Source organism: Pseudacidovorax intermedius, from assembly GCF_003350475.1.
GTDB lineage: Bacteria > Pseudomonadota > Gammaproteobacteria > Burkholderiales > Burkholderiaceae_C > Xenophilus > Xenophilus intermedius.
Genome location: NZ_QQAV01000006.1, coordinates 1 through 224,157 on the forward strand (window position 1 = coordinate 1; position 224,157 = coordinate 224,157).

The window sequence follows — 224,157 nt, forward strand, 5'->3', positions numbered from 1 at the left end:
TTGATCCGAATCGCCGTGGTCTCCCAGCCGCGAGAGCGCAAATGCGCCAGCAGCATCGGCACCATTTGGCGCAGCTTCGCCGCCACCGCACTGCCGGCCTGCGCCCATGGCGGCGCCTCGACTCAGCTGTTGCTGGTCGCTCTCACTTCCTCGATCGTGGTCTGTCCCGAAAGCACTTTCTCGATCCCGTCCTGGCGAAGTGTGCGCATGTCCTGCCGCACGGCCGTGGCGAGCAGCGCCTCGACGCGAGCACCACCCTGGATCAGTTCCCGCAGTTCGCGAGAAATCACCATTAATTCATGAAGCCCCACGCGGCCCTTGAAGCCTGTCTTCTCGCAGACCGGACAGCCGGGACTGTGGTGGAACTGGAGTTGGCCCTCGACGCCGTAGCGCGTGCGCCAACGGGCAAGCAAGGCCTCGCGGTCCTCCACATCTTGCGCAGCGCCATAGGCGTGGAGGTAATCGTGAACCAGTTCGTCGATTTCCGCGGGGGAAGCGGGCCTGCTGGTTCGACAGGATGGGCAGAGGCGCCGCACCAGACGCTGCGCCAGCACGGCCAACAGCGAATCGGCAAAGTTGAATGGATCCATGCCCATGTCGAGCAGACGCGTCACCGTCTCCGGGGCGCTGTTGGTGTGCAGGGTGGACAGCACCAAGTGCCCCGTGAGCGAGGCCTCGATCGACACCCGGGCCGTTTCCTCATCGCGGATTTCCCCGACCATGATCACGTCGGGATCTGCACGAAGAAAGGCGCGCAGTGCCCGTGCAAAAGTCCAGTCGATGCGTGCGTTCACCTGCACCTGGCGAAGACCCGTCTGGGTGATTTCGATCGGATCCTCAGCCGTCCAGATCTTGCGCTCGGGCGTGTTGATGTGGCTGAGCGCCGAGTGCAGCGTCGTGGTCTTGCCCGAGCCTGTCGGACCCACGCACAGCACCATGCCGTAAGGGCGTTCGATGGCGGCGCGCAGACGCTGGTAGTTGCTGTCGGTCAGTCCCAGCTTGTCGAGCGGCAGCGGCTTGGCCGAAGCCAGGATCCGCATCACCACGTCTTCGAGGCCGTTGTTGGTCGGAATCGTCGCGACACGCAGTTCGAGCCGGTGCTTGGGCGAAAAGCGCGCGAAGTTGATCTTGCCGTCCTGCGGCTTGCGCCGCTCGCTGATGTCCAGATCGGCCATGATCTTGATGCGGGCGATCACGGCGTTGCGGTAGTTGTGCGGCAGCTCCAGATAGGTCCGCAGAAGACCGTCCTTGCGGAAGCGGATGCGGATCTTCTCCTTGCCGGGATAGCTCTCGACGTGGATGTCGGACACCCCGCCGGTGAAGGCCTCCAGGATCATGCGGTTGATCATCCGCACGAGCGAGTTGTCGGACTGCTCGATCGGGCGGTCATCGTCCGATTCGAGGCCCGTCTGGTTCTCCTTTTCCAGCGATTCCAGCAGGCTGCTGGTATCGGTGGTCTCGAATTCCATCGCCTGTGCCTGGGAGGTCGTTGGCTTCGCCTCCGAGGCCGCGCCGATCTTGTCGTAGGCGGCGAACACGCAGGCCTCGAAGTCCTCGCATTGGCCGAGCACCGGCGCGATCTTCATCTGGGCGATGAACTCCGCCTCGTCCAAGGCGCCGTGGCGGTTGGCGGGGTCGTCCATCGCCACGACCAGCCGGCCATCCGCGACGATCAGTGGGAGCAGTTGCAGGCGCCGCGCCACGGCATGGCTCAGGCGAGTCAGCGCATCGGGCTCGGACTCGAAAGCCTGCAGATCCACGACCGGATACCCCATTTTGCGGGTGAGCGCGACCTTGAGGTCGGCGGCCGACACGGCTCCCATCCGCACCAGGAGTTCGCCCAGCGGCAGGCCGTTGTCCATCTGCCGCTGCGCCGCGAGGGCTTCGTTGAGCTGCTCCTCGTTGATCATGCCCAGCGATATGAGCGCTTCGCCGATACGCACGATCGGGGCGCTGGCCTGGCGCTGCAGCGCCTGAAGCAGTTCGCTGCGACGGGTGGCCACCTGGGACAGCGTGCCGCCCGCAGCGGCGGCGTCGGTCTCGATGCGCTCATAGGCGGCATGGGGCACGAAGAGCCGCCGGACGCGGCCTTCCTCGTCGCCCGGGAAAAGGAACACACCGAACGGCGTCTGCACATGGCCGGCGCTGCGACCGCCCAGTTCGCCGCCATCGCCTTTCCACACGATGCGGTAATCGGCCCACTCGACCGGGGTGTCGTCCAGAGGACGCAGCGGATCCAGCAGCAGCAGGGACCGGAACTGGTCGAAGCGCAGCGGCACAGGCGCACGTGTGCGCAGCAGATGGATGTGGACCAGCTGCGCGGAGGGCGAGAACAGGTTCATCACCCCTTCGCCGTGGCGGCCTGCCAGATTGCTGATCTCGCAGCGGACGGTGCTGGTGTTGGGAACGCGGAAATGGCCTTGGGGCGGCAGAGGCCACGCGAAGGTGTCGGGCGTGACGGCGTTGGCAGTAGGGGAGACGGGGAGGGCGGGATTCGACATGACCGAGTCACTGGACCTTCAAGCCCGCATAGGCCGGGTTGGCAGGCGCAAGGCTGATTTTCATGTCCCGCAGCACCTTGATGAGCAGCCGGGCAATCATCAGATTGCGATGGTTCTTGTGGTTGGCGGGCACGATGTACCAGGGGGCGTGCGCGGTGGAGGTGGCGGCGATCGCGTGTTCGTAGGCCTGCTGGTAGGCGTCCCACTTCTGGCGTGCAGCCAGGTCGCCCATGCTGAATTTCCAGTGCTTGCTCGGATCGTCCAGTCGGGCCTGGAGGCGTTTGCGCTGCTCCTCCTTGTCGATGTGCAGCATGCACTTGACCAGGACGGTGCCGGTCTCGGCCAGCAGTCGCTCGAAGTCATTGATCTGGGCATAGCGGCGGCGCAATTCGGCCTTGCCGATCCAGCCCTCCACCCAGGGGACGAGCACGTCCTCGTAGTGGCTGCGGTTCCACACGGCGATCTCGCCGGCCCGTGGCACGACCGCATGGCAGCGCCACAGGAAGTCGTGCGCGCGTTCCTCATCCGTGGGTGCCTTGAAGGCGGCGACGCGAACGCCCAGCGGAGAGGTGCGCGAGAACACCCAGCGGATGGTGCCGTCCTTGCCGCTCGTGTCCGTGCCCTGCAGCACCAGCAGCAGCTTGCGCCGCCCTTCCGCATGAAGCAGGTTCTGCCAGTGGTCGAGCTCGTCGGCGAGCAGTTCCAGCGACTCGCGCTGGTGATGTTCCTCGGCCGGCAGGAAGGGCGTTTCTCCAGGATCGATGTCGGCCAGACGGAAGGGGGCGTCGGGCTTGACGCGATAGTGCTTGAGCCGGGTCATCCGCCGAGCCTAACGCATGACCTGTCAGCGCCCCGCGCCGTCGTCGTCGACCGAGGCGCTCCAGCGATCCCCCCAGCCCACCTCGCGGGCGGTGTCGAGGTGGCGCCGGTCCCGTTTGGTGGGGCGGCCCTGCACGATCGCATGGGCGGGCTCGCGGGCCAGGCGTCGCTCTTCCCGCGCGGCCGAAAGGGCGGCGATGCTCTCCGCGGTCTCTTCGTAGAGCAGCTGCGCCACCGGCGCCGGCCCGCGTTGCATCGACAGTCCCCGCACCCGCACCGTGCGCGTGTCCGGCCCCTGACGCAGCTGCACGAGGTCGCCCGCCCGGACCTCGCGCGCTGGCTTGACCACATCGCCGTTGACCTGCACGCGGTGGCGGTCGACCTCCTCCGCGGCGAGCGAACGGGTCTTGTAGAAGCGAGCGGCCCACAGCCACTTGTCGATGCGCATGCGCTCCATGAGGATTGGAAGATTGAGATGGGTTTCAAGCAAACAGCGCCCGGTCGTTGCTGTCAATCAGACGTGGCCGGATTCGCGGCCGGCAACCGCACCTGCGCATCCAGTCCGACGACGCGGCCGTCCGCATCCAGGCGATTGTCCAGGTGGATGCTCCCGCCAAGTGTGAGCACGATCTCTCGGCAGATGGCCAGGCCGAGCCCGGAGCCGCGTGTTGTGTCGCCCGCCGCGAACGGGGCGAAGAGCCGCTGCCGGAGCTCGGGCGCAATGCCGGGGCCCGCATCGCGCACGCACAGGTTGACGGCGTCCACGCCATCCGGCGAGACCTGCACGGTGAGCATGCCGCCGCGCGGGCTGTGGCGGATCGCGTTATGGAGCAGGTTGCGGCTGAGTTCGAGCAGCATCCAGGCATGGGCTTCGACCCTGGCTGGGACCACGTCCAATTCGAAATCCAGCGCCTTGTCCGCGATCAGCGGCGAGACGTCCAGCGCCACCTGCCGCACCATCTCGGCCAGGTTCAGTTGCTGCAGTTCCGGCCGTTGGCGCAGCTGCTCGATCTTGGCCAGGGCGAGCATCTGGTTGGCCAGCTGGGTGGCACGGTCGACGGTGGCATCGATTTCGCGCAGCGCCTGCGCCGCGGGCACGTCGCCTCGGCGCGCGGATTGCACCTGGGCCTTGAGCACGGCCAGCGGCGTGCGCAGCTGGTGGGCGGCATCGCGCACGAAGCGCTTCTGGTGATCGAGCAGGCCGCGCAGACGCGCCATCACCGCCGTGGTGGCATCCACCAGCGGACGCAACTCGCGCGGCGCATCAGGTGCGTCGATGGGCGAGAGGTCGTCGGGCGCCCGCTCGGCGATGGCCTCGCCCAGCCGCCGCACGGGCCGGGTGGCCTGCTGGACGACAAAGACGGTCACGCTGGCCACCACCGCGACCAGCAGCAGCTGCCGCCACAGCATGTCGACGAGCAGGCGGCGCGCCAGCGCCTCGCGAAGCTCCAGTGTTTCTGCGACCTGGACGACGGCCATGCCCAGGCCGCGTGCACTGGCCACCGGCTGCAGCAGCACGGCCATGCGCACTGGTTGACCCCGGAATTCAGCGTCGTAGAAGTCCACAAGGGCGGCATAGGGAGGCTTGGCCGGCAGGATGCCGCGCCACAGGGGCAGTTCGGCGAAGCCCGAGATCATCTCGCCATGCGTCGTGGAGACGCGGTAGTACATGCGGCTCTGCGCATCGGCCTCGAAGGCCTCGAGTGCCGAGTAGGGCACGGTGGAGCGCAGCGAGGCCAGTTCGTCGTAGCCCTCGACGTCGAGCTGCTCGCCGATGGTCTTGGCCGAGGCGAGCAGCGTGCGGTCGTAGGCCGTGGTCGCCGCCGCCAGCGCCTGCCGGTAGACGCTCACGCTGTTGATGAGGATGAACAGCACCACCGGCGCCAGCAAGCCCAGCAGCAGCCGGAAACGCAACGAGCGCGGCCTCATGCGGGCGGCGCAGGGCGGTCACGCGCCATCAGCTGGCCTGCTCCTCGCGCAGCAGGTAGCCCAGCCCGCGCAGGGTCATGAGCGCGCAGCCCGTGCCCGCGAGCTTCTTGCGCAGCCGGTACACCACCACTTCGATGGCCTCGTACTGCACCTGGGTCTCGCCGGGAAAGACCAGCTCGAACAGCCGCTCCTTGGTCACCGCATGGCCCGGGCGGGCGGCCAGTGCGCGCAGCAAGGCGGCTTCGCGGGGAGTGAGCTCCAGCGCCTCGCCGCGCAGGTAGAAGGCGCCACTTGCCGGCTCCAGGCGCAATGCGCCGATCTCCACTGGTGCGACGGCGACGGCCGGATCGGCGGGCGAGCGCCGCCGCAAGGCGCGCAGGCGCGCTTCCAGCTCATCGAGATCGAAAGGCTTGGGCAGGTAGTCGTCTGCGCCGGCGTTCAGGCCCAGGATGCGATCGCCCACGGTGCCGCGGGCCGTGAGCATCAGCACGGGGGTGCGCAGGCCGCTGGCCCGTGCACGGGTGAGCACTTCCAGGCCATCCATGCCCGGCAGACTGAGATCCAGGGCGACCACGTCGGGCTCGATCGCCTGCCATTGGGCGAGCGCCTCGGCACCGTCGCCGCACACCCGGACATCGATCTGCCGGCGCCCCAGCGTGCGTTGCAGGGTGGACTGCATGGAGGGATCGTCTTCGACCAGCAGCAGCTTCATGAGGCTCCGGAGGCTCGGTGTTTACCCCGAGTGGCGCGACAGCCAACTGACAGCGGGGCCGCGCATCATAAGCCGCACCAAAACACTCATCGGAAGCAAGAAGGAGACCCCCATGCGCAGAGACGAGTTCCTCAAATCCCTGGCGGCGCTGGCCGCCGTGGGCGCCTTGCCGCTGTCCGCCCACGCGGCCACCAACGTCAAGATGATGATCCCCGCCAACCCGGGCGGCGGCTGGGACACCACCGGCCGCGCGTTAGGCAAGGCCATGATCGACGCCAAGGCCGCCGACACGGTCAGCTACGACAACAAGGGCGGCGCCGCCGGCGCGCTGGGCCTGGCCCAGTTCGTCAACGGCTCCAAGGGCGATGGCAATGCGCTGATGGTGATGGGCGCCGTGATGCTGGGCGGCATCATCACCGGCAAGCCGCCGGTCAACCTGTCGCAGGCCACGCCCATCGCCCGCATCACCAGCGAATACAACGTGTTCGTGCTGCCGGCCAACTCGCCCTTCAAGACCATGGCCGACGTGGTCGCCCAGCTCAAGAAGGACCCGGGCAGCGTCAAATGGGGCGGCGGCTCGCGCGGCTCCACCGAGCACATCGCCGCGGCCATGATCGCGCAGAAGGTGGGCGTCGATCCGTCCAAGATCAACTACGTCGCCTTCCGCGGGGGCGGCGAGGCCACGGCGGCCATTCTGGGCGGCAACGTCACCATCGGCGGCAGCGGCTACAGCGAGTTCGCGCCCTACATCGCCGACGGCAAGATGAAGCCGGTGGCCGTCACCTCGGCGCAGCGCCTGCAGAGCGTCAACGTGCCCACGCTCAAGGAACTGGGCATCGACGTCGAGATCGGCAACTGGCGCGGCGTCTACGGCGCGCCCGGCATCTCCGAAGAGCAGCGCAAGGCGCTGACCGAGCGCGTGCTGAAGGCCGTCAAGAGCGCCTCGTGGGCCGAAGCCCTCAAGAAGAACGACTGGACGCCCGCCGTGCTCACCGGCCCTGCCTTCGACAAGTTCGTGGACGACGAATTCGCCAGCCTGCGCGCCATCATGACGCGCTCCGGCATGGTCTGAACGCACTGCCTCGGCGCCCGCGCCGCCGCGCCGTCCTTCGGTGCCGCGGCGCAGCCGCATGGAGACCCGCATGATCGCTTCTTCCCCTTCCTCGCCGGACGCGCCCGCGCGCGCCAACACGATGCAGACCCTGGTGGGCCTGGGCGTCGTGCTCGTCGGCCTGGCCATGGCCTTCGGTGCCATCGGCATCTCCTCCGAAGCCGGCTACGGCGGCGTCGGCCCCAACTTCCTGCCCTGGCTGGTCTCCGCCGGCCTGACCATCTGCGGCGCCTGGATCACCTGGGAAGCACGCACAGGTGGCTTCCGCGCCATGGAGGGCGGTGACGGTCCGGCCGAGCCGGCGAACTGGCCCGGCTTCGTCTGGCTGTCCGCCGGCCTGCTGCTCAACGCCGCGCTCATCGAGCACCTGGGCTTCATCCTCAGCTGCGGCCTGTGCTACCTGCTCGCGGTGCAGGGCCTGCGCCGCGCCAGCGGCCAGCCAGCGGCGGGCAAGCCGCGCACCTGGGCCATCGACCTGGTCACCGGGCTCGTCATCGCGGCGCCCGTGTACTGGATGTTCACGCAATTCCTGGCGATCAACCTGCCGGGCCTCACCACCACGGGCTGGATCTGACCATGGACATCTTTGGCGCCCTGTTGCAGGGCTTCGCGCAGGCCATCACGGTCAGCAATCTCCTGTGGTGCCTGGTGGGCTGTGCCCTGGGCACGGCCGTGGGCGTGCTGCCGGGCATCGGCCCCGCGGTGGCGGTGGCCATGCTGCTGCCCATCACCGGCAAGGTCGACGTCACGGCGTCGATGATCTTCTTCGCCGGCATCTATTACGGCGCGATGTACGGCGGCTCGACCACCTCGATCCTGCTGAACACGCCGGGCGAAACGGCCAGCATGGTCACGGCCATGGAAGGCAACAAGATGGCCAAGAGCGGTCGCGCCGGTGCGGCCCTGGCGACGTCGGCCATCGGCTCCTTCGTGGCCGGCACCATCGCCACCATCGTGGTCACGCTGTTTGCGCCCTATGTGGCGGAGTTCGCCGTCAAGCTCGGTCCACCCGAGTACTTCATGCTGATGCTGCTGGCCTTCACCACCGTCAGTGCGGTGCTGGGCAAGAGCACGCTGCGCGGCATGACGGCGCTGCTGATCGGCCTGGCCGTGGGCTGCATCGGGCTCGACCAGATCTCGGGCCAGGGCCGCTACACCGGCGGCATTCCCGAACTGCTGGATGGCATCGAGATCGTGCTGGTGGCGGTGGGCCTGTTCGCCGTGGCCGAGGTGATCTACGCCGTGTTGTACGAAGGCCGCGTGGTCGAGACACAGAACACCATGAGCCGGGTGCACATGAGCGCCCGCGACTGGAAGCGCTCGATCCCGGCCTGGCTGCGGGGCACCGCCATCGGCGCGCCCTTCGGCTGCATTCCGGCCGGCGGCACCGAGATCCCGACCTTCCTGAGCTATGCCGCCGAGAAGAAGCTGACCAAGAATCCCGAGGACAAGGCGGAGTTCGGCACCACCGGCGCCATCGAGGGTGTGGCCGGGCCGGAGGCCGCCAACAACGCCACGGTGACGGCGGCGCTGATCCCGCTGCTGACGCTGGGCATCCCCACGTCGAACACCACGGCCATCCTGCTGGGTGCCTTCCAGAACTACGGCATCCAGCCCGGGCCACAGCTGTTCTCGACCTCGGCCGCGCTGGTGTGGGCGCTGATCGCCTCGCTTTACATCGGCAACATCATGCTGCTGGTGCTGAACCTGCCGATGGTGGGCCTGTGGGTGAAGCTGCTGAAAATCCCCAAGCCCCAGCTCTACGCCGGCATCCTGATCTTCGCGACGGTGGGCGCCTATGGCATGCGCCAGAGCTCCTTCGACCTGGTGCTGCTCTACGCCATCGGCGTGATCGGCGTGCTGATGCGGCGCTTCGACTTCCCGACGGCGCCGGTGGTGGTCGGCATGATCCTGGGGCCTCTGGCCGAGGCGCAACTGCGCAATGCCATGTCCATCGGCGAGGGCAGCGCGGTGATCTTCCTGCAGCGGCCCATGTCCGTGGCGCTGATCGTCGTCGTGCTGGCCGTTCTGGTGCTGCCGCGCGTGGCCAAGCGCCTGTCGGCCCGCAAGCTGCGGATGCAGACGGCCTGACACGCCATTGCCGCCGTCCTGGGCCCGTCACCTGCATCGGTGGCGGGCCTTTTTGTTGGGCGACCGGCCGGGGCCGCGGTCACGACAGCGGATCGACCTCCACCCAGCCTTCGATGCCTTCCAGCGTGCACACCTTCTGTGCGTCGAGGCGTACGCCTTCGTAGCGGTGCCAGAACACCGGGCGACCGTGAAGCGTGTGCGTCACGAGCAAGGCGCCGTCGGGGGAGTTCTCGATGCGAAAGCCGTCGAAAGGCAGGCGCTGGTCGGTCACCAGAGCGTCGGCCCAGGGAAGGATGGCGTGTGAGGTCATGGCGGGCTCCAGTGGCGCGTGTCGAGGCTTTTGGGGTGGCTTGCGTCATTCCTGTTCGGCGCCACCGTTGGTTGGGGCGCCGGCCCATTGTTGGGCGGCACGTGGTGGTCTGCCCGGGCCGCGCCGGGAAGCCGGGAGGCGCGCCCCGGCATCACGCTTTCTCCCGGATCGCCTGCTTGGCGGTCCGCAAGCAGGGCTCGGCGGCCCCTTTTTTGCGAGCAGGCCCCCTGCGGCGCGCTTGAATTCCGCCCTCACGCCACGAGTTCCAGTGCTCTATAGAATGAATTTCATGGCCACGAAAAATCCCTCGGCACCCCCTCCGGCGCCGGTTCGCCCCCAGAGGGACGACGGTGGCTCCGTGGTGGCAGAGCGGCGTCCGCAGCGGACGGCGCCCCCCCGGATGTACCAGGTCGTCATGCTCAACGACGACTACACCCCGATGGAATTCGTGGTGGTCGTCCTGCAGGAGTTCTTCAACAAGGACCGCGAGACGGCCACCCAGATCATGCTGAAGATTCATCTCGACGGCCGGGGCGTGTGCGGGGTCTACCCGCGCGATGTCGCGGCCACCAAGGTCAATCAAGTGATGGAAGCCGCCGTCCAGGCGGGCCACCCGCTCCAGTGCGTCAGTGAACCGGTTGAATAAACCGCGATCCGACCCATCTGAAGTCTTCAGAAGTATTCACAGCAAGGCAAAGGAAATCACATGATTGCCCAGGAACTGGAAGTCAGCCTGCACATGGCCTTCGTCGAGGCCAGGCAGCAACGCCATGAGTTCATCACCGTCGAGCACCTGCTGCTCGCCTTGCTGGACAACCCGAGCGCCGCCGAAGTGCTGCGAGCCTGCTCGGCCAACATCGACGACCTGCGTTCGTCGCTGACCAATTTCATCAAGGACAACACGCCCCAGGTCGCCGGCACCGACGACGTGGACACCCAGCCCACGCTGGGCTTCCAGCGCGTGATCCAGCGCGCCATCATGCACGTGCAGTCCACGGGCAATGGCAAGAAGGAAGTGACCGGCGCCAACGTGCTGGTCGCGATCTTCGGCGAGAAGGACTCGCACGCCGTCTACTACCTGCACCAGCAGGGCGTGACGCGGCTGGACGTGGTCAACTTCATCGCCCACGGCATCAAGAAGAGCGACCCGCCCGAGCAGCCCAAGAGTGGCGGCGAAGCGCCTTCCAGCGAAGGCGAGGAGGGCGGCACCGAGAAGAACGAGAAGGCCTCGCCGCTCGAGCAGTTCACCGTCAACCTCAACGCCCAGGCCAAGGATGGCAAGATCGATCCGCTGATCGGCCGCGAGTACGAGGTCGAGCGTGTCATCCAGATCCTGTGCCGTCGGCGCAAGAACAACCCGCTGCTGGTGGGTGAGGCCGGTGTGGGCAAGACGGCCATCGCCGAGGGCCTGGCCTGGCGCATCACGCAGGGCGACGTGCCCGAGATCCTGGCCGACTCGCAGGTCTATTCGCTCGACATGGGCGCGCTGCTGGCCGGCACCAAGTACCGCGGCGATTTCGAGCAGCGCCTGAAGGGCGTGCTCAAGTCGCTGAAGGAAAAGCCCAACGCGGTGCTGTTCATCGACGAGATCCACACGCTGATCGGCGCGGGCGCCGCCTCGGGTGGCACGCTGGATGCGTCCAACCTGCTCAAGCCGGCGCTGTCCAGCGGGCAGCTCAAGTGCATCGGCGCGACCACCTTCACCGAGTACCGCGGCATCTTCGAGAAGGACGCGGCCCTGTCGCGGCGCTTCCAGAAGGTGGACGTGGTCGAGCCGACCGTGGCCGAGACGGTGGAGATCCTCAAGGGCCTCAAGAGCCGCTTCGAAGAGCACCACAGCGTCAAGTACGCCACTGCGGCCCTGCAGGCAGCGGCCGAGCTGTCGGCCAAGTACATCAACGACCGCCACCTGCCCGACAAGGCCATCGACGTGATCGACGAGGCCGGCGCGGCCCAGCGCATCCTGGCGGCCAGCAAGCGCAAGAAGACCATCGGCAAGGCCGAGGTCGAGGAGATCGTGGCCAAAATCGCCCGGATTCCCCCGGCGAACGTCAGCAACGACGACCGCAGCAAGCTGCAGACCATCGAGCGCGACCTCAAGAGCGTGGTGTTCGGCCAGGACAAGGCGCTCGAAGTGCTCGCCTCCGCCGTCAAGATGTCCCGCTCGGGCCTGGGCAAGGGCGACAAGCCGATCGGCTCCTTCCTGTTCAGCGGCCCCACCGGCGTCGGCAAGACCGAGGCCGCCAAGCAGCTGGCCTACATCCTGGGCATCGAGCTGATCCGCTTCGACATGTCGGAGTACATGGAGCGCCATGCGGTGTCGCGCCTGATCGGTGCGCCTCCGGGCTACGTGGGCTTCGACCAGGGCGGTCTGCTGACCGAGGCCGTCACCAAGAAGCCGCATGCGGTGCTGCTGCTCGACGAGATCGAGAAGGCGCATCCGGACATCTTCAACGTGCTGCTGCAGGTGATGGACCACGGCACGCTGACGGACAACAACGGACGCAAGGCCGACTTCCGCAACATCATCATCATCATGACGACGAACGCGGGCGCCGAGACCATGAACAAGGCCACCATCGGGTTCACCAACCCGCGGCAGGCCGGCGACGAGATGGCCGACATCAAGCGCCTGTTCACGCCCGAGTTCCGCAACCGCCTGGACGCCATCGTCAACTTCAAGCCGCTGGACGAGCAGATCATCCTGCGCGTGGTCGACAAGTTCCTGCTGCAGCTGGAGACGCAGCTCGCCGAGAAGAAGGTGGAAGTCTCCTTCAGCGACAAGCTGCGCAAGCACCTGGCCAAGAAGGGCTTCGATCCGCTCATGGGTGCTCGCCCGATGCAGCGCCTGATCCAGGACACCATCCGCCGCGCGCTGGCCGACGAACTGCTGTTCGGCCGCCTGACCGACGGTGGCCGCCTGGAGGTTGACCTGGACGACAAGGACGAGGTGCAGTTGGACATCACGCCGCTGCCCAAGAAGGAAGGCAAGTCCAAGCCCGAGGCCGAGGAAGCGGCCGCCGGCTGATCGACCCACGCCACGCTGGCGTCCGCCCCCACGGGCGGTGCCACACAAGGCCGGTAGCATCGCGCTTCCGGCCTTTTTTCTTGGCCGCTTCCGGTCGAATGGCTGGTGGCGTGCCGAGCCTTTGGATGACACTGCCCGAGTTCCACCTCAGTCCCGCCTGGACCACCGGCCTGTCGCTCGCCTGGAGCGCCTACATCGCCGTGCTGTCGGTGTGGATCGTGATGCAGAAGCGCGCGCCGGTCTCCACCATGAGCTGGATCCTCTCGCTGGCGCTGCTGCCCTACCTGGGCTTCTTCGTCTATTACTTCCTGGGGCCGCAGCGGCTGGCCAAGCAGCGGCTCAAGCGCTTGCGTAGCCGGGTGATGGCGCAGGCGCCGGCCGACATGGCGCTGCTGCGCGAAGCGGCCGAGGACGCGCCGCCCGCGCTGCACCAACTGGCCACGTTGGGCCTGGCCGCCTGCGGCTTGCCGGTGTCCAGCGCCCGTTCGGTGCAATTGCTCTCTGGCGGTGCGGCGACGTTCGACGCCATCTTCGAAACCATCCGCGGCGCCCAGGACCACGTCCACCTCGAGTACTACATCTTCGAGCCCGACCGCATCGGCACCGCGCTGCGCGACCTGTTGATCGAGCGGGCTCGCGCCGGCGTGCAGGTGCGCCTGCTGATCGACGCGCTGGGCGCCAAGCGGGTGGGGCGGCGCTTCCTGGCGCCGCTGCGCGAGGCAGGTGGGCAGGTCGTCTTCTTCCACGACACGCGCATCGGCCGCCGCCTGCGGCCGGTGACCAACTACCGCACCCACCGCAAGATCGTGGTCTGCGACGGCGTCGTGGGCTTCACCGGCGGCGTGAACATCACGGACGAGGAAGACCGCCGAACCCGCCCCGACGCCTATCACGACGTCCACCTGCGCATCGAGGGCAGCGCCGTGCGATGGCTGCAGACCACCTTCCTGGAGGACTGGGTCTATGCCACCGGCGAGCCCTTGCACGGCATCGGCAGCCTGATGGCGCGGCTCATGCCGCCCGTGGAGGCCGGCCCGGTCGCGGTGCAGATCGTCACCAGCGGCCCCGACACGCCGCTGGAGGCCATCCACCGCATGCATGTGGAGGCCATCCACGCCGCCACCGAGCGGGCCTGGCTCACGACACCGTACTTCGTGCCCAGCGAGCCGGCGCTGATGGCGCTGACTAATGCCGCCCTGCGTGGCGTGGACGTGCGCGTGCTGGTGCCACGGCGCAGCGACTCGCTGGTGGTGAGCGCGGCCGCGCGCTCGTACTACGACGAGCTGCTGGCCGCCGGCGTGAAGGTGTGGGAATACAAGGCCCGCATGCTGCATTCGAAGACCCTGGTGGTCGACGACCACTGCGCCATGATCGGCACGGCCAACTTCGACAACCGCAGCTTCCTGCTCAACTTCGAGGTCATGGCGGTGGTCTATGGACCCGCGCTCGCCGGGCCGCTCACCGCACAGTTCGAGACCGACCTGCAAAGCGCATCGCCCGTGCGCACGCACCGCCACCGCAGCTTCTGGCTGCGGCTGGGCGAGGCCGTCGCGCGGCTCTTCTCGCCCTTGCTGTGAACCTGCTGGCCGACAATGGCCGGCTGCTTTCCGACCCCGACCCATGGCCGACGCTTCCCACACCTTCCTCTGGCACGACTACGAAACCTTCGGCGCCAACCCGCGCCGCGACCGGCCTTCGCAATTCGCGGCGGTGCGCACCGATGCCGAGCTCAACGAGGTGGGCGAGCCGATCATGCTGTATTGCCAGCCGGCGCCCGACTTCCTGCCCAGCCCCACGGCCTGCCTGCTGACCGGCATCACGCCGCAGCACTGCCTGGCCGAAGGCGTGCCCGAGCACGAGTTCGCCGCCCGCATCGAGGCTGCCTTCTCGCAGCCGCGCACCATCGGCGTGGGCTACAACACCATCCGCTTCGACGACGAGGTCACGCGCTTCATGTTCTGGCGCAACCTCATCGACCCGTATGCCCGCGAGTGGCAGAACGAATGCGGCCGGTGGGATCTGCTGGACGTGGTCCGCCTCACCTACGCGCTGCGTCCCGACGGTATCGAGTGGCCCAAGCATCCGGACGGCAAGCCGAGCTTCAAGCTGGAGGACCTGACCCGCGCCAACGGTCTGGTGCACGAGGCGGCCCACGATGCGCTGTCGGACGTGCGCGCCACCATCGCCATGGCGCGGCTGATCCGACAGAAGCAGCCGCGCCTCTTCGAATTCGCGCTCGCGTTGCGGCGCAAGGAGCGCGTGGCGCAGGAGTTGGGCCTGCCCGCCTCGCCGCAGACCGCGCGGCCCTTCGTCCATGTCTCCGGCATGTTCGGCACCGAGCGTGGCTGCCTGGCCCTGATGTGGCCGCTGGCCAGCCATCCCACCAACCGCAACGAACTGCTGGCCTGGGACCTGTCGCAGGACCCGGCCGAGCTGGCCGACCTCGACCTGGAGACGATGCGGCTTCGCCTGTTCACCCGCAGCGCCGACCTGCCCGAGGGCGTCACCCGGCTGCCTATCAAGTCCATCCACCTCAACAAGTCGCCCATGGTCGTGGGCAATCCCAAGATGGTGGAAATGGCGGCCGGCCGCTGGGGCATCGACCTGGCGCAGGCCGAGCGCCATGCCGTCACGGCCGCTGGGCTGCCCGACCTGAGCGAGCGCTGGCGCGAGCTTTTCGACCGGCCCCGCGGCCCGGCGCTGGATGTGGACGAAGACCTCTATGGCGGCTTCATCGGCCCAGCCGACCGCCGCCGCCTCAACCAACTGCGCGCGCTGCCGCCGCAGGAGCTGGCGTTGGCGCGCTCCGGTTTCGACGATGCGCGACTGGCCGAGCTGGTGCTGCGCTACCGGGCGCGCAACTTTCCGGCCACGCTGAGCCTGGAGGAGGCCGCCCACTGGGAGGCGCTGCGCACCGCGCGCCTGGTCGAAGGCGAGGACGGCTGGCTCAACGTGGACCGCTATTTCGCCGAGATCGACACCCTGGCCGAGACTGCGGACGAACGCGCCGAGGTCCTGCTGGGCGAGCTGTACGACTACGCAGAGGCTGTTGTGCCCCAAGGATGAAACCTGCTGGGGAAGCCGGCTGACACGGCGCGCCCCGCTTCCTGTCTAACTTGCGTCCGGCTCATGCTGGAAACAAAGTTTTGACAATCAATGGTTCACATGCCGAGCGGGAGTCCTCGCCGGCGCACAGCCTGGCCGCTGGCGGCCGGGCCAGTGTGGCGACGCAAAGGGAGCGCCGCCTGGACGATGACGTGGTGCGGCATTTGCGCAAGCCGGCCCGCGTGCTGGCTTGTGCCGCTGCTTTCGCCTGGCTCGTGTCGCTCTGGGTCTCCTGGCCCGTGCTGTCCGTCTTCGCGCTGGCCCTGTTCTGCTGGACCTTCGTGCAGGCGGTGGGGTTGGCGCTGTGCATGAGCGCGCGCGACGCCGCGGCACACGACAGTGGGGTGGGCCTGATGACCGTGGCGATTGCGGCCGGCTGCCGCTTGCAGCTCGACGTCCTGGGCGGCGGCGAGCTCTGGGTGCTTCCGCTGTGCCTGATGCTGTCGCTGGTGCTGGGCCTGGTACAGGTCCGCCTGCGCAGCTATGTGCTGTGCAGCCTGACGGTCTGGCTGGTGCTGCTGCCGGGCGCGGCCTTCGCCCCGTGGCCCGCGGGGCAGGCCCTGCGCGGGGTGCTGGTGGTGGGCGGCTTCACCTTGGCGTTGCTGCTTCACCGGGGCGTGGCGCTGGCGCGACGCCGGCGCGTGGCGGCAGCCGCCTCGCTGGCCGTCCTGGCCTACCAGGACGCCCTGACCGGCGTGGCCAATCGCCGCGGATTCCTGGAAGTGGCCATGGAGAAGCTACGGGCGTCCGGGCCACAAGGCCTCATCGCGCTCGACGTGGACGACTTCAAGCGCATCAACGACCGCCATGGCCACGAGGTGGGCGACCGACTCCTGCATGCCGTGGGCCGGCTGCTGCAACGCCTGCCCGGCGAGGCGTTGGCGGGCCGCACGGGCGGCGAGGAGTTCTGCGTGCTGGTGCCCGCCGCCTCGCCGGCGGCGCTGCTGGCCTTCGCCGGCGGTGTGGTGGAGGCGGCACGGCGCGTGTCGGCCCAGGGGGTGGGCCTCACGCTGAGCGCCGGCGCGGCGCTTGTGCAGCCCGGCGAGGCCCTCGAGCAGGCCATGCGCCGTGCCGACACGGCCCTGGGCGATGCCAAGCGGACGGGCAAGAACCGCGTGGTCTTGGCGCCCGGGGCGGCAGGGTGATGCGGCTGCGGATGCTGCTGTACCGGCGGGCGCGCCGCCTCTGGCGTTGGCTGGTGCCTTCGGTCCCCGTCGCGCAGGCCCAGGCGCTTCGGCGTGCGCTGCGCCAGGAGGTGCGGTCGCTCGCCCTGGCCTGCGAGGCGACGGGTGTGCTGATCTGGCTGATGACGCTGATGGTCTCCCTGCCGGGGGGCGGCGCGCATCTGTCTGCCGAGCTCCTCTGCACCGCCGCGGCGGGTCTGGGCATGCTGCTGTCGCTGCGGCCCCGGCCGCCCTGGCTGCTGAGCCTGGGTGGGCTGATGGTCACGGTGTCGTTGGCCATCGCCTTCCGGCTGAACCTGGAAGGCAGTGCGGCCCAGGCCTTCTGGACGCTGCCGCTGCTGATGCTCTTCGGCATGTGCCTGGCGCTGTGCCATGTGCGGCTGCGCGACTTCCTGGCCGGCATCGGGGCGGTGGGCCTGGTCTTCGTCGATGGGGCACTGATGCGCAGCGTCGCGCCGGCCCAGCGGCCGGTGCTGGCCTTCTTCGCGGCGGGCGCGCTGGCGCTGTGCCTGCTGGCCCACCTGGCGCTGTCCCGCGAGCGGCGCAGCGGTCATCTGCTGCAATTGCGGCTGGCAGCGCTGGCCTACGAGGACGCGCTCACCGGCCTGCCCAATCGGCGCGCCTTCCTCGAGCGGACCCAGGCGGCGCTGGCCGCCATGCCGGCCGGCGCGTTCAACGTCGTGCTGCTGGACGTGGACGACTTCAAGCGCATCAACGAGCGCCTGGGCCACGAGGGTGGCGACCGGGCATTGCGCGCGGTGGCGCAGGCGCTGTGTCGCGCCAGCGCGCCGCACCTGTGCGCCCGCCTGGGCGGCGAAGAGTTCTGCATCTGGATCGAGGACGCCTCGGCATCGCCGGCCGACGTGGCAGCGGCCTGCGTGTCGGCAGTGCATCACTTGCGCGTGGACGGGCTGCGCCTGTCGGTGAGCGCGGGTGTGGCCACCGTCGAGCCGGATGTGCCCTTGCACCGCGCATTGGCCCTGGCCGACGAGGCGCTCTACCAGGCCAAGGCGCGGGGCAAAGACACGCTGGCGGTGGCGCCGCCTTCCGGCCGGATGCCGCTGACCCCCGCCGCGCCAGAACGGCGGACCTGGCGGCCCTGGCGCGCGCTGCGGCGCTCTTGAACGGCGCCGCAGCCACCGGGGTGGGCCAGTACTGCCGGTGCCGCCCCCGGCCCGGCACCTGTCCTGCCGACGCCGCGTTGGCGCCGGTCAACGGTGGCCTCAGCGCACCGGGGCGGCCCACCCGTCGATGAACCGGTCGACCGCCTGCGTGTAGCCGCTCGGCGTTCCGAGCTGCGCATTGATCTCGCCGTGCGACAGCGGCTGGGGCAGCACGGTGGCTTGGCCACCTGCCGCGCGCACCCTGTCGGCGAACCGGGCGCTCTGGCCGCACGAATCGTCGCGACGTTCGCTGGCGCACACCAGCAGCATCGGCAGGCTGCCAGGGGCCAGACGTGCCGTGGGCGACACGGCGCGCCACAGGGCTGGGTCGGCGCCGAAGGCCCGGTCGTAGAAGCGCAGGTGCCGGTGCTGCATCAGTCCTTCGGTGTCCAGGGCCGCACTGTCGAGCACCACCGTGCCGCGCCAGCGGCGGGCGCCCTGGGCGGTCGCGAGTGATGGGTCGGCGCTCAGCAGCGCCACGAGGTGGGCACCGGCCGAGTGGCCCATCAGCACCAGCCGGTCCGCGTCCGCATGCCAGTCCGGCGCCAGCCGCTGCACTTCGGCCAGCGCACGGGCCACGTCCTGGGCCTGTGCGCGTACGTCCACCTGCGGCACCAGCCGGTAGCCCACCGAGACGAAGACGAAGCCGCGCTCGCGCACCCAGTGGGCCACCTTGGCGTCCACCACGTTCGGCGCATCGGGCCGGCCGAACATCCAGGCACCGCCATGCACCATCACCAGGATCGGGGCACCGTGCGGCTGCGCGGGCAGGTAGACGTCCAGCCGCTGGGCGGGGTCGGGGCCGTAGGCCTGCTGCCGGTCGGGGGCGGCATGGGCCAGGGCGGCGGTCAGCAGCAGGGCGATGGCGGGCAGCCAGTGTCGGATCGGGGTCATGGCTGGGCTCCAGGTGGGCCGAAGAGGATGCGCACCCGCTGCTTCAGGCCGCGGGCCCGGTGCAGGTCCTGAGCCAGCCGTACCCATTCGTGGAAGGCGATGCGCAGCGGATTGTGGGTGTGCAGCGGCGTGGTCAGGCCGTAGCGGGGCGGCAGGTCTGCGCGCAGGTCGACGAAGGTGCCGAACAGCCGGTCGAAGACGATCAGCACGCCGCCGTAGTTGCAGTCCAGGTATTCCGGGTTGGAGGCGTGATGCACCTTGTGGTGGGTGGGCGTGTTCAGCACCCATTCCAGCGGCCCCAGGCGCGGCAGCCAGGGCGCGTGCAGCCAGAACTGGTAGAGCAGGTTGGCGGCCAGCGTCCCCATCACCGCCGTGGGCGAAAAGCCCAGCCACACCAGCGGTGTGAAGAACAGCGCCGTGCCGGTGAGCTTGCCCGTCCAGCCCAGGCGCAGCGCCGCGGCCAGCGTCAACTCGTTGGGCGAATGGTGCACCGCATGCGTGGCCCAGAACCAGCGCACGCGATGGGCGGCGCGGTGATAGGCGTAGTAGCACAGCTCCTGCCCGAGGAAGAGCAGCGCGAAGGCGGCGGGCGTGGACAGCGGCAGCGTGGTCAGCCGGTGCGTCCAGGCCAGCGCCAGCAGCGGCGCGGCGATGGACAGGCCCAGCGCGTCCACCGCACGGCGGCCCGCCGTGTCGGCCAGCGACGCGGCATAGGCCCGCCAGTCGTAGGGCTGGCGGCGCACGAAGGTCTGCACCAGCCCTTCGGCCGTGGCGGCGGCCAGCACCAGGCCGAGCAGGGCCAGCAGCCATGGAAGGGCCTCCGGGCCCAGCGCGTGGCGCAGCGTGTCGGTCTGCATGGCAGCCCCGTCTCAGGGTCTGGCGCCGCCGCGCCTGCCCTGCTGGCCGGCCACGTAGGCCTCGATCTGCGCGAGGGTGATGCTGCCGGCATGCGCGCTGTCGATGGCGTCGAAGTTGCGGTAGACGCGCGGCATGCCGGCCTTGGCCTCGTCGCGGCTCAGGCGTCCGTCGGCGTTGGTGTCGGCGGCGGCGAAGCGCTGCTTCAACTCGCTGCGCAGGGTGTCCAGGCGCGAGGCGTCGGGCACGGCAGTCTGGGCGCCTGCGGCGCCCGCGATCAGGCAGGCCAGGGCGGTTGCGAGGCGGCGCAAATTCGGATGGGTCACGGGAGCTCCTTCTTAGACGCCGGCCTCATCGGCAGGCGATGGTGGCACCGCTGGCGTCGTAGCAGGTGGCGCTGTGCGTCATGCCCGTACCGCTGCTGTATTGGGTGGTGCTCTGCACGCTGTTGCCGGTGGCGGCGCTGGTGGCGGTGCTGCTGCGGCTGGCGTCCACCGTGCCGTCGGTGCTGCGCGTCGCACTGCCGCTCGATTGCAGGCTGCCGCGAGCGTTGCTGGCCGTCAGGGCACTTTGGTGGCGCGCCGAGCCGTCGGCACTCACCTGCGTGCTGCCGGCGCGCTGGGCGAGACCGCCGGCCGGCCCTTGCAGGCGGCTGGTGCTGCCGGCCACGGCGTTGCCCTGGCCATCGGTCGCCACGCCGCGTGCGGCGCCGAAGCGGCCGCCCTCCGGCCCTTGGCGACCCACGAGCCGGGTGGCCGTCGTGCCGCCTTCGGCGTTGGGTCGCACGACACGACGGCCCTCGGCACGGGCGGCGGGTATGGCCGCCAGCAGGCTGGGCACGAGCAGCAGGGCCGCGAGCGCGGTGCTGCGCGGCCAATGGGGCGAGACGGTGTTCATGGCAGACATCCTTTCGGTGGGGGGATGCCGCCACTGTCGGGCCGGGTTGTCACGCACTCGTCACGGCAGGGCCTGCGCTCATGACCAGCCGTGACCATCGTGCCGGCTTGTCATCGTTTGTCATGATTTCGGAGGGCCGGCGGGATGGTGGCGCTGTCTACGATGCCGCCATGTCCCTGTTGCCGCGCCCCCCGTTTCCTGCCGTGCCGCCGTCCTGCGCCGCCGCGCGCCCTGCGCCGGTCGCCGTCCCATGACCGAGCCGCTTGCCCGCATCCTGGTGGCCGACGACGAGGCCGACCTGCGTGCGCTGCTGCAGCGCTACCTGGGCGACCAGGGCTACGCCGTGCGCACCGTCGAAGGCGCGGCCGCCCTGGACCGCCTGCTCGCGCGCGAGCGCTTCGACGTGCTGGTGCTCGACGTCATGATGCCGGGCGAGGACGGCCTGTCCGTCTGCCGCCGCCTGCGTGCGCAGGGCGAGACCATCCCCATCCTGATGCTCACGGCGCGGGGCGATCCGGTCGACCGCATCGTCGGCCTTGAGATGGGCGCCGACGACTACCTGCCCAAGCCCTTCAACCCGCGCGAACTGCTGGCCCGCATCCAGGCCATGGTGCGGCGCCAGCGCATGCTGGGCGCGCACACCGGCCCGGCCCCCGACGAGGGCGAGCTGCGCTTCGGCGCCGACTTCGTGCTCGACCTCGGCCGCCGCCGCCTCAGCCGCGCGGGCCAGGATCTGCCGATGACCACGGGCGAGTTCACGCTGCTGGCCGCCTTCTGCCGCCACCCGGGACGCCCCCTCGGCCGCGACCGCCTCATCGAGCTGGCGCGCGGCCGCGAGCACGAGGCCACCGACCGCAGCATCGACGTGCAGGTGATGCGGCTGCGCAAGCTGATCGAAGCCGACCCGGCGCAGCCGCGCTTCATCCAGACCGTATGGGGCGTGGGCTACGTCTTCGTGCCGGATGGGGATACCCGATGAGCGCCCGCGCCGCGGGCGACACCGAGGCAGGCGCGCTTGGTGCCCGGGCCGCCATCGCGCGCTGGCCGCGCAGCCTGCTCGGGCGCCATGCCTTGCTGATCGTGCTGCTGATCCTGATCGGCCAGATCGGCAGCGCGCTGCTTCTGCGCGAGATGGTGCTCAAGCCGCGGCTCGCCCAGGTGGCCGATGGCGTGGCCACCAACCTGCTGGCCGTGCGCGCCGGGCTGGCCAGCCTGCCGCCGGCCCAGCGCGCGGCATTCGTGACGGCCTTCAACCGCCGTCCGGATGGCGCAGACGTAGCCAGCGACGCGGACGCGTCCCCGCGGCTCACCGCCCTGGAACGGCGCTTCATCCGCCGGGTGTCGCAGCGCCTGGGCGAGGCCGGCATGCAGGCCCTGTGGCGCCGCGCAGGCGACGGTGGCCTGGCCCTGCGGGTGGCGCTGGACGGCGATGCCCATTGGCTGGTGCTGCCCGGCGTGCTGCCCGCACGGGAGTTCACCGGGGCCTGGCTGGCCGTGAGCGCGGGCAGTGGCCTCCTGGCGCTGGCGGGTGCGCTGTGGCTGCAGCGCCGGCTCGATCGGCCGCTGTCCCGACTGGTGGAGGCGGCAGGCAGCCTGGGGGCTGGCCGCAAGCCGCCGCCGCTGCCGGAAGACGGGCCCAGCGAAATCGCCACCGTCAGTCGCAGCTTCAACCGCATGGCCGACAGCCTGGCTCGGCAGGAGCGCGAGCGCGCGCTGATGCTGGCCGGCATCTCCCACGACCTGCGCACGCCGCTGACCAAGCTGCGCCTGGCGGTGGAGATCGTCGGCGACGCGGCTGACCCCGCCACCCGTGCCAGCATGGTGCGCAGCGTGGAGGAGATGGACGGCATCGTGGGCCAGTTCCTCGACTACGCGCGCGCCGCCGACGAGCCCGGCCTGCGCGAGCCGGTGGACCTGAATGCCCTGTGCGCCCGCGTGTGCGCCGACTTCGCCGACCACGGGCAGACGGTGCAATGGCAACCGGCCCGTTCCCTGCCGGCCGTCAGCGGCCGGCCGGCTGCCCTGCGGCGCATGCTGGCGAATCTGCTGGAGAACGCCCATCGGCACGGCGCGCCGCCGGTGCAACTGCGCAGCTGCGCGCAAGGTGCCTGGGTGTGGCTGGAAGTGATCGACCATGGGCCCGGCATCGATCCTGCCCAGGCCGACTGGCTGCGCCAGCCCTTCCACCGTGCGGGCGATGCGCGCTCGGGCGGCTCGGGGGCCGGTCTGGGGCTGGCGATCGTTGAGCGCATCGCGGGCGAGCACGGCGGCGAGCTGGCGCTGCTGCCGGCAGAGCGCGGCGGGCTGTGCGCACGCGTGATGCTGCCGCGGGCCGAGCCCTGACGGTTGCCGCCGACGCGCCGATCCGCGCGGCAACCCGCCCTCAGCGCCGCGGCGGCGCCCCCACCACGCCCGCGCCGCGCACCTCGATGCGGATGCTGTCCAGCACCTGCCCGCGCGCATCAGCCAGTTCCAGCCGGTGGCGGCCGGGCCAGGGCAGCCAGTCGGCCGCCGTGCCGCGCGCGAGCGTGCGGCCGTCCAGCCGCCACTGCACATCGCCCGGCGCGCCGTCGGCCGCGAGACGCACGCGCTGGTGGCGCGGCGGGATGTCCGGGTCCAGCGCGAGGATGGTGCCATCGGCCGGCGCCGTGATGCGCGCGGTGCGGCCGGTCGCGCCGTCACCCGCCGTGGCGCGGATCGCCGAGGGCGTGAACAGCGCCTGCTGCGTGCCGGCCAGGAACCATTCGCTGCGGGCGGCTTCCAGTGGCACGCCGCGCTCGCCGCCGTCCGCGGCGGCATAGCGCACCGCCTGCTGCACCACGCCCGGCGGCGGCGCTGGCGCGCGGCTGGGCTCGCTATGGTGCAGCTGGCGCATCAGATCTGCCCACACGGGCGCCGCGCCGCTGGTGCCGCTCACGTCCCACATCGGCGAGCCGTCGGCATTGCCCACCCACACGCCCACGGTGTAGCGCTGCGACCAGCCGATGGCCCAGTTGTCGCGCATGTCCTTGCTGGTGCCGGTCTTCACGGCTGTCCAGAAGCGGGTGGCCAGCAGGCTGTCGGGCCCGAAGGTGCGCACCCGGGCATTCGGGTCCGACAGGATGTCGCCCACGATGAAGGCCGCGCCAGCGTCGAGCACCGGCTTCGGCGGCTCGGCGGCGGCACCGGGCAGCAGGCGCGTGGGCGTGTAGCGCCCGCCGTTGGCCAGCATGCGGTAGGCATTCGTCAGCGCCAGCAGGTTGACCTCGGCACTGCCCAGGGCCAGGCTGTAGCCGTAGTAGTCGCCGCTCTCGCGCAGGGCGAGGCCGGCGGCCTGCAGGCGGCGCGCGAAGGCGTCGGGCGAGACCATCACCAGCGTGCGCACCGCCGGTACGTTGAGCGAGGCGGCCAATGCGGTGCGGGCCGAGACCAGGCCCTTGAAGTGCCGGTCATAGTTCTGCGGGATGTACAGACCACCCGGCGTGGCGATCTGCGCGGGCGAATCCTCCAGCAGCGAGGCGGCCGTGAGGCGGCGCTCGGCAATCGCCTGCGCATAGAGCAGTGGCTTGAGCGTGGAGCCCGGCTGGCGCGGCGCCAGCACGGCATCGACCTCGGCCGCGCGGCTGTGCGCGCCCGAGGAGCCCACCCAGGCGAGCACCGCGCCGCTGGCGTTGTCCAGCACCACGGCGGCGCCGTCCTGCACGTTGCGGCCGCGCAGTTCGCGCATCTGGCGGTCCAGCGCTTCGACGGCGGCGCGCTGCAGCGGCGCGCGCAGCGTGGTGCGCAGCGTCGGCGCATCGCCGCTGCGCTGGCGCAGCGCCTGGCGGGCGAAGTGCGGCGCGATGCCTTCGCTGGCGTCGAAGGCGCGGCGCTGCAGCGCGGCCTGGGTGAAGAAGGCCAGGGATTCGCAGTCCGGCGCCGGTGCCGGTTGCATGGCGCGCAGCACCTCGCAGGCGCGGCGCGCCACCTGCGCGGCCGAGGCATTGGGCGCGCGCACCAGGGCGGCGGCGATGGCGCCCTCGCGCGCATCCAGGCCATGCGGGGCCTTGGCGAAGAGCGTGCGCGAGAGGGCGTCGATGCCCACCAGTTCGCCGCGGAAGGGCACAAGGTTGAGGTAGGCCTCCAGGATCTGGTCCTTGCGCCATTCACGCTCCAGCTGGGCGGCGCCGAAGACCTGCTCCACCTTCTGGCCCAGGCTGCGGCCGCTGGCGCCGCGGCGCAGGTCCTCGTCGAGCAGGCCGGCCAGCTGCATGGTCAGCGTGGAGGCGCCGCGGGTGCGCGTGTTCCAGAGGTTGCCCCAGGCGGCGGCCGAGACGGCACGCCAGTCGACGCCGGAGTGCTCATAGAAGCGCTGGTCCTCGCTGTAGATCAGCGCATGGCGCAGCGCGGGCGACACGTCGGCCAGGCCGATCCACTGGCCGCGGCGCACGCTGGCATCGGTGCGCACCCGCTGCACCAGCGCGCCGCCCTGGTCCAGCACCTGCACGTCGGAGGGCCGGAAGTCGCGGCGGACGTCGTCGAAGCGGGGCAGGGCGAGGGCGGCGGACGAGAGGAAGAGGGCCGCTACCAGCGGCAGAACCTGCGTGCCGAAACGCCTCATGCGTGCGGATCCAGCATGTTGTGCATGGACCCAGTATCTCAGCGCGGCGGGGCGCCATCCCGCGCAACCCCTATGGGATGCAGCCCTCCACCGCTGCCGCAAAGCCCAGCACGCGCGCGTCCTCGTAGCGCGGCGCCACCACCTGCAGGCCGACCGGCAGGCCGCGCACGGTGCCGGCGGGCACGGAGCAGGCGGGCACGCCGCAGTAGTTGAAGAGCGGTGTGAAGGCCGCATGCCCGCGCGGACCGGCGGGCTGGCCGCCGATGACGGGCGGGCCCAGCTGGTCCAGCGGCCAGGCGGTGACCGGGGCGCTGGGGCACAGCAGCAGGTCGTAGTGCTCGAAGAAGCCCGCCAGCGCGTGGGCGATGCGTTCGCGCAGCCGCAATGCGCGCGCGACGTCGGCGGGCGCGATGCGGGCGCCCGTCTCGATCTGCGCGCCCAGCACCGGGTCGATGCGCGTCGGGTCGGCCACCCACTGTTCGCCGTAGAGCGCATGCAGGCCGGCATGCTGCAAGGCGATCAGGGGGTACTCGCGCGCCTCGGGTGGCCAGGGTGGATCGGCATCGGCGATCTGCCAGCCGGCGGTGCGCAGTGCATCCACGCGCGCCTGCAAGGCGGCCAGCACGTCGTCATCGATGGCGAAGTCGCAGCCCAGGCGCGGGCTCCAGGCGATGCGCAGGCCGCGGGGCGGCAGCTCGGGTGTCGGCTGCGTGAGGCCGCTCGGGATCGGCACGCCTGCCGGATCGCCTGCGTCATAGGCCGCGAGCAGGTCGAAGGCCCAGCCGCAGTCGGCCACGCTGCGCGCCAGCACGCCGATGACCGAAAGACCGTAGTTGGGCTCGGCAAAGCCCCAGGGATGCGGGACGAGTCCCGGGCTGGGCTTGAGCCCGACCAGCCCGCAATGCGCAGCCGGCCGGCGGGTGGAGCCGCCGGCATCGGTGGCCAGCGCGAGCAGGCCCAGGCCACGGGCGAGCGCCGACACCGCGCCGCCGGAGGAGCCGCCGGGCGTCAGCGTCGGGTCGAGCGGATGGCGAGTCGCGCCGTAGACGAGGTTGCTCGTCACCCCCTTGCAGGCGAATTCGGAGCAGTTGGTGATGCCCAGCACCACGCCGCCCAGCGCACGCAGCCGGGCCACGGCCCAGGCATCACGGGGCGCGACGAAGTCTTCGAAAAGCAGCGAGCCCTGGGCGATGCGGTAGCCCTCGACCCAGAGGTTGTCCTTGACGGTGAAGGGCACGCCCGCCAGCGGCAGCGACTCGCCCGCGGCCAGGCGCCGGTCCACCGCTTCGGCCTCGGCGAGAACGCGCGCCGGATCGAACTGGACGATGGCGTTCAGGCCGGGGTTGAGCGCCTCGACGCGAGCGATGAAATGGCGGGCCACCTCGGTGGCCGGCAGGTCGCGGCGGGCGACGCGGGCAGCCAGTTCGCGCGCGTCCATGTCGTGCAGCGGCGGGATCGACGCGGGCGCGGCGTCCTGCCCTTCGACGGGCTCGGGGCAAACGGGTGAGGCGGCGAGGCGGTTCATGTCTGTTGGACGACCTTGTGCTTCGACTGAGCCTGAGGCAGGCGCGCCTTGCGCAGTGGCACGGCCGGTGCTCATGCTGCTGCGCCCCGGAAGCGCGCCGCCAGCGCGGGCGTGATGCCCGTCACGTCGCGGCCGCGCAGTGGTGCCAGGCTTCCGGCACGGGCCGCGGGCAGCGCCAGGTCCACGCGGGCCTGGGCCAGGGCGACGGCACAGGCCACGCCGTCGAGCAGCGGAACGCTGGCACGCGGCTGCAGCACCGGCGCCATCGAGGCCATGGCCGCGCCGGCCAGCAGCACGGCCTCGGCGCCGTCGCGCTGCACCAGCCGCTCGATGCCGCACAGCACCGCCTCCTGCACGCGCAGCGGCGTCTCGAAGGTCTGCTGCGGCGTCACCTCCAGCGTCTCGATGCCGGCCAGGCGCGCGGCCAGGCCGTGCTGCTCGACCAACTCGCGGTACAGCGGCGCCATGCGTGCGCCATAGGTCAGCACGCCGATGCGACCGGCCAGCGTGGCGCCCATCAGCAGGCCGGCCTCCGTCATGCCGACCACCGGCACATCGAAGAGCTCGCGGCAGGCCCACAGCGCACTGTCGAGCGAGACGCCGAGCACGATGGCATCCACCTCCGTCGCATGCTGGGCAGCCAGCTCCAGCACCTCCTGCTGGGCCAGCGCGTTCTCGGCGCGCGAGGCAATGATGGCCGGGCCCTGCCGCCCGGTGACGGCCAGCAACTCGGTGCCGGGCCGTGCAGCGCTGCGGGCGGCGGCCAGCACCGCATCGGTCACGGCCTGGGTGCGGTTGGGGTTGATCAACAGCAGCTTCATGCAGCGTCCTTTGCAGCGGGCGGTGGCACCTCGGCCAGCCAGTGGCGGGCGATCTGCTCGCGCGTGGCGAGCCACACGCCCGAGGCGCCGCGGATGTGCTCGACCAGCGCTTTCAGACCGCCGATGCGCCCCGGCCGGCCGATGATGCGGGTGTGCAGGCCGATGGACATCATGCGCGGCGCCTCCTGCGACTCGGCCCGCAGCCATTCGAAGGCGTCGATGGCATAGCGCGCGAAGTCCTCGCCGGCCACGAAGGCATGGCTGTCGAAGAAGCGCATGTCGTTGGTGTCGAAGGCATAGGGCAGCACCAGATGCTGGCGGCCGGCCACCTCGCGGTAGTAGGGCAGGTCGTCGTTGTAGGCATCGCTGTCGTAGAGGAAGCCGCCATGCTCGACCAGCAGCCGGCGTGTGTTCACCGAGGGCGAGGACTTGGTGTGCCAACCCACCGGCGCGCGGCCCGCGAGTCGGGTGACGGTGGCTACCGTGCGGGCGATGCGCTCGCGCTCCTCGTCCTCGGCCAGGTGGGCATGCGACTCCCAGCGCCAGCCGTGGCAGCACAGCTCGTAGCCGCGGCGCACGGCGTCTTCGGCAATCCAGGGCGTGGCCTCCAGCGCGCGGGCGCAGCAGTTGAGGGTGAGCGGCACGCCTGAATCAGCGAGCAGCCGCACGATGCGCCGGTAGCCCACGCGGCTGCCGTATTCGAAGTGGCTTTCCATGCACAGGTCGGGCACGCCGCGGATCTCGTTGCTGACCTCGTGGCAACCCTCGTTGCGCTCGTCGCCAGCCGACAGGGCGAACTCCGCGCCTTCCTCGATGTTGAGCACGAAGGAGACGGCCAGCCCGGCGCCGCCGGGCCAGCGCATGGTGGGCGCGTCGTCACCGTAGCCGGTGAAGTCGCGGGGAGGCAGTGCAGGGCTCATGGCAGGCGTGCGGCGAAGGTATCGGGCGCGATGGGCGTCGCCAGCCCCTCGCGGTGGATGCGTTCCATGGCGGCCAGCACCGGCGCCATGTCGGCCTCGGCGCGGGCGTACTGCGGCATCAGCTCGGCGAATTCGTGCTGGATCTCGGCCAGCAGCGCGGCCTCGTCCACACGGACCAGCCGGCCGTTCTGGATCGCCACCTCGCCATCGACCATCGAGAAGTCCAGGCCCGCGCCGCGTTCGGCATAGACGAGCTGGCGCACCGGATCGCTCATTGGCGTGAAGGTGACGGTGTCGGTGCGATAGGCGACCAAGTCGGCCATGGCGCCCACGTGCAGGCTGCCCAGGCGGTCGCCGAAGCCCAGGGCGCGCGCGCCGGCCACGGTGCCGGCATGCAGCGCTTCCTGCGCGCTGAGCCAGCGGGCGTGGTCGTCGCCGCGGATCTTGGAGAGTGCCGCCGCGCTGCCCAGCACGTTGAGCATGTTCACGGTGACGGTGGAACACGAGCCGTCCGAGCCCAGGCTCACGTTCACGCCCGCGTCGAGCAGTTCGCGCACCGGCTGGATGCCCGAGCCCAGCAGCAGGTTGCTCCAGGGGTTGTGCTGGGCCGTGGCGCCGGTGCGGGCCAGCGCCTCGATCTCGCGCGGGTTCAGCCACACGGCATGGATCAGGCTGGTGGCCGGCTTGAGGAAGCCGATGCGGTCCAGGTACTCGACCATCGGGCAGCCGTAGAACAGCTGGCCGGTGACCACCTGCAGCCGCGTCTCCTGCACATGCGTGATGACCGGCAGTGCCAGCTCGTCGGCCAGCGCGCGCACCTGCATCAGGAAGGGCTCGGTGCAGCGCTGTGGGGCCGACGCGGACACCAGCACGCCCACGCGCCGGCTGTGCGGATGGCGGCTCGCGGCCAAGTCGCGCACCAGCGCCAGGCAGTCCTGCGGATCGGGGCGGCGACCGGCGCGCATCTCCTCGACCATCGCGGGCGGCATGTGCTGCGCCAGGAAGGGAAAGTTGTCGACGATGGGCTTGTCCATCATCGCGAAGCCCACCAGCGCGCGGATGCCGGCATCGTCGTAGGCCTGCAGGCAGGCCTCGATGCGCGGGCGGTCGATGGCGGCGCCCAGCGCCATGTCGTCCACCAGCGTGGTGCAGCCCGTGCGAAGCGATTCGATGGCGCCGATCATGGTGCGCAGGTAGGCCTGCCGCGGCGTGAGCGGCACCGGCATGCGGGTGCGCACCAGGTGCATCCAGAGTTCGAGCGGCAGGTTCTCGGTGCGGCCGCGCTGGAAGTGCTCGTGCGAATGCTGGTGGCCGTTGACCAGGCCGGGCACCAGCAGGTGCCGCGACAGGTCCACCACGCGGTCGGCGCCGCCCAGCGTGCCGGCCGGCTCGATGGCGGCGATGCGGCCATCTTCGACCAGCACATCCAGCGGGCGCGGTTCATGCTGGTGCTGTTCGCCCAGCAAGGCCTGGGCGCCGCGCAGCAGGGTTCGCTTCTTGCTCATGCGTGCGTGTCTCCATCAAGAGAAAAGGGAAGAACGAGATGACCGCTGTCACCATGCCGATACCGCCGACGTCGCCCATGACCCAGGAGGCGGCCGACATCCACTGGATGCGTGCCGCGCTGGCGGAGGCGCTGGATGCGCATGCCCGGGGCGACTGGCCCACCGGTGCCGTGCTGATCAAGCAGGGCCGCGTGCTGGCCTATGGGCAGAACCGCCAGAACACCCGAGTCGACCCGACCGCGCATGCCGAGACCGATGCGCTCCAGGCCGCCTTCCGCGCGCACGGTCCGCACGCCGCCGAGGGCGCCACGCTGTACTGCACGATGGAACCCTGCCCCATGTGCGCGGGCGCGCTGCGCATCGCCGGCGTGCAGACGCTTGTGCTGGCGCTGCGCCATGCACGGCTGCGGCGCGTGGACCTGGGCGACTACAGCATCGAGCGCTTCTGCCATCTCACCGACTACCCGCTGGAGCTGCGCGACGGCGTACTGGAAGACGACTACCTGGCGCTGCGCCTGCGCTGGGGCGGCGACCGGGTGGCACCGGCACCCTGACGCCCGGGGCCGTGGCGCGCCGTGCAGGGCGCGGGCCGTGGCCCAGGCCTGCACACCGGGGCCGCTCATCGCATGTGCCGCGAGATGCCGGCCACGCGCTCCATCACCACCATCAGCACGATGGTCGCGGCGATCAGCACGCCCGACACCGCGGCGGCCCGTACGTCCAGGCTGGACTCGATGATGTGCCACATGCGGATGGGCAGCACCTCGCTGCGGGCGTCCGACAGGAAGAGCGACACCGCCACGTTGTCGAAGGAATACATGAAGCCGATGAAGGCGCCCGCCGCCACGCCGGGCGCGATCAGCGGCAGCGTCACGGTGCGGAAGGCGAACACGCCAGAGGCGCCGAGCGAATGCGCGCTCTCCATCAGTGCGCCGTCCATCTGGGCCAGGCTCGCCGTGGTGGTGCGCAGGATGTAGGGCGCCGTGATGGCCACATGGCCCAGCACCAGCGTCGTGAACGACAGCCCCGTGCCCGCCAGGTTGAACAGCATCAGCAGCGACAGGCCGATGGCCAGTGCCGGCAGCATCAGCGGCGACAGGAACAGCGCCTCGGCCGCGCGCGCCCAGGCCTCGCGCCGGCGGGCGAGCGCCAGCGCCGCTGCCACCGCCAGCACGATGGAGATGGCCGTCGCCGTGGCCGCCAGCTCCAGCGACAGCACGAAGGCCTCGATCAGCTCGGGCGACTGGTCCCACAGCGCCTCGTACCAGCGCGTGGAATAGCCCGGCGGCGGGAACTTGAGCGAATAGCCGCTGGTGAAGGAGGTAATGACCACGATCACCGTGGGCGCCAGCAGCAGCACCGCCGCCATCAGGCCCAGCAGCCCGAAGACCAGCGTGAAGGACAGGCGCTCGGCCCGGCCGCGCGGGTCGGCCTTGGCCGTGGGCGCCGTCGGAGTGACGGGCACCGGCGTGCCGGAAACAAAAGCCTCAGCCATGGACGAACCCCTTGCTGCGCCGGCCCAGCGCGTTGATGGCGGCCACCACCCCCAGCACGCACACCAGCAGCAGCATGGCGACCGCGGCGGCGAACGGGTAGTTGTTGGCCTGGATGGCCTGCTGGTACATGTAGAAGGGCATGAACATCTGCTGCCCGCCGCCCACCAGCGTCTGCGTGACGAAGGCGCTCACGCTGCTGGCGAAGACCAGCAGGCTGCCCGCCAGCAGGCCCGGCATGGCCAGCGGCAGCGTCACCAGCCAGAAGGTGCGCCAGTGGCCCGCGCCCAGGGCCAGCGAGGCCTGGCGCAGGTTGCCGTCGATGTTGGCCAGCGCGGTGATCAGCGGCAGCACCATCAGCGGCAGCTCGATCTGTGCCAGCGCCACGGTGACGGCACCGGGCGTGTAGAGCAGCTTGAGCGGATCGGCGATCAGCCCCAGGTCGAGCAGCACCGTGTTGACGATGCCCTGGCGCCCCAGGATCACCACCCAGGCGAAGGTGCGCACGACCGAGCTGGTGAGCAGCGGCAGCAGCACCAGCAGCAGGAGCACGCCCTGCCAGCGCGGCGGCGCCTGGGTGTAGAGGTAGGCCAGCGGAAAGCCCACCACCGCCGCCAGCAGCGTGACCTTGAGGCCCAGCCACAGCGTGCTGCCCAGGATGCCCAGGTTGAAGCCGTCGCCCAGGAACTTGACGTACTGGCCGACGCCGAACTGCGTCATGGCCGTGTCGTTGTGCAGACTCACCCAGGCCAGCAGCAGCATGGGCGCGAAGACGAAGACGGCGAAGAACAGGCCCAGTGGCAGGCCCAGGGCCAGCGGCGGCGTGAGGCGGGGATTGGCAGCGGCAGCCATGGCGCTCACCCGGCGAAGACGCTGGCGGGCGAACCCTGGCGCAGCCGCAGGCCCACGGCCTGGCCGGCCTCGAAGCGCGGCTGCTCGGCCGTGCGCGGCTGTGTCACCTTGGCGGTGGTGCCGCCGGGCAGGCGCAGCTCGTAGACCAGCGAGGGCCCGAGCGGCAGCACCATCTCGACCGTGGCCGGCAGCGCATCGGCGGCCGGTGCGCCCAGGGCCAGGTGCTCGGGCCGCGCCGCGAGCACCACGGCACCGACGCGGGAGCAGGGCTGGGCCTCGGCCAGCGGCAGGCGGCCACCGCCGTCGCAGTCGACCGCGAAGCCGGCCTCGCCCTCACGGGCCAGCCGGCCGGGCAGCAGGTTGGCGGTGCCGATGAAGGTGGCGACGAACAGCGAGGCGGGCCGGTCGTAGATCGCCTCGGGCGTGTCGAACTGCTCGACGCGACCGGCATGCATCACGGCGATGCGGTCGGCCATGGACATGGCTTCTTCCTGGTCGTGCGTGACCAGGATGGTGGTGATGCCCAGCTCGCGTTGGATGCGGCGGATCTCGATCTGCATGTCCAGCCGCAGGTTCTTGTCCAGCGCGGCGAAGGGCTCGTCCAGTAGCAGCACGCGCGGCTGCACGGCCAGGGTGCGGGCCAGGGCCACCCGCTGCTGCTGGCCGCCCGAGAGCTCGCGCGGATGGCGTTGGGCGAAGCGCGACATCTGCACCATCTCCAGCATGCGCTCGGCGGTGGCGCGCGCCTCGGCCGCCGCCACGCCGCGGGCGCGCAGGCCGTAGGCCACGTTGGCCAGCACCGTCATGTGGGGGAAGAGGGCGTAGTTCTGGAACACGATGCCCGCGCCGCGTTCGTTGGTCGGCAGCGCGTCGACCACCTCGCCGCCGATGCGCACCTGGCCGCCGCTCTGGCGCATCAGGCCGGCCACGATGCGCAGCAGCGTGGTCTTGCCGCAGCCGCTGGGGCCCAGCAGCGCCACCAGTTCGCCGGGTCGGATCTGCAGCGAGACCGATTCGACCGCCACCGACCCCGCATAGGTGTGATGGATCTGGTCCAGCTCGACGGCGGTGGCTGCGGTGGCGGGAGAAGAAGGCATGCGCAAGGGTCCTTGTTGGGCTGCGATGGGTCGCGCCTGTCTTGTTCAAGATCCATGCCAATGGTTGAAGCACAAAGTGCCGGTAAATTGGATACAAAAGCCAGTCTGACTGTGCACGAAATGGTGCGCGCATGACCAAGTTGGCGCAGGCCACCACCCGAAATGGGGAGGCGGACATTGGATACGGCGGACTTGCAGGGGCGAACCGCCGTGGCACGGAGCTTGCGCTGGCCAGCCGTATCCGGCCGAGGTGGCCGGCTCCGTCTGAAAGGAATAGATCCATGAGCCTGCTTCTGTCCCGCCGCCGTCTTCTGCAGGGTGCCGCCGGCGCCGGTGCCGTCCAACTCGCCGGCCATGCCGGCCTGGCCCTGGCGCAGGGCAAGTCGATCTCGGCCACCACCTATCCGGGTGCCTGGGAATCGGCGCACCGCAGCATCCTGCTGCCGGCTTTCACCAAGGCCACGGGCGCCTCGGTCAGCCTGGTGCCCTCGCTGGCGGTGGACACGGTGTCGAAGGTCGCCGCCTCCAAGGCCAACCCGCCCTACGACGTCATCATCCTGGACGAGGGCCCCTACCTCGCCGCGCTGTCGCAGGACATCTTCGAGAAGATCCCCGCCGACAAGATGCCCTACCTCAAGGACGTGCCGGCCAAGCTGGTCGATCCGCGCGGCCTGGGCGTGTTCGTGTCGGGCCAGATCATCGGCATCGCCTACAACACCGAGAAGATCAAGACGCCCCCGAAGTCCTGGAACGACCTGCTCAAGCCCGAGTTCAAGGGGCGCGTCGGCTTGGCCGGCATGGGCTCGACGCTGATGTCGGCCTGGATGGTCGAGATGGCGCGCCTGAACGGCGGCAGCGAGGAGAACATGGAGCCCGCCTTCCAGTTCGTGAAGAAGCTGCTGCCCAACGTGAGCGCCGTGGCCAGCAACCCGGGCTCGCTGGCCACGCTGTTCCAGCAGGGCCAGATCGACATCTCGGTGCACTACAACAACAACGTGGGCGACCTCCAGGCCAAGGGCGTGCCGGTGGCGCTGGCCAAGCCGGACACGGGCTGGATCCACATCAAGAGCGTGATGCACATCGTCAAGAACTCCAAGAACCCCGACCTGGCCGCCGCGTACATCAATGCCGCGCTCAGCCCCGAGGTGCAGACCAAGATGGCCGCCGAGCCCTATTTCGTGGCGCCGGTCAGCACCAAGGCCCAGTTCAGCCCGGGCCTGCAGGCTTATGCCAAGAACATGGCCGAGATCGAGCAGATGAACGGCGTCGACTGGGCCAAGCTCAACCCGCGCCGCGGCGAGTACATCGACCGCTTCAACCGCGAGATCAAGGTCTGAGCGCGGTGAGCGACATCGCTTCGTCGTCGACCCCGCAAGTGTCCGAGGCCGCGCCTCGGCGCGTGCTGCTGGGCATGCTCACGCCCTCGTCCAACACGGCGCTGGAACCGATCACCTCGGCGATGGTGGCGGGCCTGCCCGAGGTGTCGGCGCATTTCGCGCGCTTCCGCGTCACCGAGATCTCGCTCTCCGACCAGGCGCTGGGCCAGTTCGACGAGGCGCCGATCCTGGAGGCCGCGCGCCTGCTGGCCGATGCGCGGGTGGACGTGATCGCCTGGAACGGCACCTCGTCCGGCTGGCTGGGCTTCGAGCGCGACGAGGCGCTGTGCGCGCGCATCACGGCCGAGACGGGCATTCCCGCCTGCACCTCGGTGCTGGCGCTGAACGAGGCCATGCGGCTGGCCGGTCGCACGCGCTTCGGCCTGCTCTCGCCCTACCTGGCGGAGGTGCAGCAGCGCATCGTGGCCAACTACGGCGCGAGCGGCTTCGACTGCGTGGCCGAGCAGCACCTGGGGCTGTCGGTCAACTTTGCCTTCTCCGAGGTCACGCCTGCGCAGATCGAGACCATGGCCCGCACCGCCGTGACCAGCGGCGACCCGCAATGCCTGACTACCTTCTGCACCAACCTGCGCGCCGCGCACCTGGTGCCGCAGCTGGAGGCGACGCTGGGCGTGCCGGTCTATGACTCGGTGGCGACGGCCGTTTGGAAGTCGCTGCGCATTGCCGGCGTGGACACGCGCCGCGTGACGGGCTGGGGCAGCCTGTTCACGCTGTGAAGTGCGCCTGTGCCGGTGTGCGCCTTGGTGCGCGCCCTTGCATACACTCGCCGAACGCCCGATCCGACGCCATGCCCATCCCCACGCCTCGCCAGGTCCTGAAGGCCACCGGCAAGTCGGCCTCCAAGGCCGACATCTACCAGCGCATCTACGACGCCATCGTGGAGCACCGGCTCATGCCGGGCACCAAGCTGTCGGAGGAGCGGGTGGCCGAGCTGTTCTCGGTCAGTCGCACGCAGGTGCGCGGCGTGCTGCAGCGTCTGGCGGTGGAGCAGCTGGTCACGCTCATCCCCAACCGCGGTGCCTTCGTCACCACGCCCAGCGTGGACGAGGCGCACGACGTGCTGGAGGTGCGCCGAACGCTGGAGCCGGCCATCGTGCGCCGGGTGATGGACCGCATCGTCGCCGGCAAGGCGCCGCAGGCCATCAAGCAACTGCGGGCGCTGGTCAAGCGCGAGCAGCAGGCCCATGACAACGGCGACCGGCGATCGGCGGTGCGGCTGTCGGGCGAGTTCCACGTGCTGCTGGCCGAGCTGTCGGGCAGCAGCCTGCTGACGCGGATGATGCGCGAGCTGACGCCGCTGACCTGCCTGGCCATCCTGACCTTCGAGGCGCCCACCGGCGCCGCCTGCCCCAACGACGAGCACACGCTGCTGATCGACGCCATCGAGGCGGGCAGAAGCGACGAGGCCCTGGCGCTGATGGCCGAGCACCTGCATCACATCGAGAAGTCGCTCAATCTCCATCAGGAGGAGGAGCCGGAGATCGATCTGGCGGAGGCGCTGCTGGGTTGAGTTGGTCGGGCAGGCGCTACATTGCCCTTCTCGACGCGGGCGCGTGCGGCGCGCATGTTCTGGCCGGCACGAGTGGTCCGGCCGCTAACCCGGCAGAGGACGCCGGCATGCGCGCTCCCGGTGCACGCTCGCGCTGACCGGCTTGCTGCGCAGGGCGGGTGCTCGCTCTCCACCGACGCGCCTGCCGCACTGCACGGCGCCGCGAATGGCACCTCCGCACGCATACCGGCATCCTCCGCCTCGACGCTGCGCTCGAACGCCTCGTCTTTGCCCTTATGGGCAAGGACGACGCCCTATCTCACAACTCGTAAAAGCGCTTGATCTCGGTCCACGCGTCTTCCGGCGTGTCAACATACCGGAACAGGTCGATGTCCTCCGGCGAGATCACGCCTTCGTCCACCAGGAACTCGAAGTCGATCAGCCGCCGCCAGTACTCCGAACCGAACAGCACGATGGGAACCGGCTTGGCCTTGCGGGTCTGCACCAGCGTGACCACTTCGAAGAGCTCGTCCAGCGTGCCGAAGCCACCCGGAAAGGCCACCAGTGCCTTCGCCCGCATCATGAAGTGCATCTTGCGGATGGCGAAGTAGTGGAACTTGAAGCTCAGAGCCGGCGTGACGTAGACGTTGGCCGCCTCTTCCATCGGCAGGGCGATGGCCAGGCCGACCGACAGGCCGCCGCCCTCGTAGGCGCCGCGGTTGGCGGCCTGCATGATGCCGGGGCCGCCGCCGGTGCAGACGAAGAGCTTGTCCTCGGGCTCCTTGTCGTTGCTGTAGTGCGCGACCAGCTTGCCGAAGGCGCGGGCCTGCTCGTAGTAGTGGCTGCCCCGCGCCAGGCGCTTCCAGCGCGCGGCGGCCTTCTCGTCGCCAGCGGCCTCGGCCTGAGCGATGAGGGCCGTCATCTCCTCCTCGCTGCGGAAGCGCGCGCTGCCGAAGACGACCACTGTGTTCTCGATGCCGTGGGCACGCATCTCGATGTCGGGCTTCATCAGCTCGAGCTGCATGCGCAGGCCGCGGGTTTCGCGGCGCAGCAGGAATTCGGGGTCGGCGAAGGCGAGGCGGGAGGGATCCGGGTCCAGCGGCAGGCCGCGGTCGGAATGGGCCTGGAGCGTGGCCCAGGCGTCGGCCAGGCGCTTGTTGTGAAGGTCGTGCGTGCTGTCTTTGGGGCTCATTCGGCGCTCTGGAAAGTGGCCAGGGGATTCTGCTCGCAGCAATCCTCGGGCCAGCGGCCAAAGAAAAAGGCCCCGGTGGGGCCTCGTGCTGCAGGAGCGATGCGGGAGTCTGCCGCCGGCAGGCTCAGACGCGCTTGCGGTATTCGCCCGTGCGGGTGTCGATTTCGATCTTGTCGCCCTGGTTCACGAACAGGGGCACGGCCACTTCGAAGCCGGTCGACAGCTTGGCGGGCTTGAGCACCTTGCCGGAGGTGTCGCCCTTGACGGCGGGTTCGGTCCAGGTGATTTCGCGCTCGACGCTGGTGGGCAGTTCGACCGAGATGGCCTTGCCTTCGTAGAACACCACTTCGACGGGCATGCCGTCTTCGAGGTAGTTCAGGGCGTCGCCCATGTTCTCGGCTTCGACTTCGTACTGGTTGTATTCGCTGTCCATGCAGACGTACATGGGATCGGCGAAGTAGGAGTAGGTGCACTCCTTCTTGTCCAGGACGATCTGGTCGATCTTGTCGTCGGCCTTGAAGACCACTTCGGTGTTGAAGTTGGCGATCAGGCTCTTCATCTTCATGCGCACGGTGGCGCTGTTGCGGCCGCCGCGGCTGTATTCGGTCTTCAGGACGACCATCGGGTCCTTGCCGTGCATGATGACGTTGCCGGCGCGGATTTCTTGAGCGATTTTCATAGGTGCTGGAGTTGAGGCCGCTCGGCGTGCCCCGGACCGTCACTGCCGCCCCAGAGGGTGGTCGTGGCGGCGGCAAAAGCAGGTTCCCGCGGCGGGTTGGCGGCTCCGTGGGGGCGCACCGGCTGGTGCACGCGCCGCGGCGGAGATTTCCGCAAAGCCCGCGATTTTAGCTTTTTTGGGCAATGAAACGGACAAGCCGGGTCAGCAAATCGTCCTGAGCGAGCAGCCGCGTGCGCGCCGCCTGCACCATGCGGGTGGCGTCGGCCAGCAGCGCGTCGTCCAGGGCCGGCAATGCCGGCGCGCCCGGTCGGCCGTTCCAGGCGGCGTGGAAGGCACGGACCGAGGCGGGTGCGTCCAGCGCATCCAGCCAGGCGTCCAGCTTGTCGTAGTGCACGCCATCGTCCTGCGGATAGATGTGCCAGACCATCGGCTTGCCGGCCCACAGGGCGCGCACCAGCGAGTCCTCGCCGCGCACGGCGTTGAAGTCGCCCGCCCACAGCAGGTGGTCGAAGTCGGGCTGCGCGAGGTGCGGCAGCCAGTCGATGTGCAGGGCGCCCCGGTCGGCGGGTAACTGCGGCAGCACCGCGCGGACGGCCTCGGCCGTTCGGCCGGCCGCCACCAGCACCCGCGTCGGACGGGCGCCCCCGCACAGGCCCGCCAGCCAGTCGGCCAGCGCTGGCGGCTCGTAGCAGAACAGGGTGGCGATGCGCTCGCCCTGCCAGCCGATGCCTTGCGCGGCCAGCCAGGCGCCGCGGTCGAAAGCGGTCTGGCGCTGCACCAGACCGGCTTCGCGCAGCAGCCCGCCCGTGCGTTCCGTGAAGCCGGGATAGAAGAAATGCTTGGTGCAGCCGCGGCCCGGGCCGCTCATCACCGGCGAGGGCAGGCCGTGCAGGCCTTCGACGAAGTCCTCGGCCGACAGGTATTCGAGGTTGAGCCAGATGCCGCCGGGTCGCGCGGCGAAGCGGGCGACGAGTTCGGGCGCGGGGTCGCAGCCGAAGGCCTCGATCAACACATGCGGATCCGGGCCGGTGGCCGCAGCGGCGTGCACGGCGGCGGGGTCGGACCAGTCGATCACCTGCACGCCCGGCTGGCCCCGCGGCGCCATCCAGGCGAGCGCGCTCGCGTCGTCCACCCACAGGCGCACCGGCTCGCGGCGCTCGACGGCGATCTGCCGGGCGAGGCGCCAGGTCACGCCCAGGTCGCCGTGGTTGTCGATCACGCGGCAGAAGATGTCCCAGTTCATGCCTGGGCCTCCGCACGCAGGTGGTCGACCAGCAGTTGCGCCACGCTGGACAGACCTTCGTCCGACCGCACGCACAGCGCCAGCCGGCGTCGCGCCCAGGGCTCGGTGAGGCCCACGATGCGCAGCGGCAACGCGCCGCGGAAGAGGGAGGCACTGCCGCGCGGCAGCACGCCCACGCCCAGGCCGGCCGCCACCATCTGGCACAGCGCGTCGTAGCTGCTGACCTGCATGCGCAGCCGCAGCGCCCGTCCGCGCTCGGCGGCGGCCCGGGTGAGCTGCTGGTTGATCGCGCTGCCCGGATGCATGCCGACGACGTCGTGGTCCAGCACGGCACCGATGTCCACCTGGCGGCGCCGAGACAGCGCATGGCCCTGGGGCACGACCAGCACCAGCTCGTCCTCGCGGTAGGGCAGCAGGCGGACCGCATCGCCGTAGTCGCCGTCGTTCAGGATGCCCAGGTCGGCCGCATTCTCGGCCACGCTGCGCGCGACGGCGCTGCTGATCTGCTCCTGCAGCCGCACGTCCACCTGCGGATGCCGAGCCAGGAAGGTCTGCAGCTCGCGCGGCAGGAACTGCGTGATGGCCGAGATGTTGGCCACCACCCGCACCTGGCCGCGAGTGCCGCGGCCGTAGTCGCGCATCTGCTGGGCGATGCCTTCCATCTCGTTGATCAGCCCGCGCGCCAGGTCGCGCAGCGCGAAGGCGGCCGGCGTGGGCGCCATGCCCTTGTTGCTGCGCGCGAAGAGCGGCACGCGCAGCGCGTCTTCCAGCTCGGCCAGGCGCCGGCTCACGGCCGAAGGCGCGATGTGGTGCTGCGCGCCGGCGGCGGCGATGGTGCCGTGCTCCATCACGGCCACGAACACGCGCAGGGAGACGGGGTCGAGGTTCATGGGAGGGGCGATGCTACCTGCCATGCCGGATTGCGATGGTGGCCTCGCGCACCGGCGCTTTGCGGGCGGATGCCCAGCCGCCATGATCCGCACCCGATCGGCCCGCCGGGCCTTGCCAGGAGACATCACGTGGACAGCGGCCCTCCATCCCCCTCCCTCATTGGCGGCGACGCGCTGCAGGGCGTGCGCATCGTCGAGATGGGCCAGCTCATCGCCGGGCCCTTCTGCGGCAAGACGTTGGGCGAGTTCGGCGCCGAGGTCATCAAAATCGAGCCGCCGGTCACCGGCGACCCGCTGCGCAACTGGCGGCTGCTGCAGAAGGGCACCTCGGTGTGGTGGCAGGTGCAGTCGCGCAACAAGCGCTCGGTGGCGCTGGACCTGCGCGCGCCCGAAGGTCAGGAGGTGGCGCGGCGCCTGGTCGCCGAGGCCGACGTGCTGATCGAGAACTTCCGCCCCGGCATGCTGGAGGAATGGGGCCTCGACCCCGAGTCGCTGCAGGCCGCCAACCCGGGGCTGATCGTGCTGCGCATCTCCGGCTTCGGGCAGACCGGGCCTTACCGCGACCAGCCGGGCTTCGGCGTCATCGGCGAGGCCATGGGCGGCCTGCGCCACCTGACGGGCGAGCTGGGCCGCGTGCCCGTGCGAGTCGGCGTGTCGCTGGGCGACACCCTGGCGGCCCTGCATGGCGCCATCGGCGTGCTGGCGGCGCTCTATCACCGGCAGGCCCATGGCGGGCGCGGCCAAGTGATCGACGTCGCGCTGCACGAGGCGGTCTACAACGTGATGGAGAGCCTGATCCCCGAATACAGCGCCTTCGGCGTGGTGCGCGAGGCCGCGGGCAGCGCGCTGCCGGGCATCGCGCCCAGCAATGCCTATCCGTGCACCGACGGCTGGGTGCTGGTGGCGGGCAATGGCGACAGCATCTTCAAGCGGCTGATGCAGGCCATCGGCCGCCCGGATCTGGCCGCCGCGCCCGACTTGGCCAACAACGCCGGCCGCGTGGCCCGCGTGCAGGAGATCGACGCGGCCATCGCTCACTGGACCACGGGCCGCACGGTGCACGAGGTGCAGCAAAGCCTGGCCGCCGCCCGCGTGCCGGCCGGCAAGGTCTACACCGCCCGCGACATTGCCGAAGACCCGCACTACCGCGCCCGTGACATGCTGCTGACCCAGCAGACGCGCGATGGCGACACGCTCACCGTGCCGGGCATCGTGCCCAAGCTCTCGGCCACGCCGGGCCGCGTGCGCAGCAGCGCGCCGCGCCTGGGCGACGACACCGACGCCGTGCTGGCCGAGGTGGGGCTGAGTGCCAGCCAGATCGCGCACCTGCGCGATAAGGGAATCATCCAATGACCGCCGTGCACAGTGCCTGGCAGGGCGCCGGCCGCCGCATCCACATGCAGGAGGTCGGCACCCGCGACGGCCTCCAGATGGAAGCGGCCTTCGTGCCCACCGCCGACAAGATCGCGCTGGTGAACCAGCTCTCGGCCGCGGGGCTGGACAAGATCGAAGTCAGCGCCTTCGTCTCGCCCGCCGCGGTGCCGGCGCTGCGCGATGCCGAGGTCGTGCTGCGCGAGATCGAGCGTCACCCTGGCGTCGTCTATGCCGCGCTGGTGCCCAATGTGCGTGGTGCCGAGCGCGCCATCGAGTCGAAGGTGGACGAACTGAACCTGGTGATGTCCGCCAGCGAAACCCACAACCTGGCCAACCTTCGCATGACGCGGGCGCAGTCCTTCCGCGCGCTGGCCGAGGTGGTGGCGCTGGGCCGCTCCGCGGGCGTGGCGGTGAACGTGTCGCTGTCCTGCGTGTTCGGCTGCCCCATGGAGGGCGAGGTGGCGGTCGACGAGGTGTTCGACCTCATCGAGCGCTTCGACCAACTGGGCGTGCACGGCCTCACGCTGTGCGACACCACGGGGATGGCCCATCCGGCGCAGGTGGCGCGCGTGGTGGCGATGGCGCGGGTCCGCTGGCCGCGCCAGACCTTCACGCTGCACTTCCACAACACACGCGGCATGGGCCTGGCCAATGTGCTGGCCGCCATCGACGCCGGCGCGGACTGCTTCGATGCCTCCATCGGCGGTCTCGGCGGTTGCCCCTACGCTCCGGGCGCTACCGGCAATGTCTGTACCGAGGAGATCGTGCACGCGCTGCAGTGCATGGACTTCCATGTGCCGGTGGATCTTGCGAGGGTGATGCACGCCGCTGCCCGCCTGCCCGCCCTGATCGGCCACGAGGTGCCCAGCCAACTGCTGAAGGCCGGCCCGCGGCTGCAACTGCATCCGTCGCCGGCCGACTTCGCGGCCGTGCGCGAGCGCGCCCTGGCGCGCACCTGACGACCTGCCCGACCCTCACGACAACGGAGACAAGACCATGACGACGACCCCCTTCCCCGCCATCGCCCGCCGCCGCATCGCGGCCGGCATCGGCACCGCGCTGCTCTGCGGCGCTGCCGTCCCGGCCGCCTGGGCCGAGGACGCCTACCCCAGCAAGCCCATCACGGTGGTCGTGCCCCAGGCCGCGGGTGGCGCCAACGACGTCATTGCCCGGGTGGTGGCGCAGCGCCTGTCCCAGCAGCTGGGCCAGACCGTGCTGGTGGACAACAGGCCCGGCGCAGGTGGCACCGTGGCCACGGCAGCGACGGCCCGTGCCAAGCGCGACGGCTACACGCTGCTGCTCACGGCCGACAGCGCGCAGGTGACGAGCCCGGCGCTCTACCGCAATCCAGGTTTCGATCCGGTCAAGGACTTCGAGCCCATCGCGCCCATCGCCACCGCCGGCTATGTGCTGGTGGCCACCCCGTCCTTTCCGGGCCAGAACATGGCCGACCTGATCCGGCTGGCCAAGGCGCAGCCGGGCGCGTATTCGTACGCGTCGGCCGGCAACGGCACGCTCAACCACCTGATCGGCGAGATGGTGCAGAAGGCCGCAGGCATCAAGCTGCAGCATGTGCCCTACAAGGGCTCGGCGGCAGCCGCGACCGATGTGGTCGGCGGGCAGGTGCCGCTGTCGGTGCAGAGCCTGCCCTCGGTCATCGCTTTCATCAAGTCGGGCAAGCTCAAGGTGCTGGGCGTGGTCAACCCGCAGCGCATCAAGGCGCTGCCCGATTCGTCCACGATCGGCGAGACGCTGCCGGGCTTCGGCCAGGCGCCGTGGTATGCGCTCTTCGCACCGGCCGGCACACCCGCGCCCATCGTCGCCCGGCTGCAGGCCGAGGTGAACAAGGCGCTGGAAAGCCCCGATGTGCTGGAGAAGCTGGCCAGCGTGGGCTGCGAGCCCTTCAAGGGCAGCTCGGCCCAACTGGCCGCGCTCGTGCAGTCGGACCTGCGCAAGTGGGCGCAGATCGTGAAGGACACGGGCGCGACGGTGGACTGACGCCCCGGCCGGGCGTTCCGGCCTTTGAGTAGCCAATGAAGAACATGGAGACACGCATGACCCTCACCCGTCAACGCTTTCTGGCTGCCGCTGCAGCCGCCTGCCTGCTGCCCTTGCCGCTCGCCAGTGTGGCGCAGGGCGCCTATCCGTCGCGGCCGATCTCGCTCGTGGTGCCCACCGCCACCGGCGGCACCACCGACCTGTCCGCACGCATGCTGGCGCAGCCGCTGGGCGTGGCGCTGGGCCAGTCGCTGGTGGTGGAGAACAAGGGCGGCGGCAACGGCGCCATTGCCGCGGCCTTCGTCAAGCGTGCGGAGCCGGACGGCTACACGCTGCTGATGCAGTACTCCGGCTACCACGTCATCACGCCGGCGGTGAGCAAGACACCCCTGCCCTGGGCGCAGAAGGACCTGCGGCCGGTGGCCAACGTGCTGTCCGCGCCGCAGATCATCGTGGTGCGGGCCGACCTGCCGCTGAAGACGCTGGCCGATCTGGTGGCCTACGCCAAGGCCCATCCGGGCAAGCTGAACTACGCCTCGTCGGGCAACGGCTCGCTGCAGCACGTGACCGGCGCCATGCTGGAGCAGCAGGCCGGCGTGCAGATGGTGCACGTGCCCTACAAGGGCACCGGCCCGGCCCTGCAGGACCTGCTGGGCGGGCAGGTGGACCTGACCTTCGGCACCGCGCCTCCCTTCATGCCGCACATCCAGGCCGGCAAGCTGCGTGTGCTGGCCGTGACCGGCACCAGCCGCCTGCCCAGCCTGCCGGATGTGCCCAGCACCGCGGAAGCGGGCTTTCCGAAGCTGGATGCCAGTTCCTGGTTCGCGGTCTTCGCGCCAGCGGCAACGCCGGATGCGGTGGTGCAGAAGCTCGCGGGCGAGATCGGGCGGGTGGTGAACACGCCCGCCTTCAGAAAGCTGGCGCAGGACCAGGGCGCGACGGCCGACTTCCAGGACCCGACGCAACTGGCCGCGCGGGTGACGGCCGACCTCGCGCGCTGGTCGCAACTGGCGAAGTCGGCGCGCATCGAGGTGGATTGAAGCTGGGGCAGGCGAGCAATCGCCGCTGAACGAACAAAGGGCGGTGCCATCGGCACCGCCCTTTGTTCTGGGGCGAGGCCCGGCTAGCGCCGGCGCCTCGTGCGCATGCCGCGCATCACGGCGTGAAGGTGTCGCCGAGCACGATGCCTTCGCGGCGTGGGTCTGCACCGCCGCTGAGCACCGCCTTGCCGTTCACCTGCGTGCGAACCACCGTGCTGATGCCGCTGGACTGTGCGCTGACCGAGACCGTGTGGCCCAGGGTGCGCAGGCCGGTCACCAGCGGATCGTTGGCACCGTTGCTGGTGGCATCGATGTTGGGATGCTCGCCGCCCACGTTGGTGGTGGTCGAATTGGAGGCGCCGAAGTCCACCATCGACGTGGCCTGCTGTGCGTCCAGCTTCCAGTCCAGGGCGCCGACCAGCGTCTTGACCACGTACTGGATGATCGTGCCGCCGCCGGGCGAGCCGGTGGCCATCACGAAGTCGCCGGGCGCACTGCCGTTGAACACCATGGTCGGCGCCATCGTGCTGCGGGGGCGCTTGCCCGGTGCGACGCGGTTGGCCACGGGCAGGCCGTTGCTGTCGGTGGGCGAGGCCGAGAAGTCGGTCAACTGGTTGTTGAGCAGGATGCCGCGCGCCATGTGGTAGGAGCCCATGGACGACTCCACCGTGGTGGTCATCGTGACGACGTTGCCCTCCTTGTCGACGATGGTCAGGTGCGTCGTGCCGTTTTCGGGCGTCTTGTCGATACCCAGCGGCACGGGGCCCAGGTCGCCGGCCTGCGCGGTGCCCATGCTCTTGGTGAAGTCGATCAGGTTGGCGCGGGTGCGCATGTAGGTCTTGTTGAGCAGCGTATCCGGGCTGTTGCCGGGCAGCGGCACGAAGTCGGTGTCGGCCACGTACTTGTCGCGATCGGCATAGGCCAGGCGCTCGGCTTCGGAAACCAGGTGCACGCCCATCACGGTCGGCTTGCCGCCTTCCAGGTCGACGGCGGTGGGCGCATGCAGCGCCATGTTGAAGTTCTCCAGAATGCCCAGCGTCGAGAGCACGCCGATGCCGCCGGAGGAGGGCGGCGACATGCTGCAGATGTAGTAGCTGCGGTAGGTCGTGCACACCGGGTCGCGGCGCTTGGGGCGGTAGTTCTTCAGGTCGTCCAGCGTGGTCAGGCCTGGGGTGATCACGGAGCCGTCGATGCCGGCGGTGATGCCGATCTTGGCGACGATGTCCTGGGCGATCGGGCCGGTGTACATGGCATCGGCACCCTGCGAGGCCATGGCCTTGAGCACGCCGGCATAGGCCGGATTGGTCAGCGTGGCGCCCAGTGGCTTCGGATTGCCCGAGGCGTCGAGGAAGTAGGCGGCCGCCTCGTCGTCGCGCTTGAGGTTGGAGGCCGAACCCGCGATGGCAGCGGCCATGCGGCCACCGATCTTGAAGCCGTTGGTGGCGAGGTTGGTGCCCTCGCCGAACAGGTCCTTCCAGGCGAGCTTGCCGTGGTCGGCCTGGGCCATCTCGAGCATGCGCATCACGCCGGGCGTGCCGATGGAGCGGCCGCTGGCGCGGGCGCTGGGCTTGGGCGTGGTCTTGTCGGTGTCGCTGATGTAGCGCAGGTAGTCGGCCGTGGCGGCCGCCGGGGCCGTCTCGCGGCCGTCGTAGGCCTCGACCTTCTTGGTCTTGGCATCGAAGTGCAGCAGGAAGGCGCCGCCCGCGAGGCTGCTCGACTGGGGCTCCACCAGGCCGAGCACGGCCTGCACGGCCACGGCCGCGTCGACCGCGCTGCCGCCTGCCTTGAGGATGTCGCAGCCGGCCTTGGTGGCCAGCGGATGGTTGGCGACCACCATGTAGGTCTTCGCATAGATGACCTTCTTGCCCGGCACATAGCCGGATGCCGGCTCCGGCGCGGCCGGGTCGCCCTGCAGGCCTGAGCCGACCACCACCGGCGAACCGCTGGTGGTCGTCTGACAGCTGTAGTCAGGGGCAGCGGGTGCGGGCGCGGGTGATGGTGCCGGCGTGTTGGCGCTCGCGGCGATCAGTGCTGCGGCCAGGGCCTGCTGGTCGTTGTTGTCCGAGCCGCCGCCGCAGGCGGCGACCGAGACGGCCATGGCAAGGGGAGCGAGGACCCACAGTCGTCGCTTGTCTTCAGAAGTTTTCACGGGGATTCCGACTCTTGTTGTTGAACGGGGAACGCAAATCATCCTAGATATTGCAGAGTTGTGTAGCAGGATTCGTTCCGGGAGCGCGGGCCACAATGGTGCCCATGTCCGAGGTGCATTCCGAACAATTGCTGGCCGAGGTGGCCGCCCTTCCTTCTCTGCCGGGGGTCTACCGTTACTTCGACGTCGCGGGCGCCGTGCTGTATGTGGGCAAGGCACGCAACCTCAAGCGCCGCGTCTCCAGCTACTTCCAGAAGAACCATGGCGGCACGCGTATCGGCCACATGATCGGCAAGATCGCCCGGATGGAGACCACGGTGGTGCGCTCCGAGGCCGAGGCGCTGCTGCTCGAGAACAACCTCATCAAGACCCTCAAGCCGCGCTACAACATCCTGTTCCGCGACGACAAGAGCTATCCCTATCTCAAGATCACCGGCGTTCGCGATCGCGATGGCAGCGACGGTCTCGCGCCTGGCAGCATTCCGCGCCTGGCCTACTACCGCGGCGCGACGGACCGACGCCATCGCTACTACGGCCCTTACCCAAGCGCCTGGGCGGTGAAGGAATCCATCCAGCTGCTGCAGAAGGTCTTCAAGCTGCGCACCTGCGAGGACACGGTCTACGGCAACCGTACCCGGCCCTGTCTGCTCTATCAGATCAAGCGCTGCAGCGGTCCGTGCGTGGGGCATGTGGCGCCGGCCGACTACGCACACGACGTGGCCAACGCCGAAGCCTTTCTGCGCGGCGAGACGCAGCAGGTGCTGGCCGAACTGGAGGGCCGCATGATGCAGCACGCCGAGCGGCTGGAGTTCGAGCAGGCCGCCGAACTGCGCAACCGCATGTCGGCCCTGTCGCGTGTGCTGCACCAGCAGTCGGTGGAGATCGTGGACGACAAGGACGTCGACATCCTGGCCGTGAAGGTGCAAGGCGGCAAGGCCTGCGTCAACCTGGCCATGGTGCGCGGCGGCCGGCATCTGGGCGACCGGGCCTACTTCCCGGCGCATGTGGAGGATGCCTCGCTGCTGCAGCAGGACGTCGCCGACGACGACGGCGGACCGGCCGAAGGCGCGGAGGAGGGCGCTTTGTTGCCCTCGGTCGAGCGCCAGGTGCTCGAGGCCTTCATCGCCCAGCATTACATCGAGGCGCCGGCGCCCGCCACGCTGGTGCTGGGCGAGGTGGTCGGGCGCGAGCTGATCGAGGCCATCGCGCAGCAGTCCAGTCAGCGTGTCACGGCCGTCTTCCAGCCCCGGTCGCAGCGGCGCCTGTGGCTGGAGATGGCGCAGAAGAATGCCGACATCCAGCTCGCCCGCCTGCTCGCCGAAGAGGGCTCGCAGCAGGCCCGCACACGCGCATTGGTTGACGCGCTGGAGCTGGCGCCGGACGACCTCGCCCAGTTCCGCATCGAGTGCTTCGACATCTCGCACACGGCGGGCGAGGCGACGCAGGCCTCGTGCGTGGTCTTCGAGGACCATGCGATGCAGAACCGCGAATACCGCCGCTACAACATCGAGGGCATCACACCCGGCGACGACTATGCCGCCATGCGTCAGGTACTGATGCGGCGCTACGGCAAGATCGCCGAGGCCATGGCCGCCGAGGCGCAGGCGCCCGCGCCGGGCGATGGCGGCGGTGCGGATGCACCGCCTGGCACGGCCGGCGCGCGCATGCCCGACCTGGTGCTGGTCGATGGCGGCAAGGGCCAGGTGTCGATGGCCCGCGAGGTCTTCGTCGAGCTGGGCCTGCCGCTGTCGCTGATCGTCGGCGTGGAGAAGGGCGAAGGCCGCAAGGTGGGCCTCGAGGAACTGGTCTTTGCCGACGGCCGCGAGAAGGTCTACCTGGGACGGGACTCCGCGGCCCTGATGCTCGTCGCCCAGATCCGCGACGAGGCCCACCGCTTTGCCATCACGGGCATGCGCGCCAAGCGTGCCAAGGTGCGTGTGGGGGGCAGCCAGTTGGAGGACATCCCGGGCGTAGGCCCCAAGCGGCGGGCCCGGTTGCTGCAGCGCTTCGGCGGCATCCGCGGCGTGGCGGCGGCCAGCGTGGAGGACCTTGCATCCGTCGACGGCATTGCGCGCGACCTGGCTGAAGAGATCTACCGCGCGCTTCACTGATGCCGGCCCGGACGCGGCTTTGCACAGCATCGGCAGCGTCAAGGGGGCAGTGGCCTCATGCCACAATCTCCCGATGTTCTGGACCCTGCCCACCATCATGACCTGGACGCGCATCGTCGCGATTCCCCTGATCGTGGGCGTCTTCTACCTGCCGTTGCCCGAGGGCATGCGCAACCTCATCGCCACGGTGATGTTCATCGTCTTCGCCGCCACCGACTGGCTCGACGGCTTCCTCGCACGGCGCCTCAACCAGACCTCGGCCTTCGGTGCCTTCCTCGATCCGGTCGCCGACAAGTTCCTGGTGTGCGCCTCGCTGCTGGTGCTGGTGCACCTCAACCGCGCCGATGTGTTCGTGGCCCTGATCATCATCGGGCGGGAGATCGCCATCTCTGCATTGCGTGAATGGATGGCCCAGCTGGGCGCGGGCAAGAGCGTGGCCGTGCACATGATCGGCAAGGTCAAGACCACCGTGCAGATGGTCGCCATTCCGTTCCTGCTCTACCAGGGCATGCTGTTCGGAACCATCGACACGGGCCTGTGGGGACGTTGGCTGATCTGGGCCGCCGCGGTGCTCACCGTGTGGTCGATGGTGTACTACCTGCGCAAGGCGATCCCCGAGATCCGCGCACGCACCGAGGCCCGCGGCTGAACTACTTTGTGAAGTTGTTGTGCAATCTGTTTGCAGATGATGGCGGCGCGGCCACGGCTTATTGACACTCCTTGACCGCATGGTTGTAATCTGCCGCTCGGCCGCCAGGGCCGATGTCCTCGGAACCGTCTCCCTCCCCGTTTGATGACCACGGCGCACGCCCCCGGAGGGTCCGCTCGCGCTTCCGATCGCTGATCAACCTTCCGCCAAGAGGCCCTTGTGAACAAGACCGAACTGATCGAACACATCGCCAAGAACGCCGACATCTCCAAGGCTGCGGCCACGCGGGCGCTGGAGTCCACGCTGGGTGCGATCCGCACCACGCTGAAGAAGGGCGGCTCGGTGTCGCTGGTCGGCTTCGGCACGTTCGCGGTGGGCAAGCGGGCGGCGCGTACGGGGCGCAATCCGCGGACCGGAACTGCGATTAAGATCAAGGCTGCGAAGGTTCCCAAGTTCCGTCCCGGCAAGGCGCTCAAGGACGCACTGAACTGAATCGAACCGTCGGGGGTGCTTAGCTCAGTTGGTAGAGCGGCGCCCTTACAAGGCGTAGGTCGGGGGTTCGAGCCCCTCAGCACCCACCACCCCGATTGATGTGAAGGCCCGGAGAGATCCGGGCCTTTTGCATTGTTAACGCGAAACCGCACTCCCACTTGGATTCGCGTGGTGCCTCGCGTTCACGCAGCCCCGTCGCATCGGCGTTTGTGGGCAGCAATGAGCGCATGCGCCGCAGCTAGAATCCGCCCGCCGGTTCGACCAGCCGGCGTCAGGGCAGGTGCTGCAAGCAGTCGTACAACAACATCTCTTGCCAGCCAAGGTCAGGGATCGTCCCCGAGCATTCACCCCCTCCGTGACCGGTGGCGGACGTCATGTTCGCCTTTGTTTCTCGTCGTCTCCGCGGGCGCTGTGGCGTCCGATCCTAGAGGTGTGCAGGCATGTTTGATTTCTTCCGCAAGTACAACAAGATCGTGATGATCGTCCTGTTCTTGCTGATCATTCCCTCGTTCGTGTTGTTCGGCGTGCAGAACTACACCAATAACGGTGACCGTGGCGACGTGGTCGCCTCCGTCGATGGGCAGTCGATCACTCGTACCGAATGGGAGCAGCAGCATCGCAACGAGACCGACCGGTTGCGCCAGCAGATGCCCAGCCTCGATGCGTCGGTCTTCGATTCCGACGCTGCGCGCTACGCCACGCTGGAACGCATGGTCCGCAATCGTGTGCTCACGGCGGCGGCCCTCAAGACCAACATGACCGTGTCCGACGGCCGCCTCACCCGTGTCTTCACCGAGGATCCTGGGCTTGCCAGCTTCCGCGACGACAAGGGCAACTTCGACCGCCAGCGTTTCATCATGGCCACGGGTCGCACGCCCGAACAATTCGAGGCTGCGGTGCGCGCCGATCTCGCCACGCAGCAACTGCTCGGTGGCGTGACCGGCTCGGCCGCGCCGAACCCTGCGCTGCTCGATGTGCTGAGCAATGCGCTGCGCGAGCGCCGCGAGGTGCAGGTGGCCCGCTTTGCGCCGGCGGACTTCGCCGGCAAGGTGTCCGTCTCCGATGCCGACCTGGAGTCTTACTACAAGAGCCACACGAGCCGCTATCAGCTTCCCGAGCAGGCGGACGTCGAGTACATCGTGCTGAACATGGAGGCGGTCAAGAAGACCATCGCCGTCCCCGACGCCGACCTCAAGGCCTACTACGAACAGAACAAGGACCGCTTCGGCACCAAGGAAGAGCGCAAGGCCTCGCACATCCTGATCGCCGCAGGCAAGGACGCACCCGGCGCCGACCGGGCCAAGGCCAAGGCCCGCGCCGAGGAGCTGCTGGCCGAGGTCCGCAAGACGCCGGCCAGCTTCGGCGACCTGGCCAAGAAGAATTCGCAGGACCCCGTCTCCGCGGCGCAAGGCGGGGCACTCGACTTCGTGACCCGAGGTGCGATGGTCAAGCCTTTCGAAGATGCGATGTTCGCGCTCAAGAAGGACGAGATCAGCAATGTGGTCGAGACCGAATACGGCTATCACATCATCCGCCTCGACGACATCAAGCCGGCCGTGGTGCCGCCCTTCGAGCAGGTGCGTGCCCGTATCGAGGACGAGATCCGCGGCCAGCAGGCCTCGCAGGCCTTTGCCAAGCAGGCCGAGGTCCTGTCCGACCTGGTCTACCAGCAGGCCGACAGTCTGCAGCCCGCGGCGGATGCGCTCAAGCTGCAGATCCAGAAGGCACAGGGTGTGGGTCGCACGCCCGTGCCTGGCGCGCAGGGTCCCCTGGGCAACCGCAACTTCATCAATGCACTGTTCGCGGCGGACACCCTGGAGCGCAAGCACAACACCGAGGCCATCGACCTGGGCGGCAACCAGCTCGCCGTCGGTCGCGTGACGCGCCACGTTCCAGCGCGCACGCAGACCTTCGACGAAGTGAAGGCGCGTGTACGCCAGGAACTGGTCGCCGAGCGCGCGGCAGCGGCCGCCAAGACCGAGGGTGAGGCCAAGCTCAAGGCCTGGGAGGGTGCTGCGGCCGGTGCCGTGCCTGCCGGTCTGGGCCAGCCCATCGCCGTGTCACGCAACGACAACGCCAGCTCGCAGCCGTCGGCTGTGGTCGAGGCGGCCCTGCGTGCCGATCCCGCCAAGCTGCCCGCGTGGGTCGGCGTGGATCTCGGTGCCGAAGGGTATGCCGTGGTGCGCGTCAACAAGACGCTGCCGCCGGCCGAGGTGCCCGCGGACCAGCGCCAGCAAGAGCGGACGCAGCTTTCGCAAGCCATGGCGGGCGCGGAGGCCGAGGCTTACTACGCGATGCTCAAGGACCGCTTCAAGGCGACGATCAAGGTGCCGCACCCCTCCGGCGCTCCTTCAGTGGTCGTGAACTGATTTTCGGGAGAGGCGGAATTTTTCCGCTATACTCCGAAGTTCTCTCGGTGGCTGTAGCTCAGTTGGTAGAGTCCCAGATTGTGATTCTGGTCGTCGTGGGTTCGAGTCCCATCAGCCACCCCATCGGATACGCATAGAAACGGGCACTTAGGTGCCCGTTTCTCTTTCCGGGCCAGCATTCCCTGCGCACGGAGGCCTTGCACTGGATTGCAGTGCAAGGCGCTTTCCCCCCTCATCTCCCGCACCACACGCCGTTTATGCCGTGGCATGGGGTGCTCAACTCTCAGATCGGTGAGTTGGGCTGACGGCTTCGCCTTGCGCGCAATGCGCATTCTTGACGAGATCTTTGAAGCTCTGGCATGGCTCGAACCAAAGACGTCTTGTCGCCCAGCGGTCCAGCGCAATCATTAACTGATTTGATTTAAATCAAGTACAAAGCACGGGCCGTCGGTTACTGACTCCGTATTACGCTCGACGGAAATTGCCAGTGCTCAAAGAATGCTCCGTCCACCGGGTTGGGCACATTTGCAACTGCAAGAGCGTCGGCAGTTCCGATGACTTTCGAGCGCACTGCGGTGGCATGCGCCGTGGCTGGCCGCGCAGACTCGGCGCGGTCCAACGTCCGTCACTTGCGGTATTTGGCCGGTTCGTACGCGAATCACACCTGTATCGTCGACGGACCTTCCGGAGCGCGTGGACGCCGATCCTTCGCGAAGCTCCAAGGCCGCAGACCATTGTTCTGCTGTCAAGGCGCACCCCTTCGCCGCATGTGACCGGCGCTGGTGGGTTCGCGGCGGATGCTTGGCCTTTACCCAGTCCCCGGGGCGCGCGTCAGCAGTCCGGGTAGTCGAGGGGAGGGGGTGGCGGGGTGAGCAACGGCAGTTCCCCCTTCTTGGCGGCCCCAAGGTCGTCGAAGGATTCCAGGGAGCGCATATAGCGCCGCAGCGTGCGGATGTGAACGCCGAACCTTCCTGCGAGGGCACCCAAGGGTTCCCGTCCCAGGTAGAGCGTCAACTCGTCAAGCTGCTCGGCTGTCAGAGCTCGGGGACGCCCGACGTGCCGGCCCAGCCCGCGCGCGGCTTCCATGCCGGCCTTGGTGCGCTCGCTGATGAGCGAGCGCTCGAACTCCGCCAGGGCGCCCATCAGATGAAAGATGAGCACGCCACCCGCAGTGCCTGTGTCGATGCTCTCGGACAAAGAGGCGAACTGAATCTTTCGTCGCCCGAGGGAGGCGACCACCTGGACCAGCCCGTTGACCGAGCGTCCCAGTCGATCCAGCTTCCAGACGACCAGGGTGTCGCCGGGTTTCAAGCGCCGTAGCGCTCTCGCAAGTCCAGGGCGGTCGAACACTGCGCCGGACACGCCTTGGTCCGTGTAGAGAACATCACAGCCAGCGCGCTCCAGCGCCCGAAGCTGAAGCTCAACACTTTGTTCATCGGTTGAAACGCGTGCGTAGCCAACTTTCATGATCCGGGTGAGGGGTGCGCACCCACCTTTGGGGCATGGCGCGTCACTTACCTGAAAAGTAGTTAACGAGTTGGGAGTCTAGGCATTGACAAAAGGGTACTCTTTGTTTTGTTCATTTACATTTATGATGAAAAAAGGACAAAGAGTAAGAGACGTCACTGGGATGGTTCTTAAGTATTAGGGCGTAACGGTGCCCATTTGTCCATCACAAAGATTACCTACGTGTAGACGAGGTGTCTGCCATGCGCGGCGCTCGGGCGCTGGCATGAAGCCCGGCATCGAACTCCCCCAGCGGTTGGAGCCTGGCCGCGTCGACCGTTTCGGCTTTGAACGGCTGGAGCGCGAACGCCGCGAGATGCTCAACGCCATCTGCGCCTACCGCGACGCCATCGGCGATTACGGCCTGATCGGCGGCCGCACCGACACATCGGCAAACGATGCGTCGCATCCCCTTCAAAGCCACGACAACATCCTTGTCCCCGCGCGCGACGTCCCGTCGCTCGCCGCATTGCCCGAGCACGCCAATGAGGGGCCGCTGGGCGATACGGGCTGGGTGTTGCTGGGAGACGGCTGGCTGCTCCGTGCGCCCGACGGCCACCGGCTTCGCCTTAACCTCTGCGAGCGAGCGCTCCTGCTGGCCCCCGCGGACCCAAAGACCACGCCCTCTCCTTCGACGCGTTCTTCCAGCTCATGCGCACCACCCGTGCGGTCTATCGGCAAAAGCCGCTTGCCGTCACAAGCAAGAGAACGATCCTCATGCGGCTCATGAAGAAGCTCGCACCTTGGAGTACCGCGCCGTCTACAAGAACGTGAACGCCCAGCCCGTCAAACAACTGGCCGCCACGATCCCGCTGCCGGAGGGGCTGGAATGCCTGCCCAACTCGGCCCAGCCCCGCAAGGGGCGTGCAGTTCGCCCCCGGCTCCGGCGTCTACGACGCCGATCCGCTGACGCGCAAGCTGCCGAACGGTCGCACCGAAAACCGGGTCTACAGCGAGTGCCGGAACGCGCGCTGGTCCGTCGACCAATTGGCCCCGGGGGCGGAGGTCACCGTCGTGGCGCGCTTCAAGGTCGAGACGGTGCCGCCTCCTGGCGCCGGTGCCATGGCCGGCGGCACGGTCAGCACGGTCAGCACCACCTCCACCAGCGCGGTGCTCAAGCCCGCCACGCCCACCAAACCCTGACGCATGCGGCGGGCGGGTGCCGCCGCGGTGTCCCAAGGGCGTTGTCCACGAACCCGCGGGCCTTCGGGCGCCCGGCGGCGTGGGGGCAGCGCGCTGGCGCTGGCGGCCGCTTTCCTGATGGGAAGTTCGTCCGCCTTCGCCGCCGCTCCCGCCGCGAATGCGGCCATTTCCAATCAGGCCTCGGCGTCGTACCTCGACACCAACGGCAACCCGCAATTGGCGGCTTCCAACGTCGTCGTCACCGCGGTGCAGCAGGTTGGCTCGTTCACCCTGGGCGCCCAGGCGACCACGAGCGGTCCGCTGTACGGGGCGAACACCAAGGCCGGTGCAGCTGGGGCGGTCATCTATGCCCCGCACGTGCTGAGCAACACCGGCAACGGCTCCGACAGCTTCAACATCTCCGTGGCGGGCTCGGCCAACCACAACATCGCGATCTGGTCACCGAGGCCGCCCGGCAGCCACCGAAAGTGGCCAACGTGCTCGCGACCTGTGCCAATGCGGCCAGCCTGACGGCAGATGTGGTGACCGCCATGACCGCGGTGCCCCAGTACGGCGCGCAGCCCGAGGCCATTGCGGCCTGCGGTTCGTCGGGTCTCGACGTGGCGGTGCACATCGGCCATCTGTTCGAAAAGATCGATGCCCTGAAAGGCCTCGCGCTGAACCTGGCCAGTGCGGCAGAACAGGCCCAGCAGGCCCACGACGACGAGGCGTCCCAGGCCCAGGCACTTTCCGACGCGGTTGCGGCGCGGGATCGTGCGGCCATTGCAGGCGGGATGAACCTCGACTGAACCCGGAAGGAATGCCAAGCATGCGAAAGACACGACGGACGGCCGCCTCCCGACAGAGGCTCGCCGGCTTCAACCTGGTCGAGTTGCCACTGGTGCTGGTGGCGATCTTGATCCTGATCGGCGCCGTCATGGGGGCATGAACGTCTACCGGCAGGCCATGACCCAGCGCATGTACAGCGACTTCGTGCTGGGCTGGCGCGCGGCGTACCTGTCCTTCGTCTCCACCAGTTGCGGCATCCAGCCTGGCGACTCGACCACCAGCCCCTCCTATGCCCTCGGTGGTGCCCTGAACACGCTGCTGTGCGGCGACGCGCTGATCAACGCCATGCTGGCGCGGGGGCCTGCTTGACCGACTGGATGGTCCTGGCTTCGAGGGTGGCGATCTGCCCGACAAGGGTGCCGACGTAGCCGTCGAAGGCGTCGAAGGCGTCGAAGGCGCCCGGCCTGATCACGCCCTCGAACACGCCTCTCGTGCCCGGTTCTTCGGTGGAAATGGCGTTGCCCGAGAGGAAGGCGCGCCTTGCGCCGTCGATGCCCAGATGGCGGCTGACCCGCGCATAAAAGGACTTGCTGTTGAGCGGGCTCATCTCCATGGGCAGATGGATGGTCGTGCCGCTCACGGCGGCGCGGATGTCGCAGGCCACCACCAGGTCGAGGGCCGGTCTGTACACGCTGCCGCGCAGGGCGCGCAGGGTGACCGGGCGCAGCTGCGCCAGGGCGGTCGTCGTGGTGGTGAAGAGCGCGTTGCGGGCCTCGGGATTGGCCTCGGTGATCTCGTAGCCGCCGCAGAAGACCGGCCGTGCCTGTCCACCCGTGTCGGCCGTGAGCACCGCCACCTTGACGGCGGGATCGGCATCGAGCGCGAGCAGCGTACTGAGGATCCAGCGCAGGTCCTCGTCGCGCACCCAGTTGCTGAACAGGGGGGCGGTTCAGGCGGATGGTGGCGATGCCTCCGGCATAGGTGAGGAGAGGAAGGTCGGGCGAGGCGATGTCCACGGCCATGGTGTGAGAGTCACAGAGTTCGATTGCATGTCCGCTGCCGCCTGCACGGAGGCCGTCACAGCCACTTGGTGGCAAGCAGAAAGCCTGCCCATGTACGAGTGGTGTTGCCAAGCCCTGCCGGGTGCGGGGAAGGCCCTGGGGTGTCAATCGGTGAGAAGAATTCAACGGCGATCGTGCGATGGAATGGTGCGTCGCCGGGCGCGTGAATGGCGCATGGTGGCCCGCCAGCGTGCGGAGCCATCGCGTTGCAAGGCCGATGGAGAGTGCTCTTCCGCGCGAACTCGGCCGTCTGTGAATGGATCGTCGTGAACTTGTTCGCGGTCTTGGCGATTCAATGTCCACCACCTCGTCCGACGGTATGTCCCTTGCATGCTCGAATGCGACGTTGGAGACCGTTGGCGTCACGGGAACGCACGAACAAGAGCGATCAGGGAGCGTGCATGTCATCGGCAACGGACTCCGCGGCGCGCTGCGCGCGCCTCAGCGCTTCTTTCGTTTCCCTCCACAAGCTCCAAGAGCAAGACCATGCAAACTGCTGTCACACCCCCATCCGCGGCGCCGCGCCGGGTCCATCCCGTCGATGAAGTGCTGCCCATTCCCCAGCTCGCGGCCTATGGCTTCCAGCATGTGCTGGCCTTCTATGCGGGCGCGGTGCTGGTGCCGATCATCCTGGCCGGTGCGCTGGGCTTGAGCAGCGAGCAGCTGATCCACCTCATCAACGCGGACCTCTTCACCTGCGGCATCGCCTCCATCCTCCAGGCCTGGGGGCTCGGCAAGGTGGGCGTGCGGCTCCCGCTGCTGCAGGGCGTGACCTTCACGGCCGTGAGCCCCATGATCGCCATCGGTCTGGCGGCGGGCGGTGGCGTCACCGGTTTGCTGCAGATCTATGGCTCCGTGCTGGTGGCGGGGCTGTTCACCTTCTTCGCGGCGCCTTACTTCGCGCGGCTGATCCGCTTCTTTCCGCCCATCGTCACGGGCTCGGTGATCCTGATCATCGGCATCGCCCTGCTGCCGGTGGCTGCCAACGACATCGTGGTGGGCAAGGGTCCCAACGCCATCCAGAACCCGGTGTTGCTCAAGAACTGTCTCTATGCCTTCGGCACGCTGGCGCTGATCGTGCTGATCCAGCGCGTGTTCCGCGGCTTCATGGCCACGGTCGCGGTGCTGCTGGGCCTGGTGGTGGGCACGCTGGTGGCCTGGGCCCTGGGCGACGCGCACTTCGACAAGGTGGCCGGCTCGGCCTGGTTCGGCTACACCTCGCCGTTCTACTTCGGCATGCCCACCTTCAGCATCACGGCCATCCTGTCGATGCTGATCGTGATGTGCATCACCATGGTCGAGACGACGGGCGACGTCTACGCCACCGGCGAGATCGTGCGCAAGCGCATCGGCAGCGAGGACATCGCGCGGGCCATCCGCGCCGACGGCGCGGCCACCTTCCTGGGCGGCGTGTTCAATTCCTTTCCCTACACCTGCTTCGCCGAGAACGTCGGCCTGGTGCGGCTCACCCAGGTCAAGAGCCGCTGGGTGGTGGTGGCGGCGGGCTTCATCATGATCGTGCTGGGCTCCCTGCCCAAGGCCGCAGCCATCGTCGAAGGCATTCCGCACCCGGTGCTGGGCGGCGCGGCGCTGGCCATGTTCGCGGCCGTGGCCGTGGTGGGCGTGCAGACGCTCTCGAAGGTGGATTTCAACGACCACCGCAACATCGTGATCCTGGGCACCAGCCTGGGCCTGGGCATGCTGGTGACCGCGCAGCCCTTCGTCACCACGGCATTCCCGAGCTGGGCCGAGATCGTGTTCGGCAGCGGCATCACGCTGGGTGCGCTCACGGCCATCCTGCTGAACATCGTGTTCAACCACCTGGGCGGCAGCGCCCACACCGCCGTGGCCGGCCGGCCCGGGAGCCTGGTGAGCCTCGACCAGGTCAACAGCATGAGCCGCAAGGAGTTCGACGCCACCTTCGGTCCCCTGGTGCAGAACATGGACTGGGTGCTGGCGCGTGCATTCGACCTGCGGCCTTTCGAGAACACGCATGCGCTGCGCACCGCCTTCCAGAACACCCTGCTGACAGGCACCGTCGACGAGCAGGCGGCGCTGATGAAGGCCTTTCCCGACCTGGGCAGCGATGGCGATGGCGCCAATGGGTACCTGCTCGACCATGAGAAGGCGGGCATGACCGCCACCTCGCAGGAAGACGTGGCGGCCATGGCCCGCGCCTACCGCGCGCAGTTCGGCTTCCCGCTCATCATCAGCGCCCGCGACGCGCATTACGAGCGCATGGTGAGCCAGGGATGGCAGCGGCTGGGCAATGCGCCCGCGGTCGAGCGCGCGGCGGCGCTGGTCGAGATGGCCCGCATCGCCAACTACCGCTTCGACGATCTGGTGGCCGATGCGAATCCCATCGTGACCGCGCGGATGCGGGCCTTCGACGCCGGCCCGGCCACGGCCCACTGACGCACGCCTGGGGGCGCTGCCCCATTGGCGATCGATGACATCGCCTCGCGCGAAGGCAGGAAAGATGTGCCATGGTCCGTCGACCGACTGGCGCATCCTATTGCGGACGCCGGGGCCCCTCCATGTGCTGCGCGGTGGTCGTGCCAGTCTCTCCATCCTCCCCACATGCAGAACGCCGCGTCCGCGGCGATGCCGTCTTTCTAGTCCTCGCCGCGGCTGCCATGGTCTGCATGGTGGTGGCGGCGCAGCGAACCTGGTCAAGCGCCGTGCGCACCGAGCAGAGCCGGGCGCAGGCACACGCCCTTCACCAATGGATGGTGCAGGCCGGGCACCGTTCTGACGACCCGGTGGCGCAGGCCTGAGCGCTGGCACCGTCCGGGCCTCGCGAAGTGCCGCACGGGGGCAACTGTGCCCGGGTGTTGGTGGCCGAGGGCGGGCCGCTGGCGGGCGTGCGCAACGCCTTCAGCGGTGCCCCGTTGCAGGTGATCGAGCGATGCCAGCACGGAGCGCACACCACCTTCGGCCAGATCGTGGTCGGCCGGCGTGTGCCGCCCGCATCCGACGCCGCAGCCGGCCACGGCACTGCGGCCGGTCTGGCGCCGGGCGATACCCTGACCCATCCCCTGGCGCTGCGGCTGCAGGTCTGCGACAGCGCCGGCTACGCCCTCGACGTGGCGGATCTGGCGCTCTGAGCGGCACTCACTGCGCGACGCCCTGCACGCTCTCCATCCATGTCCGCCATTCCCTCCATGACCGACGAGCCCAAGACGCCCGAGCCGCGTTCCTACCGCCATGCGGGCCGCGGCCCGGTGCCCGCCGTCGTGGGCGACCGGGCGCGGCAGGAGGCCTCTGCCCTGAACCCGCGCCAGCGGCTGCGCCGGCTCCTGTGGGCCTGGCTGCTGGACCCGGGCAATGTCAGCAACCATCAGCGCCGGTTCGACCGCGCCATCGCATGGCTCATCGGCGCCAACCTGCTGGTGACCGTGTTCGAAGCGACGGCGGGCGTGCCGGATGCGGCCCGGCGCTGGCTGCACCTGTTCGACGCGGTCTCGGTGGTGGTGTTCGCGATCGAGTACGCCCTGCGCCTCTACACGGCGCCGGAGGATCCCGCCTTCGCCGGGGCGGCGCGTCCGCGGCCGGCCTTCATGCGCAACCCCTATGCGGTCCTGGACCTCGTCGCCATCCTGCCCAGCGTGCTGCATGCCGTGGTGCCCATCGACCTGCGCGTCCAGCGGGTCTTCCGGCTCTTGCGCATCCTCAAGCTCTTCCGCTTCCTGGTGCCGGCCGTCCAGGAGTTCCGGCAGTTGAACGCGGGGCGCAGCTTGCGGCAGAAGGCCCATGCCCTGGTGTTTGCCAGCCCTTATGGCGGCCGGCTGCACAGCGCCTTCGATTTTCGTCATCGCCGGCTGCGTGCTCGTCTCGGTGGTGGCGATCTTCACGCTCGAGTTCTGCCTGCGGCTGTATGCCTGCGTCGAGGAGGAAGGCCACGAAGGGCCGCTGCTCGGCCGGCTGCGGCAGGCACGCAGCCCGGGCATGCTGGTCGACCTGCTGGCGGTCCTGCCCTTCTTTGCGCAAGCCTTTCTCAACTACGTGCTGGACCTGCGCTTCCTGCGCATCTTCCGGCTGCTGCGCCTGCTCAAGCTCACGTGCTACACCGACGCCACGCGCACGCTGGCCAAGGTGATCGGGCGGGAATGGCCGGTGATGGCGGCCGCGGCCTTCATCATGGTGCTGCTCGTCGTGCTGACGGCGAGCCTGGGCTATGTGTTCGAGCACGACGCGCAGCCCGACAAGTTCGAGAACATCCCGCAGTCCATCTACTGGGCGGTCATCACGCTGGCGTCGGTGGGCTACGGCGACATCACGCCGGTCACGCCCGCGGGCCGTGCCGTGACCATCGTGCTGGCCCTGATCGGCATCGGCATCTTCGCGATCCCGGCGGCGCTGCTGTCGTCGGCTTTCTCCGACCAGCTGCACAAGGAGCGCGATGCGCTGCGCCAGGAACTCTTCGAGATGCTGGGCGATGGCGTGTTGTCGGAGGAGGAGGCGGAGATCCTCAACCGCGAGGTCAAGCGGCTGCACCTGTCGGCTGAAGACGTGGAGGTGCTCATGCAGGAGGCCCGGCGGCCCGGGAGATGGCCGCCGACCTGTCCAAGCTGCCGCTGCACATCATCGCTGCCGAGCCAGCGCATGCGATCGAGCATTTCAAGTCGCTCGTGTGCGACATCCGCAAGCTCGGCCTCATGGCCGACCACGCGCGGTTCGCCACGCTGGCACGGGCCGATGGCCGGCTCACCGAGGCCGAATGGCGGGCCTGGACGTGCATCTGCGGCACGCCCGCCGACGACGGCGGCCCGGCCGCGTAGCCGGCCGGACCACCGCCTGCTCGCTCCTTCGATGCCCAGCTCGCTGCGCGTTGCGCCCTCCACGACGGCTGCGATGGCCGCGACGCCCCAGACGCCGAACAGGTGCGGGCGCCTGTCGTCGTTCAGCGGACCTTCACGCCCGGCAGCAGGTCCAGATTGAGCCACTGCTGGAAGGCGGCATAGCTCAGCGGCTTGTTGACCTTGGCATCGGGCCGGTTCTGCTGCCAATGTGCCCAGGCCCGGCCGGTGGCCGGGTCGTAGACCAGCTTGAACAGGTGCGAGGGCACGCGCACGCCATTGCGGCCGATGGTCCGCTGGTCCGCGAACACGGGGCCCGTGATCACATGCACGTCCCCCTGCGCACGCATGACGTACTTGCGCGTGTCTTCTTCCACGCGGGCCCAGGGGCCGCTGTTCTGGCGCGGGTCCTGCGGGACCATGTTGGCCAGGCTGAAGGATTGCGCCATCGCCTGGTCCGTGGGCATGTCCGCGGCGGGTGCCATGTGGCCGCGTGCGAAGCCGGAGCCCCGGTAGTCGTCCAGGTCGGCGCGCTCGCCCGAGGGCAGGCGGGCGTCGGCGAAGAAGCGGTCGTGGCGCTGCACCGTCTTCGCCTTGAGCAGGATCTCCCGGTTCAGCCGCTCGGCCACGTAGACCGGCGTGCGCGTCTCGCCGGAATGAAGGACGGCGAAGTTGTCGAAGCACAGGGCCCGAAGGCGTCCGCCGATGGCCACGGCAGGCGCCCGGCCACCGGCGAAGAACTGGGGGCAGCGGCCGAAATCCGGGTTGAGCGCCGCGGTAGAGGGGGCCGGCCGCGCAGCGGCGGCCGAGTCGCGGGCGCCGCGCGCATGGGGCTCCAAGGGCCCGCAGCCGAGGAGCAGCACGGCCGCGGCCAGGGCGACGACAGTTTGTGAAAAGGTTTGGATGACTTGGAAACGTTTGTTCAGATTCGCCATGAAGTCGGCGAGTCTACTGAGCAGCCCCCCGCCGGCCGCAGTGCCCTGATGTCAGCGCCGGGCGCGTGCGTGTCGATGGGGAAGGGCGAGTCGACTCGGCTGCGCTTGGCTGGCACCCACTCAAGTCTTCAGGGCGCCAAGTAGTACCCCTATCGCATCAAACCGCCGCGGCTCCAAGCCCGCCACTGCAGGCTTGGACGTGCCCGGAGCGCAGCCGCCTCTGGCGGCCGCCCGGAGCCGTGAAGCGACAGGGGGGTGTTTCCGTTTCACTGCATCAGCATGGCCGCGACGGCCAACGTGGCCGCCACGAGCCAGAGAGCCAGAACGGTGGCCCGCAGCGAGGCTTTGTGGGCGAAGTCTTCCTTGCGTGCCATGGCCACCACGTTAATGGTTGTCACTGACTGTGTACTGAGTGGCACCGCCCTCGTCGCGCTGGTTGCCACCGCGGCGGGTTTCGCTGCGCATCTGTGCAATAGCGCACGCCTCAGCGTTTTTCCTATGCCGTTCATCGGGCGTTTTCAAGAGGGTCGGGTCAACGTCAGTTGCGGACCGTACGTTTCGAGGTGTAACGTTTCGACGTAATTTTTCAGGTGCTGCCATGTGGGTTTTCATCGTTGTCTCGCTCATCGCCGTGGAAGTGGCGTGCGGCCTCTTCTTCTTCAGCCTGATCTGGGCCAGCCATCAGGCGGCGGAGTGGGAGGAGCGCGATCTGAACGGCGCGATGCCGGGCGCCGCTGCCTTCGCGTCCTCTGTCTTCGGCATGCTTGCGCCTGGCTCCGCGGATCGCGCCCGGCACGGCTGATCGGCCGTGAGACCGGGGCACCCGGCGGGCGGCCTTGCCGCCTGAGAGTGGCTGCCGCTTCCACAGGCCGGCTGGCGCTGGCACCGACTCCCGGCGCCGCCCGTCCCACTTCAATCAATAGACAGGCTCAACCACCTCGCCCCAGCCCCGGGGCTTTTTTTCGCCCGGCGTCGGCTGGACAGGAGCCCGCCCCGGCTTCATCCGGGAAAGCCCGCGCCCACGCCGGGCTGCCAGCGGACCATCCCGGCCGCCGCGCCGCCCCCCGAATAAGCTTTTTCGATAAAAGTATTTGAAGCTTGCATGCTTCATGCTTGATCATTCGCAAATCGGATGATCAAGAACCTCGATATTCGTCAGCTCGAAGCCTTCGCCGCCGTGATGTCCTCCGGGAGCATCACGGGCGCGGCGCGCCTGCTCGACCGCTCTCAGCCGGCCGTCACCCGGCTGATCCACGAGCTGGAGGCGGCGGCCGGCTATGCGCTCTTCACCCGCCATGGCCCCCGCGTGGCGCCGACGGCCGAGGGCTTCCAACTGTTCGAGGAGGTGCAGCAGCTGCTGGGCGACTGGCGCCGGCTGCAGCAGCGGGTGGACGAGATCGGCCGCGGCGGTGCCCAGCCGCTGGTGCTGGCGGCCACGTCGGCTGCGGCGCTCGGGCTGGTGCCGGCCGCCTTGCAGGCCCTGGAAGCGGGCGAGGGCACCGGCGCGGTGCGCCTGGTCAGCGGCTCGCCCGAGCGGGTGATGGAGTCGGTGCTGGCCGGCGCCGTGCAGTTGGGCGTCTCCAGCCTGCCGCTGGAGCACCGCGGCCTGCAGGTGCTGTGGATCGGCGAGGCGCCCTGCGTGGCCGTGCTGCCCGATGGCGACCCGCTGGCCGCGCACGAGGTCGTGCCCGCCGCCGCGCTCGCCGGGCGCCGGCTGGTCACCCTGAGCAACCCCTTCCGGCTGCGCCATCGCATCGACGCGCTGCTGGGTCGTGCCGCCACCGACGCCGACGCAGCCGGCGAAAGCGCATCGGCAGGCGAGGGCGGCGCGCGCGGTGCGGACGTCATCGACACCAATTCCTCCGTCAACGCCCAGGCCCTGGTGCGCGCCGGGCTGGGCATCGCGCTGCTGGACCCGCTCACGGTGCATGGCGTGCCGCTGGCCGGCGTGCAGGTGCGGCCGCTGGACGTGCACATTCCCTTCTTCTTCGGCGCCGTGGTGCCGCAGGGCCGGCCCATCACCCGCCGGGTGCAAGCCTTGGCCGATGCGCTGCAGCAGGCTGCGAAGCGCCTGCCCGGATTCGTCGCCCATCCGCCCGAGGCCCACGCACGGCTGCTGCAGGCCGCCCAGGGTGCCGGGCCGTCCTCCTCCTCCTCCTCTTCTTCCCGCCCTTGACCGAAAGCGCCCCATGAGTTCGCCCGCCCCCGATGCCTTCACGCCCCCAGCCGGTCTGCCCCACCTGGAGCAGCGGCTGCGCCAGGACCTGCTCTGGCTCGGCCTGCCGCCGAAGCATTGGGTGCCGCCCAGCGCGCGCGACGGCCAGCCGGTGATCGACGTGGCCGTCATTGGTGGCGGCATGGCGGGGCTCACGCTGTCGGCTTCGCTCAAGCACCTGGGCGTGCAAACAGTGGTGTTCGACCAGGCGCCGGCCGGCTTCGAGGGGCCCTGGGCGACCACGGCGCGCATGGAGACGCTGCGCTCGCCCAAGGAGCTGACCGGTCCCGCCCTGGGCCTGCCGGCGCTGACCTTCCGTGCCTGGTTCGAGTCGCAGTTCGGGCTGGACGCCTGGCGGGCACTCGACAAGATCCCACGGCTGCAATGGATGGACTACCTGCGCTGGTACCGCCAGGTGCTGCGGCTGGATGTGCGCAACCGGCAGCGCGTGGCGGCGGTGCGTCCGCGGGCCGATGGCGTGGTGCAGCTGGACCTGGTCGACGAAGGCGAGGGCGACCGCGCCCACACCGTGCTGGCGCGCCACGTGGTCATCGCCACTGGCCGCGACGGCCTGGGCGGCCCGTGGGTGCCGGACTGGGCCCATGCCCTGCCACGCGAACGCTGGGTGCATTCCTCGCATGCCTGGGATGGCGCCATGCTGCGCGGCAAGCGCGTGGCCGTGATCGGCGGCGGCGCTTCGGCCATGGACGCCGCAGCCACCGCGCTGGAGAACGGTGCCGCCCGCGTCGACCTCCTGATCCGCCGGCGCGAGCTGCCACGCATCAACAAGGGCAAGGGCTCGGGCAGCCCCGGCATGTCGCACGGCTACTGGATGCTGCCGGACGAATGGAAGTGGCGCTTCCGCCATTACCTCAACGTGCAGCAGGTGCCGCCGCCCCAGGGCAGCACGCTGCGCGTGTCGCGCCATGCCCAGGCGCATTTCCACCTGGGCGCGGGCGCGACGGGCGCCACGGTGCGGCCCGACGGCGTGATCCGCGTCGAGACGGCCAAGGGCCCGCTGGCGGCCGACTTCGTCATCTTCTGCACCGGCTTTCGCATCGACTGGGCGCAGCGCCCCGAGTTCGCCGGCCTGCAGCCGCATGTGCGGCTGTGGCGCGACCGCTTTGCCACGCCCGAGGGCCAGGACGACGAGGAACTGGCCGAGTCGCCCGACCTGGGACCGCTGTTCGAGTTCCAGGAACGGGTGCCTGGCAGCTGCCCGGGGCTGGACCGGGTGCATTGCTACAACTACGCCGCCGCGCTGTCGCAGGGGGCAGGCGCGGGCGACATCCCGCAGATCACCGACGGCTCGCAGCGCCTGGCCCGTGGCCTGGCCGGCCAGCTGATGGTGGAGGACGCCGACGCGCACTTCGCCGCCATGCAGCGCTATGCGGAGCCCGAACTCGAGGGCCACGAATGGACCGAGGCGTCGTTTCCCGCCTATGAGGAAGCGGCCCTGGCGCGCGAAGGGGCCGCTCCATGATCGGCTGGCTGCTGCGCCGGCTCGGCCAGGCGTTGCTGGTCGTCTGGGCGATGACGCTGATCGTCTTCGTCGGGCTGCATGCCATCGGCAACCCGGTGGACATCCTGATCGGCGACGACATGAACCAGGCCGAGCGGGCCGCGGCCATCGCCCGCCTGGGCCTGGACCAGCCGCTGTGGCGCCAGTACCTGTCCTTCCTCGAAGGCGCGGTGCAGGGCCAGCTGGGCAAGAGCTTCGTCTACCACGACGAGGCCATCCGCATCATCCTGGACCGCCTGCCGGCCACCATGGAGCTCGCCGTGGCCGCACTGCTGATGGCCGTGCTCATCGGCGTGCCGCTGGGCCTGTTCGCGGGCATGAAGCCGGAGCATCCGGCCTCGCGCGCCATCATGGCCACCAGCATCGTGGGCTTCTCGCTGCCGGCCTTCTGGGTGGCGCTGATGCTGATCATGGTGTTCAGCGTGCAGCTGGGCTGGCTGCCGGCCGGCGGCCGCGGCGAGACGCGCAGCCTGTTCGGCATCGAATGGTCCTGGCTCACGCTCGACGGGCTGCAGCACCTGCTGCTGCCGGCCTTCAACCTGGCGCTGTTCAAGATCTCGCTGGTGCTGCGGCTCACGCGCGCCGGCGTGCGCGAGGTGCTGCCGCAGGACTTCGTGAAGTTCGCGCGGGCCAAGGGCCTGTCGCCGGTGCGGGTGGTGGGCGTGCACGTGCTGCGCAACACGCTGATCCCGCTGGTCACGGTGCTGGGGCTGGAGCTGGGCTCGACCATCGCCTATGCGGTGGTCACGGAAACCATCTTCGCCTGGCCAGGCGCCGGCAAGCTGATCCTGGACAGCATCAACTCGCTGGACCGACCGGTGGTGGTCGCCTACCTGATGGTGGTGGTCGTGATCTTCGTGACGCTGAACCTGGTGGTGGACGTGCTCTACCGCCTGCTCGATCCGCGCGTGCGGCTGGAGGGCGCCAAGTGAGCGCGTTGCCGACCTCTTCTTCGTCCACCGCCGCACCGAAACCCGAGCGCGGCTTCTGGTGGCGCGTGGGCAGCGACTTCCTGCAGTCGCGCGTCGCCGTCGCCGGGCTGCTGATGCTGGCCGTGGTCGTCGTCGTGGCCCTGGCCGCGCCGTGGATCACGCCGCAGAACCCCTACGACCTGTTGCAGCTGGACGTGCTCGACGCCCGCCTGCCGCCGGGCTCGCCGCGTGGCGAGGGCGGCTACACCTACTGGCTGGGCACCGATGGCCAGGGCCGCGACCTGTACTCGGCCATCGTCTACGGCCTGCGCATCAGCCTGGGCGTGGGCGTGGGCTCGGCCCTCATCGCCGCGGTGCTGGGCACGCTGGTCGGCCTGCTGGCCGCGTATGCCGGCGGCCGGGTCGATGCGCTGCTGATGCGGCTGGTGGACCTGCTGCTGTCCTTCCCGACCATCCTGATGGCGCTGATGATCCTGGCCTACCTGGGCAAGGGCATCACCAACGTCGTGCTCACGCTGGTGCTGCTCGAATGGGCCTACTACGCGCGCACCGCCCGCGGGCAGGCGCTGGTGGAGACGCGGCGCGAATACGTCGATGCCGCACGCGGCCAGGGCATTCCGCCGTGGCGCATCCTGGTCGGCCATGTGCTGCCCAACTGCCTGCCGCCGCTCCTGGTGATCGGCGCGCTGCAGGTGGCGCGCGCCATCACGCTGGAGGCGACGCTGTCCTTCCTGGGGCTGGGCGTGCCGATCACCGAGCCCTCGCTGGGGCTCTTGATCTCCAACGGCTACCAGTACCTGCTGTCCAACGAATACTGGATCAGCCTGTTTCCCGGCCTGGCGCTGCTGGCCACCATCGTTGCGATCAACCTGGTGGGCGACCAGTTGCGCGACGTGTTGAACCCGAGGTTGCAGAAGTGAGCGGCGATACCACTCCCGTGCTGGATCTGCGCGACCTGCGCACCCGCTTCCACACCCGCGACGGCGTGCTGCCGGTGGTCGATGGCGTCTCCTTCACGCTGGGCCGGGGCCAGGTGCTGGGCCTGGTGGGCGAATCGGGCTCCGGCAAGTCGGTGACCGGCTTCTCGGTCATGGGCCTGGTCGATCCGCCCGGGCGCATCGAAGGCGGCGAGGTGCTGTTCCAGGGGCAGGACCTTCGCACGCTGCCGCCCAAAGCCTTGCGGCAGTTGCGTGGCGACCGCATCGCCATGATCTTCCAGGACCCGATGGCCACCCTGAACCCGGTGTTGCGCATCGACGTGCAGATGGTCGAGGCGGTGCGCGCCCACCGCGACGTGGACACCGCCACCGCCCGCCGCCATGCGGCCGAGACGCTGGCGCTGATGGGCATTCCCAGCCCCGAGGAGCGGCTGCGCGCCTATCCGCACCAGCTCTCGGGCGGCATGCGCCAGCGGGTGGCCATCGCCATCGCGCTGCTGCACAAGCCGGCACTCATCATTGCGGACGAGCCCACCACGGCGCTGGACGTGACCATCCAGGCGCAGATCCTGTCGGAGATGCAGAAGCTGGTGAAGGACAGCGGCACGGCCATGATCTGGATCAGCCACGACCTGTCGGTGGTGGCCGGCCTGGCCGACGCCATCGCCGTGATGTATGCCGGCCGCATCGTCGAGATCGGCGCCGTGGACGACGTGCTCGACCGGCCGCAGCATCCCTACACCCAGGGCCTGATCGGCAGCCTGCCCAGCGCCAACCGGCGTGGAGCCCGGCTGAAGCAGATCCCGGGCATGGCGCCGCACCTGGCGCGGCTGCCCGCCGGCTGCGCCTTCGCGCCGCGCTGCCCGCGGGCCACGCCAGAGTGCCAGGTGGCCGTGCCGGCCCTCGTCGCGCCGCGGGCCGAGGTGCCGGCACACCAGGCGCGGTGCATCCATCCGGGAGCTGCTGAATGAGTGCCGTGCTTTCTTCTTCCGTCGGCCGGGAGCCCTCGGCCACCGGCACACCGCTGGTCGACCTGCGTGCCATCTCCAAGCGCTTCGGCGAGCGCCAGGAAGGCTGGCTGGACCGCCGCCTGCGCGCCCTCGGCCTGGGGGAAGCGCCCGCCATCACCCATGCCGTCGATCATGTGGACTTGCAAGTGCAGCCCGGCGAGGTGGTCGGCCTGGTCGGCGAATCGGGCTGTGGCAAGTCCACCCTGGGCCGCATCGCCGCCGGCCTGCTGGCGCCCAGCGAGGGCGAGGTCCGGGTCGATGGCCAGGACCTCGCGCAGATGGACGACCGCGCCCGCCTGGCCGCGCGGCTGAAGGTACAGATGGTCTTCCAGGATCCCTTCGGCAGCCTCAACCCGCGCCTGCGCGTGGCCCGCATCGTGGGCGAAGCGGCGCGGCTGCATGGCCTGACCGATGCGGCTGGCGAGGACGACTACGTCTGCGCCCAGCTCGAACGCGCCGGCCTCGACCCGTCGCTGCGCCACCGCTATCCGCACCAGTTCAGCGGCGGCCAGCGCCAGCGCATCGGCATCGCCCGGGCGCTGGCGGTGCAGCCGCGCATGCTGGTCTGCGACGAGGCCGTGGCCGCGCTGGACGTGTCGATCCAGGCGCAGATCCTCAACCTGTTCATGGACCTGCGCGAGCAACTGGGCCTGGCCTACCTGTTCATCAGCCACGACCTGGGCGTGATCGAGCACCTGTGCGACCGCGTGGTCGTGATGTACCTCGGCCGCGTGGTCGAGTCGGCGCCGGTGGAGGAGCTCTTCGCCAATCCGCGCCATCCCTACACCCGCGCGCTGCTGCAGGAGATTCCGCGCATCGATGCCCGGCGCGCCCAGTTCGCACCCATCCGCGGCGAGATTCCCAGCCCGCTGTCACCGCCCAGCGGCTGCCACTTCCATCCGCGCTGTCCGCAGGTAATGGACCGCTGTCGCACCGAGGTGCCGCAATTGCGCGGCATCGCCATCCGCCACCAGAGCGCATGCCATCTGGACGCGCTCTGACCCACCGCATTCCCGCTGTTCCCTGACGAAAGGATCGCCATGACTTCCCATTCCCTGCGCACCGCGGCCATCGCGGCCGCCGCCCTGATCGCCGCCGCCGGCGCCGCGGCGCAGAACCTCGCCATCGGCTTCGCCGACCCCGTCTCGTCGGTGGACCCGCAGCTCAACAACCACGCGGGTGACCGCTCGCTGGCGCTGCATTTCTGGGATTCGCTGGTCACCTCGCGCGACGGCGGCAAGCTGGACCCGGGCCTGGCCTCCAGCTGGAAGTCGCTGGACGACAAGACCTGGGAATTCAAGATCAACACCGCCATCAAGTGGCAGGACGGCACGCCCGTGTCGGCCGATGACATCGTGTTCTCCTTCCAGCGCGCGCGCAGCGTGCCGGGCTCGGTGGCCTCGTACTCGGGCGCGCTGCGCTCGGTGGAATCGGCCACCGCCAAGGACCCGGGCACGCTGATCGTCAAGACCAGCACGCCCAACCCCATGCTGCCGCTGGAGATCGCCTCGATCTACGTGGTGAGCAAGCATGTGGGCGAGAAGGCCCGCACCGAGGACTACAACAGCGGCAAGGCCGTCGTGGGCACCGGCCCCTACAAGTTCATCTCGTACACGCCGGGCGACCGCACGGTGTTCGAGCGCAATCCCACGTACTGGGGCCCCAAGCCGCAGTGGGAGAAGGTGACCTACCGCTTCATCAACAACGGTGCCGCCCGCACCGCGGCGCTGCTGGCCGGCGACGTGGACGTGATCGACAAGGTGGCCGTCACCGATGTCGAGAAGTTGCGCAAGGACCCGAAGGTCAGCGTCTACACCTACCCGGGCCTGCGCGTGCTGCTGCTGCAGCCGACGCTGCGCGAAGGCCCCAACGAATTCATCACCGACAACGCCGGCAAGGTGCTGGACAAGAACCCGTTGACCGACCTGCGCGTGCGCCAGGCGCTGTCGCTGGGCATCAACCGCAAGGCCATCGTGGACCGCGTGCTGCAGGGCACCGTGACCGAGGCCAACCAGTGGATGCCCAAGAACAGCTTCGGCTACAACCCCGAGGTCAAGGACATTCCCTACAACGCCGAGCAGGCCAAGAAGCTGCTGGCCGAGGCCGGCTATCCGCAGGGCTTCCAGATCAGCATCCACGTGCCGGGCGACCGCTATCCGCAGGCGCCCGAGACGGTGCAGGCCGTGGCGCAATTCTGGTCGCGCATCGGCGTCAAGACCAAGGTGGAGGTGGTGCCCTGGTCGGTGTACTCGGGCCGCGCGTCCAAGAACGAGTACGCCGTCAGCGTGATCGCCTGGGGCAACGGCACCGGCGAGGCCGGATACGGCCTGCTGCAGACCCTGGCCAGCTACGACCCCAAGCGGGGCCGCGGCATCAACAACTGGGGCCGCTACAGCAACGAGAACGTGGACAAGGCGCTGGATGCCGCCACCGTCGAGTTCGACGCCCGTCGGCGCGAGGCCATCTTCCGCCACGCGGCCAAGCTGGTGACGGACGACGTCGGTCACATCCCGCTCTTCCACTACCAGAACATCTGGGCCGCGAAGAAGGGCCTGAAGGTGGTGCCGCTGCTGAGCGACCGCACGACGGCCATGCAGGTCACCAGGACCAACTGAGGCCGCGCGCATGCTGCAAGTCACGCCCGCCGATGCGCTGATCGATGTGCCGCGGCGCATCGCGGCCGAGGGACTGGCGCCCGGCGAGCGGGTGCGCATCGAGAGCCGCACCGTGCGCGGCCCGGGCATTGCCTGGACGGCGCAGGTCGAACTGACCGCCGATGCGGACGGCACCGTGGACCTGGGCCGCGATGCGCCGCTGGCCGGCGGCAGCTACGAGGGCGTCTCGCCCATGGGCCTGGTCTGGGCCCAGGTGCCCGAGCAGCCCGGCGCGCCGCGCGAGGTCTTTGCCGCCGAGCCTGCCGCGCCGCTCACGACCGAGCTGGTGCTCACGCGCGCGGACGGTTCCCGTTGGCAGGCCGCCTTCGTGCAGCGGCTGACGGGCGAGGGCGTGACGCGCCGCGAGGTGCGCGACAACGGCCTGTCGGCCACGCTCTTCCTGCCGCCGGGGCCGGGCCCGCATCCGGCGGTGATGGTGCTCAATGGCAGCGGCGGCGGCATCAACGAGCCGCGGGCGGCGCTCTATGCCTCGCACGGCTATGCGGCTTTGGCCGTGGGCTATTTCAAGTCGCCCGGCCGGCCCGACCACATCTCCGACACGCACCTGGAGTACTTCGAGACGGCCCTGCAGTGGATCCATGCGCAGCTCAGGCCCGCGGGCGGCTTCGTCGCCCTGTCGGGCCAGTCGCGCGGCGGCGAGCTGGTGCTGTTGCTCGCCACGCTGATGCCCGAGATGGTCTCGGCCGTCATCGGCTACGTGCCCGGCGCCGTGGTGCACAGCGCGCAGAACGCCTGCAACCCCGCGAACGGCCCCGACAGCCGCAACGGCCCCGCTTGGTGGTGGCGCGGACAGCCGCTGCCACACCTGTGGGAGCACAACCGCACGGCGACATGGGCGCCCTGGGACGAAGGCCCCGAGCCGCGCCGCCATGCCAACGCGCTGCTCACCGCGCTGCAGGACGCCGAGGCCGTGGAGCGCGCCCGCATCCGTGTCGAGCGCATCCGCGGGCCGGTGATGCTGCTGTCGGCCACCGACGACGGCTCCTGGCCCTCCAGCCTGTACGGCCGCATGGTGGTCGAGCGCCTGGCTGCGCATGGTCATCCGTGGCCGGTGGAGCACCTCGACTTCGAGGGTGCCGGCCATTCCATCGTCTTCCCCTTCGTGCCGACCACGCAGCTGGCCTATGCCCATCCGGTCTCGGGCCGGCTCAGCACCAGCGGCGGCACGCCCGCCGCCAATGCGCATGCCGACGAGGCCTCCTGGGCCGGCGTGCGCGACTTTCTCCAACAGGCCGCCTCGGCGGCCAAGGCCAAGCCATGACTTCTGCTGCCTCCACCCCCACCGTCCCCGACCTGATCGACGCGCTGGTGCCGCTGGCCGACGGTGCGCCGCTGCATGCCGTGCGCCACCAGCGCGACAAGGTGGTCGCGGCCACGCAGGGCAGCCATGCGCGGCTCTTCGACCCGGCGCTGCCCGGCCTGAGCCTGGCCGAGCGGCTGCTGGCCGCGCACGAGATCGCGCGCCGTGCCGGCGTAACGGTATTGGCCGACCACTACCGCACGCAGCTGCTGGCGCTGGGCACGCCCACCGCCGCCCAGCAAGCCGCGCTGGATGGCGAGCCCGTCCCCACCGAAGACGCCCGCCTGGCCGAGATCCTGCGCTTCACCATCGCCCTGGCCGACAAGCCCGTGGAGGGCGACCAGGCCGCGCTGCTGCGGCTGCCCGCCGCCGGCATCGACACGCCGGCCGTGGTGGCCCTGGCCCAGCTCATCGCCTACGTGGCCTACCAATTGCGCGTGCTGGCCGGCCTGCAGGCGCTGGCCGCCGCAGGCGATGCGCAGTCTGCGGCGCCCGCGGCCAAGGAAGAGGCGGCGCCCTTCGTGCATCCCGCCAACCTGCCCAAGCCCGGCGAGCCCATCCGCATCAACGGCTTCACCAGCGAGACGCTGGGCTGGAAGGCCTGGCTGCCCGTGCTTGACCTGGCCCAGGCCACGCCGGAGCAGACGGCCGTGCTGGAAAGCAGCCATCCCAAGGCCAAGACCAGCGACTACTACCTGCTGCTGGTGCAGCAGCCGGCCATCCTGCAGGAGCGTTCCACGGTCTTCAACGCCATCATGTACGCGCCCGGCGGCCTGTCGCGCGCCGAGCGCGAACTGGCCAGCGCCGTGGTCTCGCGCATCAACGGCTGCGTGTACTGCGCCTCGGTGCATGCCCAGCGCTTCGAGCAACTGACCAAGCGCAACGACGCGATCGCCCAGGTCTTCCACGAACCGCAGGGCGCCGGCACCAACGCCCGCGAGCGGGCCATCGTGCAGGCCTCGATCACGCTGACCGCCACGCCGGCCGGCTTTGGTGCCGACGACATCGCGCCGCTGCGCGCCGCGGGTCTGTCAGACCTGGAGATCCTGGACCTGGTCCACGCCATCGCCATCTTCGCCTGGGCCAACCGGCTGATGCTCAACCTGGGCGAGCCGGTGTACGGCGGCGAGGGCTGATCCGCCCGGCTCAGTCCGGCGCGTGGGCCGGCTCGCGCCCGGCCTGGGCATGGTGGCGGATCCAGGCGATCAGATCCTGCGCTGCCGGTGTGAGCGGCAGGTCGTGCCGACGCAACACATGCACCGTGGGCCGCGGTAGCTCGTCCTCGATCGGCACCTCGCACAGCGCGGCGCGGAAGGCGTTCAGCTCAAACACCATGCGTGGCAGCGTGGCCATGAAGTCCGACTGGGCCACGATGGCCGGCAGGGCCAGGAAGGACTCGCAGGTCATGCCGCGCCGCGGTGGCGCAAGGCCGCTGCGCGCGAATGCCTCTTCCACGATGGCGCCCGGCCCGCGCGGCGCGCTGGAGTAGACCCACGCGCAATCCGCCAGCTCGGCCAGTCGCGTCGCCTGCCGCAGCGGATGCCAGCGATGGCAGGCGATCACGATCTCGGTCACCAGCAGCGGCTCCGCCACCAGGTCGGGCTCGATCTCCTGCCGGTGCACGGGGGTCAGGCCGAAGTCCAGCGTGCCATCGCGCAAGGCCGGCGTGATGCCGGGATAGAGGCCGTCGCGGCATTCCACCTGCACGTCGGGATGGCGGCGGCGGAAGTCCTGCAGCGCCGGGGGCAAAAGCGACAGTGCCACGGCGGGTGAGGTCGAGAAGCGCACGCTGCCCGCCCAGCGGCCCCGCAGCTGCTCGATCTCCTCGCGGGCGCGCCGGCTCTCTTCGACCATCAGTCGGGCCCGCACCAGGAAGGCGCGGCCGAACTCCGTGAAGCTGGCGCCCTGCTTCGTGCGCACCAGCAGCGGCGCATTCAGCTCTTCCTCCAGTTGCTGGATGGCGGCCGTCAAGGCCGGCTGCGAAAGGTTCACCCGCTGTGCCGCGGCGCGGATGCTGCCCAGGGCCTCGATGTGCAGCAGCGCCTGCAGGGTCTGGAACTTCATGGTGATCGGGATTCTGGATCAATCACCGCAAAAAGCGATTTCCTGCTTTCACCTGGCCCTTCCTAGCATGGCGCCATCCAATCAGGAGACAAGAAGATGTTCGTTCGCAACTGCTGGTACGTGGCGGGATGGGACCAGGAAATTCCCGCCGATGGTTTGCTGTCCCGCGTGCTGCTCGGCGAGCCGGTGCTGCTCTACCGCGACACCCAGGGCCGCGCCGTGGCGCTGGAAGACCGCTGCTGCCATCGCGCCGCCCCGCTGCACCTGGGCCGCAAGGAAGGCGACTGCGTGCGGTGCATGTACCACGGCCTCAAGTTCGACCCCACCGGCGCGTGTGTCGAGATTCCCGGCCAGGCCAGCGTGCCGCCGCGCACCTGCGTGCGCAGCTATCCCGTGGTCGAGAAGGACCGGCTGGTGTGGATCTGGATGGGCGATGCGGCGCTGGCCGACGCCAGCCAGATCGCCGACTTCTTCTGGCACGACTCGCCCGACTGGCGCATGAAGCCCGGCTACCTGCACTACCAGGCGCACTACCAGCTGATCGTCGACAACCTGCTCGACTTCACCCACCTGGCCTGGGTCCACCCGACCACGCTGGGCACCGGCAGCGCTGCCTCGCTCAAGCCGCAGATCGAGCGCGACACGAGCGGCAACGGCACGCTGACCATCCGCCGCTGGTACCTGGACGACGAGATGCCCAACCTGCACAAGCGCGTCGCCCGCTTCGAGGGCAAGGTGGACCGCTGGCAGATCTACCAGTGGTCGCCGCCCGCGCTGCTGCGCATGGACGCCGGCTCGGCGCCGGCGGGTACCGGTGCGCCCGACGGCCACCGGGTGCCCGAGGCGCTGCAGTTCCGCCACACCTCCATCCAGACCCCCGAGACCGCCACCACCAGCCACTACTGGTTCTGCCAGGCGCGCAACTTCGCCCTCGACGACGAGGCCATGACCGAGCAGATCTACCAGGACGTGCTGGTCGCCTTCGAGGAAGACCGTCGCATGATCGAGGGCCAGCAGAAGGTGATGGCACTGGTGCCCGAACGGCCCATGGTGGCCATCGGCGCCGACGCCGGCCTGAACCAGGCCCGCTGGCTGATCGACCGCATGGCGCGCGCCGAGACGGCCGCGACCGCGGCATGAGCAGCGCGCTGCCCCTGGTGGTCGAGTCGGTGCGGGCGGTGGCGCGCGATGTGCTGCAGCTGGTGCTGCGCCACGCCGAACACCGGCCCCTGCCCGGTGCCGCGCCCGGCGCCCACATCGACCTGCTGCTGCCGGCCGGCCCGACGCGGCAGTACTCGCTGGTGAATGCCGCGGGCGCGGCCAACCAGGACCGCTACGAGATTGCCGTGGGCTGGGACATGCGCAGCCGTGGCGGCTCGCGCTGGATCCACGAGCAGCTCAAGGTCGGCCAGGCCGTGGACGCCAGCGCGCCGCGCAACCTGTTCGCCATGCGGCCGCAGGACCGGCGGGTGCTGCTGGTGGCCGGCGGCATCGGCATCACGCCCATCGTGGCGATGGCACGGCACTGTGCCCGCCAGGGGCTGGACTGGGAGCTGCTGGCTTGCGCCCGCTCCGCCGCGCGCCTGGCCTACCTGGAAGAGCTGCGCGAACTCGCCGGCGCCCGGCTGCGGCTGCATCTGGACGATGAGCAGGACGGGCCGCCCCGGCTCGACGCGCTGCTGCGCGAGCCGCGCTGGGACGGCGTCTATGCCTGCGGCCCAGCGCCCATGCTGGACGCGCTGCAGGCGGCCACGCGCCACTGGCCCGCGGGGCGGCTTCACATGGAGCGCTTTGCCGCCACCGCCACGCCTGCGGGCGACGGCACGCGCCGCGATTTCGAGCTGGTGCTGGCGCGCAGCGGCTGCAGCACCCGTGTCGGCGCGGACGAAAGCGTGCTCGCCGCGCTCGGGCGCCTGGGCATCGAGCATCCCAGCGCCTGTCGCGAAGGCCTCTGCGGCACCTGCGAAGTCGCGGTGCTGGACGGCGAGGTGCGGCATCTCGACGCGGTGCTCGATGCGGCCGACCCCGCATCCCGCCAGCGAATGATGGCCTGCGTCTCCCGCTGCGCGGGGGAGCGGCTGGTGCTGGACCTCTGACCTCGGCTGGCCGGCGCGTGGGCCTTGTGAGGCCGGCCGGCGGCTCTCTTCATCGCTACTCAGGAGACAACATGGAACTCAAGGACAAGGTGGCCATCGTCACCGGCGGCGCATCGGGCTTCGGTGCCGAGATTGCGCGGCAGTTCGCACGGCGCGGCGCCTCGGTGATGGTCGCCGACCTCAACGGCGACGGCGCGGCCCGCGTGGCGGCAAGCATCCGCGAGGCCGGGGGCCGCGCCGCCGCCTTCGCCTGCGACGTGGCGCGCGAGCAGCCCTTCCGTGCGCTGGTCGAGCGCACGCTCGCCGAGCTCGGCGGCCTGCACATCATGGTCAACAACGCCGGCACCACGCACCGCAACAAGCCTGCGCTGGAAGTGACCGAGGCCGAGTTCGACCGGGTGCTGCAGGTCAACCTCAAGAGCGTGTTCTGGTCGGCCCAGGTGGTGGTGCCGCACTTCGTGCAGCAGGGCGGCGGCTGCATGGTCAACGTCGCCTCGACCACTGGTGTGCGGCCCGGGCCGGGCCTGACCTGGTACAGCGCCAGCAAGGCGGCCATGATCAACCTGACCAAGGGCCTGGCGCTGGAGCTGGCGCGTCATGGCGTGCGGGTCAACGCCGTCAATCCCATGATCGGCGAGACGGCCATGCTGGCCGACTTCATGGGCGTGGAGGACACGCCTGCCAACCGGGAGCGCTTCCTGTCGCGCATTCCGCTCGGGCGCTTCACCCGGCCGGCCGACGTGGCCTCCGCCGCGGCTTTCCTGGCCTCCGACGAAGCCAGCTATCTCACCGGCGTCTGCCTGGACGTGGACGGCGGGCGCAACATATGAGTGGCCCTTTCTACCGCTGCCCCGAGCTGCTGATCGCGGGCCGCTGGCGCACCGGCCGCGGCGACCGCAGCCACACGGTGGTGGACCCAGCCACCGCCGAGCCCCTCGGCGAGCTGCGGCTGGCCAGTGCCGCCGACCTGCAGGAAGCGCTGAGCGCGGCTGGCCTGGCCTTTGAGGCCTGGCGACAGGTGCCGGCGCACGAGCGCTGCGCCCGGCTGGAGCGCGGCGTGGCGCGCCTGCGTGCGCAGGCCGACGAGATCGCCGCGCTGCTCACCGCTGAGCAGGGCAAGACGCTGGCCGAGGCCCGCGCCGAATGCCTGATGGCCGCCGACCTGATCAAGTGGTACGCCGAGGAGGCGCGCAGGGTGCATGGCCGCGTGCTGCCGGCACGTGCCTCGCAGTCGCGCATGGACGTGCTCAGGCTGCCGGTCGGGCCGGTGGCGGCCTTCTCGCCCTGGAACTTTCCGCTGGTGCTGTCGGCCCGCAAGCTCGGCGGTGCGCTGGCTGCGGGCTGCTCGATCATCCTCAAGGCCGCGGAGGAGACGCCGGCCAGCGTGGCCGCCATGGTCGCCTGCCTAGCCGAGGAGCTGCCCGAGGGCGTGCTGCAACTGGTGTACGGCGTGCCGGCGGAGGTGTCGAAGGCGCTGATCGAATCGCCCGTGATCCGCAAGGTGAGCTTCACCGGCTCGGTGCCGGTGGGCCGGCATCTGGCGCAGATGGCGGCCGGCCAGCTCAAGCGCATCACGCTCGAACTGGGCGGGCATGCACCGGTGATCGTGTGCGAGGACGCCGATGTGGCGAGCACCGTCGCCATGATGGTGGCCCACAAGTTTCGCAACGCCGGCCAGGCCTGTCTCGCGCCGACGCGCTTCTACGTAGCGCGTCCGCTTTACCGCGACTTCCTGGAGGCCTTCAAGGCGGCCGCCGATGACCTGCGCGTCGGCCCCGGCCACGATCCACGCAGCCAGATGGGACCGCTGGCCAATGCGCGGCGCCTGCAGGCAGTGCAGGACCTCATGGCGCGGTCGGCGGCCTGCGGCGCGCAGGTCCTGACGCGTACCGGCAACCTGCCGTCGGGTGGCTTCTTCGCGGCGCCCACGCTGCTGGCTGACATCGCGCCCGACGCGCCTGCCATGGTCGAGGAGCCCTTTGGCCCCATCGCCTGCGCGATGCCCTTCGACACGCTGGACGAGGCCATCGGCCTGGCCAACCGCAGCGACTATGGGCTGGCGGGTTACCTCTTCACCGACTCGGCCCGTGCCATCCTCGCCGTCTCGCAGCGGCTGGAGGTGGGCAGTCTCGCCATCAACGGCATCGGCGTGTCGGTGCCCGAAGCGCCCTTCGGCGGCCTGAAGGCCAGCGGCTGGGGCAGCGAGTCCGGCATCGAAGGCATGGAAGCGTTTCTGGAGCCAAGATTCACCCACTACAGCGTCCCGCAGGACCACGACAGGAGACATAAGACATGATCAAGCGACGCCAACTCATCGCCAGCGCCGGCGCGCTGGCCGCCTCCAGCCTGGCCGGTCCGGCCCTGGCCCAGCCCGACCGGCTGCTGAAGGTGCTGGTCGGATTTCCGGCCGGCGTCTCCATCGACGTGGTCTCGCGCATCGTGGCCGACAAGCTCGGGGAGGAGCTCAAGCGCACGGTGATCATCGACAACCGCGCCGGCGCTGGCGGCCGGCTGGCGGCGGATGTGCTCAAGTCCGCCGCGCCCGACGGCAACACCGTGATGGTCACGCCCATCGTGGTGCCGGTGCTGGCCCCCATGGTGTTCTCCAAGCTCAACTACGACCCGAAGAAAGATTTCGCGCCCGTGGTGCGGCTGTGCGACTTCGGCTTCGCCCTGGCGGTGTCGCCGCAGACGCCCGCGCGCACGCTCAAGGAATACGTGGCGTGGATCAAGGCCAATCCGCAGAACGCCAGCTTCGGCTCGCCGGCCGCCGGCAGCCTGCCGCATTTCTTCGGCGAGATGATCGGCAGCGCCCTGGGCGTGGACATGATCCACGTGCCCTTCAATGGCGGCTCGGCGCTGCAGGCGGCGGTGCTCGGCAACCATGTGCCGGCCGGCATCGACGTGGTCATGGAGTGGGAGCAGAACGCCAAGGCCGGCAAGGTCAAGGTGCTGGCCACCTCGGGCGAGACGCGCAGCGCGATGCTGCCGGACGTGCCCAGCTTCAAGGAGCAGGGCTATGCCGACATCGTCGGCAAGGGCTGGTTCGCCATGTATGCGCCGGCGCGCACGCCGGCGGCCGAGATCGATCAGATCAACCGCGCCGTCAACAAGGTGCTGGCCCGGCCCGATGTGCGCGAGCGCTTTGCCTCGCTGGGCCTGGATGTGGGCGGCGGCAGCGCTGCCGAACTGCAGCGCACCATGGACGCGGACACACAGCGCTGGGGCCCGGTGGTGAAGAAGTCGGGCTTTAGGGCTTCCTGAGCCCCCGGGCCGCACGCAGGCTCAGGCGGCCAGCCGCTCCGGTGTGGCCGCCTCGGCAGTTGCGGCCGACGCCAGGCGCTGGCCGATCACCCCCACCAGGTGTCGCGCATCGTCCGCCACGCCCAGGAAGCGACCCGAGCCCCAGGTGTTGAGCCAGGGCAGGCCGACGAAGTAGAGACCCGGCTCGGCCGTCACGCCGCGGCGGAAGCGCGGATGGCCGCGGCCGTCGAAGACGGGGAGGTCGATCCACCGGTAGTCGGCGCGGAAGCCGATGGCCCACACGATGGTGGTGATGCCGGCCGCCTGCAGGTCCAGCAGCGTCGGATCGGCGTCGGGCTGCCAGACCTTCTGGAAGGGCGGTTCCACCGGCGCGTCGATGCCGGCGCGCGCGATGTAGGCGTCGATGTCGCGGCGGATGTTGCAGTACACCTCGTCGGCCTCGTCGAGGTTGCGCGTGAGGTCGGGGCGGAAGCTCACCTGCGTGCCGTGGATGTCGGCCAGCGTGCCGTACAACCGCACCCCTTCCAGCGCGAAGCGGCGCAGGTCGATCTCGTGGCCGCCGTCGCGGCCGGTCATGTAGTGGTTGGTCTTGTGGCGGGCCTCGTCGCCGAGCGGATGACGGTCCACGGTGAGCTTGTAGAAGCCCAGCTCGTGCAGCCATTCGGTGGATTCGCGGCCGCGGTACACGCGCGGCGAGCGCGGGGCCGAGCCCACGGCCAGGTGCACCTTGCGGCCGGCCAGGTGCAGGTCTTCCATGATCTGCACGCCCGACTGGCCGGAGCCCACCACCAGCACCTCGCCGGGCGGCAACTGGGCCGGGTTGCGGTAGTCCACCGAATGCAGCTGGGTGATGGCCGGCGGCAGGCTGTGGGCGCAGGCGGGCACGATGGGGATGTCGTAGCCGCCGGTGGCCACCACCACATGGTCGGCCAGGCAGGTGCCCAGCGAGGTGCTCACTTCGAGCGCTCCATCGGCATGACGCCGCACGCCCTGCACCGACACGCCTTCGATGACCGGCGGGCGGGTCTTGCGGGCGAAGGCCTCCAGGTAGGCCACGATCTCGTCGCGCAGCATGTAGCCCTTCGGGTCCGGGCCGTCGTAGGGAAAGTCGGGCAGTCGGCACTGCCAGTTGGGCGTGACCAGGCAGAAGCTGTCCCAGCGCTGGTCGCGCCAGGCATGGCCGATGCGGTGCTTTTCGAGCACGACGTGCGCGATGCCGGCCTGCTGCAGGTAGTGGCTGGTCGACAGCCCGGCCTGGCCGCCGCCGATGACGACGACGGGGTAGTGCGGGGCGAGTGAGGTGGAAGCGGTCATGGGTTTCTCCGTGGATGAGGAAGCGCGGCCGTGGCTCAGTCCGCCGGCCCGAAGGCCAGCACCTGCACCTGGGCGCCGGGTTGGCCGGCGTGGCGGGCCACGCGGGCCTCGATGTCGGCCAGCTGGTCGCTGGCCCGCGAGCAGGCGAAGCCGAACTTGGCGCGCACCCGGTCGTTGGCGATGCCGGTGGCCTCGCGCAGCTTCTGCAGGAAGTCGTCGAGCGCATAGGCCTGGCCAGGCGCGAAGTAGTCCTGGATCACCAGCGAGGGCGAGTAGGCGGTGGTCTCGCTGGCGTCGGGCCAGCGCAGGGTGTAGGTCATGGCAGGCATGGGGCGGGGTCCTGGGAAGCAAGGGAAGAGAGGGTCGATGCCAGGCATTGGCGATAGACCTGCAGATGGGCGCGGGCACTGCGGGCCCAGCTGTGGGTGTGGCAGACGGCGGGCGGCTGCGGCAGGCGCGGCTGGGTCCAGGCGCGGGCGAGGCCGAGCGCCACGCTGGCCTCGTCCTCCGGCTCGCACCAGCTCACGCCGGGACTGCCGGTCAGGTGTTCGGTGAAGGGCGCCCGGCGCGAGACCAGCACCGGCGTGCCGCAGGCCAGCGCCTCCAGCGCCACCAGTCCGAAGCCTTCGTAGAGCGAGGGCATGGCCAGGAGTCGGGCACGGCGCATGAGGGCGGCGATGGCCGCATCAGGCAGGGGGCCGGTGCGCCAGACCGGCCGGCCGGCGCCTTCGTCCAGGCCGCAGTCGGCCAGGGCGGCCTGCCAGCGCTGCTGTTCGGCACCGTGCTGCAGCAGGCTGGCGCCGCCGGCCACCAGCAGGCGGGCGCGGGCCGCCTGCGGCACTTCGCGGCGCAGCCGGGCGAAGGCGCGCAGCAGACGCGCGCTGTTCTTGCGCGCCTCCACGCCGCCCAGGGCCAGCAACATCGGCGCATCGTCAAGGCCGGCGGCCGTCAGTGCCGACAGGGCGGCGGCATCCTCCGCCACGGGGCGGGGGCGAAAGCGCTGCAGGTCCACGCCATTGAAGACGCGGTGCACGGGCGGTGCTTCGGGCCGGGCTCGCAACTGGTCGAACCAGGTGTCGCTGACGCAGCAGACGGCCCGGGCGCGCTGCCAGGCCATGGCCTGCCAGGCATCCAGGCGTGCATCGGTGAAGTCGTCGAGGTGATGCACGGTGCGCAGCCAGGGCATGGCCGGTGGGCGCTGCGCCAGCGCGGCGCCGTTGAGGCTGTCCTGCACGTGCAGCACATCGACGCCGGCCCGCGCCGCGGCGGCCGGCAGTGCGGCGCGCAGGGCCGCGATGCGCTCGCCCACCTGGTCGGCCAGCAGCGTGCCGTTGGGGCGCGGCATGGGCAGGGCCTGCAGTCGCAGCGCCAGGCCGTCGGGCAGCGGGCGGAACAGGATCTGGCCTGGCTCCACCGGCGCGAAGACGGTCACGGCGACGCCTTGTTGGGCGAGGGCGGTCGCCAGCTCCAGCGTGTGGATCACGCCGCCGCGGGGCAGCACGCTGTGCATGGCGAGGCCGACGTGCAGGCCCGCGCGTGCCTGATCGACGTGTTGGCGCTCAGGCATGGTGGCCCGCCTTCGCGGACTCGACCAACGCCGGGGCGCGAGCCGAAGCTGAAGCTGACGTTGGAACCGTCGCCGATGTCGCCGGCCCGCCGAGGATGAAGGCCGACGCGGCCAAGTCCCACAGGCAGGCCTGCTCTGCGCCCAGGGCCACGTCCAGCCGTGTGCCGGCCTGCACCTCGCCGATGTCAGCGCAGGCGATGCCGTGCTCAGAAAAGCGGGCCTGCACGTCGGCAGCCAGCGCGGGCCGGACGGCGAGGACGAAGCCGAAGCTGGGGAAGGTACTCAACCAGCGCAGTCGCCTGGCCTGTGCTTCATCGCCCTGCTCATGCCAGTCGGGGCCGCCCTGGGCGCGCGTGGGGCAGGGCAGGCGGTCCAGTTCGACGCGCGCACCGCAGCCCGAGCACTCCAGCAGCATCAGCAGCGTGCCCAGCACGCCGGCCATGCTGATGTCCTTTCCGGCATCGACCAGCCCGGTCTCGGCCAGTTGCGGCAGCAACGCCAGGTCGGCCTGCAGGCGTGCCGCGGGTGCGGCGGTGCTGGCGTTCCAGAAGGGCGCATCGCCCTGCCAGGCGCCGCGCAGGTCGGTGGCGACCAGCAGGCGGTCGCCGGGCCGGGCCGCGAAGCTGGAGATGAGCCGCTCGGCCCGCCCCAGCACCGCCACGGCCAGTTGCGCGCTGGCGCTGCGCAGGTTGGTGTGGCCGCCGACCAGCGGCACGCCGTACTGCGCGCAGGCGGCACGCATGCCGCGCAGCATCTCGGCCGTGGTGGCCTCGTCGGCACTCCAGAGCGCGTCGACGACGGCGGTGGGCCGACCGCCCATCGCGGCCACGTCGCTCAGGTTGACCATCACGGCGCTGTAGCCGGCGAACCACGGCTGCTGCTGCACGAAGTCGGGCATCAGCCCTTCGATGGCCAGCAGCTGGTGGCCGCCGCCCGGCAACGGCAGCACGGCGCAGTCGTCGCCGTTGGGGACGTTGGTCGATGCGTAGGTGGGCATGACCGTCGGTTCACCCATGGCGGCTGGCGCGTCGCCGTCCAGCGCCTGCATCACGCGGGCGATGTCCCGCTTGTGCGCGAAGCCGCGGCCGGCGCGCAGGGCGGCGAGCAGCGGGGGCAGAAGCCGGGCGGGCTGATCGCTCCCTACCCGTTCGGGCTGAGCTTGTCGAAGCCCCGGCCACGCGCCGTCCCGCCCTTCGACAGGCTCAGGGCGAACGGATCTGGAGTCAGTGCGAACGGATTCGGGGCCTTGGGTGCTCATGTCCGGCTCCCCACCAGCACGAAGCCGGCCTCGGGCGTGTGGCAGGGCGGGTACCGGCGCAGGTCGGCGCGCATCAGGGCATGGGGCAGGCCGTGGAGGTCGGCCACGCCGTCCTGCCGCCAGTGCAGGCGCTCGAACAGCGGCACGTTCTGCATCTGCACATGGGCCAGAAACTCGCGGCAGCCGCGGGCATGGGCGCTGCTCACCGCCAGGCGGATGAGGCCGCTGCCCAGCAGCGCGTGCCGCCGCCAGGGCGCCGCGACGGCCAGGCGCGAGCCCCACCAGGTGCCCGGCGATTCCTCGTGGATGCGTACCGTGCCGACCACCTCGTCCGGCAGTCCGGCCAGCGTGGAACAGGCGACCAGCGTGCGTGTGCCGGGCAGCGCGTCGATGGCGTCGCGGTCGTCTCGGTCGAACACGCGCTGCTCCTCGCAGAACACCTGCCGGCGCAGCGCCAGGGCGTCGCGCTGCATCCACGGAAGGCTGGCCCACTGGATGCGGAAGGCGTGGTCGGCCCGCGGCGCAGGGGGCGCCGGCATGAGCCAGGGTTGGGCGTCGACGAGGATCATGAGAGGGGCTCCAGCGGAGGGGCGGGCGGGACGGGCTTCGGTGGCGTCGTCGTGCGTGCGTGCGCTCGTGCGCTCGTGCGCTCGTGAGGCCAGAAGGGCAGGAGGTCAGAAGGTCAGGAGACCTGCCGTTCAGGCGGCCTCGGCCAGGGGCGCCGCCGCGTCCTCGAACACCGACAGCGTCGAGCACGCGGCGCACTTGCCGCAGCCGGCCTTGATGTCCGCCGCGCGCAGGCCGGCCTGGCGCACCATCGCGCCCAGCGGCTCCAGCACCGCGCGCATGAAGTCGGCGTCGGGCGGCGCATGGTCTTCCAGCGGCGTGCCGCTGATGGGCACGAACGGCACGACGAAGGGATACACACCCAGCGCCAGCAGCCGCTCGCTGGTGGCCAGCAGGGTCTGCGCGCTGTCGCCCAGGCCGGCCAGCAGGTAGGTGCTGACCTGACCGCGGCCGAACACGGCCACCGCCGCCTCGAAGGCCTCCCAGTAGCGGGCCATGGGCACCTCGGCCTTGCCGGGCAGGATCTGCCGGCGCAGGTCCTCGCCCACCACCTCGATGTGCATGCCCAGCGTGTCGACGCCCGCGTCCTTCAGGCGCTGGAACCAGGCGTCGGTGTCGGGCGGCTCGCACTGGGCCTGGATGGGCAGGTTCACAGCCGCCTTCACGGCCGCGGCGCTGTCGCACAGCACCTGCGCGCCGCGGTCGCGGGTGGGCGGCGTGCCCGTGGTCATCACCATGTGGCGCACGCCGTCGAGCTCGACCGCGGCCTTTGCCACTTCGGCCAGTTGCGCGGGCGTCTTGTGGGCGATGGTGCGGCCGGCCGCCAGCGACTGGCCGATGGCGCAGAAGCGGCAGGCCTTGCGCCGGCTCTCGTAGCGGATGCAGGTCTGCAGCACCGTGGTGGCCAGCACGTCGGTGCCGTGCAGCGTGGCGATCTGCTGATAGGGAATGCCGTCGGCCGTCTGGCGGCCGTAGAAGCGCGGCGCCTTCGGAAAGCTCAGCTGCGCGATCGGGATGGTGCCGTGGCGCAGCGTGGCGCGGCCCTGCGCATCGGGCGTGCCGGCGACGAAGGGCGAGTCGAAGGCGCCGTGCGTGTGCACCGGCACCATCAGCGTCACGCCGTCCACCGTCACGGCCTTGTGGTCCGAGGGGCCGGCCCCACCGCGGCGGCTGGCGGCGCCCGCCTGCGGCGCTTCGAGCCGCAGGCCGCGGGTCTGCAGTTCGGTCATGAGCTGTCTTGTCTGCGGATTCATGCGGCCTCCGGGGGCAGGGGAATGTCGTCGGACAAAAGAGCCGGCTCGCCCGCGGCCAATGGCCGGGTCGTGGCGGCGGCATCGCGGCGGATGGCCAGCGACAGCAGTTCGGGGCGCGCGTAGTGGCCCACCGAATCCATCATGCGTTTGCGCTTGTCGATCAGCGCCAGGTCCAGGTCGGCCACCACCAGGCCTTCGCCCTCGGTCAGCGGCTCAGCCAGGTACTTGCCTTCGGGCGAGACGATGGCGCTGTGGCAGCCGCCGCGCAGTGCGCCCTGCAGGGCCTCGTCGGGCATCAGCCGGCGCACCTGCTCGTCGTGCAGCCAGCCGGTGGCGTTGATCACGAAGCAGCCCGACTCCAGTGCGTGGTGGCGGATGGTCACGCCCATCTGCTCGGCAAAGATCGGCCCGACCAGCGAGCCCGGGAACTGGGCGCAGTGGATCTGCTCGTGGTCCGCCATCAGCGCATAGCGGGCCAGCGGGTTGTAGTGCTCCCAGCAGGCGAGGGCACCGACGCGGCCCACGGCCGTGTCCACGGCCTTGAGGCCGCTGCCGTCTCCCTGGCCCCAGACCATGCGCTCGTGGTAGGTGGGCGTGATCTTGCGGCGCTTGAGCACGAGCCGGCCGTCGGCATCGAAGACCAGCTGCGTGTTGTAGAGGCTGCCGTGGTCGCGCTCGTTCACCCCCAGCACCACCACCATGCCGGCTTGCCGCGCGGCGGCAGCCACGGCCTCGGTCATGGGGCCGGGCACGGTGGGCGCGCGCTGCATCAACAGCAGGTGGTCCGCGCCCTGGCGCGCCGGCGGCTGCACGAAGGAGAAGTAGGGGTAGTAGGGCACGAAGGTCTCGGGAAAGACGATCAGCTCCACGCCCCGGCGGGCCGCCTCGTGCACCGTCTCCAGCACGCGGGCCAGGGTGCCGCCTTCGCTGTCCAGGTCGGGCGCGATCTGCGCGGCGGCGGCGCGCACGGTCTTCTTCTTCCGCAGGGCCATCGGCTGCTCCGGGGCGACGCTCAGAGCGTCCAGGTGTCGAGGATGAAGGCGCCCTGCTTGCGGTGCAGCAGCACGACGTCGAGCACGTCCAGCGGGTTGATGGGGCGGATGCCTTCGATCAGCGCGCCCTCGCCGTGGCCGTACAGGGCCTGCAGCGCGAAGCGGCAGGCGTAGACCTTGCCGCCTTCGGCGATGAACTTGGTGATCTGCTCGTTGAAGTTCTGGTGGCCCGGAAAGGCCGAGTCGCCCAGCTTGGGAAAGCCGCGCTTGACGCCCAGCGTCACGCCGGGGCCGTAGAGCAGGATCGAGGTCTCGAAGCCCTTGCGTTGCAGCCGCGTGGCCTGCAGCAGGTTCACGAAGCCGATGGAGCCTTCGAAGGCCACGGTGTGGAAGGTCACCAGGGCCTTCTCGCCGGGCTCGGCCTTGACGTCTTCGAAGACCTTCTCTTCGTAGTCGACCAGGAAGTCGCCCTTCTGGGCGGCGGGATGGGTCACTTGGGGCATGGGCACCTCGGTTGCGGTTGGCGGTGGATCGGGTGGGGCCGCGGCGCGGGGCCTTTCGAGAAAGCGGCGCATCGCACTGCGGTGCCAGCCTCTTTGCGAGGAACGGGCCGCTGGCCGGGCGGCCTGGCCGATCAATGGCCGATCAAGCCAATGGGCATGCGCGCATGCGCCCGACGGCGGCCTGGCATGGCGCTGCGAGCCCGCCAGGCCCGATGCACCAGTGCGCCGCAGGCCGATGCAATCAATGCATCCGATCAATGGCATGGCGCACCAAAACAAGCACGCGCCGGGGCCGCACGTCGGCGGCGTATTGCGCTCTACTCGGAGCTTTCCGAGCGCCTGAAAGCCATTCCTTCATGCCCTTCTCGCACTGGGCCGCGCGGCTGAGACACAGCGAACTTCCGGCCTATCAGCTCATTCCCGACCTGCTCGCGGAAGACCTCCAGCGCGGTCGCCTCGCACCGCGTGACCGCCTGCCGCCGCTGCGCGATCTGGCCCAGCAGCTGGGGCTGAACTACACGACGGTGGTGCGTGGCTTCGCGCAGGCGCGCGAGCGTGGGCTCATCGCGTCGCGGCCGGGGTTGGGCTCCTATGTGCGCGGCTCCTTCATCGGCCTGCCGCTGCGCGGCGGCACCGGCGCCGAGATGACGATGAACATGCCGCCGGAGCTGAACGACCATCCCGTGGGCCAGCAGCTGCAGGACGAGGCCGCCGCCTTCGTCGCCGCCACGCCGGTGGCCGAGCTGATGCGCTACCAGGACTTCGGCGGCAGCCCGCGCGACCGCGAGGCCGCGGCGCAGTGGCTGCGCCAATGGGTGGGCCATGCGCGTGCCGAGCACACGCTGGTGGCGCCGGGCATCCACAGCGTGCTGCTGGCGCTGCTCAGCCTGCTGGTGCGGCCCGGTCAGAGCCTGGCGGTGGAGTCGCTGCTGTACCCGGGGCTCAAGGCCATCGCCGCGCAGCTGGGCACGCAGCTGCAGCCGCTGCAGTGCGACGAGGAAGGCATCGTGCCGCAGTCCTTCGAGACGCTGTGCAAGAGCGCGTCCATCGGCGCGCTGTACCTGTGCCCCAACCTGCACAACCCGACCACCGCCACGCTGTCGCTGGGCCGTCGCGAGGCCCTGGCGGACATCGCCGCCCACCACAGCGTGCCCATCATCGAGGACGACGCCTACGGCATGCTGGCCCCGGCCGTGCCGCCGCCGCTGGCGGACTTCGCGCCGGCGCTCACCTACTACGTGAGCGGCACTTCCAAGTGGCTGGGCGCGGGTCTGCGCAATGCCTTCGTGCTGGCGCCCACCGATGCCGCCACGCAGCGCCTAGCCGGCGCGCTGCGGGCCACCACCGTGATGGCCTCGCCCTTGACCACGGGGCTGGTCACGCACTGGCTGGGCTCGGGCCTGGCGGCGCAGGCGCTCGATGCCATGCGCGCCGAATGCAGCTGGCGCAGCGCCCTGGCGCGTGAGCTGCTGGGCGACCTGGGCCTGCGCACGCATCCGCAGGGCTTCCATGCCTGGCTGCCGCTGGAGGGCGATGAGGGTGACGGGGGAGGCCGCTGCGTGAGCGCCGAGCTGGCGCAGCAGCTGCAGCAGATGGGCGTGGCGGCCGTGGCCAGCCAGGCCTTCTCGACCGACCGCATGCCGCCCGAGGCCCTGCGCCTGTGCCTGGGCGGCCCGCTCACACGCGACGACTGCGGCCGGGCGCTGCGGGCGGTGCGCGACGCCGTGCTCGGCTGCCGCGCGGGCTGATCGATCAGGGGCTCAGCTCAACGCCGGCGCAGCCAGCGCGACCACCAGGGCGCGGGGCGGTTGCGCTCGTCGAAGGGGCGGGTGTCGAGCTTGCCGAACATCGACGCGGCCTCGCCGAAACGCTGGCGCAGCGAGGCGGGACTGTCGGATTCGACGGCCGGGTCCGGCGCGTTGCCGGCGGGTGGCATGCGTGACCCGTCGGTCTCGTCGGTGGGGCGAGCACCCATCGGCGCGGCCGGGCGGTCGCTCATGCCGGAAGCTGGGGGAAGGGAGTCGGGCGTATCGGTCAATGCAGCGCAGTACGAGGGGAGGCGGGCTCCCTGGAAAGCCGTGCCGGCATGCGCCCTCGGACGAGGACCAGCCCGCAGGCTGCGGATGCCGGAAGGCGGGAACGCGCAACGCTGGTTGGAACGACGGGCGCGGGCCGTTGAAGGCCCTGCTGCGCAGTCGTTGGTGCCGGAGGCCGGAATCGAACCGGCACGCCTTGCGGCGGGGGATTTTGAGTCCCCTGCGTCTACCAATTTCACCACTCCGGCACGAAGCGTCGAGACAGCCCAAAATTATGGCACAGTGCCTCAGCACACCGCTTCGGTGCCGCGGGCTTTTACGCAAGAACCATGACCCATTCCTATCCGACGATCGAAGACGCGGTCGGCAAGACGCCGCTGGTGGCCCTGCAACGCATCGAGGCCGCTGCCAATGCCGCCCGCGGCAACGTGGTGCTGGGCAAGCTCGAAGGCAACAACCCGGCCGGCTCGGTCAAGGACCGGCCGGCCCTGTCGATGATCCGGCGCGCCGAGGAGCGCGGCGAGATCAAGCCCGGCGACACGCTGATCGAGGCCACCTCGGGCAACACGGGCATCGCGCTGGCCATGGCCGCCGCCATCAAGGGCTACCGCATGGTGCTGATCATGCCGGAGGACCTTTCCATCGAGCGCGCCCAGACCATGAAGGCCTATGGCGCCGAACTGGTGCTCACGCCCAAGAGCGGCGGCATGGAATACGCCCGCGACCTTGCCGAGCAGATGGTGGCGCAGGGCAAGGGCCGCGTGCTGGACCAGTTCGCCAATGCCGACAACCCGCGCATCCACTACGAGACCACCGGCCCCGAGCTGTGGGAGCAGACGGGCGGGCGCATCACCCACTTCGTGAGCGCCATGGGCACCACCGGCACCATCACCGGCGTGTCGCGCTTCCTCAAGGAGAAGAACCCGGCGATCCAGATCGTCGGCGCCCAGCCGGCGGAGGGTTCCCGCATCCCGGGCATCCGCAAGTGGCCGCAGGAATACCTGCCCAAGATCTTCGACCCCACGCGCGTGGACCAGGTGGTCAACGTCAGCCAGGAAAGCGCGGAGGAGATGGCCCGCCGGCTGGCGCGCGAAGAAGGCATCTTCGGTGGCATCTCGGCCGCCGGAGCGCTGTGGGTGGCGCTGGAGATCGCCCGCACGGTGGAGAACGCGACCATCGTCTTCATCGTCTGCGACCGCGGCGACCGCTATCTTTCCACCGGCGTGTTTCCGGCCTGAGTGCCGCCTCTGCGTCGAACCCACAACCACCACAACGACGACATCGGAGACCCCGTCCTTGAACAACCTGCCCAAGTTCTGCCAGGCCTGTGCCACGCCGCTCGAATGGATCGAGATGATGGAAGACGGCGGCCCCAAGGCCCGCCTGCGCTGCCCGGCCTGTGGCCACACGCACTGGAACAACCCGACGCCGGTGCTGGCCGCCATCGTCGAATACAACGGGCAGGTGCTGCTGGCGCGCAATGCGGCCTGGCCACCGAAGATGTTTGCGCTGATCACCGGCTTCATGGAGGCCGGCGAAACGCCCACCGAAGGCATCGCCCGCGAGGTCAAGGAAGAGACCAACCTCGACGTGATCAGCTGCGGCATCGTGGGCGCCTACGACTTCCAGCGCATGAACCAGGTCATCATTGCCTACCACGTGGTGGCCGAGGGCGAGGTGAAGCTCTCGCCCGAGCTGGTGGACTGGCGCCTGTACGACCTGGCCGACCTCAAGTGCTGGCCCGCCGGCACCGGCTATGCGCTGGCCGACTGGCTGCGCACGCGGGGGCACGAGCCGGTGTTCTTCACCGCCGAAGAGAACGAAGAGCGCCGCCGCGGGCTGTCCACCTGAACCGCGCCGCGCAACAAAGACCCATGACCGACATCGCCATCGACAAGGAAATCGACACCCGCGGGCTGAACTGCCCGCTGCCCATCCTCAAGGCCAAGAAGGCCTTGAACGACATGGCCAGCGGCCAGTTGCTCAAGGTCGTGGCCACCGATCCGGGCTCCATCCGCGACTTCCAGGCCTTCGCGCGCCAGACCGGCCACGGGCTGGTGTCGCAGGAGACCGTCGGCGCGGAGTTCATCCACGTGCTGCGGCGCCGCTGAGCCGGCGCAGGCCGCCAGAAGCAGAAAGGGGCCGCGAGGCCCCTTTCGTTCTTCACCAGCGGATGAGACCGCTCAGAGCGGCAGGCTCTTGAGGTAGTCCTTGAAGAAGCCGCCCACCTCAGGGTGCGCCAGCGCCAGTTCGACGGTGGCCTGCAGGAAGCCTTCCTTGCTGCCGCAGTCGTAGCGCACGCCCTTGTACGAATAGGCGTAGACGCTTTCCTTCTTCATCAGCGAGGCGATGCCGTCGGTCAGCTGGATCTCGCCGCCGGCGCCCTTGGGCTGGCGACGGATCTCCTCGAACACGCCCGGGGTTAGCACATAGCGGCCGGCCACGCCCAGGCGCGACGGTGCGTTCTCGGGCGAGGGCTTCTCGACCATGGCGCGCACCTGCGTGAGGCCGTCGCCCATCGCGTCGCCGGCCACGATGCCGTAGCGCTTCACCTGATCGAGCGGCACTTCCTGCACGGCCAGCACCGAGCCGCCGAGGTTGTTGTACGTGCGCACCATCTGCGACAGCACGCCCTCGCCACCGTCGGGGCCGACCATCAGGTCGTCCGCCAGCAGCACGGCGAAGGGCTCGTCGCCCACCAGATGCTCGGCGCACAGCACCGCATGGCCCAGGCCCAGCATGCGCGGCTGGCGCACGTAGGAGCAGGTCATGTCCTCGGGCGCCACCGAGCGGGCGATGCGCAGCAGGGCGTTCTTGCCGCTGGCTTCGAGCTGGCTTTCCAGCTCGTAGGCCGTGTCGTAGTGGTCCTCGATGGCCCGCTTGTTGCGGCCGGTCACGAAGATCATGTCGCGGATGCCCGCGGCATAAGCCTCTTCCACGGCGTACTGGATCAGGGGCTTGTCCACCACGGGCAGCATTTCCTTGGGCTGCGCCTTGGTGGCAGGCAGGAACCGGGTGCCGAAGCCGGCCACTGGGAAAACGGCCTTGCGGATGCGTCTGGAAGTGGGCATGCGTGTGTGCAGGAGAGTTGAAATTCGTGAATCGGTCAATGCTACTGCACGCATTTGACTGCGCTGTCAGCCAAGTCGCACGAGTTGTTCCTGCAAACGTGTCAGCGCGGCGCCAAAGTCGGCCAATCTCTGCTTTTCCTGGGCGATGACCGCCGGCGGCGCCTTGGCCACGAAGGCCTCGTTGCCCAGCTTGCCCTGGGCCTTGGCCATCTCGCCCTGGATGCGGGCGACTTCCTTGCCCAGGCGCACGCGCTCGGCGGCCACGTCGATCTCGACGTGCAGCGCCAGCCGCGCCTCGCCGACGACGGCCACCGGCGCGGCCTGCGCCGCGGCGGTCCAGGCGGCTTCATCGTCAAAAACCTTGACCTCGCTCAACTTGGCCAGGGCCTGGAGCACCGGCGCGGCCTTGCGCACGAAGTCGGCATCGCCCACCACGTACAGCGGCAGGCGCTGGGCGGGCGAGACGTTCATCTCGCCACGCAGCGTGCGGCAGGAGGCGACCAGCGCCTTGAGCTTGGCCACGTGGGCCTCGGCGGCCTCGTCGATCTTCTCGGGTTGGGCGACGGGGTAGGCGGCGACCATGATCGACGCGCCTTCGCGGCCGGCGACGGGCGCCACCTTCTGCCACAGCTCCTCGGTGATGAAGGGAATGATCGGATGCGCCAGGCGCAGCAGCGTCTCCAGCGTGCGGATCAGCGTGCGGCGGGTGGCGCGCTGCTCGGCCTCGTTGCCGGTCTGGATCTGCACCTTGGCGATCTCCAGGTACCAGTCGCAGAACTCGTCCCAGGCGAACTGGTAGATGGCGTTGGCCACGTTGTCCAGGCGGTACTCGGCGAAGCCCTGGGCCACTTCCTGCTCCACGCGCTGCAGGCGCGAGGCGATCCAGCGGTCGGCCTGGCTGAAGCGCATGTAGCCATGGGCCTTGCCACCCGGGGCGCAGTCGGCCTTGGTGTGGTCCATCAGCCCGCAGTCCTGGCCCTCGCAGTTCATCAGCACGAAGCGGGTGGCGTTCCACAGCTTGTTGCAGAAGTTGCGGTAACCCTCGCAGCGCTTGCTGTCGAAGTTGATGCTGCGGCCCAGCGAGGCCAGCGCCGCGAAGGTGAAGCGCAGCGCGTCGGCACCGTAGGCCGGGATGCCCTCGGGGAACTCCTTTTGCGTGTTCTTGCGCACCTGCGGCGCGGTCTCGGGCTTGCGCAGGCCCTGGGTGCGCTTGTCCAGCAGCGGTTCCAGCGCGATGCCGTCGATCAGGTCCACCGGGTCGAGCACGTTGCCTTCGGACTTGCTCATCTTCTTGCCCTGCGCGTCGCGCACCAGGCCGTGGATGTAGACATGCTTGAAGGGCACGCGGCCGGTGAAGTGCGTGGTCATCATGATCATCCGGGCGACCCAGAAGAAGATGATGTCGTAGCCGGTCACCAGCACGGTGGAGGGCAGGTAGAGGTCGTAGTCCTTGAGGGCGTTGCCGTCTTCAAGTGCTTCGGGCCAGCCGAGCGACGAGAACGGCACCAGCGCTGACGAATACCAGGTGTCCAGAACGTCCGGGTCGCGCATGAGGGCCTTGCCGGGCGCCTGCTTCTGCGCCTCCTCCTCGTTGCGGGCTACGTAGACGCGGCCATCCTCGTCGTACCAGGCGGGGATCTGGTGGCCCCACCAGAGCTGGCGGCTGATGCACCAGTCCTGGATGTTGTTCATCCACTGGTTGTAGGTGTTGACCCAGTTCTCGGGCACGAAGCGCACCTGGCCCGACTGCACGGCGTCGATGGCCTTCTGCGCAATGCTCTTGCCGGTGGGATCCTGCTCACTGACCTTGGTCATCGCCACGAACCATTGGTCGGTCAGCATGGGTTCGACCACCTGGCCGGTGCGGGCGCAGCGCGGCACCATCAGCCTGTGCTTCTTGGTCTCGACCAGCGCTCCGGCGGCCTCCAGGTCGGCCACGATCTTCTTGCGGGCAGCGAAGCGGTCCAGGCCGCGGTAGGCCTCGGGTGCGTTGTCGTTGATCTTCGCGTCCAGCGTCAGCACGCCGATGATGGCCAGGCCATGGCGCTGGCCAACCGCATAGTCGTTGTGGTCGTGCGCGGGCGTGACCTTGACCACGCCGGTGCCGAACTCGCGGTCCACGTAGTCGTCGACAATGATGGGGATCAGCCGGTCCACCAGCGGCAGGCGCACCTGCTTGCCGATCAGGGCGGTGTAGCGCTCGTCCTCCGGGTGGACCATCACGGCCACGTCGCCCAGCATGGTCTCGGGCCGGGTGGTGGCCACCGTCAGGCTGCCGCTGCCGTCTTCGAGCGGGTAGGCGATGTGCCACAGCGCGCCTTCTTCCTCCTCGCTCTCCACCTCCAGGTCGGAGACGGCGGACATCAGCACCGGGTCCCAGTTCACGAGCCGCTTGCCGCGGTAGATCAGGCCCTGCTCGTACAGGCGCACGAAGGTGTCGGTCACCACCGTGGAGAGCTTGTCGTCCATGGTGAAGTACTCGCGGCTCCAGTCCACCGTGTCGCCCATGCGGCGCATCTGCTGGGTGATGGTGTTGCCGGACTGTTCCTTCCACTCCCACACGCGGGCGACGAAGTTCTTGCGGCCCAGGTCGTGGCGGCTGGTGCCCTGGCCCTGCAGCTGGCGCTCCACCACGATCTGCGTGGCGATGCCGGCATGGTCGGTGCCCGGCACCCACAGCGTGTTCGCGCCCGCCATGCGGTGGTAGCGCGTCAGGCTGTCCATGATCGTCTGGTTGAAGGCATGGCCCATGTGCAGCGTGCCGGTCACGTTGGGCGGCGGCAGCTGGATGGCGAAGGAGGGCGCGCCGGCCTGGGGCGCCTGCGTGCCGCGGAAGCCCGCCTTCGCATAGCCGCGGCGCTCCCACTCGGGGCCCCAGTGGGCCTCGATGGCGGCAGGTTCGAAGGACTTGGCGAGGCTCTGGAGGCCGGGTTGCAGGGGGGTGTCGCTCATGGGCGGATGGAGTCAGGGCACGCTGGCGGGCGCTGGCATGCCGTGGAGGTTCGAAGACGGGAAGCGGGCAATTTTACGGGGCGCTCCCCCAGTCTCCGGGTCTTCCATAATTCCCCGATGCTCTTCCTGCTCTCGCCCGCCAAGTCGCTCGATTACGAAGCGCCCGTCCCCGAAGACCTGCCCGCCACCCAGCCCGTGTTCGAGGGCGCCCGCGGCCCCGCCGCCGAGCTGATCGGCCTGCTGCGCCAGAAGTCGCCGCTGCAGGTGGCCGAGCTGATGCACCTGTCGGACAAGCTGGCCGCCCTCAACGCCGCCCGCTACGAGGCCTGGGCGCCCAAGGGAACGGCGAAGAATGCCCGCCAGGCCGCGCTGGCCTTCGACGGCGACGTCTACGGTGGGCTGGACGCGCGCAGCCTGAGCGCCTCGCAGCTGGGCTGGGCGCAGGACCATGTGGTGATCCTCAGCGGCCTCTACGGCGTGCTGCGTCCGCTGGACCGGCTGCAGCCCTATCGCCTGGAGATGGGCACAGCCCTGGCTAACCCGAAGGGCAAGGACCTGTATGCCTTCTGGGGCGATCGCATCTCGCTGTGGCTCAACGAGCGCCTGGCCGCGGACCGTACGCCGGTGGTGGTCAACCTGGCCTCGCAGGAATACTTCAAGGCCGTGGACCGGAAGGCGCTCAAGGCCCGCGTGGTCGAATGCGTGTTCCAGGAGCGCAAAGGCGACGACTACAAGATCGTGAGCTTCTATGCCAAGCGCGCCCGCGGCCTGATGGCGCGCTGGGCCGTGCTGCACAAGGCGGCCACGCCGCGCCGGCTGGAGGCCTTCGACCTCGAAGGCTATGCCTTCGCGCCCGAGGTCTCGCAGCCGGACCGGCTGGTGTTCCGTCGCGGCTGAAAGGTATCCTGACGCATTCGGCCCAAGCCCAGGGAGTCCCAGCGCATGCAAGCCCTCACCCCCGAACTCCGGCAGTGGATCCAGTCCCAACTCGCTGCCGGCCATTCCGTCGCCACGCTGCGCGCGTCGATGCATGCCGCCGGCTGGCGCGACGATGCGACCGACATGGCGCTGGCCGAACTGGAGCGCGGCGCACCCGCCGAGCCGCCGCCCAGGCGCACCGAGATGCCCGAGCCCCGGCTCGACGGTGACCCGCTCTACCTCGACGCCGGTGACCGCCGGGTGCAGGTGATGCAGACGCTGGCCCAGCCGCGCGTGGTCGTCTTCGGCCAGTTGCTCAGCGACGAGGAATGCGAGGGGCTGATCGAGGCGGCCCGCGCCCGGCTGGCCCGCTCGCTCACCGTCGAGACCAAGACCGGCGGCGAGGCCGTCAACGCCGACCGCACCAGCGACGGGATGTTCTTCCAGCGCGGCGAGAGCGAGCTGGTGACCCGCATCGAGGCCCGCATCGCCCGGTTGCTGAACTGGCCGGTGGAGCGGGGGGAGGGGCTGCAGATCCTGCGCTACTCGCCCGGCGCGCAGTACCGGCCGCACTACGACTACTTCGACCCCGGCGAGCCCGGCACGCCCACCATCCTGCGCCGTGGCGGCCAGCGCGTGGGCACGCTGGTGATGTACCTGCAGGAGCCCGAGCGCGGCGGTGCCACCACCTTCCCGGACGTGGGCCTGGCCGTGGCGCCGGTGCGGGGCACGGGCGTCTTCTTCTCCTACGACCGGCCGCATCCCACCACCAAGACGCTGCACGGCGGCGCGCCGGTGGAGGCGGGCGAGAAATGGGTGGCCACCAAGTGGCTGCGAGAGGGCGAATTCAAGTGAGCGGGATCGCGTCGCGATGACATCCGGCACCGCCCGCGCCAACGGCATCGACATCGCCTTCCAGGACAGCGGCGGCTCCGGCCCCCCGGTGCTCCTCGTCATGGGCCTGGGCATGCAGCTCATCGCCTGGCCGGCCGCGCTGGTCGATGCACTCACCGGCGCCGGCTACCGCGTGCTGCGCCACGACAACCGGGATGCGGGCCTCTCCACCCACCTGCACGATGCCGCGCGCAGCAACCTGATGTGGCAGGCGCTTCGCATGCGCATGGGTCTGGCGCTGGACGTGCCCTACGGCCTGCAGGACATGGCGGGCGATGCGCTGGGCCTGCTCGACGCACTGGGCATCGCCCAGGCGCATGTGCTGGGCGTCTCCATGGGCGGGATGATCGTCCAGCGCATGGCGGCCACGGCGCCGGATCGCGTGCTCAGCCTGACCAGCGTCATGAGCAGCAGCGGGGCCCGCCACCTGCCCGGCCCCCGGGCCGAGGTGGCTGCCGCGATGCTGCGCCGGCCGCCGCGCCGCAGTGCCGGCGAGGACGCCCTGGTGGACCACAGCGTCGGCCTGCTGCGCCTGATCCAGAGCCCCGCCTGGCCGCTGGACGACGCCGTGCTGCGCGAGCAGGTGCGCACCGCCCTGCGCCGCAACTACGACCCGGCGGGCACGCAGCGCCAGCTGCTGGCCATCTGGGCCGACAGCGAACGGCCCGCGCTTCTTTCGCGGATCGTCTGCCCGGCGCTGGTGCTGCACGGCGAGGCCGACCCGCTGCTGCCCATCGAATGCGGCCGCGACACCGCGCGCCGCATTCCGGGCGCACGCTTCGTCGGCATCCCCGGCATGGGTCATGACTGGCCGCCGGCCGTCGCGGCCCAGCTGGCGGGGCATGTCCTTCCCTTTCTTCAGGACGCCGACGCCCGCCGACAATCGGCGGCATGAGTCTGGACAACACCCCCGAGCAGTCGCAGCTGGGCCGGGCCTCGGCCTACGTCGACCGCTACGACCCCTCGCTGCTCTTTCCCCTGCCGCGCGCCCTGCAGCGCGAGGAGATGGGCATCGACACGCAGCGGCTGCCCTTCTTCGGCGCCGACCTGTGGACCGCCTTCGAGCTGTCGTGGCTCAACCCACGCGGCAAGCCCCAGCTGGCCATCGCGCACTTCACGGTGCCCTGCGAGACGCCCAACATCATCGAGAGCAAGTCCTTCAAGCTCTACCTCAACAGCTTCAACAGCAGCACCTTCACCGATGCCGAGGCGGTGCGCGAGCGCCTGCGCACCGATTTGGGCGAGGCCGTGTGGCGCGGCAGCGAGCGCAGCGGCAGCGTGGGGGTCAGGCTGCTGCCGCCGGCCCAGTTCGAGGCGGAGCGGGTGGAGGAGCTGCAAGGGCTGGACCTCGACCGGCTGGACGTGGACTGCTCCGACTACGCGCCGAATCCCGCGCTGCTGCGCACCGTGCCGGGCGAGCCCTCGGTCAACGAGACGCTCACCAGCCGCCTGCTCAAGAGCAACTGCCGCGTCACCGGCCAGCCCGACTGGGGCAGCGTGCAGATCAGCTACAGCGGCCCGCCCATCGACCAGGAAGGGCTGCTGCGCTACATCGTGAGCTTTCGCAACCACAACGAATTCCACGAGCCCTGCGCCGAGCGCATCTTCACGGACATCTGGCGCCGCTGCGCCCCCACGCGGCTGGCCGTGTACTGCCGCTACACCCGCCGCGGCGGGCTGGACATCAATCCCTTCCGGACCAGCTGGCCGCAGGCGCTGCCGCCGAACATCCGCACGGCCCGGCAGTGACCCGGGGCGCCGGCCGGCATCAAGCCCCGGGACGCGCCGTCGGCATGCTCCTACAGCCTGGACGGACGGCGGCGCGCATACTGCCCCACCGGCAGCCGACCCCGGCGCGGCCTTCCATTCAGACACAACGCGCGAGGACATTCCGCTTGAACGTGCTCATCGTCGACGACAACGTCTCCGCGGCCGAGCTGCTGCAGGAGCTGATCGTCCTGCAGGACCACCAGGCCCGCTGTGCGCATACCGCGCAGGAGGCCATCGATGCCTTCTCGCAGGACAGCTACGACGTCGCGCTGGTCGATCTCACGCTGCCCGACCGTCCCGGCACCGAGGTGGCGCAACACCTGCGCAGCAATGCCGGCGACCGGCCGCTGCTGCTGGTGGCCATTTCGGGCTACGGCGCCGGGGACGCTGCAGGCGCCCAGGCCGTGCCGTATTTCGACCACTACCTGCAAAAGCCGATCGACTTCGATGCGCTCGACCGGCTGCTGGCGCGACCGGCGTCCGCATGAAGGCCTCCCCCAGCGCCCGCAGCTGGATCGCCGCCGGCGTCCGGCACGAACTGCTGATGCGTGCGCTGCCCGCCCTCCGCCACGAGATGGCCGGGCCGGTGTCGCTGCTGCGCATGACGCTGCTGATGCTCAAGCGCCAGGCCGGGGCCGATCCGGTGGACGGCAGCGCATGCGTGCAGCGGGTGGACCAGGCGAGCGACCAGCTGGCGATGCTGGTCGATTCGGTGCGCGCCTTGCGCGACTGGGAGCTGGCCACCGCCGATGAAGGGCTGGCACGTGGCGAGCTGGTGCGCCAGTGCGCCGGCCTCATGCGTGCAGCCTTCGACCTCAATGGGCTCTCGCTGGAGATCGACGAGCGCCTTGATGCCGCTGCACAGAACGAAGAGCGCTGGCCCGACGGTGCAGCCTTGCGCTACCTGCTGTTGGGCGCGCTGGGCCACCTGCATGACCAGACCGAGGAGCCGGTGCTGGTGCGCATCGAACCCGGCGACGAGCCCCACTTGGTGCGGGTGCGCGTCGCGCCCAAGCCGGATGGCCGCGAGGACGCGGAGTTGATGCAGCACCGCGCCCCACGCAGCCTGGCCATCGACGCCGTCTGCCTGCAGAGCCTGGCCGACGACCTGGGCCGCACCATCACGATCGGGCGCGACGAGGTCGTGCTGTCGCTGAAAGCCGATTGAGTTGACGCGCCTCGCGCGCCAGCGTCAGTCGGTGGCGGCGCAGGAAGTCCATCAGCCGTCCCTCCGCCGCCAGCAGGCCACGCCGGGTGCGCGCCGTGCCGAGGCCGTCCCACACCTTCGACATCGCCTCGGCGTCCGCCGAGAGTTTGCCGCCCAGCTCCAGCACCGCGGGGTGGATGTAGGCCTTGCGGCAGACCGCCGGCGTGTTCCCGAGCTGCTTGGCCACGGCGGCCAGGATCTCCTTGGCGCGGATGCGCAGGCCGGTTGGTTCCTCCGTCTGCCGGTCGCAGGCCAGCCGCGTGAGCTCCAGCGCCTGCACCGAGCCGTGCCAGGTGCGGAAGTCCTTGGCCGTGAACTCGCCGCCGGTCGCCTCGCGCAGGTAGTCGTTGACGTCCCCCGAGCTCACATGGCGCTGCTCGCCGTCCTCGTCCAGGTACTGGAACAGGGCCTGGCCCGGCAGCTGCTGGCACTGGCGCACCACGCGCGCGACGCGCTTGTCGCCCACCTCGGCCTCGTGCATCACGCCGCTCTTGCCGCGAAAGCGCAGCGTGAGCCGGCCGCGGGTCGACTGCAGGTGCCGGTTGCGCAGCGTCGTCAGGCCGAAGGACTTGTTGGTCCGCGCATATTCCTCGTTGCCAACGCGCAGGTAGGTGGTGTCGAGCAGCCGCACGATGGCGGCCAGCACCGCCGACCGCGAGGGCTTGCCGTGCGCCTTGTCCAGGTCGCGCTGGACACGGGCGCGGATGCGGGGCAGGGCCTGACCGAATTGCTCCAGCCGCTCGAACTTGGCTTCGTCCTTCAGCAGCCGCCAGTCCGCGTGGTAGCGGTACTGCCGCCGCCCGCGTGCATCCAGGCCCGTCGCCTGCAGGTGGCCGTTGGCCAGCGGGCAGATCCAGACCTGCTCATAGGCTGGCGGGATCGCCAGCTTGCGGATGCGGGCGATCTCGTCCTCGTCGCGGATCCAGTGGCCCTCGGCGTCGCGGTAGCGGAAGCCCTCGCCGTCGCGCACGCGCTCGATGCCGGGCATCTCGCTGGAGACATAGACGAGGCCGTTGCCGATGGGCGTGGGCGCCGGCACGGCAGCCGGTTCATGGTGGGCGGGGGTGGTGGCGTCGAGCATGGTGCGGGCTGTTTGCCCGCAAGCTGCCATGGCCTGAAGCGTCCGGCTGTAGGACGCCGGTCGTGCACCGGGTACGCCCGCGAGCCGGGGCGTGAAGCCGCTGCTGCTCGGTCGCGTCAGAACAGCGAGGCGGTCATCGGGCCTGCGGGCGCAGGCGGCTTGCCGGCGCCGCGGCGCACGGGCGCCTGCGCCTCGGCGCTGCCCGCCTTCACCAGTGCGCCCACGCGCACGCCCAGCAGGCGCAGCGGCCGATCCAGCGGCACGCGCTTGAGGGCCAGGCCGGCGGTGCGGCGGATCAGCTTCGCATCGGCGGTGTAGAGCTCCAGCGACTGGTCGCGCGTGGCGGTCTTGAAGTCGGCATAACGCAGCTTCACGCCGATGGTGCGGCCCACGTAGCCCTTGCGCTGCAGGTCCTCCGCCACCTTCTCGCACAGGCGGGTGAAGATGGCGCCGAGCTCGGCCCGGTCGCGCACGGCATGCAGGTCGCGCTCGAAGGTGGTCTCGCGGCTCATGGACACGGGCTCGCTCTCGGTCTCCACCGGACGGTCGTCGCGGCCCCAGGCCACCTCGTGAAGCCAGGCGCCGTAGGCTTTGCCGAAGTGCTGCACCAGCCAGGCGCGCTCGCATTTGACCAGGTCGCCGATGGTGTGCAGGCCCATCCGCGTCATCTTGGCCTCGGCCTTGGGCCCGATGCCGTTGACCTTGCGCACGGGCAGGGGCCAGATGCGGTCGGCCAGTTCGTGTTCGTAGAGCACGGTGATGCCGTTGGGCTTGTCGAACTCGCTGGCCATCTTGGCCAGCAGCTTGTTGGGCGCCACGCCGATGGAGCAGGTCAGGCCCGTGGTGTCGAAGATGGACTTCTGGATCAGCCGCGCCAGCACCCGCCCGCCTTCGCGCTGCCCGCCGGGCACGTCGGTGAAGTCGATGTAGACCTCGTCCACGCCGCGGTCCTGCATCACGGGGGCGATGTCGGTCACGATCTTCTTGAAGGCGCGCGAATAGCGGCGGTATTCGTCGAAGTCGGTGGGCAGCATCAGCGCCTGCGGGCACAGCTTGGCGGCCTTCATCATGCCCATGGCCGAGCCGATGCCGAACTGGCGCGCCGGATAGGTGGCGGTGGTGATCACGCCGCGACCCGCGTAGTCGGCCAGACGCGGGAAGGCAGAGACGGGGATGCGGTCCAGCGGCGTGTCGGGCGGCAGGCCGCCGATGACCTCCTCCAGCCGGCGCCGGCCGCCGCCCACCACCACCGGCAGGCCCTTGAGCTGCGGATAGCGCAGCAGCTCGACGGAGGCGAAGAAGGCGTCCATGTCGAGGTGGGCGATGCGGCGGATGGGGGTGGAACTCACCCTCGGATTGTCCGCAAGGCGGGGCGCCTTCGCCGATCGTCCGCCGCTCAACCCCGCGGTCCGAAGGCGGCGTGGCGCCGGGACCGGGCCCCCCCGGCTGCCGTCTTCACCTGCCTGTGGCCCGTCGGCCGCAGATGACGGCGGCTTCAGCGCGGCGCCTGGGCCACCACCGGCTCGGAGCGCTCCGACCATCCGCCGCCGAGGGTGCGGTAGAAGGTCACCAGGTTGGTCATGTGCGACAGCTCCGTGCCGATGAGGTTCTGCTGGGCGGCGTAGAGCGACAGCTGCGAGCTCAGCACGGTCAGGTGGCTGTCCACGCCGGCCTTGAAGCGGGCCTGCGATAGGCGGTAGCTCTCGGCGTTGGCGTCGACCAACGCTTTCTGGGCATCGATCTGGCGCGACAGCGCGCTGCGCTGCGCGAGCGCATCCGAGACCTCTCGGAAGGCGGTCTGGATGGCCTTCTCGTACTGCGCCTGGGCGATGTCGCGGCTCACCTGGGCGGCCGCCAGGTTGGCGCGGTTGGTGCCGGCATCGAAGATGGGCAGGCTCAGCTGCGGCACGAAGCTCCAGCTGCCCGAACCCGCCTTGAACAGCTGCGACAGCTCGGTGCTGGCCGTGCCGGCCGAGGCCGTCAGGCTGATGCGCGGGTAGAAAGCGGCACGGGCGGCGCCGATGGAGGCATTGGCCGCCTTCAGGTCGTGCTCGGCCTCCACGATGTCGGGCCGGCGCTGCAGCAACTGCGAGGGCAGGCCCGGCGGAATGGTCGCCAGCGGGCCTTCGCTCAGGTCGGCCGCGGCCGCCAGCGAGTCGGGCAGCAGCTGCGCCGGCACCGGGGCGCCGACCAGCAGCACCAGGGCGTTGCGGTCCTGCGCCACCTGTCCGGTGTAGTTCTCGACGTCGACGCGGGCGGTCTCGACGCTGGTGCGCGCCTGGCTGACCGTCAGTGCCGAGGCCTGGCCCAGGTCCTGCAGGCGCTGTTGCAGCGCGAGCGTCTCGCTCTGGTCCGCCAGGGTCTGGCGTGCCAGCGTCAGCCGGTCCTGGTCGGCGGCCAGCGTCAGGTAGGCGCTGGCCACTTCGGAGACGAGCGTCACCTGCGTGGCGCGTCGTGCCTCGCTGGTCGAGAGGAACTGCTGCAGTGCCTGCGCGCTCAGGCTGCGCACGCGGCCGAACAGGTCCAGCTCGTAGGCGCTGATGCCCACCGACACGCTGGACTGGTGGGCGATCAGCACATCGCCCGTTGCGGACAGGTCGGCCGGCGTGCGGCTGCTGCTGCCGCTGGCGTTGGCGCTCACCGTGGGCCAGCGGGCCGCGTCCTGCACCCGGTACTGGGCCCGCGCCTTCTCGATGTTGAGCACCGCGACGCGCAGGTCGCGGTTGTTGGCCAGGCTCATGTCGATGAGCTGCTGCAGCTGCGGCGAGCGGAACACGTCGCGCCAGCCCAGGTCGGCGACCGGCTGCTCGGTGGCCTTGCCGGCGTCGCCGGCGTAGGCGTCCTGCACGGGCAGGGCGGGCCGCTCGTAGGCTGGCATCAGGCTGCAGCCGGCCAGGGCCGCGGCCAACGCCACGGGGGCGAGGGTGAAGGCGATGCGGCGCATCTCAGGCTCCTTCGGCCGGCAGGGTGCCGGCAACGGGTTCAGAGGAGGGATGGCGCGGGCCACGGCGTTCGACCGCGCGCAGCACCACCACGAAGAACAGCGGCACGAAGAGGATCGCAAGCACGGTGCCCGAGACCATGCCGCCCACCACCGCCGTGCCCAGCGCGTTCTGCGCGCCGGCACCGGCACCGTGGCCGAACACCAGCGGCAACACCCCCAGGATGAAGGCCAGCGAGGTCATCAGGATGGGCCGCAGCCGCAGCCGTGCGGCTTCCAGGGCCGACTCCATGAGGCTGGCGCCGCGGGCATGCAGGTCCTTGGCGAACTCCACGATCAGGATGGCGTTCTTCGATGCCAGGCCGATGGTGGTCAGCAGGCCCACCTGGAAGTAGACGTCGTTCATCTTCCAGGTGAGCAGCGCCGCCACCAGCGTGCCCAGCAGGCCCAGCGGCACCACCATGACCACGGACAGCGGGATCGCCCAGCTTTCGTACAGCGCCGCCAGGCACAGGAAGACGAAGAGGATCGACAGCCCGTACAGCAGACTGGTCTGGCCGCTCGACGCCTTCTCCTGGCGCGAGATGCCCGTCCATTCGTAGCCGAAGCCAGGCGGCAGCTTGGCCACGGCCTGCTCGACGATGGCCAGCGCCTCGCCGCTGGACGCGGTGCCCGGCAGGGCCATGCCCAGAATCTCCACGGAGGGAAAGCCGTTGTAGCGCTCCAGCCTTGGAGAGCCGCTGGCCCAGCTGGCCGTGGCGAAGGCGGTGAAGGGCACCATGGCGCCGCTCGCGTTGCGCACGTACCAGCGGTCGATGTCGCTGGGCTGCATGCGGTAGGGCGCATCGGCCTGCAGCATCACCTTCTTCACCCGGCCGCGGTCGAGGAAGTCGTTGACGTAGCTGCTGCCCCAGGCGGTGGACAGCGTGGCGTTGATGTCGGCGATGGACAGGCCCAGCGCCTCGGCCCGCTGCGGGTCGATGCTGAGCTTCATCTCGGGCGCGTCCTCCTGGCCGTTGGGCCGCACGGCCACCAGGCGCTTGTCGGCGGACAGCTCGGCCAGCAGCTGGTTTCGGGCCTTCATCAGCGCGTCATGGCCCAGGTTGGCTCGGTCCTGCAGCATCAGGTCGAAGCCTGTCGCATTGCCCAGCTCCGCCACCGCGGGCGGCGCGAAGGCGAACACGCGGGCGCCGCGCAGCGTGTTGAAGAAGGCGCTGGCCTTGGCCGTCACGCCCGCCACGCTCAGCGCATCGCCGCGCCGCTCGTCCCAGGGCCTGAACTTGACGAAGGCCATGCCGGTGTTCTGGCCGCTGCCCGCAAAGCTGAAGCCGTTGACGGAGAAGATGCCGTCCACCGCGTCCTTCTGGTCCACCAGGAAATGGTGTTCGACCTTGCGCAGCACCTCGTCCGTGCGCGCGCTCGTGGCGCCCGGCGGAAGTTGCACGAGCACGAAGGCGGAGCCCTGGTCCTCGTCGGGCAGGAAGCCCACCGGCACCTTCAGGAACACGGCGATGACGGCGGCGGTCAGCACCGCATACAGGACCATGTAGCGCCAGCCCTTGTTCAGCACATGGCGCACCACGCCCTGGTAGCGGCGCTGGCCGCGGTCGAACGTGCGGTTGAACCAGCCGAAGAAGCCCTTGGTGGCCAGCCCATGGTCACCGGCCACGGGCTTGAGCAGCGTGGCGCACAGCGCGGGCGTAAGCACCATGGCCACCAGCACCGACAGCGTCATGGCCGACACGATGGTGATGGAGAACTGGCGATAGATCACGCCCACCGAGCCGCCGAAGAAGGCCATGGGCACGAACACCGCCGCCAGCACCAGCGCGACGCCCACCAGCGCCCCGGTGATCTGCCCCATGGACTTGCGCGCGGCCTCCTTGGGCGGCAGGTGCTCCTCGCTCATGACCCGTTCGACGTTCTCGACCACCACGATGGCGTCGTCCACCAGCAGGCCGATGGCCAGCACCATCGCGAACATGGTCAGCGTGTTGATGGTGAAGCCGAAGGCCGCCAGCACGCCGAAGGTGCCCAGCAGCACCACCGGCACCGCGATCGTCGGGATCAGCGTGGCCCGGAAGTTCTGCAGGAAGAGGTACATCACCAGGAACACCAGCACCACGGCCTCGACCAGCGTCTTGACGACCTCCTCGATGGAGATGCGCACGAAGGGCGTGGTGTCGTAGGGCTTCTGCACCTTCATGCCGGGCGGGAAGAACTTCTCCAGCTCGGCCATGCGCGCGTCGACCGCCTTGATGGTGTCGAGGGCGTTGGCATTGGTGGCCAGCTTGATCGCCAGGCCCGCGGCCGGCTTGCCGTTGTAGCGCCCGCTGGACGCGTAGGACTCGCTGCCCAACTCGATGCGGGCGACGTCGCGCAGGCGCACCTGCGCCCCGTTGGTCAGGGTGCGCAGCAGCACGTCCTCGAACTCGGCGGCCGTCTTCAGGCGCGTCTGCGAGGTGATGGTGGCATTGATCTGCTGGTTGCCCGCGGCCGGCAGCCCACCGATCTGGCCGGAGGACACCTGGGCGTTCTGCGCCTGGATGGCGGTCTGAACGTCCAGCGGCGTGAGGCCGAAGCTCGCGAGCTTGTCGGGGTTGAGCCATACGCGCATGGCGTATTGCGAGCCGAAGAGCGTGATGTCGCCCACGCCTTCCACGCGGCTGATGGCGTCCTGCACGTTGGCGGCGACATAGTCCGACAGGTCGGAGCCGGTCATGCTGCCGTCCTCGGAGGTGAAGGCCAGCACCGTGAGGAAGTTGGTGACGGCCTTGGACACCGTCACGCCCTGCTGCTGCACCTCCTGCGGCAACAGCGGCGTGGCCAGCGAGAGCTTGTTCTGAACCTGCACCTGGGCCGTGTCCGGATCGGTGCCGTTCTCGAAGGTCAGGGTGATGGTGACGGCGCCGGTGGAGTCGCTGGTGGAGCTCATGTAGCTCAACCGGTCCAGGCCCTTCATCTTCTGCTCGATGACCTGGGTGACGGTGTCCTCCACCGTCTTGGCGGAGGCGCCGGGATAGTTGGCGGCAATGGCGATCGCGGGCGGCGCGATGCTGGGGTACTGCGCGATGGGCAGCGTAAAGACGGACAGCAGCCCGCCCAGCATGACCAGGATCGCCAGCACCCACGCGAAGATGGGGCGGTCGATGAAGAAGCGTGACATGGCGGTTCCCGGGGATCAGCGGGCCGAAGCCGTCGTCGCGGTGGGCGGGGGCGGAGCCGTCCACGGCGTGGTCTTGACCTCGACGCCGGGCGCCGCGCGCTGCAGCCCGTCGACCACCAGCACGTCGCCGGCCTGCAGGCCCGAGCGGACGATCCACTGGTCCCCGGCCTCGCGGTCGGTCTGGATCATGCGGCGCTGGAGCTTGTGCTGCGCATCGACCACATAGACCATCGGCCGGCCACCGCCGTCGCGCACCACCGCCTGCTGCGGCACCGTCAGTGCATCGCTCTTCACGCCCTGCTGGAGCACGGCGCGCACGTACATGCCGGGCAGCAGCACGCCTTGCGGGTTCGGGAAGAGGGCGCGCAGCGTGATGGCGCCGGTCGAGGTGTCGACCGTGACGTCGGAGAACTCCAGCTTGCCTTCCAGCGGATAGCTGCTGCCGTCCTCCAGCAGCAGCCGCACGCGTGCGGCGCCGGCCGTGCCGGTCTGCAGGTCGCCGCGCGCCATGGCCTGGCGCAGCTGGAGCAAGGCGGCGCTGGACTGCGTCACATCGACATAGATCGGGTCGAGCTGCTGGATCGTCGCCAGTGCCGTCGACTGGTTGGCGGTGACCAGGGCGCCTGCCGTCACGGACGACTTGCCGATGCGGCCGGAGATCGGCGCCTCGATGCGGGCATAGGCCAGGTTGATGCGACTGGTCTCGACATTGGCCTTGGCCGAGGCCACGTCGGCCTCGCCCTGTTCCAGTGCGGCAGCCGCGTCGTCGTAGTCCTGCTGGCTCACGGCCTTGATGGCCACGAGCTCCTTGTAGCGCTGCGCCTTGAGCCGGGTGGTGGTCAGGCTGGCGCGTGCCTTGGCCAGCGCCGCCACGTTGGCGTCGTACTGGGCCTGGTAAGTGGCGGGGTCGATCTGGTAGAGCGTCTCGCCGGCCTTGACGTCGCCGCCCTCGCGGAACTTGCGCGCCTTGACGATGCCCGCCACCTGCGGGCGCACGTCCGCCACCAGCGAGGCGGAGGTGCGGCCCGGCAGTTCGGTGGTGATGGCCAGGCGCTGCGGCTGCAGCGTGATGACGCCCACCTCCGGCGTGCCGGCGGCTGGCGGCGCGCCGCCCGGCGGCTTGCCGCAGGCGACCAGGATGCAGGCGGACGCCAGCGCGACCGAAATGGTCGAGACGAATGTGAGAGAGGGACGCATCGTTTTTTCCTCCATGGAAGCGCGGCACCCGCCGTAAGTTCAGTTTTCAATACCGTACCGTACGGTACTGTTAAGACTGGAATGTAGTTTGACGGTCCTCGCTCGTCAACCAATAATGAACGGGTGAGTTCGGAAAAGGAATCGAATTGAGGGTCAAGACCAAAGCCAAACGAGACATGCTGCTGCTGGCTGCATCGCAGGTTTTCCGCGAGAAGGGGTTCGAGGGCGCCTCGATGGGGGACATCGCCGCCCGGGCCGCGAGTTCGAAGGCCACGCTGTACGGCTACTTCAGCTCCAAGGACGAGCTCTTCGTGGCCGTGACCATCGCCGCAGCGGAGTCGCACTTCGAGCCGATCTTCGACGCGCTCGGCAAGGAAGACGACGAGTTCGAGCCGGCGCTGCGCCGCTATGGAGAGAAGTTCCTCATCGCCGCCTGCTCGCCCGAGGCCGTCCAGGCGCAACGCGCCGTGATTGCCGAGGCGGGCCGCAGCGATGTGGGCCGCCAGTTCTATGAGCAAGGGCCGCGAAAGGGGATGCAGGAGCTGGCGACCTTCCTGGAGCTGCACATGCAGCGCGGCAGCATGCGGCAGACCGATCCGCTCATCGCCGCCCGGCACCTGAGCGCGCTGCTCGATGCGGAGACGATGCTGCCCCGGATGCTGGGCTTCGAGCAGGCGTGGACGCGGGCGCAGTTGCGGGCCTATGCACGGCGGGCCATCGATGCGTTTCTCAACGGCTATGGAAATCCCGCGCCGGGGACTGCCTCAACGCCGGCACCAGCGGCACCGGCCCCACAGGCAACGCCGGCCGAACCGCTCCCTCCACCGCGCGCCACCGTCCCGGCCCGGCGTCGCTGACCGGCGTCGCGCGCGGGTCGCTCACCTTCTCAGTCGAAGGCGGCAGGCCGGGCGGCCACCAGCGCCCGGTTGCGGCGCCGGTCGGCGGCGATCTCGCGCAAGAAGTCCTCGGCGCTGCCGCCGGCCGGCAGGTTGTGGGCCTCGCGCAGGCGGCGGCGCAGGGTGTCGTCCTGCCGCAGCAGGCGCTCGACCTCCTGGTTGATGCGCTGCACCACGGGCGCGGGCGTGCCCGCAGGCGCGAACAACCCGAAGAGCGAGTCGCGGTTGGCTTCCGGGTAGCCCAGCTCGGCCAGCGTGGGCACACCGGGCAGGGCGTCGATGCGCCTCGGCGCGCCCACGGCCAGCGCCTGCAGCCGGCCGTCCGCGATGTACTGCAGCTGCTGCGCCGCCACGTTGGTCGACAGCACCTCGAACTGGCCGCCCAGGGCATCGGTGAGCTGCGGTCCGCCGCCGTGGTAGGGCACGTGCACGATGGCCGTGCCGCTGACGGCGCGCACCTGGGCCAGCACCAGGTGCCCGATGGTGGCGACGCCCGAGGTGGCCCAGCGTAGCCGGCCCGGGGACTGCCGGGCCTGCGCGATCAGGGCCTCGAAGCCCTGGCCCGCGAAGGCCGGTGTGCCCACCACCAGCACGGGCGTGTGCATCACGCCGATCACCGGTGCGAAGGCACGCAGCGGCTCGTAGGGCACGGCGCCGATCAGGGGCTGCAGTGTCAGCGGGCTGATGGCGGAGAAGGCCAGCGTGTGGCCGTCGGCCGGCGCGCGGGACAGCAGGGCCAGGCCCACGCTGCCGCCGGCACCGGCCCGGTTGTCGACCACCACCGGCACGCCCAGCGCCTGCGACAGCGGTTCAGCCAGGGCACGCGCCATGCCGTCGCTGACGCCGCCGGGCGGGTAGACCACGATGAGGCGCAACGGACGACGGGGCCAGTCAGGCATGTTGTCCGCCAGGGCGGAATGGGGCGCACCGATGAGGCCGAGCGCGCCGGCGACGAAGCCCGCAGCGAAGGCGCGGCGGGGCAGGCCACGGCCGGCATCGGCCGGGTCGCGCTCGTCATCGACGGCGGCGCGGGCATCCTGTGGAGTGGCCGGGCGGACGCTCATGGTGCCGCCTTCTTCGTCCGCCGCGATGCCGCACGCGCGGGCGCTGGGGTCATGGACGGTGTTGCCTCCTGCGCCGCCAGTTCCCGAACCAGCGCCGTGAAGCGCTGCGCGGGCAGGTTGTCCTCGTCCTCCCGCGACACCAGGGTCAGCGGGGCATCGAGCGCCGCGGCGTCCGTCAGCGGCAGGTAGGCGATGGCATGGGCATGCACGCCCTCCATCGAAGCAGGCACCACCGACAGCCCGACGCCCGCGGCGACCAGGTTCAGGTTGCTCATCATGCGGTCGACCTCGGCCACCACCCGCGGCCGCAGGCCGCGCGCAAGGGCCAGCGAGAGCAGGTCGGCATAGAGGCCGGGCGCACCGGCCCGGCGCACCAGGATCAGCGGCTCGCCGCACAGCGCGGCCAGCGACAGGGCGCGGCCGGGTGGCCGTCCCGCCGCCAGCGGATGCTCGATGGGCAGGGCGGCCAGGACCGGCTCGCGCAGCAGGGTCTCGAAGACCAGGCCCGGCGGGGCGGCCACCGGCACCCGCAGCAGGCCGCCATGCAGCCGGCCGGCGGCCAGCGCCTCGGTGAGGTCGGCGGCGTTGTTCTCGCTGATCTTCAGTTCCACGCCGGGGTACTGGCGGCGGAAGGCGCGCAGCGCCTGCGGCACGAACCGATGCGCCGCCGCGGAGCTGGTGAAGCCCACCGACAGCACCCCCGCCTCGCCGCGGGCCAGCCGGGCCATCCTTGCCTCCATGGCGGCCATGTCCTGCATCAGGCGCTCGGCCTCGGCCTGGAAGGCGCGGCCGGCGTCGGTGAGCGCAACGCCCCGCGGATGGCGGCGGAACAGGGCCATGCCCAGCCGCCGTTCCAGCGCCTTGATCTGCACCGAGAGCGGCGGCTGCTGGATGCCCAACTGCTCGGCCGCCCGCGTCATGTGGCCCGTCTGGGCGACGGCCAGGAAGTAGCGCAGCGCGCGTGTCTCCATATCTTTTTCGTATCGAAAGTGCAGGATTATTTTATTTGACCCCCATTCAGGCCCTGCCTATCGTGCGCCCGCATTTCTTTCAACCAGAGCGGCCCCGCGTCCGAGCCGCCATCCAGGAGACCGATCACCATGCAGCCCCAGGGCCCCCGCACCGCTTTCGCGCTTCCGCCGCGCCCCCGCACCTGGGGCGCGGCCATCGGCCTCGGCCTGATGCTGGCCGCCTGCGGGGACGGTGGTGGCGGTGGGGGCGGGTCCGCCTTCCTGCCGTCCTCGCCGCCGGCCGCGGCACCGGCGCCGGACGACACGCCCGCGCCGGCCAGCCCGCCGCCCGCCGCGCCCACGGTCGACTGCGCGGCGCTGGCCGGTCGCAGCCTGCCCGCCAGTGCGATCGCGCTGCCCACCGGCGGCGCCACGGTCGCCACGGCCGTGGCCGTGTCGGCCAGCGATCCGGCCAACACCCTGGGCGACTACTGCCAGGTGCGCGGCAGCATCCAGCCGGTCGACGCCTCGGCCCAGGCCATCCAGTTCGCCGTCAACCTGCCGCTGGCCTGGAACGGCAAGACCATCCAGTTCGGCGGCGGCGGCTTCAACGGCCGGCTGATCGACGGCACCGAGCCCGTGCGCTTCGGCCCGCCCGACCAGGCCGCGCCGCTGGCCATGGGTTACGCCACCTATGGCGACGACTCCGGCCACCAGTCCAGCAGCATCACCGACGGCCGCTTTGCGACCAACGACGAGCAGCTTGCCAACTACGGCGGCCTCACGCTCAAGAAGACGCGCGACGTGGCCCAGGCGCTGGTGCTGGCCTATTACGGCCGCAAGCCGACGAAGGCCTACTTCCTCGGCACCTCCACCGGCGGGCGCGATGCGCTGGCCTACATCCAGCGCTGGCCGGCCGACTACGACGGCGTGATCGCCAACGAGCCGGCGCTCAACTACAGCGGCACGCGGCTGTCGAACGTGGCCGTGGGCCGGGCGCTCTACGCCAACGGTGGCGCGGGCTGGATGAACGTGGCCAAGACGCTGCTGGTGCAGCGCACGGTGCTGCAGGCCTGCGACCGGCTCGACGGCGCAGCCGACAGCATCGTGAGCAACGTGGAAAGCTGCCGCCAGCTCAACAGCGCCATCCTGGCCTCGCTGCGCTGCCCGGGCGGCACGGACGCGGGCGACAGCTGCCTGTCGGACGCGCAACTGGCCACCGTCCGCACCATCGAATCGCCGCTGGACTTCAGCAGCTACACGCTGGCCAATGGCGTGACGCGGGCCGGCGGCTACAACCTGCTCGAAGGCGCGCTGGTGGCGGGCCCGTACACCACGCGCGACCTGGGCACGCGGGCCGTGCCGGGCAATCCGGCCACTTCGGCGGATGCCAACATGTACGTCACGGGTGACCAGTGGGTGAAGTTCTTCGTCACCCGCGATGCGGCCTTCGACACGCTCACCTTCGACCCGCTGGCGCCCGGCGCCTTCACCTCGCGCGTGACCACCGTCTCGGCCCTGACCGACGCCACCGATGCCAACCTGGCGCCCTTCTTCGCGCACGGCGGCAAGCTGATCATGCTGCACGGCCTGGCCGACGAGGTGATCAGCCCCAACTCCACCATCGACTACTACAACCGCGTGGTGGCCACGGTGGGCGCCGCGTCGGCGGTGCAAAGCCTGCGCTTCTACACCGTGCCCGGCATGGGCCATGGCACGGGCGTCTTCATTCCGGGCTGGGATTCGCTCAGCGCGCTGGAGGCCTGGGTGGAGAAGGGCTTGGCCCCCGCCACGCCCGTGGCCATGGACACCGTTGCAGGCACTTACGGGCGCACCCGGCCGCTGTGCCAGTTCCCCGCCTGGCCCAAGTACCGCGGCAGCGGCAGCCTGGATGCGGCCGTCAACTACAGCTGCGTGACCGAGGTGGGCGACCCGCTGGCCTGCCAGTACCTGCCTGCATCGGCCACCACCTACAAGGGCGGCAACATGGCGGGCGAGGAACTGCGGGTGCAGATCGACCCGGCCACGCTGGGCTACACCGTCACCATCGACGCCAGCAGCCAGCGCGCCGTTGGCACGCAGCGCAGCGGCACGCTGGTGCCGCAGGGCCAGTGCAGCTACACGAGCGGGGAGGGCGGGGCGCTGTTCACCTTCGCGCCGGGCGGCGTGCTGTCGGGTGGCGTGACGCGGGCAGCGGGCGGCGGCTTCGCGTCGCTGGTGGCCTTCCAGACCACCTTCGACAACCGCGCCACGCCCACCGTGTTCAACCCGGTGGCGGCCATCTCCAACGCGGCGGGCGTGCAGCAGGCCGGCAGCGGCGCGGCGACGGGCTATGCGGGTGCGGTGCGCCTGCGCAATGCGGGCACCTTCCAGTATTGCCGCGACGCCACCACCGGCGGCTTCATGGTCTACGACGCCAACTGCACGCAGACCGAGAAGGGCTACCTCGCCTTCAACACCACGCGCGGCGCCTTCGACGTCTACACCACCTCGCCGACCGGCGGTGCCACCACCACGGGCGGCACGCTCTCGGGCTCGATGGTGATCGGCCTGGTGGGCGGCGCCGCGGTGCCGCTGCACCTGGTGCGCGATGCCTCGGGCAACGTGGGCATGCGCGTGCATGCCACGCAGCAGAGCCTGATCGCCGGCACCGCCGACGGCAGCTACATCGCCGCCAGCAGCAATGGCGACAACCGCGATGCCGCCATCGCCGGCACCAGCCTGCAGCTGGGCAGCGCGAGCGCCACGATGGTCTTCGACACACCCGTGCCCGGCGTGGCCACGGCCGGCACCGGCCGGCCGGGCAAGCTGATCTACAACAGCGGCGTCTTCGCCTTCGTCGCCGACCCCGGCGCGAATGCGGCGCTCGAACTTGGAGTCCGTCACTGATGTCCCATTTCTCGCTCATCCGCCCGGCCCTGGTGCTGGCGGCGCTCGGCGGCGCGAGCCTGGTCGCCGTGGCCGCCCCCGCCGCGGCACGTCCTGCCGAGGAAGCCGCGATGCGCCCGGGCGCTGCCAGCGGCCCGTCGCCCGCCACCTGCCCCAAGGCCGTGCCGCAGGACGCGCGTTGCTACACCGGCGCCGACGGCGCTGGCGCCTTCTACTGGATCGCCATCCCCAAGGACTGGAACCGCGTGCTCGTGATGCATGCGCACGGCGGGCCCGAGACCGGCCCGCCCCAGCTCTCGCGCAGCGAGGAGGACCTGACCCGCTGGGCCATCACGGTGAAGGCCGGCTATGCCTGGGCCGGTTCCACCTACCGCCGCGGCGGCTACGGCGTGACCCTGGCCGCCGAGGACACCGAGCGCCTGCGCCACATCTTCGTGACGCGCTTCGGCCAGCCGCGGCGCACGCTGCTGCACGGCCAGAGCTACGGCGGCGGCGTGGCCTCGAAGGCGGCCGAACTCTATGCACCGACCGTCGGCCTCAAGAGCCCCTATGACGGCCTGGTGCTGACCAGCGGCGTGCTGGGCGGCGGCAACACGGCCTACGACTTCCGCCTGGACCTGCGGGTCGTCTACCAGTACGTCTGCCGCAACCATCCGCTGCCTTCGGAGCCGCAGTACCCGCTGTGGCAGGGCCTGCCGCTGGATTCCACACTCACGCGCCAGGACCTCGCGCAGCGCGTGCGCGACTGCACGGGCGTTGGCCTGCCCGCGGCGCAGCGCTCGCCCGCGCAGGCGGCCCATCTCAAGACCATCCTGACGGCCGTGAAGATCCCCGAGCGGACGCTGGTCGCCCACCTCAACTGGGCCACCTGGCTGTTCCAGGACCTGACGCAGAAGCGGCTGGGCGGGCGCAATCCTTTCGGCAATATCGGCGTGCGCTACGACGCGCCGCCCGGCGAGGCCGAGGCCCTCAACGCTGGTGTGCTGCGCTACGCGGCCGACCCGCAGGCCCAGGGCGCCCTGGCGGCGGACAGCCTGCCCAACGGCCGCACCTCGCTGCCCACGGTGACGATGCATGCCATCCACGACCCGACAGCCTTCGTCGAGCTGGAGGATGCCTACCGCCGCATCCGCACCGCCGCAGGCACCGAAGGGAACCTGGTGCAGACCTTCGCCGACGAGCGCGAGCACAGCTACCTGAGCGACCCGGAATACCCGGCCCTGTTCGATGCGCTGCTCGCCTGGATCGACCGCGGCGACAAGCCCACGCCCGCAGGGCTGGCCGAGGCCTGCCGCCGGCTGGAGCCGCGCTACGGCACGGCCGGCAAGCCGGGCTGCCACCTGCTGCCCGACTGGCGGCCCCAGGCCATCGAGGCGCGCGTGCCGCCGCGCTGAGGTGCGCATGGCCTGCCGCCATTCACAGCATCCGCATTGACATCAGGAGACTCGACCATGACCCCCATCTTCCGCCTTGCCGCCGCGGCAGCGGCCGCCTCATTCGCCCTCGGCACACAGGCCGCCGACTTCCCCGATGGCAAGACCATCACCTTCGTCGTGCCCTTCGCGGCCGGCGGCCCGACCGACAAGGTGGCCCGCGACCTGGCCGAGGCCATGCAGAAGGCCCTGGGCGCCACCATCGTGGTGGACAACACCGCCGGCGCCGGCAGCACCATCGGCAACGCCAAGGTGGCCCGCGCCAAGAACGACGGCTTGACCCTGCTGGTCACCCACGTCGGCATGGCCACCACGCCGGTGCTCTATCGCAAGCTCAGCTACAACTGGGAAACCGACTTCGAATACCTGGGCATGATCAACGACGTGCCCATGACGCTGATCGGCAAGCCGCAACTCGAAGCCAACAACTTCAAGGAGCTGCAGGCCTGGATCGCCAGCAACAAGGGCAAGGTCAACCTGGGCAACGCCGGCATCGGCTCGGCCTCGCACCTGTGCGGCCTGCTGTTCCAGAGCGCGCTGAAGGCCGAGATGACCACCGTGCCCTACAAGGGCACCGCGCCGGCCATCGCCGACCTGATGGGCGGCCAGATCGACCTGCTGTGCGACCAGACCACCAACACCACGGGCCAGATCGAGGCCAAGAAGGTCAAAGCCTATGGCGTGACCACGCTCAAACGGGTGAACACCCCGGCGCTCAAGGACATCCCGACCCTGGACGAGCAGGGCCTGAAGAACTTCCAGGTGACGATCTGGCACGGCCTGTACGCGCCCAAGGGCACGCCGGCGCCGGTGCTCAAGAAGCTCAACGACGCGCTCAAGACCGCGCTGAAGGACCCGGACTTCATCCGTCGCGAGGAAGCCCTGGGGGCGGTGGTGGTGAGCGACAAGCGCAGCGACCCGGCCGAGCACAAGAAGTTCGTGCAGGCTGAAGTGGCCCGCTTCGGCCCCGTGATCAAGGAAGCCGGCGTGTACGCCGACTGATCGCAAACCGCCCGCAACAACGACAAGGCCCGCCAGCGATGGCGGGCCTTTTTCGTCATGGCGCGGGGCGCCGTCCTGCTCAATGGTCGTGGTGCAGGTAGCTCGCCTGTCGCGGCAGCCGCAGGCTGACCAGGAAGGCGATGACCATCATCACGGTCACGTACCAGAAGAAGCTCGACTCGATGCCGGCCGACTTGGCCCACAGCGCGGCGTACTCGGCCGTTCCGCCGAACAGGGCATTGCCCACTGCGTACGCCAGACCCACGCCCAGGGCGCGCACTTCCGGGGGGAACATCTCGGCCTTCACGATGCCGCTGATGGCGGTGTAGAAGCTCACGATGGCCAGCGCCGCCACGATCAGCACGAAAGCCACGTAGGGGCTGCTCGTGTGCTGCAGCGCGGTGAGGATGGGCACCGTGAACAGCGTGCCCAGCGCACCGAACAGCAGCATGTTGTTGCGTCGGCCGATGCGGTCCGACAGCATGCCGAACAACGGCTGCATGCACATGTACAGGAAGAGGGCGCCCGTCATCACGTAGCTGGTCGTCTTGATGGGCAGGCCCACCGTGTTGACCAGGTACTTCTGCATGTAGGTGGTGAAGGTGTAGAAGATCAGCGAGCCGCCGGCCGTGTAGCCCAGCACGGTGAAGAAGGCGGCCTTGTGGTGGCGGAACAGTCCGGCCAGCGTGCCGGCCTCCTGATTGGTGCGGGTCTGCGCGCCCTGGGTCTCTGTGAGCGAGCGACGCAGCAGCATGGCCACCACGGCGGCGATGGCCCCCACCACGAAGGGGATGCGCCAGGCCCAGGCGCGCAGCTCGGCCTCGGTGAAGATCGTCTCCAGGATCACGATGGTGAGCACCGCCAGCAGCTGGCCGCCGATCAGCGTGACGTACTGGAAGGACGAGAAGAAGCCGCGCTGGCCGCGAAGCGCCACCTCGCTCATGTAGGTGGCGGTGGTGCCGTATTCACCGCCCACCGACAGCCCCTGGAAGAGCCGAGCCGCCAGCAGCAGCGCCGGTGCCCAGGCACCGATCTGCGCATAGGTGGGCAGGAAGGCGATGACCAGCGAGCCCGCGCACATCATGGTGACCGAGATCAGCATCGAGGTCTTGCGCCCGCGCCGGTCGGCGATGCGGCCGAACAGCCAGCCGCCGATGGGCCGCATCAGGAAGCCGGCGGCGAACACGCCCGCCGTGTTGAGCAGCTGGACGGTCGGGTCGGACTTGGGGAAGAAGGCGCCCGCGAAGTACAGCGCCGAGAAGGCATAGACGTAGAAGTCGAACCACTCCACCAGGTTGCCCGAGGAGGCGCCGACGATGGCGAAGACGCGGCGGCGCTTTTCCTCGGCGGTGTAGACGGGTAGGGGTGGGGTGGCGGAGGCGGGCGCGTTGCGGCCGGCCGGGTCGATGGAAGCGTTCATGGCAGGCGGTCCGGGTGTTCTGGGGTGTTGTTATGACCAGCGGCGAGCATGTCGCCTCCGCGGGCGCCGGGCTGTCAGCCAGCGGCGCGGCAGGGCGCAGGTCCGGTGCGAAGGTCCGGGCCTTGTCCCTGCGGCCCGCTCGTCATGTTCCAGTCAAGGTCGGCGCCTAGACTGCTGGCCGCGCCCGCCGCCCTTGCCAGCCGCGGTCGCCCGGCAGCCTTCGGCTGCCAACGCCGACCCGGCCTCGTGCGTTGTCGGCATGGAGGCGCACGGCGCCTTCGCCCCCCCCACTGCCTTGGCCCATCGCGTGGCCGCAGGCGCCGTCCGTCCAACCTGCCGCCTGCCCACGCACCGATCCGCCATGCGCCGCCGACTCCTGCCGCTCGAAGTCTCCAGCGCCGTGGGCAACCGCTGGGACTGGGCCCTGCTTCCGCTGATCCTGGCCGTGCTTTTCGGCCTGGCCTTCGCCGCCTCGCAGATGGCGCGACCCTACGCCGTGGGCGAGCCGCTGCCGCTGAGCCTCGATCCCACGATCCTGCCGTACTACCTTCTTCGCACCACGCTGCGCATGTTCATTGCGCTGGGGGCCTCGCTGGTCTTCGCCTGCACCTTCGCCGTGCTCGCGGCCAAGTACCGGCTGGCCGAGCGGCTGCTGGTGCCGCTGCTGGACGTGCTGCAGTCCATCCCCATCCTCGGCTTCCTGTCGATCACGGTCACCGGCTTCATCGCGCTCTTCCCGGGCAACCTGCTGGGTGTGGAGTTCGCGGCCATCTTCGCCATCTTCACCTCGCAGGCCTGGAACATGGCCTTCAGCCTCTACCAGTCGCTGCGCACCGTGCCGGCCGAGCTGGGCGAGGCGGCGGCGGTGTTCCAGCTCTCGGGCTGGCAGCGCTTCTGGCGGCTGGAGCTGCCCTTCGCCATGCCCGGCCTGCTGTGGAACATGATGATGTCCATGTCCGGCGGCTGGTTCTTCGTGGTCGCCTCCGAGGCCATCTCGGTGTCGGGCCAGAACATCAAGCTGCCCGGCGTGGGTTCGTACATCGCCATGGCCATCGAGGCACGCGACCTGGCGGCCATCGGCTGGGCCATCCTGTGCATGCTGATCGGCATCCTGCTGTACGACCAGCTCTTCTTCCGGCCGCTGGTGGCCTGGGCCGACAAGTTCCGCTTCGACGAAAGCGGCAGCGGCGAGGCCAGCCGCTCGTGGCTGCTGGACTGGCTGCGCCGTACCCGGCTGACCCGCGCCACCGGCGAATGGCTGGCACACCGCGCGGTGCGCACGCTGGCCTGGTTCCCGCGGCGCTTCGACGGCACCTCGGTGCGCGCCCGGCCGCGGCCGGCCAATCCGCTGGCCCAGCGCGCGGGCGACGCGCTGCTGTCGGGCGCGGTGCTGCTGGCCATCGTCTGGCTGCTGCGATTCATCCACAGCGAGGTGGGCTGGGGCGAGGTGGGCCATGTCTTCCTGCTGGGCCTGTACACGCTGGTTCGCGTGCTGGTGCTGATCGCCATCGCCGCGGTGGTGTGGGTGCCGATTGGCGTGTGGATCGGCATGAACCCGCGCTGGTCCGACCGGCTGCAGGCCGTGGCGCAGTTCCTCGCGGCCTTTCCGGCCAACCTGATGTTCCCGGTGGCGGTGCTGCTGATCGTGCACTGGAAGCTCAACCCCGACGTGTGGCTGTCGCCGCTGATGGTGCTGGGCACGCAGTGGTACCTGCTCTTCAACGTGATCGCGGGGGCGTCCAGCGTGCCCACCGAGCTGCGCCATGCCTCGCGCAACCTGGGCCTGACCGGCTGGCTGCGCTGGAAGCGCTATTTGCTGCCGGCCGTGTTCCCGAGCTTCGTGACCGGTGCCATCACCGCCAGCGGCGGCTCTTGGAACGCCAGCATCGTGGCCGAGTACGTGAGCTGGGGCGACACCACGCTGCAGGCCCATGGCCTGGGCAGCTACATCGCGCAGATGACGGCGACGGGCGACTTCCCGCGCATCGCGCTGGGCATCGGCGTGATGTGCGTGTTCGTCATGGGGCTCAACCACTTCGTGTGGCGGCGGCTGTACCAGCTCGCCGAACAGCGCATGCATTTCTGAGATCTCAGGCTCCACCCCCGTTGCTTGCTCACTTCGTGTAGCCGCCTCCCCCCTCCGGGGGCGACACCAGCGGCCCGGCGAAGCCGGTTCCGCGGTGTCTCCCGCCAACGTCGTCCAATCTGCCAGCGAAGGACCTCACCAGATGATTCAGGAACGCGACACCATCATCGACCTCCACGCCGTCGGCAAGGGCTTCCGGGCGGCGGACGGCACGGCGCGGCCCGTGCTGCAGGACGTGGACCTGCGCCTGGCCGCGGGCGAGATCGTGGCCCTGCTGGGCCCCTCGGGCTCGGGCAAGTCCACGCTGCTGCGCATCCTGGCCGGCCTGGTGCCGGCCGACCGGGGCGAGGTGCGCTACCGCGGCCAGCCGCTGCACGGGCCGGCGCGCGGCATCGCGATGGTGTTCCAGTCCTTCGCGCTCTTTCCGTGGCTGACGGTGCAGCAGAACGTGGAACTGGGGCTGGAAGCGCGAGGCGTGCCGCAGACCGAGCGGGCCCGGCGCGCGGCGGCGGCCATCGCGCTGATCGGCCTGGGCGGCTTCGAAGGCGCGCTGCCGCGCGAGCTCTCGGGCGGCATGCGCCAGCGCGTGGGCATCGCCCGCGCCCTGGTGGTCGAGCCCGACGTGCTGCTGATGGACGAGGCCTTCTCGGCCCTGGACGTGCTCACCGGCGAGCGCCTGCGCGACGACATCCTGGCGCTGTGGGAGGGCGGTCAGATGCCCACGCAGGCCATGCTGGTCGTCTCGCACAACATCGAGGAAGCAGTGCTGATGGCCGACCGCGTGCTGGTCTTCGCCGCCGACCCGGGCCGGGTGCGCGCCGAGCTGCGCATTGCGTTGCCGCGCCCGCGGGACCGTGACTCGGTGGAGGTGCGCATGCTGATCGACCAGGTCTATGCGCTGATGACGGCCGGCGCCTCCGGCACCGCCCACGGCCCCAAGCATGCGGTGTTGGCCGAGCGCCTGCCTTCGGCCGACGTGGCGCGCATGGAAGGCCTGCTGGAGCTGCTGGTGGAGGACGACTTCCAGGGCCGTGCCGACCTGCCGCGCCTGGCAGACGAGGCCGAGCTGACCGACCACGACCTGCTGCCGCTCACCCAGGGCCTCTCACTGCTGGGCCTGGCGCGGCTGGCCGAAGGCGACCTGCTGGTCACGCCGCTGGGGCGCCACTACGCCGGCAGCGCGCGCGCCGGGCGCCAGCGCATGTTCGGCCAGCAGCTGCTGGAGCGCGTGCCACTGGCGGCGCACATCCGCCACAGCCTGGAGCAGGACCCGCAGGGCCACATCGCGGAAGAGCACTTCCTCGACCTGCTGCGCGAGAGCCTGGAAGACTCCGAGGCCCTGCGCGTGCTGCGCCAGGCCATTGAATGGGGCCGCTACGGCGAGGTGTTCGAGTACGACTTCCGCACCGGGATGATCCATCTGCCGGCGCCGGATCCGGTGGTGGCCGCCGACGGTTGAGCGCGGCTTGCCCCAGTCGGGCGTCGATGCTTCCACCCAACGAGGTGAGGCGCGCGCGCCGTCCGTTCAGGGGAGTAAACAACATCAAATTCGATAGCGCGCTTCATTAACATTCCTTGGACTCCGGGCCATTCGGCCCGAGAGCAATCCAATCAATGAGGGGAATGTGGATGAGGGTATTGGGTTACGCGATTTCCTTGGCGCTGGCTGGCGTCGTGACGGGCTGTGGAGGGGGCGGCGGCGGCGGCGGAGGAGGGGGCTTCTTTCCGGTCGTGTCTTCCGCACCCGCGCCCGCGCCTGCACCATCGCCCTCGGCGCCGCCTGTCGCCGACACGACGCGGCCGACCGTCCTGGCCTTTGTGCCCGCGGCCGGCAATGACGTACCTCGCACCACGGAGATCTCGGCGACTTTCAGCGAAGGCTTGCGCGCGTCGACGGTGACGGACAGCAATGTTCAGATTTCTCGCTCGGGCGCCGCCGTGGACGGGGTCCTGAGCTACGACGCCACGCTTCACAAAGTCTCTTTTGCGCCAGCGCAGACGCTCGACCTCTTGGCCACCTACACGGTGACGGCGCGAACCGGCCTGCAGGATCTGGCCGGCAACGGCCTGGCCGCGGAGCGATCCTGGTCGTTCCGCACGGCCGATGGGGTGTGGGAAACGCCTCGCCAACTGGATGCCGAGAGGACGGCCGTTTCTGGCAACCCGGTCACGGCGCAGGACAGCCAAGGCAACATCGTGGTCGTCTGGTCCAGCCAGGCATCCAGCGGCTGGTATGAGATTCGCAGCGCGACGCGGACGGAGAGCGGCGCGTGGGGCGGGTTCCGAACGCTCAGCGTGCCGGGGAACCGCAATGCCTTGCTTCCGCAGGTGGGTTTCGACCGCCAAGGCGGTGGTTTGGCGATCTGGTCCCAATTTGACGGGTCCGGGGTCGAAATATGGTCGTCGCGCTTCCTGAAGGACGGTGGATGGCAAACGCCCGTGCGCCTCGACAGCGGCCTGGATGTCGGGGACGCCTCGCTGGCGGTTGGTGCCGACGGCAATGGTTTTGCTGTGTGGGCCAAGCAGGTCGCACCCTATGGCAATCCGGATGCCTGGGCGGCGCGATTCACGGTCGAGGGTGGCTGGCAGGCTCCGGTGCGGCTGGGCAGTTCGGCCAACAGCAGCTTTTACGACAAGGTCGAACAGCCGCAGGTGGCGATCGATGCGGCAGGCAACGCGTATGCGCTGTGGGTGCAGCGGACCAGCGACGCGCCGGTGTGGGCTGCACGCTACGAGCTGGGCACTGGCTGGCAGCCCGCTGTTTCGCTGGGCGCCACCCGGCTGGGCGATCCGTTCGCGCCCCGACTGGCGATTTCCGGCTCCGGCCAGGTCATGGCGTTGTGGAACTCCTTCGTCTATGCAGGAGGGCCCTACCGCTTCGATCTGTGGTGGAGCACGCTGGGTGGGACTGGCGGTACATGGACCACGCCTGCGCTGCTCGAAACGGACGATTCCGGCAATGCGTTGAGGCAGGTCCTGGTGGCGGACAGCACAGGCAGCTTCCATGCCGTCTGGCAGCAGTACCTTTCCGACTATCGCAGCGATCTCCTGTATCGACGGTATACGCCAGGCTCAGGCTGGAGCACGGCCACCACGGTCAGCACGACGAACGGGACGTATTGGCAGAACCGCATGCCCAGCCTCGTGGCGGACCGCAATGGCCACCTGATGCTGATGTGGGGAGCCTACCAGTCGGGCTATGGTGGAGATCAGGAGGGCACCTTCGCCAGACGCTATGTATCTGGCGAAGGTTGGCAAGCCACCCGCCGCGTCGGGGCAGCCGGTGCCTCTGCAGCGATGTTCACCTCCCTGGCGATCCGGCCGAATGGCACCATCGCGGCGAGCTGGATGGAGCCATCGGAGCTCCGAAGCGACGGACCGGTCTCGGCCTCCGTTTTCAGGTAGCGCGGCCTCAGGGGCGGCGTTGATCCTCCTGTTCCGCTGCCGAGCAGGTTCGAAGCAGAAGGGGAAGCGCCTGTGCCGCCGTTGCCCGCCAATGCACATCGCCCGGTGCCATGCCCGCCATGGCATCGGGATTGATCACTACCACGGGGCGGCCTCGATCCCGCGCCAGATCGGCCAGGCCGGCGGCCGGCTGCACCACGCCGGAGGTGCCGACCACGAGCAGCAGGTCGGCTTCGGTCACGGCGGCCATCGCGCGGCGCCATGGGCCTTGCGGCAGCGCCTCGCCAAACCAGACGACGCCAGGACGGATGCGTCCGCCGCAACGGACGCAGCGGGGCGGCTCCAGCCGCTCCACGGGTTCAGCCGACCACGGGGCGGACTCCGCGTCCTCCATGCGATGCGGCAAGCCACAGTCGAAGCAGCGCGGCGTGAACAGGCTGCCGTGCAGGTGGACCACGTCCTCGCTGCCGGCCCGCTCGTGCAGGTCGTCCACGTTCTGCGTCACGACGCTGACCCGCTCCACGCCTGGCCGGCGCACGAGTTGGGCCAGGGCCCGATGTCCGGCGTTGGGCTGTGCCCGTGTCACCACCTGCGTGCGCCAGGCATACCAGGCCCAGACCAGCGGCGGGTCGCGCAGGAAGGCCCCGGGCGTGGCCAGCTCGGTCGGATCGAAGCGGGCCCAAAGGCCGTTGCGCGTGCCGCGGAAGGTGGGAATGCCGCTCTCGGCCGACATGCCCGCCCCGGTGAGGACGGCGATGCGGCGAGCGTTCTTGAGAAGGGTGGGCAGGCCAGGCGGCATGGACGGCATCGGGGCGGCGGTGTTCATGGCTACAGTCTGCGCCATGACCCCTGCGCTCTGCACACTGATGGCGGACTACAACCGCTGGATGAACGAACGGCTCTACGACGCGGCCGCCACGCTGCCGGAGGCGGCGCTGTTCGAGGACCGCGGGGCCTTCTTCGGCTCGCTGTTCGCCACACTGGGTCATATCGTGGCGGCCGACCTGATCTGGCTGAACCGCTTCGTCCAGCTGCCGGCGCTGGCCGAACTGCGCGGGCCGCTCTCCGCGCTGCCGGCCCCGACGGGCCTGCGTGACCGCGTGGCCGACAGCCTTCCGATGCTCCGGGAGCGCCGGGTGCAGACCGATGTCGTGATCTGCGACATGGTCCGGCGGCTGGAGCCGGTTCATTTCGATGAGGTGGTCCGCTACGGCAACACCGCCGGAGCCAGCCAGGCCAAGCGCTTCGGTCCGCTGCTGCAGCACTTCTTCAACCACCAGACGCATCACCGCGGCCAGGCCAGCACGCTGCTGTTCCAGGCGGGCGTGGATGTGGGCGTGACCGACCTGAATGCGCTCATTCCTCACGAGGCCTGATGCAGACCGGAACGGGTCAGTCGTTGGGGCTGACCTGCGCGCAGCAGCGCCGCGAGGTTGCCGGCGCCGCGCAGCCGCTGAAAAGCCGGGCGCCCCCGAAGCGCTTGGTCAATGTCCTACGCATGTCGGCCCCCGGTATTGGCACAACGGCGACCCATGTCGGCAGACCTCGGCCCTTCGCTCCCCGCCCTGCACGCGCCTTGCCGTGGACGCGCCATGGGTCGCCTGGCCTGGCTGCTGCCCGCCGCCGCCGTCTGGCTCGTGGGCTGCCAGGGCACGGACGATCTCAGCCGCTCGGGCTGCCTGCCGCTGCGCGTGCCGGCCGCGGTGATGCTGCAGCGGGAGACCGGCCTCTACCGCGTGGGCGACGCCGAACCTCTTGTGCTGTCGGACCATCCGCGCGACACGCGCCAGGACGCCTTCCATCGCCGAAGCCTTCTGCGCACCGTGCCGCCGGGCACCCGCGTGACCATCGATCGCCTAACGCAACGCTGGGGTTTCGACTCCGGCAAGGGCCGCATCAGTGCCTTCGGTACGCTCGCGAGCGGCGAGCCCTTCGAATATGGCTGGGGTGTCGGCACCGTCATCGGCCCGGCGCCATGGGAAGGGCCGGGAATGCCCAACCAGCGGACGGTCCGATGCGGAGATTGATGCGTCGACCGCCAGGCACTGCACACGAGGAAGTTCCATGACCCTTCGACGCTTCGCCCTCGCTATTGCTTTCGGACTGACCATGGCCGCCAGCGCGCAGGTGATGGCCCAGTCGGTCCTCTACGTCGCGCGCCCGGCGATCGCGCTGAGCGTCAGCGACCGAACCGCAAGTCGCCAGCCGCCTGTGGAGTTCACCGTCACCATGCCGGGCGGCAAGACCACCACCGCCACGGCCGCGCCCCAGGTGGGCGGCGAACGCGCAGGCACCGTGCACTACCCCAGCGACTTCGGCAATGCCGGCATGCACGTGGGCGACTACAGCTGGACCGCCCGCATCGCCGGCAAGGTCGTGATGCGCGGCAATTTCAGCTACCGGCCATCGAAGGACGGGCAGTTGCTGTTCGTGCCAAGCTGAAAGCGCGACAGGTCGTCCAAGCATGGACCGCGGCAGGCATGGCGTGCCGCGCCGACGCCTGCAAGAGCGGCATCCGCAACCCCGCCTCGGCGAGAACTCTGCTACGGTCCGCAATGTGTTTCGACATTCGCGGAGAAGCCATGTGGAGTGAGCGACGAATGCGGCATTCGCCCCGGCGGGCGCGATGGGCCGGGGCAGGGTGGCTCGCAGCGGCCGCCCTGGTGGCGGGTTGCGGCGGCGGGGGTGGTGGTGGCGCAGGAGGCGTGCTCCCACTGGCGTTCGGAACGGCACCCGCCGCTGGCGGCGCGGCCCAGCCGGCGCCGGTCTCTTGCGATGCCTTGCCGAGCAATGCTCAATTGCCCGCGACCGCAGCCCTCAACGCACGCGCCCGCTGCCTGGAACTGGACACACCGTATGTGCCCCCGCCCGGCGATGTGCTGGAGCACTACACCTCCGGCTATGCCAAGACGATGTGCTCGGCCATCTTCATCACCGGGCTCGATGCTGCAACTGCGCAGGAGAGCCTGGGCTACTTCGTCGCTCCCTACGACCAGCGGCGCCGGGTGAATGCGCCCGTGGTCGATCGCGACCGCAAGGAAGTTCGCATCAGTATCCCGGGCGGGGCCACGCTCACGGCGCGGTATTTCGGCTCCCAGGGCTGCATCACGCTGCCGCCCGGCCGGGACGATGTTTTCTTCAAGCCTGTCGCGGTCAAGAGTGCATTGGGCGATGCCGCCACCACTGACTGGCCCATGGGCGATGTGCTGCCGACGACAGCGCTGCCGGCTGACGTGGATCAGCGCAAGCTCGCCCAGGCGGTCGATGCGGCCTTCGGCAACAGCGAGGCCTACACCTCCGCCTTCGTCGTCACCCACCGGGGCCGTGTCGTTGCCGAACGCTACCAGCCCGGCGTGGGCACCGGCACGCCGCTGGAGTCCTGGTCCATGGGCAAGAGCGTGACTGCGGCACTGATGGGCGTGCTGATCCAGCAGAAGGCCTACACCCTCGACCAGCCCGCCCCGATCCCGCAATGGCAGGCCGAGGGCGACGGCCGCAGGGCGATCCGCATCAGTGACCTGCTGCGCATGTCCAGCGGCCTGCGCATCAAGGCGCCCGACGATCCGGACTTCGACCCCAACGGGACCTATCCCGACCATCTGTACTTCTACACGGGCCGCATCGACGCCTTCAACTACGCGGCCACGCGGCCCCAGCAATGGCCGCCCAACACGGTGGGCCGATATCGCAATACCGACCCCGTGCTCGTCAACTATCTGGTCCGGCTGGCTGTGGAAAAGCGGGGGGAGGACTACCTTTCCTTTCCTCAGCGCGCCCTGTTCGACCGCATCGGCATCCGGACGATGACGATCGAAACCGATCCCTACGGCAACATGCTCACCCAGGGCTACGACTTCATGTCCGCCCGTGACTGGGCACGGCTGGGCAACCTCTACCTGCAGGACGGCATGTGGAATGGCGAGCGCATCCTGCCCGAAGGCTTTGTGCAGTTCGTTCGGGGGGCTGCGCCCGCCTGGGTCGCCGACAAGCGCCCCATCTACGGCGGCTTCTTCTGGCTGAACAACACCGGCACGCTGGCCGCGCCGACCTCGGCGTACTACATGCTGGGCGCGGCCGGGCAGTTCGTGGTGATCGTGCCTTCGCACGATCTGGTGGTGGTGCGTATCGGCTACTCCAAAGGGGAGCGCTACGCGGCCTCGACCCTGAACCAGGCGCTGGCATTGCTGGTGAGCGCCGTGCCGGGCCGTTGAGCCCGTCTCGAAGCGGCGGCGACATTCGAGGCGGAGGGCCACCTGGAGCTTGCGACGCCACCGCTCGACGGCGCCTTCCATTGGTCCGTCGCAGGCGCCGGCGGATAACGAGGGGCCGGCCGTCGAACCTCAGACCTGGGCCACGGTGGCCGGCGCGCCGTTGCCCACGCCGCTCGGCCAGTACAGCAGCGTGTCCGGCGCCATACCCCGCTGCCATTTGCTGAACCATTCCTCCCAGATCTTTTTCAGGTCCTGCGGAACCAAGTTGTGCCCACGGCCATAGCACTGGCCCCAGACAAACAAGGGAGCTCCCGCGCGGGTCCATGTGTAGGTCCGGTAGCGATTGACGGTGGAGGTCGGCTTCAGCAGCAGATTGATCGAGGTGTTCTGAGGCACAAGACTGGCCGTGATGCCGTCGACCAATGCGTAGGTGGGCGAGGCCACCTCCTGCGTCAGGCTCCGGTTGATCAGCCGGTTGAGCCAATAGTCCTGGACGTTGGTGCTCCAGGCATATTGGGAGCCCTGGGAGCCGCGCCACTCTCCGGCGACCAGCGGGCCGAACTTCATTGGCCAGTAGTCGTACTCGCCGTAGATGGCGTACACCGGCACGAGTTTGGTGGATGAACCCGCGGGCGGGCTCACCCAGGTGCCGGAGGTGATGCCGAAGGCAGCGAAGGTGGCCACCAAGCTGTCGTCTCGCGCGAATCCGCTGGTGGCGCCGCCGCCGGCCGACTGGCCGTAGACGTAGAGGCGCCTGTCATCTGCAGCAACGCCCAGGTTCAGGCATTCCTGCTTGACGAGCGGCACGAGGTCCTTGAGATACGCGGTGGTCGTCGTGTCGTAGGTCACGGCGATGAATCCGTATTTGGCGGCCGCCTCCTTGATATCCGTCGCCTCGAAAAATACGAACGCCGTCTGGCCCGCACCATGCGTGGCAAACACCACGGGTGCCGGGTTGGACGGGCCATAGTTCTTTTTCACACTGTCCGGCACGTACACCATGTACGTCTGCTTCGTCGTGCTGCCGCTCCAATCGTGATCCTTGACGATGAGATTCCGGCTGGCAATGGCCTGCTTGTAATCCAGTCGGCGGGTGATGTAGTGGCCGTACGCGGAATTGTTGTCGTAGCCGCTGTATTGGGAGAGAAAGCGGTAGATGTTGGCGGTGATTGCCGGGTTGTCCGACTTGATGCTGGCGGCGTTGATCGCCACCTGGGTTCGGATGTCCGAGCCCGCCGTCGCGATGGCGTTGGAAATGCTTTTGTCCTGCCAGAAGATCTGCCCGAAATCGGCGTCCGCGATGGAAAGAATCTCGCAGTCGTTGACGCCCGCCCAGTAGGACAGCAGGGACGAGGATGTCTTGCCCACGAACCAGGTGGGGATGGCAATGTCCCGGAAGTACTGCGCGGCAAAGGTGCGCTGTTGCGTGACCGGATTTCCGTTGATGTCGACATAGCCGGTGAAATCCATGTGGTTGGGCTGCAAGGTCGCGCCCACCTGTGTACTTCCAGCGGCCGAGAGCAGGGCGTTGTAGTTGGCGTCCGCGCTCGCCTCCACATAGACCTGGCTGATCATGGACAAGGGCGTGCTGGCGGCATAGAGCTGAAGCGGCGCAGCGCCGGCCCCATAGCCGACCACGTAGTGATACGTGAAGGCCGAGTAGTGCGTCCCGCTGCTCACTAGGGTGGCCATGGCGGCCGTCACGTAGGTCTGCTCGGACTGCACCGGCCCCCAGGCGCCGCCGGCCCCGGGCTTCATGATCAGCAGACACGCGAGGTTTTGATCCGCAATGTCGAACCAGCCGGCGTCGCCCAGAAAGCGGTTGCTTTGAACACCGTCTGGCAGCGTGATGCCGATCCAGAATTCCCGTTGGCGAGCCCCCTTGGGGATGTAGACCTCGATTTCCCGGTCCACGCCGCCTGCATTGACCGACCAAGTGAAATAGCCGGTCTTGCGCTGGTAGCTTCCGATGGTGGCGGGTTGAGCGACCGCATCGGCGATAGGGCTGGCCGTGGGGTAAGTCCGGGGCTCACGAGGCGGAGTCGGATCGCTGGGCGTAACCGGCGTTCCGGGATCTGTGGGCGAAGTCGGGCCCGGCAACGCCACCGCGGAGCGCCCGCCACCTCCGCCACATGCGGCAAGCGCCAAACTCGACAGCAGAACCGTGTTGGCGCCCAGGAGCCTGCCGAAACCACGTCGGTCGAGCGGCGTGCCTGCGAGGGAGTCGTTCATTTTTTCCACACCTATGTCTCCTTTAAAAATCATCGTCGTTGGACTGCTCGGCATTCTTTGTTGCCGCAAGTTAACTATCCAGTACGTTAGTCGAATGCGATCTTAGGGCTCGTTAAAGGCATCTCCTGCCCGGGAAAACAGCAGGTCGTTTTCTTGCGATGCGGAATTGAATTGGGAAGGGATGCGCCGGATTTCTGACAGGAGCTGCGGTAGCCGCTGACGATGTTTTCGGGGGCGTGGCCATCAATTGCGGCCGAGATGTCCCATCCGCCGTCTATCTGCTCAGCGCATCACGCCGGCAGCGTCGCTCCATCGATGTGGCGATACCGGAAGGCGATGGCGCGCATCAGCGGCTTGGCGCGCTCGGAGTCGATGCACGGCTTTCCCAGCAACCCTCGGCGGTGTGCAAGTTGCTGAATCGAACTTGCTCCGACGCGCCCGAAGGCACCGCCGGAACAGGGGCGGTTCAGGCCGTTGCGTCGGACGCCCCCTGCGCCTCGCGCCGCTTGCGCCCGATGGAGCGCACCAGCAGATAGAACAGCGGCACGTAGAAGATCGCCAGCACCGTGCCGGTGATCATGCCGCCGATCACGCCGGTGCCGATGGCGTTCTGGCTGCCGGAGCCCGCGCCGGTGGCGATGGCCAGGGGAACCACGCCGGCCACGAAGGCCAGCGAGGTCATCAGGATGGGCCGCAGCCGCAGCTTGGCGCCCTGGATCACCGCGTCCCAGGTCGACAGGCCGCGCCGTTCGCCCTCGGCCGCGAACTCCACGATCAGGATCGCGTTCTTGGCCGCCAGGCCCATGGTGGTGAGCAGGCCCACCTGGAAGAAGATGTCGTTGTCCATGCCCCGCAGGTTGGCCGCCACCAGCGCACCTACGATCCCCAATGGCACCACCAGCAGCACCGACACCGGGATGGTCCAGCTCTCGTACAGCGCGGCCAGGGCCAGAAAGACCACCAGCAGCGAGATCAGGTACAGCGACAGCGCCTGGCCCGAGGCCAGCTTCTCCTGGTACGAGAGGCCCGTCCACGCATAGCTGACGCCTTGCGGCAGCTCGGCCACCAGCTGCTCCATGCGCGTCAGCGCCGCGCCCGAGCTTTCGCCGCGCACGGCCTGGCCCTGGATGTTGAAGGAGGGCAGGCCGTTATAGCGGGTGAGCGCCATGGGGCCGTAGCTCCAGCGCGGCGTGGCCACGCTGGAGAAGGGCGCCATGGCGCCGGTGCTGGTGCGCAGGCTCCAGATGCCGATGTCCTCGGGCGTCATGCGAAAGGGCGCATCGGCCTGCAGGTACACGCGCTTGACGCGGTTGCGGTCGATGAAGTCGTTGACATAGGCGCCGCCGAAGGTGATCGACAGCAGCGAGTTCACATCGGTCTGCGTGATGCCCAGCGAGCCGGCCTTGGCGCGGTCGATGTCCACCTGAAGTGTCGTCTGGTCCTCCTGGCCCTGGAAGCGAACCTGCGTGAGCAGCGGGTCCTGCCGGGCCTTCGCCAGCAGCTGGTCGCGGATGCCGCGGAAGCGCTCGTAGTCCATGGCGCTGGTGTTCTGCAGCTGCAGGTCGAAGCCGGCCGAGTTGCCCAGGCCCGACACGGCCGGCGGCGCGCTCATGAAGATGCGTGCCTGCCGGTCGCCGGCGAAGGCCTTGCCGGCACGCTCCAGCACGGCGAAGGCGGTGTTCTCGCGGCCCGGGCGCTGCTCCCAGTCCTTGAGCGCGATGAAGCCCTGGCCCTGGTTCTGGCCGGCGCCGGCGCTGGTGAAGCCGGGCGACACGAACACACCGTCGACCGTGTCCTTCTCGTTCTCGGTGAAGTAGCGGCTCACGCGCTCGGCCACCTCGCGCGTCTGGTCCAGCGTGGCGCCGCCGGGCAGGTTGTACTGCACGAACAGGCGGCCCTGGTCCTCGTCCGGCAGGAAGCCGGTGGGCGTGCGCATGAACATCACGGCCATGCCGGCGCAGATGACGGCGTAGATCGCCATGAACAGCCAGCGCCGCGGCAGCCGCTTGCGCAGGCTGCCTTCATAGGTGTCCATGCTGCGGTCGAAGAAGCGGTTGAAGGCGCCGAAGAAGCCTGTGGTGCGCTTGGGCTTGGGCGCGTCGCCGGCATGCCGCTTGAGCAGCGTGGCGCACAGCGCGGGCGTGAGCACCAGTGCCACCAGCACCGACAGCACCATGGCCGAGACGATGGTGATCGAGAACTGCCGGTAGATGATGCCGGTGGCGCCGCCGAAGAAGGCCATGGGCAGGAACACCGCCGACAGCACCACGCCGATGCCGATCAGCGCGCCGGTGATCTCGCCCATGGACTTGCGCGTGGCCTCCCTGGGCGAGAGGTGCTCCTCTTCCATGATGCGCTCGACGTTCTCCACCACCACGATGGCGTCGTCCACCAGCAGGCCGATGGCCAGCACCATGCCGAACATGGTGAGCATGTTGATGGTGAAGCCCGCCACCGCGAGCACGCCGAAGGTGCCCAGCAGGACCACCGGCACGGCGATGGCCGGGATCAGCGTGGCGCGCCAGTTCTGCAGGAACAGGAACATCACCAGCACCACCAGCACGATGCCTTCGACCAGCGTCTTGACCACGTCCTTGATGGCGCGCTCGACGAAGGGTGTGGTGTCCAGCGGATAGGACACGTCCACGCCGGGCGGGAACTGGTCGCGCATCTTTTCGACGGCGGTCTTCACGCCGGCGATGGCCTCCAGCGCGTTGGCCGTCGGTGCCAGGCGCACCACCACGCCCGAGGCGGGGTAGCCGTTGTAGCGGCCGGTGAAGTTGTAGTTCTCGGAGCCGATCTCCACCCGCGCCACGTCCGACAGGCGCACCAGCGAGCCGTCGCGGTTGGTGCGCAGCAGGATGTTGCGGAACTCGTCGGGCGTGCGAAAGCGCGACTGGGCCGTGAGCACGGCGCTGAAATTCTGGCCCTCCACCGCGGGCGCCGCGCCCACCGAGCCGGCCGCCAGCTGCACGTTCTGCTGGGTGATGGCCGTCTGCACGTCGCCCGGCGTCATCGAGAAGCCGCGCAGCTTGTGCGGGTCCAGCCAGATCCGCATGGCGTACTGGCCGCCGATCACCGACACCTCGCCAATGCCGTCGATGCGGCTGATCGGGTCCTGCAGGTCGCTCACCAGAAAGTCGGCGATGTCGCCGGGCGAGAGCTGGCCGGTCTTGTCGTAGAGCGTGACGATCAGGTCGGGCGCCACGCCCGCCTTGCGCACCGTCACGCCCTGGTCCTGCACCTGCTGCGGCAGGCGGGGCAGGGCCTGCTGCACGCGGTTCTGCACCTGCACCTGGGCGGTGTCGGGGTTGGTGCCGGGTTCGAAGCTCACGAAGATCGACACGCGGCCCGTCGAGTCGCTGCGCGCCGACATGTACAGGTAGCCGTCCAGGCCGGTGAGCTGCTGCTCGATGACCTGGGTGACGCTGTTCTCCACCGTCTGCGCGCTGGCGCCGGGGTAGAAGGCGTTGATGCTCACGGCCGGGGGCGCCACCACCGGGTAACGCGTGACGGGCAGCAGGTGGATCGCCAGCGCGCCCGCCAGCATGATCGTGATGGCGATGACCCAGGCGAAGATGGGCCGGTCGATGAAGAAGCGCGAGATCATGGATTGCTGCGCGGTGCGGCGTTGGCGGCATTCGCCGTGTTCGCGGCAGCGGCAGCACTCGCCGCGTCCGGGCGGCCGCCTGCAGCGGCGGCAGCGTCGCGGGCCGGAGCCTGACCTGCGGGGGCGGCGCCCGTGGCCGCCGATGCAGCACCGCCGGCCGGCGCCATCTTGACGCGCACGGCCGCGCCGGCCTGCGCGTTCTGCGCGCCCTCCAGCACCAGCCGGTCGCCAGCCTTCAGGCCCTCGGCCACCAGCCAGCCGGTGCCCACGGCGCGGCTGGTGACAACAGGACGCACTTCGAGCTTGTCGCCGTCTCCCACCACGCGCACTGTCGGGTTGCCGCGGCGGTCGCGCTGGATGGCCGAGGCCGGCACCACGATGCCCTGGGGCGTGGTGCCCTCATCGACCACCGCGCGTACGTACATGCCGGGCAGCAGCAGGCCGTCCGGGTTGGGGAACTCGGCGCGCAGCGTGACCGAGGCACTGCTCGGGTCCACCGTCACCTCGGCGAGCTTGATGAGGCCTTCCTGGGCATAGCGGCTGCCGTCCTCCAGCATCAGCGCCACCTTGCGGCTGTCGCCCTCGCGGCTGATGCGGCCGGCGGCCAGGGCCTGGCGCAGCCGCAGGATCTCGGCGCTGGACTGCGCGATGTCCACAAAGATGGGGTTGAGCTGCGAGATGGTCAGCAGCGGCGTGGCCTGCGCGGCCGAGACCAGCGCGCCGGGCGTGACCGCGCTGCGGCTGGTGCGTCCGCCGATGGGCGCGGTCACCCGGGTGAACTGCAGGTTGATGCGCGCGGTGTTGAGGGCGGCCGACTGCACCTTCACGTTGGCCTGCGCCTGTTCGTAGGCCGCGATGGCGTTGTCGTGCTCCTGCCGGCTCACGGCGTTCTGCGGCAGCAACTGGCGGTAGCGCTCGGCCAGCGCCCGGGTCGAGGCGACCGTGGCCTGCGCATTGGCCAGCGCGCCTTCGGCCCGCTGCACCTCGGCCTCGAAGGGACGGGCGTCGATCTCGTAGAGCACTTGGCCGGCCTTGACCGTGCTGCCCTCGACGAAGGGGCGCGCGCGGATGATGCCGCCGACCTGCGGCCGCACCTCCGCCACCATGGAAGCCGCCGTGCGCCCGGGCAGTTCGGTGCGCAGGGGCACGATGGTCGGCTGAACTGTCTGCACCAGCACTTCGGGTGGCGGCGGCGGCGCGGCCGCCTTCTTCTGGGCATCGCCATTGCGGCAGCCGACCAACAGCACGAGCGAGACGACACAAAAGCAGGTCAGGGCGCGGCGTGCGCCCGGCGAGGGAATGCGGCTCAAGATGGGGTCCTGGCGGAAGGAGGCGGGGCGCCACCGGCGCTCGCGAAGCGCGCAAGCGTAAGCGGCTTCTGTGTAGGGGATGCAAAGTTCACGGATGTCCCACGGCGGTCGAGGGAAAACCCCAGCAGGACCTGACTTTCAAAATAACTGTATAAAAAAACAGTATTGGCGCAGAATGAGCTGACCCTGCCGTTACCAGCCCTGCCGCATGCCCGACGTACTCATCCCCGTTCACGCCATCAAGGGCCGTGGCGCCGCCACGCGCCTGGCGCATCGCTTCTCCCGCGACGAGCGCAGCGCCTTCGACGACGGATGGGCGGACGAGTCCCCGCCCGCCGCGGAGGGCGAGGCGGGTGCCGAAGGCGAGCGCCGCGCACCGGCCACCGAGGTCCGCTTCGAGGACGCCCGCTCCGCCCTCAGCGAGAACGACTCGCCCGACATCTCCTTCGACCGCTCGCTCAACCCCTACCGCGGCTGCGAGCACGGCTGCATCTACTGCTTCGCCCGGCCCACGCACAGCTACCTCGACCTCTCGCCCGGGCTGGACTTCGAGACCAAGCTGATCGCCAAGCGCAACATCGCCCAGGTGCTGCGAGGCGAACTCGGCCGCCGTGGCTACCGGCCCTCGCACGTCGCCATCGGCACCGCCACCGACTGCTACCAGCCCATCGAGCGCGAGCTGCGCCTGACCCGCTCGGTCATCGAGGTGCTGCAGGAGGCGCGGCATCCCTTCGCGCTGGTCACCAAGTCCAGCGGGGTGGAGCGCGACCTGGACCTGATCGCGCCCATGGCCGCGCAGCGGCTGGCCGCGGTGTACGTCACCGTCACCACGCTCGATGCCGATCTGGCGCGGCGGCTGGAGCCGCGCGCCGCCTCGCCCGCGCGGCGCCTGCGCACCATCCGCACCCTGGCCGAAGCGGGCGTTCCGGTGGGGGTGAGCGTGGCGCCGCAGATTCCCTTCCTCAACGAAGACCTGGAGCAGGTGCTGGAGGCCGCCTGGGACGCCGGCGCCCGCAGCGCCTTCTACACCGTCATCCGCCTGCCGTGGGAGGTGGCGCCGCTCTTCAAGGAATGGCTGGCGCTGCACTATCCGCAGCGCGCGGCGCGGGTGATGGCGCGCATCCAGGACATGCGCGGCGGCAAGGACTACGACGCCGATTTCGCCAGTCGCATGAAGGGCAGCGGCCTGTGGGCCGAACTGGTGGCGCAACGCTTTGCCAAGGCGACGGCGCGGCTGGGCTTCAACCGCGAGCGGATCGGCATGGACACGTCGCTGTTCCGACCGCTGGGGGCCGAGGGGCAGGGCAGTCTGTTCTGAGCGGCCCACGGGCGTCGGCGCCGCGTCAGCGCCGGGTCTTGCGGGGTGGAGGCGGCGAGGCGGGGGCCGCCACCGTCCGGCGCGCGCGGGCCGGCTTGGTCTGGTGGGCGCGTAGCGCCGCCTCGTAGGCGAGCCGGCCCCAGTGCAGGGCCTGTTCCGGGTCATCGAAGATCGCTTCCGGTGCCTGCCGGAAGGAGGTGAGGGTGGCGGGCCGCCCCTCGCGCTGGTAGCTGAAGGCGGGCAGGCCCAGCGCGTCGAACTGGGCCTGGCTGATCGCGTCGGCCTTGAGGTAGAGCGTGTCCCGCAGCACCAGCGCCAGCATCACGCCCTCGTGGTAGAGGCCGTGGCCGCCGAACATCCGGCGGGCCTCGATGCGACCCAGCGGCGCCAGCACCTCGTGCAGGCTCTGCACGAACAGGCTGGGCGCGCGGCCCGGCGCGCCCGGCTGGCGGGGGCGGGCCGGGCGGTCGCTCATGGGGTCTGCCGGGCCGCTGGCGCGGCCGTGGCACCCGTGGCCGCAGCGGGGACAGCGGGGGCAGCGTCCGGGTCACGGTAGCGGGCCGCGCCGATGAACTTGCCGAAGGCCTCGCACCAGATCACCACCGTCGTGTGGCTGCCGATGTCCACGGTGGCCGGCAGCGTGACGATGAAGTTGTCGAAGGTGCGCACTTGGCCGACCTGCACCATCTCGCTGCGGTGCTGCTCGAATTCCTCCGCGCTCTGCACGAAGGTCGGCGACAGGTAGAGCCGGTAGTCCGGGCCCGGCGCCACCGAGCCGCGAAGGGCGATGGCCCAGGGGCCCACCATCAGTTCGCCGTGGGCCCAGTGCAGCAGGTCGTTGCCCTTGAGGTCGCCGCGCATCTCCACCTTGTAGGCGGCCTGGGCGGCCACCATGCCGACTTGCGCATCGCTGGGCGCGGGCGGTGCGATCAGGATAGGCAGCCAGTAGATGCCCAGGCCCGTGCCGAGCACCAGGCCCACAAGCAGGGCAAGGCCATGGGTCAGGAGGCGAACGGACAGGCGGCGCGCGCCGGTACGCGGCGGCGGGACGGGAGGAATCATGCAGGGAAGGCGAAGCGCGGGCGGGACGCGGCGTGGCGCCGCGCGCGGATGGCGGGCGATTCTATGCAACGCCTACTGCGGGGCCCTGACCATCCGGCTGCGCACCCGCTCCGGCCCGCCAGGCAAGCGGGCGACATGCGCGGCTGCAGGCGGCGGCTATGCTGCGCCGCGCGCCGTTGCACTCCCTGCGATCCATGACCGACATCGAAATCCACACCCAGCCTCTGCTCCGTGCCATCGGCTTCGAGCGCCTGCTGACCAGCGACCCGCAAGGCCGCGCGCGGGTGCGCTTCGCGCCGCGCGCCGAGTTCGCCCACACGGAGGGCACCGTGGTGCAGGGCGGCTTCGTCACCGCATGGCTGGACAACGCCATGGCCTTCGCCGTTTTCTCGCGCGAGCGGGGCGTAGGCCTGGCCTCGCTGGAGATCAAGACCAGTTTTCTTGAAGCCGTGCGCGTGGCGCCGGTGGAGGCCGAAGCGCGGGTGATCCGCTGGGGCGGCAGCGTGGTCTTCCTGGAGGCCGAGTTGTTCGACGAGGCCGGGCGCCTGCTGGCACGCGCGTCATCCACCGGCAAGCTGCTGCGGCCCCGCGGCTGAGCAGTGAGGCCGGGCAGGCGCACCGGGGCGCGCTCCGGTCGCGGTCATCTTATTTAATATGCCGCACCCCTTTCCCGCGGCGCAACGCCCCAGAGACCTCGCATGAAGAAGATCCTCGTCCTCAACGGCCCCAACCTCAACCTGCTGGGCACGCGCGAGCCTGCGCAGTACGGCCATGAAACCCTGGCCGACGTCGAGCGGATGTGCGCCGAGGCCGGCGCCGCGCTGGGCGTGGAGGTCGAATGCCGCCAGTCCAACCACGAGGGCGTGCTGCTGGACTGGATCCACGAGGCCGGCCGCGAGGTGGCCGCGGGCCGCATGCTCGGCGTGGTGATGAACCCGGGCGCCTACACCCATACCTCCATCGCGCTGCACGACGCCATCAAGGGCGCCAGCGTGCCGCTGATCGAACTGCACATCTCCAACGTGCATGCGCGCGAATCCTTCCGCCACCACTCGTACATCTCGCCGGCGGCGCGCGGCATCATCGTCGGGCTGGGCGTGAAGGGCTATCCGCTGGCCATCGAGGCCCTGGTGCGCGTCAGCAGCTGATCGACGGGTCGATGCCAGGGCGCGGCCGCTGCGGCTGCGCCTTCAGGACTCCAGCTTCGTCGTCGCTTCCACGGGCAGGGGCGCTGCTGCGGCGGTGCTGTCGCGGCCGATCTCGGGCCAGCGTCGGTGCAACCAGGTCCAGGCGACCAGCCCGACGCCCATCATCAGCAACGACGACAGCGCCATCGCCATCGGCGAATCCATGACCAGCGGCGCGACCAGGCCGGCCACGATGCCGTTGGCGGTGGAGCCGATCACGGCCTGCAGCGACGAGGCCATGCCGCGGCGCGTGGGATGCAGGTCCAGCACCAGCAGCGTCACCACCGGCACCATCAGCGCCCAGCCGAAACCGAACACCGCCAGCGGCCACAGCGCCCACCAGGCCTGCGGCACCAGCAGCGCATTGGCCACCACATTGACCACCGAGGTCAGCAGCATCACCACGAAGCCGTCGCGGATCTGCCGCTTGGGCTTGGCCTTGCCCGCCATGCGCCCGCTGGCCCAGGCGCCGAGCATGATGCCGCCGATGTTGAGCACGAAGAACCAGAAGAACTGCGTGGGCGCCAGACCCAGGTGGTCGCCCAGGAAGGCCGGCGCCGCCAGCACGTAGAGGAAGAGCCCGTTGAAGGGCACGCCGCTGGCCAGCGCCAGCAGCAGGAAGCGCGGGTCGGAGCACAGCTGCCAGTAGCCGCGCATCAGGTCGCGCACGGCGAAGGGCTGGCGCTGGCTGGTGTGCAGTGTCTCCGGCAGGAGCTTCCAGTTGGCCACCAGTAGCACGATGCCCACCGCCACCAGGAACCAGAAGATGCTGTGCCAGCCCGCATGCACCAGCAGGAAGCCGCCGATGATGGGCGCGATGGCCGGCGCCAGGCCGAAGTAGATGGTGATCTGCGCCATCACCTTCTGCGCGTCGGCGGGCGGGAACATGTCGCGCACCACGGCGCGCGACACCACGATGCCCGCGCCCGTCGACAGGCCCTGCAGCGCGCGGAAGAACACCAGCTGCCCGATGGTCTGCGACAGCGCACAGCCCAGCGAGGCGAGCGTGAACACCAGGAGGCCCCACAGCACCACCGGCCGCCGGCCGAAGCTGTCCGACAGCGCACCGTGGAACAGGTTCATGAAGGCAAAGCCGAACAGGTAGGCCGACAGCGTCTGCTGCATCTCGGTGGGCGTCGCGCCGATGGAGCGCGCGATGCCCGAGAAGGCCGGGATGTAGGTGTCGATGGAGAAGGGCCCCAGCATGCCCAGCACCGCCAGCAGGATGGCCAGGGCCCAGCGCGGCGCGCGCCAGAGTTGGTTGGCATCGGGATTCATGCGTGTCTCTTTCCTTCTGTCTGCCTGGTCTTGCCCGGCGGGCTGCCTCTCGCACTTTGCATGGGCGGCCAACGAAAACGGCGCCCCGGCCTTCGAAGGCCGCGGGCGCCGCGTCAGCGGGGCGCGTCGGGCGCGCTTACAGCGTGTCGATGAACGAACGCAGCTTGTCCGAGCGGCTCGGGTGCTTGAGCTTGCGCAGCGCCTTGGCCTCGATCTGGCGGATGCGCTCGCGCGTCACATCGAACTGCTTGCCCACTTCCTCCAGCGTGTGGTCGGTGGACATCTCGATGCCGAAGCGCATGCGCAGCACCTTGGCCTCGCGCGGGGTGAGCGAGTCGAGGATGTCCTTGACCACGTCGCGCAGGCCGGCCTGCATGGCGGCTTCGATCGGCGCGGTGTTGTTGGTGTCCTCGATGAAATCGCCCAGGTGCGAATCGTCGTCGTCGCCGATCGGCGTCTCCATGGAGATCGGCTCCTTGGCGATCTTCATGATCTTGCGGATCTTGTCCTCGGGGATCTCCATGCGCTCGGCCAGGATGGACGCATCGGGCTCGAAGCCGAACTCCTGCAAGTGCTGGCGCGAGATGCGGTTCATCTTGTTGATCGTCTCGATCATGTGCACCGGGATGCGGATAGTCCGTGCCTGGTCGGCGATCGAGCGGGTGATGGCCTGGCGGATCCACCACGTCGCATAGGTCGAGAACTTGTAGCCGCGGCGGTATTCGAACTTGTCGACCGCCTTCATCAGGCCGATGTTGCCTTCCTGGATCAGGTCCAGGAACTGCAGACCACGGTTGGTGTACTTCTTGGCGATGGAGATCACCAGGCGCAGGTTGGCCTCGATCATCTCCTTCTTGGCGTCGCGCGAGGACTTCTCGCCGGCGTTCATGCGGCGGTTGATTTCCTTGAGCTCGGTCAGCGGCACCACCACGCGCGACTGGATGTCGGTCAGCTGCTGCTGCAGTTCCTGCACCGGCGGGATGTTGCGCTGCATGACGGCGCTCCAGGGCTTGCCGGCCGCCGACTGCTTCTCGATCCACTGCAGGTTCAGCAGGTTGGACTGGACGCGGTTGCCGTTCTTGTCGATGCCGCCGAAGTCGCGGATGAAGTCTTCCTGCGGATAGCCGCACTTCTCCACGATGATGCGGCGCAGCTCGCGCTCCTTCTTGCGCACGTCTTCCACCGTGCCCCGCAGCATGTCGCACAGCTTCTCGATGGTCTTGGCCGTGAAGCGGATGGTCATCAGCTCTTCCGACAGGGACTGCTGCGCCTTCTGGTACGCCGGCGTGCCGTAGCCTTCCTTGTCGTAGATCTTGTGGATCTTCTCGAACAGCGAGGCGATGCTGTCGAAGCGCGACAGCGCCTCGTTCTTCATCTCCTCGAGCTTCTTGGTCAGCGCCTTGGAGCCGCCGTTGCCGTCGTCGTCGTCCTCGGCGTCGAACTCGTCGAAGTCTTCCTCGGCCACGTAGTCGTCGGCCTCGTTCGGGTTGGAGAAGCCGTCCACCACGGTGGAGATGACGACCTTGCCCTCGCGGATGTCCGCGGCCATGCGCAGGATCTCGGCGATGGTGGCCGGCGAGGCGCTGATGGCGGCCATCATGTCCTGCAGGCCGCCTTCGATGCGCTTGGCGATCTCGATCTCGCCTTCGCGCGTCAGCAGCTCCACGGTGCCCATCTCGCGCATGTACATGCGCACCGGGTCGGTGGTGCGGCCGAATTCGCTGTCCACGGTGGACAGGGCGGCTTCGGCTTCTTCCTCGGCCTCTTCGACGGTGGCGGCCGTGGGCGTGACGTTGTTCTGGAACAGCGTCTCGGCGTCGGGCGTCGTCTCGTACACCGCCACGCCCAGGTCGTTGAGCATGGTGACCACGACTTCCATGGTCTCGGCGTCGACCAGCTTGTCGGGCAGGTGGTCGGAGATCTCGCCCTGCGTCAGGTAGCCGCGGGTCTTGCCCAGCGTGATCAGCGTCTTCAGGCGCTGGCGGCGCTTGGCCATGTCCTCTTCGGACAGGACGGTCTCGTCCAGGCCGAATTCCTTCATCAAGGCGCGTTCCTTCGCCTTGCTGATCTTCATGCGCAGCGGCTTGGCCTTCTCGACCGTGGCCGTGGTGGCGGCCTCGGGCTCGGGCGTCTCTTCCTCGGCGAACTCGGCTTCGACGTCGGAGAAGTCCTCCTCGACGTCCTTGGCCTCGGCCGCGGCGGCCTTGGGCTTGCGGCCGCGCTTGGCGCCGGTGGTGGCGCCTTCCTTGTCGGCGGCGGCCTTGGGCGGGCGGCCCGGCTTCTTCTTGGCGGGCACGGCGATCTCGTCGGCCGTGGCGGCAGCGGCGGCCTTGGCGGTCGTTTTCTTCAGTTCTTCGGTGGCCTTCTCGGCTTTGGCAGGGGACTTCGTGGCGGGCACTGACTGGGCTTTCGTGGCGGACTTGCTGGCCGGGGTGGTGGTGGTCGCCTTCACAGGCGCGACCACGGCGGCCGAGGTTTTGGTCTTGGCGGCGGGCTTGGCGGCGGCGGTTGTCGTCGTCTTTCCGGACTTTTGAGCAGGCATAGGACCCCAGGGCCCGTGAGGACCCACAGAAAGAAATTGAATCAACAGGCGCCGTCAGGCCGGCGCGGCGAGAGAGTGCCGGTGAGGACGCGGGGACCGCGCGACCGACACGCCAGGCAAGATGGGGGGGCGAACATTTGGAATGCAAGCCCTTGCGGAAGAAAGGAGGCCGGTCGTGCACGGGGGCATCGGTAGGCCAGGGTCCGGAGGTGCTGCTGTCGCTCTTGCCGAGACGAGCCGTGGATTATACCTTTGTCAATCAATTCCTACGCGGTTTGCGGGGGATTGACTGCAGGAGCGGCGTGGCTTCCGGGACCGCTGCCGGAAATCGGACCGGTGGGCGGCTCAACTGCCGGCGCGCTGCTTCTTCTCGAGCGCCAGGCGCCGCGTCAGCAACTCGCGGTAGCGCGCCAGCGCCTGCGGATCGCGGCCGGCGGCGGCGATGGCCTCGGTTTCCTGCGTCTTGAGCTGCTCGATCAACATGCGGTCGAGCAGGTCGCGCAGTTCGGCGTCCCATTCGGCATCGGAGGCGGTGCCGGCCGGCCCGGCCATCAGGCGCACCGCGAGGTCCTCGAAAGCCTGGCCGGCCATGTCGGCGCGCAATTGCGGCCATTCCAGGGGGCCGTATTCGTGGAGGCAGCTTTCCAGCCAGGCGAACAGCGGGCCGTGCGGCGGCGGCAGGCTGCACAGCAGGGCATGTTCCTCGCCGGAAAGATGCTCCCAGGCCGCCAACCGCTCCAGTATCAGGCGCGCGGCATGGTCCGCGCGGCTGGCCGGCTTGGGACGCGGGCCCGCGGGGCGGGGCGGGGCGGAGGGAAAGGGCCGCTTGCCGCGGCGCTGCGACGACCAGCGCGGCTGCGCTGGCGGCGTGCCGTCGTCCCAGGCCGGTGGCATCGGCTCGCCATGGAAGTCGTGCGGCTCATGCTCGTCGCGGGTGGCGGCTGGCGAAGGCGGCGGTGTCTGCCCGGCCCACAGGGCCTGAAGCCCTGCCGGCTCCAGATGCGCCGCCTGGGCGATCTCCGCCAGCAACTGCTGGCGCAGCGCGCCTTCGGGCAGCGCCTGCCACAGGGGCCGCGCCTGGCTCGCCATGCGGGCGCGGCCTTCGGCGCTGCCCAGTTCGCAGCCTTCGCGCGCCGCTTCGAGCAGGAAGCGGCTGAGCGGCACGGCCTGCGCCACCGCCCGGGCGAAGCCTTCCTCGCCGTTCTCGCGGATGAAGCTGTCGGGGTCGTGCTCCTCGGGCAGGAACAGGAACTTGACGCTGCGGACATCGGTGGCGTGGGGCAGGGCCGCCTCCAGCGCCTTGCGGGCTGCGCGGCGGCCGGCGGCGTCGCCGTCGAAGCTGAACACCACCGAATCGGTGAAGCGAAACAGCTTGTGCACATGGTCGTCCGTACAGGCCGTGCCCAGCGTCGCCACCGCGTTCGGAAAGCCCAGCTGGGCCAGGGCCACCACGTCCATGTAGCCCTCGGTGACGAGCGCGTAGCCATGGTCGCGCAGGGCGGTGCGGGCTTCGAACAGCCCGTAGAGCTCGCGGCCCTTGCTGAAGACCGGTGTCTCGGGCGAATTGAGGTACTTGGGCTTCTCGTCGCCCAGCACCCGGCCGCCGAAGCCGATGCATTCGCCCTTGACGTTGCGGATCGGGAACATCACCCGGTCGCGGAAGCGGTCGTAGCGCTTGCCATCCTCGCCTTCGTCGCTGGCGATCACCAGGCCGCTCTCGACCAGCAGCGCGTCGGCGTAGTCCGGAAAGACGCTGGCCAGCGTGCGCCAGCCTTCGGGCGCATAGCCCAGTCCGAAGCGCTTGGCGATGGCGCCCGAGACGCCGCGGCGCTTGAGGTAGTCCACGGCGCGCGGCGAGTCGCGCAGCAGCCGGCGGTAGGCGTCGCCGGCTTTTTCCAGCACGTCGGTGAGCGTGGCCTGGCGCTCGCGCCGCGCGGCCACCTGGGCCTTCTGCTCGGGCGAGAGGGGGTCGTCGTCGGGCACCTGCAGGCCGTACTGGCCGGCCAGGTCCTGCACCGCGTCGCGGAATCCGACGCCCGTGTGCTCCATCAGGAAGCGGATCGCGTCACCATGGGCCCCGCAGCCGAAGCAGTGATAGAACTGCTTGGTCGGGCTGACTGAGAAGGACGGCGACTTCTCCCCGTGGAAAGGGCACAGCCCCATGAAGTTGGCGCCGCCCTTCTTGAGCTGCACATGCCGCCCGACGATCTCGACGATGTCGGTGCGGGTGAGCAGTTCCTGGATGAAGGATTCGGGGATGGCCATGGGACGAGAACCAACGAAAAAGGGGCGCCTCCCTGCGGATGGCGCCCCCTCGGGCGAGGTTGAAGTATCGGCGAAAAGTCGTCAACCTAGCCCGGGCAGGGTCAGCGCGGCGCCAGGCGGATGGCGCCGTCCAGGCGGATCACCTCGCCGTTGAGCATGTCGTTCTCGATGATGTGTCTGGCCAGCTTGGCGTAATCGGCCGGCGTGCCCAGGCGCGAGGGGAAGGGCACGCTGGCGGCCAGCGCGTCCTGCACGTCCTGCGGCATGCCGAAGAGCATGGGTGTGCCGAAGATGCCGGGGGCGATGGTCATGTTGCGGATGCCGCTGCGCGCCAGGTCGCGGGCGATGGGCAGCGTCATGCCGACGACGCCGCCCTTGCTGGCGCTGTACGCGGCCTGGCCGATCTGGCCGTCGTAGGCGGCCACGCTGGCGGTGGAAATCAGCACGCCGCGCTCGCCGGTGGCCTCGGGCTCGTTCTTCGCCATGGCGTCGGCCGCCAGGCGGATCATGTTGAAGCTGCCCAGCAGATTGACGCGCAGCGTCTTCTCGAAGACGGCCAGGGCGTGCGGGCCTTTCTTGCCCACGGTCTTCTCGGCCGGTGCGATGCCGGCGCAGTTGACCAGGCCGACGAGCTTGCCGAGTTCCAGCGCCGCGGCCACCACGGCCTGGCCGTCGGCCTCCTGGCTCACATCGCAGCGCACAAAGCGCCCGCCGATCTCGGCGGCGACGGCCTCACCCTTGTCCGCCTGCATGTCGGCGATGACGACCTTCGCGCCGTGCTCGGCCAGCATGCGCGCCGTGCCTTCGCCGAGGCCCGACGCGCCGCCGGTGACGATGAAAACCCTGTCCTTGATCTGCATGGATGCTGTCTCCTTGTTGCGGGCAAAACCGCCATGATAGGAGCGGGCCGGCAGCGACGGCGGACGAAAAAAAGCCCCGCCGAGGCGGGGCCGAATGGATCCCGTGAGGACCCAAGGAGACAACCAGCAAGAAATCAGCGCTTGGCGGTGGCCGTCTTCGTGGCGGTCTTGGCGGCGTTCATGGCCTGCGTCGAGACGGCGTTGAAGTTGGCTTCGGCCACGTCGGAGGCCTGCTTGACGGCCTTCTGCACGGATTCGAAGGCGTTGTTGGCGGCGGCCACGGCGCTCTTCATCATGGCGACGGCTGTTTCGGAACCGGCCGGGGCATTTTTGGCGGCGCTGTCGATCAGGCCGACCATGGCTTGCTGCGCTTCCACGGCCTTGCTCTCGAAGGCCTTGGTGAATTCGGCGCTGGTGCCCTGGGCGATGTCGTACAGGTGGCGGCTGTAGGCGGCGGTCTTCTCGGCCATCGGCTGCATCATGCTGGCTTGCAGGGCCAGCAGTTCCTGCGCGTCCTTGGCGCCCAGCACGGCGTGGGCGGTGCCAGCGGCTTCGCTCAGGGCGGCCTTGGAGGCGGTCACGTTCAGCTCGATGAGCTTTTCCATGCCTTCGAAGGCCTTGGTCGTCAGACCGAACAGCGTGTCGATGTTGGCCTTTTGGGCGGCGATGATCTGGTCGGCGGTGAGTGCCATGGTGAGCTCCTGGAGGTGGTGGAAGTGGGGTTGCGGCGTTTGCTGCGCTGCAACATGGGATGAAGTATGGCAGCGGCCGGGGGCGATCTCAAGGGGTTTTGCTGCAATGCAGCATTTTTAGGTGACAGCCCCTATTTGGGGCTCCCGGCAGAATCGCCGCCCATGAGCAGCGCCCGCCCCACGCCCCAGCCGCGCGACCACTACCGCGCCTTCCGTCCGATTACCACCCGCTGGATGGACAACGACATCTACGGGCATGTCAACAACGTCGTCTACTACAGCTGGTTCGACACGGCGGTGAACGCGCTGCTGATCGAGCGGGGCGCCCTCGACATCCACCAGGGCGGCACCATCGGCTTCGTGGTCGAGACGCAGTGCAACTACTTCGCGCCGCTGGCCTTCCCCCAGACCATCGAGGCCGGCGTGCGCGTGGCGCACGTGGGCAGCAGCAGCGTGCGCTACGAGGTCGGACTGTTCGCCGAGGGGGCGCCAACCGCTGCGGCCCAGGGCCACTTCGTGCATGTCTATGTCGATCGGGCCACGCAGCGGCCGGTGGCTTTGTCCGCGGCCTTGCTCGCGGTGCTCGACACCCTGCGCTGACGGGCGGTCGTCCTCAGGACGGAAAAAGGCAGCCCCGCCGGGGACCGCCCATAAAAAAGCGGCACCCGAAGGTGCCGCCAAAGCGCTTCCGTCAAACGCGAGGAGACAAATTACTTCTTGGCGGTCATGGCCTTCATGTCGGCCTTGGCCTTCTCATGGTCGGCCTTGGCCTGCGACTGGCAGGCGTTCTTGGCATCGCCGCTCATGTCGTCGCACTTTTCCTTGGCCACGTCGTAGGCAGCATCGGCCTTGGCTTCGGCAACCTTCTTGGCGTGGCTGTTGCTGGGCTTGTAGGACTGCTCCAGTTCGGCCTTGGCGATGTTTTCCTTGCCCTTGGCTTCCTTCTCGCACACGTCCTTGGCGTTGTCCTTCAGCGTGTCGCACTGGGCCTTGTCGGCCTTGTACTGGGCGGAGATCTTGTCCTTCTCAGCCTTGTACTCGTCCTTGGTCATGGCGCTGGCCTGGACGGCGCCGAACAGGCAGCCGGTGGCGAGAGCGAGGGTGAGTGCGGTCTTCTTCATGGTGTGGTGCTCCTTGGGCAACGATTGAAATGGGGGAGGGGATTCGGTAAGGACTGGCCGGCGGCTCAGTACTTTTCCATCCAGAGGGCGGCGGGGGTGCGGCCTTCGGCGCTTTCCCAGGCCTTGACCTGTGCTTCGGCCTCGTCACGGCTCACGCCATGACGCTCCTGGATCTTGCCCAGCAGCTGGTCGCGCTTGCCGGCCACAACGTCGAAGTCGTCGTCGGTCAGCTTGCCCCACTGCTCCTTGACCTTGCCCTTCAACTGCTTCCAGTTGCCTTCGATGATGTCCTTGTTCATGGGATCTCCTTTGGTTGCTTGCGGGGCACTGCTGGTGCCGCCGTGCTATGCACTCTGGTGGGAGCCCTGCGGCTGCCCGGTAGGACGCCCAAAGGAGGGTTCGTAGGCGCAGGCGCACCATGCCCGTGATAATCAGTCCCACCCGTCCCGGGCCGGGGAACGCATGCTCCCTGGGGAGACAACCGCGCCGCCGCGCGCCGAGCCGTTTCATGATCATCCAGAGCCTTCTCGACACCGACCTGTACAAGTTCACGATGATGCAGGTGGTGCTGCACCACTTTCCAGGCGCCAAGGTCGAGTACCGCTTCAAGTGCCGCAACCCGGGCGTCAACCTGGCGCGCTTCGCGGGCGAGATCCGCGAAGAGGTGAGGGCGCTGTGCAGCCTGCACTTCAAGGACGCGGAACTGGCCTACCTGCGCTCCATGCGCTTCATCAAGAGCGACTTCGTCGACTTCCTGGGCCTGTTCAAGCTCAACGAGAAGTACATCGAGATCGTGCCCGATGCCGCCACAGGCGAGATCGACATCCACATCAAGGGCCCCTGGCTGCACACGATCCTGTTCGAGATCCCGGTGCTGGCCATCGTCAACGAGGTGTACTTCCGCAATACGCACCGGCAGCCCGACCTGGAGGAAGGCCGCCAGCGTCTGCAGGCCAAGATCGGGCAGCTGAAGGAAGACGGCCTGGAAGACCTCAAGATCGCCGACTACGGCACCCGCCGGCGCTTCTCCAAGACCTGGCACGAGGAGGTGCTGCGGACGCTGACGGCCGAACTGGGCGCCGTGAGCCCGCAGCCGCGCGCTGCGGAGCGGCTGCCGCAGTTCGCCGGCACCAGCAACGTGCTGTTCGCCATGAAGCTGGGCCTGCTTCCGCTGGGCACCATGGCCCACGAGTACCTGCAGGCCTGTCAGGCCCTGGGCCCGCGGCTGCGCGACAGCCAGATCTACGGCTTCGAGATGTGGGCGCGCGAATACCGCGGCGACCTGGGCATCGCGCTGTCCGACGTCTACGGCATGAGCGCCTTCCTGCGCGACTTCGACCTGTACTTCTGCAAGCTCTTCGACGGTGCCCGGCACGACAGCGGCGACCCCTTCGAATGGGGCGAGCGCATGATTGCCCACTACGTGGCCAACCGGGTCGATCCGCACACCAAGACGCTGATCTTCAGCGACGGCCTGACGGTGCCGCGCACCATCGAGCTGTACCGCCAGTTCCGGGGCCGCTGCCAGCTGGCTTTCGGCATCGGCACCAACCTCACCAACGACCTGGGCTATGAGCCGCTGCAGATCGTCATCAAGATGATCCGCTGCAACGGCCAGCCGGTCGCCAAGCTCTCGGACACTCCCGGCAAGGGCATGTGCGACGACGAGAAGTACCTCGCCTACCTGCGCCAGGTGTTCGAGATTCCCCAACCCGCCACGCCTTGACCAACGCCAACGTGACATCGCTTCTTCGCCGGATCCGCCCCTCGCGGGCTTTCATGGGGGCTGCACTGGCAGCCCCCGCGCTTTCCCAGGCTGCCACCTTCGACGGCGCCGCGCTGTCGCCGCTGTGGGGCCTGCCCTTCGCCGGCATCCTGCTGTCGATCGCACTGATGCCGCTGCTGGTGCCCACCTTCTGGCACCACCATTTCGGCAAGGTGGCGGCGGCCTGGGCGCTGGCCTTCCTCCTGCCCTTCGCGGCCGTCTTCGGGCCGGCGCTCGCGGGCGCGCAGGTGGTGCATGCGCTGCTGGCCGAATACATCCCCTTCATCGTGCTGCTGACGGCCTTGTTCACGGTGGCGGGCGGCATCCACATCCGCGGCAACCTGCATGGTTCGCCGGCGCTCAACACCGGGCTGCTGGCCATCGGCGGCGTGCTGGCCAGCATCATGGGCACCACGGGTGCGTCGATGCTGCTGATCCGCCCGCTCATCCGCGCCAACGACAACCGCAGGCACAAGGCGCATGTGGTGGTGTTCTTCATCTTCATCGTCTCCAACGTGGGCGGTTCGCTCACACCGCTGGGCGACCCGCCGCTGTTCCTGGGCTTCCTCAAGGGCGTGGACTTCTTCTGGACCACCTGGCATCTGCTGCCCGACACGGGCTTCGTCCTGCTGTGCCTGCTGGGCATCTTCTTCGTGCTCGACCGCTTCTATTACCGCAACGAAGGCGTGATGCCCGTCGACCCCACGCCCGACACGCGCGGCGTGCGCTTCGAGGGCCAGGTCAACTTCGTGCTGCTGGCGGTGGTGCTGGGCCTGGTGCTGATGAGCGGCCTGTGGCGCAGCGACGTGGCCTTCGACGTGATGGGCACGCCCGTCGGCCTGCCCGGCCTGATCCGCGATGCCGGCCTCATCGGCGTGACGCTGCTGTCGCTGGCGCTGACCAAGCGCGAGGTGCATGCGGCCAACCAGTTCGGCTGGGGGCCGATGCTCGAGGTGGCCAAGCTTTTCGCTGGCATCTTCCTGACCATCGTGCCGGTGATCGCCATGCTGCGTGCCGGCACGGCCGGCCCCTTTGGCGCCGTGGTGTCGGCCGTGACCCGGCCCGACGGCCAGCCCGAGCCCGCCATGTACTTCTGGGCCACGGGGCTGCTGAGCTCCTTCCTGGACAACGCGCCGACCTACCTGGTGTTCTTCAACACCGCGGGTGGCGACCCCGCCACCCTCATGACCACCCATGCCGCGACCCTGGCCGCCATCTCGGCCGGCGCCGTGTTCATGGGCGCCAACAGCTACATCGGCAACGCGCCCAACCTGATGGTCAAGGCCATCGCCGAGGACCGCGGCGTGCGCATGCCCAGCTTCTTCGGCTACATGGCGTGGTCGGGCGCGGTGCTGCTGCCGCTGTTCGTGCTCGTCACCTTCATCTTCTTCCGCTGAGCGGGGCGCGGCCGTTGGCGGCCGACCCGCATCGGCGGCTCTTTCGAAAAACGGAAACATCCATGAGCAAGCCCGCCGTCCTCGTCGCCCGCGCCGTCTTTCCCGAAGCCGTGGCGCGGCTCGCCGAGCATTTCGAGGTCGAGGCCAATCCCGCCGACGATCTCTGGTCCAAGGCCGAACTGATCCGCCGCCTGCAGGGCAAGGTGGGCGTGTTCACCACCGGCAGCGAGCGCATCGACGCCGAGGTGCTCGACGCCTGCCCGCAGCTGCGCATCTGCGCCAACATGGCGGTGGGCTTCAACAACTTCGACGTGGACGCCATGACGGCCCGCGGCGTGCTGGGCACCAATGCGCCCGACGTGCTAACCGAGACCACGGCCGACTTCGGCTTCGCGCTGCTGATGGCCACGGCCCGCCGCATCACCGAGAGCGAGCATTTCCTGCGCGCCGGCCAGTGGACCAAGTGGTCCTTCGACATGTTCGCCGGCGCCGAGGTGCATGGCAGCACGCTGGGCATCCTGGGCATGGGCCGCATCGGCCAGGGCATCGCCCGCCGCGGCGCGCACGGCTTCGGCATGAAGGTGATCTACCACAACCGCTCGCGCCTCTCGCCCGAGCTGGAGGCCGAATGCAAGGCGACGTATGTCGCCAAGGACGAGCTGCTGCGCACCGCCGACCACCTGGTGCTGGTGCTGCCCTACACGCCGGCCAATCACCACAGCATCGGCGCGGCCGAGCTGGCGCTGATGAAGCCCACGGCCACGCTGGTCAACATCGCCCGCGGCGGCATCGTGGACGACGCGGCCCTCGCCCAGGCGCTGAAGGACCGGCGCATCGCCGCCGCCGGCCTCGACGTGTTCGAGGGCGAGCCCAAGGTGCATCCGGACCTGCTCGCCGTGCCCAACGTGGTGCTCACGCCTCACATCGCCAGTTCCACGATCACCACCCGTCGGGCCATGGCCGACCTGGCCGTGGACAACCTGATCGCCTTCCTCACCACCGGCCAGCCGCGCACGCCCGTCAATCCGCAGGTGCTAGGCCGGGTGCGCGGCCAATGATGGAGGCGATGACGCTGCAGGACTGGCTGCTGCTGGGCCTCGGGCTGCTGAACCTCCTTCTGCTGGCCGTGCTGCTGCTGCGTCGGCCTGCCGAGCCTGACGTGGGGCAACTGGCGGCCCCGATCCAGGCGCTGCTGGAGCGCAACGAGCGCGCACTGCGCCGCGAGATTGCCGACAACGCCCGCGCCGGCCGCCAGGAAAGCGCCGCCGCGTTGGCCACCTTCCAGCAGACCTTGCTGGCTCAGGGCGCCGAGGCCACGCGGACGCAGAACGCGCAGCTCGACGCCTTCGCGCAGCAGATCGGCACGCTGCGCCAGGCGCTGGCCGAGACGCTCACCAGCCAGTTGCAGGGCCTGAGTGAAGCCAACGCCCGACGCATCGCCGAGGTGCGCGCGACCATGGAGACGCAGCTCGCCCAGCTGCAGGCCAGCAACAGCGCCAAGCTGGAGGAGATGCGCCAGACGGTCGACGAGAAGCTGCAGAGCACGCTCGAAGCCCGCCTGGGCGAGAGCTTCCGCCAGGTGGCCGAGCGGCTGGAGCAGGTCTACAAGGGCCTGGGCGAGATGCAGACGCTGGCGCAGGGCGTGGGCGACCTCAAGCACCTGCTGACCAACGTCAAGACCCGCGGCATGTTCGGCGAGGCCCAACTGGCCGCGCTGCTGGAGCAGGTGCTCGCGCCCGAGCAGTACGCGGCCCAGGTCGCCACCCATCCGGAGTCGCGCCAGGTGGTGGACTTCGCCATCCGCCTGCCGGGCCGCAGCAGCGACGGCACGCCGGTCTGGCTGCCCATCGACGCGAAGTTTCCCAACGAGGACTACGAGCGCCTGCTCGATGCCCAGCAGCGCGCCGACGCGCTGGCGGTGGAGGTCGCGGCCAAGGCGCTGGAGACGCGCATCCGGCTCGAAGCCCGCGGCATCCACGAGAAGTACGTGTGCCCGCCGCACACCACCGACTTCGCCATCCTCTTCCTGCCCACCGAAGGCCTGTATGCCGAAGTGCTGCGGCGCCCGGGCCTGATGGAGGCGCTGCAGCGCGACCACCGCGTGACGCTGGCCGGCCCGACCACGCTGCTGGCCATGCTCAATTCGCTGCAGATGGGCTTTCGCACCCTGGCGCTCGAAAAGCGCAGCAGCGAGGTCTGGCAGGTGCTGGGCGCCGTCAAGACCGAGTTTATGAAATTCGGCGAGGTGCTCGACAAGGTCAAGCGCCAGACGCAGACCGTGCTCAACACGCTGGACCAGACCCAGACCCGCACCAATGTGCTGACCCGCAAGCTGCGCAGCGTCGAGGCCCTGCCCGATGCCCAGGCGCAGCAGCTGCTGCCGACGGTGGCGGAGGCGGCGGCCGACGAGGCCGAGCCCGAGGAGGGCGGCGCCCCGTGAGCGGCGCCGAACTCGGGCGACTGATCGCGGCGCAGGTCTGCCTGCATGCCACCATGGCCGGCATCCGGCTGGCCGCGCCGCTGCTGGCGCTGCAGCAAGGGCACGGTGCCGCCTCGGTGGGCGTGCTGATCGCGCTGTTCGCGCTGACGCAGGTCTTCCTGGCCCTGCCGGCCGGCCGCTACGTGGACCGGCACGGCCTCAAGCGGCCGATGGCGATGGCGGTGACCGCCGCCTTCGTCGGCGCGCTGCTGCCGCTGCTGTGGCCCGCCTTTCCGGCCATGTGCGTGTCGGCCCTGCTCACCGGCGGCGCCACCGGCGCCACGGTCATCGCGCTGCAACGGCATGTGGGCCGGGCGGCGCAGGGCACGGCGCAGCTGCGGCAGGTGTTCAGCTGGCTGGCCATCGCGCCGGCCGGCGCCAACTTCTTCGGGCCTTTTGCCGCCGGCCTGCTGATCGACCATGCCGGCAGCACGGCCGGCGACGCGCGGGCCTATGCGATCTGCTTCGCCTTCCTGGCGACGCTGCCGCTGGCGTGCTGGATGCTGGTGCGGCCCACGCGGGAAGCGCCCTCGGCCGCGCCCGCCGTCCATGCGCCCGGCACGCGCGCCTGGGACCTGCTGCGCGAGCCCATGTTCCGGCGCCTGCTGTTCGTCAACTGGATGCAGTCCTGCAGCTGGGACGTGCATGCCTTCGTGCTGCCGCTGCTGGGTCACGAGCGGGGGCTGGGCGCCTCGGTCATCGGCACCCTGCTGGGTGGCTTCGCGATCGCGGCGGCGCTGGTGCGCATGCTGCTGCCGGTGCTGGCGGCGCGGGCCACCGAGCGGCAGGTGATCCTGACGTCCAACCTGGTGGTGCTGGCCGTGTTCGCGCTCTATCCGCTGCTGCGCGATCCGTGGGCGATGGGGGCCTGCTCCGTGCTGCTGGGCTTTGCGCTCGGCGCCGTGCAGCCCATGGTGATGAGCATGCTGCACCAGATCACGCCGCACCACCGGCAGGGCGAGGCGCTGGGCCTGCGGCTCATGACCATCAATGCGTCGAGCGTGGTGATGCCGCTGCTCTTCGGCTCGCTCGGTGCGCTGATCGGCGTGGCGGGCGTGTTCTGGGTGGTGGGCGCGGTGATGGCGGTCGGCACGCCGGCTGTGCGCGGATTGCAGGCGCCCGACGAACAACGCGGCTGAGTGCCGCAGCGCGGCCGGATGCGGGGCCGGCCGCTGCGCCGACGCACGAGTGTCCACAAATCGGGCGAAGATTGGATACAAAAATGGCACGTCGATTGCTTGCGCTTCGGCATTCCTCCCGCCGGTGCACCAAACCGGCCCGAAAGTGCCCATGACCGAACCCCTCCACTTCGACCTGCTGCTGCTTGATGCCATCGCGCTGACGGCCGATCCTGCCCGCCCCGAGATCCGCGGCGCCGTCCTCGGCGTGCGGGATGGCCGCATCGCCTGGCTGGACGCGCAACCGCCCGCGCAGTACACCGCCGACCGCACGCTGCACCTGGCCGACCATTTCGTCACGCCCGGCTTCGTCAACGTCCACACCCACAGCATCCTCAGCATGGTGCGCGGCGTGGCGGCCGACCTGGGCTTCGCGCCCTCGTACACGCCGGGCATCCCCAAGGGCACGCAGGTCGACGAGGCGCAGGCCCGCGCCCTGGCCCGCCTGGGCGCGCTGGAGGCGCTGCTGGCTGGCTCCACCCTGGTAGGCGACAACTTCGTGCATGCCGACATCTGCACCGAGGCCATGGTCGAGCTCGGTCTGCGCCTCGCGCCCAGCTGGCGCATCCACGACGTGGACTTCGCGCGCGTCGCGCATGGCGACTGGCAGCACAGCGCCGCCATCGGCCAGGCCACGCTGGGGGCCGGGCTGGCGCTGCATGCGCGCTGGCAGAACCATCCGCGGGTGCATGTGAATCTGGCGGCGCATGCGGTGGACACCTGCTCCGACGCCTTCCTGCGCGAGGTGGGCGAGGCCGCCGCCGCACGCGGCCTGCGCGTCAGCACCCATCTGGGCCAGAGCAAGGTGGAGGTCGAGCGCGTGCGCGAGCGCACCGGCCGCAGTTCCACCGAAGTGCTGGCCGACACCGGCCTGCTCAACGAGCGGCTGATGGGCGGGCACTGCATCTACGTGAGCGAAGCCGATGCCCACCGCATGGCGGCGGCCGGCGCGCATGCGGTGCATATTCCCAAGTGCAATGCCGCCTCGGGCCGGCTGGCGCCCACGCCCATGCTCCAGCGCGCGGGCGTCAACATGGCGCTGGCCACCGACACGCAGCATGGCGACATGGTCGAGCTGATGCGCTGGGCGCTGGCCACGGCCCGGGTGCAGGAAGGCGGCGTCAACGACGGCTGGCAGCCGCACCATGTCTTCGACATGGCGACCATGGGCGGTGCCCGGGCGCTGGGCCTGGAGGCCGAGATCGGCAGCCTGGCCGTGGGCAAGTCGGCCGACTTCGTGGTCGTCGACGGCCGCCGCCCGCACCTGCGGCCGCATGTGAATCCGCTGGGCGCGCTGGTGCACTGCGGCCAGGGCCGGGACGTACGCCATGTGGCGGTGCAGGGCGAACTGCTGGTGGTGGACGGCCTGCCCACGAAGGTGGACATGGATACCGTCTGCGCCGAGGCCGAGGGGGCTTCGCGTGAACTCTGGGGCGCGCAGGGGCGCGACTACTGGCGCTGAGGCGCCTGCGGCGCAGGGCCGCCGTCCAGGAAGTCCGCCACCTTCGACAGCAGCCGCACCTGGCTGCGGTCGATCATGGCGTTCATGGAGGCATTGCTGGCAAAGCGCACGCCGTTGGGTGCCCACAGCGTGGAGGCGAGGTGGTCGTCATGCCCCACCAGGGGCGGGAAGAGCGTGCAGCAGCGCAGGCCCAGCGCTTCGAGGTAGCGGTCGATGGTGTTCTTCATCACGTCCTCGCCCTCGAAGCGGTAGTCGGCCAGGGCCCGCAGCGCCCGCGGTCCGTAGAGGCCGAAGACCATGCCGATCACCGAGTCGAGCCGGATGAGCAGCTCGCTGCCGTAGGGCTGCACGTCCAGCACCCGGGCCTTGGGCGAGAGGTCGGTGAGCAGGCCCGAGAACAGGTCCCAGCGCTCGGGGTGCGCATCCAGCTGCGCCAGCAGCGCGGGCAGGCGGGTGTCGAAGTCGGTCGGCAGCCGGGCGTCGTCCTCCCACACCAGCAGCCTGTCGCGCCCGGCCCGCAGCGCTCGGCGCGCCAGGTCGCGGTAGCTGAGCGCCGTGCCCTTCCAGCCGTCCACATGGCGCAGTCCCGGAAAGAGCACGGCGCCGTGGCGCAGGCTTTCGCGCGCATGGGCAAAGCGGTCGGGCGCTTCGGGCAGGCAGAGCACCACGGCCTCGCCGTCCAGGCGGGTGCTGGCCGTGGCGGTCTCGAAGGCGGCATCGTCCAGGAGGCCACAGCCATGCAGTGCCCGGGCCAGCAGGTGCGGCAGGCCGAAGGGCGTGCGGTCTTCCAGGGCGGCCGCCAGGGCCGCGTTGGTCGGCGGCAGTGGCACATGGAAGATCTGGTGCTGCACGAGACCGTGGGCGAGCAGGTCGGCGATGCGCGGCAGCACGGCCTCGAACACGGCCAGCGATTCCTGCAATCGGGTCCACGACGGATCGGTGTCGCCCGCTCCTTCTTGCTCGTCCGGCACCCGCCACAGGATGCGCCGCTCGGCCGGAGGCAGCACCACGAAGTCGCGCGGGCTCAGCACGAGGTACAGGTCGTCGGTGAAATCGGCAGGCATGGCCGCGTGCACCGTGCATTGCAGTGAGAGTGCCTGCAGCAGGCCTGCCACGGCCGAGGCGGTGCCACCCCAATCGGCGGGGGCCACGACCGCCACCGTGCGCACGGCGGCCAGTTGCCCCGAGGCGCGCAACGCCCGCATGCGGGTGCGGTAGTCCTGCACGGGTGCTGGCGCGGCCTGCTGGGAAGGGGGCGGAGGCGGCTCCGTTGGCATGGCGGCCGGCGCAGGGGCGGGAGTGACCGCAGCCGGGGCTGGGGCCACGTGGCGCAGCAACCGGCGCAGATCGCGCGCCAGCCGGCGCAGCACGCGGCGGGCGAAGGGCTGCCGGGCGGCCGCCAGCGCGGCGGCATGGCGCAGCCCGGCGATCTCTGCCTCCCGCTGGGCCAGTTCCTCGTTCAGGCGGGCTACTTCGGCCTGCCGGTCTGCCAGCGCGGTCTGGCGCCCGGCCAGCTCGGCCGCCTGCGTGTCGAGTTCGCGGCGGTGCAGGTCGAGTTGCGCTTCCTGTGCCTGCAGGCGGCCTTGCAGATGCCGCAGGGCCGCACGCAGGGCCTGGGCGGCGAGCGGGCTGAACGAACCGGCTTCGGCTTCGCCTTCGGCGCCAGCACTCTTTGGAGCGGCCGGGCGTGTGCGCACGGAGCAACCTTCGGCTTCGCCTTCGGTGCGAGCACCCTTCGGAGCGGCCGGGCGTGTGCTCATGGCTGAAGCCCCATCTCCTGCGGCCGCCGCGCCGGCTCCGCGGGCGCGGCGGCGCGGCGCGGCAGCAGGCCGGTGGCGTCGAGCAGGGCGCGCGGCAGGTCGTCCGCCGGCGGGGCGCGGTAGGCACGGGCCCGGTCGCGCAGTTGCGCCAGGTAGGCATCGTCCGTGCACAGGCGCTCGATCTCGCGGCGCCACGCGGGCCCGTCGTCCGGGTCGAGGGCGGGCATCAGGCCTGCCGAGGCTTCGACGATGGCTGGATGGTCCGACAGCAGCACCGGCGTGCCGGCCGCCAGGCTTTCGGCCACGGGCAGGCCGAAGCCCTCGTTGAAGGACGGGAAGACGGCGAAGCGGGCATGCCGGTACAGCCACTGCAGATGCTCGTCGCGCGGCGATTCCACCACCCGCACATCGGGCGCCAGCCGCCAGTTGCGCTCCACCGCCAGCCGGGCGGCGTCCACGCCCCAGCCCCAGCGGCCGGCGAGCACCAGCATCGGCAGGCGCCCGGCCGGCAGCCGCTGCCGCAGTTGTTCCCACACATGCAGCAGCAGGATGTGGTTCTTGCGGATCTCGAGGGTCGAGCAGTACAGGACGAAGGGCCGGTCCAGGTCCAGCCCCGGCGGCGGCGCGCCTGGCCGGGCGGGGCCGGTGTCCAGGCCGGCGGGGGCTGCCACGCGCAGGGGCGGCGCGGCACGGCCCGCCTCCGCCATCGCGCGCTGCACCTGGCCTGCCGTGTAGCGCGAGACGGCCACCAGCTGGTCCGCCTCGGCGATGACGGCGAGCATGTCGCCTGTGTACTGGCGCGGATCGCGGCCGGCGGTCCACTGCGGCGTCTCCCACACCATCAGGTCGTGCACGGCCAGCACCACGCGCACGCCGCGCGCGCGCAGCGCCTGGAAGACGGGTGTGCCCACATAGTCCCAGGGGTTGGAGACGCTCAGCAGCATGTCGCCCGCGCCAGGCGCGAAGGGCCCCGTGCCGATTGGGGCGATGCGCACATTGGCGCTGGCGCGGCCATGCAGCCAGCGTCCGAGGCGGCTGTCCGCCAGCCGGCGAAGGCGCCCCTTGCCGCGCTGGAAAGCGCCCAGCGCACGCAGGCTGCGGCCCACCGACTGCGGCACGCGCGGCGGCGGCAGCGGCGTGGCGGCCAGCTCGGCGGCGGCCAGCCGCCCGATGCCGTCGGGCATGTTGGCCAGGAACTCCAGCTCCTGCCCGGTGAGCCGCCGGTAGCCGCCATCGTCGGCACCGCGACGCACCAGCTGAACGGGCACGGGCTGCGCGGCCAGCAGATCGCCGGTGTGGTGCTCGACGCGCGAGATGCCCACGGGCGAGTGCCAGCCCTTTTCGAGGCTGACGGAGACGTCGAACAACAGCCCCGGACCGGGCAGGCCGGCACCGGCCGGGGGCGCCTGGGGGCGGGGACACCAGGCGCCGTCCAGCACGGCAGTGAGCTGCGCCAGCACCCGCGGCGTGGCGAATTCGCGCTGTGTCCGTTCGCGCCCGGCCCGGCCCAGCCGGTCGGCCAGGGCCGGATCGCGGTGCAGCCGCTCGATGGCGGCGGCCAGGCCCGCCACGTCGCCTTCGTCGACGAGCAGGCCGTCGACGTCGTGCCGGATCAGCTGCGCCGGCGCACCGCAGGCGAAGGCGATGACGGGCCGGCCATGGGCCCAGGCCTCGATGATCGAGCGGCCGAAGGTCTCCGGTCCGCCATGCGCCGAGACCGAGGTGACGAGCACGGCCCGGGCCCCGCGCAGCAGCGTCGACGGATCGTCCACATGGTCGTGCAGCGACAGGGTGGAGGCCGTGCCGGCCGCGGCCATCTGCGCCTGCAGCTCGCCGTACAGCTCGGGGATGGGCCGGTGGCCGACCGATGCGATGCGCAGGCCCGGGCAGCGCGGCCCCAGCAGCGCGGCGGCCCGCACCAGCAGGGCATGGCCCTTGAAGCGGTTGACGGTGGCCAGGTGCAGGAAGGGCGCATCGGCCGCCAGCATGGACGCGGGCGTCTCCGGAATGTCCACCGGGTTGGGCATGACCAGTGCCCGCATCGGGCCGTGCGGCCAGACATGGCGGGCGAGGTAGTCGGGCTTTTCGAGCACCGCCCGGTCGGGCACCAGCAGCGTGGCCCGGGGCACCTGGGGCAGCAACTGCGCATGGTCGAACCACAGGAAGTCGTGCACGCCGACGCAGGCGATGGCGTCCAGCCCGGGCAGCCAACCGGCGGCGCGCGCCAGGATGCGCAGCGAGTCCATCGTGTTGCTCAGGATGGCCGAGGGCCGCAGCGCCAGGAAGCGCTGCACCAGCAGGCGCGCGGCGCCGTCGGCGAAGTCCTCGCGGCTCGCGTCCACCTCGTGGATCTCCAGCGCGGGATGCGCCAGGAGGCGCAGCCGCTGCAGGTGCAGCGGGTTGCACGCAAAGACCGTCACCGGCCGTTCGGCCAGCAGCAGCGGCAGCAGGGTTTCGATGTTGCGTTCGGCACCGCCATAGCCGGTGGCGACCGAGAGGATGAGCAGGGGTGGTCGGGCCACGGTCGGGGTGGCGGTCGGGCGGGCGTGGTGCAAGGTGGCTTCCTGCTTCATTCGGGCGCAGGGCGGGAGGAGGAAAAGGCCGGCGCGAGGCAGTACTCGGCACGCAGCAGGCGTCCGGCCTCGCGCGCCAGGCGCTCGGCCAGCACCGGGTCGGTCAGCAGGGCGGCGCAGTGCCGCGCAAAGCGCTCGGCGTGGTCGGCCACGAGCAGGTGGCGGCCGGGCTCGACCGCCAGCCCGCGGGCGGCATGGGAGGTGGCCACCACGGGCCGCCCGTACTGCCATGCCTCCAGCACCTTCAGCTTGGTGCCGCCGCCGCCGCGCACCGGGGCGATGACGGCCGTGGCCTGGGCGTAGAGCGGTCGCAGGTCGGCGGGCTCGTGCGCATAGGCGATGCCGTGCGCCGCCAGCTGCTGGCACAGCGACGCCTCGGCCCGGCCGGCGGCGACGACCTGCACATCGGGCACCATTCGGCGCAGGCGGGGCAGCACGGCGCGGGCGAACCACAGCAGCGCATCCTCGTTCGGCGGATAGAACAGCGCGCCCACGAAGAGCAGCGTGCGCCCGTCCTTCGGCGGCGGTGGCAGGTCGGGCCCGGGATCGGGCACCAGCCGGTTGGGGCTGGCGCGCACCTCGCGCATGCCCGGCAGGCGCGCCACGCGGGCGGCGTCCTCGAAGGCGGAGAGATGGACGGTGCGGTAGGCGGGCAGCAGTTGCCGCTCCAGCCGGGCGTAGCGCCGCGCCTGCAGCAGACCCTGCGCTGCGGCACGCCAGCGGCCGTGGCGCAGGGCCAGGCCCGCAAGGCTGCAGCGCGTGGCCGACTCCCAGTCGTCGCAGTCCATCTCGGCGACGGCGCGCCAGGCGGCAGGCAGATGCGCCGCCAGGTCGTGCATGTAGAAGCGGAAGACGAGCACGCGCACCGGCGCCGGGCCGGGCAGGGCGGCCAGCGCCGCGGCGGCGCCCGCGTCCGGGTCGAACCAGTCCGCCAGCGCGCGCGGGGCCAGGGCGGGGCCGGTGCAGTGCACCACATGCAGCCGGCCGGGCAGCGGCGTGCGCGGCACGGGCGCCTCGGCATGGCGGGTCGCCAGCACGATGTCGAGTGCATGCGTGGCCGCCAGCTCGCAGGCCCAGCGCCATCCCCGGCGCATCAGGCCCACGCCCTGCGGGTCGGGCAGCACATGGGTCAGCAGGATGGCCCGGCTGCGCGGGACCTGCGCGTCGCTCACGAGGCCCTCGGCCCCCGCAGCCGGCGCAGCCACCGGCCCAGGGCCGACGGCGCGAGGCCGGGCGGCAGGTGCGGCCGTGCCAGGCGGGCGTAGGTGGTGCGTGCCCGCGCCACGTACTCGGGCGTGAGCTGCGTGTGGTCGAAGTCGGACATGTCGCGCCGGTCCACGTCCCACCAGAGGTGCGCCCACAGGTGCAGGCTGGTGGCGTCCGGCGGCAGCGTGCGGTCCTGCTCGAACAGGCCGGCGATGCCCTCGCGCGTCCAGTCGAGCGAGAAGAAGCGGCTTTCCGGCTCGACGCGGATCCATTCGGGGAACTCGCGGCTGAGCCGGTACGGCAGGAAGGTGGAGTGGTTGCTCCAGCTGCCGTCGAAGGCGCCCGGCATGCGCTCGAGCCAGGTCCGCACGAAGGGCGAGCCGGGCTCGGCCATGATCAGCGCATTGCACAGCGAGCCCTCGGGCGAGGAGGGCGCGCCGACGTCGACGCGCTCATGGCCCATCACGCAGGATTCCTCGAACAGCGCGGCTGGCGGCGGCGCCACGAACAGGGTGTCCATGTCCGCATAGATGCCGCCCTGCTCATGCAGCACGCGCAGCCGGATGAAGTCGGACACATGCGCGTAGGCGAATTGGCGGATGTAGTCGTCCTGGTAGTTCAGGTCGATGCGCAGCTCGTGCTCGGGAATCTGCTGCACTTCGATGCGCGGGCGGATGCGCTCCCACAGCGGCCCGTGCGGCTGGTTGTGCAGGTGCACCACCACGCGGTCCGGCCGGTTGACCTGCAGGCACGAGGCCAGGCACAGGTAGTGCAGCAGGTGGAAGGGCTCGGTCTGCGGCCGCAGGCCGAAGACGAAGTGGTAGGTGTTGGGGATGCGCGCGGGGCGCGCCGGCGCGGGAGGCGTAGTGGCGGTCAAGGTGGCTGCGGTGCGCGAAAGGGCGGCAGGCGGCCATGCACTCGGGGCGCACCACCCAGCTGCCGCTTGGGGAGCCCCTGAGTCGATTTGTTATGTTCCGTGAAATATACACGACGGATTTTTGCAATGAGCCTCAGTCCTCCCGCGCCCCGCCGGGCGCTGCGCTACATCGGCCTTGGCGATACCAGCGGCTATGCCGTCGCGGCCGCGGCGCTGGTGCGCGCGCTGCGGGACGCGGGCACCGCCATCGCGTGGGAACCCATGCTGCCTGGTGGCGCGCTGGGCCTGGGCTATGCGCCGGCCGCCTCGCCGGAGGCCGGCCCGGAGGACCTCTGGCCCCTGCGCGACGACGCGCGCGACTGCGACATGGCCATCGTGCACTTCGTGCCCGAGTACTACCCGCACTTCATCGACCGCGAGCGCGCCCGCGGCACCCGCTGCGTGGTCGGCCACACGGTGTGGGAGACCGACCGGCTGCCGCGCCACTGGCCCGCGCTCATCAACCGGCTCGACGCCGTGATCGTGCCGACCGAGTGGAACCGCCAGGTGTTCCGCGACAGCGGCGTGACGATCCCGATCTGGGTGGTGCCGCACCTGCCCCGGCCCGCGCGCGCCGCGACGGCGGCGGATCGGGCGCGGCTTCTGCAGCGCCTGCCGCCGCTGCAGGGCCGGCGCATCTTCTACACGGTGTCGACCTGGCTGGAGCGCAAGTCCATCGGTCCGCTGGTGGACGCCTTCGCCGAGGCCTTCCGCCACGACGATCCGGTCGCGCTGGTCATCAAGACCACCGCGCACGACCTGGAGCGGGTGCGCCGCGATCCGGGCCACGAGGGCGAGAGCGTGCCGGTGCTGCCCCAGTTCGAGGCCATGGTGGGCCGCGCCGTGCTGCGCCATGGCCGCCTGCCGCCGCCCATCTGCCTGATCACGGACGAACTGCCCGATGCCGAGCTGCATGCCCTGCACGAACTGGGCGACTGCTTCGTCTCGCTGTGCCGGGCCGAAGGCTGGGGCCTGGGCGCCTTCGAGGCGGCGCAGGCCGGGCGGCCGGTGATCATCACCGGCTGGGGTGGGCCCACGGCCTTCCTGCGGCCGGATGCGGCCTATTTCGTCGAGAGCCGGCTGGTGCCCGTGCAGCCCGGCGAGGCCAATGGCAGCTACACGCCCGACCAGCACTGGGCCGAACCGGACATCGCCGCGGCCGTCGCCGCGCTGCGGGCCGTGGCGGCCGACCCCGCCGAGGCGGCGCGGCGCGGTGCCATGGCGGCCCGGCACATCCGGCACGCCATCGAACCGGCGGCGGTGGCCGGCGCGCTGTTGGAAGCGCTGGCCCGCTGCGAAGCGCGGGTCGAACCCGCGCCGGCCCCGGCTCCGGCCGATGCGCCGGCCTCCGTGGAAGCGGCGCAGCCGGCCATGGTGCCTCCGCCGCCAGCAAGCCTGCCCCGGCGTGCGCTGCGCCGGGCGCGGCGTGTTCTGCGGCGGCTGGTGGCGGGGCGGTGAAACCATCGGCCCGCCGCCTTCCGCGCAGCACGATCAGGGCGCTGGCGCTCAGGGCCGCCGCTGCCGGATCAGCGTCAGCAGCGCCTGCGCCGCCGGCGACAGCGACCGGTCCCGCCGCCGTACCAGGTAGACCTGCCGGCTGAGCCCGGGCAAGGGCAGCGGCCGGGTGTGCAGCCCGGCCTGCTGGAAGTGGAACAGCGTCAGCGTCGGCACCACGCTGATGCCCAGACCCGCGCGCACCATGCCCATCACGGTGGCCAATTGCTCCACCTCCATCAGCGTGCGCAGCGGTTGCGGATGCAGAGCCGCCTCCAGGTACTGCCGCACGCTGCTCGTGCGCGCCAGGTGGATGAAGGGCCAGTCGCCCAGGTCGGCGGCGGTGAGCTTGCGGCGCCGCACCAGCGGATGATCGTCGCGGCAGACCAGGTGGAATTCATCGCTGCAGAAGGGCTCGGCCTGCAGCTGGGGCGTGTCGGCGCGGATGGCGGCCAGCGCGAAGTCGGCGCTGCCGCCGGCCACCCGCTCGATGCAGGGCTCGGAAAGCACGTCCGCGATCTCCAGCACGATGCCGGGATGGGCCTCGCGGAATTCGGCCAGCACCTGCGGCAGCCAGCCGGCGGCCAGCGAGGGCAGCAGCGCCAGCGAGACGCGCCCGCGCCGCAGCTGGGCGCTGTCGCGTGCGGCGTCGAGCGCTGCGTCGATCTCGGCGCGGATGCGCTCGGCCGCCGCCATGAAATTGCGGCCCTCGTCAGTCAGCGCCACATGCCGCGTGCTGCGGTCGAACAGGCGCAGCCCCAGGCCATCCTCCAGCGTGCGGATCAGCGCGCTGAAGGCCGGCTGCGACAGGTGGCACTGCTCCGCCGCGCGGGTGAAGTGGCGCTCGGTGGCCAGGGCCAGGAAGGCATCGAGCTGGCGGCTGCTCAGATTCATTGGTAATGCGGATGAATTGATCCTGACAATCTATTTCACAGAATAACGCGTCGACCCTAGAGTGCCGGCGCAGGAGACACGCATGGCACTGAAGGAACGACTGCTGATCGGCTGCGCCGCCGGCTTCTCGGGCGACCGGGTGGACGCCGCCGCGCCCGTGGTGCGCGAGCTGATCGCCCGCGGCCAGCCCGCCGTGCTGATCTTCGAGACCCTGGCGGAGCGCACCCTGGCGCTGGCCCAGCTGGCCCGCCGCGACAACCCCGATGCCGGCTTCGAGCCGCTGCTGGACGAGCTGCTGCGGCCCGTGCTGGCCGACTGCCTGGCCCATGGCATCCGCATCGTCAGCAACTTCGGCGCCGCCAATCCGCATGGCGCCGCACGGCGCATCCAGCAGCTGGCGCGCGGGCTCGGCCTGCGCGCGCCCCGCATCGCCGTCGTGCATGGTGACGACCTGTCCGGGCCCGAGCACCACGACCTGCTGGCCCAGTGCCTGGGCGCCGCCATGCCTGCCGAGCCACCGGTCAGCGCCAACGCCTACATCGGTGCCGAGGCCATCGCCAACGCGCTGCGTGCGGGCGCGGACATCGTCGTCGCCGGTCGCGTGGCCGACCCGGCGCTGGCCCTGGGCCCGGCGTTGGCGCATTACGGCTGGGCCCTGGACGACTGGGACCGCCTGGCGGGCGCGACCATGGCCGGGCACCTGCTGGAGTGCGGCGCACAGGTGACCGGCGGCTACTTCGCCGACCCCGGCTACAAGGACGTGCCGGGCCTGGCCGAGCTGGGCTACCCCATCGCCGAGATCGAGGCCGACGGCAGCTGCACCCTGTTCAAGCCCGAAGGCACCGGCGGCCGGCTGGATCTGCACACCGTCAAGGAACAGCTGCTCTACGAGCTGCACGACCCCGGCGCCTACCTGACGCCCGACGTGGTGGCCGACATCCGCGAGGCGGAGGTGCTGCAGACGGCCGATGGCGTGCGGCTGCAGGGTGTGCGCGGCCATGCGCGGCCGGCCACGCTCAAGGTCAATGTGTGCCATGCCACCGGCTGGTTCGCCGAGGGCGAGATCAGCTATGCCGGCGCCCGGGCCCTGGGCCGCGCGCGGCTGGCCGGTGACGTGCTGCGCGAGCGCCTGCGCGATGCCGGCCCGCTGCGTGTGGACCTGATCGGCGCCTGCAGCATCTTCGGCGACGACGAGGGCCGGGCACTGGCCGCCGTGCTCGACCAGGCCACCACCTCAACGCAGGACGCGCTGCGCGACATCCGCCTGAGGGTCGCCATCCAGCACACCGATGCGGACGTCGCCCGCCGCCTGGTGCGGGAGGTGACGGCCCTGTACTGCTGCGGCCCGGCCGGCGGCGGTGGCGTGCGCACGGGCATGCGACCGCGCCTGGGCACGGTCTCCTGCCTGGTGCCGCGCGAGGCGGTGAACACCGGCTACTTCATGGTCGACTGACCGGAGCTGCGACATGACTGCCACCCCGCTTCTCGACGTCGGCCCGGACCCGATCATCGTCCCCCTGCACCGGCTGGCCCACGGCCGCACCGGCGACAAGGGCAACCGCTCCAACATCAGCGTGATCGCCTGGCATGCGGACCTGTGGCCGCTGCTGGTCGACCAGGTGACGGAAGAAGCCGTTGGCGCGCTGTTCGCCCATCGCCGGCCCAGCCGCGTCACGCGCCACCTGCTGCCGAAGCTCCAGGCCATGAACTTCGTGCTCGACGACGTGCTCGACGGCGGCGTCAACGACGCCCTCAACCTCGACAGCCATGGCAAGGCGCTGTCGTACCTGCTGCTCGACCTGCCGGTGCGGGTGCCTGCCGCGCTGCGCGGGCACCTGGCCGGCCCACCCATCGACTGACGACCATCCTTCATCCACCCCCGACCCGAGGAGACAACAGACATGAACCGATTCCCGCCCCTGCACCGACGCACCTGGCTGGCCGCCGCCCTGGCCGCCGCCGCCACGCTGCCCGGCCTGGCGCAGGCCCAGACCTATCCGGCCAAGCCGGTCACCTTCGTCGTGCCCTTCGCGGCCGGCAGTGCCACCGACCAACTGGCGCGGGCGCTCGGCCAGTCCTTCACCGAGCAGACCGGCCAGTCGGTGGTGGTGGACAACCGCGCCGGCGCCAGCGGCATGATCGCGGCGCAGTACGTGGCCAAGGCGGCGGCCGACGGCTACATGGTGCTGATCACCACCAACACCACGCACGCGGCCAACGAGCACCTCTACCGCAAGCTCCCCTATGACCCGGTGAAGGACTTCGCGCCCATCACCGGCCTGGGCAAGGGCGGACAGGTGCTGGTGGTCAACGCCAGTGCGCCCTACAAGAACGTCGGCGAGCTGCTGGCCGCCGCGAAGAAGAACCCCGGCAAGCTCAGCTTCGGCAGCGGCAGCTCGTCCAGCCGCGTGGCGGGCGAGATGCTCAAGCAGATGGCGCAGGTGGACATCCTGCATGTGCCCTACAAGAGCAACCCGCTGGCCATCACCGACCTGCTGGGCGGGCAGATCGACATGATGATCACCGACACCTCCACCGGCGTGCCGCAGATCAAGGCCGGCAAGCTGCGGGCGCTGGGCTATTCCACGCAGAAGCGCAGCACCCAACTGCCCGACGTGCCCACGCTGGACGAGGCGGGCGTCAAGGGCTACGACATGGGCTACTGGTTCGCGGCCTACGCGCCGGCCGGCACGCCCGCACCGGTGGTCGCGAAGCTGAACGAGGTGCTGGGCAAGGCCACGAAGAGCGCCGCCGCCAAGAGCTTCTTCGATGGCGCCGGCTCCGAGGCCTGGACCACGACGCCCGATGAGCTGGCCAAGTTCCAGGCCGGCGAGACGCGCAAATGGGGCCAGGTGATCAAGGCGGCAGGCATCGAGGCCGAATAGCCGCCCGCACCGGTGGTGGGCCGCGCGCGCCGCGTGCCCCCGTTCCGGTCCATTCCCTCCACCCTGCGGGCACGGCCCGCGCCTTCCATTCATCCGTCGACGACCGGAGGAGGGCGTTCGTCCGCGTGGCCCCAGGCCCCTGTTCCTGCACCACAACGATGGAGACAACCATGAGAGAGCTTTGCATCACCCGGCGCCCCGTGCGCCATGCCATGGGTGCCTGCAGCCTGGGCGCGACCCTGCTGCTGGCAGCGTGCGGCGGTTCCGGCGGCAGCGGCTTCGTGCCCGTCGCGGCGGCACCGGCCCCCGCGCCGGCGCCCAGCCCGGCGCCGGCACCCGCCCCGGCTCAGCCGCAGATGCGCCTGACCATCACCGCCACCGAGGATTTCCCCGGCAGCTACGGCAGCGTCGGCGCCTACGAGAAGCTCACGGGCACGCTGCAGGGCGAGCTGGACCCGAAGGATCCGCACAACGCCGTCATTCAGGACCTGGCCCTCGCCCCGGTCAACGCACGGGGGTTGGTCGACTACAGCGCGGACTTCGTCTTGCTCAAGCCCAAGGACATGACCAAGGCCAACGGCCTGCTGCGCTATGACGCGCCCAACCGCGGCAACATGCTCACGCTGCTCAATCCGACGGCCACGCCCGGCGATGCCGTCTACCTGCAGCGCGGCTATACGGTGCTGTACTCGGCCTGGCAGGGCGACGTGCCCAAGAGCAGCCCGGCCCGCCTCACGGCCACCGTGCCCGTGGCCCGCAACCCGGACGGCAGCAGCATCACCGGCCCCTACCGCACCGAGCTCGTGCCCAGCGCCGCCACGCCGTCCATGACGCTGCCGGGCGGTGTCTTCAACGGCACCATGATCCCCTACGAGCCGGCCAGCCTGGACAACACGCAGCCGGGCTATTCGCTTACCCGCCGGCGCAACGAGACCGACCCGCGCGAGCCCATCTCGCCGTCCCAGTGGAAGTTCGCCACCTGCGACATGGCCACGCCCTTCCCGGGCACGGCCAGCCCCACCAGCGTGTGCCTTGCCGGCGGCTTCGACCCGCAGTACCTGTACGAGCTGGTCTACGTCGCCAAGGACCCGAAGGTCATGGGCGTGGGCCTGGCGGCATTGCGCGACACGGTCAGCTTCTTTCGCAAGCGCAGCACGGACGATTTCGGCCGTGCCAATCCGGTCGCTGGCCGGTTGACGCATGCCATCGGCCAGGGCACCTCGCAGTCGGGCAATGCCATGAAGACCTTCCTGCACCTGGGCTTCAACCAGGCACTGGACGGCAGCAAGGTGTTCGACGGCATCTATGCCCACGTGGCGGCGCGGCAGACGAACATCAACACCCGCTTTGCGGTGCCGGGCGGCGGCGGCGGCCTGCGCACCGACCACACGGCCTTCGGCCAGACCGCCCCCCGCGGTCTGGCGGCCGACTACAGCGACGAGCTGGCCGGCCGCAGCGGCGGCGTCATGCGTCGCTGCAACGCCACGGGTACCTGCCCCAAGTTCTTCCTGGGCCTGTCAGGCACCGAGTTCTGGCAGTTGCAGGGATCGCCGGTGCTCACCGACACCTATGGTCTTCGCGACCTGGCCCAGCCCGACAACGCCCGCATCTACTACTACGCCAGCACACAGCACGGCGGCGCGGGCGGCACGGCCAGCATCAGCTATGCGCCCACGCGCAACGTGTACCCGGCGGGCACGGTGGTGCACTTCAACGACACCTTCCGCGCGCTCTTCGTGGCGCTGGAAGACTGGGTGATGCGCGGTACCACGCCGCCCGCGAGCCGCGTGCCCCGCATCGACGACGGCACGCTGGTGCGGCCGGCGCAGCTGGCCTTCCCGACGATGCGCGGCCTGAGCTGGAACGTCGGCGCCACGCCGACGGCAATCCCCGACTTCAACTACCTGGCACGCTACAACGACTTCCCGCTGCTGGACTTCGGCCCGCAGTACGTGCCGCAGGACGAGAGCGGCATCGCCACGCTGCAGCCGCCGCGCTATCAGGGCCGCAGCTACGCCATCCTGGTGCCGCAAGTGGATGCGTCCACTGGCCTCACGCGGGCCGGCATCCGCGCGGTGGAGGCGCAGGTACCGCTGGGCACCAGCCTGGAGTTCAACTACGTCGCCACGCCGGGCATCGTCGACCTGTCCAACCTCACGGGCAGCTACATCCCCTTCCACAAGACGCGTGCGGCGCGGCTGGCGGCCGGCGACGGGCGTCCTTCGCTGGAGGAGCTTTATGGCGACCAGGCTGGCTATGTGGCGGCCGTGCGTGCCGCTGCCCAGTCGCTGGTGGGCGAGCGACTGCTGCTGCAAGCCGACGCCGACGCGCTGATCGCCCGCGCCCAGGCGAGCGCCGTGCTGCCCTGACGCCTCGCGTGACTGGCGCGCCGCCTTGCGGGCGCGCCGGCCCCGGGGGCCGTCAGCGCTCCCCAGTCGCCTGAGCCATGCGTCGCAGCCGCGGCGTGACCATGGGCACGGTCAGCATGGTGCTGGCCACGGCCATCAGCAGCAGGGCGGTGAAGGTGGCATTGGTGATGATGGCCTTGTCCAGCAACACGTTGGCAAAGATGATCATGATCAGCGCCTTGGTCTGCAGCAGCCAGCCGATCAGCATGCCTTCGCCGCGGGCCCAGCCCAGGATGCGGCCAGCGAGGCCAAGGCCGGCCAGCTTGCCGGCCACCGATGCTGCGAGCAGCAGGGCGGCGGCACCGAAAACGGCGAAGCCGCCCACCTGCCAGCTGGTGCGCAGCCCCGTGCTCAGGAAGAACACCGGCATGATCACGAGCAGCACATGGTGGCGAAGCAGGTCCATGTGGTCCTGGTCGAACCAGTCGCCGTCCATCACCACGCCAGCGATGAAGGCGCCCACCATGTAGTGCAGGCCCGACCAGTCGGCGCCCAGACCGCAGGCTGCCAGCCAGATCAGGCCCAGGTACCAGCGGTCGCGCTCGGGCACGCGACGCATCAGCCGCCGGAACAGCACCGAGGCGACGGCAAACACCAGCAGAAAGCCCACCTGCCGGCCGACGCGCTCCCAGTCGGTCAGGATCACGGCCAGCACACCCCAGATGGCGATGTCGTCCAGGCTGGCGTAGCGCAGGATGCGCTGGCCCAGCGGCTGGCGCAGGATCGCGAGCTTCTCCATCAGCAGTATCAGGATCGGCAGGGCCGTCACCGCACAGGCCATGCCGATGCCCAGCACGAACTGCCAGTGGTGCGCCTTCGCGCCCATCCAGCCGGGCTGTGTCAGCAGCACCAGCGCCGCGGCGCTGCCCAGCAGCAGCGGCACGCCCAGCGCCAGGCCGGCGGTCACGCTGCTTTCGCCGCGGTGCGTCCAGGCCTTGCGCAGGTCCAGCTCGATGCCGGCGATCCACACGAAGAGCATCACGGCCCACTGCGCCACGCCGTTGAGCGACTGGATGACCGGCGCGCTGAACACGAACTGGTAATAGTCGGGAAAGGCCGCGCCTAGCACGCCCGGGCCCAGCAGGATGCCCATGATGATCTGCACCACGACCAGCGGCGCGAAGTAGTCGGTGCGTCCCAGCCGCCACAGCAGGTAGGGCAGGGAGAAGACGATCAGCATCGCGATCAGGAAGACTTCGGAGACGGTCATCGGCATTCGGGGTGTGGGAAGGCCGCGGCAGTGTGACATGGCCCCGGATCGGCCGAAGGGCGTAGGACGTCCCCAACACCGCACCCGCGGCCAGGGTTGCCGGCTTGGGGTTAGCCTTGGTGCATGTCCGCCCTTCCCCTGATGAATGCCGCGCGGGCGGCGCCCCTGCCTTCCAACCCGCCTCCGCCCGCGCCGGGACAGCCGCCGGCCTCGCCGCCGATCATCATTCCGCCGCCGGCCGGTGACCCGCCGCCGGACGAGCTGCCCGTCACCGATCCGCCTGCAGCGCCGCCTGTGGGCGACCCACCCCGCCCCGTGGCGGCGCTGAGCCGCGTGCACATGCGCCGCCTGCGCGAGGTCTACCGCTCGGCCGGCTGGCCCTGCTGCGATGCCATCGAAGTGGACCTGCTGGCGGCCGGGCTGCTGGAGCGCGTGCGCTCCGCCCTTGGCCACGAGACCGTGCGCCTGAGCGATAGCGGCCTGGCGCAGCTGGCCGGCGCCCTGGCCGGCAACCGCGGCGCCATGTCGGCCCATGAGGCGCTCGTCGAGCAGGTGGCGCGCGAGATGACCCGTGGCGGCCGCATCGCCTGGCGCGGCCTGAGCCTGCGGGCCCGCCTGGCGCCGCTGGAGCCCGACGGCCCCGCCCGCTGGTGCATCGCCCGGCCCGATGTCTTCTCGATCCGCAACACCACCGTCGAGGCCTACGCCCATCCCGTCGTGCACGAGGTCAAGGTCAGCCGCGCCGACCTGCTGGGCGATCTGCGCCGCCCCGACAAGCGCGCCGCCTACCTCGACCTGGGCGGCGAGTGCTGGTACGTGCTTGGCAACGATGCCCGCGGCCGACCCATCGGCGGACCGGAGGACGTGCCTGCCGAATGCGGCGTGATGCTGCTGGAGGGGACGCGCCTCACGGTCGCCCGAGCCGCCGTGCACCGTCCGGTGGAGCGTCTGCCCTTCGGCGTGTGGATGGCGCTGGCCAAGGCACAGCCGGTCGCCGGCTTCGATGACGAGGCGCAGCAGTGGCTGATGGGCGCCGAAACCGAAGCGGATCGGGCTATGACACGATAGACTGCAAATAATTGTTAATAGAGCGTCGGGGCGCTCGGGTCGGGACCGCGACGGGGACCGGTCCGCCAGACCCCCGATGTTCGTCGTCCGGGGATCGCCGCGGCGTGATCGCGTGCGAATGTCCTGACGCTGTGCCTCCATGATTTCAAGTCTTGAATCTGCGCGGCCCCACCATTGGGAGGCCCTGCGCCGCGACCTTCGGGCGGGCGAGTGGACCTTGCCCGAGGCCGGCACGCCGTCTGTGCAGCCGGGGGGCGAACTGCCCTTCGTCTTTCGCCGCGGCAACGAGATCGCCGTGACTGCAGGCCGCTGGGGCCTGGTCACGCGCGAGACGCTGCGTGCCGGCTTGCCGTCCGCGCTGCGCGCACGCACGGCTTTGATCCGCGACGACGAACTGGGCAAGCTGCCGGTGCGCAGCGCCTGGCAGGGTGCCCAGCAGTGCCTGGTGCCCGTGGCGGCCCTGCATGTGCCCGACCACCGCAACCCCGAGGGCGAGCCGTGGCTCACCCGCATCGCGCGCCGGGATGACGGCCCGCTGTACCTGGCCGGCCTGTGGAACAGCTGGGCCGACGAAAACGGCGTGCGCCGCCTGAGCGTGGGCCTGCTCACGGTCGACGCCGCGGGCCATCCGCTGATGGGCAACTACGGCCCGCCGGGCAAGCCGCGCCGCATGCCCGTTGTCCTTCCCCGCGGCCTGGGCCGGGCCTGGCTCCTGGCGCAGGGCGAGGAGCGCGCGGCCTTCCTGCGGCCGTTGCCAGCCGCACAGCTGAGCGCCATCTGTGTGGAGAAGAGTGCCGACGCCCAGGCCGAGCCGGTCGTGCCTGCCACCTTGCCGCCGACGCCCGACGTGCGCCGCCAGAGCCTGCTGCTGGTGGACGACGAACCCAGCAACCTGCAGCTGCTGCGCCTGTCGCTGCAGGCCGACTACCACCTCATCTTCGCGACCGAGGGCGGGCGTGCCATCGAGCTGGCGCGCGAACGCCGGCCCGACCTGATCCTGCTGGACCTGATGATGCCGGGCGTGGATGGCTACGCCGTGTGCGAGGCGCTGAAGGCCGACCCGGGCACCGCGCACATCCCCATCGTCTTCTGCACCGCCGTGCACGACGGCGACGCCGAGGCCAAGGCGCTGCGTCTGGGCGCGGCCGACTACATCACCAAGCCCTTCTATCCGCATGTGGTGGCGGCGCGCGTGCGCACGCACCTGGCGGCGCTGGGCATGCTGGCCGCGCAGCAGTCCAGCCTGCGCCAGTTGCAGCGCCTGTGCGATGCGGCCGCCATGCGGGCCAACGTGAGCACGTCGCACATTCAGCGCATGAGCCAGACCGCGCACGAGATCGCGCTGGAGGCGGGCGCCCGCGCCGACTGGTGCGCCATGCTGCAGAGCTCGGCCCCGCTGCACGACCTGGGCATCGTGGCCGTGCCCGATGCGGTGCTGCGCAAGCCCGGTCCGCTGGATGCGGACGAATGGACCGTGATGCGTGCCCATCCGCTGCTGGGCGCCCAGCTCATCGGCGACGACCCGTCGGACGTGCTGGGCATGGCCCGCGACATCGCGCTGTGCCACCACGAGCGCTGGGACGGCACCGGCTATCCGTCGGGCCTGGCGGGCGAGCAGATTCCGCTGGCGGCGCGCATCGTCGCCATTGCCGACAGCTTCGACGCCATGACCTCGCCGCGCCCCTATCGCGAGGCCTTGAGCGAAGAGGCGGCCGTGGCCCAGATCCGCGCCGGTGCCGGCGCGGCCTTCGAGCCTCGGCTGGTCGACGCCTTCCTGCGCGCGCTGCCGCGCATCCTGCGCATGCGCCAGCGCTGGGTGCGCGAGGTGGAAGGCCTGGCCGGCGCGGCGCAGCCGGCGGTCGAGAACGAGGCCGTGGACGAGCGCCGCTGAGGGCGCGAGGGGTGCGGCGCCGGGGGGAAGGGCGCAACCCCGGTGCTACACTCCCGCGCTGTCTTTGCCGGAGCAGGCGAGACAGCCTCCAGGCCCTCCGCGGGCCGCCAGGCGGGTGTAGTTCAATGGCAGAACGGCAGCTTCCCAAGCTTCATACGAGGGTTCGATTCCCTTCACCCGCTCCACTCCCCTCAGGTCTTCTCTATCCCGCCGCCACGATGCGGCAGCCAAGCCGCCGCTTGCATCACGCCGCGGCTTCCGCGAGGTCCAGCTTCCGCTTTTCCGCGATGGACTTGCGGACGGTGCTCCAGATGGTCCAGACGAGCATGAGCGCGGTCACCGCCAGCAGGCTGGCGCTGATGGGCCGTTCGATGAACACCATGGGATCGCCGCGGGACAGCAGCATCGTGCGCCGCAGGTTTTCTTCCAGCATCGGGCCCAGGATGTAGCCCAGCAGGAGAGGTGCGGGCTCGAACTTCAGAACCATCAGCGCGTAGCCCATCACCCCCAGCACGGCCACCATGTAGATGTCGAATTCGTTGCTGTTGACGCTGTAGACGCCCAACGCCACGAACACGAGGATCGCCGGATACATCCACGCGAAGGGAATTCGCAGCAACGCGACCCAGATGCCGATGGTGGGCAGGTTGAGGATCACCAGCATGATGTTGCCGATCGCGAAACTCACCACCAGGCCCCAGAAGAGCGCGGGCTGCTCGCTGATCAGCAAGGGCCCCGGCTGGATGCCGTGAATGATCAGGGCGCCCAGCATCACCGCCATGACGGCGTCGCCGGGAATGCCCAGTGAAAGCGACGGCACGAACGCGGTCTGCGCCGCGGCGTTGTTCGCCGATTCGGGGGCGCTGACGCCGGCGATGGCGCCCTTGCCGAATTTGCGAGCGTCGCGTGCCACCCGCTTTTCGATGGCATAGGACATGAATGCCGCGATCGAAGGGCCGACCCCGGGAAGCGCACCCAGGGCGGAACCGAGGGCGGAGCCGCGCAGCATGGGCGCGACGCTTTCACGGAACTCGGCGCGCGAGGGAACCATGGACCGCATCGTGACGGGCTCGGGCTTGCGTTCCATGTCGGGGGAATTGATGCATCGCACCACCTCGGCGACGCCGAACAGTCCCATGGCCAACGCTACAAGGTTGATGCCGTCGGTGAGTTCGATGATGCCGAAGTCGAAGCGCGAGACGCCCGAATTCACATCCGTCCCCACCATGCCGAGCAGGAGGCCCAGCACCACCATCGCCAGGCCCTTGGCCGCCGATCCGATGCTCATGGAAGAAGCCGCCACCAGCCCGAGCACCATCATGGAAAAGAATTCGGCGGGGCCGAATTTCAATCCGATTTCGGCAATGGCCGGCGAAAAAAGCACCAGCAATACCAACCCGGTCATCGCGCCCACCAGCGAGGCGATGGTCGTGATGAACAAGGCCAGGCCGGCGCGCCCTTTCTGCGCCATGGGATAACCGTCCAGGCAGGTCACCGCCGAAGAGGGCGTACCGGGAAGATTGAGCAGAATGGCCGCTGTCGAGCCCCCGTATTGCGCGCCGTAATAGACGCCCGCCAGCATGATGATCGCGGCGGTCGGTTCAATATGGTAGGTAATGGGCAGCAGGAGCGAAATGGCCGCCAGTGCGCCGATGCCTGGCAGCACGCCGACGACGGTGCCCAGCAATACGCCGAAAAAGCAATACGCCAGCGTCATCGGCTCCATGGCAACCTGGAGCCCGAGAAGAAGATTGTTTGCGAGATCCATGACGCTGCTTCACCAGGGGAACGTGCGAACGTTCATCTGCAGACCGAACACGAAGATCCCCACAGTCAATGCAGACACCGCGGCGGAGATCACCAATTTCTGTCGCACCGAGGTGCGCGCCGGCACCAGGGCCACCATCGAGGCCGCAAACGCGGCGACCAGCACGCCTGCGGCCTGCAGGAGTGCGGCGAACAGGACCAGGCAGGCGGTGGCCGTGGCCAGGTTCCGCCATTGCACCCTGATGGGGTTGCCTTGCCGCCACCAGGCCGGCAGCGCCACCAGCAGGCCGAGCACGGCCAGCAGCCAGCCCAGCACGATGGGGAAATACCCAGGGCCCATGCGGGCGGCCGTTCCCATGGTGTAGCGGCTGGCGTACAGGCCAAAAAATACGCCGACGACCGTCAGTGCAATACCGCCGATCAGGTCGTGCGTGTCTCTGTGTTTCATGAATTTCCTTGTCTCCGCCATTGCAACCGCACAATGCCGGCCCCCGCGGGGTGGTCGGGAAATGGTAGGGGGGAAACTCACGCCTTTCCATGAACAGAGCATTGCGATTCGGTAATTTTCGGATCAAGATAAAAATGTTCGAGTATTACGGGAGCGTCGAATTTATTCCCAAATTCCTCGGGTGAACTGGGCCCTTGCTTTTTCAAAGGCAGAGCACGCTGCGGTCGCGGCGAGTTGCCCATCAGAAGAAGTCGCCGGTCGAATCGAAAGAGGTGGCAGTCGCAGACTCGTGTCGACGCGGGGCATCTGCCGCCCGCCATCGCCATTCGTCGCGGTTGCCGTTGAAGATGACGCGCACGCAGCAACGTCCCGCGGCCCCGTCGTCTCCAGTTCCCCACGCCAGCGCCTTGCTGTAAGCTCGACAGATGGCTGGAAATTACTTTTCCGGCATTTCAGGAGTCGCACCATGCGCCAAGTCGGTCTGATCCTCGAAGACGGTTTCCAACTCATGGGCTTGGCGGCACTGGCCGCCTTCGAACTGGCCAATGCCGAGCTCGGCGCGGCGGGCTATCGGCTCACGGTGTTGTCCGAGCACGGCGGCACCGTGCGCTCGTCGATGAACGCGGGCATCGAGACCGTCCCCTTCGGCGTGATGCCCGACACGCTCATGGCGGCGGGTGAACTGGTGCCTTCCGACATCTCGCCGGGACTGCGCGAATTCGTGGCGCGTGCCGGTCAGGAGGCGCGGCGCGTGGCCGGCGTTTGCACCGGTGCCTTCGTGCTGGCGCAGGCGGGCCTGCTCGACGGCCGCGCGGCCACCACGCACTGGGCGCATGCCCGCGACCTGCAGCAGCGCTTTCCCAAGGTGCGCGTGGACGAGGACCGCATCTTCATCCGCGACGGACCGATCTGGACCTCGGCCGGCATGTCGTCGGCCATCGACCTCACGCTGGCGCTGATCGAGGACGACCACGGCCCCGCGCTGTCGCGTTCGGTGGCGCGCAAGATGGTCGTCTACCACCGCCGGCCGGGCGGCCAGTCCCAGTTCTCGGCCATGCTCGAACTGGAGCCGCGCTCCGACCGCGTCCGGCGTGCCCTGACGCATGCGCGCGAGCACCTGCGCAATCCGCTGTCGGTCGAGGAACTGGCCGATGCCGCCAGCCTGTCGCCCCGCCAGTTCAGCCGGCTGTTCCGTGAAGAGACGGGCCAGTCGCCGGCCAAGGCGGTCGAGATGCTGCGGCTGGAGGCCGCGCGCGTCATGCTCGAAGAAGGACGCCATCCGCTGGACGTGGTTGCGCGCGACACCGGATTCGCCGACCGCGATCGCATGCGTCGCGCCTTCCTGCGCCATTACGGACAGCCGCCCACGGGCCTGAAGCGCAGCCTGCGCCTGATGGAGGAAGAGGCGGCGTGATGTCCTGAATTGCCGTTTCTGCGTCATTCGAGTCGTCCGACCAAGGCCTAAGCTCAAGGCCTTCATCGCACAAGGGCGAACGACATGACCTCCGCAACGCGCAATCACTGGCTGCCGACGAGCCGCGGACGCCTGGCCATCCGTGAAGACGGGCCGCAGGGCGGCATCCCGCTGGTGCTGCTGCAGCGCTTCCGCGGCACCCTGGACGACTGGGACCCGGCCTTCATCCAGGCCATCGCGGCGGAGCGCCGCGTGATCCGCTTCGACAGCGCCGGCATCGGCCGCTCCGAGGGCCGGGTGCCCGACAGCATCGCCGGCATGGCCGCGGTGGCGGCCGAGGTGATCGTGGCACTGGGGCTGCCGCAGGCCGACGTGCTCGGCTGGTCGCTGGGCGGCGTGGTGGCGCAGCAACTGGCGCTCGATGCGCCGCACCTGGTGCGTCGGCTGGTGGTGGCGGGGTCGAGCCCCGGTGGCATCACCGACGGGCCGCAGCCCCATCGCCGCGTGCCGCAGGTGATGACGCGCGGCGTCAACGACGCGCCCGACTTCCTCTTCCTGTTCTATCCCGAGACCGAGACGGCCGTGGCCGCCGGCAAGGCCTCGCTCGCGCGCATCGCCGCCCAGGCCGACATCGGCCCGGCCGTCACGGCCGAGGCCTTCATGGCGCAGGTCAAGGCCATCTCGGCCTGGCCCGGCGTACTGCACCGCGCGCGGGAGCTGCGCCTGCCGATGCTCGTGGCCAATGGCGCCCATGACGTGATGCTGCCGGCCTACCGCTCGTACGTGCTGTCGCAGCAGGCGCCCGACGCCAGGCTGGTGCTCTACCCGGATGCGGGCCATGCCTTCCTGTTCCAGGAGATCGAGGACTTCGCGGCCCAGCTCGACCTGTTCCTCGCCTGATCCCCCCTCATTCATCGAAAGGACTTCACCATGCAAATGACCGGCAACACGATCTTCATCACCGGCGGCACCTCCGGCATCGGCCGTGCACTGGCCGAGCAGTTCCACCGCCTGGGCAACAAGGTGATCATCGCGGGCCGCCGCCAGGCGCTGCTCGACGAAGTGGCCCGGGCCAACCCCGGCATCGAGGGCGTGGCGCTCGACATCGAGAACCCGGCCGACATCGACCGCGTGGCCGCGCAGCTGATCCGCGACTACCCGACGCTGAACGTGCTGATCAACAACGCGGGCATCATGCCCTTCGACGATCCCTCGGGCCGGATCGACGATGTCGTCTCGCGCCGCATCCTGGACACCAACCTGCTCGGGCCGATCCGCCTGACCTCGGCGCTGATCGAGCACCTCAAGGCCCAGCCGCGCGCCACCATCATCCACAACACCTCGGTGCTGGCCTATGTGCCCATCGCCACCAACGCGGTCTATTCGGCCTCGAAGGCGGCGCTGCATTCCTACGCGCTGTCGCAGCGCTTCATGCTCAAGGGCAGCACCGTCACCGTGCAGGAGATCGCCCCGCCCTGGGTGGACACCGACCTCATCAAGAAGAGCGGCGACCCCCGCGCCATGCCGCTGGACGCGTTCATCGCCGAGACGATGAAGGGCCTGGCGACCGAGGCGCCCGAGGTCTTCGTCGAGGCGATCCGCGCCCTGCGCGACAACCCCGGCGTGGCCGAGCATGCGCTGGTGGATGGCTTCAACGCCGAGATCGCCGCCAACCCGATTCCGGTGTAGCCATGCGTGCCCTCGTTCCGGCCAGCTTCCTGGCCCTCGGCACCTTCGCCATCGGCACCGAGGGCTTCATGATCGCGCCCTTGCTGCCGGTCATGGCGCAGGACTTCGGCCTGCCGATCACGCGCGTGGCGCTGCTGGTGGTGGTGTTCACGCTGGTGCTGGCCCTGTCCTCGCCCGTGAGCACGGTGGCCACCGGCCGACTGCGGCGCAAGCCGGTGCTGCTGCTGGCCATGTCGCTGTTCGCAGTAGGCAATGTGCTGGCCGCGTTGTCCTCGTCCTTCGCGCTGCTGCTCGTCGCACGGGTGCTGATGGCGGTGGCGGCCGGGCTCTACGTGCCCGCGGCCAATGGCCTGGCCGGCGTGATCGTGCCGCCCGAGAAGCGCGGGCGGGCGCTGGCCATCGTCAGTGCCGGACAGACGCTCGCCATCGCGCTGGGCCTGCCGCTGGGCGGGCTCATCGGCCACGCCTTCGGCTGGCGGGCCACCTTCCTGCTGGTGGGCGGCATGAGCACGGTCGCCATCGTGGGCATCCTGCTCGGCATCGGCGCGCAGGCCGGGCAGGGCCTGGCGGTGGCAAGCCTGCGTGAGCGGCTCGCGGTGGTGCGCCAGGCGCCGGTGCTGCGGCTGCTGGGCGTCAGCCTGGCCTGGGCCTTCGGCGCCTTCGCCGCCTATCCCTACGTGGCCGAATACCTGGCCGCCGTGCTCGGCTTCGGCCCGGTGGCGATCACGGCCACGGTGTCGCTGTGGGGCCTGTGCGCGGCGGCCGGTGTGATGACCGGCGGCATCCTCAACGACCGCTTCGGGGCGGACCGGGTGGTGCGGGGCTCGCTCGCGCTGCTGGCGCTGGCCTTCGCGGTGCTGGCCGTGGCCACGCTGCTGCCGCGACCGATGGCCCTGCTGCCGGTGCTGGCGGCGATCAGCCTGTGGGGCTTCACCGTCTGGTCCTTCTTCCCGGCGCAGATGTCGCGGCTCATCGGTGCCGGTGGCCCGGCGCAGGCGCCGGTGGCGCTGGCCCTCAACACCTCGACCATGTACTTCGGCTTCTCGGCCGGCAGCGCCATCGGCGCCGCCGTGCTGGGCGCCGGCGCGGTCTGGGGCATCGGGGCGGTGGCGGCGACGGCCGAAGTCCTTGCCCTGGGCTTGAACACCGCGCTTCGGCGTCCATCCCGATTCGTCAACCCCCCTGGAAAGGAATGCTCCCCATGACTGCCCGTATCGAAACCCCCGCCGCCGCCGCGGCCACAGGCGACACCGCCGAACTGTTTGCCGGCATCCGCAAGGCGGTGGGCCGCGTGCCCAATGCCTATGCGGCCATCGGTGCGCTCAACACACCGGCCCTGCAGGCGATCCTTTCGGCCGACGCGGTGCTCGCCCGCGGCACCCTGTCGGCGCCGGACCGCGAGACGGTCAAGCTCGTGGTGAGCGCGCTGGCGGGCTGCGACTATTGCGTCGCGGCCCACAGCCTGGCGGCCAAGGCGGCCGGACTGCCGGTGGACACGGTGCGTGCGATCCGCGCCCTCGCGCCCACCGGCGACGCCCGCCGCGATGCGCTGGTGCGTTTCGTCCGCGCGCTGCACGAACAGCCGGGCACGCTGCCGGCCGAGGCGTTCGAGGCCTTCCGCGCCGCCGGCTTTGCCGACGCCGCCGTGGTGGACGTCGCGCTGGCCGTGGCGGTCATCACCTTCACCAACGTCTTCAACCGCGTCAACGACACGGTGGTCGACTTCCCGGAGCTGAAGTGAGTCGCCCGCGCGCCACCTGCTCGTAGGTGTTGTCAGCAACCCGACGTCGTCGGTCGCACACCGACATCGTGCTGCGCGAGCAACTGGGCGACGACGCTGGCGCCCATGTGGTCGGCAGGGTCCAGCAGGCGCAGGTGCTCCAGCCGTTCGGCGACCTGCGCCGGCTCGCCGCGCCGCAGGAGGATGAAGGCCTGGGCCTTCAGTGTGAACAGCCAGAAGCGCGCGGCGCCCGGTTGCAGGAAGTCCGCCATGCCGGGCCGCACCTGCCGCCAGTCCGAAGGCAGGCCGGCGACCGCGGCCGCGGCGCTGAGCCCGCGCTCCGCGGCGCGCTGCGCCTGCGCCAGTTCGCCCTGGCCGGCATGCAGCTTGTAGAGCAGGTAGTACACGGGCAGCGCCTGCGGCGAGGCCAGCACGGCGGTCCAGAGCGCCACGGCCGCTTCCTCGCGCGGCTTGCTGCGCGCTTCGTCCACCAGGTGCCGCACGGCCGGCGGCACCTCGCCGCCGAAGAAGGCGTCGGCCTCCTCGCCGGTGAAGAGGTTCACCAGACCGCCTCGGCCGCGCGCAGCCGTTCGACCGGCTCGCCCTTTTCGAGGTGGCTGTCGAAGATCTCCTGCACGTCCTCCGGTGTCACGCGGCTGTAGAGCACGGCCTCGGGGTACACCAGCACGTTCACGCCCTGGTCGCAGGGGCCCATGCAGCCGGAATAGGTGATGGCCACCTTCTCATAGGCCTGGCGCTTCTGCAGCTCGGCCCAGAAGGCCTGCAGCACGGCGGTCGAGCCCTTGGCGCCGCAGGAGCCGCGCGGATGCTGCGGCGGGCGGTTCTGAGTGCAGACGAAGACATGTCGTTCGGGGCGGGCCATGCGGGCCTCCTGTTGGTCGTGGGATGGAAGGAAAGGCCGCCGCGGCGCCAGCGCTGCGCGTGGCAGCACTTGCCGTTGCAAGGCAGCGTGGGAGCGACGTGTCCGTCAGGCGGTCGCGATGTGCGCGATCCAGCGCTGCAGCTCGCAGACGTGGCCGGCCTCTTCGCTGGCGAACTCGCGCGCCATGCGCACGACCTCGGAGTCGTTGGCGGCGTCGGCCACGCCCTCGTAGAAGGCGGTGCCGGCGCGTTCGCCCTCGAGCGCGATCTCCAGCGCGGCCGGCACGTCGATCAGGCCGTCGATGCCGTGCCAGCTGGCAGCCTCGGGGCTGTCGCCGCCGGGCCACTGGAAGTCGGCCGGCGCCAGCACGGGCAGCTCGCGGAAGCCGCCGCGCTCCATGGCCTCGTTCAGGTGCAGGCGCGAGAAGTGCGCCATGCGCTCGAAGAGCTTGCGCACCTCGTCGTTGCCGGCGGTGCGCATCACCTGGGCCAGGTCCTCGTAGCGGCGCGCGGCGTCGCGCTCCAGCGTGATGGCGTGGACCAGGAAGGTCTCGATGTCGTCGATCATCAGCCGAACTTGAAGAGGATGCCGTGGCCGCCGCGGGGGTATTCCCACTCCACGTTGGCGTGCTCGCTGCAGATGATCCGGCAGCTGCCGCATTCGAGGCAGCCGTCGGTGATCAGCGTCACCCGCCCATTGCCCTCGGCCTTGTAGCAGGAGGCCGGGCACACGAAGGTGCAGCTCTGCGAGCGGCATTCGTTGGTGCAGACCTCGCTGTCCTTGATGCGGATGTGCGGACGGCCCGCGTCCACGCGGTAGCGGTTCTGGAAGAGCTTCTCTTCCACGTTGACGGCAATGGCGTTCATCGGAAGGCTCTCCAGAGTTTGTAGGCGTCGCCCATCAGGCCGCTCCAGCGGCGGGTCTTGCGGAAGCTGGCGAAGATCTCGCGCTCCTTGGTCTTCTTGTCCACACCGTCCACGGTGATCATGGTGCGGGCCGCCTGCGCGACGAGGTCGGGGTAGGTGGTGAAGAACTGCGGGTTCCTGTGCAGCACGCCGGGCATGTCGCGGTACTTGTGCAGGTCCTTCATCACGAAGGAGTCGTCCAGCGCGGTCTTGTAGGCCTTCAGGCGCTCGGCCCGGTAGCCCTGGCCCGCGGCCTTGGCGGCGATCACGGTCTCGGCGGCCAGCCGGCCCGTGGTCATGGCCAGGTTGGAGCCCTCGCGGTGCGCCGCGTTGACGAAGCCGCCCGAGTCGCCCACGATCATCCAGCCGTTGCCGTAGACCTGCGGGATGGCGTGGAAGCCGCCTTCGGGGATCAGGTGCGCGCAGTACTCCTTCATCTCGCCGCCCTCGATCAGCGGCGCGATGGCGGGATGGCGCTTCATCTGCTCCAGCAGCACGTAGGGGCTGGTGCGGCTGGGGTTGGCCTTGAAGTCGCCCAGCATGCAGCCCACGCCGATGGTCAGCGACTCCTTGTTGGTGTAGAGGAAGCCGGTGCCCATCATCCCATCGGTGATGCGGCCCACCATCTCGATGACCGCGCCCGACTCCTCGCCGATGTTGAAGCGTTGGCGGATGGTCTCTTCGGGCATGAAGAGGATCTCCTTGACCGCCAGGGCCACGTTGCCGGCCTGGATCTCGCCATGGAAGCCCGCCTTGCGCGCCAGCGTGGAGTTGACGCCGTCGGCCAGGATCACCACGTCGGCATACACGTCGCCGGCCTCGCGGTCGCACTGCACGCCCACCACCTGGTCGCCGTCCATGATGAGCTGCTGGACGGTGGTCTCGCAGATCAGCAGCGCGCCGGCCTCGCGCACCTTCGCGCTGAACCACTTGTCGAACTGCGCGCGGATGATGGTGTAGCGGTTGTAGGGCGGCTTGTCGTAGTCGCTGCTGCGCACATGCGTACCGACGAAGCTGGTGTCGTCCAGCACCCACAGGCGCTGTTCGATGATGTGGCGCTCCAGCGGCGCGTCCTCGCGGAAGTCGGGAATGATCTGTTCCAGCGCATTGGCGTACAGGATGGCACCCTGCACGTTCTTGCTGCCGGGGTATTCCCCGCGCTCGATCTGCAGCACCTTCAGGCCGGCCTTGGCCAGCGTGTAGGCGGCTGCGTTGCCGGACGGGCCGGCACCGACGACGATGGCGTCGAACTGGGATGGCTTTCTCATGGGGCGTGCTCCTCGGGGGTGTCAGGCGACCAGGCGCCGGCGCTTGCCCAGGTGCTCGGCGAAGGCGGCCGTGAGCGCGGGCAGCACCTGCAGCGCGTTGCCCACGATGCCGTAGTGCGCAAAGTCGAAGATGGGCGCGTTGGGGTCGGTGTTGATGGCGACGATCACGTCCGAGCTCTCCATGCCCACCCGGTGCTGGATGGCGCCGGAGATGCCCGCCGCGATGTAGAGCTTGGGCCGCACCGTCTTGCCGGTCTGGCCCACCTGGCGGTCGGCCTCGACCCAGCCGGCCTGCACGCAGGGGCGGGTGGCGCCCACCTCGCCGCCAAGCACGCGGGCCAGCTCGAACACGAGCTTGAAGTTCTCGGGGTTCTTCAGGCCCTTGCCGCCGCTGACGATGACGTCGGCGTAGGGCAGGTTGATCTGGTTGCTGGTTGCATCGGGCAGGAAGTCCAGCAGCTTGGTGACGATGCTGCTTTCCACCATGCCCAGCGTTTCCTGCACCACCTCGCCGCTGCGGCCTTCCTCGGCACGCGGCATGGCCATCACGCGCGGGCGCACGGTGGCCATCTGCGGCCGGTAGGCCAGCGTCATGATCGTGCACAGCAGCGAGCCGCCGAAAGTGGGCCGCGTGGCCGCCAGGGCGCGTGAGGTCGGGTCGATGTTCAGCTCGGTGCAGTCCGCCGTCAGGCCGGTCAGCAGCGTGGTGGCCACCGAGCCCGCCAGGTCGCGGCCCATGGAAGTGGCACCCAGCAGCAGGATCTCGGGCTGGTACTTGTTGACCAGGTCCGTCAGGCCCTTGGTGAAGGGCTCGTTGCGGTAGCCCAGCAGCACCGGGTCGTGGACGATGTAGGCCTTGTCGGCGCCGTAGCCGAAGGCCTCGGCGGCGAAGGCTTCCAGCTTCTCGTCGGGACCGCCCAGGATGGCGACGCCCACGCTGCTGCCCAGCTTGTCGGCGAGCTTGCGGGCCTCGCCCAGCAGCTCCCACGAGACGCTGTGCACATGGCCGCGGTCGTGCTCGATGAACACCCAGACGCCCTTGTAGGCCTTCAGGTGCTCGGGCAGCTCCAGGTTGCGCCCGCGCCCGGCGGGGCGCTTGGCGGCAGGCGTGGCGGGGGTGGCGGCGGCGTTCATGCGTCTTCCTTCATCGCGAGGTCGGCTTCCAGTGTGGGATGCCGGGTGAAGATCTTCTGCAGCAGGTTCAGCGAGACGTCGCGCAGGCTGGAGTCCTCCAGCGCCAGCATCTCGGCCTTCTCGCTGCGCGGCGTCGGACCGAAGACCTTGCTGACCACGGTGGGCGAGCCCTTGAGGCCGATCTTGTCGAGGTCCTCGATGCCGGCCTGTTCCTTGTTCCACTTGCGCACCGGATAGCCGGCGGCGTGGATCATGGCCGGCAGCGAGGCGAAGCGCAGCTCGTTGGTGTTCTCCAGCATGGTGATCAGGCAGGGCAGGGCGGTGCGCAGCTGCTGCACGCCGCCTTCGGCCCGGCGCTCGACGGTGATGGTGCGGCCGTCCAGGTCGGTCTCGACGATGCGCGAGACGTAGGTCAGCAGCTGCAGGCCCATCCGCTTGGCGATGCCGGGGCCCACCTGGGCCGTGTCGCCGTCGATGGTCTGCTTGCCGGTGAAGACAATGTCCACCGCCTGTTCGCGGCCGATCTGCCGGATGCCGGCCGCCAGCGCGTACGAGGTGGCCAGCGTGTCGGCCCCGGCGAAGGCGCGGTCGGTCACCAGCACCGCGTCGTCGGCACCGTAGCTGATGCACTTGCGCAGCGCCTCCTCGGCCTGCGGCGGGCCCATGCACAGCACGGTGACCTTGCCGCCGAACCGGTCCTTGAGCCGCAGCGCCTCTTCGAGCGAGAACAGGTCGTAGGGGTTGACGATGGCCGGCACCCCCTGGCGCATGATGGTGTTGGTCACCGGATGGACGCGGATCTGCGCCGAGTCCGGCACCTGCTTGATGCAGACGACGATGTGCATGTCGGACCTCCGCGTCTCAGGCCGCCGCCCGCATGGGCAGCGTGCGCTTGAGGCTCTCCAGCGTGACGTGCTGCTTGCCGTCGACGTCCTGGAAGACCTTGAACACCTTCTCTTGCGCCGGCGTGGAGCTGACGAAGTCGCCATACGCGCGCTGCAGCAGGCCGCGGTAGGCGGTGAACATCTGCAGCTCGTCGGATGGGTCCAGCGACTGCTCCTGCCGGATGTACTGGAAGAAGCGCTTGAGGATGTGCAGCCGGCTCACGTTGACGACCTTCTGTTCGAAGGGCACGCCGAAGAACTGCAGGAAGTCCTCGGCCGACGAGAGGGCCTTGAGTTGCTGGAGGAAGTTTTCCATGGCTGCTTATGCCTCGCAGGCGGGTTGGGATGGGGGGGCGGCACACACGGCGTCGCAGTCGTGGCAGGCGGCGTCGTCGGTGCCGAGGCCGCGCTCGCGCTCGAGCTGGGCCACGCGGTCGAGCAGGCAGGCGATGGCCTTGCCCACCGGGTCGGGAATGAGGTGATGGTCCAGGTCGAAGCCGTGGCGTGGCCGGCGTCCGCGCGCCACCACGCGGCCGGGGATGCCCACCACCGTGGCGTCCGCGGGCACCGGCTCGATGACCACCGAGTTGGCCGCGATGCGCGCCCGGTCGCCGATGACGATGGGGCCGAGCACCTTGGCGCCCGCGCCCACGATCACGCCGCTGCCCACCGTGGGATGCCGCTTGCCGGGTGATCCGCTGGTGCCGCCGAGCGTGACGCCATGAAAGAGCGTGACGTCGTCGCCGATCTCGGCCGTCTCGCCGATCACGACGCCGCAGCCATGGTCGATGAAGAAGCGCTGGCCGATGCGCGCGCCGGGGTGGATGTCCACCTGCGTGAACCAGCGCGCCGCGAAGGAGATCCAGCGCGGCAGGTAGCGCCAGCCGCGGTGCCAGAGGGCATGGGCGATGCGGTGCAGGGCGATGGCCTGCACGCCGGGATAGATGGTCCACACTTCCATCAGGCTTCGTGCCGCCGGATCGCGCTGCAGCACGCAGCGCACGTCGCCACGCAGCAGCGTGAACCACGAGGCCGGGGCGGCCACGGCCGGCGAGGCAGTCAGGGCGTCGGCACTGGGTGGCATGGCGGGCTCCTCGTGTCGGTCGTTCGTCATGCGGCAAGCACGCCGGCACCGCCCTGCTGGGAGGCGCGCAGGAAGGCATGCAGCTCGTCCTGCGTGGGCGCGCGCTTGGCCTGTACCGCGTGGTGGCGGATGCGCGCGAGCAGTCGGCGGGTGAGCCCGTCGTCGTCCAGGGCGATGCCCAGCGCGCGGTAGGCGTGGCGCACGGCCTGCGAACCCGAATGCTTGCCCAGCACCGTGCGGCGCTCGCGGCCCACCTCGGCGGGGTCGAAGGCTTCGTAGGTGGCGGCGTTCTTGAGCAGACCGTCCACATGGATGCCGGACTCGTGGGTGAACACGGCCTCGCCCACGATGCTCTTGTTGAAGGCCACGCGCCGGCCCGAAGCCTGCTCGACCAGCTGCGAGATACCGACCAGCTGGCGCGTGTCGACGCCCGTCTCGCCCTGCTGCAAGTGGCGGGTGGCCATCACCACCTCTTCCAGCGCCGCATTGCCGGCCCGCTCGCCCAGGCCGTTGACGGTGGTGCTGGCGTGGGTGGCGCCGGCCCGCAGCGCGGCCAGGGTGTTGGCGGTGGCCAGGCCCAGGTCGTTGTGGGCATGGACCTCGATCTCCATCGCGTTGCCCACGGCTGTGCGCAGCCCGGCAATGGCCGCGTACGTGGAGAAGGGGTCGAGCACGCCCAGCGTGTCCGCATAGCGCACGCGGCGCGCGCCGTGGTCGCGGGCCTGGCACGCGGCGGCGGCCAGGAAAGCGGGGTCGGCGCGCGAGGCGTCCTCGGCACCGAAGGAAATGCTGCGGCCGGTGCGCGCGGCGGCGCCGATGATGCGGCCGATCTCCTGAAGCACCCAGTCGCGCGAGCGGCCCAGCTTGTGCTGCAGCTGGATGTCCGAGACCGAGATCGACAGGTGCACGATGTCGGCATCGCAGCGCAGCGCGGCGGCCAGGTCGGCCTCGGTCAGGCGGCCCCACACCATCAGTGTGGCGGGCCGGGCCTGCGCCGCGATGGCGTTGATGCAGGCGATCTCCTCCTCGCCCATGATGGGGATGCCGATCTCCATCTCCGGCACGCCGGCCGCGGCCAGGGCGTGGGCGATGGCGCACTTCTCCTGCACCGTGAAGGCGACGCCGGCGGTCTGCTCGCCGTCGCGCAGGGTGGTGTCGTTGATGACGGGGGGATGTGGCATGTCGTGGGTCCTTGCGAATGTCATCGCAAAGCGCGTGCCACGCGGAGATGAGCTTCAGAGTGGCGTTTTGTCGCGACCGATGTGACGAGCAGGACCCTGTGCCTGTAGCGAATGTGCTGTTTCGGACAGGACGCGGGTCCGTTCACGCCTTGCCGGTTTTCCAGGGCGCCGCGCGCCATCCGCATCGCATGAAGCCGGTGCGGCGCCAGGTTCGAATGGCCGCGGAGCAGGCCATGCCAGGGCACCCGAGGAACTGGCTTTGCCAGGCCTCGGGGTGCGCCCCCCTCCAAGCCGAAGGCGCAAGAGAGGGGGGAGCCGCGAAGCGGCATGGGGGGCTTTTCACTTCAGCGCCGCGCGCGCATCGCATGAAACCGGTGCGGCGCCAGGATCGAATGGCCGCGGAGCAGGCCATACCAGGGCACCCGAGGAACTGGCTTTGCCAGGCCTCGGGGTGCGCCCCCCTCCAAGCCGAAGGCGCCAGAGAGGGGGGAGCCGCGAAGCGGCATGGGGGGTGCCTTCTCTATTTCTCCCGCGCGTGGTTGCGCGTATGCCGGGGCAGCTCGATGGTCACGTCTGCGTCGCGCAGCTTCACGCAGCAGGCCAAGCGCGACTGGGCTTCCAGGCCCCAGGCGTTGTCCAGCTGGTCGTTCTCTTCGTCGTCCGGCGGCGCGAGCGAGGCGGCGCCCTCGCGCACATAGACGTGGCAGGTGGCGCAGGCGGCCACCATCTCGCAGGCATGCTCGATGGCGACGCCGGCCGCCAGCAGGCCTTCGCACAGCGAGGCACCGCGCTTGAGTTCGAGGACCCGGCCCTCGGGGCACAGATCGGGATGGGGCAGGACGCGGACCTGGGGCATGGCAGAAGGCTTTTGTGGGATCAGGCCAGCGTGTCCAGCGCACGGCCCGCCAGCGCGCGCTGGATCGAGGCGTTCATACGCTGGGCCGCAAAGGATTCGGTCGCGGCCGACAGGGCCGTGGATGCGGCCTTGAGCTCGGCCACGGCGGCCTGCGTCTCCAGCGCATCGGCCACGGTGAACATGGCTTGCCGGATCGCCGCCAGTTCGGCCGGCGACAGCAGCGCCGCATCCTGCGCCAGGGCCGATTCCGTGGCGTCCAGCAGGCGCCGTGCATCCACCTGCGCCTCGCGCAGCATGCGCAGTTGCATGTCGGCCTGCGAGGACCCGATGGCCTCCTGCAGCATGCCGGCGATCTGCGCGTCGGCCAGGCCGTAGGTGGGCTTGACCTCCACATGCGCCTCGACACCCGTGGTCAGTTCGCGCGCGCTCACCGACAGCAGGCCGTCGGCATCGATCTGGAAGGTGACGCGGATGCGTGCCGCGCCCGCGGCCGCCGGCGGAATGCCGTGCAGCGTGAAGCGCGCCAGCGACCGGCAGTCGGCCACCGATTCGCGCTCGCCCTGCACCACGTGCACGGCCATCGCGGTCTGGCCGTCCTTGAAGGTGGTGAACTCCTGCGCCCGCGCGGCCGGCAGCGTGGTGTTGCGGGGGATGACCTTCTCCACCAGCCCGCCCATGGTCTCCAGGCCCAGCGACAGCGGGCACACGTCCAGCAGCAGCCATTCGTCGCCGCGGCCGTTGCCTGCCAGCGCGTCGGCCTGCAGGGCGGCGCCCAGGGCCACGACCTGGTCGGGGTCGATGCTGCACAGCGGTTCATGGCCGAAGTGCTGTCGCACGGCCTCGCGCACCAGCGGCATGCGGGTGGAGCCGCCCACCAGCACCACGCCGCTGAGCTCATGCGCGCCGAGCCGCGCATCGCGCATCGCGCGCCGGCAGGCCGCCAGCGTGCGGGCGATGAGCGGCTGGCCCAGCTCGGCCAGTTGGGCATGCGTGAGGCGAGCCTGCCAGTGCCGCCCGTCCTGCACGGTCAGCGTCAGGGTGGCCTCGGGCGCGTCGCTCAGGGCCTCCTTGGCGCGGCGCGACTCGGCCAGCAGCGCACGCTGGGCCGCGGGCGGCAGGGCCGAGAGGCCGCCGAGCCCGTGCTCGCCGCAGAACCACTCGGCAATGGCGCGGTCGAAGTCGTCCCCGCCCAGGGCGGAGTCGCCACCCGTGGCGAGCACCTCGAACACGCCATGCGACAGGTGCAGCACCGAGATGTCGAAGGTGCCGCCGCCCAGGTCGTAGATGGCGAAGGTGCCTTCGCTGCCCTGGTCCAGCCCGTAGGCGATGGCGGCGGCCGTGGGCTCGTTCAGCAGACGCAGCACATTGAGGCCGGCCAGCCGGGCGGCGTCCTTGGTGGCCTGGCGCTGGGCGTCGTCGAAGTACGCGGGCACGGTGATCACCACGCCGGCCAGCGGGCCGCCCAGCGTGAACTCGGCCCGCTCGCGCAAGGCCGTGAGGATCTCGGCCGACACCTGCACCGGCGAGCGTTCGCCGGCCACGGTCGCCAGGCCCACCATGCCGGGGCCGTCGACGAAGTCGTAGGGCAGCCCGGCGGCCTCGGGCAGGTCGGCCAGCCGCCGCCCCATGAAGCGCTTGGCCGACACGATGGTGTTGCGCGGATCCTCGGCCTGCCGATCCCGCGCCTCGTGCCCCAGCGCCAGTCCACCCCCGGGCAGGTAGCGCACCACCGAAGGCAGCAGCAGCCGCCCCTCCTCGTCGGGCAGGCAGCGCGCCTGCGCGCTCTGCACCGTGGCGATCAGCGAATGGGTGGTGCCCAGGTCGATGCCCGCCGCCAACCGATGCTGGTGCGGCGCGGCGCTCTGGCCGGGTTCGGAAATCTGAAGGAGGGCCATGTCAATGTCTTCGGATGCTGCGCGCCACCAACGGCGCATGAAACTGCCTCACGGCCGCAGATCGAAAGGCCGCGGAGCAGGCCACGCGGGAGCACCCGCGGAACTGGCTTTGCCAGGCCGCTGGGTGCGCCCCCCCTCCAAGCCGAAGGCGCCAGAGAGGGGGGGGAGCCGCGAAGCGGCATGGGGGGGTGCCCTCTATACGGCGAAGCTCTCGCCACAACCGCAGTTGGCCTTGGCGTTCGGGTTGTTGAACTTGAAGCCCTCGTTCAGCCCCTCGCGCACGAAGTCCAGCTCGGTGCCGTCCAGCATGGCCAGGCTGCGCGCGTCCACGACCACGTTCACGCCCTCGCTCTCGAAGCACTGGTCGTCGTCGTTGAGCCGGTCGACGAACTCCAGGGCGTAGGCATAGCCCGAGCAGCCGCTGGTCTTGACGGCGAGGCGCAGGCCGATGCCGCCGCCGCGCTTGACCAGCGAGCGGGCCACATGCCGTGCGGCGGAGGGAGTCAGGGAGACGGTCATCGCCAGGGCTCCCGCTCAGACGGAGAAGGACGAGCCGCAGCCGCAGGTGCTCTGGGCGTTGGGGTTGTGGATCACGAAGCGCGAGCCTTCCAGCCCCTCCTCGTAGTCCACCTGGGCGCCCAGCAGGTATTGCTGGCTCATCGCGTCCACCACCAGGGCCACGCCCTCGGTGACCACGGTGGTGTCGTCCTCGGCAATCTGGTCGTCGAAAGCGAAGCCGTACTGGAAGCCCGAGCAGCCGCCGCCGGTGACATACAGGCGCAGCTTCAGGGCGGGGTTGCCTTCCTCCTCGATCAGCGAGGCCACCTTGGCGGCGGCGCGGGACGTGAATTCGAGCAGGGCGGGCATGGCGATCGGATCGACCGTGGGGTTGAGGGCGATGGCGTCCATCGGGTTCTCCTTGGAAAGGGGCGGGAAAAAAGGGGATTCAGTGGCGGCCGGTGCTGGCGCAGGCCGGCTGCTCGGCCAGCACCTGGGCCTCGGCCGCAGCGGCCTGCCGCGTGGCCTGGCGGGCGCGGAAGTCGGCCACGGCGGCCTTGATGGCGTCCTCGGCCAGGATGGAGCAGTGGATCTTGACGGGCGGCAGGGCCAGCTCTTCGGCGATCTGCGCGTTCTTGATGGCCAGCGCCTCGTCCAGCGTGCGGCCGCGCACCCACTCGGTCACCAGCGAGCTCGACGCGATGGCCGATCCGCAGCCGTAGGTCTTGAACCTGGCGTCCTCGATCACGCCGTCGGCGTTGACGCGGATCTGCAGGCGCATCACGTCGCCGCAGGCCGGCGCGCCCACCATGCCGGTGCCGACGTTCTCGTCGCCGGCCTCGAAGGCGCCGACGTTGCGGGGGTTCTCGTAGTGGTCGATGACCTTGTCGCTGTATGCCATGAAGCCTTGCTCCGTGTCGAAGGTTGGAAGAGGAGGGTCGTCAGGAGGCGGTCGCTCAGTGCTCGGCCCACTGGATGGAATCGAGATCCACGCCGGCCTGCACCAGGTCCCACAGCGGGCTCATGGCGCGCAGGCGCTGCACCACCTCGCGCACCTGGGCGACGGTGGCGTCGATCTCGGCCTCGGTGGTGAAGCGGCCGATGGAGAAGCGCACCGAGCTGTGGGCCAGCTCGTCGCTGCGGCCCATGGCGCGCAGCACGTAGCTGGGCTCCAGGCTGGCGGAGGTGCAGGCCGAGCCCGAGGACACGGCCACGCCCTTGATGCCCATCAGCAGCGATTCGCCCTCGACATAGTTGAAGCTCACGTTGAGGTAGCCGGGCGCGCGCCGCTCGGCATGGCCGTTGAGGGCCACCGCCTCCAGCGTGCGCAGGCCGTTCCACAGCCGCTCGCGCAGGGCCAGGATGCGGGCGTTGTCGGCGGCCATCTGTTCGCGCGCCAGCCAGAAGGCCTCGCCCATGCCCACGATCTGGTGCACCGGCAGAGTGCCCGAGCGCATGCCGCGCTCGTGGCCGCCGCCGTGCATCTGGGCGTCGAGCCGCACGCGCGGCTTGCGGCGCACGTACAGCGCGCCGATGCCCTTGGGGCCATAGAGCTTGTGGGCCGACAGCGACATCAGGTCCACCGGCCATTGCGCCAGGTCGATGGCGATCTTCCCGGCGGCCTGTGCGGCATCGACGTGGAAGAACACGCCGCGCTCGCGGCACAGCGTGCCCAGCGTGGTGATGTCCTGCACCACACCGGTCTCGTTGTTCACGGCCATCACCGAGGCGAGCACCGTGTCGGGCCGCAGGGCGGCGGCGAAGCGCTCCAGGTCCACCAGGCCGTCGGCGTCGACCGGTAGCACCGTCACTTCATAACCCTCGCGCTCCAGCTCGCGCATGCTGTCGAGCACGGCCTTGTGCTCGGTGGCCACGGTCACCAGGTGGCGACCCTTGCCGGCGTAGAAGCGGGCCGCGCCCTTGATGGCGAGGTTGTTGGACTCGGTGGCGCCCGAGGTCCACACGATCTCGCGCGGGTCGGCATTGACCAGTGCGCAAACTTGTTCGCGAGCCAGTTCCACCGCCTCCTCGGCGGCCCAGCCGTAGGCGTGCGAGCGGCTGGCGGGGTTGCCATAGATCTCGCTGAGGTAGGGCAGCATGCGCGTGGCCACGCGGCGGTCCACCGGCGTGGTGGCGGCGTAGTCCAGGTAGATGGGACGCGCGGGGCGGGCGTTGGCTGTGTCGCGGGGAAGGTCGGACATGGCGGGCTCCTGGTGGGCTAGACGCCAGTGCTTTTGCAACATCGGTGCCACGCCCGAATCGCACGAAAGCCCACTCCCGATGGGGTCCGCGGGCGATTTTTTTGTTGGATTTGTGCGCTGGATCAAGGTAAGGCGCGGCGGGCCATGTCCCGTTTGTCGTGAATGTCCGGCACGCGTCGCGACGGTGCATCCGGGGCTGTCACAGCGTTGACGAATAGGTATGTTTCTTGCGAAGAAGCCGACAAAGCCGACGTGCCCGCGCCGATCGGTAACGGGCCGGCCGGTGGGTGGTACGGACGGCGGAAAGCGAGGTTCCCCATGATGGTGATTGCACGTTCCAAGGAAGCCCAGACTCGCCGCGAGCTGGACGCGGTCTACGAGGTCAGCAAGACGCTGTCCGCTTCGCTCGACGTGGGCAAGACCTTCCGCGAGGCGCTCAACTACCTGCTGCATGCCTTCGACTGGCGCCGCGCTTTCGTGGTGCTGGGCGAGTCGGGCGGTCCGTTGCGGGGCCTGTGCTCGGCCGGGCTGTCGCAGGAGGAGCGGCAGCGCCTGGTGTTCCGCGTGGGCGAGGGCATCGTGGGCCGCGTGTTTGCCAGCGGGGTGCCGGCCATCGTGCCCGACGTGCATGCGGAGCCGCTGTTCCTCAACCGCACGGGCGGCGGCGATGGCCTCGACAGCATCGCCATGCTGGCCATGCCGATCCGCGCCGACCGCCGCACGCTGGGCGTGGTGGCCATGCAGTGCGTCAACAACGGGGGCACGCGCGTGTTCGCCGAAGACCTGCAGCTGCTGCGCATGGTGGCCACGCTGATGGGCCAGGCGCTGCTGCTGCAGCGCAGTGTGGCCGCCGGCCACGACAGCATGCAGGACGAGGTGCGTCGCATCCAGAAGGCGCTCAAGCCGCAGCACCGCATCGACCATGTGGTGGGTGTGTCGGCGCCGATCCAGTCGGTGTTCGAGCAGGTGCACCAGGTGGCGCCCGCGCGCACCACGGTGCTGCTGCGCGGCGAGAGCGGCACGGGCAAGGAGGTGATCGCGCGTGCCATCCACAGCCTGTCGCCGCGGAGCGAGGCGCCCTTCGTCTGCGTCAACTGTGCGGCGCTGACCGAGTCGCTGCTGGAGAGCGAGCTCTTCGGCCACGAAAAGGGCTCCTTCACCGGCGCGCAGGGCCAGCGCAAGGGCCGCTTCGAGATGGCGCACGGTGGCACGCTGTTCCTCGACGAGATCGGCGACATCTCGGCTTCGTTCCAGGCCAAGCTGCTGCGGGTGCTGCAGGAGCGGCAGTTCGAGCGGGTGGGCGGCGGCACGCCGGTGAAGGTGGACGTGCGGCTGATCCTGGCGACCAACCGCAACCTCGAGCGGATGGTGCAGGCCGGCGAGTTCCGCGCCGACCTGTACTACCGCATCAACGTGGTGAGCATCCAGCTGCCGCCGCTGCGCGAGCGGCGCGAGGACATCCCGGCGATGGCGCAGCACTTCCTGGACCGCTTCAACCGCGAGAACGGCCGGCGCATGCGCTTCGATCCAGGTGCCATGCGGGTGCTGAGCAGCTGCTACTGGCCGGGCAATGTGCGCGAGCTGGAGAACTGCGTGGAGCGCACGGCGACGATGACCCATGCCGAGGTGATCAGCGACCTGGCCTTTCCGTGCCAGGGCAACCGTTGCCTGACGCAGGTGCTGCACCACATCGAGCGCGAGGACGCGGTACGGCCAGGGCGGCCGGTGGACATCCCGATCACCGAGGTGCCGGCCCTGCCGACGCAGCCCGCCATGCCACCGCAGCCGGTGCTGCCGGCCGAGCCGCTGGCGGCGGCTGCTGCGCCCTCGGCACCGATGCCGGCCGAGGCCGTGGCGGCGGGCGGTCCGTCGGGTCTCAGCGACAAGCCCGAGGGTGAGCATGCGCGCCTGATCTGGGCCATGGAGCATTGCGGATGGGTCCAGGCCAAGGCGGCGCGGCTGCTCAAGATCACGCCGCGCCAGATGGGCTATGCGCTGCGCAAGCATGGGATCGAGGTGAGGAAGTTCTGAGCGGACTGGGGCGGTAGCGGCTTGGGCGAAGGTGCTGTCCGTGGGCCCTGGACGAAGCGCCCGGCCTGGGGCGTGCGGCCTGGGCGCCCAGCGGCCGCGTCCCTCGTTGGGAAGGTGCGAACGAACCCGTCATGCCCGCTCGTGCTGCGAAAACACGCCCACTCCGCGTCGCAAATGCTCGCCATAGCCCAAGCTATGGCTGCGCTTTGCTCCTTGATTGGCCGCGTTTTCGCAGCCCGCTCGGCCACGCCGGATTCATTCACACCTTCCTGACGCTCGGGCAACCTGCGGTGCTCGCCGGATGAGCGCGCGGCGTAACTCGCTGCGCTGCCTGACGGCAGCTCCGCTCAAACAAACGCCGCGAGTCAGTCACAACCGGCCCGCGGGGGCCGCGGGCCTCGCTCATCCGGCTGCGCTCCTCGGCGCGTCCACAGGGCGCCCAGGCCGCACACCCCAGGCCGGGCTTGTGGGGAGGTGATCTTCACGCCCGCTCTTGGCAGTCACCCGCGTTCGTCGCTGGCTCCTCAGCTCAAGGCCGCAGAAGCCAGAACAGCGGCATCAGCAATGGCATAGCGAGCGCATGGGCCCGGCCGCGCCACAGGCAGACGCACACGCACAGATTCGTATGCAGGTGCAGGTGCGGGGGCGGGCGGGGCGGGGGCGGCAGCGCAGTGCGCGACTGCGGTCGCTGATCCGCGAGCAGTGTTGTGTGGCGGCCATGTCTTGAGCGGGCGGTAATGGGCGAAGGTCACGCTACACCCCGAGCCTGGCTGGCCCCGGCGCCCAGGGCGGCCCCTCAGGCTGCGCCGAGGAGCGCAGCCGGATGAGCGAGGCCCGCGGCCCCCGCGGGCCGGTTGTGACTGACTCATGGCGTTTGTTCGAGCGGAGCGCGTCAGCGCGCAGCGAGTTACGCCATGCGCTCATCCGGCGAGCACCGCAGGTTTCCCGAGCGTTCAGCGAGGGACGCAGCATGTGGGGCCGCCCTGGGCGCCGGGGCCAGCCAGGCGCCCGCCCAGCGTCAACGGTAAACGCTGCGACCCAAGCCAGCCAGGCGCCCGCCCAGCGGCAACGGTAGAGGCCGCCTCCGAAGCCAGCCAAGCGCCCCAACAGCGCCAGCGTTAGAAGCACGACCCAACACCCCTTTGTCGCAACGCCAACACACCCAACGCGACACACATCAAACCCTGTCGCAACCCCGCCAGACAAACGCTCCAAAACCAACGCGAAACCGTGCAAAACCCAACGCTGGAGCGCCACAACCGCGTGGCATGTTTTTGGCAGTAGGGACCCCGTACGCGGCCAAGTCGGGCCGCCATCCCGCGAGGTCCATCCATGCAGCAAGCCAGCCCAGCCAGCACCATGCCCGCCACCACCTACGTCGGCATCGGGCAGATCAAGCCACTCGGCGCCAAGTTCGAACTGCCCGATGCGGGCGGCGGCTGCGGCACCCACGGGGGTGAAGGAAAGGCCAGCTGCGGCTCTTCGGGCGGGCCCGACGACATGCCCGCCGAGATCTGGGAGAAGGTCAAGAACCATCCCTGCTACTCGGAAGAGGCGCATCACCACTACGCCCGCATGCACGTGGCCGTGGCGCCCGCATGCAACATCCAGTGCAACTACTGCAATCGCAAGTACGACTGCAGCAACGAAAGCCGCCCCGGCGTCGTCAGCCAGAAGCTCACGCCCGACCAGGCCGTCAAGAAGGTGCTGGCCGTCGCCAGCGAGATCCCGCAGATGACCGTGCTGGGCATCGCCGGCCCCGGCGACAGCCTGGCCAACCCGGCCAAGACCTTCGACACCATGCGCATGCTCCACGAGCAGGCGCCCGACATCAAGCTGTGCCTGTCCACCAACGGCCTGGCCCTGCCCGAGCAGGTGGACGAGATCGTCAAGTACAACATCGACCACGTCACCATCACCATCAACATGGTGGACCCGGCCGTGGGCGAGAAGATCTACCCCTGGATCTTCTGGAAGCACAAGCGCGTCACCGGCTACGAGGCCGCGAAGATCCTGCACGAGCAGCAGATGAAGGGCCTGGAGATGCTCACCGCCCGCGGCGTGCTCACCAAGATCAACTCGGTGCTCATCCCCGGCATCAACGACGAGCACCTGATCGAGGTCAACCGCGAGGTCAAGAAGCGCGGCGCCTTCCTGCACAACATCATGCCGCTGATCTCCGAGCCCGAGCACGGCACCGTGTTCGGCCTCACCGGCCAGCGTGGCCCCACGGCCCAGGAACTCAAGGCCGTGCAGGACGCCTGCGCCGGCGGCGCCAACCTCATGCGCCACTGCCGCCAGTGCCGCGCCGACGCCGTGGGCCTGCTGGGCGAGGACCGCAGCGAGGAGTTCACCCTCGACAAGATCGAGGAGATGGAGGTCGTGTACGACCTCGATCGTCGCCGCGCCTACCAGGAGAAGGTGGAAACCGAGCGCCAGGCCCAGCACGATGCCAAGCAGGAAGCCCTGGCCGAAGCGGCCAACCTGGGCGTGGCCGACGACCTGAAGGTGCTGGTCGCCGTGGCCACCAAGGGTGGCGGTCGCGTCAACGAGCACTTCGGCCATGTGACCGAGTTCCAGATCTTCGAGGTCAGCCGCAGCGAGGCCCTGTTCGTCGGCCATCGCCGGGTGGATCTGTACTGCCAGGGCGGCTTCGGCGACGACGAGCAGCTGCCGTCGGTGGTGCGCGCCATCAACGATTGCCATGCCGTGCTGGTCGCCAAGATCGGCGCCTGCCCCAAGGACGAGCTGTCGTCCGCCGGCATCGAGCCGGTGGACCAGTACGTCGGCGAGTTCATCGAGAAGGCGGCGCTGGCCTGGTTCAACGACTACCGCGCCCGCATTGCCAGCGGCGCGCTGGTGCACCAGGACCGCGGCGATGCCGCCATCCGCCAGGGTGCCTACACCGCGGCGCAGGCCGCCTGAGCGAGGCGCCGCACGCCGCTTCATCCACTCCCCCACTAGCTAGCAATCCACGAGGAAAGCCATGTCGCTGAAGATCATCGCCTCCACCTGCACCGGCTGCTCCGCCTGCGAGCCCGAATGCCCCAACGTCGCCATCCGCGAGAAGGGCGGCATCTTCGTCATCGATCCCAAGAAGTGCACCGAGTGCGAGGGCCACTACGACGAGCCGCAGTGCATCGCCGTGTGCCCTGTGGACGGCTGCATAGTCAAGGCGTAACCCGCCAGGCTGCGCGCTTCGCGCTCCGCCACCCCCCCAAGGGGGGCACCGCCTGCGGCCCGGCAAAGCCGGTTCCGCGGCGGTCGCTGGCGTGGCCTGCTCCGCGGCCTTTCGATGCGGGTCGTGCGCGTGGTGCCGGCGATGCGGGTGCTGCAGGTAGTGCGCGTAGTGCGGGCGATGCGGGTGGTGCGGGTGGTGCGGGTAACGCGCTTGCCGCGGTCTTGCCGGCGCATCGGCGCGGCCTATGCGTTGCGCGCCCGCCCACTTGGCCTGATCTTTTTTCTTCATCCACCACAGAGACCTTTGACCATGGTTCCCAGCCTCACCCTCACGCCCGCCGCCGAGAAGTTCGTGCGGCGCATCCTGCGCTTTTCGGGCCTGCCGGCCACGGCGGGCTTCCGGCTGGTCGTCAGTGCCGGCGGCTGCTCGGGCTTCAACTCGGAGTTCAGCGCCGAGGCCGCGCCCCAGCCGGGCGAGTCGGTGCTGGAGGTGGGGGAGGGCCTGCGCCTGTTCCTGCCCGCCGAAAGCCGGCTGCTGCTCGACGGCGTGACCATGGATTTCGTGGACACGCCCACCAAGTCGGGTCTGGCCTTCATCGACCCCAAGCAGGCGCCCTGCGCCTGCAGCAGCAGCGGCGATGTCGCCGCCACGCCGCCCGGCGTGGCCCGCATCGACGTGGGTTCCATCGGCCGCGGCCGGCCGGCCACGCTGACGCACTGAGCCCAGGCAGCGGAGCAGCGGCGATGAACGCGATGGGCCTGGGCTTCGACGATGGCGGGATGGCGGCCTTTGCCGATTCGGCACTGGGCCATGGCCTGCCGTCCGAGCCCGCCGCGCTCATCGCCAGCGCCGGCCTGCTGCGCCATCGGCCCGAGCAGGCACTGCCGCTGCTGGAGCGCGCCCGCGCGCTGGCACCGCGCCACCCGGTGCCGCTGATTGCGCTCTACCGCTTCCATTTCTACGGCCACGACCTGGAGCGCGCCAAGGCGGCCGGCGAAGACGCGCTCGCCGTCGCCCGCACCGCCCTCGGCCCCGACTTCGGCGACCGGCCACCCACCGACGACGAGGCGCGCCACGACGCCGCGGTGCGCTTCTACCTCTTCACCCTCAAGGGCCTGGCCTATCTCAACCTGAGGCTGGGCGAGTTGGAGGAGGCCCGGCTGATGCTGGGCGAGCTGCGCCGGCTCGACCCGGGCGACCGCGTCGGTGGGGCCCTGCTGGCGCATGTGCTGCAGCGGCACGAGGCGCTGGCCGCCGGCCTGATCGACCCTGCCGAAGGGCCTGGCGCCTATCCCGCCTACGGCTGGGGGCCGGAGGTCCGTTCATGACGGCCGACACCACCAGCCCGGCCGCGCGGGCCCCCGCCGGTGACATCGCGCCGCTGTACTGGCGCGGTGGCCCGGTCGACTGCGGCCGCTGCCCCCACCGTGCGCTGCGCGGCCGGCCCGAGCCGCACGGCTGCGAGCCCGGCCATGCCTGCATGCAGGACGCCTACGCCCGCCGCATCGACCGCTTCTTCCGCTGGCATCCGCGGCTGGCCGACGGGGAACTGGCCCATCCCTACTTCGAAGTGCGTGCCATCGCCGCGCGCCATGCCAGCCTGTTCCGGCTGCCTGCGCTGATCGAGGACCCGGACGAGACCGTGCGCCTGCAGGTCGCCCTGCGCCTGCCCCAGGGCCAGCTGGTGCGGCTGATGCACGACCCGCACCGCGAAGTGCGCATCCGCGTCGCCCAGCGCCTCGAGGGCGGCGCCCTGGCGGCGATGCGCCACGACCCCGACTACGGCGTGCGCGAGCTGGTCGCGCGCCGCCTGCCCCTGGCGCTGCTGGCCACCCTGGCGCGCGACGCCGACCGCAGCGTGCGCATGCGGGTGGCCCAGCGCCTGGAGATGCCGGCCCTGCTGGGCCTGGCCGCCGATGCCGAGCCCGAAGTGCGCCGCATCGTGGCCGAGCGCCTGCCCGCGCCGCTGCTGGCGCGGCTGGTGGACGACGAGGACTGGCGCGTGCGCTGGGAGGTGGCCCTGCGCGCCGCACCCGAGGCGGTGCGCCGCCTGCTGGACGACGCGGACCCCGAGGTGCGCCGCGCCGCTGCCGAGCGAATGGCGGGACCGCCCGCCCAGGGAGTTGCCCATGGCTGACATCAACCGCGACGACGAGCTCATCGAGGTCGCCTTTCCGCCCCGCTTCAACTACGGCGAGCGCGTCATCGCCCGCAGCGTGATCCGCAACGACGGCACCTACAACGGCAAGGACATCGGTGAAGTGCTGGTCAACAAGGGCGACATCGGCTACGTGACCAGCATCAACACCTTCCTGCAGCAGTTCTACATCTACGCGGTGGACTTCGTGGACACGGGCCACCGCGTCGGCATGCGGGCCAAGGAGCTGTGCACGCTGGACCACCTGCCCGAGGACGTGCTGGCCCGCCTGGGCGTGGATGCCCAGACCCTGCACGCGCTCGGCCGTCCGCAGCAGCCCGCAGGCCACACCGACCCCTCGTCCCTTCCGGAGAACGCCCCATGAACACGCTGCCCGCCGACGTCGCCGCCTTCGCCGAACCCCGCGCGCCCGAATACGGCTGGGGCCTGCGCGTGGTGGCGCTGGACGACCTGCTCAACGACGGCAGCCATCCCGAGCTGGACGAGGGCGCCGTGCTGGCGCCGCAGGGCGCGGTGGGCGAGATCGTCAACATCGGCCACTCCACCGAGACCAACGAGCCCATCTACCTGGTCGAGTTCGGCCGTCGCGTGGTGGGCTGCTTCGAGGAAGAGATCGCGCCCGCGCCGGCCGGCCTGCTGCCGGAGGACGACGAGCCCTCCGAAGCCGCTGCCGCCGCGACTTCACCTCAGCCATGAGCCCATCCATGGCCTGCAGCCTGCCCATGCCCGAGAGCCCGACACCGCCCCGTGGCGGGGTGGCCGACTTCCTCCTGCACCGCCTGGAGCGGGCGCTGCGCGAGCGGGCGCGCTACCGCTACGTGCGCCCGAGCGTGTTGCCCGACGGCCCGGGCTACCGCATCGAAAGCCCCTGCTGCTCGCGCAATGTGGATGCAAACGGCGGCGTGATCGACATCGCGCGGCTGCAGCCCGCAGCGGATGCGGCCGCCCTGGCCCTCGCACACAAGGGCCAGGCCCTGTGGCAGCTGCAGGCCCGCGACCATGCCGCCGGCTGCTGGGCCGAGCCCGGCCCGGCCGCGCCGCTGCCCGATTTGCTGGCGCAACTGTGCGCCGACACCGAACGGGTGTACTGGCCATGACGATTTACCTGGACCACAACGCCACCACCGCGCCCGCACCCGAGGTGTTGTCCGCCATGTGGCCCGTGTACGAGCGGCTCTGGGCCAATGCCTCGTCGCAGCATGCGCCGGGGCAGGACGCGCGGCGCGCGCTGGCCGCCGCCCGGGCCACGGTGGCGCGGGTGTTGCGCTGCAAGCCCGCCGAGGTGATCTTCACCAGCGGCGCCACGGAGGCCAACCACCTGGCCGTGCGCGGGCTGCTGGCGGCGGCGCCCGCCGGTCGCACGCGGGTGCTGTTCAGCGCCGTCGAACATGCCGGCCATCTGCGGCTGGCCCGGGCCCTGGCCGAGGCCGGCGTGCCGGTCGAACTGCTGCCCGTTCTGCCCGACGGCCGCCTCGACCTGCAGGCCGCCGCCGAACGCATCGGGCCCGACGTGGCGCTGGTGTCCCTGATGGCGGCCAACAACGAGACCGGTCTGCTCATGCCCGTGGCCGAGGTGGCCGCGCTGGCCGGCGCGGCCGGCGCGCGGCTGCATGTGGATGCCACCCAGTATGTCGGCAAGCTGCCCTTCGGCTTTGATGCCTGCGGTGCCGACGCCGTCTCCTTCTCGGCCCACAAGTTCCACGGCCCCAAGGGCGTGGGCGCGCTGCTGCTGCGCCAGGGTGTGCCGTTCTCGCCGCAGACCCTCGGCAGCCAGGAGCGCGGCCGACGTGGCGGCACCGAGAACCTGCCCGGCATCGTGGGCCTGGCCGCCGCCCTGGAGCGGCTGGGCGACGACGCGGCGATGCAGGCCGAGGCCGCGCGCCAGGCCGAACTGCGCGACACGCTGGAGACCGGCCTGATGGCCGCGCTGCCGGGCGCGGTGCACGTGTGGGGCCGCGGCCTGCCGCGCCTGCCGGGCACCAGCTACCTGCGCGTGGGTTGCCTGTCCGCCGAGGTGCTGCTGCAGCGCCTGGAGCGTCTGGGCATCGCCGCCTCGGCCGGCGCGGCCTGCTCCTCCGGCGGCAGCGAACCCTCGCATGTGCTGCGCGCCATGGGCGTGCCGGCCGACGAGGCCCTGGCCGCCGTGCGCCTGTCGCTGGGCCAGGGCAGCCAGGCGCCTGACATCCATGCATTGCTTGCCGGCCTGCCGCGCCTGCTGCGGCCGCTGCTGCAGGAAGCGCAGGCCGCCGCGGCCTGACCCCGAATCCCGTCCCTCACCGAACCTGGAAGCTCACCGATGAAAGTCATGATCCGCAAAGACAGCAAGGGCCTGCTCTCGGCCTATGTCCCCAAGAAGGATCTGGAAGAACCCATCGTGTCGATGGCTCAGCCCGGCATGTGGGGCGGCCTGGTCACGCTGGGCAACGGCTGGCAGCTGGATCTGCCCGCCATGCCCGAGGGCACCACGCTGCCGGTGACGGTGGAAGCCCGCCGCATCGCCGCGGACGAGTGAGGCGGCCATGGCCCTCACCAGCGAACAACTGCGCACAGCCTGCGAGGTGGTGGGCGCAGCGCCGACGGTGCGCGACGCCGCGGCGCTCTGGCGCGCCCGCCATCCGGAGGTGCGCGCCATCGTGGTCGATGCGCTGGACATGCGGGGCGAGACGCCGGCCCTGCAGCTGGGCGCGCGCAACGTCTACCTGGCCGCCAGCCAGGGCCATTGCTGGCACGTCACCGCCCGGCCCGAGGAGGCCACGGTGCTGATCCTCACCCAGAACTGACCGTCGCAGGAGCACCTCCATGGACATGGAAGCCATCGGCCTGGCCGAACCCGACTGCGGCCCGCGCGAGATCGAGCTGGTCAACGCCGTGCTCGAGGCCGCCCGCTGGGGCGACGGTCCCATGCTCGCCTCCTTCGAGCAGGCCTTTGCCGGCTGGGCCGGCCGCGACCACGCGGTGGGCGTGGCCAGCGGCACGCTGGGGCTGTGGATGGTGCTGCGGGCGCAGGGCATCGGCCCCGGCGACGAGGTGGTGTGCGCCGCCCACACCTGGCATCAGATCGCCCAGGCCATCACGCTCGCCGGGGCCACGCCCGTCTTCGCCGACATCGACTACTGGAGCGGCTGCCTCAGCCCCGAGAAGGCGGCGGCGCGCATCGGCCCGAAGACCCGCGCGCTGCTGGCCGGCAACACCAACGGCCATCCCGCCGCCTGGGGGCCGCTGCGCGAGCTGGCGACGGCGCACGGCATCGCCCTGATCGAGGACAGCACCGAGGCCCTGGGCTCGCGCTACCGCGGCCAGGCGGTGGGCAGCTTCGGCGATGTGGCGGTGTTCGACTTCTCCGCACCCTCGGCGCTGTGCACGGGCGAGGGCGCCATGCTGGTCACCGACGACGAGCACCTGGCGCACGAGCTGCGCTACCTGCGCCAGCGCCGGCTGTCCGACCGGGGCTCGGTGTCGGTGGGCGCGCGCGTGCCGCTGCAGGCCGGCATGAGCGAACTCACGGCCGCGCTGGGCCTGGCGCAGCTGGCGGGCCTGGACGACCGGCTGGCCGTGCGCAAGCAGGTGGAAGCCTGGTACCACGAGCAGATGCAGAGCTTCGAAGGCATCAAGCCGCCCTACCTGGGCGAGGACGTGGACGAGGTGCACTGGATGCTCTACGTCGTGCACCTGGGCAAGCGCTTCACCGCCAGCGCCCGCACCCAGATGATCGAGGACCTCGCGGCCTGCGGCATCGAAACCGCGGCCTACAGCCATCCGCTGCACCAGCAGTTCTTCTACATGAACGCGGGCGACGCCATCGGCCGCAAGCGCGGTGTGCTTCCCGACACCGACCGCATCGGCGACCGCGCCCTGGCGCTGCCCCTGCACACGCAGCTGGACGCGGACCAGGTCAAGTACATCGTCAAGACGCTCAAGGACACCGCCACCAACGTGGGTGCCGGAGCGGCGATCTATCTCTGAAGAGGACACCCATGACCGACCTGATCCAAGACCTCGCCGGCCGGCTCGATGCCGGCGCACTGATCCCCTACATGGGCCCCGGCATGCTCGCCCTGTGCAACGACGCGAAAGTGCCCGGCACCTCGCTCGCCCTGGCCGAGATCATGACCGCCAAGGTCAGCGTGCCGCACAAGATCCGCAAGCGGCTCACGCAGGCGGCGCAGTTCATCGAGAACTTCAAGCACCGCAAGTCGCTGGTGTCGATCATGGACGAGGCCTTCGCCGCGACACCCCAGCCCTCGGCCCTGCATGCGGCGCTGGCCGCCAGCGGTGCGCCCCTGTGGATCGACACCTGGTACGACGACACCTTCGGCCGCGCGCTCGCCATGGCCCGGCCCGAGGGCGGCTGGGTGCGTATCCAGGGGCTCTCGCAGTCCGAACATTTCGGCCAGTGGACGGGCGTCTATGCGGACGATGGCGAGCACCTGGCCGAGCTGCCCGCCGAACCAGTCCGCGTGCTCTACCAGCCCATCGGCAGCCGTCGGCCGGTCAGCAACTACCTGGTCTCGGACAGCGACTACGTCGAGGTGCTGACCGAGATCGACATCCAGACACCCATCCCCGCCATCGTGCAGCAGCAGCGCGCGGGGCGCGGCTTCCTGTTCGTGGGCTGCCGCTTCGACGACCAGCTCACGCGCAGCTTCGCGCGGCAGATCATGAAGCGCTCCGGCGACCGGCACTGGGCCGTGCTGCCCGAGCCGCCCACCCGCATGGAGGCGCGCTTCCTGGAAGAGCAGGGCATCGAGCGCATCGCCATGCCGTTGCCGGACTTCGCCGATGCGCTGGTGCAGGCGCTGGCGCCGGCCGCGCTGGCGGCCTGAGCCACCTGCACCCTGCATCGAGCGCCGGCTGGTCCGCGACGGTATCCGCCTGCGCAACCGGCCATCCCATTCCCTTTCCACCACCACCACCACGAGACCCCGCCATGAGCGACACCGTCACCACCACCATTCCCCTCACCGTCATGCCCAGCGGCAAGACCTTCGACGCCGAGACTGGCATCACGCTGCTGGAGGCCCTGCGCCGCGCCGGCGTGCTCGCGCACGAATGCGACGGTGGCGCCAAGTGCAGCGACGCCTGCCATCTCTTCGTGCTCGAAGGCCGCAAGAGCCTGTCGAAGACCACGCGCGAGGAGAACGAGCGCCTGGACGCCATCGTCGGCGTCGGCGCCAAGTCGCGGCTGGCCTGCCGCGCCGTGCTGGGCGACCAGCCGGTGACGGTCGAAGTGCTGAGCTTCGTCTGACACCTGGGCATTCGGGCGCAACGGCCATGGCCGCCAATTCCGACGCGCGGCACCCGCCTTCTGGCGGGACCCCCGGGCCCGCGGCCGATGAGCCCGCGTCCCTTGTCTGCGACGTGGCCATCGTCGGTGCCGGCCTGGCCGGGCTGGCGCTGGCGCGTCGACTGCACCTGGCCGGCCGCCAGGTCCGCGTGCTGGAGGCACGCGAGCGCATCGGCGGCCGGCTGCTCACGCGCGCCAGCGCCGCCACCGGCCAGCCGCTGGACCTGGGCGCCGCCTGGTTCTGGCCCGCCACCGAGCCGGGCATCGCGGCGCTGCTGGCCGAGCTGGGCCTGGCCAGTGCGCCCCAGCACGACCCCGGCGATGCGCTGTGGCTGGACGACCCCGAGCGCGCCCCTGAACGACACGACGCCGCCCCGGGCCAGGTCCACCAGGGCGCACGCCGCATCGAGGGCGGCAGCGCGCGGCTGGCGCAGACGCTGGCCGACGCCCTGCCGCCGCAGGCGCTGTGCCTGACGGCCGCGGTGTGCGAAGTGCACCGCGCGGAAGGCGGCGGCGTGCTGCTGCAACTGGCCGATGGCCAGCGCCTGCATGTCGCGCAGCTGGTGCTGGCCCTGCCGCCCAGGCTGGCCGCCGAGCGCATCCGCTTCGTGCCGGCCCTGCCACCGACGCTGGCGAATGCCCTGGCGGCCGTGCCCACCTGGATGGCCACGCAGGCCAAGGCGGCCAGCGCCTTCGGCCGGCCCTTCTGGCGCGAGGCCGGCCATTCCGGCAATGCCTTCGTGCGCCATCCGCAGGCCGTGCTGGGCGAGGTGTTCGACGCCGGCACCGGGCCGCACGGCGCGCTGGCCGGCTTCGTGGCGCTGGACGCGCAGCAGCGCCAGGACTTCCGCCGCGGCCTGCCGCTGCTGGTGCACAGCCAGCTCGGCCAGCTCTACGGCGCCGAGGCGCAGGACGGCGAGCTGCACCTGCAGGACTGGGCCGAGGAGCCCTGGACCTGTGCGCAGGCCGACCGCGCCGGCCCTGCCGAGCCGCCGCGGGCCGACGCTCGGCTGCGCCAGCCCTGGTGGGGCGGGCGCCTGTTCTTCGCCGGCACCGAGACCGCCCTGCACGGCGCCGGCCACATGGAAGGCGCGCTGGACAGTGCCGAGCGCGTCGCGTCGCAGCTGCTGCTGGGGCCGACAGGCACCCGCCCTGCAACGCCCGCGGATGCGACGGCTGCCGTGGCTACCTTCCAACAACTCGTGCAGGGCCTGCGTGCCCAGGGGCCGGAGCGCTACCAGCATCACCTGGTGCGCATGCTCTCGGGCACGGCGGCGGGCGCGGACGCGCAGGGCGGGCTGAGCGCCCGCGCGCTGCGCGCCAGTGCCGAGCAGTGCTACGGCGATGCGCTGGCGGGCCTGGACGCACTGTTGCCGGTGTTGACGGCCGAGGCCGGCGCGCCGGAGCAGGGCCGCCATCCGGTCACGCCGGCGCTGCTGTCGGCCTTCTCGGGCTGGAGCCAGTCGCTGGTCGACGAGGCGCTGGGGTTCAACGCGCGCTCCTGCGCGCTGTCCAACCTGCCGCACGAGCACCAGCCCGGCGCCGAGGACCGGCGTGCCATCGCCCGTGCGCTGGCCGCGGCCTGGCAGGCCTTCGCGCTGGAGCTCAATGCGCGCCTGTGTGCCGCGGCCGAGGCGGCAGCGGAGTGCGTGGCATGAGCGGCCAACCGGCCGCTCCCAAGGGCACGCGCAGCGCAGCCGCAGCCGCAGCCGATGGTCCTCTTGAAAGTCCCCCGACGGGCCCGGCCCCTCCTGCGCCCGGCATCGGGGTGCAGGCCCCTGTCGGCGGCATCGAGACCGGCGCGCTGCTGGGCATCGTGGAGCAGGCGGGCGCCGGCATCGCGACGCTCATCGAAGGCCTGAGCCGCGAGGAGCTGCTGCGCTCGCGCCTGACCCGGCAGGAGGTGCTGCGCCTGCTGGCGCGCATGGCCGCGGCCCTGGGCACGCTGGCGCCTGGCGTGCGCGCCCGCATGCCCGAGCTGGACTGGGAGGGCTGGCAGTCGCTGGCGCAGCGTCTGGCGCTGCCACCCGGCCCCGCACTGGACGACACGCTGGCCTTCGGCTGCGAAGCGGTGCTGCCGGCCACGCTGCTGTGGCTGCGCGTGTACCGGCAAGGGCAGCCCGAGCTGTTCCAGATGGTGCCTTGAACGGTCAGCGCCGCTGTGCCGCTTCGGGGCCTCGGACGGCCGCCGGGGCGGCAGCGCTTCGGGGCCGCGGCGCGCGCAGGCACCTTGTTCCTTCGTCAGCCGTTCACCACAGCCGGTGCAGGTCCACCGACGCCAGCTGGCGCACGAAGCGCGGACCGGTGTGGGTGTCATGCAGGCTCAGCAGCGCGAAGGGCGCGGTGCGCGCGTCCAGCGGCGCGCGGACGCAGTCGAAGGCCAGGTACACGCCTTCGCCGACCTGCGTGTGGAACAGCTCGCCCCACGAGAACAGCGCCCGGTAGCCGTCCGCGCCTTCGGCGACCACGGCCGTGCGCTTGAAGTCCGTGCGCTCGCCGAAGGCGGGCTCGGCGCGCTCGATCAGCCGCCGCAGCGGCACGCCACGCATGGGCCGCGGGCCCCCATGCGCGCCGTCGAGCGTGCAGCGGACGACGAAGCCCGGCACGTCCTCGGCGCCCAGTGCGTCCAGGGCTTCGGCATCCAGGGCCAGGGGCTGGCGGACCCAGCCGCCGATGCGGACCTGCGGCGGCCGCGGCAGCGCATGGCGCCGCAGCCCGTGGCCGCACATCGGGCCGGGACCCGGCCAGGCCGGGGATGAAGACGAGGCGGTCATGACGCACTCCTGGTGGGATGAGAGGGAAGCCCGGGCCCGCCCGGAAGCAGGCAGGCCGACGCAGTCCCATGTGTTCTCGACTACATAGCGTGTGCAACCCATGTGCCATCCCATCGGCACGGAGAAAGCGGCTTCGGCGGTCGTGACGTGCGCCGAAGCGGACAGAACGGACAGTGCCGGTCGGCTTTGCGACAGGGCCGGGCACGGTCCCCGTGATCGGCTGGTGCTCGTGCGGTCGGGGGCCACGCAGGGGTGCGGCATGCGCCTTGCAGTCCGCAGCGGTATCGCCCGTCCGCGCCTGCCCGACCATGAACGTGCTCCAGCTCATCGAAGCCCTGCACCGCCTGCCACCGCAGGCGACGGTGCTGCTGGAGGGCGATGCCGGCTATTCGCCGCTGGGCGCGGTGGAACTGTTCAGTCCGGGCGGCGGCCAGCCGGACGAGGTGCTGCTGCAGCCGGACATGACGCCGGATTGAGGGATGCCATGAACGAGTCCGCCCAGGCCGGCTTGCGCTACTTCAGCAGCTACAGCGGCCGGGGCCTGCCGCTGCGGCTGGTGGGCGAACTGCCGCCCGAGGTGATCGCCCACCGCAACACCTTCTCATGCCGCCACGGGCGTGTCCAGCACGGCCTTCACGTTCAGCGTCATGTTGTTCTTGACCGCGTCCGCATAGGGACAGATGCCCCGTGCGCGTTCGACCAGGTTGTCGGCCGTGGCCTGATCCAGCGTGCCGGCCATGAACAGCGTCAGGCTCAGCGCCATGCGGTAGGCGCCCTCGAAGGTGACGTACATCGACAGCGTGGCCTCTGCATAGCAGCCGCGCAGCGGCAGCTTGTCGGCACGGGCGATGTGGCGCACGGAATGCTCGAAGCAGGCGGCGAAGGCCCCGGCGAAGAGCTGCTCGGGGTTGGGTGCGCCGCCCGGACCGCCCATCTCGGTGGGCACGGCCAGCTTGAGCTTGAAGCGGCCGTCCTCGCTCTGCACCTGGCCGCTGCGGCCGCCCTGGGTGAGCATGGTGGTCTTGTAGACGATGTCCATGGCCTTGTTCCTTATCGTCGATGGGAGGCAAGCGCGGGGCGGGGGGCGTTCAGCGCTCCTTCAGCAGCTTCTTGCGCTCGGCCGGGCTGAAGTGGCTCAGGTGGCCGGCCGCCGCGGCCGCGCGGCGGTTGGACATGCGGATGGCCTCGATCTTGCCGGCGGGCGCGATGCGCGAGAGGGCCTTGTCCACGGCGGCGCTTCCGCAGGCAGGGCAGGCGGGCGGCGTGGCACCGGCGCGCACCAGCGCCTCGAAGCCGTGGCCGCATGCGCTGCAGTGGTAGTCGTAGAGGGGCATGGGGCGCTCCAGATGGCAGAAGGAATGGATCTCAGGGCGACGGGGCAGGGCAGCCCCCGGAGGCATGGGGCGCGGCGGCACAGCCTTCCAGGGCCGCGGGCGCCGGGGCGTTGGGTCCCAGACCCACCCAGTCGTGCACCTGCTGCGTGTCGAAGCCCACCAGGCGGCTGTCGCCCGACTGCATCAGCGGGCGGCGGATGAGCAGCGGCTCGGCCAGTAGCAGAGCCAGGGCGGCCTCGGCGTCCAGCTGCTCCGGCACCACCTCGCCGGACTTGACGCTCGGCGCCGCACGGTTGAACCACTGGGCCACCGGCAGCGGCGCCAGGAAGTCCAGCAATGCCTGCGCCGTCCAGGGCCAGGCGAGCAGGTCGCGGGTCTCCAGCGTGTGGCGGGCGCCGCGCAGCAGGGCCTTCTGCCGCGCATTGCCGCCGCAGCCGGGCTTCTCGTAGAAGACGATGTGGGCCATGGCGTGCTCGTTCACACCTTCTCAGGCCGCCAGCGCGGGCCGCGCGCGTCGTTCGACCTCGCGCAGCAACTGCAGGCATTCGAGGTTGGCCGCCATGTCCAGGGCGGTGAAGTCGTCCTGCGTGCGGGGTCGCCAGTCGGCGCCGAGGGCGAGCAGGGTGCGCAGCACCAGGGTCTTGCCGGCGGAGGAGGCGTACATGAGGCAGGTGGCGCCGACCTTGTTGGCATGGTCCAGCGGGACGCCCGCGCGCACCAGGCACTCGATCAGCGCCGGCTCGCCATGCACGCAGGCCAGCCACAGCGCGTTGTTGCCGTCGGCATTGGTGGCGTCCAGCGCCACGCCATGGGCCAGCAGGGCCTGCACCGCATCCGCCTGACCGCGCCAGGCGGCGAGCATCAGCGGCGTGTTGCCGTGGGCGGCGCGGGCCTCGGGGCCGGACAGGCCCTGCTGCGCGAGCCAGGCGGCCAGTGCCGGGGCCACGGGACGGGCGGATGCGGCCGGGGGCACGACGCGCAGATCGACCGGGCGCGCGGCGGCCTGCGCGTGGACGAGCCAGGCCGCGTGGCCGCCGATCAGGTCCACCACTTCGGTGAAGCCGAAGTCCGCGAACATCTGCGCCCAGGTCTGGCTGGCGCGGCCGTGGTAGCAGTAGATGAACACGGGCCGCCGTCGGTCGGTGCGCAGCAGCAGGGCGTCCTGGTTGTCGCGGCTGAGGCACAGGGCGCCGGGCAGGGCGTCCTGGGCATGGTGGGCGGCGTCGCGCGCGTCCAGCATCAGCGCCTGGGGATGGCGCTCGCGCCAGGCGGGCAGTTCGGCGGCGGTGATGCGGCGGTAGGTGCGTTGTCCGGTCATGGCGGCGGGGAGGCAGGGCTTCGGTGGGGATAGGGCGGTTCGGTGCGGATGCGCTCGTCGCGCAGGGCCTGCCCGACGCTGAAGTGGTAGAGCACCTGCCACTGCGCTCCGGCGACGGGCTCGGCTGGCAGGCCGACGAGGGCATGCACCTCGTCGTCGAAATAGCAGCCGATGCCGGTGCCGGCCAGGCCGGCGGCTTCGGCTTCCAGGTACAGCACCTGGCCGGCCAGGCCGGCCTCGCGCAGCAGGGCACGGTAGCGGGCGGGCTCGGTGCGCACGGGCGCCAGGTCGGCCAGCAGGGCGATGACGAAGACGGCGTGCGCCCCCAGCGCCTGGTGGCAGCTGAGGGTGCGCAGGGCGGCCGGCAGCCGCTCGTGCAGGGCCAGGCGCCACAGGGGCCCCGGGGCTTCAGCCACGCGCTGCCAGTCGAGGTGCGGCAGCACGGCCTGCAGCGAAGCCAGGGCGCCATCGCCAGCGCCGTCGGCGCCGCGGGGGAGCAGGTAGGCGCCGGGCGCGAGCCCGTCGACGCGGTGGGCGAAGAGCACGGCCTGCACGGCGGGCGGCTGGGGCAGGGCGTCCCATGGGAGCACGGCCGCATCGCCCCGGCGGGGCTGCAGGGCAGCCAGCAACGGCCAGAGCCGCTGCGCCGGCATCCGGGCCGTCGGGTCGAAGCGCTGGGCGCTGCGGCGACGACGGATCAGCGATTCGGCATCCGCATGAGCGGATGGCGCCGCGGCAGGCGCAGTTGCCGCCGCAGCCGCAGACGTAGACGTAGACGTAGACGTAGACGTAGACGTAGACGGGGCGGCGCTACCGGCCGTGGCAGGCGCCTCTGCCTGCGCGCGCGAGGCGCGGGCGGCTTCGCCAATCACCGGCCAGCGGTACATGGGGTGTGCATCGAGCCGGTTGGCACGACCCTGCCAGTCGTGCAGGCCCTGCCAGTGCACTTCCACCGGTGCGCCGAAGTCCACCGCCAGCAGCAGGTCCGGCTCTTCGGGCTCGGCATCGGCAAAGTCTTCGGGCCGGTCCAGGCCAAGGCAGCGGGCGATGGCCTCGTGGCCGGGGCGCAGGTCGTGCAGGCGCCAGCCCAGCAGGGCAGCGGCGTAGCGCAGGGCGCCCAGCGCATGGCCGGCATCGAGCTGGCAGTAGCGGAAGGCGCGCTCACCGTACTTCCAGGCTTCGCGCCAGTGGATGGAGGACAGGCCCACCGCAAGGGCGGGCGCCGTGCCGGGCGCAGCGGCCAGGCTGGCGCGCCGCTCCAGCGCATGCAGCTCGGGGGTGTAGTGGTGCAGGCCATCGGGCAGGCCCGCCACGCCGCGCGCCAGCAGGTAGCCCTCGGTGGGATGCAGGTCGCCGCTGGAGGGCGTGCAGCGCACGGCCCAGCGGTCGGGGCCGGCCTGCTTCCAGGCCGACAGCGCCAGGCTCAGCTCGAAGAGCAGGCCCAGGCTTTCCAGCGTGGGGGCGGCGGGCGGAATGGCGCCGGGCGCGAAGAGCGCGGCCCAGGGCGTGCGCCGCTGGGCCGCGGGCAGCGGCAGCGCCACCTGCTGCGCGCCGGCATAGCGGCGGAAGGGGTCGGGCTGCGCGTCCCAGTCCAGCGTCTCGGGGCCGGCCGCGTAGCGCTGCGGCCGGTGCTTGGTGCGCGCGTGGTAGGTCAGCAGGGACATGGGGGTCTCGCGCGCAGGGCTCTCGGGCGCTCAGGCGCTCAGGCGCTCAGGCGCCGCGCATGACGCAGCAGTTCGCGCGCGCGGTCGGCCGCCATGTCCGCCGCGGCGCGGCCATCGGGCGCGCAGGGTACGGCGCTGGCGCCCAGCTGGCGCAGCAGGGCCATCAGCTCGGCACGTCCGCTGGCGGCGGCCTGCATCAGGCAGGTGAGGCCGCCGTCGTCCGCATGGTCGATGTCGGCCCCGGCCTGCAGCAGCTGCACGATGGTGGCCGGCCAGCCCTGCAGGCAGGCATACCAGAGGGCCGTGCGGCCCTGGTCGTCCTCGGCATCCACCGGCACGCCGCGGCCCAGCAATGCGGCGGTGGCCGACGCGTCGCCCTGCCAGGCGGCGCGCATGAGGGCGGTCTCGCCCTCTTCGGCGCGCGCCAAGGGGCCTGGAAAGCCCTGCTGCGCGAGCCAGTTGGACAGCGCAGCGGCAGACCCGGCAAGCTGCGGATGCAGGCGGGCGATGGGCGCCTCGTCCGCGAGGACACAGGGCCCGTGGGCGGGAAGCGGGGCAGGCATGGCGGCGCCGTGCAGGCTCAGACCGGCCGGTTCTCGTTGGGGTTGCGCACCGGCCCCATCAACTCCAGTCCCTCGGCGTAGGTGATGGTGTCGAAGGTGACGTCGAACTTCAGCGCGGCATCGGCCACGGCATCGAGCTTGCCGGCGGTGTCTTTCTTCTTGAGGTCGCCCTTCTCCAGGTACAGCAGCTCCAGCATCTCGTTGTAGACCGTGTTCTCGAGGATGGGCAGCACGTAGAACATGGCGCCCTTGTAGGGCACCTGGTATTTCTTCGACAGGTCGATGTTGTCGCAGAAGAGGAAGTACTTGCCGCCGGCGCTGAGCGTGTCGCCCAGCGTCTCGGCCACGTCCTTGAGCGACTCGAAGGACAGCAGCCAGCCGCAGAAGAAGGGCAGGTGCTTGTCGCCGGCGGTGGCCACGGCCATCACCTGGTCGCAGGTGAGCTCGGGCGGGCGGGCCTCGTCGGCCAGCTTGGCCGAGAAGCGCAGTGCCAGTTCGCCGCGGAAGCCGAAGCGGCCCGGCTTGTGGGTGGGCGCCTTGAGCACCGGGTTCAGCAGGCGGCCTTCGGCTTCGAGGCGCGCGAAGGCGGTGTCCTGGATCTCGGTCTGGGTGGCCGTGGCGGTCATGGAGCTTCCTTGAGGGTGGTGAGAGAAAGGGGGTGCTGGGGCGCGGTCCGGGTGTCGGTGTTGCGCATCCAGTCGGCGGTCTTGAAGAAGGCGGCCATCAGCTCGGCCTGCAGCGCGGCGTCGGCATCCACGGCCTGCAGGGCGGCCTGCATGCAGGCGAGCCAGGCGTCGCGCTCGGCCGCGCCGATGGCGAAGCCGGCGTGCCGCATGCGCAGCCGCGGATGGCCGCGCCGGGCGGAATAGTCCTTGGGTCCGCCCAGCCATTCGCGCAGGTAGAGCACCAGCACGGCCTTCGTCGCGCTCAGGTCGGGCTCGTGCATGGCGCGGATGCGCTGCGCGCCGGGCCAGGTGTCCATGTGGCGGTAGAAGGCCTCCACCAGCCGCACGACGGCCGCATCGCCGCCCAGGCGCTCGTAGTGCGTGTTCAGCGGCGATGGGGTCGTGGCAACGGACGCGGTCATGCCCTGCGTTCTGCAATCGGCGTACCAGCGCCATTGCGCCCGACAGGGCGGTCCAAAACACGACAGGTGCGACATGTGCGACAGGTCGGCGGGCGTTGTGCGGTCGAACGCCGCCGTTCGCGACGCGCGATGCAGGGTTTGTCGCGAACCGTACAAGCCCCGCGTCTGCCGCCGACGCAGGGGGCAAATAGGCATTTCTCCCTCTGGAGAGTGGACTTTCGGAGGGATTCCATGCAGGTCGAAGGGGCATGGCATGGAAGCTGCGAAGAGGGGGTGCGCGGACACAAGTCCGGCCGATGCGTGACCCCGACAAGAAGAGCTACAGCAGGACCACGACAGGCTGACATGGGCGCGGCTTTCTGCAACGCAACCTTTCAACCCTTCACTCTCACTGGAGTAATCGCAATGTCCAAACTTCGGCAAATCGCCTTCTACGGCAAGGGCGGCATCGGCAAGTCCACCACCTCCCAGAACACGCTGGCCGCGCTCACCGAGCTGGGCCAGAAGATCCTGATCGTCGGCTGCGACCCCAAGGCCGACTCCACCCGCCTGATCCTGCACGCAAAGGCCCAGGACACCATCCTCTCGCTGGCGGCGGAAGCCGGTTCGGTGGAGGACCTGGAGCTCGAGGACGTGATGAAGATCGGCTACAAGGACATCCGCTGCGTGGAGTCCGGTGGCCCGGAGCCGGGCGTCGGCTGCGCCGGCCGCGGCGTGATCACCTCGATCAACTTCCTCGAAGAGAACGGCGCCTATGACGGCGTGGACTACGTCTCCTACGACGTGCTCGGCGACGTGGTGTGCGGCGGCTTCGCCATGCCCATCCGCGAGAACAAGGCGCAGGAGATCTACATCGTCATGTCCGGCGAGATGATGGCCATGTACGCGGCCAACAACATCTCCAAGGGCATTCTGAAGTACGCCAACAGCGGCGGCGTGCGCCTGGGCGGCCTGGTCTGCAACGAGCGCCAGACCGACAAGGAACTGGAACTGGCCGAGTCGCTGGCCAAGATGCTGGGCAGCAAGCTCATCCACTTCGTGCCGCGCGACAACATCGTGCAGCACGCCGAGCTGCGCCGCATGACGGTGATCGAGTACGCCCCGGATTCGAAGCAGGCCGCCGAGTACCGCCAGCTCGCCACCAAGATCCACAACAACGCCGGCAACGGCACCATCCCCACGCCCATCACCATGGACCAGCTGGAAGACCTGCTGATGGAGCACGGGATCATGAAGCAGATCGACGAGTCGCAGGTCGGCAAGGCCGCCGCCGAACTGGCTGCCTGATTCCAAGCGTGCAAGCCCGGGCCCCGCACGGCGGGGCCCGGCGCCGCCCCCTTTCCATCCTTACGGAGCATCCCCCATGACCGCCACCGTTGAAGAGCGCAAGGCCGCGAACAAGGCCCTGATCGATGAAGTGCTGAAGGCCTATCCCGAGAAGATGGCCAAGCGGCGCGCCAAGCACCTGGGCACCTTCGAAGAAGGCAAGCCCGACTGCGGCGTGAAGTCCAACATCAAATCCCTGCCGGGCGTGATGACCATCCGCGGCTGCGCCTACGCCGGCTCCAAGGGCGTGGTCTGGGGCCCTATCAAGGACATGATCCACATCAGCCACGGCCCGGTGGGCTGCGGCCAGTACAGCTGGGCCGCGCGCCGCAACTACTACATCGGCATCACCGGCGTGGACACCTTCGTGACGATGCAGTTCACCTCCGACTTCCAGGAGAAGGACATCGTCTTCGGCGGCGACAAGAAGCTCGACAAGATCATCGACGAGATCCAGGCGCTGTTCCCGCTGAACAAGGGCATCTCGATCCAGTCCGAATGCCCCATCGGCCTGATCGGCGACGACATCGAGGCCGTCAGCAAGAAGAAGAGCAAGGAGTACGAAGGCCACACCATCGTGCCCGTGCGCTGCGAAGGCTTCCGCGGCGTGAGCCAGTCGCTGGGTCACCACCTGGCCAACGACGCCATCCGCGACTGGGTGTTCGACAAGGTCGACCCCGACAAGCGCCCCGACTTCGTCTCCACGCCCTACGACGTGGCCATCATCGGCGACTACAACATCGGCGGCGATGCCTGGTCCAGCCGCATCCTGCTGGAAGAGATCGGCCTGCGCGTGATCGCCCAGTGGTCGGGCGACGGCACCATCGCCGAGCTGGAGAACACGCCGCGCGCCAAGCTCAACGTGCTGCACTGCTACCGCTCGATGAACTACATCAGCCGGCACATGGAAGAGAAGTACGGCATCCCATGGGTGGAGTACAACTTCTTCGGCCCCACGATGATCGAGAAGAGCCTGCGCGAGATCGCCAGCCACTTCGACGACACCATCAAGGCCAATGCCGAGAAGGTCATCGCCAAGTACAAGCCGCTGATGCAGGCCGTCATCGACAAGTACAAGCCGCGCCTGCAGGGCAAGAAGGTCATGCTGTACGTGGGCGGCCTGCGTCCACGCCACGTGATCGGCGCCTACGAGGACCTGGGCATGGACGTGGTGGGCACGGGCTACGAGTTCGGCCACAACGACGACTACCAGCGCACCACGCACTACATCAAGGACAGCACGCTGATCTACGACGACGTGACCGGCTACGAGTTCGAGCACTTCGTCGACAAGATCAAGCCCGACCTGATCGGCTCCGGCATCAAGGAGAAGTACGTCTTCCAGAAGATGGGCGTGCCCTTCCGTCAGATGCACAGCTGGGACTACTCGGGCCCCTACCACGGCTATGACGGCTTCGCCATCTTCGCCCGCGACATGGACATGGCGATCAGCTCGCCGATCTGGGGCCTGACCAAGGCGCCCTGGAAGTCCTGATCCCCGCCTGCGCAACGCCGTGGCCCGCGCGCACCCCGTGCGCGGGTCGCCCGAGCCGCCCCACGACCTCTTTTCCATCGGAGCCCGCCATGCCCCAATCCGCCGACAAGATCCTCGATCACGAACTGCTGTTCCGCGAGCCGGAATACCAGGACATCTTCAAACGCAAGAAGGAAGAGTTCGAGTTCAACCACCCCGATGACAAGATCAAGCAGGTCATCGAGTGGACCAAGACCGAGGACTACAAAGAGAAGAATTTCGCCCGCGATTCGCTGACCGTGAATCCGGCCAAGGCCTGCCAGCCGCTGGGTGCGGTGTACGTGGCCAACGGCTTCCACAAGACGCTGTCGTTCGTGCACGGCTCGCAGGGCTGCGTGGCCTACTACCGCAGCCACTTCAGCCGCCACTTCAAGGAGCCCACCTCCTGCGTCAGCTCCTCGATGACGGAGGACGCGGCGGTGTTCGGCGGCCTGAACAACATGATCGACGGCCTGGCCAACGCCTACAACCTGTACAAGCCCGAGATGATCGCCGTCAGCACCACCTGCATGGCGGAAGTGATCGGCGACGACCTGGACGCCTTCATCAAGAACAGCAAGCAGAAGGGCAGCGTGCCCGAGGCCTACGACGTGCCCTTCGCGCACACGCCGGCCTTCGTCGGCAGCCACATCACCGGCTACGACAACGCGCTGCTGGGCATCCTCAAGCACTTCTGGGACGGCAAGGCCGGCACGGCGCCCAAGCTGGAGCGCGTTCCCAACGACAGCATCAACTTCATCGGCGGCTTCGACGGCTTCGTCGTGGGCAACATGAAGGAGATCCGCCGCATCTTCAGCCTGTTCGGCGTGAAGGCGAACATCATTTGCGACCCCTCCGAGACCTGGAACACGCCCACCGACGGCGAGTTCCGCATGTACGAGGGCGGCACCACCAAGGAAGAGGTCGAGGCCGCGCTGCATGCCAAGGCCACCATCGTCTTCCAGGAGTACTGCTGCGAGAAGACCACCAAGTTCATCGCCGAGCACGGCCAGGAAGTCGTGGTGCTCAACGCGCCCATCGGCGTGGCCGGCACCGACGAATTCCTGATGGCCATCTCGCGCCTGACCGGCAAGCCGATCCCGGCCGAGCTGGAGAAGGAGCGCGGCCAGCTGGTGGACGCCATGGCCGACAGCCAGGCCCACCTGCACGGCAAGCGCTTCGCCCTGTACGGCGATCCGGACCAGATGCTGGGCACCACGCGCTTCCTGCTGGAGCTGGGCGCCGAGCCGGCCCATGTGCTGGCCACCAACGGCAACGACGACTGGGCGGCCAAGGTGCAGGCCCTGTTCGACGCCTCGCCCTATGGTGCCAACTGCAAGGTCTATCCCAAGCGCGACCTGTGGCACATGCGCTCGCTGCTGTTCACCGAGCCGGTGGACTTCCTGATCGGCAACACCTACGGCAAGTACCTGGAGCGCGACACCAAGACGCCGCTGGTGCGCATGACCTTTCCGATCTTCGACCGCCACCACTACCACCGCTATCCCACCTGGGGCTACGACGGTGCGCTGCGCACGCTGGTGATGCTGCTGGACGAGTTCTTCGAAACCCTGGACGCGAACACCATCGTGCCGGGCAAGACGGACTACAGCTACGACATCATCCGCTGAGGACGCAGGCCGGCCTTCGCGGCCGGCCTGGCGCCTGGCTTCACTTCTTCACCGAATCGAGGATCGCCCATGTCCGAACCCGAACGCGTGTGGGTCAAGACCACGGAAGACGGCCGCAAGGTCGAAGTGATCGATGGCTGGGTCTGCCTGGCCGGGGTGCGCGAGGCCGAGCACCTGGTCGAGATCCTCGAACACCCCAACCGGCAGGCCATCCTGCGTGCGGTGCCTGGTGCCACGCATGTGGCGGGCCGGCTGCCCCTGACGCACGAGCAGGCGGCCATCGCCCAGGGCGCGCTGCTGGCCGCACAGCGGGTGTTCGATTCCAGCCCGGCCGGCATCACCCAGCGCATCAGCAAGGCCGTGTGGGCCAAGGCGCACGCCGAAGGCGTGGAGTGAGCCGTCCGCCCGGCACTGCCTGAGGCCCATCATGATCTACGTCGTCGAACAGCCCGAAGCCGGCGAACCGCATGCCTGGTTCGCCTATGACGACGAGGACCTGGCCCGCAAGGTCGCCGCGACCGACACGCTGCAGCCGTGGGAGATCCACGACGTGCTCACGGCGCGCGAGCTGCTGCAGGCCCACGGCCACGACGGGCCTGGCGACGCGGCCCGCGCGGCGCTGCCCGCCATCTGCGGTCTGGGCGACGCGCACGGCTGGGACACCCCCCTGTACCGCGCCGATCACCTGCTGGGCCGCGGCGTGCTGCAGTCCGCCCCGGTGACCGAGCGCGACGCCCTGGCGGCTGCCATCGCGGCGCGCGGCGGGCAGCCCTGCATCTATTGGAGCGACACCGAAGCGGTGGCCGCCTTCGAGGGCCACGACCCGCGGCTGGCCGGCGATGCGCGCTGGTGTGCCCGGCGTGCGCTCTACCGTCAACTGGTCGAGCTGGAAGTACTCGCCGACGACAACTGAAGTGAAAAAGGCACCCCCCAAGCCGCTTCGCGGCTCCCCCCTCTCTTGCGCCTTCGGCTTGGAGGGGGGCGCACCCCGAGGCCTGGCAAAGCCAGTTCCTCGGGTGCCCTGGCCTGGCCTGCTCCGCGGCCGTTCGATCCTTGTCGCCGTGCCAGTTTCGCGCGGCGCAGGTGGCGCGCAGCAACATGGAAAACCGACGGGATACCTGCCATGAAGCTGCGCATCGAGCGTCCGCACGCCCAGCAACTCGCCAGCGAATTCCCCGAACTGGCGATGCTGGCCGACCAGCTGCGCTTCGGCGCGCATGCCGAGATCGGGCTGGCCCAGCTGCACCCCGTGGCACTCGACCGTCTGGGCGAGCTGTGGCAGACCGGCGGCGAGCACCAGCGCCGACGCGCTGTGCAGCTGCGCTGCCTGCGCGATGCGCTGGAGGAGCCCGATGCGGAGCGCTTCACCGCCGACCGGCTGGAGCAGGTGGTGCCGGCACTGGTGCGGCACATCGCGGCCGGCGCCCGGCGCGGCTGGCTCTTCAGTGCCGACACCGACAGCCGGCCCCTGGCCTGGTGCCCGACCCGCATCGACTTCGTGCCGGCCAGCAACGACGAGACCGGCAAGGTCTTCGTTGAGATGAAGGCCAACGCGCGCGGCGGCCTCATCACCCAGACCCTGCGGCTGGCGGGCGCCGACGTCGAGGGCCGGACCATCGCCCGGATGCTCCTGTCGCGCGGTCTGATGCGCGAGACCCCGGCGCTGATGGATGCCTACGACGCCACGGCCGAACGCTATTTCGAGTGGCGTGGCGAGTACGGCAGCCAGTTCCTGGGCAGCGGCACCGGCTTCCACGCCGAGGACCCCACCGCCACCCATCGCGACAGCGACTGGCTGCGCAAGGACGTGATCGTGCTCAGCGCCCAGGGCCAGCCGGCCCGGCTGGTGAACGACGAAGGCGTGCTGCAGCAGCGCAACCCCACGCTGGAGGCGCCCGGCACGCTGCTGGCCGGCTACCTGGGCAAGGCCGCCAAGAGCAGCCAGTACGACGCCGAGGACGAGGTCAAGGCCCTGGCCGACGAGCTGCGCCGCGACCGGCCCGGGCTGTTCACCCAGCTGCCGGTGCATCCGCTGATGCTGATGTTCCACCTGGATCTGCACCACCACCTCTGGGTGCATGTGGATGAACTGCAGCCCTATGCCTATCAGCCCGCCCTGAAGCACAAACTGGTGCTGCCGCCCGAACAGACCGACCTGATCGACATCCTCACCGCCGAGATGGACGTGCTGATGGACGACATCGTGGCCGGCAAGTCGGGCGGCACTACGGTGCTGTGCGCGGGCCCGCCCGGCGTGGGCAAGACCCTCACCGCCGAGGTCTATGCCGAGATCGTGCGTCGGCCGCTGTACCGGGTGCACTCGGGCCAGCTGGGCCTGAACGTCTCGACCATGGAGAGCGCCCTCAAGGAGGTGCTGCTGCGCGCCCAGCGCTGGGGCGCCGTGCTGCTGATCGACGAGGCCGACGTCTACATCAAGCGCCGCGACGACGACCTGGCCATGAACGCGGTGGTGGGCGTGTTCCTGCGCGTGCTGGAGTACTTCAGCGGCCTGCTGTTCCTGACCACCAACCGCATCGACGACATCGACGAGGCCATCGTCTCGCGCTGCATCGCGCTGATCCGCTACCACGCGCCGGACGAGGCGGCGCGGCTGCGCATCTGGCAGGTGATGGGCGAGCAGTTCGGCCTGGTGCTGGATGCCGCGCTGCTGCAGCGGCTGCCCACGCTCTTTCCCGCGGCCACCGGCCGTGACATCAAGGGTCTGGCCAAGCTGGTCGCCAAGTACTGCGGCCACAAGGGCGTGCCGGCGACGGAGGAGGCCTTCCTGCGCTGCGCGATGTTCCGCGCGCTCACGCCGGCCGGCGCTTGATCGCCCGCACCTTCTTCGAGGAACACCATGCTGCCCCACCTGCAATGCGACATCGTGCGCCAGTGCGCCGATGCCGTCGCCCAGCTCACCTGCGAGATGCAGGACGAGGCGGAGCTCTTCGCCAGCCCCAACACCCTGCAGCATGTGGAGACCCATCTGCTGACGGTGGCCCAGACCCTGGCACACCTGTCGCCGGTGCTGCAGGCGCGCCTGGCCTGGGTGGACTGGCGCGGCTGGCAGGCGCTGGGCGCGCTGCTCGAAGCGGATGCGCAGCCACGCAGCGAGGCCGTCTGGTACGCCGTGCGGTCGCTGCTGCCGACCACCGTGCATCTGATCGAGCAGCTGCGGCGCATCGAGCCTGTCTGGTTCGAAAACGCGTATTGACATGCACCCCCCATGCCGCTTCGCGGCTCCCCCCTCCCTGGCGCCTTCGGCTTGGAGGGGGGCGCACCCCCCGGCCTGGCAGAGCCAGTTCCGCGGGTGCACTGGCGTGGCCTGCTCCGCGGCCTTTCGAAACAGTGGCGTGCATCTGCCTCTGGCGGTGGACGGCGCGCGCCCCTGGCATAACTGAAAAGCTTTGGAACCTGCCATGAAACTGCGTCTCGGTGCCTTGTGCCTGTTCGAGAACCCTACCGCCGAGGACGGGCGGGCGCTGATCCGGCAGTTCGTGCTGGTGCGGGAGGCCGACCGGATGGGCTTCGACGAAATCTGGCTGGCGGAGTGCGCGGACGACCCGGCGCATCCGAGCACGGCGGTGGAGGCGCTGCTGGGCCATCTGGCGGGCGTGACGTCCAAGGCGCGCATCGGCGCCGTGGTGCAGCCCTCGCGGCACGAGGCCG

The 224,157-nt window shown here is 70.0% G+C and carries 206 protein-coding genes, 4 tRNA genes and 2 pseudogenes (1 of these 212 only partly in view); 119 read left to right on the forward strand and 93 right to left on the reverse strand.

The features are described from left to right. Positions 1–122: 122 nt before the first annotated feature. From DFR41_RS15585 to DFR41_RS15605, 5 genes are read right to left on the reverse strand one after another with little or no spacing between them, the layout of a single operon-like run. Positions 123–2,501: a GspE/PulE family protein gene (locus DFR41_RS15585; protein ID WP_114803391.1), complete on the reverse strand. Its 2,379-nt coding sequence runs from the start codon at positions 2,499–2,501 to the stop codon at positions 123–125. Between the two features lie 7 nt (positions 2,502–2,508). Beyond that, a complete protein-coding gene (locus DFR41_RS15590) occupies positions 2,509–3,321 on the reverse strand; it encodes a PPK2 family polyphosphate kinase (protein ID WP_114803392.1) in 813 nt (270 codons plus the stop codon). 24 nt (positions 3,322–3,345) lie between these two features. Next, the gene (locus tag DFR41_RS15595) at positions 3,346–3,777 is read right to left on the reverse strand and encodes an RNA-binding S4 domain-containing protein (RefSeq protein WP_114803393.1); all 432 of its coding nucleotides are present in this window, start codon (positions 3,775–3,777) and stop codon (positions 3,346–3,348) included. 53 nt (positions 3,778–3,830) lie between these two features. Further along, the gene (locus DFR41_RS15600; RefSeq protein WP_043113330.1) at positions 3,831–5,249 is read right to left on the reverse strand and encodes a sensor histidine kinase; all 1,419 of its coding nucleotides are present in this window, start codon (positions 5,247–5,249) and stop codon (positions 3,831–3,833) included. A 28-nt stretch (positions 5,250–5,277) separates the two neighbouring features. Next, positions 5,278–5,961, reverse strand: a complete 684-nt coding sequence (locus DFR41_RS15605) for a response regulator transcription factor (RefSeq protein WP_017762192.1) — start codon at positions 5,959–5,961, stop codon at positions 5,278–5,280. 112 nt (positions 5,962–6,073) lie between these two features. On the opposite strand from DFR41_RS15605, the gene DFR41_RS15610 reads away from it, so the two are divergent. The 3 genes from DFR41_RS15610 (at position 6,074) to DFR41_RS15620 (ending at position 9,163) form a co-directional block, all read left to right on the forward strand. Further along, positions 6,074–7,033, forward strand: coding sequence for a Bug family tripartite tricarboxylate transporter substrate binding protein (locus DFR41_RS15610; RefSeq protein ID WP_017762190.1), 960 nt, complete (start codon positions 6,074–6,076; stop codon positions 7,031–7,033). A gap of 70 nt (positions 7,034–7,103) precedes the next feature. Continuing rightward, positions 7,104–7,646 (forward strand): tripartite tricarboxylate transporter TctB family protein, encoded by a 543-nt coding sequence (locus DFR41_RS15615; protein WP_114803394.1) that lies wholly within the window; start codon positions 7,104–7,106, stop codon positions 7,644–7,646. Positions 7,647–7,648: 2 nt separating this feature from the next. Continuing rightward, positions 7,649–9,163, forward strand: a complete 1,515-nt coding sequence (locus tag DFR41_RS15620; RefSeq protein WP_017762188.1) for a tripartite tricarboxylate transporter permease — start codon at positions 7,649–7,651, stop codon at positions 9,161–9,163. Between the two features lie 79 nt (positions 9,164–9,242). Here DFR41_RS15620 and DFR41_RS15625 read toward each other — a convergent pair whose 3' ends face one another. Continuing rightward, positions 9,243–9,473: a hypothetical protein gene (locus tag DFR41_RS15625; RefSeq protein ID WP_017762187.1), complete on the reverse strand. Its 231-nt coding sequence runs from the start codon at positions 9,471–9,473 to the stop codon at positions 9,243–9,245. A 280-nt stretch (positions 9,474–9,753) separates the two neighbouring features. Here DFR41_RS15625 and clpS point away from each other — a divergent pair, with 280 nt between their 5' ends. The 6 genes from clpS to DFR41_RS15655 all read left to right on the forward strand — a co-directional run bounded on the left by clpS (position 9,754) and on the right by DFR41_RS15655 (position 17,914). Further along, positions 9,754–10,119, forward strand: a complete 366-nt coding sequence (gene clpS, locus DFR41_RS15630; protein WP_043113328.1) for an ATP-dependent Clp protease adapter ClpS — start codon at positions 9,754–9,756, stop codon at positions 10,117–10,119. A 60-nt stretch (positions 10,120–10,179) separates the two neighbouring features. Next, positions 10,180–12,501, forward strand: a complete 2,322-nt coding sequence (clpA, locus tag DFR41_RS15635; protein WP_114803395.1) for an ATP-dependent Clp protease ATP-binding subunit ClpA — start codon at positions 10,180–10,182, stop codon at positions 12,499–12,501. A gap of 125 nt (positions 12,502–12,626) precedes the next feature. After that, complete coding sequence (cls, locus tag DFR41_RS15640; protein WP_114803396.1) at positions 12,627–14,078, forward strand: cardiolipin synthase; 1,452 nt, start codon at positions 12,627–12,629, stop codon at positions 14,076–14,078. 43 nt (positions 14,079–14,121) lie between these two features. Continuing rightward, positions 14,122–15,567, forward strand: a complete 1,446-nt coding sequence (gene sbcB, locus DFR41_RS15645) for an exodeoxyribonuclease I (RefSeq protein ID WP_114803397.1) — start codon at positions 14,122–14,124, stop codon at positions 15,565–15,567. A gap of 80 nt (positions 15,568–15,647) precedes the next feature. Further along, entirely contained in the window at positions 15,648–16,751 is a 1,104-nt protein-coding gene (locus tag DFR41_RS15650; RefSeq protein WP_114803398.1) for a GGDEF domain-containing protein, read from the forward strand. Positions 16,752–16,804: 53 nt separating this feature from the next. Then, positions 16,805–17,914, forward strand: a complete 1,110-nt coding sequence (locus DFR41_RS15655; RefSeq protein ID WP_147284365.1) for a GGDEF domain-containing protein — start codon at positions 16,805–16,807, stop codon at positions 17,912–17,914. 99 nt (positions 17,915–18,013) lie between these two features. On the opposite strand, the gene DFR41_RS15660 is transcribed toward DFR41_RS15655, so the two are convergent. Genes DFR41_RS15660 through DFR41_RS15675 form a run of 4 tightly spaced genes read right to left on the reverse strand, consistent with a single transcriptional unit; the run spans position 18,014 to position 20,599 of the window. Next, positions 18,014–18,847, reverse strand: a complete 834-nt coding sequence (locus DFR41_RS15660; protein WP_114803400.1) for an alpha/beta hydrolase — start codon at positions 18,845–18,847, stop codon at positions 18,014–18,016. Then, positions 18,844–19,704 carry a sterol desaturase family protein gene (locus DFR41_RS15665; RefSeq protein ID WP_114803401.1) on the reverse strand — a complete coding sequence of 287 codons (861 nt, stop codon included), beginning with the start codon at positions 19,702–19,704 and terminating at the stop codon, positions 18,844–18,846. The genes DFR41_RS15660 and DFR41_RS15665 overlap by 4 nt, the downstream gene beginning before the upstream one ends. 12 nt (positions 19,705–19,716) lie before the next feature. Further along, positions 19,717–20,028 carry an EF-hand domain-containing protein gene (locus DFR41_RS15670; RefSeq protein WP_017760516.1) on the reverse strand — a complete coding sequence of 104 codons (312 nt, stop codon included), beginning with the start codon at positions 20,026–20,028 and terminating at the stop codon, positions 19,717–19,719. Positions 20,029–20,053: 25 nt separating this feature from the next. Beyond that, the gene (locus tag DFR41_RS15675) at positions 20,054–20,599 is read right to left on the reverse strand and encodes a hypothetical protein (RefSeq protein WP_244917771.1); all 546 of its coding nucleotides are present in this window, start codon (positions 20,597–20,599) and stop codon (positions 20,054–20,056) included. 250 nt (positions 20,600–20,849) lie between these two features. Between DFR41_RS15675 and ompR the strand changes: the two genes are divergently transcribed. Both ompR and DFR41_RS15685 read left to right on the forward strand, forming a co-directional pair. After that, positions 20,850–21,578, forward strand: coding sequence for an osmolarity response regulator transcription factor OmpR (ompR, locus tag DFR41_RS15680; protein ID WP_114803402.1), 729 nt, complete (start codon positions 20,850–20,852; stop codon positions 21,576–21,578). Next, the gene (locus DFR41_RS15685; protein ID WP_114803403.1) at positions 21,575–22,942 is read left to right on the forward strand and encodes an ATP-binding protein; all 1,368 of its coding nucleotides are present in this window, start codon (positions 21,575–21,577) and stop codon (positions 22,940–22,942) included. Before ompR ends, DFR41_RS15685 begins: the two co-directional genes overlap by 4 nt. Before the next feature lie 40 nt (positions 22,943–22,982). On the opposite strand, the gene pbpC is transcribed toward DFR41_RS15685, so the two are convergent. The 5 genes from pbpC to DFR41_RS15710 form a co-directional block, all read right to left on the reverse strand. Next, positions 22,983–25,178: a penicillin-binding protein 1C gene (gene pbpC / locus DFR41_RS15690; protein ID WP_114803404.1), complete on the reverse strand. Its 2,196-nt coding sequence runs from the start codon at positions 25,176–25,178 to the stop codon at positions 22,983–22,985. A 70-nt stretch (positions 25,179–25,248) separates the two neighbouring features. Continuing rightward, positions 25,249–26,703 carry an amidase gene (locus DFR41_RS15695; protein ID WP_211322599.1) on the reverse strand — a complete coding sequence of 485 codons (1,455 nt, stop codon included), beginning with the start codon at positions 26,701–26,703 and terminating at the stop codon, positions 25,249–25,251. Positions 26,704–26,774: 71 nt separating this feature from the next. Continuing rightward, entirely contained in the window at positions 26,775–27,524 is a 750-nt protein-coding gene (locus tag DFR41_RS15700) for an aspartate/glutamate racemase family protein (RefSeq protein WP_114803406.1), read from the reverse strand. Further along, positions 27,521–28,444, reverse strand: a complete 924-nt coding sequence (locus DFR41_RS15705) for a polysaccharide deacetylase family protein (RefSeq protein WP_114803407.1) — start codon at positions 28,442–28,444, stop codon at positions 27,521–27,523. Before DFR41_RS15705 ends, DFR41_RS15700 begins: the two co-directional genes overlap by 4 nt. Further along, on the reverse strand, positions 28,441–29,949 hold the full coding sequence (locus tag DFR41_RS15710; protein WP_017760871.1) for an amidohydrolase family protein: 1,509 nt from the start codon (positions 29,947–29,949) through the stop codon (positions 28,441–28,443). The genes DFR41_RS15705 and DFR41_RS15710 overlap by 4 nt, the downstream gene beginning before the upstream one ends. A gap of 38 nt (positions 29,950–29,987) precedes the next feature. Between DFR41_RS15710 and DFR41_RS15715 the strand changes: the two genes are divergently transcribed. Beyond that, on the forward strand, positions 29,988–30,503 hold the full coding sequence (locus DFR41_RS15715) for a nucleoside deaminase (RefSeq protein ID WP_114803408.1): 516 nt from the start codon (positions 29,988–29,990) through the stop codon (positions 30,501–30,503). 65 nt (positions 30,504–30,568) lie between these two features. On the opposite strand, the gene DFR41_RS15720 is transcribed toward DFR41_RS15715, so the two are convergent. Genes DFR41_RS15720 through DFR41_RS15730 form a run of 3 tightly spaced genes read right to left on the reverse strand, consistent with a single transcriptional unit; the run spans position 30,569 to position 33,391 of the window. Next, positions 30,569–31,444, reverse strand: a complete 876-nt coding sequence (locus tag DFR41_RS15720; protein WP_114803409.1) for an ABC transporter permease — start codon at positions 31,442–31,444, stop codon at positions 30,569–30,571. After that, positions 31,437–32,294, reverse strand: coding sequence for an ABC transporter permease (locus DFR41_RS15725; protein WP_114803595.1), 858 nt, complete (start codon positions 32,292–32,294; stop codon positions 31,437–31,439). Before DFR41_RS15725 ends, DFR41_RS15720 begins: the two co-directional genes overlap by 8 nt. Positions 32,295–32,299: 5 nt before the next feature. Continuing rightward, entirely contained in the window at positions 32,300–33,391 is a 1,092-nt protein-coding gene (locus DFR41_RS15730; protein ID WP_114803410.1) for an ABC transporter ATP-binding protein, read from the reverse strand. 281 nt (positions 33,392–33,672) lie between these two features. On the opposite strand from DFR41_RS15730, the gene DFR41_RS15735 reads away from it, so the two are divergent. From DFR41_RS15735 to DFR41_RS15745, 3 genes are all read left to right on the forward strand, one after another. Next, positions 33,673–34,728 (forward strand): ABC transporter substrate-binding protein, encoded by a 1,056-nt coding sequence (locus DFR41_RS15735; protein WP_114803411.1) that lies wholly within the window; start codon positions 33,673–33,675, stop codon positions 34,726–34,728. A gap of 74 nt (positions 34,729–34,802) precedes the next feature. Continuing rightward, positions 34,803–35,504: a maleate cis-trans isomerase family protein gene (locus DFR41_RS15740; RefSeq protein ID WP_114803596.1), complete on the forward strand. Its 702-nt coding sequence runs from the start codon at positions 34,803–34,805 to the stop codon at positions 35,502–35,504. A 71-nt stretch (positions 35,505–35,575) separates the two neighbouring features. Then, complete coding sequence (locus tag DFR41_RS15745) at positions 35,576–36,298, forward strand: GntR family transcriptional regulator (protein ID WP_114803412.1); 723 nt, start codon at positions 35,576–35,578, stop codon at positions 36,296–36,298. Positions 36,299–36,596: 298 nt separating this feature from the next. Here the strand turns inward: DFR41_RS15745 and DFR41_RS15750 are convergent, their stop codons facing one another. The 4 genes from DFR41_RS15750 to DFR41_RS15765 form a co-directional block, all read right to left on the reverse strand. After that, positions 36,597–37,469: an LOG family protein gene (locus DFR41_RS15750; RefSeq protein WP_114803413.1), complete on the reverse strand. Its 873-nt coding sequence runs from the start codon at positions 37,467–37,469 to the stop codon at positions 36,597–36,599. 124 nt (positions 37,470–37,593) lie between these two features. Further along, positions 37,594–38,148 carry an elongation factor P gene (gene efp / locus DFR41_RS15755; protein WP_043117915.1) on the reverse strand — a complete coding sequence of 185 codons (555 nt, stop codon included), beginning with the start codon at positions 38,146–38,148 and terminating at the stop codon, positions 37,594–37,596. Between the two features lie 166 nt (positions 38,149–38,314). Then, complete coding sequence (earP, locus tag DFR41_RS15760; RefSeq protein WP_114803414.1) at positions 38,315–39,391, reverse strand: elongation factor P maturation arginine rhamnosyltransferase EarP; 1,077 nt, start codon at positions 39,389–39,391, stop codon at positions 38,315–38,317. Then, on the reverse strand, positions 39,388–40,281 hold the full coding sequence (locus tag DFR41_RS15765) for a LysR family transcriptional regulator (protein ID WP_114803415.1): 894 nt from the start codon (positions 40,279–40,281) through the stop codon (positions 39,388–39,390). The genes earP and DFR41_RS15765 overlap by 4 nt, the downstream gene beginning before the upstream one ends. A 129-nt stretch (positions 40,282–40,410) precedes the next feature. Between DFR41_RS15765 and DFR41_RS15770 the strand changes: the two genes are divergently transcribed. Genes DFR41_RS15770 through DFR41_RS15785 form a run of 4 tightly spaced genes read left to right on the forward strand, consistent with a single transcriptional unit; the run spans position 40,411 to position 44,693 of the window. After that, positions 40,411–41,634, forward strand: coding sequence for a CaiB/BaiF CoA transferase family protein (locus tag DFR41_RS15770; RefSeq protein ID WP_280525164.1), 1,224 nt, complete (start codon positions 40,411–40,413; stop codon positions 41,632–41,634). Continuing rightward, the gene (locus DFR41_RS15775) at positions 41,631–42,614 is read left to right on the forward strand and encodes a hydroxymethylglutaryl-CoA lyase (protein WP_211322600.1); all 984 of its coding nucleotides are present in this window, start codon (positions 41,631–41,633) and stop codon (positions 42,612–42,614) included. Before DFR41_RS15770 ends, DFR41_RS15775 begins: the two co-directional genes overlap by 4 nt. A 37-nt stretch (positions 42,615–42,651) precedes the next feature. Then, a complete protein-coding gene (locus DFR41_RS15780; RefSeq protein ID WP_114803417.1) occupies positions 42,652–43,653 on the forward strand; it encodes a Bug family tripartite tricarboxylate transporter substrate binding protein in 1,002 nt (333 codons plus the stop codon). A 56-nt stretch (positions 43,654–43,709) separates the two neighbouring features. Then, positions 43,710–44,693, forward strand: coding sequence for a Bug family tripartite tricarboxylate transporter substrate binding protein (locus DFR41_RS15785; protein ID WP_114803598.1), 984 nt, complete (start codon positions 43,710–43,712; stop codon positions 44,691–44,693). Between the two features lie 115 nt (positions 44,694–44,808). Here the strand turns inward: DFR41_RS15785 and DFR41_RS15790 are convergent, their stop codons facing one another. Then, positions 44,809–46,791, reverse strand: a complete 1,983-nt coding sequence (locus DFR41_RS15790; RefSeq protein ID WP_017757577.1) for a gamma-glutamyltransferase family protein — start codon at positions 46,789–46,791, stop codon at positions 44,809–44,811. A 155-nt stretch (positions 46,792–46,946) separates the two neighbouring features. Between DFR41_RS15790 and uvrC the strand changes: the two genes are divergently transcribed. The 6 genes from uvrC (at position 46,947) to DFR41_RS15820 (ending at position 52,586) form a co-directional block, all read left to right on the forward strand. Continuing rightward, entirely contained in the window at positions 46,947–48,953 is a 2,007-nt protein-coding gene (gene uvrC / locus DFR41_RS15795) for an excinuclease ABC subunit UvrC (RefSeq protein ID WP_114803599.1), read from the forward strand. 73 nt (positions 48,954–49,026) lie between these two features. After that, positions 49,027–49,602, forward strand: a complete 576-nt coding sequence (pgsA, locus tag DFR41_RS15800) for a CDP-diacylglycerol--glycerol-3-phosphate 3-phosphatidyltransferase (RefSeq protein WP_017757575.1) — start codon at positions 49,027–49,029, stop codon at positions 49,600–49,602. 219 nt (positions 49,603–49,821) lie between these two features. Continuing rightward, complete coding sequence (locus tag DFR41_RS15805) at positions 49,822–50,094, forward strand: HU family DNA-binding protein (protein ID WP_017757574.1); 273 nt, start codon at positions 49,822–49,824, stop codon at positions 50,092–50,094. A 13-nt stretch (positions 50,095–50,107) separates the two neighbouring features. Next, positions 50,108–50,183, forward strand: a tRNA-Val gene (locus tag DFR41_RS15810). Between the two features lie 351 nt (positions 50,184–50,534). Continuing rightward, on the forward strand, positions 50,535–52,463 hold the full coding sequence (locus tag DFR41_RS15815; RefSeq protein ID WP_114803418.1) for a SurA N-terminal domain-containing protein: 1,929 nt from the start codon (positions 50,535–50,537) through the stop codon (positions 52,461–52,463). 47 nt (positions 52,464–52,510) lie between these two features. Further along, positions 52,511–52,586: transfer RNA gene (locus DFR41_RS15820), tRNA-His, on the forward strand. A gap of 708 nt (positions 52,587–53,294) precedes the next feature. Here DFR41_RS15820 and DFR41_RS15825 read toward each other — a convergent pair. Further along, positions 53,295–53,930 carry a recombinase family protein gene (locus DFR41_RS15825; protein ID WP_017759231.1) on the reverse strand — a complete coding sequence of 212 codons (636 nt, stop codon included), beginning with the start codon at positions 53,928–53,930 and terminating at the stop codon, positions 53,295–53,297. A gap of 265 nt (positions 53,931–54,195) precedes the next feature. On the opposite strand from DFR41_RS15825, the gene DFR41_RS27395 reads away from it, so the two are divergent. The 5 genes from DFR41_RS27395 to DFR41_RS15850 all read left to right on the forward strand — a co-directional run bounded on the left by DFR41_RS27395 (position 54,196) and on the right by DFR41_RS15850 (position 56,249). Next, complete coding sequence (locus tag DFR41_RS27395; RefSeq protein WP_147284366.1) at positions 54,196–54,699, forward strand: hypothetical protein; 504 nt, start codon at positions 54,196–54,198, stop codon at positions 54,697–54,699. Between the two features lie 134 nt (positions 54,700–54,833). After that, on the forward strand, positions 54,834–55,112 hold the full coding sequence (locus DFR41_RS15835; protein ID WP_114803420.1) for a hypothetical protein: 279 nt from the start codon (positions 54,834–54,836) through the stop codon (positions 55,110–55,112). 117 nt (positions 55,113–55,229) lie between these two features. Then, positions 55,230–55,622 (forward strand): hypothetical protein, encoded by a 393-nt coding sequence (locus DFR41_RS15840; RefSeq protein WP_114803421.1) that lies wholly within the window; start codon positions 55,230–55,232, stop codon positions 55,620–55,622. Next, positions 55,580–55,900: a hypothetical protein gene (locus DFR41_RS15845; RefSeq protein WP_114803422.1), complete on the forward strand. Its 321-nt coding sequence runs from the start codon at positions 55,580–55,582 to the stop codon at positions 55,898–55,900. The genes DFR41_RS15840 and DFR41_RS15845 overlap by 43 nt, the downstream gene beginning before the upstream one ends. 136 nt (positions 55,901–56,036) lie before the next feature. Further along, the gene (locus DFR41_RS15850) at positions 56,037–56,249 is read left to right on the forward strand and encodes a hypothetical protein (RefSeq protein WP_017759236.1); all 213 of its coding nucleotides are present in this window, start codon (positions 56,037–56,039) and stop codon (positions 56,247–56,249) included. Here DFR41_RS15850 and DFR41_RS15855 read toward each other — a convergent pair. Continuing rightward, entirely contained in the window at positions 56,218–56,805 is a 588-nt protein-coding gene (locus DFR41_RS15855; RefSeq protein WP_170159395.1) for an enoyl-CoA hydratase-related protein, read from the reverse strand. The two genes, DFR41_RS15850 and DFR41_RS15855, sit on opposite strands and share 32 nt — an antisense overlap. Before the next feature lie 622 nt (positions 56,806–57,427). Between DFR41_RS15855 and DFR41_RS15860 the strand changes: the two genes are divergently transcribed. The 3 genes and pseudogenes from DFR41_RS15860 (at position 57,428) to DFR41_RS15875 (ending at position 61,882) form a co-directional block, all read left to right on the forward strand. Continuing rightward, the gene (locus DFR41_RS15860; protein WP_114803424.1) at positions 57,428–59,356 is read left to right on the forward strand and encodes a solute carrier family 23 protein; all 1,929 of its coding nucleotides are present in this window, start codon (positions 57,428–57,430) and stop codon (positions 59,354–59,356) included. A gap of 749 nt (positions 59,357–60,105) precedes the next feature. Further along, a pseudogene (locus DFR41_RS28270) lies at positions 60,106–60,351 on the forward strand (hypothetical protein); the annotation flags it as partial. 415 nt (positions 60,352–60,766) lie between these two features. Beyond that, the gene (locus DFR41_RS15875; RefSeq protein ID WP_170159396.1) at positions 60,767–61,882 is read left to right on the forward strand and encodes a potassium channel family protein; all 1,116 of its coding nucleotides are present in this window, start codon (positions 60,767–60,769) and stop codon (positions 61,880–61,882) included. Here the strand turns inward: DFR41_RS15875 and DFR41_RS15880 are convergent. Next, positions 61,845–62,579, reverse strand: a complete 735-nt coding sequence (locus DFR41_RS15880; RefSeq protein ID WP_244917773.1) for a DNA/RNA non-specific endonuclease — start codon at positions 62,577–62,579, stop codon at positions 61,845–61,847. The genes DFR41_RS15875 and DFR41_RS15880 overlap by 38 nt on opposite strands. Positions 62,580–63,273: 694 nt before the next feature. Here DFR41_RS15880 and DFR41_RS15885 point away from each other — a divergent pair. From DFR41_RS15885 to DFR41_RS27730, 10 genes are all read left to right on the forward strand, one after another. Next, positions 63,274–63,477, forward strand: coding sequence for a hypothetical protein (locus DFR41_RS15885; protein ID WP_017759244.1), 204 nt, complete (start codon positions 63,274–63,276; stop codon positions 63,475–63,477). Positions 63,478–63,807: 330 nt separating this feature from the next. Next, the gene (locus DFR41_RS15890) at positions 63,808–64,851 is read left to right on the forward strand and encodes a LysR family transcriptional regulator (protein WP_114803428.1); all 1,044 of its coding nucleotides are present in this window, start codon (positions 63,808–63,810) and stop codon (positions 64,849–64,851) included. A 13-nt stretch (positions 64,852–64,864) separates the two neighbouring features. Beyond that, positions 64,865–66,373, forward strand: a complete 1,509-nt coding sequence (locus tag DFR41_RS15895) for a SidA/IucD/PvdA family monooxygenase (protein WP_114803429.1) — start codon at positions 64,865–64,867, stop codon at positions 66,371–66,373. After that, a complete protein-coding gene (locus DFR41_RS15900; protein ID WP_114803430.1) occupies positions 66,370–67,344 on the forward strand; it encodes an ABC transporter permease in 975 nt (324 codons plus the stop codon). The genes DFR41_RS15895 and DFR41_RS15900 overlap by 4 nt, the downstream gene beginning before the upstream one ends. Beyond that, positions 67,341–68,264, forward strand: a complete 924-nt coding sequence (locus tag DFR41_RS27880; RefSeq protein WP_211322601.1) for an ABC transporter permease — start codon at positions 67,341–67,343, stop codon at positions 68,262–68,264. Before DFR41_RS15900 ends, DFR41_RS27880 begins: the two co-directional genes overlap by 4 nt. After that, complete coding sequence (locus DFR41_RS15910) at positions 68,261–69,253, forward strand: ABC transporter ATP-binding protein (protein WP_043117836.1); 993 nt, start codon at positions 68,261–68,263, stop codon at positions 69,251–69,253. The genes DFR41_RS27880 and DFR41_RS15910 overlap by 4 nt, the downstream gene beginning before the upstream one ends. Next, a complete protein-coding gene (locus tag DFR41_RS15915) occupies positions 69,250–70,293 on the forward strand; it encodes an ABC transporter ATP-binding protein (RefSeq protein ID WP_114803432.1) in 1,044 nt (347 codons plus the stop codon). Before DFR41_RS15910 ends, DFR41_RS15915 begins: the two co-directional genes overlap by 4 nt. 39 nt (positions 70,294–70,332) lie before the next feature. Next, positions 70,333–71,907 (forward strand): ABC transporter substrate-binding protein, encoded by a 1,575-nt coding sequence (locus DFR41_RS15920; protein ID WP_017757173.1) that lies wholly within the window; start codon positions 70,333–70,335, stop codon positions 71,905–71,907. Positions 71,908–71,917: 10 nt separating this feature from the next. Beyond that, positions 71,918–73,228: an acyl-CoA thioester hydrolase/BAAT C-terminal domain-containing protein gene (locus DFR41_RS27725; RefSeq protein WP_170159398.1), complete on the forward strand. Its 1,311-nt coding sequence runs from the start codon at positions 71,918–71,920 to the stop codon at positions 73,226–73,228. Then, on the forward strand, positions 73,225–74,403 hold the full coding sequence (locus tag DFR41_RS27730; RefSeq protein ID WP_170159399.1) for a CMD domain-containing protein: 1,179 nt from the start codon (positions 73,225–73,227) through the stop codon (positions 74,401–74,403). The genes DFR41_RS27725 and DFR41_RS27730 overlap by 4 nt, the downstream gene beginning before the upstream one ends. A gap of 10 nt (positions 74,404–74,413) precedes the next feature. Here DFR41_RS27730 and DFR41_RS15930 read toward each other — a convergent pair whose 3' ends face one another. After that, a complete protein-coding gene (locus DFR41_RS15930) occupies positions 74,414–75,331 on the reverse strand; it encodes a LysR substrate-binding domain-containing protein (protein WP_114803433.1) in 918 nt (305 codons plus the stop codon). Between the two features lie 96 nt (positions 75,332–75,427). Between DFR41_RS15930 and DFR41_RS15935 the strand changes: the two genes are divergently transcribed. From DFR41_RS15935 to DFR41_RS15955, 5 genes are all read left to right on the forward strand, one after another. Continuing rightward, complete coding sequence (locus tag DFR41_RS15935) at positions 75,428–76,471, forward strand: aromatic ring-hydroxylating dioxygenase subunit alpha (protein ID WP_114803434.1); 1,044 nt, start codon at positions 75,428–75,430, stop codon at positions 76,469–76,471. Further along, complete coding sequence (locus DFR41_RS15940) at positions 76,468–77,427, forward strand: PDR/VanB family oxidoreductase (RefSeq protein WP_114803435.1); 960 nt, start codon at positions 76,468–76,470, stop codon at positions 77,425–77,427. Before DFR41_RS15935 ends, DFR41_RS15940 begins: the two co-directional genes overlap by 4 nt. A 71-nt stretch (positions 77,428–77,498) precedes the next feature. Further along, the gene (locus DFR41_RS15945) at positions 77,499–78,257 is read left to right on the forward strand and encodes an SDR family oxidoreductase (protein WP_114803436.1); all 759 of its coding nucleotides are present in this window, start codon (positions 77,499–77,501) and stop codon (positions 78,255–78,257) included. Next, positions 78,254–79,723: an NAD-dependent succinate-semialdehyde dehydrogenase gene (locus DFR41_RS15950; protein ID WP_114803437.1), complete on the forward strand. Its 1,470-nt coding sequence runs from the start codon at positions 78,254–78,256 to the stop codon at positions 79,721–79,723. The genes DFR41_RS15945 and DFR41_RS15950 overlap by 4 nt, the downstream gene beginning before the upstream one ends. Then, positions 79,720–80,691, forward strand: a complete 972-nt coding sequence (locus tag DFR41_RS15955) for a Bug family tripartite tricarboxylate transporter substrate binding protein (RefSeq protein WP_114803438.1) — start codon at positions 79,720–79,722, stop codon at positions 80,689–80,691. Before DFR41_RS15950 ends, DFR41_RS15955 begins: the two co-directional genes overlap by 4 nt. Positions 80,692–80,712: 21 nt before the next feature. On the opposite strand, the gene DFR41_RS15960 is transcribed toward DFR41_RS15955, so the two are convergent. The 8 genes from DFR41_RS15960 to DFR41_RS15995 form a co-directional block, all read right to left on the reverse strand. Next, entirely contained in the window at positions 80,713–82,005 is a 1,293-nt protein-coding gene (locus DFR41_RS15960; protein WP_114803439.1) for an MSMEG_0569 family flavin-dependent oxidoreductase, read from the reverse strand. A gap of 35 nt (positions 82,006–82,040) precedes the next feature. Next, a complete protein-coding gene (locus DFR41_RS15965; protein WP_017758741.1) occupies positions 82,041–82,334 on the reverse strand; it encodes an MSMEG_0570 family nitrogen starvation response protein in 294 nt (97 codons plus the stop codon). Continuing rightward, positions 82,322–83,572: an MSMEG_0565 family glycosyltransferase gene (locus DFR41_RS15970; protein ID WP_114803440.1), complete on the reverse strand. Its 1,251-nt coding sequence runs from the start codon at positions 83,570–83,572 to the stop codon at positions 82,322–82,324. Before DFR41_RS15970 ends, DFR41_RS15965 begins: the two co-directional genes overlap by 13 nt. Next, positions 83,565–84,830, reverse strand: a complete 1,266-nt coding sequence (locus tag DFR41_RS15975; protein WP_114803441.1) for a sll0787 family AIR synthase-like protein — start codon at positions 84,828–84,830, stop codon at positions 83,565–83,567. The genes DFR41_RS15970 and DFR41_RS15975 overlap by 8 nt, the downstream gene beginning before the upstream one ends. After that, positions 84,827–85,369, reverse strand: a complete 543-nt coding sequence (locus DFR41_RS15980) for an MSMEG_0567/Sll0786 family nitrogen starvation N-acetyltransferase (RefSeq protein WP_114803600.1) — start codon at positions 85,367–85,369, stop codon at positions 84,827–84,829. The genes DFR41_RS15975 and DFR41_RS15980 overlap by 4 nt, the downstream gene beginning before the upstream one ends. 159 nt (positions 85,370–85,528) lie before the next feature. Further along, a complete protein-coding gene (locus DFR41_RS15985) occupies positions 85,529–86,626 on the reverse strand; it encodes an MSMEG_0568 family radical SAM protein (RefSeq protein WP_114803442.1) in 1,098 nt (365 codons plus the stop codon). A 20-nt stretch (positions 86,627–86,646) separates the two neighbouring features. After that, on the reverse strand, positions 86,647–87,642 hold the full coding sequence (locus DFR41_RS15990; RefSeq protein WP_211322602.1) for a Nit6803 family nitrilase: 996 nt from the start codon (positions 87,640–87,642) through the stop codon (positions 86,647–86,649). A gap of 20 nt (positions 87,643–87,662) precedes the next feature. After that, the gene (locus tag DFR41_RS15995; protein ID WP_017761953.1) at positions 87,663–88,145 is read right to left on the reverse strand and encodes an MSMEG_0572/Sll0783 family nitrogen starvation response protein; all 483 of its coding nucleotides are present in this window, start codon (positions 88,143–88,145) and stop codon (positions 87,663–87,665) included. A gap of 356 nt (positions 88,146–88,501) precedes the next feature. Between DFR41_RS15995 and DFR41_RS16000 the strand changes: the two genes are divergently transcribed. Then, entirely contained in the window at positions 88,502–89,893 is a 1,392-nt protein-coding gene (locus DFR41_RS16000) for an aminotransferase-like domain-containing protein (RefSeq protein WP_114803443.1), read from the forward strand. A gap of 17 nt (positions 89,894–89,910) precedes the next feature. Here the strand turns inward: DFR41_RS16000 and DFR41_RS16005 are convergent, their stop codons facing one another. Continuing rightward, positions 89,911–90,144: a hypothetical protein gene (locus tag DFR41_RS16005; RefSeq protein ID WP_017758279.1), complete on the reverse strand. Its 234-nt coding sequence runs from the start codon at positions 90,142–90,144 to the stop codon at positions 89,911–89,913. Positions 90,145–90,344: 200 nt separating this feature from the next. After that, positions 90,345–90,429 (reverse strand) — tRNA-Leu (locus DFR41_RS16010). 81 nt (positions 90,430–90,510) lie between these two features. On the opposite strand from DFR41_RS16010, the gene cysM reads away from it, so the two are divergent. Genes cysM through DFR41_RS16025 form a run of 3 tightly spaced genes read left to right on the forward strand, consistent with a single transcriptional unit; the run spans position 90,511 to position 92,292 of the window. Further along, positions 90,511–91,419 (forward strand): cysteine synthase CysM, encoded by a 909-nt coding sequence (gene cysM / locus DFR41_RS16015; protein WP_114803444.1) that lies wholly within the window; start codon positions 90,511–90,513, stop codon positions 91,417–91,419. A 58-nt stretch (positions 91,420–91,477) separates the two neighbouring features. Then, entirely contained in the window at positions 91,478–92,032 is a 555-nt protein-coding gene (locus DFR41_RS16020) for an NUDIX domain-containing protein (RefSeq protein ID WP_114803445.1), read from the forward strand. 23 nt (positions 92,033–92,055) lie between these two features. After that, positions 92,056–92,292, forward strand: coding sequence for a sulfurtransferase TusA family protein (locus DFR41_RS16025; RefSeq protein WP_017758276.1), 237 nt, complete (start codon positions 92,056–92,058; stop codon positions 92,290–92,292). 72 nt (positions 92,293–92,364) lie between these two features. Here DFR41_RS16025 and galU read toward each other — a convergent pair whose 3' ends face one another. Next, positions 92,365–93,252: a UTP--glucose-1-phosphate uridylyltransferase GalU gene (galU, locus tag DFR41_RS16030; protein WP_043119077.1), complete on the reverse strand. Its 888-nt coding sequence runs from the start codon at positions 93,250–93,252 to the stop codon at positions 92,365–92,367. Positions 93,253–93,318: 66 nt separating this feature from the next. After that, complete coding sequence (locus DFR41_RS16035) at positions 93,319–96,204, reverse strand: valine--tRNA ligase (protein WP_114803446.1); 2,886 nt, start codon at positions 96,202–96,204, stop codon at positions 93,319–93,321. A 117-nt stretch (positions 96,205–96,321) separates the two neighbouring features. On the opposite strand from DFR41_RS16035, the gene yaaA reads away from it, so the two are divergent. From yaaA to DFR41_RS16065, 6 genes are all read left to right on the forward strand, one after another. Further along, positions 96,322–97,101 carry a peroxide stress protein YaaA gene (yaaA, locus tag DFR41_RS16040; protein WP_114803447.1) on the forward strand — a complete coding sequence of 260 codons (780 nt, stop codon included), beginning with the start codon at positions 96,322–96,324 and terminating at the stop codon, positions 97,099–97,101. A 45-nt stretch (positions 97,102–97,146) separates the two neighbouring features. Then, entirely contained in the window at positions 97,147–97,977 is an 831-nt protein-coding gene (locus tag DFR41_RS16045) for a 2OG-Fe(II) oxygenase (RefSeq protein ID WP_017758272.1), read from the forward strand. A gap of 16 nt (positions 97,978–97,993) precedes the next feature. Beyond that, the gene (locus DFR41_RS16050; RefSeq protein WP_114803448.1) at positions 97,994–98,911 is read left to right on the forward strand and encodes an alpha/beta fold hydrolase; all 918 of its coding nucleotides are present in this window, start codon (positions 97,994–97,996) and stop codon (positions 98,909–98,911) included. Then, positions 98,908–99,765, forward strand: a complete 858-nt coding sequence (gene queF / locus DFR41_RS16055; RefSeq protein WP_114803449.1) for an NADPH-dependent 7-cyano-7-deazaguanine reductase QueF — start codon at positions 98,908–98,910, stop codon at positions 99,763–99,765. Before DFR41_RS16050 ends, queF begins: the two co-directional genes overlap by 4 nt. Positions 99,766–99,917: 152 nt before the next feature. Continuing rightward, positions 99,918–100,274 (forward strand): response regulator, encoded by a 357-nt coding sequence (locus tag DFR41_RS16060; protein ID WP_231394029.1) that lies wholly within the window; start codon positions 99,918–99,920, stop codon positions 100,272–100,274. Beyond that, positions 100,271–100,954 (forward strand): hypothetical protein, encoded by a 684-nt coding sequence (locus DFR41_RS16065; RefSeq protein ID WP_114803451.1) that lies wholly within the window; start codon positions 100,271–100,273, stop codon positions 100,952–100,954. Before DFR41_RS16060 ends, DFR41_RS16065 begins: the two co-directional genes overlap by 4 nt. Here the strand turns inward: DFR41_RS16065 and DFR41_RS16070 are convergent. From DFR41_RS16070 to DFR41_RS16090, 5 genes are all read right to left on the reverse strand, one after another. After that, the gene (locus DFR41_RS16070; protein ID WP_114803452.1) at positions 100,908–102,074 is read right to left on the reverse strand and encodes a DNA topoisomerase IB; all 1,167 of its coding nucleotides are present in this window, start codon (positions 102,072–102,074) and stop codon (positions 100,908–100,910) included. The two genes, DFR41_RS16065 and DFR41_RS16070, sit on opposite strands and share 47 nt — an antisense overlap. Before the next feature lie 116 nt (positions 102,075–102,190). Next, positions 102,191–103,384 carry a DNA polymerase IV gene (gene dinB / locus DFR41_RS16075; RefSeq protein WP_114803602.1) on the reverse strand — a complete coding sequence of 398 codons (1,194 nt, stop codon included), beginning with the start codon at positions 103,382–103,384 and terminating at the stop codon, positions 102,191–102,193. Between the two features lie 185 nt (positions 103,385–103,569). Beyond that, the gene (locus tag DFR41_RS16080) at positions 103,570–105,018 is read right to left on the reverse strand and encodes an efflux transporter outer membrane subunit (RefSeq protein ID WP_017757781.1); all 1,449 of its coding nucleotides are present in this window, start codon (positions 105,016–105,018) and stop codon (positions 103,570–103,572) included. 1 nt (position 105,019) lies between these two features. Next, positions 105,020–108,181 carry an efflux RND transporter permease subunit gene (locus tag DFR41_RS16085; protein ID WP_114803453.1) on the reverse strand — a complete coding sequence of 1,054 codons (3,162 nt, stop codon included), beginning with the start codon at positions 108,179–108,181 and terminating at the stop codon, positions 105,020–105,022. A 15-nt stretch (positions 108,182–108,196) separates the two neighbouring features. Beyond that, positions 108,197–109,378: an efflux RND transporter periplasmic adaptor subunit gene (locus DFR41_RS16090; protein ID WP_114803454.1), complete on the reverse strand. Its 1,182-nt coding sequence runs from the start codon at positions 109,376–109,378 to the stop codon at positions 108,197–108,199. 146 nt (positions 109,379–109,524) lie between these two features. On the opposite strand from DFR41_RS16090, the gene DFR41_RS16095 reads away from it, so the two are divergent. Then, positions 109,525–110,235, forward strand: a complete 711-nt coding sequence (locus DFR41_RS16095; RefSeq protein ID WP_114803455.1) for a TetR/AcrR family transcriptional regulator — start codon at positions 109,525–109,527, stop codon at positions 110,233–110,235. A gap of 29 nt (positions 110,236–110,264) precedes the next feature. Here the strand turns inward: DFR41_RS16095 and DFR41_RS16100 are convergent, their stop codons facing one another. Beyond that, entirely contained in the window at positions 110,265–111,338 is a 1,074-nt protein-coding gene (locus DFR41_RS16100) for a Bug family tripartite tricarboxylate transporter substrate binding protein (RefSeq protein ID WP_244917774.1), read from the reverse strand. Further along, positions 111,335–112,309 carry a LysR family transcriptional regulator gene (locus DFR41_RS16105; protein WP_114803456.1) on the reverse strand — a complete coding sequence of 325 codons (975 nt, stop codon included), beginning with the start codon at positions 112,307–112,309 and terminating at the stop codon, positions 111,335–111,337. Before DFR41_RS16105 ends, DFR41_RS16100 begins: the two co-directional genes overlap by 4 nt. Before the next feature lie 129 nt (positions 112,310–112,438). On the opposite strand from DFR41_RS16105, the gene DFR41_RS16110 reads away from it, so the two are divergent. From DFR41_RS16110 to DFR41_RS16120, 3 genes are read left to right on the forward strand one after another with little or no spacing between them, the layout of a single operon-like run. Further along, on the forward strand, positions 112,439–115,177 hold the full coding sequence (locus tag DFR41_RS16110) for a tannase/feruloyl esterase family alpha/beta hydrolase (protein ID WP_114803457.1): 2,739 nt from the start codon (positions 112,439–112,441) through the stop codon (positions 115,175–115,177). Continuing rightward, the gene (locus DFR41_RS16115; protein ID WP_114803458.1) at positions 115,177–116,571 is read left to right on the forward strand and encodes an alpha/beta hydrolase family protein; all 1,395 of its coding nucleotides are present in this window, start codon (positions 115,177–115,179) and stop codon (positions 116,569–116,571) included. Before DFR41_RS16110 ends, DFR41_RS16115 begins: the two co-directional genes overlap by 1 nt. Before the next feature lie 57 nt (positions 116,572–116,628). Further along, entirely contained in the window at positions 116,629–117,612 is a 984-nt protein-coding gene (locus DFR41_RS16120) for a tripartite tricarboxylate transporter substrate-binding protein (RefSeq protein ID WP_114803459.1), read from the forward strand. A gap of 79 nt (positions 117,613–117,691) precedes the next feature. On the opposite strand, the gene DFR41_RS16125 is transcribed toward DFR41_RS16120, so the two are convergent. Then, positions 117,692–119,032 carry an MFS family transporter gene (locus DFR41_RS16125; RefSeq protein ID WP_017758720.1) on the reverse strand — a complete coding sequence of 447 codons (1,341 nt, stop codon included), beginning with the start codon at positions 119,030–119,032 and terminating at the stop codon, positions 117,692–117,694. Positions 119,033–119,393: 361 nt separating this feature from the next. Here DFR41_RS16125 and DFR41_RS16130 point away from each other — a divergent pair, with 361 nt between their 5' ends. The 3 genes from DFR41_RS16130 (at position 119,394) to DFR41_RS16140 (ending at position 124,523) form a co-directional block, all read left to right on the forward strand. After that, on the forward strand, positions 119,394–121,118 hold the full coding sequence (locus tag DFR41_RS16130) for an ABC transporter permease (RefSeq protein ID WP_017758721.1): 1,725 nt from the start codon (positions 119,394–119,396) through the stop codon (positions 121,116–121,118). A 142-nt stretch (positions 121,119–121,260) separates the two neighbouring features. After that, positions 121,261–122,577 (forward strand): ABC transporter ATP-binding protein, encoded by a 1,317-nt coding sequence (locus DFR41_RS16135; protein WP_114803460.1) that lies wholly within the window; start codon positions 121,261–121,263, stop codon positions 122,575–122,577. 179 nt (positions 122,578–122,756) lie between these two features. Beyond that, complete coding sequence (locus DFR41_RS16140; RefSeq protein ID WP_170159401.1) at positions 122,757–124,523, forward strand: Ig-like domain-containing domain; 1,767 nt, start codon at positions 122,757–122,759, stop codon at positions 124,521–124,523. 7 nt (positions 124,524–124,530) lie between these two features. Here the strand turns inward: DFR41_RS16140 and DFR41_RS16145 are convergent, their stop codons facing one another. Beyond that, the gene (locus DFR41_RS16145) at positions 124,531–125,349 is read right to left on the reverse strand and encodes an SIR2 family NAD-dependent protein deacylase (RefSeq protein ID WP_211322603.1); all 819 of its coding nucleotides are present in this window, start codon (positions 125,347–125,349) and stop codon (positions 124,531–124,533) included. 16 nt (positions 125,350–125,365) lie between these two features. Here DFR41_RS16145 and DFR41_RS16150 point away from each other — a divergent pair, with 16 nt between their 5' ends. From DFR41_RS16150 to DFR41_RS16165, 4 genes are all read left to right on the forward strand, one after another. Beyond that, complete coding sequence (locus DFR41_RS16150) at positions 125,366–125,899, forward strand: DinB family protein (protein ID WP_114803462.1); 534 nt, start codon at positions 125,366–125,368, stop codon at positions 125,897–125,899. A 216-nt stretch (positions 125,900–126,115) separates the two neighbouring features. Next, entirely contained in the window at positions 126,116–126,550 is a 435-nt protein-coding gene (locus DFR41_RS16155) for a hypothetical protein (RefSeq protein ID WP_017759800.1), read from the forward strand. 37 nt (positions 126,551–126,587) lie between these two features. Then, complete coding sequence (locus DFR41_RS16160; RefSeq protein WP_147284369.1) at positions 126,588–126,965, forward strand: hypothetical protein; 378 nt, start codon at positions 126,588–126,590, stop codon at positions 126,963–126,965. A gap of 356 nt (positions 126,966–127,321) precedes the next feature. After that, positions 127,322–128,734, forward strand: a complete 1,413-nt coding sequence (locus DFR41_RS16165; RefSeq protein ID WP_244917775.1) for a serine hydrolase domain-containing protein — start codon at positions 127,322–127,324, stop codon at positions 128,732–128,734. A 129-nt stretch (positions 128,735–128,863) separates the two neighbouring features. On the opposite strand, the gene DFR41_RS16170 is transcribed toward DFR41_RS16165, so the two are convergent. The 3 genes from DFR41_RS16170 to DFR41_RS16180 all read right to left on the reverse strand — a co-directional run bounded on the left by DFR41_RS16170 (position 128,864) and on the right by DFR41_RS16180 (position 135,886). After that, complete coding sequence (locus DFR41_RS16170; protein WP_147284370.1) at positions 128,864–130,966, reverse strand: alpha/beta hydrolase family protein; 2,103 nt, start codon at positions 130,964–130,966, stop codon at positions 128,864–128,866. Positions 130,967–131,432: 466 nt separating this feature from the next. After that, the gene (locus DFR41_RS16175) at positions 131,433–134,573 is read right to left on the reverse strand and encodes an efflux RND transporter permease subunit (protein ID WP_114803605.1); all 3,141 of its coding nucleotides are present in this window, start codon (positions 134,571–134,573) and stop codon (positions 131,433–131,435) included. Next, positions 134,573–135,886, reverse strand: coding sequence for an efflux RND transporter periplasmic adaptor subunit (locus DFR41_RS16180; protein ID WP_211322604.1), 1,314 nt, complete (start codon positions 135,884–135,886; stop codon positions 134,573–134,575). The genes DFR41_RS16175 and DFR41_RS16180 overlap by 1 nt, the downstream gene beginning before the upstream one ends. A gap of 208 nt (positions 135,887–136,094) precedes the next feature. Here DFR41_RS16180 and DFR41_RS16185 point away from each other — a divergent pair, with 208 nt between their 5' ends. Continuing rightward, entirely contained in the window at positions 136,095–137,204 is a 1,110-nt protein-coding gene (locus DFR41_RS16185; RefSeq protein ID WP_017760370.1) for a PA0069 family radical SAM protein, read from the forward strand. Between the two features lie 25 nt (positions 137,205–137,229). On the opposite strand, the gene DFR41_RS16190 is transcribed toward DFR41_RS16185, so the two are convergent. Together DFR41_RS16190 and DFR41_RS16195 are read right to left on the reverse strand one after the other, a co-directional pair. Continuing rightward, on the reverse strand, positions 137,230–137,679 hold the full coding sequence (locus tag DFR41_RS16190) for a TfoX/Sxy family protein (protein ID WP_114803466.1): 450 nt from the start codon (positions 137,677–137,679) through the stop codon (positions 137,230–137,232). Beyond that, positions 137,676–138,266, reverse strand: coding sequence for a DM13 domain-containing protein (locus DFR41_RS16195; protein ID WP_114803467.1), 591 nt, complete (start codon positions 138,264–138,266; stop codon positions 137,676–137,678). Before DFR41_RS16195 ends, DFR41_RS16190 begins: the two co-directional genes overlap by 4 nt. 194 nt (positions 138,267–138,460) lie before the next feature. On the opposite strand from DFR41_RS16195, the gene DFR41_RS16200 reads away from it, so the two are divergent. Beyond that, positions 138,461–138,862, forward strand: coding sequence for a PaaI family thioesterase (locus DFR41_RS16200; protein WP_170159402.1), 402 nt, complete (start codon positions 138,461–138,463; stop codon positions 138,860–138,862). A 102-nt stretch (positions 138,863–138,964) separates the two neighbouring features. Continuing rightward, positions 138,965–139,414: a type II 3-dehydroquinate dehydratase gene (aroQ, locus tag DFR41_RS16205; RefSeq protein WP_058644580.1), complete on the forward strand. Its 450-nt coding sequence runs from the start codon at positions 138,965–138,967 to the stop codon at positions 139,412–139,414. Between the two features lie 42 nt (positions 139,415–139,456). Here aroQ and DFR41_RS16210 read toward each other — a convergent pair whose 3' ends face one another. The 5 genes from DFR41_RS16210 to DFR41_RS16230 form a co-directional block, all read right to left on the reverse strand. Then, on the reverse strand, positions 139,457–140,731 hold the full coding sequence (locus DFR41_RS16210; protein ID WP_114803469.1) for a multidrug effflux MFS transporter: 1,275 nt from the start codon (positions 140,729–140,731) through the stop codon (positions 139,457–139,459). Positions 140,732–140,867: 136 nt separating this feature from the next. Beyond that, positions 140,868–143,273 carry an RNA polymerase sigma factor RpoD gene (rpoD, locus tag DFR41_RS16215; RefSeq protein ID WP_043119095.1) on the reverse strand — a complete coding sequence of 802 codons (2,406 nt, stop codon included), beginning with the start codon at positions 143,271–143,273 and terminating at the stop codon, positions 140,868–140,870. Between the two features lie 345 nt (positions 143,274–143,618). After that, the gene (dnaG, locus tag DFR41_RS16220; protein ID WP_114803470.1) at positions 143,619–145,538 is read right to left on the reverse strand and encodes a DNA primase; all 1,920 of its coding nucleotides are present in this window, start codon (positions 145,536–145,538) and stop codon (positions 143,619–143,621) included. Positions 145,539–145,639: 101 nt separating this feature from the next. Next, entirely contained in the window at positions 145,640–146,398 is a 759-nt protein-coding gene (locus DFR41_RS16225; protein ID WP_017760047.1) for a 3-hydroxyacyl-CoA dehydrogenase, read from the reverse strand. A gap of 134 nt (positions 146,399–146,532) precedes the next feature. Further along, on the reverse strand, positions 146,533–147,090 hold the full coding sequence (locus tag DFR41_RS16230; protein WP_017760046.1) for a phasin family protein: 558 nt from the start codon (positions 147,088–147,090) through the stop codon (positions 146,533–146,535). A 162-nt stretch (positions 147,091–147,252) separates the two neighbouring features. Here DFR41_RS16230 and DFR41_RS16235 point away from each other — a divergent pair, with 162 nt between their 5' ends. Continuing rightward, on the forward strand, positions 147,253–147,690 hold the full coding sequence (locus DFR41_RS16235) for an acyl-CoA thioesterase (RefSeq protein ID WP_017760045.1): 438 nt from the start codon (positions 147,253–147,255) through the stop codon (positions 147,688–147,690). A gap of 110 nt (positions 147,691–147,800) precedes the next feature. Here the strand turns inward: DFR41_RS16235 and DFR41_RS16240 are convergent, their stop codons facing one another. Together DFR41_RS16240 and DFR41_RS16245 are read right to left on the reverse strand one after the other, a co-directional pair. Beyond that, complete coding sequence (locus tag DFR41_RS16240) at positions 147,801–148,211, reverse strand: hypothetical protein (protein ID WP_114803471.1); 411 nt, start codon at positions 148,209–148,211, stop codon at positions 147,801–147,803. 65 nt (positions 148,212–148,276) lie between these two features. Next, complete coding sequence (locus tag DFR41_RS16245; protein WP_017758917.1) at positions 148,277–148,510, reverse strand: CsbD family protein; 234 nt, start codon at positions 148,508–148,510, stop codon at positions 148,277–148,279. Positions 148,511–148,719: 209 nt separating this feature from the next. Here DFR41_RS16245 and pncB point away from each other — a divergent pair, with 209 nt between their 5' ends. The 6 genes from pncB (at position 148,720) to DFR41_RS16275 (ending at position 156,492) form a co-directional block, all read left to right on the forward strand. Then, on the forward strand, positions 148,720–149,937 hold the full coding sequence (pncB, locus tag DFR41_RS16250; protein WP_114803472.1) for a nicotinate phosphoribosyltransferase: 1,218 nt from the start codon (positions 148,720–148,722) through the stop codon (positions 149,935–149,937). Between the two features lie 53 nt (positions 149,938–149,990). After that, positions 149,991–151,373 carry a sodium:proton antiporter gene (locus DFR41_RS16255; RefSeq protein ID WP_114803473.1) on the forward strand — a complete coding sequence of 461 codons (1,383 nt, stop codon included), beginning with the start codon at positions 149,991–149,993 and terminating at the stop codon, positions 151,371–151,373. Between the two features lie 62 nt (positions 151,374–151,435). Next, positions 151,436–152,431, forward strand: coding sequence for a 2-hydroxyacid dehydrogenase (locus DFR41_RS16260; protein ID WP_114803474.1), 996 nt, complete (start codon positions 151,436–151,438; stop codon positions 152,429–152,431). Continuing rightward, complete coding sequence (locus DFR41_RS16265) at positions 152,431–153,813, forward strand: DNA recombination protein RmuC (protein WP_425326706.1); 1,383 nt, start codon at positions 152,431–152,433, stop codon at positions 153,811–153,813. The genes DFR41_RS16260 and DFR41_RS16265 overlap by 1 nt, the downstream gene beginning before the upstream one ends. Then, a complete protein-coding gene (locus DFR41_RS16270) occupies positions 153,810–154,991 on the forward strand; it encodes an MFS transporter (RefSeq protein WP_114803475.1) in 1,182 nt (393 codons plus the stop codon). Before DFR41_RS16265 ends, DFR41_RS16270 begins: the two co-directional genes overlap by 4 nt. A 151-nt stretch (positions 154,992–155,142) precedes the next feature. Further along, complete coding sequence (locus tag DFR41_RS16275; protein WP_114803476.1) at positions 155,143–156,492, forward strand: amidohydrolase family protein; 1,350 nt, start codon at positions 155,143–155,145, stop codon at positions 156,490–156,492. Here DFR41_RS16275 and DFR41_RS16280 read toward each other — a convergent pair. The 4 genes from DFR41_RS16280 to DFR41_RS16295 are packed head-to-tail and all read right to left on the reverse strand — an operon-like array spanning position 156,480 to position 162,908. Further along, positions 156,480–158,189, reverse strand: coding sequence for a hypothetical protein (locus tag DFR41_RS16280; protein ID WP_211322605.1), 1,710 nt, complete (start codon positions 158,187–158,189; stop codon positions 156,480–156,482). The genes DFR41_RS16275 and DFR41_RS16280 overlap by 13 nt on opposite strands. Positions 158,190–158,248: 59 nt before the next feature. Then, a complete protein-coding gene (locus tag DFR41_RS16285; RefSeq protein ID WP_211322606.1) occupies positions 158,249–160,807 on the reverse strand; it encodes a glycosyltransferase in 2,559 nt (852 codons plus the stop codon). 14 nt (positions 160,808–160,821) lie between these two features. After that, positions 160,822–161,997, reverse strand: a complete 1,176-nt coding sequence (locus DFR41_RS16290) for a glycosyltransferase family 4 protein (RefSeq protein ID WP_211322607.1) — start codon at positions 161,995–161,997, stop codon at positions 160,822–160,824. Further along, positions 161,994–162,908 (reverse strand): glycosyltransferase family 32 protein, encoded by a 915-nt coding sequence (locus DFR41_RS16295; protein ID WP_114803478.1) that lies wholly within the window; start codon positions 162,906–162,908, stop codon positions 161,994–161,996. Before DFR41_RS16295 ends, DFR41_RS16290 begins: the two co-directional genes overlap by 4 nt. 126 nt (positions 162,909–163,034) lie before the next feature. Between DFR41_RS16295 and DFR41_RS16300 the strand changes: the two genes are divergently transcribed. Then, entirely contained in the window at positions 163,035–164,405 is a 1,371-nt protein-coding gene (locus DFR41_RS16300) for a glycosyltransferase family protein (protein WP_211322608.1), read from the forward strand. A gap of 48 nt (positions 164,406–164,453) precedes the next feature. Here the strand turns inward: DFR41_RS16300 and DFR41_RS16305 are convergent, their stop codons facing one another. Further along, entirely contained in the window at positions 164,454–165,335 is an 882-nt protein-coding gene (locus DFR41_RS16305) for a LysR family transcriptional regulator (RefSeq protein ID WP_114803479.1), read from the reverse strand. An 82-nt stretch (positions 165,336–165,417) separates the two neighbouring features. Here DFR41_RS16305 and DFR41_RS16310 point away from each other — a divergent pair, with 82 nt between their 5' ends. From DFR41_RS16310 to DFR41_RS16325, 4 genes are all read left to right on the forward strand, one after another. Continuing rightward, positions 165,418–166,788, forward strand: a complete 1,371-nt coding sequence (locus DFR41_RS16310; protein WP_114803480.1) for an acyclic terpene utilization AtuA family protein — start codon at positions 165,418–165,420, stop codon at positions 166,786–166,788. 13 nt (positions 166,789–166,801) lie between these two features. Beyond that, positions 166,802–167,194, forward strand: a complete 393-nt coding sequence (locus DFR41_RS16315) for an AtuA-related protein (RefSeq protein WP_114803481.1) — start codon at positions 166,802–166,804, stop codon at positions 167,192–167,194. A 42-nt stretch (positions 167,195–167,236) separates the two neighbouring features. Further along, the gene (locus DFR41_RS16320) at positions 167,237–168,220 is read left to right on the forward strand and encodes a Bug family tripartite tricarboxylate transporter substrate binding protein (protein WP_114803482.1); all 984 of its coding nucleotides are present in this window, start codon (positions 167,237–167,239) and stop codon (positions 168,218–168,220) included. 212 nt (positions 168,221–168,432) lie between these two features. Continuing rightward, positions 168,433–170,589 (forward strand): alpha/beta hydrolase domain-containing protein, encoded by a 2,157-nt coding sequence (locus DFR41_RS16325; protein WP_114803611.1) that lies wholly within the window; start codon positions 168,433–168,435, stop codon positions 170,587–170,589. Between the two features lie 52 nt (positions 170,590–170,641). Here the strand turns inward: DFR41_RS16325 and DFR41_RS16330 are convergent, their stop codons facing one another. Next, on the reverse strand, positions 170,642–171,838 hold the full coding sequence (locus DFR41_RS16330; protein ID WP_211322609.1) for a cation:proton antiporter: 1,197 nt from the start codon (positions 171,836–171,838) through the stop codon (positions 170,642–170,644). Between the two features lie 123 nt (positions 171,839–171,961). Between DFR41_RS16330 and DFR41_RS16335 the strand changes: the two genes are divergently transcribed. From DFR41_RS16335 to DFR41_RS16345, 3 genes are all read left to right on the forward strand, one after another. Further along, entirely contained in the window at positions 171,962–172,906 is a 945-nt protein-coding gene (locus DFR41_RS16335) for a hypothetical protein (RefSeq protein ID WP_114803484.1), read from the forward strand. A 139-nt stretch (positions 172,907–173,045) separates the two neighbouring features. Continuing rightward, complete coding sequence (locus DFR41_RS28210) at positions 173,046–174,797, forward strand: HD domain-containing phosphohydrolase (protein WP_114803485.1); 1,752 nt, start codon at positions 173,046–173,048, stop codon at positions 174,795–174,797. Positions 174,798–174,908: 111 nt separating this feature from the next. Beyond that, positions 174,909–174,982 (forward strand) — tRNA-Gly (locus DFR41_RS16345). Positions 174,983–175,041: 59 nt separating this feature from the next. Here the strand turns inward: DFR41_RS16345 and DFR41_RS16350 are convergent. Both DFR41_RS16350 and DFR41_RS16355 read right to left on the reverse strand, forming a co-directional pair. Next, entirely contained in the window at positions 175,042–176,565 is a 1,524-nt protein-coding gene (locus DFR41_RS16350; RefSeq protein WP_043115300.1) for a tripartite tricarboxylate transporter permease, read from the reverse strand. Positions 176,566–176,574: 9 nt separating this feature from the next. Further along, complete coding sequence (locus tag DFR41_RS16355) at positions 176,575–177,012, reverse strand: tripartite tricarboxylate transporter TctB family protein (protein WP_017759619.1); 438 nt, start codon at positions 177,010–177,012, stop codon at positions 176,575–176,577. Between the two features lie 466 nt (positions 177,013–177,478). On the opposite strand from DFR41_RS16355, the gene DFR41_RS16360 reads away from it, so the two are divergent. The 5 genes from DFR41_RS16360 to DFR41_RS16380 all read left to right on the forward strand — a co-directional run bounded on the left by DFR41_RS16360 (position 177,479) and on the right by DFR41_RS16380 (position 181,856). Continuing rightward, positions 177,479–178,426 (forward strand): GlxA family transcriptional regulator, encoded by a 948-nt coding sequence (locus DFR41_RS16360; RefSeq protein ID WP_114803486.1) that lies wholly within the window; start codon positions 177,479–177,481, stop codon positions 178,424–178,426. A gap of 84 nt (positions 178,427–178,510) precedes the next feature. Further along, a complete protein-coding gene (locus DFR41_RS16365) occupies positions 178,511–179,326 on the forward strand; it encodes an alpha/beta fold hydrolase (protein WP_114803487.1) in 816 nt (271 codons plus the stop codon). A gap of 30 nt (positions 179,327–179,356) precedes the next feature. Continuing rightward, positions 179,357–180,115 carry an SDR family oxidoreductase gene (locus DFR41_RS16370; protein WP_114803488.1) on the forward strand — a complete coding sequence of 253 codons (759 nt, stop codon included), beginning with the start codon at positions 179,357–179,359 and terminating at the stop codon, positions 180,113–180,115. Positions 180,116–180,117: 2 nt separating this feature from the next. Next, positions 180,118–181,320, forward strand: a complete 1,203-nt coding sequence (locus DFR41_RS16375; protein ID WP_114803489.1) for an MFS transporter — start codon at positions 180,118–180,120, stop codon at positions 181,318–181,320. Next, positions 181,317–181,856, forward strand: coding sequence for a carboxymuconolactone decarboxylase family protein (locus DFR41_RS16380; RefSeq protein WP_114803490.1), 540 nt, complete (start codon positions 181,317–181,319; stop codon positions 181,854–181,856). The genes DFR41_RS16375 and DFR41_RS16380 overlap by 4 nt, the downstream gene beginning before the upstream one ends. A 32-nt stretch (positions 181,857–181,888) precedes the next feature. Here the strand turns inward: DFR41_RS16380 and DFR41_RS16385 are convergent, their stop codons facing one another. The 16 genes from DFR41_RS16385 to DFR41_RS16460 all read right to left on the reverse strand — a co-directional run bounded on the left by DFR41_RS16385 (position 181,889) and on the right by DFR41_RS16460 (position 194,624). After that, positions 181,889–182,398: a hypothetical protein gene (locus DFR41_RS16385; protein ID WP_114803491.1), complete on the reverse strand. Its 510-nt coding sequence runs from the start codon at positions 182,396–182,398 to the stop codon at positions 181,889–181,891. Continuing rightward, a complete protein-coding gene (locus DFR41_RS16390; RefSeq protein WP_017757100.1) occupies positions 182,395–182,718 on the reverse strand; it encodes a (2Fe-2S) ferredoxin domain-containing protein in 324 nt (107 codons plus the stop codon). The genes DFR41_RS16385 and DFR41_RS16390 overlap by 4 nt, the downstream gene beginning before the upstream one ends. A gap of 105 nt (positions 182,719–182,823) precedes the next feature. Next, complete coding sequence (locus DFR41_RS16395; RefSeq protein ID WP_017757099.1) at positions 182,824–183,285, reverse strand: ferritin-like domain-containing protein; 462 nt, start codon at positions 183,283–183,285, stop codon at positions 182,824–182,826. Continuing rightward, a complete protein-coding gene (locus DFR41_RS16400; protein ID WP_114803492.1) occupies positions 183,285–183,584 on the reverse strand; it encodes a ferredoxin family protein in 300 nt (99 codons plus the stop codon). The genes DFR41_RS16395 and DFR41_RS16400 overlap by 1 nt, the downstream gene beginning before the upstream one ends. After that, a complete protein-coding gene (locus tag DFR41_RS16405; protein WP_114803493.1) occupies positions 183,581–184,891 on the reverse strand; it encodes an FAD-dependent monooxygenase in 1,311 nt (436 codons plus the stop codon). Before DFR41_RS16405 ends, DFR41_RS16400 begins: the two co-directional genes overlap by 4 nt. 21 nt (positions 184,892–184,912) lie before the next feature. Then, the gene (locus DFR41_RS16410; protein WP_114803494.1) at positions 184,913–186,025 is read right to left on the reverse strand and encodes an electron transfer flavoprotein subunit alpha/FixB family protein; all 1,113 of its coding nucleotides are present in this window, start codon (positions 186,023–186,025) and stop codon (positions 184,913–184,915) included. Then, positions 186,022–186,870 (reverse strand): electron transfer flavoprotein subunit beta/FixA family protein, encoded by an 849-nt coding sequence (locus tag DFR41_RS16415; RefSeq protein ID WP_114803495.1) that lies wholly within the window; start codon positions 186,868–186,870, stop codon positions 186,022–186,024. The genes DFR41_RS16410 and DFR41_RS16415 overlap by 4 nt, the downstream gene beginning before the upstream one ends. Before the next feature lie 16 nt (positions 186,871–186,886). Continuing rightward, a complete protein-coding gene (gene nifW, locus DFR41_RS16420; RefSeq protein ID WP_114803496.1) occupies positions 186,887–187,225 on the reverse strand; it encodes a nitrogenase stabilizing/protective protein NifW in 339 nt (112 codons plus the stop codon). A gap of 6 nt (positions 187,226–187,231) precedes the next feature. Further along, positions 187,232–187,993 (reverse strand): serine O-acetyltransferase, encoded by a 762-nt coding sequence (cysE, locus tag DFR41_RS16425; protein ID WP_114803612.1) that lies wholly within the window; start codon positions 187,991–187,993, stop codon positions 187,232–187,234. A 26-nt stretch (positions 187,994–188,019) separates the two neighbouring features. After that, positions 188,020–189,174 carry a homocitrate synthase gene (gene nifV / locus DFR41_RS16430; RefSeq protein WP_114803497.1) on the reverse strand — a complete coding sequence of 385 codons (1,155 nt, stop codon included), beginning with the start codon at positions 189,172–189,174 and terminating at the stop codon, positions 188,020–188,022. Positions 189,175–189,694: 520 nt separating this feature from the next. Next, positions 189,695–190,030, reverse strand: coding sequence for an ISC system 2Fe-2S type ferredoxin (gene fdx, locus DFR41_RS16435; RefSeq protein ID WP_114803498.1), 336 nt, complete (start codon positions 190,028–190,030; stop codon positions 189,695–189,697). 20 nt (positions 190,031–190,050) lie between these two features. Beyond that, on the reverse strand, positions 190,051–191,925 hold the full coding sequence (gene hscA / locus DFR41_RS16440) for a Fe-S protein assembly chaperone HscA (RefSeq protein WP_114803499.1): 1,875 nt from the start codon (positions 191,923–191,925) through the stop codon (positions 190,051–190,053). A gap of 195 nt (positions 191,926–192,120) precedes the next feature. Further along, positions 192,121–192,444, reverse strand: a complete 324-nt coding sequence (gene iscA, locus DFR41_RS16445; protein WP_114803500.1) for an iron-sulfur cluster assembly protein IscA — start codon at positions 192,442–192,444, stop codon at positions 192,121–192,123. A 15-nt stretch (positions 192,445–192,459) separates the two neighbouring features. Then, complete coding sequence (erpA, locus tag DFR41_RS16450) at positions 192,460–192,834, reverse strand: iron-sulfur cluster insertion protein ErpA (protein ID WP_114803501.1); 375 nt, start codon at positions 192,832–192,834, stop codon at positions 192,460–192,462. A gap of 37 nt (positions 192,835–192,871) precedes the next feature. After that, the gene (gene iscU / locus DFR41_RS16455) at positions 192,872–193,324 is read right to left on the reverse strand and encodes a Fe-S cluster assembly scaffold IscU (RefSeq protein ID WP_017757534.1); all 453 of its coding nucleotides are present in this window, start codon (positions 193,322–193,324) and stop codon (positions 192,872–192,874) included. 55 nt (positions 193,325–193,379) lie between these two features. Next, entirely contained in the window at positions 193,380–194,624 is a 1,245-nt protein-coding gene (locus DFR41_RS16460; protein WP_114803502.1) for an IscS subfamily cysteine desulfurase, read from the reverse strand. A gap of 318 nt (positions 194,625–194,942) precedes the next feature. On the opposite strand from DFR41_RS16460, the gene nifA reads away from it, so the two are divergent. The 17 genes from nifA to DFR41_RS16545 all read left to right on the forward strand — a co-directional run bounded on the left by nifA (position 194,943) and on the right by DFR41_RS16545 (position 209,424). Beyond that, the gene (gene nifA / locus DFR41_RS16465) at positions 194,943–196,655 is read left to right on the forward strand and encodes a nif-specific transcriptional activator NifA (RefSeq protein WP_244917776.1); all 1,713 of its coding nucleotides are present in this window, start codon (positions 194,943–194,945) and stop codon (positions 196,653–196,655) included. 1,332 nt (positions 196,656–197,987) lie between these two features. Continuing rightward, positions 197,988–199,580, forward strand: a complete 1,593-nt coding sequence (nifB, locus tag DFR41_RS16470) for a nitrogenase cofactor biosynthesis protein NifB (RefSeq protein WP_114803503.1) — start codon at positions 197,988–197,990, stop codon at positions 199,578–199,580. A 61-nt stretch (positions 199,581–199,641) separates the two neighbouring features. Then, a complete protein-coding gene (locus tag DFR41_RS16475) occupies positions 199,642–199,836 on the forward strand; it encodes a 4Fe-4S binding protein (protein WP_017756852.1) in 195 nt (64 codons plus the stop codon). Positions 199,837–200,145: 309 nt separating this feature from the next. Beyond that, the gene (locus tag DFR41_RS16480) at positions 200,146–200,556 is read left to right on the forward strand and encodes a HesB/IscA family protein (protein ID WP_114803504.1); all 411 of its coding nucleotides are present in this window, start codon (positions 200,146–200,148) and stop codon (positions 200,554–200,556) included. A gap of 23 nt (positions 200,557–200,579) precedes the next feature. Further along, a complete protein-coding gene (locus tag DFR41_RS16485; protein WP_114803505.1) occupies positions 200,580–201,164 on the forward strand; it encodes a hypothetical protein in 585 nt (194 codons plus the stop codon). Continuing rightward, a complete protein-coding gene (locus DFR41_RS16490) occupies positions 201,161–201,973 on the forward strand; it encodes a 4Fe4S-binding leucine-rich repeat protein (RefSeq protein WP_114803506.1) in 813 nt (270 codons plus the stop codon). Before DFR41_RS16485 ends, DFR41_RS16490 begins: the two co-directional genes overlap by 4 nt. Continuing rightward, positions 201,966–202,358 (forward strand): nitrogen fixation protein NifZ, encoded by a 393-nt coding sequence (locus tag DFR41_RS16495; protein WP_114803507.1) that lies wholly within the window; start codon positions 201,966–201,968, stop codon positions 202,356–202,358. Before DFR41_RS16490 ends, DFR41_RS16495 begins: the two co-directional genes overlap by 8 nt. After that, a complete protein-coding gene (locus DFR41_RS16500) occupies positions 202,355–202,690 on the forward strand; it encodes a nitrogen fixation protein NifZ (protein WP_114803508.1) in 336 nt (111 codons plus the stop codon). The genes DFR41_RS16495 and DFR41_RS16500 overlap by 4 nt, the downstream gene beginning before the upstream one ends. Then, a complete protein-coding gene (locus DFR41_RS16505; RefSeq protein ID WP_114803509.1) occupies positions 202,687–203,091 on the forward strand; it encodes a DUF3024 domain-containing protein in 405 nt (134 codons plus the stop codon). The genes DFR41_RS16500 and DFR41_RS16505 overlap by 4 nt, the downstream gene beginning before the upstream one ends. Continuing rightward, entirely contained in the window at positions 203,088–204,251 is a 1,164-nt protein-coding gene (locus tag DFR41_RS16510) for a cysteine desulfurase family protein (RefSeq protein ID WP_114803510.1), read from the forward strand. Before DFR41_RS16505 ends, DFR41_RS16510 begins: the two co-directional genes overlap by 4 nt. A 39-nt stretch (positions 204,252–204,290) precedes the next feature. Then, entirely contained in the window at positions 204,291–204,506 is a 216-nt protein-coding gene (nifT, locus tag DFR41_RS16515) for a putative nitrogen fixation protein NifT (protein ID WP_114803511.1), read from the forward strand. A gap of 7 nt (positions 204,507–204,513) precedes the next feature. Beyond that, on the forward strand, positions 204,514–204,774 hold the full coding sequence (locus DFR41_RS16520; RefSeq protein ID WP_114803512.1) for a hypothetical protein: 261 nt from the start codon (positions 204,514–204,516) through the stop codon (positions 204,772–204,774). 19 nt (positions 204,775–204,793) lie between these two features. Continuing rightward, positions 204,794–205,957, forward strand: coding sequence for a DegT/DnrJ/EryC1/StrS family aminotransferase (locus DFR41_RS16525; protein WP_114803513.1), 1,164 nt, complete (start codon positions 204,794–204,796; stop codon positions 205,955–205,957). A gap of 11 nt (positions 205,958–205,968) precedes the next feature. Continuing rightward, on the forward strand, positions 205,969–206,817 hold the full coding sequence (locus DFR41_RS16530; RefSeq protein ID WP_114803514.1) for an SIR2 family NAD-dependent protein deacylase: 849 nt from the start codon (positions 205,969–205,971) through the stop codon (positions 206,815–206,817). Positions 206,818–206,921: 104 nt separating this feature from the next. Beyond that, on the forward strand, positions 206,922–207,239 hold the full coding sequence (locus tag DFR41_RS16535; RefSeq protein WP_114803515.1) for a 2Fe-2S iron-sulfur cluster-binding protein: 318 nt from the start codon (positions 206,922–206,924) through the stop codon (positions 207,237–207,239). A 26-nt stretch (positions 207,240–207,265) separates the two neighbouring features. Further along, positions 207,266–208,936 (forward strand): flavin monoamine oxidase family protein, encoded by a 1,671-nt coding sequence (locus DFR41_RS16540; protein ID WP_114803516.1) that lies wholly within the window; start codon positions 207,266–207,268, stop codon positions 208,934–208,936. Next, positions 208,933–209,424 carry a hypothetical protein gene (locus tag DFR41_RS16545; protein ID WP_244917777.1) on the forward strand — a complete coding sequence of 164 codons (492 nt, stop codon included), beginning with the start codon at positions 208,933–208,935 and terminating at the stop codon, positions 209,422–209,424. The genes DFR41_RS16540 and DFR41_RS16545 overlap by 4 nt, the downstream gene beginning before the upstream one ends. Positions 209,425–209,527: 103 nt before the next feature. On the opposite strand, the gene DFR41_RS16550 is transcribed toward DFR41_RS16545, so the two are convergent. Then, positions 209,528–210,052 (reverse strand): molybdopterin-binding protein, encoded by a 525-nt coding sequence (locus tag DFR41_RS16550; protein ID WP_147284372.1) that lies wholly within the window; start codon positions 210,050–210,052, stop codon positions 209,528–209,530. A 308-nt stretch (positions 210,053–210,360) separates the two neighbouring features. Here DFR41_RS16550 and DFR41_RS27735 point away from each other — a divergent pair, with 308 nt between their 5' ends. Together DFR41_RS27735 and DFR41_RS28275 are read left to right on the forward strand one after the other, a co-directional pair. Continuing rightward, complete coding sequence (locus DFR41_RS27735) at positions 210,361–210,528, forward strand: hypothetical protein (RefSeq protein WP_017757053.1); 168 nt, start codon at positions 210,361–210,363, stop codon at positions 210,526–210,528. Between the two features lie 8 nt (positions 210,529–210,536). After that, positions 210,537–210,644, forward strand: a pseudogene (locus tag DFR41_RS28275) (hypothetical protein); the annotation flags it as partial. 9 nt (positions 210,645–210,653) lie between these two features. Here DFR41_RS28275 and DFR41_RS16555 read toward each other — a convergent pair. Genes DFR41_RS16555 through DFR41_RS16590 form a run of 8 tightly spaced genes read right to left on the reverse strand, consistent with a single transcriptional unit; the run spans position 210,654 to position 216,018 of the window. After that, entirely contained in the window at positions 210,654–211,091 is a 438-nt protein-coding gene (locus tag DFR41_RS16555; RefSeq protein ID WP_114803518.1) for an Ohr family peroxiredoxin, read from the reverse strand. A gap of 49 nt (positions 211,092–211,140) precedes the next feature. Then, the gene (locus DFR41_RS16560; protein ID WP_114803519.1) at positions 211,141–211,386 is read right to left on the reverse strand and encodes an FmdB family zinc ribbon protein; all 246 of its coding nucleotides are present in this window, start codon (positions 211,384–211,386) and stop codon (positions 211,141–211,143) included. Between the two features lie 31 nt (positions 211,387–211,417). Further along, positions 211,418–211,852 carry an ArsC/Spx/MgsR family protein gene (locus DFR41_RS16565; protein WP_114803520.1) on the reverse strand — a complete coding sequence of 145 codons (435 nt, stop codon included), beginning with the start codon at positions 211,850–211,852 and terminating at the stop codon, positions 211,418–211,420. 21 nt (positions 211,853–211,873) lie between these two features. Continuing rightward, positions 211,874–212,704 carry an ankyrin repeat domain-containing protein gene (locus tag DFR41_RS16570; protein WP_114803521.1) on the reverse strand — a complete coding sequence of 277 codons (831 nt, stop codon included), beginning with the start codon at positions 212,702–212,704 and terminating at the stop codon, positions 211,874–211,876. Beyond that, the gene (locus tag DFR41_RS16575; protein WP_114803522.1) at positions 212,701–214,368 is read right to left on the reverse strand and encodes a nitroreductase family protein; all 1,668 of its coding nucleotides are present in this window, start codon (positions 214,366–214,368) and stop codon (positions 212,701–212,703) included. The genes DFR41_RS16570 and DFR41_RS16575 overlap by 4 nt, the downstream gene beginning before the upstream one ends. A 38-nt stretch (positions 214,369–214,406) precedes the next feature. Then, positions 214,407–214,931, reverse strand: coding sequence for an ankyrin repeat domain-containing protein (locus tag DFR41_RS16580; RefSeq protein ID WP_114803523.1), 525 nt, complete (start codon positions 214,929–214,931; stop codon positions 214,407–214,409). 17 nt (positions 214,932–214,948) lie between these two features. Continuing rightward, positions 214,949–215,557 (reverse strand): hypothetical protein, encoded by a 609-nt coding sequence (locus tag DFR41_RS16585; RefSeq protein ID WP_017760490.1) that lies wholly within the window; start codon positions 215,555–215,557, stop codon positions 214,949–214,951. Further along, positions 215,554–216,018 carry a group II truncated hemoglobin gene (locus DFR41_RS16590; protein WP_017760489.1) on the reverse strand — a complete coding sequence of 155 codons (465 nt, stop codon included), beginning with the start codon at positions 216,016–216,018 and terminating at the stop codon, positions 215,554–215,556. The genes DFR41_RS16585 and DFR41_RS16590 overlap by 4 nt, the downstream gene beginning before the upstream one ends. Before the next feature lie 405 nt (positions 216,019–216,423). Here DFR41_RS16590 and nifH point away from each other — a divergent pair, with 405 nt between their 5' ends. The 8 genes from nifH to DFR41_RS16630 all read left to right on the forward strand — a co-directional run. Next, the gene (gene nifH / locus DFR41_RS16595; RefSeq protein ID WP_017760488.1) at positions 216,424–217,305 is read left to right on the forward strand and encodes a nitrogenase iron protein; all 882 of its coding nucleotides are present in this window, start codon (positions 216,424–216,426) and stop codon (positions 217,303–217,305) included. A 76-nt stretch (positions 217,306–217,381) separates the two neighbouring features. Further along, entirely contained in the window at positions 217,382–218,839 is a 1,458-nt protein-coding gene (gene nifD / locus DFR41_RS16600; protein WP_114803524.1) for a nitrogenase molybdenum-iron protein alpha chain, read from the forward strand. Between the two features lie 89 nt (positions 218,840–218,928). Beyond that, on the forward strand, positions 218,929–220,488 hold the full coding sequence (gene nifK, locus DFR41_RS16605) for a nitrogenase molybdenum-iron protein subunit beta (RefSeq protein ID WP_114803525.1): 1,560 nt from the start codon (positions 218,929–218,931) through the stop codon (positions 220,486–220,488). 69 nt (positions 220,489–220,557) lie between these two features. Beyond that, complete coding sequence (locus DFR41_RS16610; RefSeq protein WP_017757469.1) at positions 220,558–220,884, forward strand: hypothetical protein; 327 nt, start codon at positions 220,558–220,560, stop codon at positions 220,882–220,884. A gap of 31 nt (positions 220,885–220,915) precedes the next feature. Next, a complete protein-coding gene (locus DFR41_RS16615; RefSeq protein WP_114803526.1) occupies positions 220,916–221,401 on the forward strand; it encodes a hypothetical protein in 486 nt (161 codons plus the stop codon). A gap of 210 nt (positions 221,402–221,611) precedes the next feature. After that, positions 221,612–223,318, forward strand: a complete 1,707-nt coding sequence (locus DFR41_RS16620) for an AAA family ATPase (protein WP_114803527.1) — start codon at positions 221,612–221,614, stop codon at positions 223,316–223,318. A 27-nt stretch (positions 223,319–223,345) separates the two neighbouring features. Beyond that, entirely contained in the window at positions 223,346–223,702 is a 357-nt protein-coding gene (locus DFR41_RS16625; protein WP_114803528.1) for a hypothetical protein, read from the forward strand. 205 nt (positions 223,703–223,907) lie between these two features. Next, positions 223,908–224,157: the 5' end (the start) of an LLM class flavin-dependent oxidoreductase gene (locus DFR41_RS16630; RefSeq protein ID WP_114803529.1), read on the forward strand. Its footprint extends 605 nt past the window's final position; only the first 250 of its 855 coding nucleotides appear in the window; the start codon lies at positions 223,908–223,910; its stop codon lies off the right edge, out of view.

What these genes read in the sequence shown, in the direction of transcription:
- DFR41_RS15585 (WP_114803391.1), bottom strand. Translation starts at nt 2,501, where the DNA reads ATGTCGAATCCCGCCCTCCCCGTCTCCCCTACTGCCAACGCCGTCACG.
- DFR41_RS15590 (WP_114803392.1), bottom strand. Translation starts at nt 3,321, where the DNA reads ATGACCCGGCTCAAGCACTATCGCGTCAAGCCCGACGCCCCCTTCCGT.
- DFR41_RS15595 (WP_114803393.1), bottom strand. Translation starts at nt 3,777, where the DNA reads ATGGAGCGCATGCGCATCGACAAGTGGCTGTGGGCCGCTCGCTTCTAC.
- DFR41_RS15600 (WP_043113330.1), bottom strand. Translation starts at nt 5,249, where the DNA reads ATGAGGCCGCGCTCGTTGCGTTTCCGGCTGCTGCTGGGCTTGCTGGCG.
- DFR41_RS15605 (WP_017762192.1), bottom strand. Translation starts at nt 5,961, where the DNA reads ATGAAGCTGCTGCTGGTCGAAGACGATCCCTCCATGCAGTCCACCCTG.
- DFR41_RS15610 (WP_017762190.1), top strand. Translation starts at nt 6,074, where the DNA reads ATGCGCAGAGACGAGTTCCTCAAATCCCTGGCGGCGCTGGCCGCCGTG.
- DFR41_RS15615 (WP_114803394.1), top strand. Translation starts at nt 7,104, where the DNA reads ATGATCGCTTCTTCCCCTTCCTCGCCGGACGCGCCCGCGCGCGCCAAC.
- DFR41_RS15620 (WP_017762188.1), top strand. Translation starts at nt 7,649, where the DNA reads ATGGACATCTTTGGCGCCCTGTTGCAGGGCTTCGCGCAGGCCATCACG.
- DFR41_RS15625 (WP_017762187.1), bottom strand. Translation starts at nt 9,473, where the DNA reads ATGACCTCACACGCCATCCTTCCCTGGGCCGACGCTCTGGTGACCGAC.
- clpS (WP_043113328.1), top strand. Translation starts at nt 9,754, where the DNA reads ATGAATTTCATGGCCACGAAAAATCCCTCGGCACCCCCTCCGGCGCCG.
- clpA (WP_114803395.1), top strand. Translation starts at nt 10,180, where the DNA reads ATGATTGCCCAGGAACTGGAAGTCAGCCTGCACATGGCCTTCGTCGAG.
- cls (WP_114803396.1), top strand. Translation starts at nt 12,627, where the DNA reads ATGACACTGCCCGAGTTCCACCTCAGTCCCGCCTGGACCACCGGCCTG.
- sbcB (WP_114803397.1), top strand. Translation starts at nt 14,122, where the DNA reads ATGGCCGACGCTTCCCACACCTTCCTCTGGCACGACTACGAAACCTTC.
- DFR41_RS15660 (WP_114803400.1), bottom strand. Translation starts at nt 18,847, where the DNA reads ATGACCCCGATCCGACACTGGCTGCCCGCCATCGCCCTGCTGCTGACC.
- DFR41_RS15665 (WP_114803401.1), bottom strand. Translation starts at nt 19,704, where the DNA reads ATGCAGACCGACACGCTGCGCCACGCGCTGGGCCCGGAGGCCCTTCCA.
- DFR41_RS15675 (WP_244917771.1), bottom strand. Translation starts at nt 20,599, where the DNA reads ATGAACACCGTCTCGCCCCATTGGCCGCGCAGCACCGCGCTCGCGGCC.
- ompR (WP_114803402.1), top strand. Translation starts at nt 20,850, where the DNA reads ATGACCGAGCCGCTTGCCCGCATCCTGGTGGCCGACGACGAGGCCGAC.
- DFR41_RS15685 (WP_114803403.1), top strand. Translation starts at nt 21,575, where the DNA reads ATGAGCGCCCGCGCCGCGGGCGACACCGAGGCAGGCGCGCTTGGTGCC.
- pbpC (WP_114803404.1), bottom strand. Translation starts at nt 25,178, where the DNA reads ATGAGGCGTTTCGGCACGCAGGTTCTGCCGCTGGTAGCGGCCCTCTTC.
- DFR41_RS15695 (WP_211322599.1), bottom strand. Translation starts at nt 26,703, where the DNA reads ATGAACCGCCTCGCCGCCTCACCCGTTTGCCCCGAGCCCGTCGAAGGG.
- DFR41_RS15700 (WP_114803406.1), bottom strand. Translation starts at nt 27,524, where the DNA reads ATGAAGCTGCTGTTGATCAACCCCAACCGCACCCAGGCCGTGACCGAT.
- DFR41_RS15705 (WP_114803407.1), bottom strand. Translation starts at nt 28,444, where the DNA reads ATGAGCCCTGCACTGCCTCCCCGCGACTTCACCGGCTACGGTGACGAC.
- DFR41_RS15710 (WP_017760871.1), bottom strand. Translation starts at nt 29,949, where the DNA reads ATGAGCAAGAAGCGAACCCTGCTGCGCGGCGCCCAGGCCTTGCTGGGC.
- DFR41_RS15715 (WP_114803408.1), top strand. Translation starts at nt 29,988, where the DNA reads ATGACCGCTGTCACCATGCCGATACCGCCGACGTCGCCCATGACCCAG.
- DFR41_RS15720 (WP_114803409.1), bottom strand. Translation starts at nt 31,444, where the DNA reads ATGGCTGAGGCTTTTGTTTCCGGCACGCCGGTGCCCGTCACTCCGACG.
- DFR41_RS15725 (WP_114803595.1), bottom strand. Translation starts at nt 32,294, where the DNA reads ATGGCTGCCGCTGCCAATCCCCGCCTCACGCCGCCGCTGGCCCTGGGC.
- DFR41_RS15730 (WP_114803410.1), bottom strand. Translation starts at nt 33,391, where the DNA reads ATGCCTTCTTCTCCCGCCACCGCAGCCACCGCCGTCGAGCTGGACCAG.
- DFR41_RS15735 (WP_114803411.1), top strand. Translation starts at nt 33,673, where the DNA reads ATGAGCCTGCTTCTGTCCCGCCGCCGTCTTCTGCAGGGTGCCGCCGGC.
- DFR41_RS15740 (WP_114803596.1), top strand. Translation starts at nt 34,803, where the DNA reads ATGCTCACGCCCTCGTCCAACACGGCGCTGGAACCGATCACCTCGGCG.
- DFR41_RS15745 (WP_114803412.1), top strand. Translation starts at nt 35,576, where the DNA reads ATGCCCATCCCCACGCCTCGCCAGGTCCTGAAGGCCACCGGCAAGTCG.
- DFR41_RS15750 (WP_114803413.1), bottom strand. Translation starts at nt 37,469, where the DNA reads ATGAGCCCCAAAGACAGCACGCACGACCTTCACAACAAGCGCCTGGCC.
- efp (WP_043117915.1), bottom strand. Translation starts at nt 38,148, where the DNA reads ATGAAAATCGCTCAAGAAATCCGCGCCGGCAACGTCATCATGCACGGC.
- earP (WP_114803414.1), bottom strand. Translation starts at nt 39,391, where the DNA reads ATGAACTGGGACATCTTCTGCCGCGTGATCGACAACCACGGCGACCTG.
- DFR41_RS15765 (WP_114803415.1), bottom strand. Translation starts at nt 40,281, where the DNA reads ATGAACCTCGACCCCGTCTCCCTGCGCGTGTTCGTGGCCGTGATGGAG.
- DFR41_RS15775 (WP_211322600.1), top strand. Translation starts at nt 41,631, where the DNA reads ATGACCGCCGTGCACAGTGCCTGGCAGGGCGCCGGCCGCCGCATCCAC.
- DFR41_RS15780 (WP_114803417.1), top strand. Translation starts at nt 42,652, where the DNA reads ATGACGACGACCCCCTTCCCCGCCATCGCCCGCCGCCGCATCGCGGCC.
- DFR41_RS15785 (WP_114803598.1), top strand. Translation starts at nt 43,710, where the DNA reads ATGACCCTCACCCGTCAACGCTTTCTGGCTGCCGCTGCAGCCGCCTGC.
- DFR41_RS15790 (WP_017757577.1), bottom strand. Translation starts at nt 46,791, where the DNA reads ATGGCCGTCTCGGTCGCCGCCTGCGGCGGCGGCTCGGACAACAACGAC.
- uvrC (WP_114803599.1), top strand. Translation starts at nt 46,947, where the DNA reads ATGTCCGAGGTGCATTCCGAACAATTGCTGGCCGAGGTGGCCGCCCTT.
- pgsA (WP_017757575.1), top strand. Translation starts at nt 49,027, where the DNA reads ATGTTCTGGACCCTGCCCACCATCATGACCTGGACGCGCATCGTCGCG.
- DFR41_RS15815 (WP_114803418.1), top strand. Translation starts at nt 50,535, where the DNA reads ATGTTTGATTTCTTCCGCAAGTACAACAAGATCGTGATGATCGTCCTG.
- DFR41_RS15825 (WP_017759231.1), bottom strand. Translation starts at nt 53,930, where the DNA reads ATGAAAGTTGGCTACGCACGCGTTTCAACCGATGAACAAAGTGTTGAG.
- DFR41_RS27395 (WP_147284366.1), top strand. Translation starts at nt 54,196, where the DNA reads ATGAAGCCCGGCATCGAACTCCCCCAGCGGTTGGAGCCTGGCCGCGTC.
- DFR41_RS15840 (WP_114803421.1), top strand. Translation starts at nt 55,230, where the DNA reads ATGGGAAGTTCGTCCGCCTTCGCCGCCGCTCCCGCCGCGAATGCGGCC.
- DFR41_RS15850 (WP_017759236.1), top strand. Translation starts at nt 56,037, where the DNA reads ATGAACGTCTACCGGCAGGCCATGACCCAGCGCATGTACAGCGACTTC.
- DFR41_RS15860 (WP_114803424.1), top strand. Translation starts at nt 57,428, where the DNA reads ATGCAAACTGCTGTCACACCCCCATCCGCGGCGCCGCGCCGGGTCCAT.
- DFR41_RS15885 (WP_017759244.1), top strand. Translation starts at nt 63,274, where the DNA reads ATGTGGGTTTTCATCGTTGTCTCGCTCATCGCCGTGGAAGTGGCGTGC.
- DFR41_RS15890 (WP_114803428.1), top strand. Translation starts at nt 63,808, where the DNA reads ATGATCAAGAACCTCGATATTCGTCAGCTCGAAGCCTTCGCCGCCGTG.
- DFR41_RS15895 (WP_114803429.1), top strand. Translation starts at nt 64,865, where the DNA reads ATGAGTTCGCCCGCCCCCGATGCCTTCACGCCCCCAGCCGGTCTGCCC.
- DFR41_RS15900 (WP_114803430.1), top strand. Translation starts at nt 66,370, where the DNA reads ATGATCGGCTGGCTGCTGCGCCGGCTCGGCCAGGCGTTGCTGGTCGTC.
- DFR41_RS15915 (WP_114803432.1), top strand. Translation starts at nt 69,250, where the DNA reads ATGAGTGCCGTGCTTTCTTCTTCCGTCGGCCGGGAGCCCTCGGCCACC.
- DFR41_RS15920 (WP_017757173.1), top strand. Translation starts at nt 70,333, where the DNA reads ATGACTTCCCATTCCCTGCGCACCGCGGCCATCGCGGCCGCCGCCCTG.
- DFR41_RS27725 (WP_170159398.1), top strand. Translation starts at nt 71,918, where the DNA reads ATGCTGCAAGTCACGCCCGCCGATGCGCTGATCGATGTGCCGCGGCGC.
- DFR41_RS27730 (WP_170159399.1), top strand. Translation starts at nt 73,225, where the DNA reads ATGACTTCTGCTGCCTCCACCCCCACCGTCCCCGACCTGATCGACGCG.
- DFR41_RS15930 (WP_114803433.1), bottom strand. Translation starts at nt 75,331, where the DNA reads ATGAAGTTCCAGACCCTGCAGGCGCTGCTGCACATCGAGGCCCTGGGC.
- DFR41_RS15935 (WP_114803434.1), top strand. Translation starts at nt 75,428, where the DNA reads ATGTTCGTTCGCAACTGCTGGTACGTGGCGGGATGGGACCAGGAAATT.
- DFR41_RS15940 (WP_114803435.1), top strand. Translation starts at nt 76,468, where the DNA reads ATGAGCAGCGCGCTGCCCCTGGTGGTCGAGTCGGTGCGGGCGGTGGCG.
- DFR41_RS15945 (WP_114803436.1), top strand. Translation starts at nt 77,499, where the DNA reads ATGGAACTCAAGGACAAGGTGGCCATCGTCACCGGCGGCGCATCGGGC.
- DFR41_RS15950 (WP_114803437.1), top strand. Translation starts at nt 78,254, where the DNA reads ATGAGTGGCCCTTTCTACCGCTGCCCCGAGCTGCTGATCGCGGGCCGC.
- DFR41_RS15955 (WP_114803438.1), top strand. Translation starts at nt 79,720, where the DNA reads ATGATCAAGCGACGCCAACTCATCGCCAGCGCCGGCGCGCTGGCCGCC.
- DFR41_RS15960 (WP_114803439.1), bottom strand. Translation starts at nt 82,005, where the DNA reads ATGACCGCTTCCACCTCACTCGCCCCGCACTACCCCGTCGTCGTCATC.
- DFR41_RS15965 (WP_017758741.1), bottom strand. Translation starts at nt 82,334, where the DNA reads ATGCCTGCCATGACCTACACCCTGCGCTGGCCCGACGCCAGCGAGACC.
- DFR41_RS15970 (WP_114803440.1), bottom strand. Translation starts at nt 83,572, where the DNA reads ATGCCTGAGCGCCAACACGTCGATCAGGCACGCGCGGGCCTGCACGTC.
- DFR41_RS15975 (WP_114803441.1), bottom strand. Translation starts at nt 84,830, where the DNA reads ATGAGCACCCAAGGCCCCGAATCCGTTCGCACTGACTCCAGATCCGTT.
- DFR41_RS15980 (WP_114803600.1), bottom strand. Translation starts at nt 85,369, where the DNA reads ATGCCGGCGCCCCCTGCGCCGCGGGCCGACCACGCCTTCCGCATCCAG.
- DFR41_RS15985 (WP_114803442.1), bottom strand. Translation starts at nt 86,626, where the DNA reads ATGACCGAACTGCAGACCCGCGGCCTGCGGCTCGAAGCGCCGCAGGCG.
- DFR41_RS15990 (WP_211322602.1), bottom strand. Translation starts at nt 87,642, where the DNA reads ATGGCCCTGCGGAAGAAGAAGACCGTGCGCGCCGCCGCCGCGCAGATC.
- DFR41_RS15995 (WP_017761953.1), bottom strand. Translation starts at nt 88,145, where the DNA reads ATGCCCCAAGTGACCCATCCCGCCGCCCAGAAGGGCGACTTCCTGGTC.
- DFR41_RS16000 (WP_114803443.1), top strand. Translation starts at nt 88,502, where the DNA reads ATGCCCTTCTCGCACTGGGCCGCGCGGCTGAGACACAGCGAACTTCCG.
- DFR41_RS16005 (WP_017758279.1), bottom strand. Translation starts at nt 90,144, where the DNA reads ATGAGCGACCGCCCGGCCGCGCCGATGGGTGCTCGCCCCACCGACGAG.
- cysM (WP_114803444.1), top strand. Translation starts at nt 90,511, where the DNA reads ATGACCCATTCCTATCCGACGATCGAAGACGCGGTCGGCAAGACGCCG.
- DFR41_RS16025 (WP_017758276.1), top strand. Translation starts at nt 92,056, where the DNA reads ATGACCGACATCGCCATCGACAAGGAAATCGACACCCGCGGGCTGAAC.
- galU (WP_043119077.1), bottom strand. Translation starts at nt 93,252, where the DNA reads ATGCCCACTTCCAGACGCATCCGCAAGGCCGTTTTCCCAGTGGCCGGC.
- DFR41_RS16035 (WP_114803446.1), bottom strand. Translation starts at nt 96,204, where the DNA reads ATGAGCGACACCCCCCTGCAACCCGGCCTCCAGAGCCTCGCCAAGTCC.
- yaaA (WP_114803447.1), top strand. Translation starts at nt 96,322, where the DNA reads ATGCTCTTCCTGCTCTCGCCCGCCAAGTCGCTCGATTACGAAGCGCCC.
- DFR41_RS16045 (WP_017758272.1), top strand. Translation starts at nt 97,147, where the DNA reads ATGCAAGCCCTCACCCCCGAACTCCGGCAGTGGATCCAGTCCCAACTC.
- DFR41_RS16050 (WP_114803448.1), top strand. Translation starts at nt 97,994, where the DNA reads ATGACATCCGGCACCGCCCGCGCCAACGGCATCGACATCGCCTTCCAG.
- queF (WP_114803449.1), top strand. Translation starts at nt 98,908, where the DNA reads ATGAGTCTGGACAACACCCCCGAGCAGTCGCAGCTGGGCCGGGCCTCG.
- DFR41_RS16065 (WP_114803451.1), top strand. Translation starts at nt 100,271, where the DNA reads ATGAAGGCCTCCCCCAGCGCCCGCAGCTGGATCGCCGCCGGCGTCCGG.
- DFR41_RS16070 (WP_114803452.1), bottom strand. Translation starts at nt 102,074, where the DNA reads ATGCTCGACGCCACCACCCCCGCCCACCATGAACCGGCTGCCGTGCCG.
- dinB (WP_114803602.1), bottom strand. Translation starts at nt 103,384, where the DNA reads ATGGACGCCTTCTTCGCCTCCGTCGAGCTGCTGCGCTATCCGCAGCTC.
- DFR41_RS16080 (WP_017757781.1), bottom strand. Translation starts at nt 105,018, where the DNA reads ATGCGCCGCATCGCCTTCACCCTCGCCCCCGTGGCGTTGGCCGCGGCC.
- DFR41_RS16085 (WP_114803453.1), bottom strand. Translation starts at nt 108,181, where the DNA reads ATGTCACGCTTCTTCATCGACCGCCCCATCTTCGCGTGGGTGCTGGCG.
- DFR41_RS16090 (WP_114803454.1), bottom strand. Translation starts at nt 109,378, where the DNA reads ATGCGTCCCTCTCTCACATTCGTCTCGACCATTTCGGTCGCGCTGGCG.
- DFR41_RS16100 (WP_244917774.1), bottom strand. Translation starts at nt 111,338, where the DNA reads ATGAGCGTCCGCCCGGCCACTCCACAGGATGCCCGCGCCGCCGTCGAT.
- DFR41_RS16105 (WP_114803456.1), bottom strand. Translation starts at nt 112,309, where the DNA reads ATGGAGACACGCGCGCTGCGCTACTTCCTGGCCGTCGCCCAGACGGGC.
- DFR41_RS16110 (WP_114803457.1), top strand. Translation starts at nt 112,439, where the DNA reads ATGCAGCCCCAGGGCCCCCGCACCGCTTTCGCGCTTCCGCCGCGCCCC.
- DFR41_RS16115 (WP_114803458.1), top strand. Translation starts at nt 115,177, where the DNA reads ATGTCCCATTTCTCGCTCATCCGCCCGGCCCTGGTGCTGGCGGCGCTC.
- DFR41_RS16120 (WP_114803459.1), top strand. Translation starts at nt 116,629, where the DNA reads ATGACCCCCATCTTCCGCCTTGCCGCCGCGGCAGCGGCCGCCTCATTC.
- DFR41_RS16125 (WP_017758720.1), bottom strand. Translation starts at nt 119,032, where the DNA reads ATGAACGCTTCCATCGACCCGGCCGGCCGCAACGCGCCCGCCTCCGCC.
- DFR41_RS16130 (WP_017758721.1), top strand. Translation starts at nt 119,394, where the DNA reads ATGCGCCGCCGACTCCTGCCGCTCGAAGTCTCCAGCGCCGTGGGCAAC.
- DFR41_RS16135 (WP_114803460.1), top strand. Translation starts at nt 121,261, where the DNA reads ATGATTCAGGAACGCGACACCATCATCGACCTCCACGCCGTCGGCAAG.
- DFR41_RS16145 (WP_211322603.1), bottom strand. Translation starts at nt 125,349, where the DNA reads ATGAACACCGCCGCCCCGATGCCGTCCATGCCGCCTGGCCTGCCCACC.
- DFR41_RS16150 (WP_114803462.1), top strand. Translation starts at nt 125,366, where the DNA reads ATGACCCCTGCGCTCTGCACACTGATGGCGGACTACAACCGCTGGATG.
- DFR41_RS16155 (WP_017759800.1), top strand. Translation starts at nt 126,116, where the DNA reads ATGGGTCGCCTGGCCTGGCTGCTGCCCGCCGCCGCCGTCTGGCTCGTG.
- DFR41_RS16160 (WP_147284369.1), top strand. Translation starts at nt 126,588, where the DNA reads ATGACCCTTCGACGCTTCGCCCTCGCTATTGCTTTCGGACTGACCATG.
- DFR41_RS16170 (WP_147284370.1), bottom strand. Translation starts at nt 130,966, where the DNA reads ATGAACGACTCCCTCGCAGGCACGCCGCTCGACCGACGTGGTTTCGGC.
- DFR41_RS16185 (WP_017760370.1), top strand. Translation starts at nt 136,095, where the DNA reads ATGCCCGACGTACTCATCCCCGTTCACGCCATCAAGGGCCGTGGCGCC.
- DFR41_RS16190 (WP_114803466.1), bottom strand. Translation starts at nt 137,679, where the DNA reads ATGAGCGACCGCCCGGCCCGCCCCCGCCAGCCGGGCGCGCCGGGCCGC.
- DFR41_RS16195 (WP_114803467.1), bottom strand. Translation starts at nt 138,266, where the DNA reads ATGATTCCTCCCGTCCCGCCGCCGCGTACCGGCGCGCGCCGCCTGTCC.
- DFR41_RS16200 (WP_170159402.1), top strand. Translation starts at nt 138,461, where the DNA reads ATGACCGACATCGAAATCCACACCCAGCCTCTGCTCCGTGCCATCGGC.
- aroQ (WP_058644580.1), top strand. Translation starts at nt 138,965, where the DNA reads ATGAAGAAGATCCTCGTCCTCAACGGCCCCAACCTCAACCTGCTGGGC.
- DFR41_RS16210 (WP_114803469.1), bottom strand. Translation starts at nt 140,731, where the DNA reads ATGAATCCCGATGCCAACCAACTCTGGCGCGCGCCGCGCTGGGCCCTG.
- rpoD (WP_043119095.1), bottom strand. Translation starts at nt 143,273, where the DNA reads ATGCCTGCTCAAAAGTCCGGAAAGACGACGACAACCGCCGCCGCCAAG.
- dnaG (WP_114803470.1), bottom strand. Translation starts at nt 145,538, where the DNA reads ATGGCCATCCCCGAATCCTTCATCCAGGAACTGCTCACCCGCACCGAC.
- DFR41_RS16225 (WP_017760047.1), bottom strand. Translation starts at nt 146,398, where the DNA reads ATGCAGATCAAGGACAGGGTTTTCATCGTCACCGGCGGCGCGTCGGGC.
- DFR41_RS16230 (WP_017760046.1), bottom strand. Translation starts at nt 147,090, where the DNA reads ATGGCACTCACCGCCGACCAGATCATCGCCGCCCAAAAGGCCAACATC.
- DFR41_RS16235 (WP_017760045.1), top strand. Translation starts at nt 147,253, where the DNA reads ATGAGCAGCGCCCGCCCCACGCCCCAGCCGCGCGACCACTACCGCGCC.
- DFR41_RS16240 (WP_114803471.1), bottom strand. Translation starts at nt 148,211, where the DNA reads ATGAAGAAGACCGCACTCACCCTCGCTCTCGCCACCGGCTGCCTGTTC.
- DFR41_RS16245 (WP_017758917.1), bottom strand. Translation starts at nt 148,510, where the DNA reads ATGAACAAGGACATCATCGAAGGCAACTGGAAGCAGTTGAAGGGCAAG.
- pncB (WP_114803472.1), top strand. Translation starts at nt 148,720, where the DNA reads ATGATCATCCAGAGCCTTCTCGACACCGACCTGTACAAGTTCACGATG.
- DFR41_RS16255 (WP_114803473.1), top strand. Translation starts at nt 149,991, where the DNA reads ATGGGGGCTGCACTGGCAGCCCCCGCGCTTTCCCAGGCTGCCACCTTC.
- DFR41_RS16260 (WP_114803474.1), top strand. Translation starts at nt 151,436, where the DNA reads ATGAGCAAGCCCGCCGTCCTCGTCGCCCGCGCCGTCTTTCCCGAAGCC.
- DFR41_RS16265 (WP_425326706.1), top strand. Translation starts at nt 152,431, where the DNA reads ATGGAGGCGATGACGCTGCAGGACTGGCTGCTGCTGGGCCTCGGGCTG.
- DFR41_RS16275 (WP_114803476.1), top strand. Translation starts at nt 155,143, where the DNA reads ATGACCGAACCCCTCCACTTCGACCTGCTGCTGCTTGATGCCATCGCG.
- DFR41_RS16300 (WP_211322608.1), top strand. Translation starts at nt 163,035, where the DNA reads ATGAGCCTCAGTCCTCCCGCGCCCCGCCGGGCGCTGCGCTACATCGGC.
- DFR41_RS16305 (WP_114803479.1), bottom strand. Translation starts at nt 165,335, where the DNA reads ATGAATCTGAGCAGCCGCCAGCTCGATGCCTTCCTGGCCCTGGCCACC.
- DFR41_RS16310 (WP_114803480.1), top strand. Translation starts at nt 165,418, where the DNA reads ATGGCACTGAAGGAACGACTGCTGATCGGCTGCGCCGCCGGCTTCTCG.
- DFR41_RS16315 (WP_114803481.1), top strand. Translation starts at nt 166,802, where the DNA reads ATGACTGCCACCCCGCTTCTCGACGTCGGCCCGGACCCGATCATCGTC.
- DFR41_RS16320 (WP_114803482.1), top strand. Translation starts at nt 167,237, where the DNA reads ATGAACCGATTCCCGCCCCTGCACCGACGCACCTGGCTGGCCGCCGCC.
- DFR41_RS16325 (WP_114803611.1), top strand. Translation starts at nt 168,433, where the DNA reads ATGGGTGCCTGCAGCCTGGGCGCGACCCTGCTGCTGGCAGCGTGCGGC.
- DFR41_RS16330 (WP_211322609.1), bottom strand. Translation starts at nt 171,838, where the DNA reads ATGACCGTCTCCGAAGTCTTCCTGATCGCGATGCTGATCGTCTTCTCC.
- DFR41_RS16335 (WP_114803484.1), top strand. Translation starts at nt 171,962, where the DNA reads ATGTCCGCCCTTCCCCTGATGAATGCCGCGCGGGCGGCGCCCCTGCCT.
- DFR41_RS28210 (WP_114803485.1), top strand. Translation starts at nt 173,046, where the DNA reads ATGATTTCAAGTCTTGAATCTGCGCGGCCCCACCATTGGGAGGCCCTG.
- DFR41_RS16350 (WP_043115300.1), bottom strand. Translation starts at nt 176,565, where the DNA reads ATGGATCTCGCAAACAATCTTCTTCTCGGGCTCCAGGTTGCCATGGAG.
- DFR41_RS16355 (WP_017759619.1), bottom strand. Translation starts at nt 177,012, where the DNA reads ATGAAACACAGAGACACGCACGACCTGATCGGCGGTATTGCACTGACG.
- DFR41_RS16360 (WP_114803486.1), top strand. Translation starts at nt 177,479, where the DNA reads ATGCGCCAAGTCGGTCTGATCCTCGAAGACGGTTTCCAACTCATGGGC.
- DFR41_RS16365 (WP_114803487.1), top strand. Translation starts at nt 178,511, where the DNA reads ATGACCTCCGCAACGCGCAATCACTGGCTGCCGACGAGCCGCGGACGC.
- DFR41_RS16370 (WP_114803488.1), top strand. Translation starts at nt 179,357, where the DNA reads ATGCAAATGACCGGCAACACGATCTTCATCACCGGCGGCACCTCCGGC.
- DFR41_RS16375 (WP_114803489.1), top strand. Translation starts at nt 180,118, where the DNA reads ATGCGTGCCCTCGTTCCGGCCAGCTTCCTGGCCCTCGGCACCTTCGCC.
- DFR41_RS16380 (WP_114803490.1), top strand. Translation starts at nt 181,317, where the DNA reads ATGACTGCCCGTATCGAAACCCCCGCCGCCGCCGCGGCCACAGGCGAC.
- DFR41_RS16390 (WP_017757100.1), bottom strand. Translation starts at nt 182,718, where the DNA reads ATGGCCCGCCCCGAACGACATGTCTTCGTCTGCACTCAGAACCGCCCG.
- DFR41_RS16395 (WP_017757099.1), bottom strand. Translation starts at nt 183,285, where the DNA reads ATGATCGACGACATCGAGACCTTCCTGGTCCACGCCATCACGCTGGAG.
- DFR41_RS16400 (WP_114803492.1), bottom strand. Translation starts at nt 183,584, where the DNA reads ATGAACGCCATTGCCGTCAACGTGGAAGAGAAGCTCTTCCAGAACCGC.
- DFR41_RS16405 (WP_114803493.1), bottom strand. Translation starts at nt 184,891, where the DNA reads ATGAGAAAGCCATCCCAGTTCGACGCCATCGTCGTCGGTGCCGGCCCG.
- DFR41_RS16410 (WP_114803494.1), bottom strand. Translation starts at nt 186,025, where the DNA reads ATGAACGCCGCCGCCACCCCCGCCACGCCTGCCGCCAAGCGCCCCGCC.
- DFR41_RS16415 (WP_114803495.1), bottom strand. Translation starts at nt 186,870, where the DNA reads ATGCACATCGTCGTCTGCATCAAGCAGGTGCCGGACTCGGCGCAGATC.
- nifW (WP_114803496.1), bottom strand. Translation starts at nt 187,225, where the DNA reads ATGGAAAACTTCCTCCAGCAACTCAAGGCCCTCTCGTCGGCCGAGGAC.
- cysE (WP_114803612.1), bottom strand. Translation starts at nt 187,993, where the DNA reads ATGCCACCCAGTGCCGACGCCCTGACTGCCTCGCCGGCCGTGGCCGCC.
- nifV (WP_114803497.1), bottom strand. Translation starts at nt 189,174, where the DNA reads ATGCCACATCCCCCCGTCATCAACGACACCACCCTGCGCGACGGCGAG.
- fdx (WP_114803498.1), bottom strand. Translation starts at nt 190,030, where the DNA reads ATGCCCCAGGTCCGCGTCCTGCCCCATCCCGATCTGTGCCCCGAGGGC.
- hscA (WP_114803499.1), bottom strand. Translation starts at nt 191,925, where the DNA reads ATGGCCCTCCTTCAGATTTCCGAACCCGGCCAGAGCGCCGCGCCGCAC.
- iscA (WP_114803500.1), bottom strand. Translation starts at nt 192,444, where the DNA reads ATGACCGTCTCCCTGACTCCCTCCGCCGCACGGCATGTGGCCCGCTCG.
- erpA (WP_114803501.1), bottom strand. Translation starts at nt 192,834, where the DNA reads ATGGACGCCATCGCCCTCAACCCCACGGTCGATCCGATCGCCATGCCC.
- iscU (WP_017757534.1), bottom strand. Translation starts at nt 193,324, where the DNA reads ATGGCATACAGCGACAAGGTCATCGACCACTACGAGAACCCCCGCAAC.
- DFR41_RS16460 (WP_114803502.1), bottom strand. Translation starts at nt 194,624, where the DNA reads ATGTCCGACCTTCCCCGCGACACAGCCAACGCCCGCCCCGCGCGTCCC.
- nifA (WP_244917776.1), top strand. Translation starts at nt 194,943, where the DNA reads ATGATGGTGATTGCACGTTCCAAGGAAGCCCAGACTCGCCGCGAGCTG.
- nifB (WP_114803503.1), top strand. Translation starts at nt 197,988, where the DNA reads ATGCAGCAAGCCAGCCCAGCCAGCACCATGCCCGCCACCACCTACGTC.
- DFR41_RS16475 (WP_017756852.1), top strand. Translation starts at nt 199,642, where the DNA reads ATGTCGCTGAAGATCATCGCCTCCACCTGCACCGGCTGCTCCGCCTGC.
- DFR41_RS16480 (WP_114803504.1), top strand. Translation starts at nt 200,146, where the DNA reads ATGGTTCCCAGCCTCACCCTCACGCCCGCCGCCGAGAAGTTCGTGCGG.
- DFR41_RS16485 (WP_114803505.1), top strand. Translation starts at nt 200,580, where the DNA reads ATGAACGCGATGGGCCTGGGCTTCGACGATGGCGGGATGGCGGCCTTT.
- DFR41_RS16490 (WP_114803506.1), top strand. Translation starts at nt 201,161, where the DNA reads ATGACGGCCGACACCACCAGCCCGGCCGCGCGGGCCCCCGCCGGTGAC.
- DFR41_RS16495 (WP_114803507.1), top strand. Translation starts at nt 201,966, where the DNA reads ATGGCTGACATCAACCGCGACGACGAGCTCATCGAGGTCGCCTTTCCG.
- DFR41_RS16500 (WP_114803508.1), top strand. Translation starts at nt 202,355, where the DNA reads ATGAACACGCTGCCCGCCGACGTCGCCGCCTTCGCCGAACCCCGCGCG.
- DFR41_RS16505 (WP_114803509.1), top strand. Translation starts at nt 202,687, where the DNA reads ATGAGCCCATCCATGGCCTGCAGCCTGCCCATGCCCGAGAGCCCGACA.
- DFR41_RS16510 (WP_114803510.1), top strand. Translation starts at nt 203,088, where the DNA reads ATGACGATTTACCTGGACCACAACGCCACCACCGCGCCCGCACCCGAG.
- nifT (WP_114803511.1), top strand. Translation starts at nt 204,291, where the DNA reads ATGAAAGTCATGATCCGCAAAGACAGCAAGGGCCTGCTCTCGGCCTAT.
- DFR41_RS16520 (WP_114803512.1), top strand. Translation starts at nt 204,514, where the DNA reads ATGGCCCTCACCAGCGAACAACTGCGCACAGCCTGCGAGGTGGTGGGC.
- DFR41_RS16525 (WP_114803513.1), top strand. Translation starts at nt 204,794, where the DNA reads ATGGACATGGAAGCCATCGGCCTGGCCGAACCCGACTGCGGCCCGCGC.
- DFR41_RS16530 (WP_114803514.1), top strand. Translation starts at nt 205,969, where the DNA reads ATGACCGACCTGATCCAAGACCTCGCCGGCCGGCTCGATGCCGGCGCA.
- DFR41_RS16535 (WP_114803515.1), top strand. Translation starts at nt 206,922, where the DNA reads ATGAGCGACACCGTCACCACCACCATTCCCCTCACCGTCATGCCCAGC.
- DFR41_RS16540 (WP_114803516.1), top strand. Translation starts at nt 207,266, where the DNA reads ATGGCCGCCAATTCCGACGCGCGGCACCCGCCTTCTGGCGGGACCCCC.
- DFR41_RS16545 (WP_244917777.1), top strand. Translation starts at nt 208,933, where the DNA reads ATGAGCGGCCAACCGGCCGCTCCCAAGGGCACGCGCAGCGCAGCCGCA.
- DFR41_RS16550 (WP_147284372.1), bottom strand. Translation starts at nt 210,052, where the DNA reads ATGACCGCCTCGTCTTCATCCCCGGCCTGGCCGGGTCCCGGCCCGATG.
- DFR41_RS27735 (WP_017757053.1), top strand. Translation starts at nt 210,361, where the DNA reads ATGAACGTGCTCCAGCTCATCGAAGCCCTGCACCGCCTGCCACCGCAG.
- DFR41_RS16555 (WP_114803518.1), bottom strand. Translation starts at nt 211,091, where the DNA reads ATGGACATCGTCTACAAGACCACCATGCTCACCCAGGGCGGCCGCAGC.
- DFR41_RS16560 (WP_114803519.1), bottom strand. Translation starts at nt 211,386, where the DNA reads ATGCCCCTCTACGACTACCACTGCAGCGCATGCGGCCACGGCTTCGAG.
- DFR41_RS16565 (WP_114803520.1), bottom strand. Translation starts at nt 211,852, where the DNA reads ATGGCCCACATCGTCTTCTACGAGAAGCCCGGCTGCGGCGGCAATGCG.
- DFR41_RS16570 (WP_114803521.1), bottom strand. Translation starts at nt 212,704, where the DNA reads ATGACCGGACAACGCACCTACCGCCGCATCACCGCCGCCGAACTGCCC.
- DFR41_RS16575 (WP_114803522.1), bottom strand. Translation starts at nt 214,368, where the DNA reads ATGTCCCTGCTGACCTACCACGCGCGCACCAAGCACCGGCCGCAGCGC.
- DFR41_RS16580 (WP_114803523.1), bottom strand. Translation starts at nt 214,931, where the DNA reads ATGCCTGCCCCGCTTCCCGCCCACGGGCCCTGTGTCCTCGCGGACGAG.
- DFR41_RS16585 (WP_017760490.1), bottom strand. Translation starts at nt 215,557, where the DNA reads ATGACCGCCACGGCCACCCAGACCGAGATCCAGGACACCGCCTTCGCG.
- DFR41_RS16590 (WP_017760489.1), bottom strand. Translation starts at nt 216,018, where the DNA reads ATGACCGCGTCCGTTGCCACGACCCCATCGCCGCTGAACACGCACTAC.
- nifH (WP_017760488.1), top strand. Translation starts at nt 216,424, where the DNA reads ATGTCCAAACTTCGGCAAATCGCCTTCTACGGCAAGGGCGGCATCGGC.
- nifD (WP_114803524.1), top strand. Translation starts at nt 217,382, where the DNA reads ATGACCGCCACCGTTGAAGAGCGCAAGGCCGCGAACAAGGCCCTGATC.
- nifK (WP_114803525.1), top strand. Translation starts at nt 218,929, where the DNA reads ATGCCCCAATCCGCCGACAAGATCCTCGATCACGAACTGCTGTTCCGC.
- DFR41_RS16610 (WP_017757469.1), top strand. Translation starts at nt 220,558, where the DNA reads ATGTCCGAACCCGAACGCGTGTGGGTCAAGACCACGGAAGACGGCCGC.
- DFR41_RS16615 (WP_114803526.1), top strand. Translation starts at nt 220,916, where the DNA reads ATGATCTACGTCGTCGAACAGCCCGAAGCCGGCGAACCGCATGCCTGG.
- DFR41_RS16620 (WP_114803527.1), top strand. Translation starts at nt 221,612, where the DNA reads ATGAAGCTGCGCATCGAGCGTCCGCACGCCCAGCAACTCGCCAGCGAA.
- DFR41_RS16625 (WP_114803528.1), top strand. Translation starts at nt 223,346, where the DNA reads ATGCTGCCCCACCTGCAATGCGACATCGTGCGCCAGTGCGCCGATGCC.